At 63.4% G+C, this 183,740-nt stretch carries 136 protein-coding genes, 6 tRNA genes and 1 other RNA gene (1 of these 143 cut by a window edge); 44 read left to right on the top strand and 99 right to left on the bottom strand.

Annotation, left to right across the window (positions count from 1 at the left end):
* Both H7688_RS12710 and H7688_RS12705 read right to left on the bottom strand, forming a co-directional pair.
* Nucleotides 1–5,398: beta strand repeat-containing protein (locus H7688_RS12710; protein WP_183361487.1), on the bottom strand; the 5,398-nt coding region annotated here is incomplete at its 3' end.
* 780 nt (nucleotides 5,399–6,178) lie between these two features.
* Nucleotides 6,179–8,218 (bottom strand): sodium-translocating pyrophosphatase, encoded by a 2,040-nt coding sequence (locus H7688_RS12705; RefSeq protein WP_183361486.1) that lies wholly within the window; start codon nucleotides 8,216–8,218, stop codon nucleotides 6,179–6,181.
* Between the two features lie 1,314 nt (nucleotides 8,219–9,532).
* Here H7688_RS12705 and H7688_RS12700 point away from each other — a divergent pair.
* The 5 genes from H7688_RS12700 to H7688_RS12680 all read left to right on the top strand — a co-directional run bounded on the left by H7688_RS12700 (nucleotide 9,533) and on the right by H7688_RS12680 (nucleotide 19,569).
* Nucleotides 9,533–10,795 (top strand): lactate racemase domain-containing protein, encoded by a 1,263-nt coding sequence (locus H7688_RS12700; protein ID WP_183361485.1) that lies wholly within the window; start codon nucleotides 9,533–9,535, stop codon nucleotides 10,793–10,795.
* A 411-nt stretch (nucleotides 10,796–11,206) separates the two neighbouring features.
* Complete coding sequence (locus H7688_RS12695) at nucleotides 11,207–12,589, top strand: FAD-binding oxidoreductase (RefSeq protein WP_183361484.1); 1,383 nt, start codon at nucleotides 11,207–11,209, stop codon at nucleotides 12,587–12,589.
* A 242-nt stretch (nucleotides 12,590–12,831) separates the two neighbouring features.
* The gene (locus tag H7688_RS12690) at nucleotides 12,832–14,112 is read left to right on the top strand and encodes a (Fe-S)-binding protein (RefSeq protein ID WP_183361483.1); all 1,281 of its coding nucleotides are present in this window, start codon (nucleotides 12,832–12,834) and stop codon (nucleotides 14,110–14,112) included.
* A gap of 640 nt (nucleotides 14,113–14,752) precedes the next feature.
* Nucleotides 14,753–16,477: an acyl-CoA carboxylase subunit beta gene (locus H7688_RS12685; RefSeq protein ID WP_183361482.1), complete on the top strand. Its 1,725-nt coding sequence runs from the start codon at nucleotides 14,753–14,755 to the stop codon at nucleotides 16,475–16,477.
* Between the two features lie 110 nt (nucleotides 16,478–16,587).
* Nucleotides 16,588–19,569, top strand: a complete 2,982-nt coding sequence (locus H7688_RS12680; protein WP_183361481.1) for an ATP-binding protein — start codon at nucleotides 16,588–16,590, stop codon at nucleotides 19,567–19,569.
* A 160-nt stretch (nucleotides 19,570–19,729) separates the two neighbouring features.
* On the opposite strand, the gene H7688_RS12675 is transcribed toward H7688_RS12680, so the two are convergent.
* A complete protein-coding gene (locus tag H7688_RS12675) occupies nucleotides 19,730–19,945 on the bottom strand; it encodes a hypothetical protein (RefSeq protein WP_183354606.1) in 216 nt (71 codons plus the stop codon).
* A gap of 410 nt (nucleotides 19,946–20,355) precedes the next feature.
* Here H7688_RS12675 and H7688_RS12670 point away from each other — a divergent pair, with 410 nt between their 5' ends.
* The 13 genes from H7688_RS12670 (at nucleotide 20,356) to H7688_RS12610 (ending at nucleotide 32,132) form a co-directional block, all read left to right on the top strand.
* On the top strand, nucleotides 20,356–22,008 hold the full coding sequence (locus H7688_RS12670; RefSeq protein WP_183361480.1) for an acyl-CoA mutase large subunit family protein: 1,653 nt from the start codon (nucleotides 20,356–20,358) through the stop codon (nucleotides 22,006–22,008).
* Between the two features lie 293 nt (nucleotides 22,009–22,301).
* The gene (gene mce / locus H7688_RS12665; protein ID WP_183361479.1) at nucleotides 22,302–22,697 is read left to right on the top strand and encodes a methylmalonyl-CoA epimerase; all 396 of its coding nucleotides are present in this window, start codon (nucleotides 22,302–22,304) and stop codon (nucleotides 22,695–22,697) included.
* Nucleotides 22,698–23,029: 332 nt separating this feature from the next.
* Nucleotides 23,030–24,469, top strand: coding sequence for a histidine kinase (locus H7688_RS12660; RefSeq protein WP_183361478.1), 1,440 nt, complete (start codon nucleotides 23,030–23,032; stop codon nucleotides 24,467–24,469).
* Between the two features lie 307 nt (nucleotides 24,470–24,776).
* On the top strand, nucleotides 24,777–25,055 hold the full coding sequence (locus tag H7688_RS12655; protein ID WP_183361477.1) for a hypothetical protein: 279 nt from the start codon (nucleotides 24,777–24,779) through the stop codon (nucleotides 25,053–25,055).
* 32 nt (nucleotides 25,056–25,087) lie between these two features.
* Nucleotides 25,088–25,360: a hypothetical protein gene (locus H7688_RS12650; protein ID WP_183361475.1), complete on the top strand. Its 273-nt coding sequence runs from the start codon at nucleotides 25,088–25,090 to the stop codon at nucleotides 25,358–25,360.
* A 262-nt stretch (nucleotides 25,361–25,622) separates the two neighbouring features.
* The gene (locus tag H7688_RS12645; protein ID WP_183361473.1) at nucleotides 25,623–27,086 is read left to right on the top strand and encodes a hypothetical protein; all 1,464 of its coding nucleotides are present in this window, start codon (nucleotides 25,623–25,625) and stop codon (nucleotides 27,084–27,086) included.
* 209 nt (nucleotides 27,087–27,295) lie between these two features.
* Nucleotides 27,296–28,618, top strand: coding sequence for an ATP phosphoribosyltransferase regulatory subunit (locus H7688_RS12640; protein WP_183361472.1), 1,323 nt, complete (start codon nucleotides 27,296–27,298; stop codon nucleotides 28,616–28,618).
* Nucleotides 28,611–29,906 (top strand): adenylosuccinate synthase, encoded by a 1,296-nt coding sequence (locus H7688_RS12635; protein ID WP_183361471.1) that lies wholly within the window; start codon nucleotides 28,611–28,613, stop codon nucleotides 29,904–29,906. Before H7688_RS12640 ends, H7688_RS12635 begins: the two co-directional genes overlap by 8 nt.
* Before the next feature lie 76 nt (nucleotides 29,907–29,982).
* Nucleotides 29,983–30,058: transfer RNA gene (locus tag H7688_RS12630), tRNA-Lys, on the top strand.
* Nucleotides 30,059–30,063: 5 nt separating this feature from the next.
* Nucleotides 30,064–30,141 (top strand) — tRNA-Glu (locus H7688_RS12625).
* A gap of 69 nt (nucleotides 30,142–30,210) precedes the next feature.
* Nucleotides 30,211–30,286: transfer RNA gene (locus H7688_RS12620), tRNA-Lys, on the top strand.
* Between the two features lie 50 nt (nucleotides 30,287–30,336).
* A tRNA-Glu gene (locus H7688_RS12615) sits at nucleotides 30,337–30,411 on the top strand.
* Nucleotides 30,412–30,905: 494 nt separating this feature from the next.
* Nucleotides 30,906–32,132: an MFS transporter gene (locus H7688_RS12610; protein WP_183361470.1), complete on the top strand. Its 1,227-nt coding sequence runs from the start codon at nucleotides 30,906–30,908 to the stop codon at nucleotides 32,130–32,132.
* 10 nt (nucleotides 32,133–32,142) lie between these two features.
* On the opposite strand, the gene H7688_RS12605 is transcribed toward H7688_RS12610, so the two are convergent.
* On the bottom strand, nucleotides 32,143–32,343 hold the full coding sequence (locus H7688_RS12605) for a 4Fe-4S binding protein (protein WP_183361469.1): 201 nt from the start codon (nucleotides 32,341–32,343) through the stop codon (nucleotides 32,143–32,145).
* Between the two features lie 257 nt (nucleotides 32,344–32,600).
* On the opposite strand from H7688_RS12605, the gene elbB reads away from it, so the two are divergent.
* Together elbB and H7688_RS12595 are read left to right on the top strand one after the other, a co-directional pair.
* Nucleotides 32,601–33,257, top strand: coding sequence for an isoprenoid biosynthesis glyoxalase ElbB (gene elbB, locus H7688_RS12600; protein ID WP_183361468.1), 657 nt, complete (start codon nucleotides 32,601–32,603; stop codon nucleotides 33,255–33,257).
* Nucleotides 33,258–33,387: 130 nt separating this feature from the next.
* The gene (locus tag H7688_RS12595; RefSeq protein ID WP_183361467.1) at nucleotides 33,388–33,981 is read left to right on the top strand and encodes an outer membrane beta-barrel protein; all 594 of its coding nucleotides are present in this window, start codon (nucleotides 33,388–33,390) and stop codon (nucleotides 33,979–33,981) included.
* A gap of 249 nt (nucleotides 33,982–34,230) precedes the next feature.
* On the opposite strand, the gene H7688_RS12590 is transcribed toward H7688_RS12595, so the two are convergent.
* From H7688_RS12590 to H7688_RS12560, 7 genes are all read right to left on the bottom strand, one after another.
* Nucleotides 34,231–35,934, bottom strand: a complete 1,704-nt coding sequence (locus tag H7688_RS12590) for a radical SAM protein (protein WP_183361466.1) — start codon at nucleotides 35,932–35,934, stop codon at nucleotides 34,231–34,233.
* A gap of 49 nt (nucleotides 35,935–35,983) precedes the next feature.
* On the bottom strand, nucleotides 35,984–36,541 hold the full coding sequence (locus H7688_RS12585; protein ID WP_183361465.1) for a cupin domain-containing protein: 558 nt from the start codon (nucleotides 36,539–36,541) through the stop codon (nucleotides 35,984–35,986).
* A 35-nt stretch (nucleotides 36,542–36,576) separates the two neighbouring features.
* The gene (locus H7688_RS12580) at nucleotides 36,577–37,503 is read right to left on the bottom strand and encodes a thiamine pyrophosphate-dependent enzyme (protein ID WP_183361464.1); all 927 of its coding nucleotides are present in this window, start codon (nucleotides 37,501–37,503) and stop codon (nucleotides 36,577–36,579) included.
* Nucleotides 37,500–38,660, bottom strand: a complete 1,161-nt coding sequence (locus tag H7688_RS12575; RefSeq protein ID WP_183361463.1) for a pyruvate ferredoxin oxidoreductase — start codon at nucleotides 38,658–38,660, stop codon at nucleotides 37,500–37,502. Before H7688_RS12575 ends, H7688_RS12580 begins: the two co-directional genes overlap by 4 nt.
* Complete coding sequence (locus tag H7688_RS12570) at nucleotides 38,657–40,939, bottom strand: 2-oxoacid:acceptor oxidoreductase family protein (RefSeq protein WP_183361462.1); 2,283 nt, start codon at nucleotides 40,937–40,939, stop codon at nucleotides 38,657–38,659. Before H7688_RS12570 ends, H7688_RS12575 begins: the two co-directional genes overlap by 4 nt.
* 524 nt (nucleotides 40,940–41,463) lie before the next feature.
* Entirely contained in the window at nucleotides 41,464–43,044 is a 1,581-nt protein-coding gene (locus tag H7688_RS12565) for a sigma 54-interacting transcriptional regulator (RefSeq protein WP_183361461.1), read from the bottom strand.
* 26 nt (nucleotides 43,045–43,070) lie between these two features.
* Nucleotides 43,071–45,140 carry a hybrid sensor histidine kinase/response regulator gene (locus H7688_RS12560; protein ID WP_183361460.1) on the bottom strand — a complete coding sequence of 690 codons (2,070 nt, stop codon included), beginning with the start codon at nucleotides 45,138–45,140 and terminating at the stop codon, nucleotides 43,071–43,073.
* Between the two features lie 148 nt (nucleotides 45,141–45,288).
* Here H7688_RS12560 and H7688_RS12555 point away from each other — a divergent pair, with 148 nt between their 5' ends.
* The 5 genes from H7688_RS12555 to H7688_RS12535 all read left to right on the top strand — a co-directional run bounded on the left by H7688_RS12555 (nucleotide 45,289) and on the right by H7688_RS12535 (nucleotide 54,418).
* Nucleotides 45,289–46,443, top strand: coding sequence for a glycerate kinase (locus H7688_RS12555; protein ID WP_183361459.1), 1,155 nt, complete (start codon nucleotides 45,289–45,291; stop codon nucleotides 46,441–46,443).
* Between the two features lie 344 nt (nucleotides 46,444–46,787).
* Complete coding sequence (locus tag H7688_RS22650; RefSeq protein ID WP_183361458.1) at nucleotides 46,788–48,749, top strand: response regulator; 1,962 nt, start codon at nucleotides 46,788–46,790, stop codon at nucleotides 48,747–48,749.
* 263 nt (nucleotides 48,750–49,012) lie between these two features.
* Nucleotides 49,013–49,516, top strand: coding sequence for a thiol peroxidase (gene tpx, locus H7688_RS12545; protein WP_183361457.1), 504 nt, complete (start codon nucleotides 49,013–49,015; stop codon nucleotides 49,514–49,516).
* Between the two features lie 287 nt (nucleotides 49,517–49,803).
* Complete coding sequence (locus tag H7688_RS12540; RefSeq protein WP_183361456.1) at nucleotides 49,804–51,054, top strand: DNA polymerase Y family protein; 1,251 nt, start codon at nucleotides 49,804–49,806, stop codon at nucleotides 51,052–51,054.
* Between the two features lie 379 nt (nucleotides 51,055–51,433).
* A complete protein-coding gene (locus H7688_RS12535) occupies nucleotides 51,434–54,418 on the top strand; it encodes a DNA polymerase III subunit alpha (RefSeq protein WP_183361455.1) in 2,985 nt (994 codons plus the stop codon).
* Between the two features lie 88 nt (nucleotides 54,419–54,506).
* On the opposite strand, the gene H7688_RS12530 is transcribed toward H7688_RS12535, so the two are convergent.
* The 26 genes from H7688_RS12530 to H7688_RS12405 all read right to left on the bottom strand — a co-directional run bounded on the left by H7688_RS12530 (nucleotide 54,507) and on the right by H7688_RS12405 (nucleotide 81,016).
* Nucleotides 54,507–55,385 carry a tetratricopeptide repeat protein gene (locus H7688_RS12530; protein ID WP_183361454.1) on the bottom strand — a complete coding sequence of 293 codons (879 nt, stop codon included), beginning with the start codon at nucleotides 55,383–55,385 and terminating at the stop codon, nucleotides 54,507–54,509.
* A 279-nt stretch (nucleotides 55,386–55,664) separates the two neighbouring features.
* Nucleotides 55,665–56,984, bottom strand: a complete 1,320-nt coding sequence (locus H7688_RS12525; RefSeq protein WP_183361453.1) for an MFS transporter — start codon at nucleotides 56,982–56,984, stop codon at nucleotides 55,665–55,667.
* Nucleotides 56,981–57,448 carry a MarR family winged helix-turn-helix transcriptional regulator gene (locus tag H7688_RS12520; RefSeq protein ID WP_183361452.1) on the bottom strand — a complete coding sequence of 156 codons (468 nt, stop codon included), beginning with the start codon at nucleotides 57,446–57,448 and terminating at the stop codon, nucleotides 56,981–56,983. Before H7688_RS12520 ends, H7688_RS12525 begins: the two co-directional genes overlap by 4 nt.
* A 200-nt stretch (nucleotides 57,449–57,648) precedes the next feature.
* The gene (gene ftsZ, locus H7688_RS12515; protein ID WP_183361451.1) at nucleotides 57,649–58,803 is read right to left on the bottom strand and encodes a cell division protein FtsZ; all 1,155 of its coding nucleotides are present in this window, start codon (nucleotides 58,801–58,803) and stop codon (nucleotides 57,649–57,651) included.
* 111 nt (nucleotides 58,804–58,914) lie between these two features.
* Nucleotides 58,915–60,150: a cell division protein FtsA gene (gene ftsA / locus H7688_RS12510; RefSeq protein WP_183361450.1), complete on the bottom strand. Its 1,236-nt coding sequence runs from the start codon at nucleotides 60,148–60,150 to the stop codon at nucleotides 58,915–58,917.
* 16 nt (nucleotides 60,151–60,166) lie between these two features.
* On the bottom strand, nucleotides 60,167–60,994 hold the full coding sequence (locus H7688_RS12505; RefSeq protein WP_183361449.1) for a cell division protein FtsQ/DivIB: 828 nt from the start codon (nucleotides 60,992–60,994) through the stop codon (nucleotides 60,167–60,169).
* Between the two features lie 100 nt (nucleotides 60,995–61,094).
* The gene (locus H7688_RS12500) at nucleotides 61,095–62,012 is read right to left on the bottom strand and encodes a D-alanine--D-alanine ligase (RefSeq protein ID WP_183361448.1); all 918 of its coding nucleotides are present in this window, start codon (nucleotides 62,010–62,012) and stop codon (nucleotides 61,095–61,097) included.
* A 19-nt stretch (nucleotides 62,013–62,031) separates the two neighbouring features.
* Nucleotides 62,032–62,931, bottom strand: coding sequence for a UDP-N-acetylmuramate dehydrogenase (gene murB / locus H7688_RS12495; protein WP_183361447.1), 900 nt, complete (start codon nucleotides 62,929–62,931; stop codon nucleotides 62,032–62,034).
* A 2-nt stretch (nucleotides 62,932–62,933) separates the two neighbouring features.
* Complete coding sequence (murC, locus tag H7688_RS12490) at nucleotides 62,934–64,316, bottom strand: UDP-N-acetylmuramate--L-alanine ligase (protein ID WP_183361446.1); 1,383 nt, start codon at nucleotides 64,314–64,316, stop codon at nucleotides 62,934–62,936.
* Between the two features lie 86 nt (nucleotides 64,317–64,402).
* A complete protein-coding gene (murG, locus tag H7688_RS12485) occupies nucleotides 64,403–65,476 on the bottom strand; it encodes an undecaprenyldiphospho-muramoylpentapeptide beta-N-acetylglucosaminyltransferase (protein WP_183361445.1) in 1,074 nt (357 codons plus the stop codon).
* Nucleotides 65,473–66,576 carry a putative lipid II flippase FtsW gene (gene ftsW, locus H7688_RS12480; RefSeq protein ID WP_281379465.1) on the bottom strand — a complete coding sequence of 368 codons (1,104 nt, stop codon included), beginning with the start codon at nucleotides 66,574–66,576 and terminating at the stop codon, nucleotides 65,473–65,475. The genes murG and ftsW overlap by 4 nt, the downstream gene beginning before the upstream one ends.
* Entirely contained in the window at nucleotides 66,573–67,934 is a 1,362-nt protein-coding gene (murD, locus tag H7688_RS12475) for a UDP-N-acetylmuramoyl-L-alanine--D-glutamate ligase (protein WP_183361502.1), read from the bottom strand. The genes ftsW and murD overlap by 4 nt, the downstream gene beginning before the upstream one ends.
* 131 nt (nucleotides 67,935–68,065) lie before the next feature.
* Entirely contained in the window at nucleotides 68,066–69,142 is a 1,077-nt protein-coding gene (gene mraY / locus H7688_RS12470; protein ID WP_183361444.1) for a phospho-N-acetylmuramoyl-pentapeptide-transferase, read from the bottom strand.
* Nucleotides 69,142–70,551, bottom strand: coding sequence for a UDP-N-acetylmuramoyl-tripeptide--D-alanyl-D-alanine ligase (locus tag H7688_RS12465; RefSeq protein ID WP_183361443.1), 1,410 nt, complete (start codon nucleotides 70,549–70,551; stop codon nucleotides 69,142–69,144). Before H7688_RS12465 ends, mraY begins: the two co-directional genes overlap by 1 nt.
* Nucleotides 70,552–70,620: 69 nt before the next feature.
* Entirely contained in the window at nucleotides 70,621–72,135 is a 1,515-nt protein-coding gene (locus H7688_RS12460; protein ID WP_183361442.1) for a UDP-N-acetylmuramoyl-L-alanyl-D-glutamate--2,6-diaminopimelate ligase, read from the bottom strand.
* A gap of 17 nt (nucleotides 72,136–72,152) precedes the next feature.
* Nucleotides 72,153–74,132, bottom strand: coding sequence for a PASTA domain-containing penicillin-binding protein (locus tag H7688_RS12455; protein WP_183361441.1), 1,980 nt, complete (start codon nucleotides 74,130–74,132; stop codon nucleotides 72,153–72,155).
* On the bottom strand, nucleotides 74,129–74,467 hold the full coding sequence (gene ftsL, locus H7688_RS12450) for a cell division protein FtsL (RefSeq protein WP_183361440.1): 339 nt from the start codon (nucleotides 74,465–74,467) through the stop codon (nucleotides 74,129–74,131). Before ftsL ends, H7688_RS12455 begins: the two co-directional genes overlap by 4 nt.
* A gap of 15 nt (nucleotides 74,468–74,482) precedes the next feature.
* Entirely contained in the window at nucleotides 74,483–75,424 is a 942-nt protein-coding gene (gene rsmH, locus H7688_RS12445) for a 16S rRNA (cytosine(1402)-N(4))-methyltransferase RsmH (RefSeq protein ID WP_183361439.1), read from the bottom strand.
* The gene (gene mraZ / locus H7688_RS12440; RefSeq protein ID WP_183361438.1) at nucleotides 75,425–75,907 is read right to left on the bottom strand and encodes a division/cell wall cluster transcriptional repressor MraZ; all 483 of its coding nucleotides are present in this window, start codon (nucleotides 75,905–75,907) and stop codon (nucleotides 75,425–75,427) included.
* A gap of 275 nt (nucleotides 75,908–76,182) precedes the next feature.
* Complete coding sequence (locus H7688_RS12435; protein ID WP_183361437.1) at nucleotides 76,183–76,503, bottom strand: hypothetical protein; 321 nt, start codon at nucleotides 76,501–76,503, stop codon at nucleotides 76,183–76,185.
* Nucleotides 76,504–76,541: 38 nt separating this feature from the next.
* Nucleotides 76,542–77,051 carry a hypothetical protein gene (locus tag H7688_RS12430; RefSeq protein ID WP_183361436.1) on the bottom strand — a complete coding sequence of 170 codons (510 nt, stop codon included), beginning with the start codon at nucleotides 77,049–77,051 and terminating at the stop codon, nucleotides 76,542–76,544.
* Between the two features lie 149 nt (nucleotides 77,052–77,200).
* An RNA gene (gene rnpB, locus H7688_RS12425) (RNase P RNA component class A) lies at nucleotides 77,201–77,592 on the bottom strand.
* A 147-nt stretch (nucleotides 77,593–77,739) separates the two neighbouring features.
* A complete protein-coding gene (locus tag H7688_RS12420) occupies nucleotides 77,740–78,444 on the bottom strand; it encodes a zinc ribbon domain-containing protein (RefSeq protein WP_308470308.1) in 705 nt (234 codons plus the stop codon).
* Nucleotides 78,445–78,504: 60 nt separating this feature from the next.
* Entirely contained in the window at nucleotides 78,505–79,623 is a 1,119-nt protein-coding gene (locus H7688_RS12415) for a Nif3-like dinuclear metal center hexameric protein (protein ID WP_183361434.1), read from the bottom strand.
* Between the two features lie 121 nt (nucleotides 79,624–79,744).
* Nucleotides 79,745–79,821, bottom strand: a tRNA-Ile gene (locus H7688_RS12410).
* 64 nt (nucleotides 79,822–79,885) lie between these two features.
* The gene (locus tag H7688_RS12405; RefSeq protein ID WP_183361433.1) at nucleotides 79,886–81,016 is read right to left on the bottom strand and encodes a THUMP domain-containing class I SAM-dependent RNA methyltransferase; all 1,131 of its coding nucleotides are present in this window, start codon (nucleotides 81,014–81,016) and stop codon (nucleotides 79,886–79,888) included.
* A 249-nt stretch (nucleotides 81,017–81,265) separates the two neighbouring features.
* Here H7688_RS12405 and sucC point away from each other — a divergent pair, with 249 nt between their 5' ends.
* On the top strand, nucleotides 81,266–82,426 hold the full coding sequence (sucC, locus tag H7688_RS12400; protein ID WP_183361432.1) for an ADP-forming succinate--CoA ligase subunit beta: 1,161 nt from the start codon (nucleotides 81,266–81,268) through the stop codon (nucleotides 82,424–82,426).
* Between the two features lie 93 nt (nucleotides 82,427–82,519).
* Nucleotides 82,520–83,413, top strand: coding sequence for a succinate--CoA ligase subunit alpha (gene sucD / locus H7688_RS12395; RefSeq protein WP_183361431.1), 894 nt, complete (start codon nucleotides 82,520–82,522; stop codon nucleotides 83,411–83,413).
* Nucleotides 83,414–83,552: 139 nt separating this feature from the next.
* On the opposite strand, the gene H7688_RS12390 is transcribed toward sucD, so the two are convergent.
* From H7688_RS12390 to H7688_RS12365, 6 genes are all read right to left on the bottom strand, one after another.
* On the bottom strand, nucleotides 83,553–84,089 hold the full coding sequence (locus H7688_RS12390; protein ID WP_183361430.1) for a DUF4337 domain-containing protein: 537 nt from the start codon (nucleotides 84,087–84,089) through the stop codon (nucleotides 83,553–83,555).
* 22 nt (nucleotides 84,090–84,111) lie between these two features.
* Nucleotides 84,112–84,879: an outer membrane protein assembly factor BamD gene (locus H7688_RS12385; RefSeq protein ID WP_183361429.1), complete on the bottom strand. Its 768-nt coding sequence runs from the start codon at nucleotides 84,877–84,879 to the stop codon at nucleotides 84,112–84,114.
* Nucleotides 84,880–84,961: 82 nt separating this feature from the next.
* Nucleotides 84,962–86,767: a translational GTPase TypA gene (gene typA / locus H7688_RS12380; protein WP_183361428.1), complete on the bottom strand. Its 1,806-nt coding sequence runs from the start codon at nucleotides 86,765–86,767 to the stop codon at nucleotides 84,962–84,964.
* 104 nt (nucleotides 86,768–86,871) lie between these two features.
* Nucleotides 86,872–87,600 (bottom strand): tetratricopeptide repeat protein, encoded by a 729-nt coding sequence (locus tag H7688_RS12375; protein ID WP_183361427.1) that lies wholly within the window; start codon nucleotides 87,598–87,600, stop codon nucleotides 86,872–86,874.
* Nucleotides 87,601–87,659: 59 nt separating this feature from the next.
* Nucleotides 87,660–89,117: a lytic transglycosylase domain-containing protein gene (locus H7688_RS12370; protein WP_183361426.1), complete on the bottom strand. Its 1,458-nt coding sequence runs from the start codon at nucleotides 89,115–89,117 to the stop codon at nucleotides 87,660–87,662.
* A gap of 591 nt (nucleotides 89,118–89,708) precedes the next feature.
* Nucleotides 89,709–90,842: a DUF362 domain-containing protein gene (locus H7688_RS12365; RefSeq protein WP_183361425.1), complete on the bottom strand. Its 1,134-nt coding sequence runs from the start codon at nucleotides 90,840–90,842 to the stop codon at nucleotides 89,709–89,711.
* Between the two features lie 61 nt (nucleotides 90,843–90,903).
* Here H7688_RS12365 and xerC point away from each other — a divergent pair, with 61 nt between their 5' ends.
* On the top strand, nucleotides 90,904–91,782 hold the full coding sequence (xerC, locus tag H7688_RS12360; protein WP_183361424.1) for a tyrosine recombinase XerC: 879 nt from the start codon (nucleotides 90,904–90,906) through the stop codon (nucleotides 91,780–91,782).
* Between the two features lie 263 nt (nucleotides 91,783–92,045).
* On the top strand, nucleotides 92,046–94,691 hold the full coding sequence (locus H7688_RS12355) for an ATP-binding protein (RefSeq protein ID WP_183361423.1): 2,646 nt from the start codon (nucleotides 92,046–92,048) through the stop codon (nucleotides 94,689–94,691).
* A gap of 69 nt (nucleotides 94,692–94,760) precedes the next feature.
* On the opposite strand, the gene scpC is transcribed toward H7688_RS12355, so the two are convergent.
* A complete protein-coding gene (scpC, locus tag H7688_RS12350; protein WP_183361422.1) occupies nucleotides 94,761–96,356 on the bottom strand; it encodes a succinyl-CoA:acetate CoA-transferase ScpC in 1,596 nt (531 codons plus the stop codon).
* A gap of 613 nt (nucleotides 96,357–96,969) precedes the next feature.
* Complete coding sequence (locus H7688_RS12345) at nucleotides 96,970–99,051, bottom strand: methyl-accepting chemotaxis protein (protein WP_183361421.1); 2,082 nt, start codon at nucleotides 99,049–99,051, stop codon at nucleotides 96,970–96,972.
* A gap of 202 nt (nucleotides 99,052–99,253) precedes the next feature.
* On the opposite strand from H7688_RS12345, the gene H7688_RS12340 reads away from it, so the two are divergent.
* On the top strand, nucleotides 99,254–99,688 hold the full coding sequence (locus H7688_RS12340) for a PAS domain-containing protein (protein ID WP_183361420.1): 435 nt from the start codon (nucleotides 99,254–99,256) through the stop codon (nucleotides 99,686–99,688).
* Nucleotides 99,689–99,766: 78 nt separating this feature from the next.
* Here H7688_RS12340 and bfr read toward each other — a convergent pair whose 3' ends face one another.
* The 10 genes from bfr to H7688_RS12290 form a co-directional block, all read right to left on the bottom strand.
* A complete protein-coding gene (bfr, locus tag H7688_RS12335; RefSeq protein WP_183361419.1) occupies nucleotides 99,767–100,237 on the bottom strand; it encodes a bacterioferritin in 471 nt (156 codons plus the stop codon).
* A 295-nt stretch (nucleotides 100,238–100,532) separates the two neighbouring features.
* Nucleotides 100,533–101,798 (bottom strand): uracil-xanthine permease family protein, encoded by a 1,266-nt coding sequence (locus tag H7688_RS12330; RefSeq protein ID WP_183361417.1) that lies wholly within the window; start codon nucleotides 101,796–101,798, stop codon nucleotides 100,533–100,535.
* A gap of 66 nt (nucleotides 101,799–101,864) precedes the next feature.
* Entirely contained in the window at nucleotides 101,865–102,494 is a 630-nt protein-coding gene (gene upp, locus H7688_RS12325) for a uracil phosphoribosyltransferase (protein WP_183361415.1), read from the bottom strand.
* Nucleotides 102,495–102,656: 162 nt separating this feature from the next.
* Nucleotides 102,657–103,487 carry a rhomboid family intramembrane serine protease gene (locus H7688_RS12320; RefSeq protein ID WP_183361414.1) on the bottom strand — a complete coding sequence of 277 codons (831 nt, stop codon included), beginning with the start codon at nucleotides 103,485–103,487 and terminating at the stop codon, nucleotides 102,657–102,659.
* An 86-nt stretch (nucleotides 103,488–103,573) separates the two neighbouring features.
* The gene (locus H7688_RS12315; protein WP_183361413.1) at nucleotides 103,574–104,824 is read right to left on the bottom strand and encodes a dihydrolipoamide acetyltransferase family protein; all 1,251 of its coding nucleotides are present in this window, start codon (nucleotides 104,822–104,824) and stop codon (nucleotides 103,574–103,576) included.
* Between the two features lie 58 nt (nucleotides 104,825–104,882).
* Nucleotides 104,883–105,845: an alpha-ketoacid dehydrogenase subunit beta gene (locus H7688_RS12310; RefSeq protein ID WP_183361412.1), complete on the bottom strand. Its 963-nt coding sequence runs from the start codon at nucleotides 105,843–105,845 to the stop codon at nucleotides 104,883–104,885.
* A gap of 1 nt (nucleotide 105,846) precedes the next feature.
* A complete protein-coding gene (gene pdhA, locus H7688_RS12305; protein ID WP_183361411.1) occupies nucleotides 105,847–106,902 on the bottom strand; it encodes a pyruvate dehydrogenase (acetyl-transferring) E1 component subunit alpha in 1,056 nt (351 codons plus the stop codon).
* 88 nt (nucleotides 106,903–106,990) lie between these two features.
* A complete protein-coding gene (locus H7688_RS12300) occupies nucleotides 106,991–107,692 on the bottom strand; it encodes a TVP38/TMEM64 family protein (RefSeq protein WP_183361410.1) in 702 nt (233 codons plus the stop codon).
* A gap of 87 nt (nucleotides 107,693–107,779) precedes the next feature.
* Nucleotides 107,780–109,297: a mercuric reductase gene (locus H7688_RS12295; RefSeq protein WP_183361409.1), complete on the bottom strand. Its 1,518-nt coding sequence runs from the start codon at nucleotides 109,295–109,297 to the stop codon at nucleotides 107,780–107,782.
* Nucleotides 109,298–109,516: 219 nt separating this feature from the next.
* A complete protein-coding gene (locus H7688_RS12290; RefSeq protein ID WP_246329794.1) occupies nucleotides 109,517–112,522 on the bottom strand; it encodes an ATP-binding protein in 3,006 nt (1,001 codons plus the stop codon).
* Nucleotides 112,523–112,939: 417 nt separating this feature from the next.
* Here H7688_RS12290 and H7688_RS12285 point away from each other — a divergent pair, with 417 nt between their 5' ends.
* Nucleotides 112,940–115,585 (top strand): sensor domain-containing protein, encoded by a 2,646-nt coding sequence (locus tag H7688_RS12285; protein WP_183361408.1) that lies wholly within the window; start codon nucleotides 112,940–112,942, stop codon nucleotides 115,583–115,585.
* 185 nt (nucleotides 115,586–115,770) lie between these two features.
* Here H7688_RS12285 and H7688_RS12280 read toward each other — a convergent pair whose 3' ends face one another.
* Both H7688_RS12280 and H7688_RS12275 read right to left on the bottom strand, forming a co-directional pair.
* The gene (locus H7688_RS12280; protein WP_183361407.1) at nucleotides 115,771–115,920 is read right to left on the bottom strand and encodes a lmo0937 family membrane protein; all 150 of its coding nucleotides are present in this window, start codon (nucleotides 115,918–115,920) and stop codon (nucleotides 115,771–115,773) included.
* Nucleotides 115,921–116,300: 380 nt separating this feature from the next.
* Nucleotides 116,301–119,384, bottom strand: coding sequence for a hybrid sensor histidine kinase/response regulator (locus H7688_RS12275; protein ID WP_183361406.1), 3,084 nt, complete (start codon nucleotides 119,382–119,384; stop codon nucleotides 116,301–116,303).
* Between the two features lie 262 nt (nucleotides 119,385–119,646).
* Between H7688_RS12275 and H7688_RS12270 the strand changes: the two genes are divergently transcribed.
* A complete protein-coding gene (locus H7688_RS12270; RefSeq protein ID WP_183361405.1) occupies nucleotides 119,647–119,856 on the top strand; it encodes a hypothetical protein in 210 nt (69 codons plus the stop codon).
* A 20-nt stretch (nucleotides 119,857–119,876) separates the two neighbouring features.
* Here the strand turns inward: H7688_RS12270 and H7688_RS12265 are convergent, their stop codons facing one another.
* Nucleotides 119,877–120,803, bottom strand: coding sequence for a hypothetical protein (locus H7688_RS12265; protein ID WP_183361404.1), 927 nt, complete (start codon nucleotides 120,801–120,803; stop codon nucleotides 119,877–119,879).
* A gap of 698 nt (nucleotides 120,804–121,501) precedes the next feature.
* Between H7688_RS12265 and H7688_RS12260 the strand changes: the two genes are divergently transcribed.
* On the top strand, nucleotides 121,502–121,861 hold the full coding sequence (locus H7688_RS12260; RefSeq protein ID WP_183361403.1) for a hypothetical protein: 360 nt from the start codon (nucleotides 121,502–121,504) through the stop codon (nucleotides 121,859–121,861).
* A 74-nt stretch (nucleotides 121,862–121,935) separates the two neighbouring features.
* Here the strand turns inward: H7688_RS12260 and H7688_RS12255 are convergent, their stop codons facing one another.
* Entirely contained in the window at nucleotides 121,936–124,038 is a 2,103-nt protein-coding gene (locus tag H7688_RS12255; protein WP_183361402.1) for a methyl-accepting chemotaxis protein, read from the bottom strand.
* A 193-nt stretch (nucleotides 124,039–124,231) separates the two neighbouring features.
* Nucleotides 124,232–124,576, bottom strand: a complete 345-nt coding sequence (locus tag H7688_RS12250) for a hypothetical protein (RefSeq protein ID WP_183361401.1) — start codon at nucleotides 124,574–124,576, stop codon at nucleotides 124,232–124,234.
* A 192-nt stretch (nucleotides 124,577–124,768) separates the two neighbouring features.
* On the opposite strand from H7688_RS12250, the gene H7688_RS12245 reads away from it, so the two are divergent.
* Nucleotides 124,769–126,283, top strand: a complete 1,515-nt coding sequence (locus H7688_RS12245; RefSeq protein ID WP_183361400.1) for a phosphotransferase — start codon at nucleotides 124,769–124,771, stop codon at nucleotides 126,281–126,283.
* Nucleotides 126,284–126,381: 98 nt separating this feature from the next.
* Here the strand turns inward: H7688_RS12245 and H7688_RS12240 are convergent, their stop codons facing one another.
* The 8 genes from H7688_RS12240 to H7688_RS12205 all read right to left on the bottom strand — a co-directional run bounded on the left by H7688_RS12240 (nucleotide 126,382) and on the right by H7688_RS12205 (nucleotide 134,194).
* On the bottom strand, nucleotides 126,382–126,975 hold the full coding sequence (locus tag H7688_RS12240) for a hypothetical protein (RefSeq protein WP_183361399.1): 594 nt from the start codon (nucleotides 126,973–126,975) through the stop codon (nucleotides 126,382–126,384).
* The gene (locus H7688_RS12235; protein WP_183361398.1) at nucleotides 126,963–127,400 is read right to left on the bottom strand and encodes a cytochrome C; all 438 of its coding nucleotides are present in this window, start codon (nucleotides 127,398–127,400) and stop codon (nucleotides 126,963–126,965) included. The genes H7688_RS12240 and H7688_RS12235 overlap by 13 nt, the downstream gene beginning before the upstream one ends.
* Entirely contained in the window at nucleotides 127,397–128,734 is a 1,338-nt protein-coding gene (locus H7688_RS12230) for a hypothetical protein (RefSeq protein ID WP_183361397.1), read from the bottom strand. The genes H7688_RS12235 and H7688_RS12230 overlap by 4 nt, the downstream gene beginning before the upstream one ends.
* 12 nt (nucleotides 128,735–128,746) lie before the next feature.
* Nucleotides 128,747–129,610, bottom strand: a complete 864-nt coding sequence (locus tag H7688_RS12225) for a peptidyl-prolyl cis-trans isomerase (protein WP_183361396.1) — start codon at nucleotides 129,608–129,610, stop codon at nucleotides 128,747–128,749.
* Nucleotides 129,611–129,682: 72 nt separating this feature from the next.
* A complete protein-coding gene (locus H7688_RS12220) occupies nucleotides 129,683–132,385 on the bottom strand; it encodes a carboxypeptidase regulatory-like domain-containing protein (protein WP_183361395.1) in 2,703 nt (900 codons plus the stop codon).
* A gap of 291 nt (nucleotides 132,386–132,676) precedes the next feature.
* Nucleotides 132,677–133,075, bottom strand: a complete 399-nt coding sequence (locus H7688_RS12215; protein ID WP_183361394.1) for a hypothetical protein — start codon at nucleotides 133,073–133,075, stop codon at nucleotides 132,677–132,679.
* A gap of 365 nt (nucleotides 133,076–133,440) precedes the next feature.
* Nucleotides 133,441–133,516 (bottom strand) — tRNA-Phe (locus tag H7688_RS12210).
* A gap of 114 nt (nucleotides 133,517–133,630) precedes the next feature.
* Nucleotides 133,631–134,194: an elongation factor P gene (locus H7688_RS12205; RefSeq protein WP_183361393.1), complete on the bottom strand. Its 564-nt coding sequence runs from the start codon at nucleotides 134,192–134,194 to the stop codon at nucleotides 133,631–133,633.
* 97 nt (nucleotides 134,195–134,291) lie between these two features.
* Here H7688_RS12205 and yaaA point away from each other — a divergent pair, with 97 nt between their 5' ends.
* Complete coding sequence (gene yaaA, locus H7688_RS12200; protein ID WP_183361392.1) at nucleotides 134,292–134,489, top strand: S4 domain-containing protein YaaA; 198 nt, start codon at nucleotides 134,292–134,294, stop codon at nucleotides 134,487–134,489.
* Nucleotides 134,490–134,548: 59 nt separating this feature from the next.
* Here yaaA and H7688_RS12195 read toward each other — a convergent pair whose 3' ends face one another.
* Together H7688_RS12195 and H7688_RS12190 are read right to left on the bottom strand one after the other, a co-directional pair.
* Nucleotides 134,549–134,914, bottom strand: a complete 366-nt coding sequence (locus tag H7688_RS12195; protein ID WP_183361391.1) for a translation initiation factor Sui1 — start codon at nucleotides 134,912–134,914, stop codon at nucleotides 134,549–134,551.
* A 145-nt stretch (nucleotides 134,915–135,059) separates the two neighbouring features.
* Nucleotides 135,060–136,151: a ribonuclease Z gene (locus tag H7688_RS12190; RefSeq protein ID WP_183361390.1), complete on the bottom strand. Its 1,092-nt coding sequence runs from the start codon at nucleotides 136,149–136,151 to the stop codon at nucleotides 135,060–135,062.
* Between the two features lie 101 nt (nucleotides 136,152–136,252).
* Between H7688_RS12190 and H7688_RS12185 the strand changes: the two genes are divergently transcribed.
* The gene (locus H7688_RS12185) at nucleotides 136,253–136,585 is read left to right on the top strand and encodes a cupin domain-containing protein (RefSeq protein WP_183361389.1); all 333 of its coding nucleotides are present in this window, start codon (nucleotides 136,253–136,255) and stop codon (nucleotides 136,583–136,585) included.
* A 170-nt stretch (nucleotides 136,586–136,755) separates the two neighbouring features.
* On the opposite strand, the gene hemB is transcribed toward H7688_RS12185, so the two are convergent.
* The 6 genes from hemB to H7688_RS12155 form a co-directional block, all read right to left on the bottom strand.
* A complete protein-coding gene (gene hemB, locus H7688_RS12180; RefSeq protein WP_183361388.1) occupies nucleotides 136,756–137,775 on the bottom strand; it encodes a porphobilinogen synthase in 1,020 nt (339 codons plus the stop codon).
* A 163-nt stretch (nucleotides 137,776–137,938) separates the two neighbouring features.
* Entirely contained in the window at nucleotides 137,939–139,465 is a 1,527-nt protein-coding gene (cobA, locus tag H7688_RS12175) for a uroporphyrinogen-III C-methyltransferase (RefSeq protein WP_371873176.1), read from the bottom strand.
* A gap of 187 nt (nucleotides 139,466–139,652) precedes the next feature.
* A complete protein-coding gene (gene hemC / locus H7688_RS12170) occupies nucleotides 139,653–140,609 on the bottom strand; it encodes a hydroxymethylbilane synthase (RefSeq protein WP_183361386.1) in 957 nt (318 codons plus the stop codon).
* A 119-nt stretch (nucleotides 140,610–140,728) separates the two neighbouring features.
* A complete protein-coding gene (gene hemA, locus H7688_RS12165) occupies nucleotides 140,729–142,033 on the bottom strand; it encodes a glutamyl-tRNA reductase (protein WP_183361385.1) in 1,305 nt (434 codons plus the stop codon).
* Nucleotides 142,034–142,096: 63 nt separating this feature from the next.
* Entirely contained in the window at nucleotides 142,097–142,912 is an 816-nt protein-coding gene (ccsB, locus tag H7688_RS12160) for a c-type cytochrome biogenesis protein CcsB (RefSeq protein WP_183361384.1), read from the bottom strand.
* Entirely contained in the window at nucleotides 142,909–143,583 is a 675-nt protein-coding gene (locus tag H7688_RS12155; protein WP_183361383.1) for a precorrin-2 dehydrogenase/sirohydrochlorin ferrochelatase family protein, read from the bottom strand. The genes ccsB and H7688_RS12155 overlap by 4 nt, the downstream gene beginning before the upstream one ends.
* Nucleotides 143,584–143,753: 170 nt before the next feature.
* Between H7688_RS12155 and trxA the strand changes: the two genes are divergently transcribed.
* Together trxA and H7688_RS12145 are read left to right on the top strand one after the other, a co-directional pair.
* Complete coding sequence (gene trxA / locus H7688_RS12150; protein WP_183354485.1) at nucleotides 143,754–144,083, top strand: thioredoxin; 330 nt, start codon at nucleotides 143,754–143,756, stop codon at nucleotides 144,081–144,083.
* Between the two features lies 1 nt (nucleotide 144,084).
* On the top strand, nucleotides 144,085–144,609 hold the full coding sequence (locus tag H7688_RS12145) for a TlpA family protein disulfide reductase (protein ID WP_183361382.1): 525 nt from the start codon (nucleotides 144,085–144,087) through the stop codon (nucleotides 144,607–144,609).
* Between the two features lie 98 nt (nucleotides 144,610–144,707).
* Here the strand turns inward: H7688_RS12145 and H7688_RS12140 are convergent, their stop codons facing one another.
* The 7 genes from H7688_RS12140 to gcvT form a co-directional block, all read right to left on the bottom strand.
* Nucleotides 144,708–145,304, bottom strand: a complete 597-nt coding sequence (locus tag H7688_RS12140) for a M23 family metallopeptidase (protein WP_281379460.1) — start codon at nucleotides 145,302–145,304, stop codon at nucleotides 144,708–144,710.
* The gene (gene lipA / locus H7688_RS12135) at nucleotides 145,301–146,224 is read right to left on the bottom strand and encodes a lipoyl synthase (protein WP_281379472.1); all 924 of its coding nucleotides are present in this window, start codon (nucleotides 146,222–146,224) and stop codon (nucleotides 145,301–145,303) included. Before lipA ends, H7688_RS12140 begins: the two co-directional genes overlap by 4 nt.
* A gap of 36 nt (nucleotides 146,225–146,260) precedes the next feature.
* Nucleotides 146,261–147,070 carry a lipoate--protein ligase family protein gene (locus tag H7688_RS12130; protein WP_183361379.1) on the bottom strand — a complete coding sequence of 270 codons (810 nt, stop codon included), beginning with the start codon at nucleotides 147,068–147,070 and terminating at the stop codon, nucleotides 146,261–146,263.
* A 261-nt stretch (nucleotides 147,071–147,331) separates the two neighbouring features.
* Nucleotides 147,332–148,771: an aminomethyl-transferring glycine dehydrogenase subunit GcvPB gene (gene gcvPB, locus H7688_RS12125; RefSeq protein ID WP_183361378.1), complete on the bottom strand. Its 1,440-nt coding sequence runs from the start codon at nucleotides 148,769–148,771 to the stop codon at nucleotides 147,332–147,334.
* Nucleotides 148,762–150,099 (bottom strand): aminomethyl-transferring glycine dehydrogenase subunit GcvPA, encoded by a 1,338-nt coding sequence (gcvPA, locus tag H7688_RS12120; protein WP_183361377.1) that lies wholly within the window; start codon nucleotides 150,097–150,099, stop codon nucleotides 148,762–148,764. The genes gcvPB and gcvPA overlap by 10 nt, the downstream gene beginning before the upstream one ends.
* Nucleotides 150,099–150,473, bottom strand: a complete 375-nt coding sequence (gene gcvH / locus H7688_RS12115; protein ID WP_183361376.1) for a glycine cleavage system protein GcvH — start codon at nucleotides 150,471–150,473, stop codon at nucleotides 150,099–150,101. Before gcvH ends, gcvPA begins: the two co-directional genes overlap by 1 nt.
* A gap of 57 nt (nucleotides 150,474–150,530) precedes the next feature.
* A complete protein-coding gene (gene gcvT, locus H7688_RS12110; protein WP_183361375.1) occupies nucleotides 150,531–151,622 on the bottom strand; it encodes a glycine cleavage system aminomethyltransferase GcvT in 1,092 nt (363 codons plus the stop codon).
* A 167-nt stretch (nucleotides 151,623–151,789) separates the two neighbouring features.
* Between gcvT and H7688_RS12105 the strand changes: the two genes are divergently transcribed.
* From H7688_RS12105 to H7688_RS12085, 5 genes are all read left to right on the top strand, one after another.
* Nucleotides 151,790–152,128 (top strand): hypothetical protein, encoded by a 339-nt coding sequence (locus H7688_RS12105; protein WP_183361374.1) that lies wholly within the window; start codon nucleotides 151,790–151,792, stop codon nucleotides 152,126–152,128.
* Nucleotides 152,129–152,133: 5 nt separating this feature from the next.
* Complete coding sequence (locus tag H7688_RS12100) at nucleotides 152,134–153,120, top strand: 2-hydroxyacyl-CoA dehydratase family protein (protein ID WP_183361373.1); 987 nt, start codon at nucleotides 152,134–152,136, stop codon at nucleotides 153,118–153,120.
* Between the two features lie 301 nt (nucleotides 153,121–153,421).
* Nucleotides 153,422–154,195, top strand: coding sequence for an acyl-CoA dehydratase activase (locus H7688_RS12095; RefSeq protein WP_183361372.1), 774 nt, complete (start codon nucleotides 153,422–153,424; stop codon nucleotides 154,193–154,195).
* Nucleotides 154,196–154,267: 72 nt separating this feature from the next.
* Nucleotides 154,268–154,567: a cytochrome C gene (locus H7688_RS12090; RefSeq protein WP_183361371.1), complete on the top strand. Its 300-nt coding sequence runs from the start codon at nucleotides 154,268–154,270 to the stop codon at nucleotides 154,565–154,567.
* A gap of 60 nt (nucleotides 154,568–154,627) precedes the next feature.
* Nucleotides 154,628–155,209: a putative metallopeptidase gene (locus H7688_RS12085; RefSeq protein ID WP_183361370.1), complete on the top strand. Its 582-nt coding sequence runs from the start codon at nucleotides 154,628–154,630 to the stop codon at nucleotides 155,207–155,209.
* A 138-nt stretch (nucleotides 155,210–155,347) separates the two neighbouring features.
* Here H7688_RS12085 and H7688_RS12080 read toward each other — a convergent pair whose 3' ends face one another.
* Both H7688_RS12080 and mobB read right to left on the bottom strand, forming a co-directional pair.
* Nucleotides 155,348–156,733 (bottom strand): OmpA family protein, encoded by a 1,386-nt coding sequence (locus H7688_RS12080; RefSeq protein ID WP_183361369.1) that lies wholly within the window; start codon nucleotides 156,731–156,733, stop codon nucleotides 155,348–155,350.
* 265 nt (nucleotides 156,734–156,998) lie between these two features.
* Nucleotides 156,999–157,514 carry a molybdopterin-guanine dinucleotide biosynthesis protein B gene (gene mobB / locus H7688_RS12075; protein ID WP_183361368.1) on the bottom strand — a complete coding sequence of 172 codons (516 nt, stop codon included), beginning with the start codon at nucleotides 157,512–157,514 and terminating at the stop codon, nucleotides 156,999–157,001.
* A gap of 435 nt (nucleotides 157,515–157,949) precedes the next feature.
* On the opposite strand from mobB, the gene H7688_RS12070 reads away from it, so the two are divergent.
* The gene (locus H7688_RS12070; protein WP_183361367.1) at nucleotides 157,950–158,291 is read left to right on the top strand and encodes a transposase family protein; all 342 of its coding nucleotides are present in this window, start codon (nucleotides 157,950–157,952) and stop codon (nucleotides 158,289–158,291) included.
* A 58-nt stretch (nucleotides 158,292–158,349) separates the two neighbouring features.
* On the opposite strand, the gene H7688_RS12065 is transcribed toward H7688_RS12070, so the two are convergent.
* From H7688_RS12065 to pal, 14 genes are all read right to left on the bottom strand, one after another.
* On the bottom strand, nucleotides 158,350–160,056 hold the full coding sequence (locus tag H7688_RS12065; protein WP_183361366.1) for an ABC transporter substrate-binding protein: 1,707 nt from the start codon (nucleotides 160,054–160,056) through the stop codon (nucleotides 158,350–158,352).
* Nucleotides 160,056–161,009: an SCO family protein gene (locus H7688_RS12060; RefSeq protein ID WP_183361365.1), complete on the bottom strand. Its 954-nt coding sequence runs from the start codon at nucleotides 161,007–161,009 to the stop codon at nucleotides 160,056–160,058. Before H7688_RS12060 ends, H7688_RS12065 begins: the two co-directional genes overlap by 1 nt.
* Before the next feature lie 185 nt (nucleotides 161,010–161,194).
* A complete protein-coding gene (locus tag H7688_RS12055; protein ID WP_183361364.1) occupies nucleotides 161,195–161,359 on the bottom strand; it encodes a twin-arginine translocase TatA/TatE family subunit in 165 nt (54 codons plus the stop codon).
* 135 nt (nucleotides 161,360–161,494) lie between these two features.
* Nucleotides 161,495–163,693 (bottom strand): carboxypeptidase regulatory-like domain-containing protein, encoded by a 2,199-nt coding sequence (locus H7688_RS12050; protein ID WP_183361363.1) that lies wholly within the window; start codon nucleotides 163,691–163,693, stop codon nucleotides 161,495–161,497.
* A 67-nt stretch (nucleotides 163,694–163,760) separates the two neighbouring features.
* The gene (locus H7688_RS12045; protein ID WP_183361362.1) at nucleotides 163,761–165,194 is read right to left on the bottom strand and encodes a multicopper oxidase domain-containing protein; all 1,434 of its coding nucleotides are present in this window, start codon (nucleotides 165,192–165,194) and stop codon (nucleotides 163,761–163,763) included.
* 135 nt (nucleotides 165,195–165,329) lie between these two features.
* A complete protein-coding gene (locus tag H7688_RS12040; RefSeq protein ID WP_183361361.1) occupies nucleotides 165,330–167,126 on the bottom strand; it encodes an Ig-like domain-containing protein in 1,797 nt (598 codons plus the stop codon).
* Between the two features lie 682 nt (nucleotides 167,127–167,808).
* Entirely contained in the window at nucleotides 167,809–170,433 is a 2,625-nt protein-coding gene (locus H7688_RS22810; RefSeq protein WP_183361360.1) for a cytochrome c peroxidase, read from the bottom strand.
* A gap of 424 nt (nucleotides 170,434–170,857) precedes the next feature.
* On the bottom strand, nucleotides 170,858–175,072 hold the full coding sequence (locus H7688_RS12030; protein ID WP_183361359.1) for an RCC1 domain-containing protein: 4,215 nt from the start codon (nucleotides 175,070–175,072) through the stop codon (nucleotides 170,858–170,860).
* Nucleotides 175,073–175,163: 91 nt separating this feature from the next.
* Nucleotides 175,164–178,004: an Ig-like domain-containing protein gene (locus tag H7688_RS12025; RefSeq protein ID WP_183361358.1), complete on the bottom strand. Its 2,841-nt coding sequence runs from the start codon at nucleotides 178,002–178,004 to the stop codon at nucleotides 175,164–175,166.
* 417 nt (nucleotides 178,005–178,421) lie between these two features.
* Nucleotides 178,422–179,855 carry a sigma-54-dependent transcriptional regulator gene (locus H7688_RS12020; protein ID WP_183361357.1) on the bottom strand — a complete coding sequence of 478 codons (1,434 nt, stop codon included), beginning with the start codon at nucleotides 179,853–179,855 and terminating at the stop codon, nucleotides 178,422–178,424.
* 3 nt (nucleotides 179,856–179,858) lie between these two features.
* Complete coding sequence (locus tag H7688_RS12015) at nucleotides 179,859–182,057, bottom strand: PAS domain-containing sensor histidine kinase (protein ID WP_183361356.1); 2,199 nt, start codon at nucleotides 182,055–182,057, stop codon at nucleotides 179,859–179,861.
* Between the two features lie 343 nt (nucleotides 182,058–182,400).
* A complete protein-coding gene (locus tag H7688_RS12010; RefSeq protein WP_183361355.1) occupies nucleotides 182,401–182,592 on the bottom strand; it encodes a hypothetical protein in 192 nt (63 codons plus the stop codon).
* A 98-nt stretch (nucleotides 182,593–182,690) separates the two neighbouring features.
* The gene (ybgF, locus tag H7688_RS12005; protein ID WP_183361354.1) at nucleotides 182,691–183,554 is read right to left on the bottom strand and encodes a tol-pal system protein YbgF; all 864 of its coding nucleotides are present in this window, start codon (nucleotides 183,552–183,554) and stop codon (nucleotides 182,691–182,693) included.
* 78 nt (nucleotides 183,555–183,632) lie between these two features.
* A protein-coding gene (pal, locus tag H7688_RS12000) for a peptidoglycan-associated lipoprotein Pal (RefSeq protein ID WP_183361353.1) crosses the window boundary here: on the bottom strand, nucleotides 183,633–183,740 show its final stretch. The gene runs 495 nt beyond the window's last position; the window shows 108 of its 603 coding nt (coding positions 496–603); its start codon lies beyond the right edge, outside the window; the stop codon is at nucleotides 183,633–183,635.

Raw genomic sequence — 183,740 nt, 5'->3', positions numbered from 1 at the left:
GGGTGAGGCCGGTAATGGTAACGGCCTTGCCGGTACCCACATTGGCATCTCCGAAATTGGCGCTGCCGCCGGCCAGGGTCACCACGTCGGGGCTTAGGATTCCGCTCAGGGTCCCGCGGGTAGTGATGGTGGCCAACGTGCTGCCGTCATAGCCCTTGTTGCCGACAACAGTGGTTCCGGCGTTGACGGTAAGCGGTGCCGGGGTGATGTTGGCGGTGGTGCTCGCGGTGGTGGTGATGCTGTAGTTGCCGGCTGCAGCGCCGGAGAGGCTCAGGCCGCTGAAGCTGACCGTTTTGCCGGTGCCGGCGTTCTTCGTGTCGAAAGTGCCGGAAGCGCTACCGGAAAGCGACACAACGTCGGAGCCCACCACGCCACCCAAGGTGACCGTGCCGGTGTTGAGCGTGGCGCTCCGGGTGCCGTCGTACACCTTGCTGTTCGCGGTGATGCCGTTTATGGCAAGCGGTTTCGCCGTGACCGTCAGGTTGGCCGGGACGAAGGTGATGCTGTAGTTCGAACCTGCGCTCAGGGTGCCGATGTTGATGGCGTACGGGCTACCAGCCACGCTCTCGCCGCCGGCGCGTCCCAGCGCACCGGTCAGGGCGTCGCTGCCGTACAGTGTGCCAGTCGGCGTGTAGGTGAAACTCGGGTCAGCCGAACCGTAGACCTTGCTTTGGGCATTCGCTGTCACCGTCAGGGCTGCCGGGGTGATGTTGGCACTTGCCGAGGCGGTGCTGCTGCCGAGGGTATAGTTCCCGGCACCGGTGCCCGCCAACGCGAGCCCGATCACGGCGACCGGTTTGGCGTTGCCGACGTTGGCATCGGCGAACGTTGCGGTCCCGCCGGTCAGGGTCACGTTGTCTTGGGCGAGTATCCCGCTCAGGGTGCCTGGGCTCGTGATGGTCGCCGCAGTGCTGCCGTTGTAGGCCCTGTTGGCTACTACCGTACTCCCCGGAGTGACACTAAGCGACGCCTTCTGGATGTTCAGGGTGCCGGTGGCGCTCCCCTGGTAGTTCGGGTCTTCGACCGAGCCGCTGAAATCGTAGCTCCCGGCGTTGAGCGGAAGCACGGCAATCCCGCCTTGGCTGAAAGAGAAGCTGGCGGTGAGCCCCGGCGGGGTGGTGGTGTAGGGGACACTCTGCAGCGCTGCAGTGTAAGTCCGGGTGATCGAGCCGGCGCTGAGGGTCGCTGTTGCCTTGGCGACGTTGAAAGTCGTCGAACCGAGGCTCGCTGAGAACTGCGCGTTCCCGGAGAAATTTGCGATTATCGTGTGTGTGCCGGCAGAAATGACCCCGGTGTAGTTCTGGGTCGCAATGCCGCTCCCATCGAGGGACACCGGGCTCCCGACGGTATTCCCGTCCACCAGGAAGGTGACGGTACCGGTCGGGGTGGAGGCGGAGGTCACGATCGCGGTCAGGGTGAGGGTCGAGCTCCCCGGGATGTAGGTTACCGGTGCGTTAGCCTGCTGCACCGTGGTGATCGTCGGCTGGCCGTAACTGTAGCTGACGGTATTGACCGAGGTCTCCACGTTCCCCGCGGTATCCACGCTCAGGAATTTGAAGGTAGTGGAGTTGGTGATCGGGATCTGCAGGGGCGAGGCTCCTTGCTTGCAGGCCCCGGTGCAGGCGGCCGGGTTGGGATCGACTCCGTTGGTGGTGTAGTACACGGTGGCCGCTTCGCTTGCGGTAAAGGTGACGGTTACCGCAGTTCCCGGGGTGTAGAAGCCGGTGCCGGGGACCGGCGGATTAGACGAGGCACTGGTCACCGGGGGGAGGCTGTCCACCGTCACGGTAACCGACGGAGAGGCGAGTCCGGTGTTGCCGGCGACGTCGGTGGCAGTTGCGGTGAGGGTATGGGTGGTCCCTTCGGCGAAGAACCAGTTCACGCCCCAGACACCCGAGCCGTTGGCGGAGACCGAGGTCATAAGGGTCCCCCCGTCGTACACGGTGACGGTGGCATTGGCCTCCGCCGTCCCAGCGATGTAGACCTGCTGGGAGTTGCTGCGGTTGTTGGCATAGGGGGTGATTACCGGTCGTGCCGGCGGGGTCATGTCCACGGTGAAGCTGAGGAGCCGGTACTGCGAGATGTTCCCCGCCTCATCCTTCACCCAGACGTACCTGGTATAGGAACCTTCGCCAGGTACCGTCACGTTAACCATGGAGTTGGTGCTCCACCCCGTTGCGTTAACGGCGGGGGTCGCGGTAGAGTCCGTGACCAGGTACCAGAGCATCACGTTGGGGCTGGAGTTGTCGGTAGCTGTGATGAAGAACGAGGTGTTGGTCGCGTTGAAGGTATTCGTGCCGGAGAAGCTGTTGGGGGAGACCGTGCTGATGACCGGAGCCGTGTTGTCGAAGATCATCGTCACGATGCGTTCCTGCGACTGGTTGTTAGCCAGGTCGATGCCGTAGAATTTCACGACGGTGCCGTCTGCAACCGCGGGAGCGCTCACGCTGCCACCGGCCGTCGGGACCACCACGGAGAGGCGGGATGCAGACGTGAAGGGATCCGAACCGTCGGTGGTAAACCAGATGGTCGCCGGTTCATCCGATATGAAGGTGACGGGAATCGGCAGGGTGTTGCTGTAGCCGTATCCTGAGCCAAAGGCGGTTCCCGGCGGCATGACGATCACCTGCGGCGGGATCGTGTCCTGCATGACGTAGAAGCTGGTCTGCACCTCGTCACCGAACACCCCGGCGTTGTTCTTCAGGATGCAGCGCACCTGTTGGCTCCCCTCGGCGGTGAGGGTAAACGAGGCCGAGGTGGCGCTGGTCACCGGGATGCCGGTGCCGTTGGATCTCGGGTTGGTTCCGTCGGTGGTGTAGTACAGCGTGCCGGTAAGGGCGGGATCCCAGGATACCGTCACGGTCTGCTGCAGCCCCACCTGTCCGCCATTCGGGGTCAGTGTAAGCTGGTTGGGCATCAGGTCGCCGTTGACCTTTCCGCCGCTGACGCTGCCGTTGTACACCTGGTAGAAGGTATCCTGGAAGGCGTATCCGGCCAGGGTGACCTGGGCATAGACGATGTCGCCCTGCTCGATCCCCGTCACGAAGAAACGTCCGTCCGAGGAGGTTGCGGTCTTGGTAGTGTCGGGAGTGTTACTGCCGTTGCCGTAGATGACCTTGTAGCTGGGGCTGCCGCCGGGGTGGTTCTTGCTCATCACCTGGACGGTGGCACCGCTCAGGTTTACATCGGCAGGGGTGGCGACCCGCCCCCGGATCATGCCGGTAGTGCTGTTGGCCACTGCGGTGAAGGAGGGATCGACGGCTGCCCATCCCGTCAGGTCGCTGGTCCTGATCATGGAATAGCTGCCGTCGTAGTTGTTGGTTGCCGTGATCAGCTTGCTGTAGGAGTCCAGGTAGGTACCACTGGCATCATGCATCTTGTACTGCAGCGGCACACCGGCCGGCACGTTCATGCTGTACTTGCCGGCTACCCCGCCGCTGGTCGCCGAAGTTACGGTAATGGGAACTCCCCCGCCGATGGCCCGCACGGTTACGCCGTTCACACCGGCGTTAGAGGTGTTGGTTAAGGTGCCGGCCACGGTAACGGTCTTTTCAAAGGGAGCGCTGGATGCGCCGGTGACCTGGTTGTTGTCGGTTACCGTTATCGGCCCGCGGGAAGCACCTCCCGGGACATGGGCGATGATCTGGCTGCCGCTCACCACGGTAAAGTTCTTGTCGGCAACTCCGTTGAAGGTTACCCTCGTGGCAGAAGTGAAGCCGCTCCCGTTGATGGTGACCGTGGCGCCGCCAGGGCCCGAGGTAGGCGAGAAGCTCGAGATGACCGGCCCCGATCCGACCGGGGTGTAATCGCCGGAGAACTCGATCGCGTCACCCATCACATCCTGCAACTCGGTCGTGAGCCAGTATTGTGAGTTCAAGTTAAGCGATGAACCCGAGAGCGTTACCCAGTTGCTGGCAGAAGTCAGGTTCTCGAGGTACTGGTTGCCAGAGTAGACAGAGGAGGTAAAAGGGATCATGCCGGTCGGGATCCCGTAATGCCAGCCGTAGACCGGGTTGGTCAGATCAGGCATCCTCACATTCCCCACGGGGAAGCTTTGGGCCAGCGTTTCCTGACTCCCCCCTTTAATCACCGCCAGGGGCAGGATTTCCGAGCTGCCATCGCTGTACTCCAGGCTCGCCTGGTAGCTGTCATCCGAAGTCGGGCGGTTGTTTCCGGTAAAAACCCTCAGACTGTCCATACCTGCCAAGGAAACCCCTTCAGCCGGAAGTGCCGCGCCCGTTACGTTGCTCAAGGTTATGTTGACCGGTCGCTTCTGGCTCCAGAAGGTATTGAACGACAGCGAGAAGGTGGGGTCGGTGTTGTTGGGGCCATACTGCGAAACGGCACTTACCGAAATGATAGTGTTGCGCAAGGGGAAGGTCTGGGTGGGGGCGATGACGTTGTCACCACCTTCGACCGTCAACCGCGCCTGCTCGGTCCGCTCGTTGATCTGCCCCTGCCAGACACCCGTTGCATTGTCTATCAGGTACAGACTGGTCCGGTAGGCCGAAGCGCTGGCCTGCACCCCGGGTATGGACCACGCCTGCTGGATGGTAGGATTTCCTATGGTGGTTACGTACGGCATCCCGTTCCAGGTGGACAACGCCACCAGCAGGGTTTTGCCACTGAGCGAGGAGAAGCCGGTGAAGTTCACCTTCCCGGAGACGGTAACACCGGAGCCGCAGGTACCGAACGAGTTGCAGGTGTCGCCAATGGTGTCGCTGCCGTCGGCGGACTTGTAGGTTGAACGAGCAGATCCCCTGATGACCGGGGTGGTATTACAACTGAGGGTGGACCCGTTGCTTAGCCCCGTAATGACGAGCACCGCCGAGTCACCGGTCAAGCTCACCGTCGGCACGTTGTTTCTGACGATGGTTCCGCCATTGCAGCTGACGTTGTATGAGTCGGCGATTACCGCACCGTTCGCGTCAGTCGCATTTTCTATGACCACACCAGCAGAGCCGCTTGCCGGCAGAATCCCAGGACTGGCCAGGGCGGCCGAGGGAAGGACCAAGCTCTTGGCGGAGATGGTGAGGTTACCGGTACTGTAGTTCGAGCCTGAAACCGTAACCGACCTTTGTACCACCGGATCGTTTGCGTGCATGATGCCGGTGTTGGTCCGGTCCACAAAAGCGAAGAGGTTGTAGGTGCCGTTTTCCACCCCCTTTATGACAAATGAGGTGGCTGTTGTGCCGGGATTTGGCAGACTGACCGAGTAGACGAAATTTCCTCCCCAGGTTTGTTTCAGCCCGACATAGACTCGGCCCGTGTCGCCGGAATTGTTGGCGACCTTCCCGCTGACCGTCATCGCGTAGGCAGGGACACTCACGAACAGTAGCCCTAGCAGCATGACCAAAAGCGGCACTTGTAAGCACCAGACACCTCTTCTCTTTTTCATTTCTCCCTCCAGACATTCATCAAAGATCCAACAGGCATTCAAACGACGCAGATACAAACGCGAAAACACTAAACTATGATTTAATTTAAAATAGTTAAATTAACAGACAGTACGGTTCCTGATATGCGACATCGAACAACCGCAGGAACCATGAATTTAGGAGGGAAAGGGGGAGGTCCTGGCAGTCACAACAACAGTTTTGCAGATACTTGGGGCTTGTGTATACCATTTGCAATCTTATGATTCAAGAAAAATTAATGGCAATCACTCTAATCGAAACAAAATGTATACACTTATTGTCTAATTATTTTCTTTACACTTATCTCGCTTATTAGCTATCACTCAAAATGCTTAACGCAGCAAGGCGAAAGCATGCGAGGGTGTGTACCAGTAGGTGAGCAATCGCGGGTATCTCGAGGCAGCTTATGACATGTGCCAGGGAACGGTTAGGGGGAAAAGAAAGTGTTTGCGGTCGGGGTGGCTGCGTTGTGTTGTCTCGGGGTACACCCCAAAAGGTTAGTACTGGGAAACACGGTCCTTGGTCCACCTCAGTGCCTTTACGCCCCCCCCCAACGAAAATATTCACCAGGTAATTACGGGAAAGCGTCCAACAGGCGTCCAACGGACCCATCTCCCCCTGCGAGAGAGAGGCAGGATGAGGAGGAACGGAAAGCCATCTCCGCGCGGATCAAACCACGCCCCTTGAATTCTGCAAAGAAACAAAAAAAGGCGCCCCGGAAAACCGGGACGCCTTTTTTGATGCGGTAACTTGTGTAGCTCTTACATCTTGTTCAGCAGCGGAACGATGAGCAGGGACACGATGTTGATGATCTTGATCATCGGGTTAACCGCCGGGCCGGCGGTGTCCTTGTACGGGTCGCCTACGGTGTCGCCGGTAACGGCTGCCTTGTGGGCCTCGCTACCTTTGCCACCGTGGAAGCCGTCCTCGATGTACTTCTTGGCGTTGTCCCAGGCGCCACCACCGGTGGTCATGGAGATAGCCACGAAGATACCGGTCACGATGGAGCCGACGATCACGCCGCCCAGGGCTTTGGGGCCCAGGGTGAAGCCGACGACGATCGGTGCCAGGATGGGGATGAGGCCCGGGATGACCATCTCTTTCAGAGCGGTCTTGGTCACGATGTCAACGCAGGCCGCGTAGTCCGGCTTGCCGGTACCTTCCATGATCCCCTTGATGGTGCGGAACTGGCGACGGACTTCGTCGACGACCGCGCCGCCTGCTTTACCGACGGCTTCCATGCACATTGCAGCGAAGTAGTAGGGGAGCATGCCGCCCAGGAACAGACCGACGATGATGTACGGATCGGAGAGCGAGAAGGTCTTGTCGGCGATGGTCAGCTCCTGAACGTAGGAGGTGAACAGGATGATCGCGGCCAGACCTGCGGAACCGATGGCGTAGCCTTTGGTAACAGCCTTGGTGGTGTTGCCGACTGCGTCGAGCGGGTCGGTGACGGCGCGGACGGAGTCGTCAAGCTCGGCCATCTCGGCGATGCCGCCGGCGTTGTCGGTGATCGGACCGTAAGCGTCCATGGCAACAACGATGCCGGTCAAGGAGAGCATGGAAACGGCGGCGATGGCGATGCCGTACACACCGGCGCAGGAGGAGGAGACCACGATGCCAGCTGCGATCACGATGACCGGAAGCGCGGTGGACTTCATGGAGATGCCCAGGCCGGCGATGATGTTGGTGGCGTGGCCGGTTTTGGAGGCTTCGGCGATGTGCTTCACCGGGCCGTACTCGGTCGCGGTGTAGTACTCGGTGATCCAGAAGATGGCACCGGTGACCACGAGGCCGACGATGGCGGAGATGAAGATGTTGTTGGCCGAGATGGTGGTCGCGCCAGCGCTGAGCCCCTGCGGGAACATCTGGACGGTCACGAAGTAGAAGGCGATGCAAGCGATGACGCCGGAAGCGATGAGCCCCTTGTAGAGGGCGCCCATGATCTTACCGGAGCCGCCCAGCTTCACGAAGAAGGTGCCGATGATGGAAGCGATGATGGAGATGCCGCCCAGGATCAGCGGGTAGCTGACGGCTGCCGAGTTGGTGAAGGTGATGGCGCCCAGGAGCATGGCGGCGATCAGGGTCACGGCGTAGGTCTCGAAGAGGTCGGCGGCCATACCGGCGCAGTCGCCCACGTTGTCGCCCACGTTGTCGGCGATAACGGCCGGGTTACGCGGGTCGTCTTCGGGAATACCGGCCTCGACCTTACCCACCAGGTCAGCGCCGACGTCGGCACCCTTGGTGAAGATACCGCCGCCCAGACGGGCGAAGATGGAGATCAGCGAACCGCCGAAGCCCAGACCGACCAGCTGGCCGACCACGTCTTTGGTGGGCGCGCCCGGCATGAGCTGCTGAAGCAGCATGTAGTACCCAGCCACGCCCAGAAGGCCCAGACCAACAACCAGCATACCGGTGATGGCGCCGCCCTTGAAGGCAACGTTGAGGGCCTTGTGGATGCCGCCCTTGGCTGCCTCGGTGGTCCTCACGTTGGCGCGTACCGACACGAACATGCCGATGAAGCCGGTGAGACCGGAGAAGACCGCGCCGACGGCAAAGCCGACCGCAGTTTTCCAGCCGAGCGTCACAAAGAGAGCGATGAACATCACCACGCCGACCACAGCGATGATGGTGTACTGGCGCTTCATGTAGGCGCCCGCGCCTTCCTGAATCGCTGCCGCGATCTGACGCATCCGGTCGTTACCCTGGGGAAGCCCCAGGATCCACTGGGCCGAGATCAGACCGTAGGCCACAGCTGCCGCGGCGCAAACCAGGGCGAAAATTACTGCGTACTGTTCCATTAACAAATCCTCCCATTTAATATGCCTCTTGCGAAGGCCTTATTTATTCTAAGGGTCTCAGAAACGGGAGATTGTTATCGGAAAGCACTCATTTTGTCAATCTTTTTCCCCGTTGCGGGTCGATCTACCGCTGCAAAAACGCTTCGAGGATGAACTGCGGAGGTTCGACCTCCCCGGCATCCACGTTATCGTTTCAATCCACCGGCTTCGTCAGAACGGCCCCGCGGTGGGGCAACTTCTGCCAACTAGCCGAAATGGCCAGCACTTTCCGCCCCTGGATACGGCGATCCCTCATGGGGGTTCGCGGTCCACCGGCGTAGCACCGGATCCGCGTTCTAATGCAGAGCACGTTTTCTAATATTGACCCTTCATTTACTAATGTAGGGGGCGCTTTAAGCAAACTGACTTCTGCTTTAGCTTAATTTCGGTAATAAAAGGTGAGCGCGCCTGAGCACGAGGCAACGCGCCCCTTATTTTTGTTGAAGCGAGCCTCGCATTAGCTTGAACGCTGCGCGCTTTTCACTAAAAAAGTGACGACAGACCTTTTTGCAGGCAACTTTTTGCCCGTGCGCCCTTGCTTTTAGAATATCGGACGGACGATTTCCCATCTCGCAGCAGCCGCGTTTCAAATGAGAACGGAAAATAAGCTAAACGCGAGGGCATTTAGCTTAACACAGGCATGCATAAGCTAAAGCGAGGGGCATTTTGCTTAACACAGGTCTGCGTTAGCTTAACTAGGGTCTGCCATAGCTTAACGACGGTCTGCGTTAGCTTAACTAGGGTCTGCCATAGCTTAACGACGGTCTGCAGTAGCTTTAGGCGCGGGAATTTTAGCTTAGCGCGAGGCATGCTCCGCATAACTTTGGCCGCGCCGGTCTTACTTTTGTGGAATATTAGCTGGGCAACGGGACGTTTAGCTTACCTGGGGGTTTGCAAAGGCAGTGGGTACCGTCGACCTGCGACCGGCGCGGTTACCGTCAGCTATTTCTGAAGGGAACACCTTTGCCAAGGCTCGTCGGGGAATTCAGGGAAGCTGGTAAGAGTTGCTCTGCAGCACTGCAGGTGGCCTTACGCCCTCCGCTTTGCGAAGGGGAAACAGGGGGATTTGATGTTAGCCTACGTGGCGCGCTTCTCGGAAAGCAGCAACTAGGATGAAATTCCCCCTGCCCCCCTTCGCAAAGGGGGGGATCGTGACGCCAACTACCTGCGCCTGCGATGATCATTCGCCCCTGTGCATGCACCGAACTGTTAACGGTGCGCGTCTTTCACCGCCCTATCTTGCGCGCCGGTTAAATCATATGTAGTATTGGGCGCATGGCCGATCTCAAGTGTGGCGACATAAGCTATCCCGTGACGATACCCGAGCAGCACCTGCACGCCGTGATCCGCCCTCCGGTCGAGGCGGCCGCCGGGACGCCGGAGGGACTCGTGCTGCAGGCGCTGGAGGGGTGCATCGAAAAGATCGCACGCTTCAAAGCCAGCGAGAAGGTGGTTATCGTTACCTCTGACATCACCCGCCCCACCGGCAGCGAAATATACCTGCCGCTCCTGGTGCGACGCCTTGTCGAGGCGGGGGTGCAGGAGCGCGACATCGAGATCGTGATCGCCCTGGGGATCCACCGCAAGCAGACCGAGGCGGAGCACCGCAAGATTGTGGGCGAAATTTACGGGCGGATCAAGGTAAGCGATCACGAGTGCGACGACCCGGGGAGCCTGGTGTACCTGGGCGAGACCAGCCGCGGCATTCCGGTGGAGATCAACCGCACCGTCGCCGAGGCGGATCGGCTCATCCTGACCGGGGCAGTGACTTTTCACTACTTCGCGGGCTTCGGCGGCGGTCGCAAGAGTATCCTCCCCGGCGTCTCCAGCCGCAAGAGCTGCATGGCGAGCCACTTTTCGCTGTTGAACCCCGAGGAAGGGAGCGGCCGGCATCCCAAGGCGGTGACCGGCAACCTGGCGGGGAACCCGGTACACGAGGCGATGCTGGAAGCCTGCGCCATGCGCCCCCCCGAGTTCATCCTGAACACGGTGCTGGGGCCGGACAAGAAGATCCTCGCCGCCTTTGCCGGTGACTGGCGCGAGGCGCACCTGGAAGGCTGCCGTTTTTACGCCCGATCCTTCAGCTACCCCATAGCCGAGCGTGCCGACCTGGTGGTGGTCTCCTGCGGCGGCTATCCCAAAGACATCAACCTGATCCAGTCGCACAAGTCGATGGAGTACGCCAGCCGTGCGCTGAAGCCGGGCGGGGTCATGGTACTGTTGGCCGAGTGCCGCGACGGCTACGGCAACGCCACCTTCTTCGACTGGTTCCGCTTCGCGCACAGCGCCGAACTCGAGTCGGCTCTCAGAAAGCACTACGAGATCAACGGGCAGACCGCCTGGTCCCTTAAAGAGAAGGCTGAGCGCTTCCGGATCATCCTGGTCTCCCAGCTCCCCGACGCGGAGGTGCGCACCATGGGGATGATTCCCGCGGCCGCGCCGCACGCCGCCCTCGAGCTGGCCTTTTCCATGCTCCCCGCCGACTACTCCGCCTATCTCATCCCCGAAGGGGGCGTGGTACTTCCCGTTCTTGGTTAGCCCCTCCCATTTTCCTGTTTATAGAGAAATGCACCGACACTCCCCTCGCCCATCGGGAGATGGGAGAGTCTGCGGGAGTGGCGCGGAGTCGGGAAACGCCTGAAGCACAACCGATTCCGGCGCCATCATCCCCCTCGCCCTCCGGGAGAGGGGGAGGGGTGAGGGGGGTGGCAGCTGCAGCAAATCTCCATAGCTTCGACCAACCATCACCCGACACAGTAAAGTGACCGGCAGGGGCCTAATGAACCCTTGCCTTTTTTATTTCAAGAGTGCAAAGTATCCGAATATCTGGTTAGCTGGCGCAGCATTAACAACAGTTTCGGAGCACGAAACGCTGCCAGTTGCCAATGAAGGAGCAGCCGGCACCACGTTCCCCGACTGTGCCGATTTTTATCTGTGAGAGGACACTAGATGCTCGAAGCACGCATACTCGACAAACTGACTGAAATCGTCGGCAAGGAAAACATCGCCACCGAAGTACAGGACATGATCTGCTACGGCTACGACGCCACGCAGATGGAGTTTTTGCCCGACGCCGTGGTGCACCCGGCCAACAGCGCCGAGGTATCCCAGGTACTCGCCCTTGCCAACCGTGAGAAGTTCCCGGTCTTCCCGCGCGGCGCCGGCAGCGGTTTCACCGGCGGCGCCCTTCCCAAGGGGGGCGGCATCGTCCTGGTGACCACCCGCATGAACCGCATCCTCAGGATCGATACCGATAACCTGGTCGCCGAAGTGGAGCCGGGCGTCGTCACCGAGGCCTTCCAGATGGAAGTGGAAAAGCTCGGGCTCTTCTACCCGCCCGACCCGGCCTCGCTCAAGTTTTCCACCCTGGGCGGCAACGTCGCCGAGTGCGCGGGCGGCCCGCGCGCCGTAAAGTACGGAGTAACCAAGGACTTCGTGATGGGGCTCGAGGTAGTGCTGCCGACCGGCGAGGTGATCCGCACCGGCGGCGAGACCGTGAAAGGGGTGGTCGGCTACGACCTCACCAAGCTGATCTGCGGCTCCGAAGGGACGCTGGGGGTGATCACCAAGATCATCTTCAAGCTGCTCCCCTACCCGGATTCCAAGAAGACCATGCTGACGGTGTTCGACTCGATCGACGGCGCGGCGCGGGCGGTCTCGACCATCATCAAGGGGAAGATCATCCCGACCACGCTGGAATTCATGGACCACGCGACCCTTACCTGCGTCGAGCGCCGCTTCAACCTGGGGCTCCCGGCCGAGGGGCGCGCCGTGTTGCTCATCGAGGTGGACGGCGACCGCGACCTGATCGAGAAGCAGGCCGAACAGATCCACGCGCTCATCAAACCGCTGGGGCTGGTCCAGTTCCGGGTAGCGAAAGACGCGGCGGAGAGCGAGGAACTCTGGCGGGTGCGCCGCCTGGTGTCGCCGTCTTTGCGCGACGTGAACCCGGACAAGTTCAACGAGGACATCGTGGTCCCCAGAAGCCGGGTGCCGGACGTGATCCGGCGCATCGAGCAGATCCAGCAGCGCTACGAGATCCCCATCGTCAACTTCGGCCACGCCGGCGACGGCAACATCCACGTCAACATCATGATCGACAAGACCGTGCCGGGGCAGTTGGAGAAGGCGCACGAGGCAATCAAGGAAGTGTTCCAGGCAGCCCTCGACCTGGGTGGCACCATGTCCGGCGAGCACGGCGTGGGGCTTGCCAAGCAAGCCTTTATCCCGATGGAATTGACTGCGGACCAGATCGGCGCCATGCGCGCCATCAAGCGGGCGCTCGATCCGAACAACATCCTGAACCCCGGGAAGATGCTGCCGGTGGAGTAGAGGTTTCTCAAGTCCCCCTTCGCAAGGGGGTGAACTCGGCGCCACCAGCGAGCTGGACAGCAACCGTCTCTGCGCTTCCCGAATTCCCGAAGGAACCCTTCACAAGGGCTGGAGGCGGCACCAGGGCAAAACAATTCAACGCCTATACTTAATCCCAGCACGTTGAGAATACCGACGAGCCACCCTTTTCTCCGGCTCGCCCACTCACCCACTCAACGTCTTTGAACGAACGAGACCTATTCATGACCAAGAAGACTGTGGACCCACTCGAACGGGTCGAGAAGGAACTGAAAAAGTGCGTCAAGTGCGGCGCCTGCCGCGCCAACTGCCCGGCCTTTACCGCCTTCCAGCGTGAACCGGCGGTGGCCCGCGGCAAGGTAGCTCTCGCCCAGCACATCATGAAGGGGGACATCACGCTGGACGACGGCACCTACGCCGCCATGTCCAAGTGCCTTCTGTGCGGCAGCTGCGTGGAGAAGTGCCCGAACCAGGTCCCCACCGACGAGATCGTCATCGCCGCCCGCGAGGCGCTCGCCAAAAGGCGCGGCCTCACCACCTTCCATAAGGCGGTGGGACAGGTGATCAAGACCCGCAAGCTCATGAACCTGGGGGCCTTCGCCGCCTCGATCCTCGGGCCGGTGTTCTTCCGCAAGATCCCGGCCACCTCGGGCCTGCGCCTGCGCTTCCCGGTGCCGTTTATCGGCAACAGCCGCCACATCCCGCAGATCGCCAAGAAGAGCTTCATCGCGAGCCACCCCGAGGTGATCCAGGGCGAGCCGGGTAAACCGCGCATCGTCTTCTTCGTGGGCTGCATGACCAACTTCGTCTATACCGGCATCGGCGAGGCGACCATCAAACTGTTCCAGCACCTGGGCTGCACCATCATCATCCCCAAGGACCAGCAGTGCTGCGGCCTCCCCGGCATGTCCGGCGGCGACCTCGACACGGTGCGCGAACTGGCCGAGCAGAACCTGGCCGCCCTCGAGGCGCACCAGGCCGATTACGTGATGACCGCCTGCGCTACCTGCGGCGGCGCGCTGCACAAGCTCTACCCGCTGGTGATCGGCAAGCGCAACCCGGAATTGAAAGAACGCCTGAAGGCACTGGCGGACAAGACGGTGGATGCCTCGGTGCTGCTCAAAAAACTGGGGCTCAACCCGGAAGAGACCGGCAGCAGCGCCGAACTGAACATCACCTACCACGATCCCTGCCACCTGCGCACCGCCGGAATCACCAAGGAGCCGCGGGCGCTCCTGAAGGGGACCCCGGGGCTCAACCTGGTGGAGATGGAAGGCGCCGACCGCTGCTGCGGCCTGGGCGGTACCTTCAACGTCTACCACTACGACAGCTCCCTTAAGATCAATGCGGGCAAAACCGCCGCCATCCAGGCCACCGGTGCCGACGCCGTGGTGACCGGCTGCCCGGGCTGCATCATGCAGCTTTCGGACGGTTTAAAACAGGCCGGAGATAAAACGAGGGTAGTGCATACCGTCGAACTTCTGGCTGGCCAGATCAAACGTTGACCCACACGCTGGCAGGGGCTCCCTGCCAGCGCTACTTCCCCCTCTTTTCCCCCACCTGCATAACTTCCTGTTTTATCAATCAAGATACCGTAAACACTCTTTTTCTTATTGACATTTTTACAGCAAAACCTTATGAAGGGTACCGGCATCCGTCTATAAAACGCTAGTTCGTTTACGGTATCACCGGTTCGGAATCGTCAGCACCAACAGGCGGAGAGCCTGCTCCAAATCTCACTGACAAAAACGACGTCACGAAGCATGAGAATTGCGGCATCACTTCCGGCTCTGCAGCAACACGCTCTCTCCACCAGCGACACAACCCATTTCTGACTGACGCAAACTCGAAACACGGCAGCAGGTTTGCCCGAGAAAGGCTTTGGCAGGGAGCTCCGAAGTCATAGGGATATCCCTAACAGTAATACTTTCTCATATTAAGCACTTGACACGCACGTAAACGGCAGCATACTTCCGTGGATACAGTGTACAAGTGAAGTACACTCTCACAGAGCGTACGCAGAGAGATAAATAGTTGAATTTTTGTCAGTATGACTTTTCAATACAGCTACGGGGAGGATGGTAATGACGCGTAACGCTCAGCAGTCTGTGCAGAAAAATCCCAACTACCGGAAGGATGGCCGCAATGTCTAATTCAATGATCAAGCCCTCGCTGAAGAACCCCTTTGACCAGGCCGAAAAGGTCGAATTCAACATCCCGGGTGAGATCGCTCGCGCCACGGGCGGGTACGAGGAGGCGATGAAGGCAGGTTACGACCTGATCCAGCGCCCCATCAAGTCGGTCTCCATCGACCAGATCGAGAAACAGCATTTCAAAAAGCGCATGACGGTCTGGGAGAGGATCCGCGTCCTTACCGAAGAAGACCCCAACATCCTGTACCAGAACTGGGGCAAGAACCTGGACGGCGCCTCGCTGGTCACCGGCATCCTCAACATCCACGGGCGCGACGTGGCACTCTACGGCCACGACTTCACGGTACGCGCCGGTTCCATGGACGCCACCAACGGCAACAAGCTGGCCCGCCTGTTCCAGATGGCCGGCGAGAACGGCATCCCGGTCATCGGCATGAACGACTCGGCTGGCGCCTTCGTGCCGGCCGGCGTGGGGGGGCTGGACGGCTACGCCGAGGCCTTCACCGCGCTCAGGAAGATCTCCGGCGTGGTCCCCTCGATCATGTGCATGTTCGGCTTCAACGCGGGCGGCGGCTCCTACCTCCCCCGCCAGGGAAGCTTCGTCATCCAGCCCAAGGACACCTTCTTCGGCCTGACCGGCCCGGGCGTCGTGAAGAGCGTACTCGGTGAGGACGTCACCCCCGAGGAGCTCGGCGGCCCGCAGGTGCACGGCATGTCCGGCGTGGCGGACCTGACCTGCGAGGACGAGGTCGGCGCGCTCCGCATGGCGGTACAGCTTTTGAACTACATCCCGGACAACAACGGCGTCATGCCGCACTACCAGGAAACCACCGACCCCCTGGACCGCAAGACCTGGGAGATCAACACCCTTCTGAAGAAGGCCTTCAACTCGCCGACCGGCTTCAACACCCCGTTCGACGTGTCGATCATCATCCAGCAGATCTGCGACCACGGTGACTACTTCGAGATGCAGCGCGACCGCGCCCGCAACGTAATCACCGCCTTCGGACGCCTGGGCGGCAACGTGGTCGGCTTCGTGGCCAACAACTCGGCCGTCGACTCCGGCCAGATCGACTGCGACGCGGCCTTCAAGATCGCCCGCTTCAACCGCTTCTGCAACATCTACAACATCCCCATGATCTTCATGGAGGACACCACCGGCTTCCTGCCGGGCCGCGAGCAGGAAGCCCGCGGCATCGTGCACGCCGGCCGCGCCATGCTCGACTCCATCGTCGACATCCGCACCCCGCGCATCCTCTTGATCCTCAGGAACGCCTACGGCGGCGCCTACGCCTCGTACAACAACTACCCGACCGGCGCCGACCTGGTGCTGGCGCTCCCGACCACCCGCCTCGCCGTTATGGGCCCGGCGGGCAAGGAGTTCGTCTACAAGGACGAGCTGAGGAAGGTGCGCAGCGCCGTCATGGAGCGCGTCAAGCGCGGCACCCAGGAGCGCATCGATGCCGGCGTGAAGCCCGAGGTCGCCAAGCTCGACGCCGAGAAGGAGGCCGCCGAGTGGCTGCGCGCCGAGGAGGCGCTCCTGAACACCCGCTACGAAAAAGAACTGATGAACCCGAAAGAGGCGTTGAGCCTTGGTTCCATCTCCTCGCTGGTCATGCCGACCGATCTCAGGAAGGTATTGGGCGAGAACCTGAACTTCTTCCTGCGCCACTACAAGCCCGGCCCGATGGGCGGCATACAGCGCGAGTTCCACTAGGAAGGCAGAGGCAGGTCGGGGGGGATTTCTCACCTGCCGGAAAGCTCCCTCTCCACGAGGGCTTTCCTCAACCTAAACCTTATTGATTTCAATTTCGGAGATAGAGACCAATGGCACACACTTTAGGCAGCTACACCAAGAATCCCCTGATCCACCGGGACCGCCGGTTGGGCACTTCGACCTCGAAATGGGTCGCTTCGTTCGCCTGCGAGGACCTCAAACCGCTCATCGTCTGCCGCGGACCGATCCGCAAGGAGGCGATGGACGTCTACGCCGAGATGGGGATCACCCACTTCGGCATCCTGTTGTCCGAGAAGGACTCCATCGTCTACCCGAACGCGCTGGCGCCGGAGTTGAGGACCCTCACCGACTCCCGCCGCGTGCACCGGGTGCCCGACTACACCGGGGCCTCCAAGGAGGAGCGCGTCGAGCGCATCCACCAGATCATCTCCATCGCAATCGATAACGGTTACGACTCCATCTTCGCCGGCTACGGCTTCATGGCCGAGGACGACGAGTTCGTCGCGGCCATCGAGAAGGCCGGCCTCAAGTTCATCGGCCCCTGCTCGGCCACCCAGTCCGGCGCCGGCAAGAAGGACGAGGCCAAGCGTACCGCCCTCTCGGTGAACGTCTCGGTCACCCCGGGTATCGACAACGTCACCGCCCGCACCCTCGTGAAGAAGCACCCGACCCGCGAGAAGCTCCTCGCGCTCGCCACCTCCGACGGCCTCAAGTGCGATCCCGCGGTGCTCGGCGACACGAAACTCTCGCTCGAGGAACTCGCCGACCACATCCTCTACGCCTCCTACGAGCGCGGCGTCGACCTCTTCTCCATCGAGGAACTCTGCGCACAGGTACAGGCCGAGTGCGAGGCGATGTTCAAGAAGTACCCGAACTCCCGCGTGCGCCTGAAGGCGATCGGCGGCGGTGGCGGCAAGGGTCAGCGCCTTCTGGGTGCCGGGCTCTTGCACGCGAAAAACGCCGACGATGCGCTCATCAAGAAGGAAGCCTCCGAGGCCCCGGGCCTGGTGCGCGAAATCCTGAACGAGGTTAAAGCCAACGGCATCGGCGACAACAAAAACGTCCTCGTCGAGTTGAACATCGAGCAGACCCGCCACAACGAGATCCAGCTTCTGGGTAACGGCGAGTGGTGCATCGCCCTGGGCGGCCGCGACTGCTCGCTGCAGATGCACGAGCAGAAACTCCTCGAGGTGTCGGTCACCCAGGAAGGGCTGATGACCGAGATCGAGCGCGCCCGCGCCGCCGGCAAGGACGCCGAGGTGAAGGCCCTGGAGAGCGACCTCAAGGTCCTGAAGAGGATGGAAGAGGAGAGCGAGCGCTTCGGCAAGGCGGTGGGGCTCGACTCCGCCTCCACCTTCGAGTGCATCGTGGACCGCGACCGCCACTACTTCATGGAGGTGAACACCAGGATCCAGGTGGAGCACCGGGTGACCGAGCTCTGCTACTCGCTCAAGTTCGTGAACCCGGACGACGCCAACGACTTCTTCGTGGTGGAGAGCCTGGTCGAGGCCATGGCCCTTTTGGCCCGTCACAAAGAGCGTCTGCCGCGTCCGGAGCGCATCGTGCGTTTCAACGCCTCCGTCGAGGCGCGTCTCAATGCGACCGACGCCTCCCTGTCCCCGCACGCCGGCGGGATGATCCGTTACTGGTCCAAGCCGATCGAAGGCGAGATCCGCGACGACCAGGGGATCTCCATGGTGAACCCGGACACCGGCCTGTTCGTCAAGTACCGGGTAGCCGGCGCCTACGACTCGAACATCGCCCTCTTGCTCACCAAGGGTGAGGACCGCCGCGACACCTACGAGCGGATGAGCGACGTGATCCAGTCCGCGGTGATCCGCGGTACCGACTTGGCCACCAACCTCGAGTTCCACTACGGCCTGGTGAACTGGTTCCTGGGCCGCAACGTGATGGCGAAGCCGACCACCCGCTTCGTGGTCCCCTACCTCACGCTGGTCGGGCTCTTGAAGGAGACCGCCAACAAGATCGACCCGGTCTACGCCTTCCTGCAGATGAAGAAGCACTACACCAAGCTGATCGGCGATGCCTATGCCGACCAGCCCGAGGTGGCGGCCAAGGAAGTGAAGAACCTGTCGAGCCTGTTGGACCGCAAGGGGACCCTGATCACCCGCCCCATCGAGCGGCTCCTGAACGACCCGCACCTGCTCTCCGGCTGGCTGTCCATGAACATCAAGAACTTCCGCCTGGAGGAGAACGGCAAGGTGGTCTGGCTCAGGAACCCGGTCGGGGTGCTGGCGGAGACCTACGACTACCTGCACATGAACTACCGCCCGCACAAGCCGGCAGCCGAGATGATCTGGAGCCACGACAACGACCTCTTGCAGCAGGCGATGCGCTTCTCCAGGACCATCCGCGAGCACTTCGGCCTGGCCCGCGACGAGTACCACACCCTGACCGGCATCCTGGCCAACGAGGAACCGCAGGGGGGCTTCGACGCCGATATGTGGCAGCAGATCCGCTCCGCGCACTTCGGCTACGAAGCAGGCCTCGAGCTTTTGGGCATCCTGTTCCAGGTCGGCTTCCACACCAAGTTCTGGGACCTCAAGGTGGAGGAGGACCTGGAGATCACCATCCCCGAGTACCTCACCGACCCGGACCTGCAGGCCCGCATGAAGAAGGTGCTGGTCCCGCCGCCGGCAACCAAGGCCGACGAGATCGTCGCGGTGTGCGGTGGCATGTACTACGGGCAGGAGGCGCCGGGGATGCCCCCGTTCGTCTCCGAGGGGATGCACTTCGAGAAGGGGCAGCCGCTCTACATCATCGAGGTCATGAAGATGTTCAACAAGGTGTACGCGCCGTTCTCGGGCACCATCGACAAGATCATCATGACCTCCGGCGACGGCACCATCGTCTCCAAAGGGCAGCCGCTCTTCAAGGTCTCCCCGGACGAGGTGTTCGTCGAGGTGGACACCGCGGCGCTCGAGAAGGAGAAACGGACCACCACCTCCCAGTACCTGCAGGCGGTACTCTCCGAACCGGTACGCGCCGCAGCACCGGCAGCCAAGAAGGCGAAAAGCGCCGGCGAATCGCTCGGCGCAGCAGCGGTGTAGGGAGCTGACCACCGGCTTCGGGTGAGGTTGCGAGACCTCTCCCGGGGCGCACCGCGGGCTCCGAACCCGCGGCCCTGAACGCAAAAAGGGCTCCAGATTTCCATCTGGAGCCCTCGTCGTTAGCTGGAATCACCCTTTCGGGTGTGTCGCGGTACGCGATTTACGCAGCGGCGAAGCAGAAGTTGTCGCCCTCGACAGACTCGGAGAGCGCCTCGAGGAAGGAATCCGCATTGGGGTCCTTCACGATGGCCATCATGCCGTGGTGCACAGACCAGGTGGTACCGCAAACACGGCACTCCACCAGGCCCTCGCTGAAGCCGTTGAAGCGCAGATCGGTACTTTCGTTATCGTGGTTTTTGCAGACGGGGCATTGCATGGCTGTCTCCTTATGAAGCCTCATGAGGCTTTGCAGTCGCTTTTTGTTCTAAAACATACAGATTGCGTTTGCGATACGCAAGTAAAAATTTCGTCACAAATGCCGTCAAAACAACACGTTAGGCCTGTTTTTTGTTTTAACAACCAAATCAGCATTTCAGCGGTTTTTCAAAAATAAAACGAGACGCGGCAAAATCAGCCAGGCACAACTTTACAACGTGCTGTAATCATTGTATTCTACATTTTAAATCACTATTTTAAAAATAGAACGTCCAAAGTCGTTGTTTTATCGATGCAGCAGGTCCAAGATCAGAAAAAAAATTTCCGTCAGCGGCAAGCCTACGTTCATACCACCGCTGTCACCTTTATCTGTCAGCGCAGGAGCGCCACTTCACAGGCCAGGAGAACACGATGAGCACATCCGAACAGCAGCAGGTATGGCAAAAAGCCGTCGAGAAGAGCATCGCCAAGGCGCCGGAGCGCAAACACTCGTTCCGCAACAGCTCGGACATCGAGCTGGAGCGCTGCTACACCCCCTCCTTCGAGTACCCCGGGTACCAGGACAAGCTCGGGTTCCCCGGCCAGTTCCCCTTTACCCGCGGCGTGCAGCCGACCATGTACCGCGGCCGCTTCTGGACCATGCGCCAGTACGCGGGGTTCGGTAACGCAAAAGAGTCCAACGAGCGCTACAAGTACCTCTTGTCCGCCGGCCAGACCGGTCTTTCCATCGCCTTCGACCTCCCCACCCAGATGGGCTACGACTCCGACGCCTCGATGAGCCGCGGCGAAGTCGGCAAGGTGGGGGTGGCCATCGACTCTCTGGCCGACATGGAAGTGCTCTTCGACGGGATCCCGCTGGACAAGGTCTCCACCTCGATGACCATCAACTCCACCGCCTCGATCCTCCTGGCCATGTACATTGCGGTCGCCGAGAAGCAGGGGGTCACACCGGACCTGATCTCGGGCACCATCCAAAACGACATCCTGAAGGAGTACATGGCGCGCGGCACCTACATCTACCCCCCCAAGGAGTCGATGCGCATCATCACCGACATCTTCGCCTACTGCAAGGACAACGTCCCCAAGTGGAATACCATCTCCATCTCCGGCTACCACATCCGCGAGGCAGGCTCCTCCGCAGTGCAGGAAGTGGCCTTCACCCTGGCCGACGGCATCGCCTACGTGGAAGCCGCCATCAAGGCGGGGCTCGACGTGGACGAGTTCGCACCGCGTCTCGCCTTCTTCTTCAACGCCCACAACGACCTCCTGGAGGAAGTCGCCAAGTTCCGCGCCGCCCGCCGCATGTGGGGCAAGATCATGCGCGACCGTTTCAAGGCGAAGGACCCGCGCTCCCAGATGCTGCGTTTCCACACCCAGACCGCCGGCTGCACCCTCACCGCGCAGCAGCCTGACAACAACATCATGCGCGTCACCCTGCAGGCGCTCGCCGCGGTCCTGGGCGGCACCCAGTCGCTGCACACCAACTCGCGCGACGAGGCGCTGGCACTTCCCACCGAGGATTCGGTGCGCATTGCGCTGAGAACCCAGCAGGTGATCGCCTACGAATCGGGGGTCGCCGATTCAATCGACCCCTTGGCCGGATCTTTCCTGGTCGAATCGCTCACCGACAAGATCGAGGAGCAGGCGATGGCCTACATCAACAAGATCGATTCCCTGGGGGGCGCCGTCGAGGCGATTTCCCGCGGCTTCCAGCAGAAGGAGATCCAGGACTCGGCCTACGCCTACCAGCGCTCCATCGAGAAAAACGAGACCATCATCGTGGGGGTCAACAAGTTCACCATCGAGGAGAAGGCGCCCGAGGGGCTCTTGAAGGTGAAGGAAGAGGTTGAGCTGAACCAGAAGGCCACGCTGGCGCAGATGAAAGCAGGCCGGGATGCGGCGAAGGTTGCCGCAACCCTTAAAGCGTTGGAAGGAGCGGCCCGCGGTACCGAGAACCTGATGCCCTACATTCTGGACGCGGTGAAGAGCTACGCTACGCTCGGCGAGATCGCCAACGTGATGCGCGAAGTCTTTGGTGTGCACCGTGAGACCGTAGTACTGTAGTAGTTAGTAAACAAGAGCTGCCCCGTGACGCCAAGATGACAAAAGTTTCTGTCGGTAGATCGTATTTTCCCTATCTACTGCAGGCACTTACTCTTCACTGACACGCGGAGCAGCTCTTTTTTTATTTCTTTTATTTTCTAACATCTTAGACCTTAATCCCACAGACTCAGATGTGCAATTGTATCCTGCAAGAAACCCTTGGATCAGAAAAAAACCGCATAAGGACTTGCATTTAACGGGTTTTGGTTTATCCTCTTGCAGGGAAAGCCTATGAGTCAAAAAAGGACTCGATCATGCTCACCAAAATAAATCACATTGGCATAGCTGTTAACTCGATTGAAGAGGCCGTTCCCTTTTACCGGGACTCCCTTGGTATGGTTCTCAAAGGTACCGAAGTAGTACCCAGCCAGAAAGTGAAAGTGGCCTTTCTGGTAATCGGAGAATCAAAGATCGAACTTCTGGAACCAACAGCGCCGGACAGTCCGGTGGCCAAGTTCCTCGAGAAGAACGGCCCCGGCGTGCACCACATCGCCTACAGCGTCCCCGATGTTGCCAAGGCGATCGAGCAACTCAAGGCCGGCGGCACCCGGATGATCGACGAGGTGCCGCGCGAGGGTGCCCACGGTGCAAAAATCGCCTTCATCCACCCCAAAAGCAGCGGCGGAGTGCTCACCGAGATCTGCGGATGAAACACGCCGAGGGATGTTACAAGTAGGTGTAGCTTGATTTTTTTGTTGACTTTTGTCCCAAAGTTTATATATTGGCGCCAATTCTATAACAATGGTTTGAAATTCCATTTACATTCTTTGACGTGCGCAGCTCCCTTGTTGCCCGCGAGGTTGCCAGACGTTGATGAATAAACCCTAACCAAATACCAGGCTCTCGTGCTACCACTCAGTTGAAATGGTGGGAGCGAGGGCCTTTTTCCAAGTAGCAGACACTGTCCATACAGTCCGTATGGAAACCAAAAACGGGCTATTGCAATTAAATCGTAGCTGACCATCAACCCAGGAGGTAAACCATGAGCTTCAAGAAGACTCTGCTCGCGCTGACCGCAATCGGTGCACTCGCAGGAACCGCAGTCCCGGCAATGGCGCTGGAAAACGAATTCCACGGCATGTACAAGATGAAGTACTTCGTGTCGGACATCGACAATGCAAGTGCTGGCAACCTGTTCAAAACGAAGACCACCACCTCTGCGAACAACTACTTCGAGCAGCGCGCCCGTCTGTTCTACAATGCCAAGGCTAACGACGACCTCAAACTGGTTGTAGCATTCGAGATCGACTCCGTCTTCGGTGACAAGTCCCAGAACGATACCTTCCGCAACTCCGGCGCCGCACTCGACACCGACGCTGTCAACCTGGAGACCAAGTGGGTACACCTCGACTTCAACATCCCGGGCATCCCGACCAACGTTAAGGTCGGTACCCAGGCGATCAAGGACTCCCTCAAAGGGGTGCTGTTCGATGTCGACGCGGCCGGTATCTACACCGCTACCAAGTTCGGCCCGAACGCCAAGATGAACCTCGGCTACTTCCGTGGCTACGAGAGCGATTCCGCCGCTGCAACCGCTGCTGGCAAGATGGGCGTCAACAACCTCGACCTCGTCATCCTGGAAGGCAAGTACAGCGTAACCAAAGACATCGCCGTGGGCGCCAACTACTACGGCGTGTTCGACTACCGCGACAACTTTGCAACCATGCTGGATCACACCCTGGGTGTCAACGCTGACGCAACCTTCGGCGCCCTCAACGTGAGCGGCTTCCTCGCCGGCCAGCTGGGTACCATCGCCAACCGCGTAGGCGGCACCACCGGCATCAATGGCAACGGCCACGCTGTTGACCTGTCCGCTATCGCTGCCAACGTAACCGCCCGCATGAAGGTGGGCCCGGGCACCGCCAAGGTTGCCGGTCTGTACACCTCCGGTGACGACGGTAAAAACGCCAACAAGAACAAGGCATGGCAGAGCCTGCAGCAGACCCGCGACGGCGTGACCAGCATCGCTTCCGCCGGCACCGCCTCGCTCAACACCTACAACGACTCCGGCATGATGCTGTTGAACAGGAACGCCGCTGCCCAGGGTACCACCACCGACCGCCAGCTGGCTTCCACCACCAACAACAACAACCAGGGTATGATCATGCTGACCGCTGGTTACGACGCCAACATCACCCCGAAGACCTATGCCAGCGTGAACGCCGGTGTGCTCTGGGCTGCTGAGACCAGGAACGCTCACCTCAACGACACGGTCACCAGCGTCGCCAACGGCGCCGTGAAGCCGACCACCGGCCGTAGCGTCCTGATGGGTGCCGAGCTCAACGTCGAAGCTGGTTACAAACTCTATGACAACCTGACCGCCAGCGTACAGGGCGCCTACGTTGTCCTGGGCAACTACTACAACGGGACCAACCAGAAAGACCCGTACACCTTCCGCACCGTGCTGAGCTACGCATTCTAATCCCGCATGCTGCCCACCGGGCAGCAGTTGCAGGAAGCATCACCAAAAAGGCGAACCCTACCGGGGTTCGCCTTTTTCTTTGTTGGGGTACCAGCCTGTCAAAGCCGTCCCCCCCTGCAGCCACAGGCTCAGCGGCCACTCCTCAAAGCTGAACCTCTGACTTCCCCCACCCACCTTCTTATTCTCAAAAGTCTTTTCACGCCAGACATTACCGAGTTTTTTGCCTTTGGCTCTCCTCCTATTGACAGCAATCAAAAGACTGCTTTAATATACCCTTATTAACATTACCGTCACAAAGGAGAGAACAATGAAACGCATGGCACTCACCGTAGCTGCAGCAATCTTCATGCTGTCGAGCGTCCCGGCCTTTGCCGAGATGACGCAGGGCCAGAAAGACGAATGCCTGCTGGCGTCCAAAAACTGCACCGCCCAAGTCGACGATATCTACAAGCGGATGCACAAACTCGACAAGGAGATCAAGAAGGGAAACCGAGTCTACACCCCCGCCGAGTTGCAAAAGCTCCGTGACAAGCTCCAGGAAACCCAGGATATGCTGAAGGACATGGAACTTGGAGGCGGTAACTAGGCAGATTTAAACCGGACAAAGGAGCCACCGCTATGACCAGAATCGCCGTCATCCTCAGCACCTCCCTTTTCCTGCTTGCCGGCACGGCCGCCCACGCCCAGACCCAAAGCGAAAAGGACGAGTGCCTGCTCGCATCGCGCAACTGCATCGACCAGGTCGACGACATCTACCGCAGGATGCACCGTCTCGACAAGGAGATCAGGAAAGGGACACGGGTCTACTCCCCACAAGAGTTGAAAAAGCTGCAGATAAAGCTCACCGAGACTCAGGAGGAGTTGAAGACACTGGAGCGCCCCGGCAAGTGAGACGCGCTCCCGACAACCGACAGCAAAGGGCGAACCGCCACACAGGGTTCGCCCTTTGTGTTGCTGCAGCGTCCACTTCTCTGACAAGGAATTCCTCGATCAGTACTTGCACTGATTTGCACACTCACTCATTCACCAGATAGAACACGCATGACAATGTAAGCTACAGTTACAGCTTCAAAAATCCACAAATTCTTTTGACTTAACCAGGTTGCTCTGCGATAATCGGACGTTCGAAAATCTCACCGTAAGCGGAGCAACAATGAAACGATCTTTGTTTGCCGTCCTCCTCCTTGTTTGCGTCTCTCTTATTCCCTCACTGGCCTCCGCTGCACCGATCAAGGCCTACGTTTCCGAGTTTGCGGTTACCCCCACCGATAACGCCGGGCTGAAGAAAACCCTGCAGACGCTGCTCGCCTCCCGCATCGCCTCGGAGTCCATCGTCCCGGTGGCAAGCGCCCAGGAAGCCGACGTCGTGGTGCAGGGCAACTACACCCAGCTCGGCAAAGTCTTCAGCCTCGACGTGGTCGCCAAGCAGAGCGAGCGCACCCTCGTCACGGTGTTCGAACAGGGTGAGAGCCAGGACGAGTTGATTCCGGCCCTGAGCCGCATCGCATCCAAAGTAAAGGCCGGCGTAGCGCAGAACTTCCAGGCGGCCCCTGCCAAGGCCCCGGTTGCAGCACCGGTCCCGGCGCCCCCGGTGGTCCAGACGCCTTACGGTGCGGCAGCGCAGCAGTCGGCCGAGCCCGGCGTCATCGGCGTCACCACCTGGGTAAGCCAGCGCCTGGCCAACGCCCAGGAGGGTCTCGCCATTGCCAACGAAGGTCCCCAGGGACGCGAATACTTCGTGGCCGAGGCACACGCCCTGCGCCTGTACCGCCAGGAAAAGACGCTGAAACTGCTTGCTGAAGTGGAACTGACCAAGCGCGGCAAAGTGATCGCCATCGACACCCTCGGCCCGGACCAGGGCGGCAATCCCCGCGTTTTCGTCACCATCATCGACGGCGAGGCCCCCTCTTCGCAGATCTACAGCTACCAGGACGGCAAACTGAAGCTGGTTGCCGAAAAGCTCCCGTACATGTTCCGCGCCATTGCCCTGGACGGCGGCCCCGTCAAGATGTACGCCCAGGAGATGAGCCTCACCGACGATTACTACGGCGACCTTTACGAGATCGTCGAGAAGGACGGCAAGATCGAGAAGGTAAAGGCAATCAAGCTGCCGCGCTGGGCCAACCTGTACAACTACAACAGCGTGCCCGGCCCTGAAGGAAAGAGCTACCCGGTCATTACCAGCCCGGACGGCTACCTGATCGTCTACTCCGACACTGGCGAGGAGCTCTGGAGAAGCAGCGAGCGTTTCGGCGGTTCGGAGACCTACTTCCAGCGCGAGGACGACAAGAGCATCAGGAGCACCTTCGACAAAATGCGCTGGCGCTTCCTGGACCAGCGGGTCTACACGACCAAAGAAGGAGAGGTTGTTGTGCCGCAAAACGCCGGCTTCTTCGTGATCGGCAACAGCCGCTCCTACTCCAAGTACTCGGTCTTCGGCTTCGCCTGGACCGGCTCCTCCCTGGAGGAGCGCTGGAGGACCAAGCAGAGCCAGAATTACCTTGCCGACTTCGTCTTCAAACCGGCTACCCGCGAGCTGCTGCTGCTCGAAGTGGTCCAGAAGGAAGGGGTCTTCAGCAAGGGCGGCTCGGCAGTCCGCGTGATGAAGCTCGACTAGCAATTTTGCGGGGGATTTAATCGTTGACTTCCCCCGGGTATGCTGTTAGGTTTTCTCGCTTCGACCTCAACAATCAGTTCTATGTTCTACGTTCCAGGTGCTACGTTGAACGGCGCGGTGCAACGCTTTTCCGAAAGGTTGCACCGCGTCCTTGCGACTCGAGGCCTGGTTCTCGACATAGAACGTAGAACCTGTTTTAGGAACCTCCCGTGACCAACCCTTCCTGCATAGAGGCGCCGCTTCCCAAGGGAGTCAGCGACTTCCTCCCGGAGACGGCCGACAAGATCAACCACATCGCGGCACGCATCCACCAGGTCTTCGACCTGTGGGGCTTCCGCCGCATGATCACCCCGCTTCTGGAGTTCGAAGAAGTCCTGGCCCTCGGCATGGGCGAGGAACTGCGCGGCAAGACCTTCCGCTTCGACGACCGGCAGACCGGCCGGCTGCTGGCGATCCCCCCCGATATCACCCCGCAGGTGGCCCGCATCGTGGCGACCAGGATGCACGCCCAGCCCCTCCCCCACCGCCTCTACTACAACGGGCGCGTGCTGCGCCAGGCGGAGATGCAATCCGGCCGCAGCCGCGAGATCTTCCAGTCCGGCGTAGAGCTGATCGGCCTGGACGCACCCGAGGCTGATGCCGAGATGGTGGCGATGGCGGTGGAGGTGCTGAAGAACCTCGGCTTCTCCGGTTTCAAGATCGACCTGGGACAGGTGGGCTTCTACCGGGGCATCATGGAGGCCTCGGGGCTCGCCCCGGCCGCCCAGTTCCAGTTGCAGGAGGCGATCTCCAAGAAGGACGTCTCGGCAGTGCGCAGCATCCTCGAGGCGCAGCCGGTCCCCGAGCGGGTGAAAGAGGCGATCCTGCTGCTCCCCCGCCTCTACGGCGGCCGCGAGGTGGTCGACGAGGCTCGGCGCGCGGTGACCAACGAGCGCTCGCTGAAAGCGCTTGATAACCTGAGCCAGGTCTTGGAGATCCTCGACATCTACGGCGTCTCCGATTACCTCACCGTCGATCTCGGCGAGATCCGCGGCCTCGACTACCACACCGGGATCACCTTCGAAGGGTTCGTGCCGGGACTGGGCGAGGCGGTCTGTTCAGGCGGCCGCTACGACGACCTTACCGCGAAATACGGTTTCCCGGCTCCGGCCACCGGCTTTGCCTTCAACATCATGGCGCTGCTGGCGAGCCTCTCCAAGCGCCCGGACGTGGAGGCAAGCCGCAGCCGCGACTTTTTGATCTTCAACCAGAAGGACGAACGCCGGGAAGCGCTGGAAATCGCCCAGCAGCTCAGGGCCCTGGGGTATTCCTGCGCACGGGACATCATCAAACGTGACTTCGAGAGCTCGTTTAGCTACGCCAAGAAAATGGACATTCGCTGGCTTTTGGTGATCGGCGCCGAGGAGTGCCCTGCCGACCAGGTGTACGTGGTCAGGGTCGCCGACCGGCGCGCCATAACGCTGCCGCGCGAAGCGCTGTTCGAAAAGAGTCTGGATCTGAAATTCGATTCACAAGGGGAAAATCATGGCTAACGTCGTCGTAATCGGGGCCCAATGGGGCGATGAAGGAAAAGGGAAGGTCGTCGACATCTACACGGAATTCGCCGACAACGTAGTGCGCTACCAGGGGGGCAACAACGCCGGCCACACGCTGGTGGTGGGTGACGAGAAGGTCATCCTGCACCTGATTCCCTCCGGCATCCTGCACGAAGGGAAGCGTTGCATCATCGGCAACGGCGTGGTGCTCGATCCCGAAGTCTTCATCATGGAGATCACCAAGCTCAAAGCCAACGGCTACCTGAAAGACGACAGCATGCTGCGCCTTTCCGAGTCACTGCACATCATCATGCCGTACCACAAGCGCATCGACATCGCCCGCGAGGCGAAAAGCGGCGCCAAGAAGATCGGCACCACCGGTCGCGGCATCGGTCCCGCCTACGAGGACAAGATCGGCCGCCGCGGCATCAGGCTCATGGACCTCCTGGACGAGAAGGCCTTCTCCCGCAAGGTGAAGGAGATCCTCGACGAGAAGAACCTGATCCTCACCCAGCTCTTGAACGACAAGCCCTTCACCTTCGAGGAGATCTACGAGGAGTACATGGGGTACGCAGAGACCCTGCGCAAGTACGCCGCCGACACCTCGCTCTTGCTGCACAAGGAGATCCAGGCCGGCAAGAGCCTGCTCTTTGAAGGGGCCCAGGGGACGCTGCTGGACGTCGACCACGGCACCTACCCGTACGTGACCTCCTCCTCGACCTGCTCCGGCGGCGCCTGCACCGGCAGCGGCGTGAGCCCGCGCGAGATCCACGAGGTGATCGGCATCGCCAAGGCCTACGCGACCCGCGTGGGGAGCGGCCCGTTCCCGACCGAACTGGAAGACGAGACCGGTGAGGCGCTGCGCCAGGCCGGCCGCGAGTTCGGCTCCACCACCGGCCGCCCGCGCCGCTGCGGCTGGTACGACGCCCTGGTGGCACGCTACGCGGTCCGCGTCAACGGTCTCTCCGGCATCGCCATCACCAAGCTGGACGTCCTGTCCGGCCTCGAGACCGTTAAGGTCTGCACCGGGTACACCCACAACGGCCAGGTGCTCGACGAAGTCCCGGCGAGCCTCGAGATCATGGAACAGTGCCGCCCGATCTACCAGGAGTTCCCGGGCTGGACTGAGGACATCACCGGCGCGAAGTCGCTGGCCGAGTTGCCGGAAAACGCCCAGAGCTACATCAAGCGCATCGAGGAGCTCTCCGGCGCACCGGTGGTCCTCGTTTCCGTGGGGCCGCGGCGCAGCGAGACCATCATCCTGCGCAACCCGTTCGCAGGGTAATTTTTCTGCAAAAAAGGTATTGACCCTCAGAATCTAATTTGCTATAAGGTTGTTCTTGCTTCTGCAGGGAACATTAGAGCCGCTAGCTCAGTCGGTAGAGCACCTGACTTTTAATCAGGTGGTCGTTGGTTCGATCCCAACGCGGCTCACCAGTTCCGTCCCCATCGTCTAGCCCGGCCCAGGACACCGCCCTTTCACGGCGGCGACGCCGGTTCAAATCCGGCTGGGGACGCCATTCGAAAAGAACGCCCCGAGCTTCTTCGGGGCTTTTTTTGCGATGCTGCACAGTAGGAAGAGAAGATAGGAGCCGCTAGCTCAGTCGGTAGAGCACCTGACTTTTAATCAGGTGGTCGTTGGTTCGATCCCAACGCGGCTCACCAGCTCCTCACTAAGACAGGTTAAGGTTTCACCTTAGCCTGTTTTGCTTCTCGGTCCCATCGTCTAGTGGTTAGGACACCGGCCTTTCACGTCGGTAACAGGGGTTCAAGTCCCCTTGGGATCACCATCAACAAAAAGGCCGCCTTTTCCGTTTGGGAAGGCGGCCTTTTTGTTTCTTAGCTTGTACCCTCAAAAGAGGGTACTGGAGCCACCAAGAGCAAAGCCCCCCCTGTCCCCCTCCGCAAAGGGGGAAACGTGAGGAGGAGGTCGCCTCTGCCTCCAAGGTGCGTTGCGTCCTCTCTACACGACCCGCACAAACTTAAGCAGTAATCCTTTTGTCCTTACTCTCTGGCCAGACGTTCATGCAATAGGGACAGGGCTTGGCATCGTGTGGAACGGTATCGCGCAACTGCTCGTTCTGATACACTGCACTGCAGTTTTTCTCCACCGGATAGTGATGGACCTTGTTCTGCTGGACAAATAAGAGCATAGCGTCCTCCTTTCTTGCACTTTTTTGTGAGTTAATCTCCAACCCAGCTTCTTCTCAGCTCAACACTTTACTTGTAAAGTATGAAAGAGCGGCTTTTTCTTGTCAATTGCTGCAGCAAGAATCGAGGTTTCATGTCTGCCGACCCACACCAGCAGCAATCCGTTTTAGGTCACCCCGCCTTTCGCTTCTTCTGGCTGGCCAGGGTAAGCTCCACCATCTCGTTCCAAATGCAGGGGGTCGCCGTCGGATGGCAGATCTACCACCTGACCGGCAGCGCCTGGTACCTGGGGCTCGTGGGCCTCGCCCAGTTTCTCCCCATGCTGCTCCTCACCCTCGCCGTGGGGCACGTCGCCGACCGCTACGACCGGCGCCGCATCTGTGCCATCTGCCAGGTCATCGAAGGAGCCGCCCTCGCCTTTCTTGCCCTCGGCAGTTACAGCGGGTGGATCACCAAGGAAGCGATCCTGGTGACCGTCTTTGTGACAGGAGCTGCCCGCGCCTTCGAGAGCCCGACCATGCAGGCGCTGGTACCGACCCTGGTACCGCAGGAACTGATTCCCCGGGCCGCCGCCTGGTCCGCGTCTGCGAACCAGACTGCCAGCATCGTCGGCCCGGCATTGGGCGGCATCCTCTACGTACTCGGACCTACCACGGTGTACGCCCTGGCGAGCCTGCTCTTTCTGACGGCCTGCGTGATGGTCTCGCTGATCCGCGTCGAGCGCGCCGCGTCAAAGCGCGAACCGGTGAGCCTCTCCTCCCTGTTCGCCGGCATCGCCTTCATCCGCAGCCGCCCTGAGATCCTCGGTGCCATCTCGCTGGACCTCTTCGCGGTGCTTTTAGGAGGTGCCACGGCGCTCCTGCCGGTCTACGCGCGCGACATCCTGCACACCGGGCCACAGGGGCTCGGGCTCTTACGTGCGGCACCCGCTCTGGGGGCCTTGGGAATGTCGGTATTCCTGGCCCGCACGCCGCTAAGGCACCGGGTGGGTCGCACCATGTTCATCAGCGTCTTCATCTTCGGCGTCGCCACCATCGTCTTCGCGCTTTCCACCTCGTTCGCCCTCTCGGTCGCCACCCTGGTGGTACTCGGGGCATCCGACGTGATCAGCGTGGTTATCCGCAGCTCCCTGGTACAGATCGAGACGCCCGACGAGATGCGCGGCCGGGTAAGCGCGGTCAACTCGATGTTCATCGGCACCTCGAACCAGTTGGGGGAATTCGAATCGGGGACGACCGCGGCACTCTTCGGAACGGTGCCGGCGGTACTCATCGGGGGGATCGGCACCATCGTGGTGGTGCTGTTGTGGATGAAGCTCTTCCCGAAGCTGGCACAGGTGGACAGCCTGCAGAAGAGCTAGCGAGGGAGACTCAGGAAAGGGCGTTGAAGGGGCATTCCACCAGGCACTTGCCGCACTGGGTGCAGCGTTCGGGTGCGGGCAGTGCCGCGTGTTTGCGGTAGCCTGTCACTTCCAAGGTAAAGAGGCGCTCCGGGCATGCGGCGACGCAGCGTCCGCAACCGGTGCAACGTTCGATCTTCACTTCAGGGAAAGGTTGTGAGGCAAGAGACATGGTCGTATCCGATATGGCGAGTCGCAGCACTGAGACGGCTGCAGACTAGGGTATCTTCGACACTCAGTCAAGAAGGATCGACTACTGACTCTCCGCTTTTAGGTTCTCAGTTCCAGGTTGGGAATTGAGTCACCAACACGACGCGCGACAAACATTGGAAGATTTCCATTACAAAGGCCTTGCACGTAAACGGCATACCGAATAGAATATCTCCACATCCCGTAGACGGGACATCTATGAGACCGGAGGGGACGTATATGAAAAGAATCGGCGTGATACTCTCGGGCTGCGGAGTCCGCGATGGTAGTGAGATTCACGAGGCGGTGCTCACCCTGCTCGCCATCGACCGAAGCGGTGCCAAGGCTGTCTGCCTTGCTCCGGATATGGAACTCAACGAAGTAAATCACCTGACCATGCAGGAGACCGGCGAGAAGCGCAACGCGCTCATCGAGGCTGCCCGAATCGCACGTGGCGAGATCGCCGACGTTAAAGACGCCAAGGTGGCAGAACTCGATGCGTTGATCCTGCCCGGCGGCTTCGGCGCCGCCAAGAACCTGTGCAGCTTCGCCTTCGACGGGCCGCAGGGCGCGGTGCAACCGGATGTGCTCCGCCTGGTGAAAGAGATGGCCCTGGCCAAGAAGCCGATCTGCGCCATCTGCATCGCCCCGTCGGTGCTCGCCCTCGCCTTGGGAAGGGACCTGGCTCCCCAGCTTACCATCGGAACTGACGAGGAAACCGCGGAGGCCATCAACGCCACCGGCAGCAAGCACGTCCCTTGCCCCGTCAGCGAATTCGTGGTGGACCGGGAGCACAAGATCGTTTCGACTCCCGCCTACATGCTGGCAGGAAGCATCGCGGAGGCCGCCGTCGGCATCGAGAAGGCGGTCAAGGAAACCATCAATCTTATCGGTTAGTTCGCGTCGGCCCTGGCGGCAAAAAAAGCCTGTTTCCTTAGAGGGAACAGGCTTTTCGCTTGATGGGGAGCCGCTTTTGTCTTAGACTGCGCAAGCTGTTATTCATTACACAAAAACATGGAGGATACTGATGCGTAAACTGTTTTCTCTTGCCGCCTGCGCCCTGCTGGCCACCCTGGTGGCTGGTACCGCGAACGCCAGTGACCTGCGTGGTCGCGTTGCCGTGACCGGTCGTGTCGGCGTCATCAATCCCGCGAACAGCGAGCTCGATGTTCCGGGTGTCGGAACCCTGGTGGTAAAAACCGATGCCGGCTTTATCGGCGGTGGCGGGATCCTTTTCGGTGTCGACGACAACATCGCCGCCGAACTCGATATCACCCGTTCTTCGTTTCACGCCGGCACCTACGGCGACGCCGAGGTCACCAACCTCTCCATCGGCGCGCAGTACCGTCTGCCGGAGCGGCAGCGCCTGGTCCCCTACTTCGGCGGCGGCCTGAACGTACTGATCAACGACCTGCCGCACAACACCTCCGAGACCGTCCTTGGCCTGCACATCTCCGCCGGTGTCGATTACTTCCTGCAGCGCCAGGTCGCTCTGACCGCAGAGCTCAACGGTGTCGAGGCCTTCTCGGCCGACGTGAAGAACTACAACGGCGCCAAGGTCGGCAGCTTCGACCCGTCCAACCTCTCCTTCACCGTAGGCGCGAGGTTCTTCTTCAACTAAGACAAAAGGCGCAGCATGCTGCGTCTGCAGTTTCAGCACGTAGACCACAACAAAAGGCCCGGTTCCGAGCGTTCAGCTCGTCCGGGCCTTCTGTTTTTCCGGTAAACGTACGACTTCGGTGATCCCGTTGGGGCGAATAATCATTCGCCCCGGCTCTTCTGCAGGGGAGAACCGACACGAAGCCCAGGCAGATGCCGAGCGCCTGTTTTTACGCGCCTAACGGCGCGCTGGGCGGATGATTATTCCCCCCTACAGGTTATCCTCCCCGACCTCCCCCTCGCCAAGCGGCAGTCCGAACGCCCGCCGATACTCCCGCACCAGCCGCGCATCGTCGCCGCCGTCGATGAATGACCAGGGTAGCATCTCGTCGAGCGGAATGTCCCGGTAGACGAAGCTGTCACTGTCGAAGTCGAGTTCCCGCAGGGCGCTCTTCCAGTTACCCTGCCGGTCCGCCGCGATGAGCAGCGCTGCCAGCCTGCGGTCGCCGCGCGAGAAGAGCGCCTGCTGGTAGGCCTCGCGGGGGCTCTCCATCTGGATGCGCAGGTTGGCGTGTTTGCCGAAGGCCTTCTGCAAAAACTTCCATTTTTTCTCGATGCTCTTGATCTCCTCCATGCCGCACCACTGAAACGGGGTGAACGGCTTGGGGATGAACGGGTTCACCGAAAGCTGGATCTCGCCGAGTCGCTTGTTCGCCTTCGCCGCAGTAACCACGCGCTCCCGGATCTTCAATACCAGCGCGACCAGTTCCTCGAGATCCTGGTCGGTCTCGGTGGGGAGCCCGATGATGAAGTAGAGCTTCAGGTTCAGGATGTCGTGGCCAATCAAGAGGTCACAGGCCGAGAGGATCTGCTCCTCGTCGATCCCCTTGCGGATCAGGTCGCGCAGCCTTTGCGAGCCGCCTTCCGGGGCGAGCGCCACCGTCTTCTGTCCGCTGGCCTTGAGCGCCTCGATCATGGCGGAGTCGAGGTGATCGATCCGAAACGAGGAGACCGAGAAGGTCCCGCCCGCAGCGATGATCTCCTGGCAGAGCGAACCGATGCCGCGGTAGTCCGATACTGCCGCAGCGACGAGCCCCACCTTGCGCCCTTCCGCAACGCCCTTCAGCACCTCCTCGCGCACGACATCCACCGACCTGGTACGGTACGGCAGGTAGATGAACCCGGCGGCGCAGAAGCGGCAGGCACGCGGGCAACCACGCGACAGCTCCACCAGGTGCATCCCGGAGAACTCGGTGGCCTCGGTGTGGATCTCGGTCACCGTGGGGCGCGCCTCGATATCGGGATCCCAGATGCGAGGCACCCTGTCGGGGGCCCCGGAGCGTGCCTTGAAGGCCAGCTGGCGGCAGCCATCATAGACCGGCTCGTAGAGGGCGGGGACGTAGACTCCCGGGAGCTGCGCGGCCCGCTCGAGCAGGTCGTCCCGATGCTCCGCCCCCTCGAGAAGGAGGTCGACGACTGCCGGGAGCAGCGGTTCCGCCTCGCCGATGCAGACCAGATCCAAAAGCGGGGCTACCGGCTCCGGATTGAGAAAGAGGGCGGCGCCGCCGGCAAGCACCAGGGGCTGCAAAGGAGAGCGTTCTGCGGCAAGCGGCGGAATGCCCGAGAGCCGGAAGATCGCCGGGATGTTCAGGTAATCGCTTTCAAAGGAGACCGAGAAGGCTATGAGATCGAAAGAGGAGAGCGGTCGCTGGGTTTCCAGCGAGAGGAGCGTCCCGCGGGTGCGATCCAGCTCAGCCAACTCCTCGCGGTCGGGGAGAAAGGCGCGGTCGCAGACCACCTCGGGGTGTTCGTTCAACAGTGCGTACACCGTCTGGAACCCGAGGTTGCTCATTGCGGAATGGTAGCGGTTGGGGTAGACCACGCAGCAGGAGAGGCGGCCGCCGCGCTTTTGCTGCAGCACTCCGCTCTCTCCTGCCAAGGTTTTGCGTCGGTTTTCGATGACTTTCCAGGACATGCCGACAAAGTATCACCTTTGGCGGTAGCCGTGGAAGGAAAAAGAGGCGTTAGCCGGAGCTGACCACCGCCATCATCTGGGCCAGCCGGTCGCCCAGGCCGTGAAAGGTGTGGGGGCGGGAGGCGTCCAGGTAGGCGCTGTCGCCGCGCGCCAGGCGATAGCTCTGCCCGTCGTAGAAGAGCTCTATTTCGCCGTCCAGTACGAAGACGAACTCCTGGCCGTCGTGGCTGATCGGCACTCCCGGCTCGGAATGGGGATCGAAGGAGAGCAGGAACGGCTCCATGAGGTGCCCGGCGGTCCCGGGACGGGTGAGCGACTTGTAGGCGTACCCCTGGTTGGTATCGCCCTGTTCGGGGACGAGCGACTCGCCCGAGCGGCAGATGGTGAGCGATTCGGAGACCATCCCTCCGCCGTGCAGCAGCCCCTCCATCCGGGAGCCGAGCACCCGCGAGAGTTTGATCACCACGCCGATGGCCGGCACCGATTCGCCTTCCTCGATGGCGCGCAATTGGTCGGCGGGGATGCCGGTCAATTTGCAGACCTGCTCCAGCGCCAGCCCCTGTGCCTCACGCAGCTTTTTCACCCTTTCACCTACGTATTTGCGCATCGGTTACTCCTTTCGTTAGTGGTGCGTCAGTCCCCTTATACCCTCTTCGCCGGGACGATCCTGCCGCTTAGGACGCGCAGGTTCTGCCAGTGGCGATCGATGGCGGGGCGCAGGTCGGCAGCCTTCAGCCCCGAGCGCTGGAACCTGCGCTGCAGGGAGAGGTACATCTCCAGCGCCTCGTCGGAGAAATCGGGCTCGATGTTGATCTGGTGGCGCTGACCGTCGAAGACCTCGAAGACGGGGAAGATGCCGGAGCGCACCGCAAGCCGCACCAGCTCGATCCCCAGGGCTGGCTCGGACTTCCAGCCGGTCGGACAGGGGGAGAGCACGTGCAGGAAGCGGAATCCCTTCAAGTCGAGCGCGTGTCTCAGCTTCCTCATGGTGTCGTCGGCGTGCGCCAGGGAAAGCGAAGCGGCATAGGGGATCCGATGCGCGGCCATGATGGCCATCAGATCCTTCTTCTCTTCTTTCTTGCCGCCGGGGGTGTTGCTGGTGACCGCACCGGCCGGAGTCGCCGAGGAGCGCTGGCCTCCCGTGTTCCCATAGATCTCGTTGTCGTAGCAGATGTAGAGGATGTCCTCGTTACGCTCGGCAGCGGCCGACATGGTGGCGAAACCGATGTCGTAGGTGCCGCCGTCGCCGGCCAGGCAGATGACCCGGGTTTCCTCACCGTTCAACTGGGCCACGTTCGCTGCACCGCTGGCCGCTGCCGCTGCGGAGGCGAAGGTGGTGAGCAGGGTGGGGGCTCCATAGCCGCTCTGCGGGAAGGAGCCGGCTGCGATGGCTCCACAGCAGGCGGGAATGATGAGTTGCACCGGTCGGTCGGCCACCGCGCGCCTCAGCATCTGCATCAGGTTCGACATGCCGCAGCCGCCGCAGTTGGTGTTGCCCGGGCGCAAGAGCGGCTCGCCGCGATCAAGCACGGTCTGCGCCATGCCCCCGAGAAGCGGTTCGTTCATCATAGATCCTCCAAAAAGACCGGGTCGCCGGCCTCGCTGCGACTGCAGAGATCCTCCAGGATCCGCTCCAGGTGCTCGGGGCAGACGTCGCCGCCCCCCAAGCCGGTGAGGTAGTTCTGCACCAGCGCGCCAGGGTCGGCAATGCCGCGCAACTCGCACCAGAGAATGCCCCCCAGGCCGACACTCAGGTCCCGGTCCAGCACCGCGAGCCGCCTCTTCCCTGCCAACTGGCGGCGCAGCTCCTGTACCGGCAAGGGGCGGAACAGCCGGACCCGCAGCGCACCCACCTTCTGACCGCGCTCGCGCAGCCGGTTCACTACCCGCTCGGCGGTAAGCCCCATGGTACCCAGGGAGACGATGACGGTCTCGGCATCCTCCATACTGTAGGGAACCACAGCACCCGGGAGTTCGCGCTGGAAGGTGCGCTCGAACTCGGCGCAGACCTCGTCAAGCACCGCCTGCGCCCCGCGCATCGCCTCGTGGTGCTGCTTGCGGTGTGCCTCGGTCTGGCGCGGCAGTTCTATCTGTCCCAAGGAATGCGGGGTGGTCCCCAGCTGCTGCGGCACCCGCGTGGGCGGCAGAAAAGCGTCCACCTCTTCCTGGCTGGGGACGTCGGTCTGCGCCACGGTGTGGGAGAGGATGAACCCTTCCATGCAGACCATGACCGGCATCAGCACCCGCGGGTCCTCGGCCAGGCGGAAGGCCGCCAGGACGGTGTCGAAGACTTCCTGGTTGTCGGCGCAGTAAAACTGGATCAGCCCCAGGTCGCGCAGCATGAGCGCGTCGCCGTGATCGGCCCAGATGTTCCACGGGGGGCCCAGGGTCCGGTTGGCAACGGTCAAAACGATGGGGAGACGCAGACTCGCCGCCGCGACGCAGTTCTCCGCCATATAGGCAAGGCCGTTAGAGGCGGTTGCCGTGAAGGAGCGCGCACCGGCCGCAGCCGCTCCGATACAGACCCCCATGGCGCTGTGCTCGCTCTCGACGCGCACCACCTTCCCCTTCTCGATCGTCTGATTGCAGAGAAACTCCATGCACTCGGTGGAGGGGGTTATGGGATAGACGCCGCTGCAGAAGCCGCGACCGAAGCGGTTGGCGCGCGCGGCGAGGGTGGCCGCCAGTGCCGCGGCGTGATTGGCACTCAGAAGTTCGCCCTTCATGGTTTGCCTCCCTGTGCGTTTTTCTCGTGCATCTCCATGGCGCAGCGCGGGCACTCGGCGACGCACATGCCGCACCCCTTGCAGCGCTCCAGGTCGACCCGGTAGCCCTCGGCGCTGCGGTAGATGATGCCGTCCGGGCAGTAGATGAGGCAGGTATCGCACTGGGTGCACTGCCCGCAGGAGAAGCAGCGCTGCGCCTCCTGGGGACCGTCCAGCCCGAGGTTGAACTCGGCGAAGCTCTGGCGTGCCTGGGCAATGGGGATGTGGCGATCCTGACCGGGAGGATCCACCTCGAAGGCGGAGAAGCGGATCTGGGCCGGAGCCACCACCTGATCCGCCGCGGCCGGCAGCGTTTCCAGCGGTCCGGCGTCGAGTTCCGCGAGTATCCTGATAACGGTCCTGCGGGCGTTGCCGATGGCGTGGGTCACGGTCCCCTCGCCGGTGCAGCAGTCGCCGGCCAGCCAGACCGGCAGCGCGCTCCCTTCCTGCCAGATGCGTCCCTCTTTCACTTCCCAGTCGCGGGGGAGCAGCTCCCGCTCGTTCACCTGCCCCAATGCGAGCAGCACCAGGTCGCAGGGAAGCTCGGTGGTGCGCTCGGTGACCACCGGACGGCAGCGGCCGCTCGCATCGGGAGCACCCGCTTCGACCTCGGCAATGGTAATCCCGGTGACCCGCCCGGTGCCGCTTACCACGACCGGCTGGCGCCGGGTCATCAGGCGGATCCCCTCCTGCTCGGCCTCGGCGATCTCCTCCACGATGGCGGGCATGTCCTCGCGGCTGCGCCGGTAGACGATGCGTACCGAATCGGCGCCGCTGCGCAGGGCGCTTCGCGCGCAGTCGATGGCCGAGTTCCCCCCGCCCACTACGACGACCTGTCCGGACACTTTTTCACCGGTGGTTTTGACGCGCTCCAGGAAGGGGAGCCCCTGCTCGATCCCCGCCAGCTCTTCCCCGGGAACGCCGAGGGTGTGCGGTGCGCCGAAGCCGATGCAGACGAGTACGGCGTCGTATTCGCTCGCCAAACGTGCCAGCTCTGCGCCGGTGACCGGCCGTTCGCACACCGCCTGGACGCCCAAGGCCTGGATGCGGGCAAGGTCGCGGTCCAGGACCGCTGCGGGGAGCCGGAACTCGGGGATGCCGTAGCGCAGCACGCCACCAAGTTTCGGCGCGGCTTCGTAGATGGTTGCCTGGTGGCCGCGCAGGGCGAGCTGGTAGGCAGCGCTCAGTCCCGCCGGCCCGCCCCCCACGATGGCGAAGCGGCGCGGGATCGCCGCCGTTTCTTTTTCGAGGGAGAGCTCGGCGTGGTCGGCAATCCAGCGCTCCAGGCTGCGGATGTTGACCGAGCCGTCGAACGCCTTGCGGTTGCAGTCGCTCATGCAGGGCGCCGGGCAGACCCGTCCGCAGACCGCGGGGAGCGCCTGGGTGCGCAGCAGGACGGCCGCTGCCGCCTCCGGCCCCTCTTTTTTCAGGGTCTGGATGAAGGCGACGATGTCGTTTCCTGCAGGGCAGGCGGCGTTGCAGGGCGGGGTGTAGTTGCGATAGCCGGGAGAGAGGTTGCTCCAAAGGCCAGTCTTCAGGTCGACGGGGAAATCCTGTGCGGCGCCGGCGAGCGGTGCAACCTCGGCTACCCCGGCGCTCAAGGTTGCCGGTTGCGCCTCGACATCTCCGGCTTCGGCGGCCTCGCGGATCTGCACCCGCTGGTAGGCGAGCTCGGCCGCGGGAAGGTCGCCCAAGAGCCCCAGCTTGGCGAAGACCTCGCGCAAAAGCTCGTGCGGCAGGCCGAGCAGGCGCAGGTAGGCGCCGATGATGGTGGTATTGATGATGACCACGGAGCTGGAGCCGATCCCCTGCTCGCGGGCGATTTCGGTGGCATCGACGACGGCGTAGCGGAAGTGGCGGAACTGTTCGGCGAAGGCCTCGGGCGGGGCAGTCGCGTTCACCAGGATGAGCGCCCCCGGTACCACACCGGAGAGGACCGGCGTCTCCAGGAGCCCGGGGTCGAGAACCAGCAGGTGATCCGGGCGGTAGATCTTGTTGCGGTTGGTGATGCGGGTGCGGTCTACCCGGGTGAAGGCCTGGACCGGTGCGCCGGAACGCTCGCTGCCGTAATCGCCGAAGGTCTGGACGGCAAGGCCCATCCTGGCGTAGAGGGCTGCAATGAGCTTGGCGCAGGTGACACCCCCCTGTCCGCCGCGGCCGTGCACCCGGACCTCCAGCGGCAGGGAAACTCCGTCGGGGAGTGCTACGGGGGAAAGCTTGTTATCGTGCCAGGGCTCCATCGCTACCTCCAGGTACCGTACTGCGTGGTGCAGGGGATCGTTCGCGGGCTGTATACGGCAAGGTGCGTGCCAGAGAGGCCAAACACTGTTAACAGGCTGATTTTAATAGAGATAACAAGATTGGCAAGAAAGGTTTTGCAAAGGTGAGACGAACAAGTGGAAACTTTTACTACCACAGACCAGGTTAACCAGAGCTAAGATCGCGAAAAATGAGGGTTGTTTGGTGGAAACAAAAGTTGCCACTGGTTCCTTAAGTTTCCAAAAGGAGGCTTTGGTTCAGCCGGCAAGAGGGGGCAGGGACAGAAGTCGGGGGAGTGGGAGCATTTTATGTGGCATTATCCACGCCGGAGCATCGGAAGAAGGAACCACTTTAGCCGGCAAGAGAGCTTTACGTCCCCCCCCTTTTCCAAAGGGGGGGGCGTTGGGCTGCCAGATGTGGTTGATAGCACCATATTCACGCTTCCCAGATTCGCGAATGATCCTTTTTCAGAGGGGGAACATGAGGCCACGTGAGTATATGGCTCCTACGTATCCGCCGGCGCGTACTTCTTCAGCTTTTTCAGAAGGGCGGTGTGCGAGATCCCCAAGCGCTGCGCGGCCTGCCGCACGCTCCTCGAGGCCGACATGGTCTCCTCCAGGATCTGCCGCTCGTAGCTTGCCAGCCGGGCCTGCAGGGTCGGCGTCGCGTCGGCGCCCTGGGCCTGGTTCTTCATCTCCGCGATGGTCTTGTCCAGGTCGAAGCCGATCATGATACTGTCGTTGTCGATCTGGTCACCGGAACAGAGGATGGCGGCACGCTCGATGACGTTCCTGAGCTCCCGGACGTTGCCCGGCCAGCCGTGCCGGGTAAGCCGGGCCAGCGCCTGCGGCTGGAACCCCCGGATGTTCTTGTCCAGCAGGGAGTTGAGCTGCATCAGGAAGTGCTCCGCCAAAAGCGGGATGTCCTCGGGACGCTCGCGCAGTGGCGGGATGTGGATCGGCAGCACGTTGATCCGGTAGTAGAGGTCCTCGCGGAAGGAGCGCTCCCGGATCATCTGCTCGAGCCGCTTGTTGGTGGCGGTGATGAGCCGCGCGTTCACCGCGATCTCGTGGGTGCCGCCGATGCGGCGCACGCTCTTTTCCTGGATCACCCGCAACAGCTTGGACTGCAACGGCAAGGGGAGTTCGGTGATCTCGTCGAGGAAGATGGTTCCTTCCCGGGCCAGCTCGAAGAGGCCGGGCTTCCCCTCCTTGCGCGCGCCGGTGAAGCTCCCCCCAACGAAGCCGAAGAGCTCGCTCTCCAGAAGCTGCTCGGGAAGCGCCGCGCAGTTCACCGGGACAAACGGGCCGCTTCTGCCGCTGGCGAAGTGGATCGCGGTGGCGAAGAGCTCCTTGCCGGTGCCGCTCTCCCCCTGGATCGAGATATAGGAGTCGGTGCGCGCCACCTTCTGGGCGAAGGCGATGGCGTCCTTCACTGCCCGGCTCTCGCCGATGATGTCACTGAAGGTGATCTGGCGCGGCTGCAGGACGGCGTTCGCCAGGCTGCGGATCTCCTTCATGTCCTTCATGATCTCGACCGCGCCGATGATGCGCCCTTCCCTGTTGGTGATCGGCTTGCAGGTGACGAAGAACTGCAGGCGGCCGTTCTTGGTGATGATGTCTTTCTTGAGGTTCAGGAAACTGCGCCCGGAAAGGCACTCGAGGATGGTGTAATCGGGAAGCGGAAGGGTGGTGATGCGGCTTCCCAAGGCCTGGGCCGGATCGATCCCCAGCGCCTGCTGGGCCACCCGGTTGATGAGCGCGAGGCTCCCCTCCTCGTCGATGAAGAAGATGCCGTCGCTTACGCTGTCCAGGAGGATCTGCATGCGCTTTTCGCGCTGCTCGTGCGGCATGGTCTGGACCGAGGAGATCTCCAAAAGGTCCGGCAGCGCGCTCAGGCGCTCCACCACGCGCTGGCTCCCCTCTGCGCTCCCCTCGGCCTCGAGGTAGAGGGTGGCCTTGCCGTCGCCGCGCTCCACGTCGAGAGCCGCGATGTTGAACTGCTCCCCCGCCATCAGCGTGGCGAGGCTCGCCAGCACCCCGGCACGGTCGTAGGAGAGCAGCTTGAGTTTCAGGTTGGTTTCCATGAGCTCCTTTTCGGGGAAACGTGCCCCTACCCTTTCAGCACCTCGTCAAGCACGCGCCCCAGCTCCTGGCGGTTGTACGGCTTGGGGAGTACGGCCTTGAAGCCGTAGGCGCGGCAGTTGGCCAAAACCGGGTCGTCGCAGTAGCCGCTCGAGACCACCGCCTTTACCTGGGGGTCCAGGGCCAGGAGCGCCTTGACCGCCTCCCTGCCTCCCATGCCACCACGCACCGTGAGATCCATGATGACCACCGCATAGCGGGAGCCGGTGCGTTGCCGGTTGAAATAGGCGGTGACCGCCTGGGTCCCGTCGGCCACGCTCTCGGCGCGATACCCCAGCTCCGCCAGCATCTCGACGGCGAGCTCGCGAATCAGGCGGTCGTCGTCCATGACCAGCACGTCCCCCTCCCCCTTTATTTCGGAAGCCGGGCCACCGGAAACCTCGGGTGCGCTCTGGCGCAGCTGCGCCGGAAGGGTAACGGTGAAGGTGGTCCCCTGTCCCGGTACCGACTCCAATTCGATGCTGCCGCCGTGCTTTTTGACGATCGAGTAGCAACTGGTCAACCCGAGCCCGCTCCCCTGCTTGGTGCTGAAGTAAGGATCGAAGACCTTGGCCCGGAGCGACTCGGGTATGCCAGTGCCGGTATCGCTCACCGAAAACCTCGCCTGGGACTCGCCATCCCGGGAGCGGGAGCGTCCGGAGCTGATGGTGATCACCCCACCACCGGGCATCGCCTGGGTCGCGTTGATCACCAGGTTGTGCACCACCTGGCTCAGCTGCCCCTCGTCGGCAGAGACGACCAGCCTCTCGTTGCTCAGCTCGAAATCGCAGCGCACGTTGGAACCGAGCGACCCGAACTGTGCCGCTTCGCGCAAGAGTGCGTTGAGATCCACCGCACGCTTCACCGGGTCGCCGCCGCGCGCGAAGGTGAGCAGCTGCTGGGTCAGGTCCCGCGCCCTCAGTACCCCCTTCTCGCCGTCCTTGAGCCGGCTCAGCACCTGTTCGGGGTCCTGCGCCGCCGAGCGGGCGAGCGATATGTACCCCAGGATGATGGAGAGGATGTTGTTGAAGTCGTGGGCGATGCCGCCGGCGAGCACCCCGAGGGACTCCAGCTTCTGGGTCTTCAGGATTTCCTCGCGGACGTGGAGCTGTTCGGTGATGTCCTCGACCACCCCGACGTACCCCGCGATGCCGCCGTCCTTGGCCCGGAAGGGCTGCGCCAGCGCCCGCACCCAGATGGTGGTCCCGCCACGCTGGAAGCGGCACTCGTGCTGGAAGGTCCCTCCCTGTCCCGAGATTTCGAGCCATTTCTGGGTGGTGCTTTCGCGGTCCTCGGGGTGCAGGGCGGCACTCCAGCCGCTCCCCATCAGCTGCCCCGCGCTCAGCCCGGTCAGTTCCTGCAGCCGCGGGTTGGCGTAGACGCAGCGCCCCTGGTCGTCGCTCATGTAGATGCCGATCGGCGCGGCCGCGCACAGGGTGCGGAAACGCTGCTCGCTCAGGCGCAGCTCCGCCTCGGCCAGGGCCCGCTCGGCCACCTCGTGACGCAGCGCCTGGTTCGCCAGGGTGAGCTCCCGGGTGCGCTCCAGTACCCGCGACTCCAGCTCCTGGTTGGCCCGCTGCAGCTTTTCCTCGGACTCCCGGCGGCTGGTGATGTCGATGTGCTGGATGACGGCGTTGGTGATGGTCCCCTGGGTATCGCGGATGGCGAAGATGGTGACGTCGAGGATGACACGGGAGGTTTGGGCGAGTTTGAGGGTCTTCAGGGTGGAACTGTCGTAGACGATCTCGAAACGGGCGGTCTCCCCGTCCCGGAAAACCCGCTCCACCAGCGGCAGGAATCCCTGGGCACGGACGATGTTGTCCTCGAGGATGTTGTAGGTGCCGACGACCTCGGCCTCGGTGATGTTCAAGAGCCGGGTACAGGCCCGGTTGATCCTGATCAGCGTCCCATTGCGGTCGGAGATCCACATCGGGTTGGGGCTTTGATCGATGATGCTGTCGAGCAGAGAGCAGCTCCCCGCGGGAGGCTTCTCCTTGCACGACCAGGTGGCGTTGTCACTGCCGGCAAGGCCCGCCTGCTCTTGATCCCTATCTTCCATGACACGGCTCTCTCGTCGTTGCTATCCGTAAGCAACCGGTGACTGCAGGCACAAGCGGTGTCATTACAGCACAGAGGTGCTGATTTTACTAGCGCTATTTCATGGGGCGGTGTATGAGAGAGCCCAGATGTCTTCCCGGAGGTAGTGCATGAACATCGTCATCGCACCGGACTCGTTCAAGGAGAGCCTTTCGGCTCCCGACGCCGCCCAGGTTCTCGCCGAAGGGTTCCGCGAAGTGTTCCCCGAGGCCCGTTTCCACCTGGTGCCGCTTGCCGACGGCGGCGAGGGAACTGCCGAGGCCCTTGCTGCGGCCACGGGAGGGAGGCTCGTGCCGGCCCGGGTCCGCGGTCCGCTGGGGGACCCGGTCGAGGCCCGTTTCGCGCTTCTGGGCGACGGCAGCAGCGCGGTGGTGGAAATGGCGGCCGCCAGCGGACTCACCCTGGTCCCGCCGGCCCGGCGCAACCCTCTGGAAACGACGAGCTACGGCACCGGGGAGCTGATCCGGGCGGCGCTCGATGCCGGCGCGCGCCGCCTTCTGGTCGGGATCGGCGGCAGCGCCACCAACGACGGCGGCGCCGGGATGCTGCAGGCCTTGGGGGTCGCCCTCCTGGATGCCGCGGGGCACCCGATCCCCCCCGGGGGGGCCGGCCTGGAGCTTCTGGCCCGCATCGACACGCGGGGACTCGATCCCCGCCTGGCCCAGTGCAGCATCGAAGCCGCCTGCGATGTGGACAACCCGCTGGTGGGCCCCCGGGGAGCCAGCGCGGTGTTCGGGCCGCAAAAGGGGGCGACGCCGGAGATGGTGGCGCGCCTGGATGCCGCTCTGGGACACTTCGCCGCAATCATCGAGCGCGACCTGGGACAGGCGGTCGCCGGGGTACCCGGTGCAGGCGCCGCCGGCGGCATGGGGGCGGCCCTGCTCGCCTTTCTGGGGGCCACACTGCGGCCGGGGATCGAGATCGTGCTTGATGCGGTCGGTTTGGAGGCACTTCTGGAGGATGCCGACCTGGTGGTCACCGGCGAGGGGCGCTGCGACGGCCAGACTGCGTCCGGCAAGGCTCCCCTCGGAGTGGCACGGCTCGCCAAGAAGTTCGGCACCCCGGTCCTGTTGATTGCTGGATCCCTGGAGCCGGAAGCGGCACAGCTGCGCCACCAGGGGATCGATGCACTTTTTGCGGCTGTGTCGCACCCCTGTCACCTCGCTGAGGCCCTCGAGCAGGCCGCTGCGAATCTGCGCCTGGCGGCCAGCAATGCCGCGGCAGCGCTGCGCGTCGGGATGAAGCTGGGATCCCGGCCTCGCTAGCGGTGCAGAATATTCCCACAGCGACAGCATTCTCCGCCCGAGCGAAATTGAAGTAAAAAATAATTAGTACACCCGAAACATTCTGCTGGAATTATTACATAATCCCCATTCTCTCAATTAAACCTGTTGCATTCTATTAGGCAATACGCTATAAGCGCAGCTAATCCAATTGAGCAAGAAAAACAACTTGCTTCTGGACCAACTACAGTAAACTGTTATACTGAATGAGTCACACCCTCAGCGACTCTCCCACTCAACGAAGGGGTGTGTACATACATTTGCAGGAATGGCCGGCGACACCTTGACGTTATGACCTATCTGATCAGCCTTGTATCGGGTTTGACATGAAATCCCTGCAACAGACGGTACAAACTATTGCGCTGCTCATCGTGGAAGACGACGCATCGGCTGTCGACTCCCTCAGGCAGACCATTTCCCTCAAGTACCCCGCCTTCCAGGTCTGGGTGGCCCACAACGGCCGCATCGGGCTCGAGCTTTTCCGGCAGCACCGCCCTGACATCGTGATCACCGACGTGAACATGCCCGAGATGAACGGCATCCAGATGGCGGCGCAGATCAAGGAGATCGATCCCACCACCAAGATCATCGCGGCCACGGCGATCAGCGAGACCCTCTTTCTCATCGACGCGGTGCGCATCGGCATCAGCCGCTACATGCTCAAACCGATCGAGTTCTCGGCACTTTTCGACTCCATCGACGACTGCGTGGCGCGCATCACTATGGAGCGCCAGCTCAAAACGCAAAACGACTTCATCGGCAAACTCTCCAGCGTCATCGAACAGAGCAGCGACCTCGTACTGATCACCAGCGCGCAGGGGACCATTGCGTACAGTAATCCCCGTTTCAGCGAAGTCACCGGCTATGACAAAGACGAGGTAGCCGGACAGGCCTTCCGCATCCTGATGGACAGCGCCGCCGAGTTCGCACCGGACACCCAGCTCTGGGAGACCATCGCCCAAGGCTCGCACTGGCACGGCGAGGTGCTCTGCACCAAAAAGGGGGGTGGCCGCTTCAGCGCCGAGCTCGCCATCTCGCCGCTCACCGGGGCGCACGGAAACCTCGAGCTGGTCGCGGTGATGCACGACATCTCCGAGCGCAAGGAGGCCGAGGCCGAACGCCGGCGCCTGGAAGAACAGATGCTGCACGCCCAGAAGCTGGAGAGCCTGGGGGTGCTTGCGGGGGGGATCGCCCACGACTTCAACAACATCCTCATGTCCATCATCGGCAACGCGGACCTCGCCCTGATGCGCATCAACAAGGAGTCTCCCGCGGTGGAGAACCTGCGCCAGATCGAGAAGGCTTCGGCGCGCGCCGCGGATCTCGCCAAGCAGATGCTCGCCTACTCGGGCAAAGGGAAGTTCGTGGTCGAGCATCTCGACCTCAACATCCTTTTGGAAGAGATGGTACACATGCTCGAGGTTTCGGTCACCAAGAAGGCCAGGTTGCGCCTGAACCTCACCCGCCCGCTCCCCGCGGCCGAGGTGGATGCCACCCAGATCCGCCAGATCGTGATGAACCTGGTGATCAACGCCTCGGAAGCGCTCGGCGACGACAACGGGGTGATCGCCATCAGCACCGGCTGCCAGGATTGCGACGCCAACTACCTGCAAAACGTCTGGCTGAGCGAGAACACGAAACCGGGGCGCTACGTTTACCTCGAGGTCGCGGACACCGGATGCGGCATGAACCGCGAGACCCTGAGCAAGCTCTTCGATCCCTTCTTCACGACCAAGTTCTCCGGGCGCGGACTGGGGATGGCCGCGGTGCTCGGCATCGTGAAGGGGCACAAGGGGGCGATCCGCGTCTACAGCGAGCCGGGCAAGGGGTCGACCCTGAAGATCCTGCTGCCGCTCAGCGACCGCCTGATCGAGCCGGCACCCCGGGAAGAAGAGGAACCCGAGGTACCCGGCGGGGGTACGGTGTTGTTGGTGGACGACGAACAAACAGTGCGCAACATCGGTTCGGAGATGCTCAAGGAACTCGGATTCATGACGGTGACGGCGGAAGACGGGCGCGAGGCGCTCAAGATCTTCCAGGAGGTCTCCCACATCGACTTCGTGATCCTGGATCTGACCATGCCCCACCTGGACGGCGAGCAGTGTTACCGCGAGCTGCGCAAGCTCGACCCCCAGGTGAAGGTGATCATGACCAGCGGCTACAACGAGCACGAAGTCACCCAGAAATTCGTTGGCAAGGGGCTTGCGGGATTCCTGCAGAAGCCCTACAAGGTGTCCGAACTCAAGAAGATGATCGCTTCGCTGAACCTGCCCAACGTCCCACTGTAACAGAGGTCCGCACGCTTTCTCTCAGCTCTCCTCGTCCCGCGGCACAAGCTGCACGGTATGGCGACTGCCGGCTCACCAGTTCCTGGAGCAGCTGTTACCTGTCAGGTTTTTGTCCCATCGTTACCAGTCACCATTGCAGCAGATCACCTTTTCCCTTGCGGTGGGGACCTGCGCAGCCTCAGTTGATCCATAAAAGCCGCGTCTGCTGCTTGCAATCGGAGAGAAATGCCGTAGGCTTTGTGCAAAAATTGCAGGAGGAACCAATGCCGAAAGTCACGTTCAAAGGTAATCCGATAACGCTGGTAGGGCCGGAGCTCCAGGCCGGTGCTGCCGCTCCCGATTTTTCCGTGGTCGACAACGGTCTGGCGCCGGTGACGCTCGCCAGCTACCCGGGGAAAGTGAAGATCATCAGCGCCGTCCCTTCGCTGGACACGCCGGTCTGCGACACCGAGACGCGCCGGTTCAACCAGGAAGCCGCCGCCCTGCCGGGTGACGTGGTGGTTTTGACCATCAGTCTGGACCTCCCCTTCGCCCAGAAAAGGTGGTGCGGTGCCGCCGGCATCGACAAGGTGGTCACCCTTTCCGACTACCGCGACCGCTCCTTTGGAACCGCCTACGGCGTGCTCATCGACGAGCTGAAGCTGCTTTCCCGTTCGATCTTCGTCATCGACAAGGAAAACGTGGTCCGCTACATCCAGCACGTCCCCGAAGTAACCCAGGAGCCCGACTACGCCGCCGTCATCGCCGCCGCGAAACAGCTCCTGTAACGCCGAACCGCCCCACATGCCCGTGAGCCGTCTGCCGATCCTGGCAGGCGGCTTTTTTTGTCCACCCGACAATTCCGGGAACCACATCCCCGCTCCCGCGAGAGGAGAGGGGACTCTCTGAGCGGTATTCCCGAAACTTCCGAAAGAACCTTGCATCCCGCCGATTCCGCCCCCCCGCCCTCCGTGCGTCTTTCCGAAAAACAGTTGACACGCAATGGTTATCAAATGATACCTCTTAAGCAGAAGGCAAAAACCCTGTAGATCAGCACATTGTCGAGGAAGCTCACGTGGACCGGCACATTCTGCACCTTTCCGTACCGGCTTTCCCCATCGCCCTGGCCCGCGTGGTACAGGCGCAGTTGCGCGGCAGGCCGGTTGCCGTGGCACCGCTTAACTCGGAGCGCGCCCTGCTGCAGTGCGTCTCGAGCGAGGCTGCGGCGGAAGGGCTCCACGCCGGCACCTCCATCTTCCAGGCGCGCAAGAGCTGCCCGTCGCTCATCGTCATCCCGCCCGACCCGCACCTCCTGAGCAAGGGGAGCCGTGCGCTCACCGAACTCTCGGCCGAGTTCACACCGGTCGTCGAGCCGGGGCTGGGTCGGGTCTACCTCGATCTCACCGGCTCGCGCCGGCTCTTCGGCCCGGCCCGCGACGTGGCAAGCCGCCTGGAACGCCGTATCGCGATGGACATGGGGCTTTGCGCGATGGCGGGTACCGGCGGCAACAAGCTGGTGTCGCGGGTTGCCGCCGACGCCATGGAGCAGCCGGGTGTCTTCGACGTCTTTCACGGCGCCGAGCGCAGCTTCCTGGCGCCATTTCCCGTCCAGGTACTCCCCGGTGTGGGGGGCGCACGCCAGGCGCTGCTGTTGCGCGACCTGAACCTGCAACGGGTCGAGCAGGTGGCCGAGCTGTCGGTGCCGCAACTGCGCCTGGCAGTCGGACCCTTCGCGCCGCTGTTGCACGACCGCGCCTGTGGCATCGACCGCACGCCAGTCCAACCCCCGCGCCTGAGCACCGAGATCGTGGAGGAGGGTCTCCTCGACCAGGACGAAAACGACGATGCGGTGCTGTTGAGCGAACTGTTGCGCCTGGTGGAGGGGTGCGGGCTTAGGCTGCGCCGGCTGGGGAAAGGAGCCGGCAAGGTCTCCTTGACCATAACTTATGTCGATGGAGTTACCGAGGAGGGGAGCCGCTCCCTACCGGTGCCGCTCTCACTCGACCTCGAGCTCTTGGGCATCGCGGAGGAGCTTTTCTTCGCCACCTGCAGGCGCCGGCAAAGGGTACGCGCTCTGAGGCTTTCCTGTGACAAGGTGGGGGAGGCGGCCGGGCAGTTGGAGCTCTTCGCACCGATTCTCGCTACTCGTTCCCAGCGCCAGGTCGATCTGCAGGAAACCCTGGACAACCTGCGAGCCAAGCACGGCGACGCCGCCGTCCGCTGGGGGAAGGCGATCCCGCTGCGCCGCGAATCGCTCACCCTGAGCGGACCAGCACCGGTCTGGGACCCGGAACGCTGCAAGTACATGACGGTTACCAAGAACTGACGGGAGGAGAGGTGTCCTGCCCAATTCGGCAGAGCAGCCCTCCTTAGGTACTTCCGGGATACTGGGAAGTGTCGAAATGGCGCTGTCTACTGACTGGCGGCATCGGGTTCCCCCCCTTGTGAGGGGGGACAGGGGGTGATTTAGCGCTATGGACAAACCTGGACGCACTAGCACCCGCAGTCAAATCCCCCTCGGTCTCCCCTTCGGGAGGACGTGTGGTCACCTGTTCTGTTATGTGGAACAGTCGTTGGTGCCAGACTTCTTGAGAAATAAGCTTTGAGAAGCAAGTACCTTTGCTTGGGCAAGATAATTCCCAACCATGATCCGCCCGGCGCCACCTACAAGCACAGGCGTATTATTACCTGGAAGGCCTCATCAAATGTTCGTCCATCTGCACGTCCACTCATCATTGTCCCCCAACTGGGGTCTGCATGCACCGGAGCGGCTCTGCGCCGCGGCCCGGGCCCTTGGATACCGAAGCCTTGCCCTTACCGACCGCAACGGCCTCTACGGCATCCCCCGCTTCCTGCAGGCGGCACGGGAGTCCGGCATCACCCCGCTCATCGGCACCGAAGCGGTGACCGCAGAGCATCGCGCCGTCCTTTTGGCCCGCAACGAAGAAGGCTACGCCAACATCTCCCGGCTGGTCTCGGAGCTGCACTGCCGCAGGGAGTTCAACCTGGTCCAGGCGCTCACCGAGTACCGGCACAACGTGGTCGTACTGAGCGACGATGCCAAGCTGGTAGCGACCTTGAAGCGCCAATCGCCCGCCGCACTCTTCGTGGAACTCTCCCCCGGGCATGCGCTGCACCGCTCGCTCGCCCTGGCGCGCGACCTCGACCTCCCGCCGGTCGCCACCGCGCGGGCAGTTATGCTGGAACACCCAGACCTCCACCTGCATCGCGTGCTCCGGGCGATCCACCTGAACACCAAACTATCCCGCCTGAAGCCGGAGGATACCTGCGACGCCGACCTTTTCCACCCGCCGCAGCGGATGGCCGAGTTCTTCCCACACTGCCCCGAGGCACTGGGAAATACCCTCCGGGTGGCGGAACTCTGCAGCAATGACTGGGACTTCTCGCGTACCATCTTTCCCGCCTTCCGCGGTCTCGGGGGCGACAGTGCCTTTTCCGAGCTTACCCGCCGCGCGCGTGAGGGGGCATTTTGGCGCTACGGGGCAATCGACGGGAAGGTCGAGTCCCGGCTCACCAAGGAACTCGACATCATCCGCGACAAGGGGTTCGCACACTACTTTTTGGTGGTCGAGGAGATCTCCAAGCAGTCCGAGCGCACCTGCGGCCGGGGGAGCGCGGCGGCCTCGCTGGTCGCCTACTGCCTGGGGATCACCCACGTCGACCCGATCCGACACAACCTCTTCTTCGAGCGTTTTTTGAACGAAGGGCGCACCGATCCGCCGGACATCGACATCGATTTCCCCTGGGACGAGCGCGACGCCATCCTCGATTTCGCCTTCGCCCGCTACGGCGCCCAGCGTGCCGCCATGGTTGCCAACCATGTTGGCTTCAAAGGGCGCTCGGCACTGCGCGAGGTGGCCAAGGTGTACGGCCTGCCGGACTACGAAATAAAAGAGATGACCGAGCGGATCTCGGGTTTCTGGAAATCGGAGCAGACCGCGGCCGCCATCTCCTCGCACCCGCTGTTTAAGGGGGAGCGAATCTCTTCGGACTGGCAGGAGATCATCGGTACCGCGCAGCGCTTAGGGGGCCAGTTGCGTCACCTTTCGCTGCACTGCGGCGGCTTGGTCATCGTGCCGGACGAGATCCGCAAGTACGTCCCGGTGGAACTCTCGCGCAAGGGACTGCCGCTCATCCAGTGGGAGAAGGACCAGGCGGAGGATTCCGGACTGGTAAAGATCGACATCCTCGGCAACCGTTCTCTGGCCGTGATCCGCGACGCCATGGCGAGCGTCAAGAAGCAGGGAGGGGGCGAGATCGACTACGCCTCCTGGCGCCCCTTGGACGACGCGAAGACCCAGGACCTCTTGCGCCGCGGAGGTACCATCGGCTGCTTCTACCTGGAATCCCCCTCGATCCGGCTTTTGCTGCGCAAGATCTGGAGCACGACGGCCACCAGCGCGACCTTCGGGCTCGACCTCTTTGAGGTGCTGGTGCAGGCCTCGTCCATCATCCGTCCCGCCGCTAACAGCTTCATCCAGGAGTACGTCGCCCGGGTGCAGGGAAAGCCCTGGAGCCACCTGCACCCGCTGTTACAGAGCGTCCTCGACGAGACCTTCGGGATCGCCATCTACCAGGAGCAGATCACCCAGATCGCCATGGAGCTCGCCGGGTTCTCCGCCTACGAGGGGGACCAGCTGCGCAAGATCATCACCAAGAAGCACCGCGAGAAGCGCCTGGCCGACTATCGAACCAAGTTTTTCGCAGGGGGCGCCGCACGGGGGGTGAGCGAAGCGGTGCTCGCCCAAATCTGGGAGCAGATCCTCTCCTTCTCCGGCTACTCGTTCTGCAAACCGCACTCGGCAAGTTATGCGCTGTTAAGCGGGAAGGCAGCCTTCATGAAGGCGCACCATCCGGCAGCCTTCATGGCAGCGGTTATCTCCAACCAGGGGGGCTACTACTCGGCCTTCGCCTATATCTCCGAGGCGAGGCGGCTGGGGCTCACCATCCTGCCGCCGGACGTCAACGACAGCGACTACCCGTACCGCGGCACGGGTGAGAGCCTCAGGGTGGGGCTCATGCAGATCGAGGGGCTGACCCGGGAGGGGGCGGAAAAGCTCGTGAAGGAGCGCGAGCGCGGCAGGTTCCGCTCCTTCAAGGAGTTCCTGGAGCGGGTGACGGTATGCCGCTCCGACGGCGAGCGGCTCATCAAGGCGGGTTGTTTCGACAGCATCGAAGGGCTTACCCGGCGCCCGGCGCTCTTGTGGGAGCTCTTGCACTCCCAGCAAAAGACTTCGGGGCTCCTCTTCGAGCAGCAGACCGAGCTCCCTGCCCCGCCCCCCTACGACGCGCGGCTGGTACTGCGCCAGGAGTCGGAGAGCCTCGGGTTCCTGGTCTCGCGCCACCCGCTTACCCTGTACAAGGAGGCCTGGCTCAGGCACCGGCCCATCAAAGGTGCCGAGATGCTCGACTACGCGGGGAAGTGGGTCACCATGGTCGGCTGGTGGATCACCACCAAGATGGTGGAGGACAAGCGCGGCAGGCCGATGGAGTTCGTCTCCTTCGAGGATGTGAGCGCCATTTTCGACGCCACCTTCTTCCCCGATGTCTACGCGAGGTTCTGCCGGAAGCTCTCGCAGCGCCGCCCCTACCTCATCAAGGGGATCGTCGAAGTGGAGTTCGGCGTGGCGACCCTGAGGGTCAAGTGGGTGGGCTTTCTGGACGAGTGAAGGCTCCGCCGGTAAAAAAATACCCCCTCGGCGGACCGAGGGGGCGAGCGGGACAAAGGTGACCGTAGCTGGTCATCGAAATGAGTCGTTAACCTCGCCAACCGTGCTGCATCAGAACGCGCTGGGCCGGGGTGTGGTGCATGTCCGCGGCGGCCTTGATGAGGGCCTGGGCCAGAAATTCGGTCTCGGGCTGCGCCACGAAGTGCTCCCCCTGCCAGAGCAGAAAGCGGGGGTCCTGTTCCTCGAGCGACTCCTGGGCCACGTCCAGGAAGGCCTGGGCGGTTTCGGGGCACTGCGGCACCCCAAGTCCCATGGCGTAGAGAGCTGCCAGCCTGATCTGCGACTTGAAGTGACCGTATTCGGCGGCGCGGCGGTACCAATAGGCCGCCTCGAAGGAGTTCTGGTACTCGGGCTCCTTGTCGTAGATGAGCGCCAGGTAGTACATGGCGGCCGGCTCGCTCTTGGACGCGGCGGCGTAGAGGAGTTCCAGCGCCTCCTCGATATCCTTCGGGCCGTTTTTCCCAAACAGGTACATCTCGGCCAGGTAGACGGTACTGGGGAGGTATTCGTCGCGGGAGGCGCCCTCCAGGAGCAGACGGGCGTAATCTGGATCGTAGGGAACCGCCACCCCCTCGAGGTGCAGCTTGGCCAGCTCGTGCTTGGCCTGGGGAATCCCCCCCTTGGCTGCGACGGCGAGGAACTCGGCGGCCCGAGCGGTGTCGCGCACCACCCCTTCGCCGGTCAGGTACATGATTCCGAAGGCGAGAGAGCGGGTAGCCTGGAAGGAGGAGACCGACGAGGAGAGCAGCCCCTTCTGGCGCAGCTCGCTGGTGCGTTGTTTGAAATCGATAACCTTGTCACTGGTGTTCGAGAGAATGCTGTCATTTTCACAAGCGCAGTTGCAGGACTCCTGTTCATCAAGAGCCGTGCACTCGCATGTAGTGCCGTGCAGAGTGTCCTTTGTCATAGCAGTGCCTCATCAAGTGCAACAGGAACGAGTATCAAAGTGAAGCCAGTAGATCTTGTGCCATCGTTTTACAACTTACATGCCACTTCAGGAGGGGATCTGTATCAAAGGCACAACCTGCTGATTCTGCGCAGCTAAGTTTTCACCTCACTGCGCACCAAATGCCCTGACACCCCTGCCAATTTTCGCTATATCGCGTAAGGTATTGGCAAAAAAGCAGATGACCGGCGTTTCCACCGGCCCTTGCCCCCCGGCAAGCGGCAGCTATCCCGGGCTCACCTAGTTGGTTGCGTCTGCCGGTATTCCAGGCAGTGCTGCCTTGTTGATACGCAGGACCAACCCGGCCGCGAGCAGGCAGATGACGCCGGACAAGAGGAACGCGACCAGGTAATCGCCCAGGTAGGTCCGTACCGTGCCGGCGAACGTGGCGGCGAGCGCCGCGCCAACCTGGTGGCTGGCGAAGATCCAGCCGAACATCACCCCGACGTTCTCCCTGCCAAAGGAATCGGCGGTAAGCCGCACGGTCGGGGGAACCGTGGCGATCCAGTCCAGGCCGTAGAAGATGGCGAAGGCGGTGAGACTCCACTGCGGTCCCCCCAGGGCGAAGGGGAGCCCCATCAGGGAGAGCCCGCGCAGCCCGTAGTAGCAAAAGAGCAGGTTGCGGCTGTCGTAGCGGTCCGAAAGCCACCCGGAAAGCGTGGTGCCGAAAAGGTCGAGTACCCCCATCATGGCAAGCAGCCCGGCAGCTTGTACCTCGGGGATGCCGTGATCGACGCAGGCCGGGATCAGGTGGGTGCCGATGAGCCCGTTGGTGCTCGCCCCACACACGAAGAAACTTGCCGCCAGAAGCCAGAAGTCCCGGGAGTGCATGCCTCGCTCCAGCCCCCCCAGCGCGATGCGGAACGGGTTGCCGGTGGGGCGCAGCAGGGTCTGGTCCGGCTCGTCCGGGGGTGCACCGTAGGGCTTCAGGCCGACGCTCTCCGGGTAGTTGCGCATGATGACGAGCACCAGGGGGAGGATGACCAGGGCAGCGGAAGCGATGAGCAGTGCCGCGCTGCGCCACCCCTTGGTCTCGGTGAGCGAGGCGAGGTACGGGAGGAACAGGAGTTGCCCCGTGGCGACGCTCGCGGTCAGGACCCCCATCACCGTCCCCTGCCCTTTGCGGAACCAGCGCGCGGTGACCGTGGCGCTCAGGCTGTTGGTGAGCATACCCGCCCCGCAGCCGACCAGCACCCCCCAGATGAGCACCATGTGCCAGGGCCGGGTCATGAGCGTCGTGGCGCTAACGCCGACCGCGAGCAGGGTGAGCGCGATGGCCATGGTGCGCCGTACCCCGATCTTGTCGTAGAACGCAGCGGCAAAGGGGCCCATGAGGCCGTAGAGCAAAAGGTTCACCGAGATGGCGATGGAGATGGTGGCCCGCGTCCAGCCGAACTCGTGCTCGAGGGGAACGATGAGTACGCCCGGTGTGGAACGGATCCCCGCCACGGTGAGCAGGGTCAGGAAGGTGATGGCGGCGACGAACCAGGCATAGTGCAGGCGGCGCCCTTTTTCCGGTGGCGGGTTCTCATAAGGTGGTGCGTCGTCGTGGTGTGTCACGGGGATTCCTCCAGGTGGTTCAAAACAAGGTGATCAGAGAGGGTTTCCAGGGAGGTGACGAGGGTCGTCAGCTGGTTCAGCGCAGCGCTTCCCAGGTGATCCTCAATCTGCCGCTGCGCCAGTCCCCAAAGAGGCCGCGCCTTATCGACCATGAGGTGCCCTGCCTCGGTGATGCGGATGGCACGCTCACGCGGATCGCCGGCCTCCGGGTGGTCCTCGATGAAGCCGGCCGCCTGGAGACTCTTCAGGTTGCGCACCAGCGTGGTGCGGTCCAGCCTGAGGATCCTGGCGAGGTTGCTGCTACTCAAGGGACCCGAGCGGGCCACGTTGGCCAGCACCGAGTACTGGGTGATCTTCAGGTCCACCGGCTCCAGGGCCTTGTCGTAGATCCGGGTGATGGCCCGGGAGGCCCGGCGCAGATTGACGCAACTGCAGACACTGGGATTCGGATTGGGAGTTTTCATTGCGTGCTCCTGCCGCATTTACTGATGCGTGTATATGCACGTATATCACCCGGAGGATTCCAGCGTCAATCGGAAATCTTCTACCATGGCGGATGGAAAAATGACGGGGACACAGGAGCAGGTATTCTGCAAGGAGGCACAAAAAAACCCGGCCTCCCTTTCGGGGGACCGGGCACTTTCAACTGGTTTTGCAGATCGATCTAGTCGACGGACTTCCTGAGGAAGGTCGGGATGTCGTACTGGTCCTCGTCTTCCATCATGAAGCTGTTGCGATGGCTGGTGCGGGTGTCGCGCTGCTGCTTCTCGCGGATGAAGGTCGGGATCTCGCGGTTGATCTCGGTCTGCTTGACGAGCGGTGCCACGTTCTTCATTTCGTGACGCCCCTTCTCGAGATCGAAACGGTCGCCAAAGCCGGTAGCGATGGCGGTGATCTTGATGGTCTCTTCGAGGCTCTCGTCGATCACCAGACCGATGATGATGTTGGCGTCTTCGTGCACCTTCTCGTGGATGATCTTGCTGGCCGCGTCGAACTCGTCCATGGTCATGGAAGCGGAGCCGGAGATGTTGACCAGGACCCCCTTGGCGCCGGAGATGTCGATGTCCTCGAGCAGCGGGCTCGAGATGGCGCGGACCGCGGCGTCGATGGCGCGGTTTTCGCCGTTGCCAATGCCGATACCCATCATGGCCATGCCGCGCTCGCTCATGATGGCCTTGACGTCGGCGAAGTCGACGTTGATCAGACCGGACTGGGTGATCAGGTCAGAGATACCCTGCACCGCCTGACGCAGCACGTCGTCGGAGGGCTTGAAGGCATCAAGGATGGACATGGACTTGCCGGCCAGGCCGAGCAGACGGTCGTTGGGGATCACGATCAGGGAGTCGACGTGTTTCTTGAGCTCCTTGATGCCGTCCTCACCCTTGGCCAGACGCTGACGCCCCTCGCGGGTGAACGGCTTGGTCACGACGCCCACGGTGAGCGCACCCTGCTCGCGAGCCACTTCGGCGATGATGGGAGCCGCGCCGGTACCGGTGCCGCCCCCCATACCGGCCGCGATGAAGATCATGTCCGCGCCCTTGAGCGCCTCGGCCAACTTCTCCTTGTCCTCGAGCGCGGCGTCGCGTCCCACGTTGGGGTTCGCGCCGGCGCCGAGGCCCTTGGTCAGCTGGGCTCCGAGCTGGATCTTCATGGGCGACTTCGACATGCGAAGCGCCTGTGCATCGGTATTTGCAACGATGAAATCGACCCCGGTAACCCCGCACGTGATCATGGTGTTAACGGCGTTGCCACCGGAACCACCGACACCTATGACCTTTATCTTCGCACTCTGGTCGATGCTTTCATCGAACTGAAACATATTCGCTCTCCCCTTTTGTCGCGCCCCCCGGCGGTTAATCAATATTAGGCGTTTTTATACAGGTTTTTGCTGACGATTGGAAGCTCAAAATGCCGTCAAAAGACGTTTTTTTTAGAAGAACTCTCCAAACCATTCCTTCATTCTTCTGGTCACCCTGCGGAAGACAGTATCATCGGTTTGCGCAGTGGGGAATTCATGCACTCCGATGTTTTTGCTGCCATAGACGACGAGGCCTACTCCAGTTGCGTAAACCGGTGAATTCACGACGTCGGTCAGTCCACCAATGCGTTGCGGCAGTCCACGGCGCACCGGCAGGTTGAAGATCTGCTCGGCGAGTTCCGGCATCCCTTCCAAAATGGTGCTGCCGCCGGTGATCACCACGCCCGAGGCGATCAGGTCCTCGAGACCGCTCTTCACGATCTCACGGTTCACCAGGGTGAAGATCTCCTCGACGCGCGGCTCGAGGATTTCGCACAAGAGCTGGCGCGACAGGATGCGCGGCTTGCGCCCGCCCACGCTCGGGACCTCGATGGTCTCGTCCTTGCCGACCAGCGAGGAGAGGCAGCAGCCGTACTTCTGCTTGATGCGCTCGGCTTCGGCCATCGGAGTCCTGAGCCCCACGGCGATGTCGTTGGTGAGGTGGTTGCCGCCCAGGGAGAGCACCGAGGTGTGCTTGATGGCGCCGTCCACGAAGATGGCGATGTCGGTGGTGCCGCCGCCGATGTCCACCAGCGCCACGCCCAGTTCCTTCTCGTCGGCCGAGAGTACCGCCTCGGAGGAAGCGAGCTGCTCGAGGACGATGTCGGCGACCTCGAGGCCGGCGCGGTTACAGGATTTCACGATATTCTGCGCGCTCGCCACGGCACCGGTGACGATGTGCACCTTGGCTTCCAGGCGCACGCCGCTCATCCCCAGCGGTTCGCGGATGCCGTCCTGATCGTCGATGATGAATTCCTGGGGGAGGATGTGGATTACCTCGCGGTCCATCGGGATGGCGATCGCCTTGGCGGCCTCGATGACCCGCTTCACGTCCTCGGGCGAAACCTCGCGGTTCTTGATGGCGATGACACCCTGGGAATTGAACCCCTTGATGTGTCCGCCGGCGATCCCCGCGTAGACCGACTTGATCTCGCAACCGGCCATCAGCTCCGCCTCCTCGATCGCCTTCTTGATCGACGCGACGGTGCTTTCTATGTTGATCACCACGCCTTTCCTGAGCCCCTTCGACGGACTGGTACCGATCCCGACGATGTCGAGGCCGTCCTCGGTCAGGTTCCCCACGATGGCGCAGATCTTGGTCGTGCCGATGTCGAGACCTACGATCAGATTATCCCTTTTGCCGGACATGCTCCCCCCCTTGTTGCTACGCTTTTTTCACTATGATCTTGTCACTGTAATCCAGGTCAATGTAGTCCAACGCCTGCATCTGGGGCTTGAGGTCCCGATAGATGTTCCCCAGGCGCGCCAGCTTGTCGGCGAAGCCGCCGTTACCGAGCTTCACCGGAACTCCCCCCTGCATGGTAAAGAGGGTGAAGCCGTATCCCTTGTCGTAGTGGATCTCGGAGACGTCCTCGAGGCTGAACACTTGGCCGGCCTTGAGGCTGTCGATGAGCGCCAGCGCCCCCTTGAGCGCCTCCTTGCTCCCGTTGGGGTCGCCCTGCACGTCCTGCTCGGTGAGCCCGGTGACCAGCGGGTAGTCGAGCTGGTCTCCTTCCATGAGCGGCTTGAAGAGCTCCCCCTTGGCGTCCACGTAGTAGAGGCACCCCACGTTGGCGACCGCGCGCGGCGTGCGCTCGGCGAGCCGGATGGAGAGGGTGTGCGGGAAGAAACGCTGCACCTGGACCTTCTCGATCCAGGGGTTCTTGGAGAGTTCTTCCGCGATCGACTTAAGCTTGATGCCGAGCATGGGGTCGCCCGGTTTCACCCCGGCCAGCGCGATGATCTCGCTGCGCGAGAGCCGGGAAAGCTGCGACACCTCGATGGCCTCCAGACGCAGGAAGGTGGTGTGCGCCACGAACCGGTAGAGATGCACGCCGCCGAACACCAGCGCGGTCGCGAGGGCCGCCCCGCCGATCCCCCTGGAGAGCCAGGTAAGGATCGGGCGCCAGTTGATCGGCTTCCGCTTTTTGGGTGCTTTCTTCACCCGGTTCTGCGGAGCCTGGCGCTTATTTTTTACGTGCATGTCGCGCATGAAGTACCGTAAATCTCCCCGACCGTCCGTCGGTTAATAACTGACTGTTTTCACACTTTCGATTGCCGATTGTCAATCGTTTTTAACGTCGCCAGGCAATTTAAATTTTAAGTCCCGAGCCGAGCAGTATCCGCTCGATGAGTTCCGGGAAATCGATACCCGCTCCGCGGGCGATTTCCGGCAAGAGACTCAGGTCCGTCATCCCCGGGAGGGTGTTCACCTCGAGGATGTAGGCCTCGCCCGCCTCGGTCACCAGGAAGTCGACCCGGCTGTAACCGTCGCAGCTCAAGGCGGCATGGGCCACTTCACCGGCCTTCAAAACCTCGGCGTAGATCGGAGACGGCAGCCTGGCCGGCAGGATGTGGTCCGCCATGCCCGGGGTGTACTTCGCCTCGAAGTCGTAGAACTCGTTCTTGGGGACGATCTCGATGGCACCTAACGCCGTGCCGTCCAGGATCCCGACCTGCACCTCGCGGCCGTCGATGAAACGCTCCACCAGCACCTGATGGTCGTAGCGGAAGGCCTCGTCGAGCGCAGCGTCCATGTTGGCCGGGTCCTTGACGATGCTGACCCCCACCGAGGACCCTTCGCGAGCCGGCTTCACCACCGCGGGGAGCGCGAAGGAGAGCGGACGTTTCTCGCCGCGGCGCAGCACCTGGTAGGGAGCCACGGTAAGCCCGGCAGAGCGGAAAACGATCTTCGAGAAGACCTTGTCAATGGCGAGCGCGCTGGCGAGTACGCCGGAGCCGGTGTAGGGGATCCCCATGAGCTCCAGGACGCCCTGGACCGAACCGTCCTCGCCGAAGCGACCGTGCAGGGCGACGAAGGCGATTTCGATGCCGTCGGCCGCGAGTTGCCCCGGCAGGTCGCGACTCACGTCGATCCCCACCGCCCGGTACCCCTTGGCCTTCAGGGTAGCCAGCACTGCGGCGCCACTTTTCAGCGACACCTCGCGCTCGGCGGAAAGCCCGCCCATCAGGACACCGATCTTTTTAGTTTTAAGCTCCTCAAGCGTCATGGCGTGTTCCTTACTATCGTTAGTCTTCCCCGACGATCCGGACTTCTTCCTGCAGCTCGGCGCCGCTTACCGCCAGCACCTTCTCCTTGATGAGTGCCGCCAGTTTCAGGAAATCGCCGGCGCTGGCGCCCCCGCGGTTCACCAGGAAGTTGGTGTGCACCTCGGAGACCTGCGCACCACCGACCTGGTAGCCGCGCAGGCCGGCCTGGTCGATGAGCTGCCAGGCCTGCTGCCGGGGGGGGTTCTTGAAGAAGGATCCCGCGTTGGGAAAGCCGACCTTCTGCGCCCCCCCGCGGTGCGCCAGGAAATCCTTCATGGTTGTTTCTACGCTGCTGCGCTCCCCCTCTGCCAACTGGAGCGTCGCGGCGACCACGACCTCACCGGGTTCCAGGGTGAGGTGGCGGTAGCCGAAGTCGAGTTCGTCGCTGGTTCTGCTGAGCACCTTGCCGCTGCGCACGGTTACCAGGCTCTCCACCCGCTTCAGGGTTTCCCCGCCGTGGGCGCCGGCGTTCATGGTGAGCGCGCCGCCGAAGCTGCCGGGAATGCCGACCAGGAACTCGATACCGCTCAGGGCAGACTCGGCGGCGGTTTTACAGAGTCTCGCGTTACTGACCCCTGCGCCAACCTCCAGCCGCTGCCCGGGAAGCAGCAGCAGCTGATCCAGGCGTTTGAGGGATATGGCACAGCCGCGGAAACCGCCGTCCCGCACCAGGAGGTTGTAGCCGCCGCCTACCACGAAGTAGGGGATCTGCTCCTTGCGGAGCACGGCCAGGGCGTTTTGCAGATCGGCTAAGTCCGCCGGCTCCAGGTAGAGCGCCACGGGTCCGCCCACCTTGAGGGAGGTGTGGCGTGCCATCGGTTCGTTCCTTCTCGCCTCGCCGCGCAACCCCGCCAGTACGGTCTCGAGCCCGTTCAGCAAGGTTACTGCTCCCCCTTGGCTGCCAGCCGCTCCAGCATCACCTCGCCCACCTGCCAGATGTTACCGGCACCCAGGGTGAGCAGGATGTCGCCCGGCTGCAGCACCTGCTCCAGGTGCTGGTAGAGGGCCTCGCGGTCCGAGATCCAGGTGACGTCCTTCTGGCCGTGCCTGCGGATGCGGGTGCTGAGCGCCTCGGCGGTGACCCCTTCGATGGGAGCCTCGCCCGCCGGGTAGATGTCGGTGAGGAGCAGCACGTCCGCATCGTGGAACGCGGTGACGAACTCCTCGAAGAGTTCCTTGGTCCGCGAGTAGCGGTGCGGCTGGAACGCGACGACCAGGCGGCGATCCCACCCCGACTTGGCGGCGGCCAGGGTGGCACGGATCTCGGTCGGGTGGTGGCCGTAGTCGTCAACCACCATGACACCGTTGGCGCCACCTTTCATCTGGAAGCGGCGACCGACACCGCCGAAGGCTGCAAAGCCGGCCTGGATGGTCTCGAACGGCACGTCGAGTTCCATGGCGACCGCGATGGCGGCGAGGGCGTTCAAGACGTTGTGGGCGCCGGGCATGGCGAAGGAGATCTCGCCCAGGCGGGTTCCCTTGTGGTGCGCCACGAAGCTGGTCGAGAAGCCGGAGAGCTTCACCTCGGTGGCCCGGAAGTCGGCCTGGGCCGACAGGCCGTAGCTGGTGAAGCGCTTCTTCACCTTGGGGAGGATCTCTGCCACGTTCGGGTTGTCGAGGCAGAGGACCGCCAGTCCGTAGAAGGGAACCTTGTTGATGAATTCGACGAAGGTGTCCTTGATCTCCTCGATGCCGCTGTAGAAATCCAGGTGGTCGGCGTCGATATTGGTCACCACGGCGATGGTCGGGGACAGGAGCAGGAAGGAGCCGTCCGACTCGTCCGCCTCGGCCACCAGGAACTGCCCCTGCCCGAGGCGCGCGTTGGTGCCGATGGAGTTGAGGCGCCCGCCGATCACGATGGTCGGATCGATCCCCCCCTTGGAGAGGAGCGTCGCTACCATCGAGGTGGTGGTGGTTTTCCCGTGGGTGCCGGCCACCGCGATGCCGTACTTCATGCGCATCAGCTCGGCGAGCATCTCGGCGCGCGGGATCACCGGGATCAGGTTCAGGTGCGCCTCGACCACCTCGGGGTTATCCTCGTGCACCGCGGAGGAAATAACCACCACGTCGACGTTGTTCAGGTTCTCCTTGGCGTGGCCAAAGTAGATCTCGCCACCCAGTCCGGCGAGGCGCTCGGTTATCTCCGAGGCGCGCAGGTCGGATCCGGAAACCTTGTAGCCCAGGTTCAGGAGCACCTCGGCGATGCCGCTCATGCCGATGCCGCCGATACCGACGAAATGGATCTTCTCTATTTTTCCGTACACGAAAACTCCTAAAGGTTGTTCTAGGTTCTACCTTGGAAAACGTTCCCTTGCTGGTTCCTGCCCTAACGAAGAACGTAGAACGGTTTCTATTTTTCCATCATCGCCGACACGATGACCTGGGCGGCGTCGAGTTGCGCGAGGCCTCGGGCGTTGCGCTCCACGGCGGCCAGGCGTTTCGGGTCTTCCATGAGTTCCCTCACCTGCGTGGCCAGGACCTCCCCGCTTAAATCCTCCTCCACGATGAGGAAACCGGCCCCTTCGTTCACCAGCGACTCAGCGTTTTTGCGCTGGTGGTCGTCGGTGGCGTAGGGAAACGGTATGAATACGCAGGCCTTGCCGCAGGCGGTGATCTCGGCGATGGTGGTCGCTCCGGCACGGCAGACCACCAGGTCGGCGGCTCCGTAGGCGGCGGACATGTTGTCGATGAAACTGGTCACCTGGGCCTGAAACCCGGCGGTGCGGTAGGCATCGCGCACCAGCACCTGGTCCTTTTCACCGGTCTGATGGGTGATGCGCAGCTTCTCCTTCACACCCTCCAGAAAAGGAAGCGCCTCGATGACCGCCGTGTTGATGCGGTGCGCGCCGGCGCTGCCACCGAAGATCAACAGGCTGAAGACCTCGCTGACGCGCTGGGCGCGCTCCTGGAAGCCCCAGAGGATCTCCTTGCGGATCGGGTTGCCGGTCATGAGCGTGCTGTTCTTCGGGAAGAAGGTCTCGGCCTCCTTCATGGAGATGAAGACGCGCGCCACGAACCGCCCCAAAAGTTTGTTGGCCAGGCCGGGGAAGGCGTTTTGCTCGTGGATGAAACTCTTGATCCCCATGCCGCGTGCCGCCATGACCAGGGGAGCCGAAGCGTAGCCGCCGACACCGAGCACCAGGTCGGGCTGGAACTCCTTCAGGATCTTCCGGGACTGGGCGTAGCCGTAGAGCATGCGCCCCGCGCTCAGGAACTTTTTGGCCGTGCCGAGCCCCTTCACGCCGCTTGCCGAGATGAGGGCCAGCGGGTAGCCGAGCTTGGGGAGCAGGCGCGCCTCGATGCCGTGGCTCGTGCCGACGAAGAGCACCTCGTTGGCCGGGTTGAGCGCCAGGAACTCCTCGGCAATCGCTATGCCGGGAAAGAGGTGCCCCCCCGTACCGCCTCCTGCAATGACCAGCCTCATGCCGCAACCCTCATCTTGGTGGACACGTTGAGCAGGATGCCCACCGCGCAGAGTGTGATAATCAGCGAGCTGCCACCGTAGCTCACGAAGGGAAGCGCGATCCCCTTGGTGGGGAGCATCCCGGTGACCACCGCCATGTTGATGAAACCTTCCAGCCCGATGAGAATCGCGATCCCGAACGCAAGGAAGCGACCGAAGTTATCCTCGGCCGCAATCGCCACCCGTATGGAGCGCTGCACCAGCAACAGGAACATGGAGGCTATCACGATGACGCCGATGAAACCCAGCTCCTCGCCGCAGACCGACAGGATGAAGTCGGTGTGCGCCTCGGGGAGGTAGAAAAGCTTCTGTTTCCCCTCGCCCAGCCCCTGCCCAAAGATCCCGCCGGTCCCCAGGGCCAGCCAGGACTGGATGATCTGGAATCCGGCGTCGGTGGGATCCTGCCAGGGATCCAGGAAGGCCGTGATGCGCCGCATCCGGTAGGCCTTGGTGAAGATCAGGAAGCAGACGCCGGGGAGCGCGACCAGGAGCATGCCGACGATGTACTGCACCCGGGTCCCGGCGGCAAAGAGCATCACGATGGCGACCGCCCCCATGGTCATGGCGGCACCCATGTCGTGCTGGCACAGGAGCACCACGATGAAGACGCCCAGGATCAACAGGTACGGGAAGAAGCCCGACATGAACTGCTTCAGCTTGTCCTGGCGCTTGTCCAGCGAGTAGGCCATGTAGATGATGAGCGCCACCTTGGCCAGTTCGGAGGGCTGGAAGTTGAACCCGGGAAGCCGGATCCAGCGCGAGGCACCCTTGGCGGTCCCGCCGATGCCGGGGAGAAACACCAGAAGGAGCAGGAAGAAACAGGTGAAAAAGAGCGGCACCGCCCACTTCTTCCAGACGTGGTAGTCGATCTGCATCAAAACGCCCATGCCAATGAACCCGATCAGGGCGAAGAGGGATTGGCGCTTCAAGAAGTAGAACCCGTCGTGGAACTTCTTGGCTGCCATCACCGAGGAGGCGGAGTAGACCATGACCACGCCGAAGCAGGTGAGGATCACCGCCATGACGAGGACTATGATGTCGAACCCCTCAACCCGTTTCACCGCGTGGCCTCCTCTTCGAGTGCGCGTACCGCGGCCTTGAAGCGCTCGGCGCGCTCCGCGTAATCCTTGAACATGTCGAAGCTGGAGCAGGCCGGCGAGAAGAGTACCACGCCGCCCGACTGGGTCAGCTTGCCGGCGAGTTCCACCGCCTCCTCGAGACTCGAGGTGAGGTGGGTATCGGTCAGGTGACCGAGCTCCTCGTTGATGCGCACCCGCGCCTCGCCGATGAGGACCAGGTGGCTCACCCGGCTGGCGACCAGGTCGGCCAGAGGCTGGTAGGAGCCACCCTTGTCCTTGCCGCCGGCGATCAGGGTGATGTTGGCGGGAAAGCTCTCCAGCGACTTCACTACGCTCCCCACGTTGGTACCCTTGGAGTCCTCGTACCAGGAGACTCCGTTAAACTCGGTGACGAACTCCATGCGGTGCGGGAGCCCCTTGAAGGTGCTCACCGCCTGGTAGGCGCAGTCGCCGTCGCAGCGCAGGAGGAGCGTCGCGGCAAGGCTCGCCATGATGTTGTCCAGGTTGTGCACCCCTTTGAGGCGGAAACCGTCGGTCCCGAAGCGGAGCACCCTGCCGCTGTGGGCAAAGGTGATGAACCCGTCGCGGTAGCTGATCCCCTCTTCCAGTTCCTGAAGCCGACTCATCGGGAAGACGCGTGCCGTGAGCTTGTCGGCGCAGGCGGCGACCAGCGGGTCGTCGATGTTCAGGACCGCGAAATCCTCGGGGGTCTGGTTCTCGAAGATGCGCAACTTGGCGTCGATGTACTCCTGGAAGCTCGCGTAGCGGTCCAGGTGGTCCTCGGTCAGGTTCAGAAGCACCGCCACGTTGGGGCGCAGGCTCTCGATCCCCTCCAGTTGGAAGGAAGAGAGTTCCACAACGACGCGGTCCACCCGCTCGCCGGAGCTGGCCAGCTCGATGAGCGGACGGCCGATGTTGCCGCCGACAAAGGTGTCAAAGCCGCAGGCCTTGAAGATCTCGCCGGTAAGGGTGGTCGTGGTGGTCTTGCCGTTGGTGCCGGTGATGGCGACCATGGGAGCGTTGATGAACCAGGAGGCGAGTTCCACCTCGCTCACCACGCGACGGTGCTGGGAGCGCGCCATCTGAAGCGGCTTGATGTCCATGGGGACGCCCGGGCTTACCACGATGAGGTCCGCCATCAAAAAGCTGTGCGGCACGTGGCGCCCCAGCTCCAGGTTGAGCTCCAGGTCGGACAACTCCGCCAGGCTCTCGGCGAGTTTCTCCTCGTCGCGCATGTCCGTCACGGTCACCTGGGCGCCCTGCTGCGCCAGAAAGCGCACCACCGCCACCCCCGTGCGGGCCAGTCCCACCACCAAAACATTTTTGTCGTTCAGTTCCATCATTTTTCGCCTTGCCATGCCGAAGTCCGGGGCGGGCCCCGCCGGGGGCGGAACGTCCCCGAAAAACTCAGCATACTACCTCAAAACCACCCTGATTTGCGGAAAAAATGGTGAGTATCCGCTTAGGCCCGCTACCTCATCTTCAGGGTCGAGATCGCCACCAGCGCGAGGATGATGGTGATGATCCAGAACCGCACGATGATCTTGGGCTCCGCCACACCTTTCAGTTCGAAGTGGTGGTGGATCGGCGCCATCCTGAAGATGCGTTTGCCGCGGTACTTGTAGGAGCCGACCTGGAAGATGACCGAGAGCGCCTCGACCACGAAGACGCCCCCCACGATCACCAGGAGGATCTCCTGCTTGGTGAGGACCGCCAGGGTTCCCAGACCGCCGCCCAGGGCGAGCGAGCCGACGTCGCCCATGAAGACCTCGGCGGGGTACGAGTTGTACCAGAGAAACCCAAGTCCCGCGCCGATGACCGCGCCGCAGAGGACCGCCAGTTCGCCGGCACCCGGCACGTACGGGATCGCCAGGTAACCCGAGAGCTTGGCGTTGCCGGCGATGTAGCAAAAGAGCATGTAGGTCGCGGCGTTGATGGCGACCGGCCCGATGGCCAGACCGTCCAGGCCGTCGGTCAGGTTGACCGCGTTACTCGCCCCCACGATGACGATGGTGACAAACGGGATGAAGAGCAGTCCCAGCTCGGGGTGCACCTTCTTGAAGAAGGGGAGATAGAGTTCGGTGGAGAAACCGGGGAGGTTGTAGAGCGTGATGGCGACGGCGCCGGCCAGAAGGATCTGCCAGAACATCTTCTGGCGCGGCGAGAGCCCTTTCGGGTTCTTTTCCACCACCTTCTTGTAGTCGTCGAAGAAGCCCAAGAGGCCGTAGCCGCCGATGATGAAGAGGGTAAGCCAGATGAAGGCGTTTCGCAGGTCGGCCCAGAGCAGGGTCGGGACGATGATGCAGACCAGGATGAGGACGCCGCCCATGGTGGGGGTCCCCTGTTTTTTCAGGTGCGACTCGGGGCCGTCGGTGCGGATCACCTGGCGGGCCTGCAGCCCCTCCAGCTTGCGGATCACCCAGGGGCCCACGATGAAGGAAAGCACCAGCGCCGTGATCATGGCGTAGATGGTGCGGAAGGTCAGGTACTTGAAGACGTTGAACAGCTTGTAGCTCGAGGCGAGCGGGAAGAGCAGGTGGTACAGCATCAGTTATTTCCTCCTTGCACCGGAGTCTCCAGGGCATCCCGCACCGCCTGCGCCACCCGCTCCATGCGCATGCCGCGGGAACCCTTGACCAATACACAATCGCCCGGCTGCAACCAGGCCAGCAGGTCCGTGGCGATCTCTTCGTGGCTCTGCGCCACCAGGACCTGATCGGATTTCATTCCGGCACCCAGGGCACCTTCGGCAATCAGCTTACCCAGGTCGCCCAGGAGGTAGAGCCGCTCCACGTTGGCCGCGGCCTGCCTGCCGAGCTCACGGTGGGCCTCTTCGGTCCCCAGCCCGAGCTCGAGCATGTCGCCCAAAACCGCCACGGCACGACCGGCATCGCAGATCTCCTTCAGGGTCGTGAGTGCCGCGTTCATCGAGGCGGGATTGGCGTTGTAGCTGTCGTCGACCAGCACCACTCCGGCATGCTCCTCCAGCTGGAAGCGCTTGTCGTACGGGGTGAACTCCTCGAGCCCCTGCTTGATCACCTCGCCGGGAATCCCCAGCGCGTAGGCCGCGGCGGCCGCCGCCAACGCGTTATAGATGTTGTGGCGGCCATAGGCGGCGAGCTCTACCGGGAACTCTTCGCCGGGGAGCCGCAGGGTGAAGCTTTCACCCTTCTTGCCCAGGCTCTTGATGGAGGCGCTACTTACCTCGGCGCCGCGCAGGCCGAAGGTGAGCCGGTTCACGTCGGCGTGGGTCGGGCACTTGGAGATGAGCGGATCGTCTACGTTGTAGATGGCAAAGGCGCCGTCTTTCAGACGCAGGAAGAGCTCCCCCTTGGCCTTGGCTACCCCTTCCACGCTCCCCAGGGTCTCCAGGTGCGCCGGGAAGGCGTTAGTGATGATCCCCAGGTCCGGTGCCGCGATCTCCGCCAGGCGGTCGATCTCCCCGAAGGCGCTCATCCCCATTTCCAAAACGGCCCAGCGCTCCTTGCCGGTGAGGCGCAACAGGGTGAGCGGCAGGCCGATCAGGTTATTGAGGTTCCCCTCGGTCTTAAGGCCCGGGCCGGTCTGGGTCAGGATGCGCGCCAGCATCTCCTTGGTCGTGGTCTTGCCGTTACTGCCGGTAATTCCCACTACCTTGATCTTGAAGCGGCGCCGGTGCCAGGCTGCCAGGTCGCCCAGGGCCTTCAGGGTGTCGGCAACCACTACCGCAGAGCAGCCGGCCGGGAGCTCATGGGCCGCCTGCCAGGCGGCGTCCACCAGGAACAGGGTGACGCCGCGCTGCGCCGCGGCGGGGATAAAGTCATGGCCGTCGAAGCGCTCGCCCCGCAAGGCCACGAAGAGCTGTCCGCCCGAAACGCTGCGCGAGTCGGTGGAGACGCCGGTTGCGCTCGCGCCCACCTCGCCCAGCACGGTGCCGCCGGTTGCCTGGGCCAGCTCTTCAAGGGTAAATGGTGCCATTACTGCTCCTGCTCGATATTTTTAAGCGGACCGATCCGATCATGCGGATGTGTCCGATATTCGATACAGCTACTGCTGCTTCAGCGCCTCGGCGGCCTCTTCGCGGTCGTCGAAGTGGTGCTTCACGGTGCCGATGATCTGGTAGTCCTCGTGCCCCTTGCCGGCCAGGACCACGATGTCGCCCGGGCGCGCAGCCTGCATCGCCACCCGGATCGCGTCGCGGCGGTTCTCGATGGTGACAAACCCCTTCTGCTCGAACCCTGCCGACAGCTCCTCGACGCGGTACTCCTTGAGCCCGAGCGGCGCCACGCCGGCCCGCACGTCGGCCAGGATCGCCTGGGGATCTTCGGTGCGCGGGTTGTCCGAGGTGATGATGGCCAGATCGCTCAGGCGCGCAGCGATCTCCCCCATCACGGGACGCTTCCCCTTGTCGCGGTCGCCGCCGCAGCCAAAGAGGGTGATGATCCGGTTGGTTTTCAGCTCGGTTACCGTGGCGAGCACGTTCTCCAGGGCATCCCCGGTGTGGGCGTAATCGACCAGGACGGTGATCCCCTTGTCGTTCTTGACCCGCTCGACCCGGCCCGGCACCTTTTTGTGCCCCTCGATGCCGGCGCGGATCGCCTCGTCGGGAAGCTCCAGGGCGATACCGGCGGTGACGGCGGCCATGATGTTGTACAGGTTGAAGCGTCCCAGGAGGTCGGAGTTGAGGCTCAGCTCGCCGCGGGGGGTGTTCAGCCGGCAGCTGATGCCGTTGACCGAGAAGTTGATCTCGGCGACGGTCACGTCCGCGTCGCCCGCCATGGCGTAGCTCAAGACGGGGCAGCTGGCGGCGGCCTTGATGCGCGGCCCGTAGGGGTCGTCAAGGTTCACCACGGCGCGGCGCCGCGGCTTGCGGTCGTCGGGGGTGCTGAGGTCGGTGAAGAGCCGCAACTTGCTGGCGAAGTAGGACTCCATGTCGAGGTGGTAGTCGAGGTGATCGCGGGTCAGGTTGGTGAAGACCGCGACGTCGAAGACGCAGCCGTCGGCACGACGCTGCTCGAGGCTGTGCGAGGAGACCTCCATGACCACGCCGCGCGCCCCCAGGTCCACCAGCTCGCGCAGGGTGCGCTGCAGGTCGACCGACTCCGGGGTGGTGTTGGGAGCCGGGATGTCCGTGTCGCCGAAGCGGTAGCTGATGGTGCCCAGTACCGCGGCAGGGACGCCCGCCTTTTCCAGCACCCCTTCGATGAGGTAGCTGGTGGTGGTCTTGCCGTTGGTGCCGGTGATCCCCACGGTCGGGATCGCCGCCGTCGGCTCGCCGTAGAAACGCGCCGCCAAGAGGCTCATCGCCCGGCGCGCATCGGGCACCTGGACAAAGGTGGCCCCGGCAACGGCGCAGGGGCGGTCCGCAACGACTGCGACCGCCCCCCCGTGTACCGCGGCTTCCAGAAACTGGCAGCCATCACTTTTCACACCGCGCAGCCCGAAGAAGAGCCCGCCTGGGCCGACGCTGCGCGAGTCGTAGTGCAGGGCCTCGATTTCAATATCGCTGTTCCCGATTACCTGGGCACCTTCGAGACAGCTCAACAGATCCCGGAGTTTCATGCTACCTCCATTTCATATCATGCGGACGGGACGAACCGGACCCAGACAGGATCCTGCGTGGTGATCCGGCTCCCCGGCGGCGGGCTTTGTTCCACGGCCCGGCCGCTCCCCTGCAGTTTAACATTGAGACCGCGCTTTTCCATAATGCGCAGTACCTGGCGCATGCTCATGCCCCTGAAATTCGGCATACTTCCGGCGTCGTTCCCCGCCACCACGCTCCCCTCGACGGTCCCCCCCTCGGCGGCCTCCGGCGCGGGCTGCGCTTCTTTCTTCTCCTGGACCGGTTCGGCCTTCTTCTTCGCCGAGTGGTCCAGGGGCACCTTCAGGTAGCACAGGGTCTGCTGGGCGATGGCGCTGAAGGCCGGTGCCGCCACCACGCCGCCGTAGGGGCTGGTGGTCGGCTCGTCCACCACCACGAGGATGGTGAGCTTGGGGTTCTCCAGGGGCACGAACCCGACGAACGAGGCGGTGCGCTTCTTGGCCGAGTAGCTGCGACCATCGGCCTTTTGAGCGGTGCCGGTCTTGCCGGCGACCCGGTAGCCGTCGACGGCGGCCCCGGTACCGGTCCCCCCCTCGTTGACCACCCCCTCGAGCATCTGGGCCACCTTCTTGGCCGTGTCCGGCGAGATCACCCGACGCTTGACCTGGGGGCCGAACTGCTTGATCACGTTACCGGAATCGTCGGCGATGTGATCCACCAGGTAGGGCTTCATCAGGTTGCCACCGTTGGCGACCGCGGAAACCGCGGTGGCGATCTGCAGTGCGGTGGCGGTCACCCCCTGCCCGAAGGAGATGGTGGCCAGGTCGATGCCGTACCACTTGGACTGCTTGCGCAACAGCCCCCCCGCTTCCCCGGGGAGGTCGATGTCGCTCTTCTCGCCGAAGCCGAAGCCGGTGAGCGCCGCGTAGAGCCGCTCGGGACCGAGCCGGCTGCCGATCTTGGCCGCCCCGATGTTACTCGAGTACTTAAGGATCTGCGGCACGGTGAGCGTCGCGTACTTGTGCGTGTCGTGGATGGTGCGTCCCGCGAAGTTGTAGACGCCGTTCTCACAGTTGAAACTGTCCCCCGGCCGGATCGCGTGATTTTCCAGCGCCGCCGCCACCAGGAAGATCTTGAAGGTGGAGCCCGGTTCGAAGCTGTCCGAGATGGCGTGGTTTCTCAGCGTGGTCGGACCGTACTTGAACGGGCTGTTCGGGTTGAAGGTCGGGTAGTTGGCCATGGCGAGCACCCGCCCGGTCTCCGGCTCCATCACCACCGCGATCCCCCCCTTGGCGCCGTTTTTCACGACCGCCTGGGCGAGTTCCTTCTCCGCTATGTACTGCACGTTCTTGTCCAGGGTAAGGACGACGTTGTTACCCTTGGTGCCGCTTTTCCCCTCGCCGGCCTGCTTCAGGTCGATGTCGCGTCCCAGGGCGTCGCGCTGGGTGACCAGGAAGCCGGTGTTCCCCAGGATGGTGGAGTCGTACTTTCTCTCCACCCCCTCGAGCCCCCCGGGATCGGTACCGGTGAAGCCGATGACGTGGGCCGCCACCTCGGAGTTCGGGTAGAAGCGCTTGGTCTCCTTGACGAATCCGATCCCCTCGAGGTCGAGGTCCCGGATCTTCTGGGCGGCCTCGGGTGCCAGGCGGCGCCCCAACCAGACGAAGTTGCGGCTCGCCTTTAGTTTTGCCTCCAGTTCCGCCACGCTGTAACCCAGCAGCGGTGCCAGCCTGGTTGCCGCCTCCGGGACGTTCTCCAGGTGCTTCACCTCGGCGTAGCAGGAGTCCATCTCGATGGATACGGCCAAAGGTGCGTTGTGCTGATCGAAGATCCCACCGCGTCCCGGGGTGAGCGCCACCACCCGTTGGTGCTGTTTCTCGGCGAGCTTCACCAGGCGTTCTTTCTGCAGCACCTGCAGATAGAAGGCACGCCCGGCGGTCACTACAAAAACCAGGGCGAAGATGGCGGCCACGGTCCGCATCCGGAGCCTGGCCCATTTCTCCCGTTTCTCGATCACTTGACCAGGACCACCTGCTGCTCAGTCGGAAGGGTCATGCCCAGTTCACCTTTGGCAAGCACCTCGATGCGCGCCGGAGCCTTCAGGGACGCCACCTCGACCTTGAGGCGCTTGTTCTCCTGCTGCTCTTCCTTGAGCAGGCGGGCCGACTCGGAGATCTTCAGGTTCAGGTCGATAACCTCGACCCGGGACCAGACGTGGAAAATGGACACCAGGGTAAGGAGCACCATCACCCCGGTCAGGTACGGCAGCGTGATCAGACTTTCCCTGCTGGGGACCGCTCCGGTGCGCGCCGGTGCGGCGACCTTGCCGTAAGCAACTTTACTCTGTCCCATGACACAACCCTCTTCTTAGATGATCTTCTCGATGACCCGCAGTTTCGCGCTGCGCGAACGCGGGTTCTCCGCCAATTCCTGATCGCCGGCGCGTTGCGGTTTGCCGCTTTGCACCTTGAACTGCGGCACGCGACCGCAGACGCAGACCGGGAGTTCCTTGGGGCAGCTGCAGCCGCTGGCTGCGGCCCTGAAGCTGTTCTTCACGATGCGGTCTTCCAGCGAGTGGAAGGAGATCACCGCGCCACGCCCCCCCTTTTTCAGGAAGCCGAGCAGGTCGTTAAGACCGCGCTCCAGGCTCCCCAGTTCGTCGTTTACCGCGATGCGCAGCCCCTGGAAGGTCCGGGTTGCCGGGTGCAGACGCTCCTCCCACTTCGCCTTGGGGATCGCCCCCTTGATGACGTCCACCAACTGGAAGGTGGTGAGGATCGGTTCCTTGTCGCGGGCTGCCACGATGAAGGCGGCCACCCGCTTGGCCCAGCGCTCCTCGCCGTACTCCGAGATGATCCGGAAGAGCTCCGCCTCGGAAAGGGTGTTCACCAGGTCAGCGGCACTCGGGCCGTCGGAGCGGTCCATGCGCATGTCCAGGGGGGCATCGACCTGAAAGCTGAAGCCGCGCTCGCCGGTGTCGAGCTGGTAGGAGGAGACCCCGAGGTCCAGGACGAAACCGTCGATCCTGTCGATGCCGAGTTCGGCAAGCGTCGCGGCGGCCTCGGCGAAATTTCTCTGAACCAGCCGGGCCCGGTCGCCGAAGGGGGCCAGCCGCTTCCGGGCCACCGCGAGGGCGTCGGCGTCGCGGTCGAAGCCGATCAGGATGCCGTCCGGCCCGCAGGCGGAGAGGATCAGGCCCGCGTGGCCCGCGCCCCCCAGGGTGCCGTCCAGGTAGATCCCGCCGGCGTGCGGGGCAAGGCCCGCGAGCACCTCGTCCGGCAGGACGGATATGTGGTGGAAGTCTTCCATCTAGAGCCCCAGCGCCGCAAGAGCCGGGGAATCGATGGGGTAGTTCTGCTCGTCCTGCTCGCAGACCTTGGCCCAGACGGCCTGGCTGTAGACATCAACCTTGGTCTGCATGCCGACGAAGATGATCTCGCGCTCCAAAAGCGCGTTCTTGCGAAGATCGTTGGGGACCAATACGCGCCCGAGCTTGTCGGCGGTGCACTCGACGGCCGGCACCAGCACGGTGCGCTTCACCGCGGCAAGCTCGGCGAGGCTCAAGCCCAAGCCGCTGCCGTCCTTCAACTGTTCTTCGAGCTCGAGGAATTTTTGGTAGGGGTAGATGACCAGGCCGTAGCCGAACGCGCCGTCACCCAGGCGAACGGGGCTCGACTTGGTGAGGAAAAAGCGCTCGTCACCAAAGGTATCCACCAGAACCTCGCGAAATTTCGCGGGTATGCTGGTGCGCCCCTTGGCATCGATCGACGTTTCGAATTTCCCCCTGAACATATCAGCTCCACCACTTCATGGCACTTGTTACCACTTTATACCACTTTGCCGACGAACTATACGGGAGGGCCACTAGGTTGTCAAGGCAAATGTGCCCGACGAAAAGGAATTTTTCGGAGATTTTCCGCGGAGTTAACCAAGGGGAGACGAGGGTGGAGCGAGAGGTGGAAACAAGTGGGAAAATAGGGCAATTATTCCGGAGGGTTAAAAAGAACACATCGGGTGGTAACCAGGCGGAGGCGGGCGCCTCCGCCGAGGGGATCTGCGGGAAATACTTAGGACTTTTTGCGGTCGAAGAGGGAAACCACGTTGTCTTTCTTGCCGCCCCCCTTGTGTACCGGGGTGAGCGGTTTCTGGGGCGGTTCGGGCGGCACCACCTTCTCCAGCATGATCGGGGTCTCCCCCATGGTGAAGGGGGCGCCGTTCACCTGGCTCTCGTCCAGGATCCAGGTGTAGACCTGCAGGGGAACGGTGAGCACCAGGAGCCTCACCTTCCACCACCCCGGCTTCACGTCGGGGGTGATCTCCTCGATCCGGGCGTAGAAGGCCGGTTTGTTGTCGATGTGCGCGAGCACGAGGTCGTGAATCGTTGCCATGGTTTACTGCCTCCGGTTGTCTAAGCCCAGCAATGGCGTCATGCCGGGCAGTCGGCGAGGACCGCGCCGTGCATGGAGCGCCCGGGGAATAGGGAGCGGATCTCGGCGTAACAGCGCGTAAGCTCCCGCTCGCCCTGGTAGAAGGCGGTGCGGTCAGCTTCGGCGAGCCGGTCCTCGATCAGTTCACAGTTGAAGGTGATGCAGTTGAAGGGGCGGTAGGCGGCCGGCATCAGGCAGCCGTCGGGGGCGAGGTAGGGACAGAGCCCGTTGCCGAAGAGCGGTTCGAAGAGTGACAACCGGTCCAAGAGGTACACCAGCAGATCGACCCGGCTCACGTGGAACTTGCCGGCCACGCAGCAGGCTCCGCCGCAGGCCGCGCAGTGGCTCCCCGCCTCGACGGCGGAGACCAGCTCCTGCAGTTTGGATTTGAGCGCCTTGAGCTGATCGGCGAGCTCGCGCAGGCGCGGCAGCCGCTCCTCGGGGAATCCCTCGAGCACCCTTTCTACCTCGCGCACCCCGTCCTGCCAGTGCGCGCCGAGTTCCTTCATACCTGTCCCACTTCCGATCGGAAAGAAAAAGGCCATACAGGCGGCTGATACCTCGCCTCTATGGCGCGTGGTTACTGCGGCGTCCGGGCCCGCAGCGCTGTCACCAGCGAACCGAGCCGCGGCTGCACCGCTTCTGCAGCTGAAAAATTGGCCGAAGCAGCCCGTAAGCCGGGTTCTGTTCCCGCAACCGGTTACCCGGAGGCGGGCGATGGTCATTCATCTAGGAGTACCGTTGCCGGCACCCTCAAGCAACCAACCCGGAAGCACGGACGGGCCGTCCTTGACGCTTCCCTATTTGGTCTTGCTCCTGGTGGGGTTTACCTGGCATCCGACGTCACCGCCGAACCCGGTGAGCTCTTACCTCACCCTTTCACCCTTACCCGCCCTCGCCGAAGCTTTGGCGGGCGGACTTCTCTCTGTGGCACTATCCCTGGGGTTGCCCCCGCTGGACGTTATCCAGCACCATGCCCTGTGGAGCCCGGACTTTCCTCCCCCCACCTGTGCCTAAACCCAGGCAGGCAGCGGCCATCTGGTCTGCTTCGGCCAAACTGAAAAAGCTGACTTCGGTTCCAGGTGCTACGTTCCAAGTTCTCGGTTATAGACCTGAACCACTCCCCGTGCCTTTGGCAGCGAGCGTCTCTCCGGGTTTAACCTGGAACGTAGGACATAGAACGCAGAACGGTCGTTATTACTGCTCGTTTGCCGGTCGCATGACCAGGATGCGCTGGCAGTGCGGGCAGGTGATCACGTCGTCGGCCCTGAACAGCATGTTGTAGAGCTGCGGCGGCAGGTGCATGTTGCACCCCAGGCAGTTCCCCTCGCGAGCCTCGACCACGGCCACACCGCGACGCTGGTCGCGCAGCCGGGTGTAGCGCTTCATGATGGAAGCCGGCAGCCCCTTCACCGTCGCATCGCGCTTGGTGGCGTCGGCGGCGATTCCCGAGTCGAGCGCCTCGACGCGCTGCTGCACCTCGCCCTGCTGGGTCGCCACGTTACCTTCCAGCTCGCCCAGGTCGGACTCTTTCTTGACGATGTCGGCGTTTACTTCCTCGATCGCGTTCACCTTCTGCAGGATCTGCTCCTCCAGTTCGGTGATCTGTTTTTTTGCCGTGGCGATCTCTTTGGAGACGGCCTGGTACTCTTTCTGAGTCTTGATTTCCTTCTGATGCGACTCGGAGCGGACGATGTTTTCCTGCTCGCCGGCAAGGCTCGCCTCGAGGGCCTCTTTGTCGGCCTCCAGGGTTGCCAACTCTTCACGACGCGCCGCGATCCTCTCGCGCGCCTCGGTCAGCTTCGCCTCCAGGGCAGCAGCCTCAGCCAGCAGCTGGGCCTTCTCGCCATCCAGTCCGTCAATACGCAGGTCAATTTCCTGCAATTCATACAGCGCTATCAAGTTGTTCCGCAAAATCCGCCTCCCCAACACCTTGTTGTTATGTCTTAAGGAACGGGAACCCTAAAAGAAACTGAAGGGCTCCCGCTCTCCCTGATACGCCACTACTTCTGTCTGATACTTCCGTGCCTCGAGCGCCGTAACCAGTGCTGCAGCGAGTCCCTGAACCATGGGCAACTCGGTGGCGAAATGCCCGGCGTCGACCAGGGCGATCCCCAGGGCCTCGGCCTCGCGCGCCTCGTGATACTTCACATCCCCCGTCACCAGGACATCCGCCCCCTTGCGCGCCGCCTCGTGCAGCAGCGAGGCCCCGGAACCGCCGCACAGGGCGATTTTCCTGACGGTCCGCTCGGGGTCCCCCACCAGGCGCACGCCGTTAGCCGCAAGGGACATCTTCACCTGCTGCGCAAAGGCGCCGGCGGTTACCGGCTCGGCAAGCCCCCCGATCCGCCCCAGCCCACGCAGCTCCCCCTGGTTCAGCACCGGGTAGAGATCGAAGGCGGGCTCCTCGTAGGGGTGAGCACCCTTGAGCGCCTGCACCGCAGCGGAGAGCCTCTGCTTCAAGATGAGCACCTCGAGCCGACTCTCCTCCTGACGTTCCGGACGCCCGACCGCACCGACGAACGGGTTCGCCCCCTCGAGCGGGGTGAAGCGGCCTACCCCCTCGGCCTGGAAGGAGCAATCCCGGTAGTTCCCCAGGTTCACCATGAAGGGAGAGAGCGCCTTGAGGAGCGCATCCTCATGCCCCGTGGGAACGAACGCCACGAGCTTCAGGTACTCCACCGCACCGGTGATCTTGAGCGGCTGGGGATCAGTGAGCCCCAGACGGCTGGCGAGCAGGTCGTTCACTCCGCCGGAGGCGATATCGTAGTTGGTGTGCAGCGAGATGATGGCCAGATCGCTCTTCGCGGCGCGCAGCGTGAGCCGGCCGGTCTCGTCGGCACTGGTGATCTTTTTCAGCGGGGTGAAGAAGAAGGGATGGTGGGTCACCAGAAGATCGCAGCGGTCAGCGATGGCGGCCTCGATGGCAGGGGCACCCGGGTCGAGTGCCACCATGATCCGGGAGATCGCCTGGGCAGGGTCGCCGAGCTGCAGCCCGACGTTATCCCAGGATTCTGCAAACTGCGCCGGAGCTATTTTGTTAGTGATTCCAACTATATCGGAAAGTTTTGGAGTAATCATCGCGCACAAAAGAAAAAGAGTGCAACCTCATCGGTGTGCACTCTTTCTCTCCACTTTCGTGTATTTTTTCGTCTGACCAGGTGCTTTAAGGGCATCCCCACATCATCCTAATTGTTAAGGGTGGTGGGCCCACCAGGACTCGAACCTGGGACCGACCGGTTATGAGCCGGTAGCTCTAACCAACTGAGCTATAGGCCCGAAAAGCGAAATTTAACTATAGGTAAAAAGATACCTAGTGTCAAGGTTTAATGACACCGGAGGGCTAGTACATCTCATACTTTAACAGGCGGCACTCGATGGGCCCGTTGAAGAGCACGATGCGCCGCGACGCCTTGAGCCCCACCGACTTGGCGAGCTCGAGGTTCCCGGTGAAGAGGTAGGCGTTATACCCCTTGCAACGCTGCTTGAGGGTGTCGCCGATCTGCTTGTAGAGCGGTTTCAGGGCCTCCTCCTCACCAAGGCGCTTGCCGTAGGGGGGATTGAAGACGAGAACACCCGGTCCCGGAGGTGGCGCGAGTTCGGCAAGTTCCCCGCGTCCCAGGGTGATGAGCTCACCGACACCGGCGCGCCGGGCATTTTCATGAGCCATGGCGACCGCGGAGTGTGAGATATCCGAGCCCAGAACCGGCGCCGGCAGCGTGCTCAGCACCCCCTGGCGCGCTTCGTCCACCAGGCGCTGCCAGAGTTTTTTGTCGAATCCCGGCCAGCGCTGGAAACCGAAGCCTCTGCGCAGCAGGCCGGGGGGAATGCGCAGCGCCTTGAGCGCCGCTTCGATGACTATGGTGCCGGTGCCGCACATGGGATCGACGAACGCCGTGCTGCAGTCCCAGCCGGAGAGCTCGATGAGCGCCGCCGCCAGATTCTCCTTCAAGGGGGCCTCGTGGCGCTCCAGGCGGTAGCCGCGCCGGTCCAGCGGCATCCCCGAGAGGTCCAGGCTCACGGTGCAGCGATTTTTGAAAAGGCGCACGTTGATGCGCAGGTCCGGGTCCTTGGTGTCGACGCTGGGGCGGCTCCCCAGCCGGTCGCGCAGTTCGTCCACCACGGCATCCTTGGTCTTCAACGCGACGAAACCCGAGTGGGTGAGCGCAGAATCGCGCAGGTTGCAGTCCACCGCGAGGGTGTGAGCCGGGGTGAGAAACTCGGTCCAGCCGATGGCGCGCACCCCCTGGTAGAGTTCGTCCGGGCTCTCGCAGGGAAACTCGGCGAGCGGCATCAGGACACGGCTCGCGGTGCGGGACCAGAGATTGGCGCGATAGGCCGCCTCGAGGCCGCCGGCGAAACGGACGCCGCCATTTTCCTGGACGACGCCGGGAATTCCGGCAGCACTCAGTTCGGCGGCCAGGACCTCTTCCACCCCTTTGGCCGTGGTGGCGAAAAACTGCTGTTGGGACATGAAAACTCCTGCTGATGTACTGACGCCCGGGCAAGCCAAGCGTTTCATGAGGACTATACACTCGCCGGACCCGACGAAGCAACGCAAAACTCTCCGCGACGGCGGGGGGACCTTCCCCCTCATACGTTCTGGAAATCGAGGCGCAGCGCCTGGCTGCTTGCCTTTTGGGGCTTCCGTGATAAACATTGCGTGTTGCCGCTTTCTAATAAACCGACAGTGACCAGGGCATTCAGATCCAGGAGCGAACCCATGAATATACACGAGTACCAGGCCAAGGAGATTCTCGCAGGGTACGGCATCCCGGTGCCGCGCGGCCGGGTGGCCCTTACCTCCGACCAGGTGGAGCGTGCCGCCAAGGAACTCGGGGGGCACTGCGTGGTCAAAGCCCAGATCTACGCAGGCGGCCGCGGCAAGGCCGGCGGAGTCAAGGTGGTGCACCATCCGGAACAGGCCCAGGATCTCGGCAAGGAGCTCTTCGGCAAGCGGCTGGTGACGCCGCAGACCGGCCCGGAGGGGCTCAAGGTGCGGCGCATCCTGGTCGAGGAGGCGGTCGAGGTGGCGCGCGAATTCTACCTCTCCATCACCCTGGATCGTAACTCTTCACGCTACTGCCTGATCGCCAGCGCCGAGGGGGGCGTAGACATCGAGGAGGTGGCCAAGCGCAGCCCCGAGAAGATCCTCATGTTCACCATCGACCCGGCGATGGGGCTGCGCCCCTACCAGGCGCGAAAACTTGCCATCAGCCTGGGGCTCACCGGGAGCATCTGCGAGGACTGCGTGACCCTCATGTTGAACCTCTACCGGGTCTGCCAGGAGAAGGACTGCGTACTGGTCGAGATCAACCCGCTGGTGGTGACCCGGGCCGGCTGGCTTTTGGCCATGGACGCCAAGATCAGCTTCGACGACAACGCCATCTTCCGGCACCACGAGTACCCGGACATGATGGACTACTCGCAGTTGGACACCCTGGAGATCAACGCGGGCAAGTACGACCTCTCCTACATCAAGCTTTCCGGCAACATCGGCTGCATGGTGAACGGCGCCGGGCTCGCCATGGCAACCCTCGATGTCCTCGCCGAGTACGGCGGCCAGCCTGCGAACTTCCTGGACGTGGGGGGCGGGGCTACCCGCGAGAAGGTGGCTGAGGCCTTCAAGATCATCCTGGAGGACGCCGACGCCCGCGGGGTGTTCGTCAACATTTTCGGCGGCATCATGCGCTGCGACGTGATCGCCCTGGGGATCATCGAGGCGGCGGGCGAGGTGAACTGCACCCTTCCCATCGTGGTGCGCATGGACGGGAGCCAGGTAGAGGAAGGAAAGCGGCTTCTGGCCGAGTCCGGCCTCAACGTGCAGAGCGCGGACAACCTGGGCGACGGCGCGGCGAAGATCGTTGCCATGCTGAGGGAGTAGCGACGCTACGGCAAGACGGAGGCGAGGCCACCGTCACCAGCTCGCACCTATACTTAGAACAGAGAACTTAGATCGGACGTTTGGGGGATCGTCATGTCCATACTGATCAACAACCAGTCGCGGGTCGTGGTACAGGGGATCACCGGCAGGAGTGGGCTCTTCCATACCCGCCAGTGCCGGGAGTACGGCACCCAGGTCGTCGCCGGAGTAACCCCCGGCAAAGGCGGAATCCACATCGAGGGGATCCCGGTCTTCAACACGGTGGAGGAGGCGGTGCGTTATACCTGCGCCACCGTCTCGATGATCTTCGTCCCGCCGCCGGGTGCGGCCGACGCCATCCTGGAAGCTGCCGACGCCGGACTCCAGCTCGCGGTCTGTATCACCGAGGGGATCCCGGTGCGCGACATGGTGCCGGTGAAGGCGCTCCTCGCTCAGTCCAGGATGCGCCTGGTCGGCCCCAACTGTCCCGGGGTGATCACCCCCGGCCAGTGCAAGGTGGGTATCATGCCCGGCTACATTCACAAACCAGGTCGGATCGGCGTGGTCTCGCGCTCCGGCACACTCACCTACGAGGCGGTAAAGCAGCTCACCGACGCGGGCCTCGGGCAATCGAGCGGCGTAGGGATCGGCGGCGACCCGATCATCGGCACCAACTTCATCGATGTCCTGAAGCTCTTCAACGAGGATCCCGACACCGACGGGGTCTTCATGATCGGCGAGATCGGCGGCAGCGCTGAGGAAGAAGCCGCTTACTGGATCAAGGCCAATATGACAAAGCCGGTGGCCGCCTTCATCGCGGGGGTGACCGCACCTCCCGGCAAGCGCATGGGGCACGCCGGCGCTATCATCACCGGCGGCAAGGGGCGCGCCGCGGACAAGATTCGGGTACTCAGCGAGTGTGGCGTGGCGGTCTCGCCGAGCCCGACCAAGATGGGCGCAACCATGCTGGAATTGATGGGCCAAGCCACCGGAAGCATGTCGAGCTGAAAACCTGCAACCATCGCGGACAAAAAAAGAGCGGGCTCCCCTAAAAAGGAGAGCCCGCTCTTTTGATGAGTGGCCACGCAGTCGGGACCAGGGGGACAGGCACCTGCGGAGCCAGTCCCAACTGGCGGAGCCGCAGACGCTACATGAACAGGAAGAACCCGTTCGCGAACTGCAGGATGCCGTAGGCGCCCACGATCACCCCGAGGACCCAGATGTACTTCTTTTTTAAAAGGGCCGCAATCGAGGAGAACAGGATCGCGATCTGCAGGAAGATCACGGCAACCCCGAAGGCTTTGCCGTGGCGCTGCGCATCGTCGCGCACCTCCTCGAGTTTCTTGGCGTCCGTCTGGATCTTGGTCTTCTCGGACTCGTATTTGGCGATCTTCGAGCCGTAGCCGTCGATCTTCTTCTGGTACTCGGCCGCGAGCTCCGGAGAGAGCTTGCCGTTCAGGGTCTTAAGCTGCATCTCCATCTGGTCCTTCTGCATCTCGTACAGGTAACCCTTGATGCTCTTGGACTGGAAGAAGGCCCACTGGTCGGAGGCCTGGGTCTGGCTCAAGACAGAACGGGTCGAGTAGCCCCCCCCTTTGAAGGTCGCCATGGTGGCGCAGACCGCCAGGACGATGGTGCTGAGTGCCAGGTAGTTGAGCCAGGGCTCTTTCTTTTCTTCTGCCATATCTCTTTTTCCCTCCGGTTGATCAACCGCGCGGCGAGGAGGAGCCGGCAAAGCCGAGCTTCAGCTTGGCGGCCTCGCGGTTCAAGGGGCTTTGCGGGAACTCAGTCTCCAGGCGCTTCAGAGTCTTGCGAGCCTGCTCCTTGTCGCCGGACTCCTGGTACGCCTTGGCCAGGTAGAACAGGGTCTGGTCCAGCTTCGGGAGATTGGCGAAGCGCAGCAGCGCCTCGTTGAGACGCTTGATGGCGGAGCCGTACTTCCCGGTCCTCAGGTAGAAGTTCCCCACGTAGTTCTCGTAATCCAGCTGCTTCGCCTTGCAATCGGCAAGCTTCTGACGGGCTTCCGGTGCATACGGCGAATCCGGGTAGCGGTTCAGGAAGTTCTCGAAGGCCGCCACCGCGTTTTTCACCGGGGTCTGGTCGGTGTCGATCCCGGTGATCTGGTTGTAGTGGCTCAGGGCAAGCCGGTACATGGCGTAGGGGAGCTTGTCGTTGCTGGGATGCAGCTTGCGGAAATCGTCGTAGGCCGCGGCTGCCTCGATGTACGCCTTGTTGTCAAAGTGTGCATCGGCAATCTTCAGCTCGGCTTGAGTGGAAAGTTCGGGCGAGCTGTAGCTCTCGCGGACCTTCTTGAACTCGGCAATGGCGACTTCGTAGCGGTGCGCGGCCAGGGCAGTCTCGCCGTCGTTGAAGGAAGCCTGGGCGGTCTTTGGGGGCGGCGTGGTCGCGGCGCAGGCGGTAAGCAGAACGAGGCTGGAGCAAACGACAAGGTACGCATAGGCTCGCAGGGTCATGAGCGACTCCTTTTCGTGGATGGACCTGCTCGTGGTGGTGAGGACACCCGGGCGTGGCGGACCACGCCCGGGTGGTTCCGGTCTAGCTCTTGTTGGCGCGCTTGCGCATGGTCGGGTCCAGCACCTTTTTCCGCAGGCGGATGGACACCGGGGTCACCTCGACCAGTTCGTCCTCGTCGATGAACTCGAGGGCCTGCTCCAGGGTGAGCAGCCGCGGCGGGGTGAGCTTGATGGCGTCGTCGCTCCCGGAGGCGCGCACGTTGGTGAGCTTCTTACCCTTGCACGGGTTCACTTCCAGGTCGTTGTCCTTGGCGTGCTGTCCGATGATCATGCCACCGTACACCTCGACGCCGGGGCCGAGGAAGAGCACGCCGCGCGGCTGCAGTGAGTCGAGCGAGTAGGCGGTGGTCTCACCCTGTTCCATCGCAATGAGGACCCCGTTTTTCCTGCCCGGGATCTCCCCCTTGTAGGGAGCGTACTCGTGGAAGGTGTGGGTGATCACCGCAGTGCCGCGGGTCTCGGTAAGGAACTCGCCACGCAGCCCGATCAGGCCGCGCGCCGGAACGATGAACTCGAGGCGCACGGTCTCGCCCATCGGGTTCATGGCGGCCATCTCACCCTTGCGCGGCCCCATGCGCTCGATGATGACACCCTGGTACTCGGCGGGGACGTCAACCACCAGGTACTCCATCGGCTCGTGACGCACACCTTCGACCATGCGCATGATGACCTCGGGCTTGGAAACCGCCATCTCGAACCCTTCACGGCGCATGTTCTCGATGAGGATGGAGAGGTGCAATTCGCCGCGGCCGGAGACCTGGAAGGTGTCCGCGTTGGAGGTGTCGGCAACCCTCAGGGAGACGTTGGTCCGCAGCTCGCGGTCCAGGCGCTCGCGGATGTTGCGCGAGGTGACCAGCTTCCCTTCGCGGCCGGCGAAGGGCGAGGAGTTGACGATGAAGTTCATGGACAGGGTCGGCTCGTCGATAGCCACGTAGGGAAGCGGCAGGGGATCGGCTGCCGAAGCCAGGGTCTCGCCGATCCCGACCTCGGTGAAGCCGGCGATGGTGACGATGTCGCCGGTGAAGGCCTCGGCGATCTCCACCTGCTTGAGCCCTTCGTACCCCAGGAGCTTGGTGACGCGGGCCTTGGAGATGGCGCCGTCGCGCTTGATGAGCGCCACGGTCTCGCCGGCGGTCACCTTGCCGTTGAAGATCTTGCCGGTCGCGATGCGGCCGATGTAGTCGTTGTAGTCGATGTTGGTGACCAGGAGCTGGAACGGCGCGTCCGGGTTCCCCTCGGGCGGGTGCACGTTGTCCTTGATGAGCTCGAAGAGCGGCTCCATGTTCTCGGAGGGCTGATCCATCTCGCGCATCGCGTACCCCATCTTCGCCGAGGTGTAGCAGATGGCGAAGTCGAGCTGGGCGTCGGAGGCCTGCAGTTCGCAGAAGAGGTCGAACACCATGTCGACGACCTCCGAGGGGCGGGCACCCGGGCGGTCCACCTTGTTGATCACCACGATGGGACGCAGCCCCAGGTCGAGGGACTTCTTCAACACGAAGCGGGTCTGGGGCATCGGCCCGTCCAGGGCGTCCACCAAGAGGAGCACCGAGTCGACCATCTTCAAGACGCGCTCTACCTCGCCGCCGAAGTCGGCGTGGCCCGGGGTGTCCACGATGTTGATCTTGTAGTCGCCATGGTGGATGGAGAGGTTCTTGGCGAGGATGGTGATGCCGCGCTCCTTCTCGAGGTCGTTGGAGTCCATCACCCTTTCGGTGATCGCCTCGTTCTCGCGGAATACGCCGGACTGCTTCAGCATGGCGTCGACCAGGGTAGTCTTGCCGTGGTCAACGTGTGCTATGATCGCTATATTTCTAATCTTTTCCTGCATTTCAGATTGCTCCTTTAAAAATGGCTGCCGCTAAAATAAAAGACGGGCAAGATGCCCGTCCGGAAAAACAGCTCAATTTGCCACATTTAGCGGCAGTTGACAAGCTATTTTCGTATAAAGCGGCGCCGACCTCCGCCCATGGCGGCCATCTGCTGTTTCTGGAGAGTGGCGAGGCTCTCCAGGTGGAACTGCAGCCACATCTCGCCGTACCCTTTCATCTTCATCTTCTTCCCTTCGCGCAGCAGCTCCAGGTTCTGTTTCAGGTTCTCGTCGCCCGGAAGCTTCGCGACCCCCTTGGCGAGCACCTCGCAGGCCTTCACCGTCTCACCGATCTCGTTCAGGCAGTAACCGTAGAGCGCCCACAAAAGCGACTCCTTGGGGGAGGCCATCACCGCCTTCTCGAAGGTCTGCTTCATCTGGTCGTGCTTGTTGCGCTTCATGTAGGTGACGGCGAGCATCCCCATGGTGACCCAGTTCTTGAAGAAACCCTTCTCGAGGTAGGGGAAGGCGGTCTGGAACTCGCGGCGCACGAAGTAGACCATGCCGATCGCCGAGTTGATCTGGCTCTCGACGTAGATCTGCCACTTGCCGTACTTAAGGGCGCTCTTCAGGTCGCGGATCCCCTTCTCGAAGCGCTGGGCCTGGATGTCCTTCATGGCCGGTTCCATGATCGCCTCGAGTTTCTTGGTGATGATGCGGGCGATGAGGAGGAAGCAGGCGAGGAACACCACGGTGGCGATCAGCACCCCGGCCCACCACGGGAGATGGATTGCCAGGGTGACCACGAGGAGGACGACGATAGCTGCGACGGCAGAAATGAGGAGATTGTACATCGGCGGTTATCCTTTCCTGAGGTACTCAGGTACGTACAGTGTTGTAATAAAGTGTGCGGTTAGCCCGCGTTTTTCTCCTGGTACTTCGCGACGATGATACGCTTGCCCGGCTTGAGCGCGACCCGCATCTTCAGGTTGTTCCAGGCGGAGAGGAGCTTGGCGGTCACGTTGAAGCGCTTGGCGAGCGAGTGCAGGGTATCCCCTTTTTTCACCGTGTAGTACTTGTTGACCACCTCGGCCTTGGCCTCGCTACGAGGCTGGCTGGCGGCCGGTGCCTCGGCCGCGGGGGCCACCGCTACCTGGACCGGGACGGTGAGCACCTTCCCTTTCAGGCTGCGGGTCCTCTTCCCGAGGTTGTTCAGCTCGGCAATGGCTTGCGGGGTGGTCTTGAAGCGCCGGGCGATCGAATGCAGGGTGTCGCGGTGCTTGGCCCGGTAGGCCACGTGACGCACCCTTTCCTGGAAGCGCTCCGACTCCGGGATCTTGGCGTACTCGACGGCAAAGAGCGCCGCCTTGTTGCGCGGGATCTTCAGCTGGTAGTCCGGGTAGTTGGGCGGGGTCGTGGAGCGGCGCAGCTCGGGGTTCAATTCGCGCAGCACCTGGACCGGCACGTCGATCGTTTTCGCCACCACCTCGAGATCGGTGCGGCTGGGGATCTTCACCGTGTCGAACTCGATGGGGGGGAGGTAGGCGACGTCAGCGAACCCGTACTTGGCCGGCTCCTTGGCGATGATCGCCGCAGCAAGGAGTTTCGGGACGTAGTCCTTGGTCTCGCGCTTCAGGTACTCCCCCTTGGAGATCTCCCAGAAGTCGCGGGTGTTGTACATGTTGATGGCGCGCAGGATCTTGTTCTCGCCCGCGTTGTAACCGGCTGCGGCGAGGTACCAGTCATTGTTGAAGAGTGCGTAGAGTTCCTTCAGGTAGAGTGCCGCCGCCACCGAGGATTTGAGCGGGTCCCGGCGTTCGTCGATCCAGTTGTCGATGCGCAGGGCGTAGCGCTTGCCGGTCCCCGACATGAACTGCCAGGGGCCCACGGCGCTTGCCACTGAGTAGGCGTGCGGCGAGAAGCCACTCTCGATCATTGCCAGGTAGACCAGGTCTTCGGGGAGCCCTTCCTTCTTGAGCACCTCGCGCATCATCGGGATGTAGCGCTCGCTGCGGGAGAGCCAGCGGGCAAAGGAGTCACGGCCCGAGTTCTGGAAGTACCTGACAAAGAAGGAAACCTTGGAGTTGAAGGTAAGCGGGATATCCGAATCCGGCAGTTCCTCTTCCGGCAGTTTCAGGTCGAGGTCGGCGCTGGCCAGGTCGTCAGCGTCGGGCAGCTCGCTGATATCGGCATCGCTCGAGCGACCCCGGTCCGCCTCGGTGAGCGCGGAAGCGAGCTGCAGATGTCCCCGGCTCTCCTGCCGGGAAGCCTCCGGGTAGCCTGCCAGGTTCCCCAGACTCAGGGTTGACTGGCCGGCAGAGGCGGTCCCGGCGCAGACCAGCGCCAGGAGGAGTACGAGTACTTTGGTCATGAATGCCCTTCCGGTGATTTTCCGCACGGAGTGCGGGAGCTGCAGAATAGCGGAAAGCCGTGTCCTTGTCAATTCAAAGGGATACAGGGCACAGCCGCTGCGGAGCGCGGTTTGAGGGCGGACTGCACTTCTGGCGCGGCTTCAAGGGCGGTGGGAACTGCCGCAGCCCCCGTGGCCCGAAACACCTCCGCACCGGTCGTGGACGGGGCAGAAACGGAAAAAGCCCCCTGTTCGTGTGACCAGGGGGCCTCTGGGGTGCGCCCGCCGCTTGAGCCGGCGGGCTAACTAGGGCAACCCTCTTTGCAGCGGGTTACCGGGCGAACCATATAATGTTGTGTCCACATGTTCGATTTGCCTCCTTCTCGCTGTTGGATTTGTTTCCCTCGCTAAGGCTTCCTGGAGGATGCCCATAATGATAATCACCCCCCCTCCCCTTGTCAAATTGGCTCACGCCATTTCAGCATTCCTGACCCTGACCAGCTCGGCCGCTAGAGCGTCTGACGGTTTACCGCGCGGGCCAAGCCTTTGGGCCAACGGCACCAGAGCTTTGGCGCCGTGGCATTCGGAGCTTGCCACTGGGGATGAGGGCCTTCACCCTCTCCGGAGCTTCTTGGTCAGGGAGAGCAGGGTGCCGTCCTTCAGGGTGAGGGCTGCGTGCGGGCAGAGCTCGCGGCAGCAGAAGCAGCGGATGCAGCGCTGGTAGTTGAAGCGCAGCCTTCCCCCCTCGATACGTATCGCGTCGGGGGGGCAACTCTTCAGGCAGACACCGCAAAGCTCGCACTTGGTCGTATCCACCTCGGGACGCGCAGTGAATTGATGACGCAGCCGGTTCTTCAAAAAGCCCGGGAGACCGAACTGGACATCGGAGAGGTGCGGCAGCTTGAGCAGCCGCAGCTGCAGCTCGTCACGGGAACACCCCACCGTTTCGATCTCTTCCCGACGCGCCCCGGGCAAACCCCGCTCGCGGGCCGCGTTCTCCACGTAGAGGAGCTTCCTCGGGATGCCGGCGAGCTCGGCCGCGACCAGGTCCACGGCAACCGCGTTCTCTCCCGCGAAGAGTAGCCCGACGTCGCAGGGGTCCCCGCTCCCCGGGCCGTTCCCCTCCATGGCCAGCACCGCGTCGACGATGTTGAGATCCGGCTCGCGCAACAGGTAGACCTCGACAAGCATGCGGGCGAAGAGCTCCTTGTCGGCACCCGCCCTCAGGTGCCAGGCTGCCTTCTGGGTCCCCACCACCGCGCCGAAGAGGTTTTTCACGCAGCAGGTAAGGGTCATCATCTCGTGGGTCTTCAGCTTGGGGAGGTTGATGAGCCGGTCCGCCTCCAGGTAGGGTCGCGCCAGCTCGAACTCGCGGAAGGTGCCGCTCCCCTTTACCGCTCGCACCTCGGTAAACGGCACGAACTCCGCTCCGGTCTCCTCGATGACCGCGAGTATCCCGGAGCGTTCGGCAACCTTGCGCGCGCTGCCGATGCCCGGGGAATCCCCCACCAGCGCCACCCCTCCGACGCGCTGCACCTCCAGGATCACGGCGCGCAGGACTTCGGGATGGGTGGTTACCGCCGCCTCCGGCGGCTTGGCCGACAGCAGGTTCGGCTTGATGAGCACCCGCTCGCCGGGACGTACGAAGCGCTCCATCCCCCCGAGAGGTTCCAGCAGCCTCGCCACCCCCTGCCGGACTTCCTCGGGCCGATAGCTCGCCACCCGTTGCAGCGAAACCTTGTGCATGACTCCCTCGCCTGATGATTTTAATGTACAGCGCCTGGCGCTTGTGGTTAACTGACATACCATGAAAGCGGCCATCGAGCAATTTCTCCGCTACCTGGAAAACGAGCGCAACAGCTCGGCCCACACCGTGGCGGCCTACCGCAGCGACCTGGAACAGTTCACCCAGTTCCTCGAGGCGCAGGGATTAAGCTCTCCGGACCAGGTGGACCACCTGACCATCCGGCGCTACCTGGCCCAGCGCCACAAGGGGCTCGCGAAGAGCTCGCTCGGGCGCAAGCTTTCGGCGCTGCGGGCCCTGTTCCGTTTCCTGATGCGCGAAGGGCGCCTTGAGAAGAACCCAGCCGAACTCGTTGCCACCCCCAAAAAAGAGAAACGCCTCCCCTTTCACCTGAATATCGACCAGGTGACCACCCTGGTACAGGCACCAGGTGACGCCGGCCTTTTGCCGCTGCGCGACCGGGCCGTCCTGGAAACCCTCTATTCCTGCGGCATCAGGGTAAGCGAGCTGACCGGGATGGACGTCGTGAACCTCGACCTCGAGGGGGGACTGGCCCGGGTGCTCGGCAAGGGTGGCAATGAGCGCATCGTTCCGGTGGGGAGCTACGCGCGCCAGGCACTGAAAGACTACCTCGAGGAGCGCGGTAATCCGCCCGCCGAACTGCCGCTCTTCGTGAACGCGCGCGGGGGGCGGCTCACCCGGCGCTCGGTGGCGCGCATCGTGGACGCCCACATGCTCCTCATCGCGGCCATGCGCAAGGTTTCCCCCCACACCCTGAGGCACACCTTCGCCACCCACCTGCTCGAGGGGGGGGCCGACCTGCGCGCCATCCAGGAACTTCTGGGGCACGCCTCTCTCTCCACCACGCAAAAGTACACCCACGTGAGCATCGACCGGCTCATGGAGGTCTATGACAAGGCCCATCCCAAGGCCCGCAGCTAAGCTTCGCCCCTTTTGCCCCCGCGGTAGCGCTCCGAAACGCCGAAAAAACCTCCCTGACCACCTCCCCATATACTTTTTGATTAATTTTCGATCACATTGGCGATTTTGCTCAGCTTTTTTCTTGCCCTTGTCGATTAATAGAGTAAACTGGCGCAATCCGCACCGCATTGTAGGAAACCTCTTATGCCTGCGCGGGTCGTTTTGGCAGCCGTTGCGTAAGACCTATAGTCCACGCCCGTCACTCTCCCCGGAGTCCCCCGACGATGAGCGAACGCCCCCTCTACAACAGCCGCATCACCAACGCCTACGTCAAGTTGGTGGAGCGACGCTATCCCGGGGTGGACCTGAAACGTCTCTTCCGGGAGGCAGGAATCGAGCCGTACGAGGTGAGTGACCTCGGGCACTGGTTCACCCAAAGCCAGGTCAACCGGTTCGTAAGCGGCCTCATGCATGCCACCGGCAACCAGAGCATCGCGCGCGAGGCAGGGCAGTTTGCCGCGTCGGTGCAGGGGCTCGGGGTCCTCAAGAAGTACCTGCTCGGGCTGATCGGACCCGGCAACGCCTTTTCCGCACTGGAAAAGGCCTGCGCCAGCCTGACCCGTTCCGCCACCTACCAGAGCAGGCGCATCAGTTCGAACAAGATCGAGATCATCGTCACCCCCGCACCCGGCGTCAGCGAAAGCCCCTTCCAGTGCGAAAACCGCCTCGGTTTCTTCGAGGCGATCCTGGGGACCTTCGACTGCAGTCCCGCCGAGATCCGACATCCCGAATGCATCTTCGAAGGCGGCGCGAGCTGCCGCTACCTGGTCTCCTGGAAGGAACCGCTCTACCTGCGAGTGCGCCGGATCAGGAACTACCTGGTTCCCGCCCTCGGCGGCGCGGCACTCGCCATGGCCCCTTTTTCCCCCCGCCTTTCCTTTGCCCTGGTCCTCAGCTCCCTGTTCAGCTTCATGGGTTGCTCCTGCGCCGCCAACCGGTTGGAAAAAGACACCCTGGTTTCCGCCCTGGCAAGCCTGAAGGAGTCGACGGACGAGCTCCTGGACCAAAGCGGCACCAACTACAAAAACGCGGTCATGGTGAACGAAGTCGGTCAGGCGATCAGCTGCCAGGCCGGTATCGATGAGGTGCTGGAAAACGTGGTGCGCGCCCTGGAAAACCGGCTGAGCTACGACCGGGCCCTGATCCTGCTTGCCGACCTGGACAGCAAACGACTGAGTTTCCGCATCGGTTTCGGTTATTCGGAGGAGGAGCTTGCCGTGCTGCGCAAGGCCTCCTTCAACCTGAACAACCCCGAGTCCCGCGGCGTGTTCGTGACCTGCTTCAGGGAGCGCAAGCCGCTGCTCATCAACGACTTCTCCGAGGTGGCCGAGGTACATTCGCCCCGCAGCCAGAGCTTCGCCGACGATATCGGCGCCCAGTCCTTTTTGTGCTGCCCCATCGTCTGCGAGGGGGAGTCGCTCGGTGTCTTGGCGGTGGACAACATCAGAACCAAGAAGGCCCTGGTGCAAAGCGACCTGAGCCTCATGATGGGGATCGCCCCGGTGATCGGGATGAGCATCCGCAACGCGCGCTACATCGACCTCGAGAAGCAGCGCTCGGAACAGATGCGCCAGTCCCAGAAGATGGAGGCGGTAGGGCAACTGGCGGGCGGGGTGGCCCACGATTTCAACAACCTCCTGACCGCGATCATCGGCTTCGCCACGCTGGCGCGCATGCACCTTGACAGCGACAACCCGGCAGGCAAGTTCCTCGACGAGGTGCTGCTCGCCTCGGACCGCGCCACCCACCTCACCAAGGGACTGCTCTCCTTCAGCCGCAAGCAGCCCATAAACCTGCAGCCCCTGGAGCTCAACAGCATCGTAGAGCGCATGGAGAGGCTTTTGCGCCGGCTGATCTCCGAGGAAATCGAACTGGTGCTGCGCTACGCCGACCAACCGCTCCCCATCGTGGCCGATGCCGGCCAGATCGACCAGATCCTCATGAACCTGGCGACCAACGCGCGGGACGCCATGGAACACTGCGGGGTACTCACCATCACTACCGGCCGCACCGAACTCGGCCCCTCTCCCGGCCCCGGCTTTGGCGACGCACCGGCGGGAAGTTACGCCACGCTGACCATCAGCGACACCGGCAAGGGGATGGACGCCACCACCAGGGCGCGCATCTTCGAACCGTTCTACACCACCAAGGAGGTGGGCAAAGGGACGGGGCTGGGGCTCGCCATCGTGTACGGGATCGTGCAGCAGCATAGCGGTTTCATCGACATCGCCAGCGAACCCGGCCAAGGGACCACCTTCTCGATCCACCTCCCGATCCCCGCGGAGACCCTGCAAAGCGCAGCCCCGGTTCTCACCGCGACCTCCGCCACGCGCGGCAGCGGCACCGTCCTCGTGGTGGAAGATGCCCCCGAGGTCCGGCTGTTGACCTGCCAGGTGCTCGAGGGGCAGGGGTACCAGGTGATCGAAGCGGTGGACGGCGAGGATGCCCTGGAGAAGTTCCGCGCCCACCGTGACCGCATCCAGCTGGTGATCATGGATGTGGTGATGCCCAAGCTGAACGGCAAGGAGGCCTACACCGAGATCGCCCAGCTCAAGGCGGGAATCAAGGTGCTTTTCACCAGCGGCTACACCCCGGACGACGTGAACCGCAAGGGGGTGCGCTTCGGCCACGACAACTTCATCGCCAAACCCTGTTCACCTGAAGCGCTGTTGAAGATGGTGGCCGACCTCATGCAACCGGCGAGTCCGGAAGCTGCCGAGAGCGACGGGGCGGCTGACGCGGCGGAACCGTCCGCCGTCTCCGGTGCCGAGGCTGCAGCGCTCCCCACGGCGCCCCCCCCCACTCCCCCACCTGCACCAGCCGGCGGGTCCCCGCCGGGCCCGGTGCGCCGGGCCGGCAACGGTTTCTGAACAGGGCACAAAAAAAGATGCCCCGCCAGTTCTGGCGGGGCATCTTTTCGTCGTATGCTGCGAGCGGGACTATTCGCAGAGGTCGATCTTCACGTCCCAGTTCTTGAGCTTCATGGTGCCGTTGCGCTCCAGGTTCAGGTGCATCTTGAAGGCGCGGTCCCACAGCTGCGGCTCGTGCCCCACCTTGCGGCGGAGGCAGTCGGCCTCAGCGATGTTCAGGTACTCGGTCAGCTGGTCCTTGTAGTCCGGGTGGGCGCACTTCTCGATGATGCGGCGGGCGCGATCCTTCGGAGCCAGGCCACGCAGGTCGGCCAGCCCCTGCTCGGTGATGACGCAGTCGAGGTCGTGCTCGGTGTGGTCGATGTGCGAGCAGTGCGGCACGACGCAGGAGATACCGTTCGGGTCGGTCTTGGAGGGACGGCTCGACGGGGTGTGCATCATCTTCAGGAAGCCGTTTCTAAGGAAGTCGCCCGAGCCGCCCAGGCCGTTGATCATGCGGGTACCGCCGACCAGGGTGGAGTTGGCGTGTGCGTAGATGTCGATCTCGACCGGGGTGTTCATGGCGATGCAACCCAAGCGGCGGATCGGCTCCGGGGCGTTGGAGATGGAGAGCGGACGCAGCACGATCTTGTCGAAGTACTTGTCCATGTTCTCGAAGAAGCGCGGGAAGCCCGGGCTCGCCGACAGGGAGAGCGAGCAGGAGGACGCCATGTCCAGCTTGCCCGAGTCGAAGAGGTCCAGCATGGTGTCCTGGAGCACCTCGGTGTACACGGTCAGGTTGGAGAAGGGGCCCTTGGCCAGGCCGCCGATGACGGCGTTGGCGATGGAGCCTACGCCCGACTGGATCGGCAGCAGGTTCTTGGGCAGACGGCCCGCCTTAACCTCCTGGGTGAAGAACTCGATGATGTGGCCCGCGATCGCCTCGGAGGTGTCGTCCTGCTCGGCGAAGGCACGCCCCTGGTCGCGCAGCTTGGACTCGACCACCGCGACGATCTTGGAGGGATCGCAGGGGATCGAGGTGCCACCGATGCGGGAACCGGCGTGGGTGATGTCGAACACCTGGCGGTTGGGCGGGGTGAGCGGGGTGATCAGGTCGTGGATCCCTTCGAAGGAAGGCTGGCCGGTGTTCACCTCGACGATGATCTTGTCGCAGATCATGAGGATCTCGGGGATGACGCCACAGGAGGAGGTGGGGACCAGGGAGCCGTCTTCTTTGATGGCGGACACCTCGATGATTGCGAGGTCAAGCTTGCCGGTCTCCGAGTCCTTGGTGTAGAAGCCGTAGCCCAGGTCCTGGGCGAACAGGGAGAGGTGCTTGTCACCCATGCGGATGCGCCCCTCGTTGATGCCGGCGGCGATGTTCTTACCGGTCTGGTAGGGCCAGCGGCGGTCGATCATGTCCAGGGTAGCCCAACGGTCTTCGGTCTCGGCACCGACGGAGGCACCGATGAAGAGGTTGAACTTCAGCTTGCCCTGCAGGTTGTTCTGCTCGACGTGGTTGGCGAGCGCGATGGGCACGACTTTCGGGTAACCGGCCGGGGTGAAGCCGGACCAGCCGAGGTTCATCCCCGCCTTGAAGAACGGGATGGTCTGCTCGGGGGTCATGACCTTGCTCAAAAGGGATTTGCACTGTACGCGGTCTTGCAGGGTGCCGTACTCAGACATCTTCTTCCTCCTGTTTTGTTTTATTGTTTACAGAAAATGCCAGTCAACCTTCGGAAACTACTTAAAGTTCAACGATACCACGGCAGACTTCCGCGGCGGGAATCTTCACAATCTTAGGGTCTCCGGGTCAAAGTAGAACCGGATTCTACTCAACAGCGTTTACATAGTCAAGGTTAAATGTCCCTGAGGCAAACCGAGGTACCTGCTGTCCACCTGCCGGCGGGCCCGAGCCGGAAGGTCTCTCCCGCACCCGGCTTCGGGTAGAGCACACTGTATACAGTATGCAATCTAATCCTGAACGCACGCCCCGTCAAGAGCAAAAAACTCTGTCAGACAGGAAAGCCCACAGGACCAGCCGGCACAGTCGCCCTCAGGAGGCAAGCATCTGCTGACAGTGAAAGGCCTTTGGGCGGCCTCGCAATTGTAAGACAGAAACACTTTCTGTCAAAGGCGTGTGATTTCTTGCGCTTTTGCTGGATCCAGATGTGGAGAAATGAGAAAGGCCGCCCGTTTGAACGGTACGGCCTTGGTTGAATCTGGGTAAGTCTCAGGTTGTGGAATTACGGGTGACCGATACGGTCTTTCCCTGTAAGTAGCTCCTGATGTCTTAAGTTTATTCCGCCTGGTAACCTATGCGTACTGCGCCCCAGTGCCTGTTGTTGAAGTAGATCGGCGTGGAGAGGTCGTTGATGACCTCGCCGGTGTCACGCAGGTAGGTCTGCAGCAGGAATGGCTCGGTGTTCTGCGCGGCCCTGAGCCCGGTCTTGTCGTTGAAGATGCGCTTGGTCCGGTTGTTGATCTTGTCGGCCTCCGGGTCGCCCGTCAGGGGCTTGCTGTAGCGCAGGTTGTGGCTGGCCACGTAGCCGTGGTCGTCGACCACGATGGCGAACAGCACCGTTTTCTGACGCGCCAGCACCTCCTCCTGGATCGGCGAGATGATCTGGTCGAAAAGCTTGTCGAAGGCGGTGTTGTATTTCTGGGGAGCCGTTCCGGGGATGGGGCGGTAGTTGCGGTCGGCAAGGTCGGCAGCCGAGATCCGGTTCTCGGCAAGGGCACGCCCCAGCGCGGCAACCGCCCGGTCGCGCAGTTCGCGGGCCAGGTCCTTCATGGCATCGTGCCGGTTGCCGACGCTGAACTTGCCGACGGTGGAGAAGATCTGCTCGGCGACGCCGCTTAACATGATGCAGGCCTTTTCGCTCGACTGCATGTCCTGGTGCACCAGCACGGCGGCCTGGGAGACGCCGTGGATCTTCTCGGAAATCTCGTTGGTGGTCGCGCTCTGCTCTTCGGTCGCCGAGGCAATCTGGTTGATGAGCCCTGCGGTCTCCCCTGCCAGGGACAGGATGCGCTCCAGGCACTGCCGTGCCGCGCCGGTTTTCTCCACCCCCTCGGCGACCCGCACCTGTTCCTCGCCGATGGAGCGGGCTGCCGCACGGCTCTCCACCTCGATGGTGCCGATGATCTCGGCGATCTCCTTGGTGGAGGTGGCGGTCCGCTCCGAGAGGGTCTTAACCTCGTCGGCCACCACCGCAAAGCCCCGGCCGTGATCCCCGGCCCGTGCCGCCTCGATGGCAGCGTTCAGTGCCAAAAGCTTCGTCTGGTCCGCGATGTCCTCGATGAGGCTGATGATGTCGCCGATGCGCGCCGAGGAGCTTTCCAGCTTGCCCACCGTTTCCAGGGTCTGGGTCACGTTCTCGCGCACCGATTCGATGCTGCCAAAGGCCGCGTCCACGACCGTCATCCCCTCGTTTGCCGCCTGGTCCACCTGGGCCGAGAACCCGGCTGCCTGGTGGGTGTTGCCGGCCACGACGTTGAGGGTGGCGGCCATCTCCTCCGAGGCCACCGCCACCGACTGGGAGCGGTCCTTCTGCTCGGCCACCGAAACCAGGGTGCGTTGGGTACGGTCCGAGACCTGGCACAACGACACCGAGATGTTCTCGGCCAATTGGTACAGGACGGAAATGGTCTCGCGCAGCTTGCGCACCAGGTGGTTGATGTGCCCGGCCAGATCGCCGATCTCGTCCTCCGAGTTGATGGCGATCTCCTTGGTGAGATCCCCCTCCCCTTCGGCGATGTCCTTGAGCTTCGCGGAGAAGTTGAGAAGGTCGCGCACGATGGTTTTCTTGAAGAAGAGGTACATGCTGGCCATCATCACGGCAAAGAAGCAGCACCCTGCCAGCACCAGCATGAGGGTCATGCGGACCGCGCTCTGGTAGCCGTGCTCCAGCGACGAGCTCAGCACCACCGCGCCCAGGTAGTTCCCCTGGCCGTCGTGGCACTGCTTGCAGCGCTGCTCGTTGGCGAGCGGGACCACGGAGCGCAGCAGGTGCTCACCGTCTTGCACCAGGCGGGTTTCCAGGACCTTGCCGCTGGAGAGGGCCTTCAAAACCTCCTGGTTGACGGTCCCGGTTGCCGGATCCTTCGCCTCGGCGCCGTAGATCTTCAGGTCGAAACCGAAGTGCTGATCCTTGGCGACCTTGGCGAGGTTGAGCACCGCCTTGGAGTCGTCCTTCACCATGAACTCGGCGATCTCGTTCACGATCACCTTGATCATGGTGTGGCTGTTTTTCACCTGTAGATCCATGCTGGCCTGGTACTGCAGCCAGATCGCCAGAAAGCCTACGATACTTATGCCTATGCCAAGGGTGACCCCTATGATGGCCAGTATTTTGTGCATCAGTTTCTTTTTCAGCATCGGACCTCCTTGCACTTCCAGGGCTGCAAACAGTATCGGCAAAACCGTTGTGTGCTTTAGAGATACTCGCATTAGAGAATATCAACCAGAGATTGTCTCGGCCCGCGCCTGGGGCGGCGGGTGAGACAGAAACCGCGGCCCGAAGCAGGACGCACTGCCATTACTGTGTTATCCTTGGGGAAAAATTGTGAGGGAGGCGAGCATGGAGTCGTTATCTTTAGAGGAGCTTTACCGCCAACTGGTAGAGAACAGCAACGATGCCATCATCTATTCGGACCGTGCGGGGCTGATCCGGCTTTGGAATCGGGGAGCCGAGGAGATGCTCGGTTTCAGTGCACAGGAGGCGCTGGGACAGTCGCTGGACATCTTCATCCCGGAAAACCAGCGGGCACGGCACTGGGAAGGGTACGCAAGGGTGATGCAGACCGGGGTGACCCGCTACGCGAAGGACCTCTTGGCAGCACCCGCCTTGAAGAAAGACGGCAACCGCATCTCCACCGAGTTCTCGATGACCATCATCAGGGATGCCTCCGGCGAGATCACCGGGACGGCCGCTATCATGAGGGATGTCACGGCCAAGTGGCAGAAAGAAAAGGCGCTGCGCCAGCGGCTTGCCGAGCTGGAGGCGAAGCCCTGAACTGCGGGCCCAGCGGACACAAAAAAAGAGCGCGAGGGAGATGCCCTGGCGCTCTTTTTCGTTTTCTGGGGGGAAGAATCAGGAGCGGACCTGATCCACCAGGTAGTTCTGGACCCCCATCTGGGCCATCTGGTCCAGGTGCGCCTCGATCTCGTCGATGTGCTCCTCCTCCTGGGTGAGGATCGACTTGAGCAGCTCGCGGGTGCCGTTGTCACCCAGTTCCACCGCGATGCGGATGCTCTCGTTGTAGCCGCGGATGGTGCTCTCCTCGAGGGCGTGATCGAACTGGTGCATCTTGGGGACTTCGGAGCCGATGTTGATCGGGTTCAGCTTGCTGACGATGGGCCTCCCCTCCAGGAAGAGGATGCGCTCGATGAGCTTCTCGGCGTGCTTCATCTCGGTGATGGCCCGCTCGCGCATAATCGAATGGAGCCGCTGGTAGCCCCAGTTCTCACACATCTCCGCGTGCACCATGTACTGGTTCGTCGCGGTCAGCTCCTCGGCCAGGCGCACGTTGAGCTGCTCGATCATCCTCTCGTTCCCCTTCATGAGTGCCTCCTTCTCGCGGTAAAAGTTGTCGTCGGCTCCTTCCGGGCCCTTGTGGCCTGTCGGGGCCGTGCCGTTGGTTAAGCAGGAAAGATTTAAGAACGCTAATTATTATACAGAGAGTCCCTACCTTGGCAACGAAGGGAGTACCGGGGGGAGAAGCATGGAGGATGCGGGAGGGAGGGTTCCCGTTGAAGACCGATCTACCGGAATTCGTCGAGGGCGCGCAAAAAAGGAGCGGGCCGCTACGAGGCGACACGCTCCTTTTCAGATCAGACAACAGGGATTTGAAGCAAGCTTAGGCGATGGTATCCGGTTCTTCGTCCTCTTCGACGGCGTCCTGGTCCTTCGGGAGGATCAGGTTCAGCAGGATGGCGGCGATGCCGCAGAGGCTCACGCCGTGCAGGTGCTGGCCGGCAACCGTGACGCTCAGCCCGCCGATGCCGAAGACGAGCACCAGGGAAACGATGACCAGGTTGCGCGCCTTGTTGAGGTCGACCCGGGCGTGGATCAGCGTATTGAGGCCGACCGCGGCGATGGAGCCAAAGAGGAGCATCATGATGCCCCCCATGACCGGCACGGGGATGGACTGCAGGATCGCGTTGAACTTCCCGAAGAACGCCATCACGATGGCAAAGCCTGCGGCCCAGGTCATGATGACCGGGTTGTAGCAGCGGGTAATCATGACGGCGCCGGTGACCTCGGCGTAGGTGGTGACCGGCGGGCCGCCGATGAGGGCCGCCGAGCAGACCGCCAAGCCGTCGCCCAGCATGGTGCGGTGCAGACCGGGCTTCTCGGTGTAGTCCTTCCCGGTCACCGCGCCGATGGCAACGATGTCACCGACATGCTCGATCGCCGGGGCCAGGGCGACCGGGAACATGAAGAGGATCGCGGACATGTTCCACTGGGGCGCCACGAAGTTGGGAGCGGCGATCCAGGGCGCCGCAGCGATCTTGGAGAAGTCGACGAGTCCCAGGCACATGGAGAGCAGGTAGCCGACGGCGACGCCGGAGAGGACCGGCAGGAGCCGGAAGATGCCGCGGGCCCTGGTCGCCACGGCGGCGGTGGTGGCAAGCGACGCGGCGGCCACCAGGAGGGCGGTGTTGTACTCGACCAGGACGGCCTTGCCGTCGCCGGTCTTGCCCATCGCCATGTTGACGGCGACGTTCGCAAGTCCCAGGCCGATCACCATGATGATCGGGCCGACCACCACCGGCGGCATGATGCGGTGGATGAACTCCACGCCGCGCAGCTTGATCACGGCCGCCAGGATCAGGTAGAGCCAGCCGGCCACGAAGAGGCCACCCATGGTGGCGGGGAGCCCCCAGGTCTGGGTACTGTAGATGATCGGTGCGATGAACGCGAAGGAGGAACCCAGGAAGATCGGCACCTGGCGACCGGTGGTCGCCTGGAAGATCAGGGTGCCCATGCCGGCGCCCAGAAGCGCCATGCTCGGGTTCATCCCGGTCAGGATCGGTACCAATACCAATGCACCAAATGCGACAAAAAGAATCTGGGCGCCGGAGAGCGCTTGGCGCCACACCGGCTCTGTTACTTCCGACATACACGAACCTCGTTTAGTGGGATTTTTGCTGCAGACCGCAACCGGCGCTGAACCGCGTGACGGGGATTACTTGGTACCGAAGATCTTGTCGCCCGCATCCCCCAGGCCAGGGATGATGTAGCCGTTTTCGTTCAAGCGCTCGTCGATGGCAGCGACATAGATATCCAGTTCAGGGTAGGCCGTGGTGATCTTGGCGAGCCCCTCGGGAGCCGCCACCAGGCAGAGGACGCGGATCTGCTTGCAGCCCGCCTTTTTCAGCATCTCGATGGTGGCCGCCATGGAGCCGCCGGTGGCCAGCATCGGGTCGACGATGAGGGCCAGGCGCTCGTCGAGCTTGCCGACGAAGCGCTCGAAGTAGGTGTGTGCCTCCAGGGTGTGCTCGTTGCGGGCCAGGCCCACCACGCTCACCTTGGCGTTGGGGATCATGTCCATCACGCCGTCCAGCATGCCGATGCCGGCGCGCAGGATGGGGACCACGGTGACCTTTTTCCCCTTGATCTGCTGGATCTTGACCGGGCTGCCGTCCCATCCTTCGATGGTGCGCTCCTCGAGCGGGAAGTCCCGGCTCGCCTCGTAGGCAAGAAGGCAGGCCACCTCGGCGGTGAGCTCACGGAACTTCTTGGTGCTGATCCCTGCCTCGCGCATCAGGCCGATCTTGTGCTTCACCAGCGGGTGATTAATTTCATGAACGCTCATCTACTCCCCCAATACGGTTGTTTTGGCATACCATACATTAAAACAGGAGAGAATTCAGCAGTTTTGCGATTAGACCTTATCAATGATGGAAGGGGGTTGGGGAGCGTTGCGGCGGGGTGCGGCGCAGGCCGGGGCAGCCGGTCGGACCTGCGCGGCGCGCGGCTAGAGGAAGAGGACGGTGTAGGCGAGGAGGCACCCCCAAGAAAGGGCGAACACGGTCAGCACGGCGCAGGCCAGGGCGATGATGCGGTGGCCGGAGGTGTCGCGTTTCTGGGCCCGGAATCCGAGCAACCGGGCGAGCACGACGCCCCCCACGACACCGCCGCCATGCCCCCAGTTGTTGATCCCGGGCATGACCAGGCCAAAGAGCACCAGGCTGATCAGCCAGCCGCTCACCTCGCGCGAAACCGCCGCGCCGTAGCTGCCGCCACGGGCCTTGCCGAAGTAGAAGAGCGCGCCGATCAGCCCGCAGACGGCGGCAGAGGCGCCGATGGTGACCGAGACACCCGCCAGGCAGGAGGCGATGTAGCCGACGACGCCGCTTAAGGTGTAGATGGCGAACATCCGGTTCGGGCCGAACTCCGCGCTCACCCAGGGACCTATCTGGCGCAGGGCCATCATGTTGAAGAAGATGTGCAACAGGCCGCCGTGCAGGTAGCTCGCCGAGATGAGGGTCCAGAACCTGCCGTAGGCGAATACCGGTACCGAGCCGGTAGCCCCCAAAAGCATGAGACTGCGCTGGTCGGGTGACAGGAAGTTGAGCGGGTTGCCGTCCAGGGAGCCGTGCCCGCTGATCAGCAGGGAGAGCAGGAAGTAGACGACGTTGGCGGCGATGATGGCGTTAATCTGCCAGTCGCCGTTGTCGCCGCGCGTACCGCGGCCGGTGAGGCGGGCCCAGATGCCCGGGCGCCGGGTGCCGCACCAGGGGCAGGAATTCTCGCGGGCGTCAATGAGGGCGCCGCAGTGCGGGCACGGTAGGGAGCGTTGGGCCATCGGTGGTTCCTTGGGATGAGTTGGGGCACACTCTACATGTTAAGCGGATAAAATGACACTGTTTTCTCGCCTGATCCGGCCGTGGGTCAGCTCCCCTCGATGAAGAGGAGACCCGGGTCCTCCAGGGAGCGCAGCAGCTTGCCGAGAAACTGTGCGGCTTCCGCGCCGTCGGTGACCCGGTGGTCGAAGGTAAGCGATACCGGGACGATCCTGCGGATGACGATCTGGCCACGGTGCACCCAGGGGCGCTCCGAGATGCGGCCGAAACCGAGGATGGCCACGTCGGGCCAGTTGATGATGGGGGTAGCGAAGGTTCCGCCGAAATGCCCGTAGTTGGTGATGGTGAAGCTCGAGCCGCGCAGGTCCTCGCGGGAGAGGGTGCGTTCCTGCGCCTTGCGCCCCAGCTCCTGGATCGCCTGGGCCAGTTCGATGATGCTCTTTTTCTCCACGTCGCGGATCACCGGTACCATGAGCCCCTCGGGGGTGGCGACCGCGATACCGAAGTGGTAGTGCTTCTTGACGACGATGGTCTGGGTGGCGTCGTCGATCGAGGCGTTCAGCATGGGGTGTTCGCGCAGCGCGTGCTGGGCCGCCTTGATGAAGAAGGGGAGGAAGGTCAGGTGGCTGCCGCGGGCCTCCACCTCCCCCTGCTCGCGGGCCCTCAGCTCCCAGATCTCCGTGACGTCGACCTCTTCCATGCTGGTGACGAAGGCGCTGCGGCACTGGGCGGCCAGCACGTTGCGGGCGATCGCGCGTCTAAGACCGCGCAGTTCGACGCGCTCCACGGGGCCGAAGCCCTCCCCGTCCCCCCCGCGGCGCTCCAGTTCCGGCGGCGAGGCGGCGGTGATCGGCCGGGGTGCCGGGCCCCGTCCCGCTTGGGCTGCCTCGAAGCGTTCCAGGTCTTCCGGGGTGATGCAGCCGCGCGGGCCGTTCCCGGTGACGAAACGCAGGTCGATGCCGCGCTCGCGGGCCAGCTTGCGGACCATCGGCGTGGCGAGGCCGGAGAATTCGGGTGCGGGAGCCGGGGGAGCCAGGTCGTCGGCGTCGGGAAGCTCCCCGACGATCCCCACCGAGCGCGGGCGGGGTGCCGCAGCTGCGCCGGTCTCGGCGATGGTCACCAGCGTCTCGCCGACCTTGACCACCTCGCCGGGGCGGCGGTGGATGCGGGCGATCACTCCGGAGCGCGGTGCCGGCACCTGCACCACCGCCTTGTCGGTCTCCACCTCGAGGACCGGCTGGTGCTCGGCGACCTGGTCACCCTCGGCCACCAGCCAGTGGCGCACCTCCACTTCGGCGATCCCCTCTCCCAGGTCGGGCAGTTTGAAGTCGAATGGCATTGCCGCTCCTTCTGTCATTTTTTTCGATTGATCCGATTCGGCAAACTGCCACGCTGTTCTAATAGCGCAGCACCTCGTCGAGCGCCGCCCTCACCTGCTCGATGCTCGGCAGGTAGTGGTCCATGAGCCGCGCCAGGGGGACCGGCACGTCGGGTGCAGCCACCCGCAGAACCGGCGCCCGCAGGTGCAAGATGGCCTCCTCGGCGATGGTGGCGGCAAGCTCCGCACCGAAACCCGCGGTCTTCGCCGCCTCGTGCACGATCACCACCCGCCCGGTCTTCATGACCGAACCGAGCACCGTCTCCGCGTCGAACGGATTTAAGGTGAGCAGGTCGATCACCTCGGCATCGTAGTTCGCCACCGCTTTCAAGGCCCGCTCCAGCATGCTCCCCCAGGCCAGCACCGTGACCTGGGTCCCTGCCCGCGCCAGCCGCGCCCGCCCCAGCTCCACCGTGTACTCCCCCTCGGGGACCTCCTCGCGCAGCATCCGGTAGAGCCGGGTCGGCTCGAGAAAGAGCACCGGGTCCGGGTCGCGCAGGGCCGCCACGAGGAGCCCCTTTGCCGTGTAGGGCCCGGACGGCACCACCACCTTGAGCCCCGGGCTCTGGCAGAAGAGCGCCTCGCTACTCTCCTCGTGCAGTTCGGGGGCCTTGATCCCGCCTCCGTACGGGGTGCGCAGCACCAGGGGGCAGCTGAAGCGCCCGCGCGAGCGGGCCCTCAGGCGCGCCGCGTGCGCCACCAGCTGCTCGAACCCCGAATAGGTGAACCCCATGAACTGGATCTCGGCCACCGGCCGCAGCCCGCAGGCAGCCATGCCGATGGCGGCACCCACGATGGCCGATTCGGAGAGCGGCGTGTCGATCACCCGCTCCGCCCCGAACCGCTCGAAGAGCCCCTCGGTCACCCGGAAGACCCCACCGTCCCGGCCAATGTCCTCGCCCAAGAGCACCACCCGCTCGTCGCGGGCCATCTCCTCGGCAAGCGCCTGGTTGATCGCCTGTACCATGTTCAACTGGGCCATGTCAGCGTCCCTTCCTTTGCCCGTCCTGACGGGGGCCAAGCGCGGCGAGCATCGTGTCGAACATCTCCTCGCGCCCCGGCGCCGGTAACGCCTCCATCGCGCCGACCGCGGCATCCACCGCCTGCCCCGCCGCCTCCCGGGCCTGTGCGGCGTCCGCCTCCCCAAAGAGACTGCGCGCCGCGAGGAAACGCTCGAGCCGCAGGATCGGGTCCCGGGCGCGCCAGAGGGCCACCTCTTCCGGGGAGCGGTAGCGTGCCGCATCGTCGGCGGTGGTGTGGTCGGCCATCCGGTAGGTGAGACACTCGATGAAGGTGGGGCCAACGCCCGCCCGCGCCTTTTCCAGCGCCTGTTGGGTAGCCCGGTACACCGCGAAGACGTCGTTGCCGTCCACCTGGATCCCCTCGAAACCATAGCCGATCGCCTTCTGCGCCAGGGTCTGGGCGGCGGTCTGCCCCTTCAAGGGGACCGAAATCGCCCACTGGTTGTTCTGGCAGATGAAAACCACCGGGAGCCGGAACACGCCGGCCATGTTGAACCCTTCGTGGAAATCCCCCTTCGAGGTGGCGCCGTCGCCGAAGTAGACCACGACCGCGCCGGGGTCGCGCCGGTTCTTGAGCGCGAAGGCCGCCCCCACCGCCTGGGGGATCTGGCTTGCCACGGCGACGCAGAAGGGGAAGATGTTGAGGTGGTCGGGGGTCTTTTGGCCGCGCTCGTCGCCGGTCCAGTACTGGAGCAGCTGCACGGCGGGGTAGCCCAGGGTGAGGTGCACCCCCATCTCGCGGAAGGAGGGGAAGACCCAGTCGGCCGGGGTGAGGGCCAGGGCGCTCCCTACCTGGGCCGCCTCCTGGCCCATGATCGGGGGGTAGGTCCCCAGCCGCCCCTCGCGCTGCAGGGCAACCGCCCGCTCGTCGAAGGTCCGCGCCAGCACCATGGCCAGGTACAGGCGCAACAGCTCGTCGTCGGAGAGCCCGGGGAGGAGTTCCGGGTCGGCGTGACCGTTTTCATCGAGGATGCTCAGACGTCGGACCTGAAAGCTGGCGAGGATCTCTTCTGGCATGGACGGGCGGCCCTTTCATTAGCAGATTACATCCCAGATAGAGTTTAGACGACCCGTCTGGGATGTCAAAAGCCGGGGCAGGCAGGTCTTAATGGGAAAGGGGGCCGGGCGGGTTACCGCGCCGGTTCTTCAGCTTGCCGTAGAGAACGGGGATCAGTGCGAAGAGCCCGAGCAGGGCGAAGGAGCCTATGACCCGGGGGGAGGCGACGTCGCGCAGCGAGGAGATGCCGGCCAGGCTGGCACCGGCGTTGACGAAGACGAAGCCCCCCGGGATGATGCCGACGAAGGTCCCCAGGACGAAGCTCCTCAGCGGCAGGCGGGTGAGTCCGGCGGCCAGGTTGATCAGGAAAAAGGGGAACAAGGGGACCAGGCGGAGAAAGAGGAGGTAGTTGACCCCGCGCGTCTCCAGTTCGCGGTTGAGCCCCTCCAGGCGCGCGCCGAAACGGGCGGCGACCAGGTCGCGCAAGAGGTAGCGGGTCACCAGGAAGGCCAGGGTCGCGCCGATGGTCGCAGCCAGGACCGCGCAGAGGGTCCCCACCAGCGAGCCGAAGATGGCGCCCGCGGCGAGGGAGAGCACCGCCGCACCCGGGAGGGAGAGCGCGGTCTGCAGGATGTAGATCGCCGTGAAGGCGGCCGCCGTAACGACGGCATGGGAGGCGTAGTAGTCGAGGAGCCACTGCCGGTTCGCCTTGAGCGAGCTCAGGGTGAGGAAACGGCCCAGATCGAGGTAGAAGAAGAGGACGACGGCCAGGAGGGCGGCCGCGACGAGGAGCAGTTTTTTCAGGTTCATGAGGACTCCACAGCTGGGGATCGGGCTACTTTCGCCGTTGCCGTGGCGCTTTGCAAGCATTTTCTGCCGGGAAACCCCGTCCGCGTGCTAGCGCTGCCAGGCAAGCCAGGCCGACAGGAGCCGCTTCACCAGCGGGGTGAGCCGGGTGCGCTGGTAAGCGTCGGCGAGCTTGCGGACCGCCTCGGCCTGGGTGGGATAAGGATGGATGGTCTTGCCGATGGCGGCGAGCCCCAGGCCCGCAGTGATGGCAAGAGCGAGTTCCCCGATCATCTCTCCGGCATGACGGGCCACCACGGTCGCTCCGAGGATGGTGTCGGTCCCCTTTTTCAGGTGCACCCGGGCAAAGCCGGCCTCCTCGCCGTCCAGTACGGCGCGGTCCACCTCGGAGAGCGGCACGGTGAGCGTCGCCACCTCGAGCCCCTTTTCGCGCGCCTCCTTCTCGTAGAGCCCCACGTGGGCTATCTCGGGATCGGTGTAGGTGCACCAGGGGATGGTGAGCCGCGAGCTGCGCTGCCGGCCGCCGAAGAGTGCGTTGGCGATGACGATGCGGGCCTGGGCGTCGGCGGTGTGGGTGAACTTGTACTCCGAGCAGATGTCGCCGGCAGCGTAGACCCGCGGGTTCGAGGTCTGCAAGGTGTCGCTTACCAGGACGCCCTGCTTGTCGTAGCGGATCCCCGCCGCCTCCAGGGCAAGCCCTTCCAGGTTGGGCGCCCGTCCCACTCCCACCAGGATCGCGTCGCAGGCCAATTCCCCGATCCCCGAGGGGCCCTGGAGCCGCAGGAGCTTCTCGCTCCCCTGCTGTTTCGCCTCGATGATGCGTACCCCCAGCTCGAGCGCGATGCCGTCGCGCCTGAGGGAGTCGGCCACCAGGGCCGCGGCGTCGGGGTCCTCGCGGGGGAGTAGCTGCGGCGCGTGTTGCAGCAGGGTGACCCGGCTCCCCAACCGGGCGAAGGCCTGGGCCAGTTCGCACCCCAAGGGGCCGGCACCGATCACGGCAAGCCGCCGCGGCAATTCGCCAAGCGAGAAGACCGTCTCGTTGGTGAGGTAGCCCACCGCCTCGATCCCCGGGATGTCGGGGGCCGCCGCGCGGGCACCGGTGCAGAGGGCGGCGCGGCTGAACTCGAGGGTCGTGCCGGCCACCTGAACCGTGTTGGAACCGGTGAAAAAGGCCTGCCCCAGGTAGACGTCGACGCCGAGTTCGTCCCGGAAGCGGCGCGCGGAGTCGTGCGCGCTCAGCTGGGCGCGCAGCCCGCGCAGACGCTGCATCGCCGCCGCGAAATCGGCGCGCTCCCCCTCCCCGCCCGGCGCCGCAAACCCGTCCGAGCTGCGGGCGTCGAAGGCGGCGCGGGCCGAGCGGATCAGCGCCTTCGAGGGGACGCACCCCACGTTGAGGCAGTCGCCCCCCATGAGCTGCCGCTCGACGAGCGCCACCCGCGCCCCGAGCCCCGCCGCCCCCGCCGCGCAGACCAGCCCCGCGGTACCCGCGCCGATCACCACCAGGTTGTAGCGCCCGCGCGGCTCTGGGTTGACCCAGTCGCTTGGGTGCACGTTCTCTAACAGGACGCGGTTCTCCGCGTTATCTGGCTCGACGAGATGCGTGTCCATACTCTCCTCCCCGCCCCGGTTCTCTCTCAGGGGCGCAGCCGTCTTGAAGGCATGGCTAATGATAACACCTGGCGCGCAGTTTGCTCCTGGTGAAGGTTACCGCTGTAAAGGGGGGGCTGGCCTCAGTTACTGCACGGACGGGCTCTATGGCAGGGGATGATGCCGCATGTGACAGAAAGATGGGTCAAGCAGGGGGGGCGATGTGGACCAACGGCTCCCTCAGTCTCCCAGGATGCCGCGGATCCGGGCCAGGAACTGCTCCAGGGTGAAGGGCTTGGTGAGGAAGCTCGTTTCCATCTCCATGGTCGACTTGTGCAGCACCACGTTGCCGGTGTAGCCGGAGATGTAGAGGACCGGCAGGCGCGGGTGGTACTCAAGAACCCGCTCGTAGAGTTCGGGACCGTTCATCTCGGGGAGCACCACGTCGCTCACCAGCAGGTCGATGTGCTCTTCCGGGCGCGTGGCCAGTTCCAGGGCCGCCAGCGGGGTGCCGGCCACCAGCGTGCGGTACCCGTACCCCTCCAGCAGATCGCGGGCCATGTCGCGGATCAGGGCGTTGTCCTCGACCAGGAGGATCGACTTCCCCGAGCCGAGGGTGCGCCGGGCCGCCGTCCCGCGCTCCTCAAGCGGCGTGTGGCCTGCCGCGGGACCGGCAAGGGGGAGAAAGACCTTGAAGGTGGTCCCCTGCCCCGGCCGGCTCCAGACCTCGATGTAGCCGTCGTGCTGCTTCACGACCCCGTAGACCGTGGCAAGCCCCAGCCCGGTGCCGCGCCCGGACTCCTTGGTGGTGAAGAACGGCTCGTAGATGTGGCGCAGGGTTTCCTCGGCCATGCCGCAACCGTTGTCCGAGAAGGCCAAGAGCACGTAGCGGCCGGGTTTCACGCCGGCGTGCAGCCGGGCATACTCATCGTCCAGCACCAGGTGCCCGGTCTCCACCGTGATGGCGCCGTTGCCGGTGATGGCGTCCTGGGCATTCACCGCAAAATTGAGCAGCACCTGCTCGAGCTGCCCCCGGTCCGCCAGCACCCAGGCGCTCTCATCGGTGAGCCTGAGCTCAAACGAGATGCTCTCTTTGACGGTGGTGCGCATGATGTCGCCGAAGGAGGTGATCACCTCGTTCAGGTCGAGGGGCTCCATGTGCATCACCTGCCGGCGCCCAAAGGAGAGGAGCTTCCGGGTCAGGTCCGCCGCCTTGTGCGCCGCCTTGAGCATGGCCTCGATCTGGCGCACCTGGGGGGCCGCTTCGCCCAGGCTGCTGCGGATCATGTCGGCGTAGACGAAGATCGGGGTGAGCAGGTTGTTGAAGTCGTGCGCCACGCCGGCGGCCAACTGCCCCACCGCCTCGATCTTGTGCGCCTGGCGCAGCTGTTCCTCGAGCGAGCGGCGGCGTTCCTCGCCGCGCACCCGGCCGATGGCGATGCTGGCCAGGTGCGCCGCCGAAACGATGAGCGAGATCTCCTCGTCGCTTGGGGAGCGCACCTCGCGGTGGTAGATAGCCAGGGCCCCCAAAAGCTCTCCGTCTGCGGAGAGCACCGGCTCGGACCAGCAGGACTTAAGCCCCGCGGCGTGGGCGGGCTGGAACTCCTTCCAGTAGGGGTGGGCCGCGATGTCGTCGATGACGACACGCTCCTTCAGGTAAGCGGTGTTGCCGCAGGACCCGGTCCCTTCGGCGCTGAGAGTGGCGTCTCCGGCCAGCTGGGGTACTGGAGGCAGGCTCGGCTCCCCCCCGCGGCACAGGCGCTCGCCGCGCTCGTCGGCCAAGAGCACTGAAAAGAGCGCGCCGGGGAGTTCCTGTTCGGCAAAGCGCACGATCCCTTCCAAAACCTCGTCGAGGGCGACACCGCTCGCGATCTGCTCCAGGAGGTCGCGCCGGGTCTGCTCCCTCAGTTGATCGCGTTTGCGCTGGGTGATGTCGCGGGCGATGCTGAGCACCACCTCGCGCCCCTGGCTCTCCATGACCCGGCAGGTGACCTCGATCGGCACCACCTTCCCCCCCTTGGTCAGGTAAGCCGATTCGAAGCTCGCCTTGCCGGAAGCCTGCAACTGCGCCAGGTTCTCATTGACCCGTTGGGCATACTCGCGAGGCTCTATCTCGTGCAGGCGCCGCCCCAACAGCTCATCGGGCGAGTACCCCGTCATGCTGCAGAGGGCGTGGTTGAACTGGGTGAGCCGCCCCTCGAGGTCCAAAAGCAGGATCGCCTCGCTCGCGGCGTCGATCTGGGCCGCCTTGATCCCCAGTTGGCGCTGCTGGTCGCTCACGGTAACCAGCGCCAGTTCCAGGCGGTCCAGGTGCCGGAAAAAGAGCCAGGTAAGGACCAGCAAGACGAGGCACAGCCCAAGCATGAGGCTCATCTGGGTCGCCGCCTTCTGCGCCCAGGGGGCCAGCACATCCCCTTCGTGCAGGGTCACCAGGGCCACCACCGGAAAGCGTTCCAGGCGCTGGTAGGCGGCGATGTAGGGCTGGTTGAAGGTAAGGGGGTTCCGCACGTGGTAGACGCCGGCCGGCGAGTTGGGAAGCTTCTCCCGGAACAGGGTCGACTTGGTGAAGTCGATCGCGAAGCCGTCCTCCCGGTAGGGGGCGTAGACCAGCGGCGTGCCGTCTGCGCGGATCAACACCACGCGCCCCCGGGGCCCCAGGGTCCCCTGTGAGAAGAAGCTGCTGAAGAACTGGGTCTCGAACCCCAGGGCGACCAGACCGGCAAACGGGGTGCCCGGCTCGTTGAGCGGACGCATCAGGTTGAAACGCCAGCGGTGCACCAGGCGGCTTAAGATCGGCTTGCTTATGCTGAGCCCGAGCTGCGGGTGCTCCAGGTAGGTCTTGAAGTACTCGCGATCGGAGATGTTGATTTTCTGGAAAGCGGCGCTTCCCGAGTTAAGGCGCAGGTTGCCCGCACGGTCCACCAGGAAGAGCGAGCCGATCTGGGGCACCTGGCTCACCTGGACGCGCATCTCCCGGAGCAGTTCGGCGTGGTCCACGCGCTCGAGGCCGCCGGAGCGCTCAATCTCTTTTTGCAGCACCCTCAGCATCGAGTCCGCCTCCGAGAAGGCGCTCTGGCTGTGTTCGGCAAGCGCCCGGACGTATCCCGAGGCGAGTTTTTCGGCAGCCGTGAGCGCGTTGGCGCGCTCGGAGACGATACTCCAGATCGAGATGCCGAGAACGGCCGCGAGGATCAGGCCGACGCCGTACCTGACGCGTTTTTTTATCTGTGAGATGCTCGGGGTCAAGGTGATCCTGTCGGGCCGGGAACCGGTTGGTAGTGCAGCTGATCCTTTTATCGTCGTTTTTTGTGGCAACTTGAGAAAAAGGGAAATTTTTTGTACGTTTCGATCCTACACGGCAGTTCACGCCGATCGACGACCGGTCGCGAGTTCCGTCCACCTGCTACCTCGCCACCCTGCGCCTGCCGAAGCCCATACACACCGCGAAGCCGAGCCGGGCGACCAGGACCGAGCGGCACCACACCCAGTCCGTTCCAACGGCCAGCCCTTGTCACCCAAAGACTTACAGCGCTCGCGCGATGCCCGGCTCCCGTGTCGGACAGAAAAAGCATGGCTGTTTTCTGTTGAAATGGGATATCATTTCCGTATTCTGGAGCCGGTCAAAAGACCAGCCCGGAGGCTACCGGCGGGAACGAGGGGGTTATGGCAAAGGGATCAGCTGAAGCACCGGATTGCGGATCGCGCAGAGAAGAAAAGGGGTTCTTTACCGAGCGGGACCGGCCGTCCGGGGCGCAACAAACCTCGGCGGGTCGCGAGGACCTTCCCGACGCGCGCCGATCGCTGGAGGCACGCCAGGCTGAGCTGGAAAGGCTGGCCGCCGCGCTGCGCGACTCCGAGGCGCCGCACCGCGAACAGGCCCTGGAGCGCTGCCAGGAGAGGTTCGACCAGGCACCGGTCCCCCTTTTCACCCTGACCCGCAGCGGCCTCATCGGTTCCGCTAACCTGGCCGGCGCCCGGCTCCTTGGGGTGGCGCGTTCGGGTCTGATTGGCCTCCCCTTCTCGGTCTTTCTCACCCAAGACACGGCCCCCGTCCTCGCCGCCCAACTCAGGCAGGACTTCGAGGAGCGGCACTCGTTCAGCTGCGAGGTTGCCATCAGGGGAAACGGCAGGCCCACTTTCCCGGCACGTATCGACGCAGCCTCGGCAACTTCGGCGGAGTGCAGCATCGCCGTCCAGGACCTCTCGGCCTACCAGGCACACCGGGCCCAGGCCTTCTCCGAGTCCCGCTACCGGCAGCTCTTTGAATCCGCCAAGGATGGCCTGCTGATCCTCGAGGCCGAGCGGGGGATCATCAGCGACGTGAACCAGGCGGCCGTCCTCCTGTTGGGCCATAGCCGCGAGGAACTCCTGGGGCGGCGGCTCTACGAGATCGGCTTTTTCTCCGGTCCCGGTTCCGAACAGGAGGTGCTCGCGGAACTGGACCGCAGGGGCGAGCTGCGCTACCAGGCCCTGCCGCTCTGCACCCGGGACGGCAGGCACCTCTTCGTCGATTTCGTCGGCTGCAGCTACCAGGTGGAAGGGATCCGGGTGATCCAGTGCGACCTGCGCGACGTCACCTCGCGCAAGCGGGCAGAGGAGGCCCTGGCCAAGAGCGAGGAGCAGTGGCGCACCATCGTACACAACATCAACGAGTACGTCTACAGCGTGCGCTTCGAAAACGGCGTGGCCAGCTCGATCTACCACAGCCCCAAGTGCCTGGAGATTACCGGCTACACCCCCGAGGAGTACTACCGGGACCCGCTTTTGTGGTTCGCCATGATCCACGACGAGGACCGCGCGCTGGTCAACGAGTTTCTCGGCCACATCCTGGCCGGCAAGAGCCATCCCCCGATCCGGCACCGGATCCGGCACAAGGACGGCTCGGAGCGCTGGCTTTTGAACAACTGCGCGGTGCAGCGCCTCGAGGGGGAGGAGGCCGGCATCGCGCGGCTGGACGGCTTTATCATGGACATCACCGAGCTGAAACTCGCCGAGGACAACATCTTCTTTCTGGCCCACCACGATCCCCTCACCCGGCTTCCCAACCGCAGCACCCTCTACGCCCGCATCGACCAGGTGATCTCGGTGGCCCAGAAAGCGAACCGGAGCATGGCGCTGCTCTTTCTGGACATCGACGGTTTCAAGCAGATCAACGACACCCTCGGGCACGACGTGGGGGACCGGCTGTTGCAGTCGGTGGCGCAGCGGCTGACCGAATGCACCCGTCCCTGCGACATCGTCTCCCGGCTGGGTGGCGACGAGTTCGTCATCGTCCTGTGGGACTGCGGCGTGGAGGAGACCACCTCGGTGGCGGAGCAGATCATCGCCGGGTTCTCGCTGGAGGGGAGCAGTGCGGTCATCAACGCGAGCATCGGGGTCAGCCTCTATCCCCAGGACGGCAGGGATTACCTGACCCTTTTGAAAAACGCGGATCTCGCCATGTACCAGGCCAAGAAGGCGGGGGGGAAGGGGTTTCACTTCTACACCAAGAGGCTCAACGAGCTGGCCCACGAACGCTTCACCATCGAGACCGACCTGCGCCGGGCCCTGGAGCGGGGCGAGTTCGTGCTCTACTACCAGCCCAAGGTGAACATCGTAACCGGAGAGTTCAGCGGCATGGAGGCGCTGATCCGCTGGCAGCACCCGGTGCGCGGCCTGGTGGCGCCGGAGAGCTTCATCGGTATCGCCGAGGAGAGCGGCCTGCTCACCCCGATCAGCAAGTGGATCATCGACTCGGTCTGCCGGCAGCTCAAGTCCTGGCGGGACCAGGGGATCCAGGCCTCCAGCGCGATCAACCTCTCGGCAAGCTTCTTCCAGCACGCCGATTTCGAGGCGACCATCGAGAAGGCCCTTTTGCAGACGGGGATCCCGCCGGAGAGCCTCGAGCTGGAGCTTACCGAGGCAACCATCATGAGCGACCCGCAGCAGGTGCTGGGGAGCATGGCGGCCATGAAGGCGCTCGGGTTGCAGCTCTCCATCGACGACTTCGGCATCGGCTACTCGAGCCTCAGCTACCTCAAGAAACTTCCGGTGGACAAGCTCAAGATCGACCAGTCCTTCATCCGCAACATCGCCAAGGACACCGACAACATGGCGGTGGTGCGGGCGGTGCTGAACATCGGGCGCAGCATGCAGCTCAAGGTGATCGCCGAAGGGGTGGAGAACGCCTCGCAGCTCGCCTGGTTGCAGGCCGAGGGGGGCGAAGAGGCCCAGGGGTTCTACTTCAGCAGGCCGCTGCCGGCCCAGGGGATGACCGCCCTGCTCAAGCGCGGCAAGCGGGCCTTCGCCGCCTCGGTGAGCACGCACTGACACTAGGTCGCCCCGGATACTAAAAAAGGCTGGTGCGGGTTTTTCCCGGCATCAGCCTTTTTCATTTCCCTCGTCAAACATCCGTGCGGGGGGAGCTCGACCTGCTCCATCACCTCGCCCGGACACGCAGCATGCTCTTCATTATCACGGGCGCTCCTCCTTATCGGATCGGGGCAGCGTGCAAACTACAGCGAGCGTCGTCCCTGGATCAGGTTGATGACCACGATGATCACCGCTATCACCAATAGGATATGGATGAGCCCCCCCATGGTGTAGCTGGTTACCAGTCCCAAAAGCCAGAGGATGAACAGGATTACGACGATGGTCCACAACATGGCGTCCTCCTTTTCGGGCTGCTCCGCCTTGAGGGGAACCGCCCACGGTTGATTAAGTGGCGAGAGAGATTGCCGAGGTGCCTCAGGTGCCGGCCGGTCATGCGGTCGCGGTGCCGCTCGTTTACTTAGAAAATTGGTATTTATTAATTTTCCAGCTTTAGTTTATAAGGGGGGAGCCCCAACTGTCAAGCCGAGCCGGCACAGCCGACCGAGCATCCGGAGCCGGGGCTGCACGGCGTCGTACGGCTCCTGGTGCGGTTTGAGAGGTGACGTGAAGAGAGGATCGATCAGAAGATGGAGGAGAGAATGGGCGGGCCGATATCCCACAATCCGGATTCTCGGCCAGAAAATACCCTAGTTATTCATGAGCCGGGAAAAGGTCAGGTGCTCCCTCCGGGGGGGAGCGACGCGACACTTTCGGAGAACTCGGCGAAGTGCTGTTCCAGGCGTAGCAACAGCCGATCCGCGCCGGCGCACTCCCCGCCGCGCGCCAGCTGCTCCAATTCGTGGGCGGTCTGTTGCAGGCGCCGGGCCGAGATATTGGCGGCAGCCCCCTTGATGGTGTGGGCCTGGATCCGTATCTGCTCGGGGTCCCCCTTGGCAACCGCCTCGCGCAGCGCCCCGAGGTATTCAACGGCGACCCCGGTAAACATCGCCACGAAACGCGGCACCAGCTCGGCATCCCCCCCCAGACGCTCCACCAGGTCGATCACATCGAAGACCGCCAGCTCTGCATCAGACGGGGAGTCGGAGGCCGCGGCCGCGCCGCTTCCACTTTGCTGCGTTTCGGTCGCCCCCGCGGTCCCGGCGCAGGCAGCCTCGGCCTGTTGCGGGTCCCCGGTTGCCGGCCGCGCCGGACCGGTGGCCAGCTGCTGCGCCCCTGCGGGAAGCAACTGGTCCAGCAGCGCCAGGATCTCCGCCGGACGCGCCGGTTTCGACTGGTAGGCATCCGCCCCTGCAGCAAGACACTTGTCCCGGTCACCTTGCAGGGCGTACGCGGTCATGGCGACGATCGGCACCCGTCGGGGAGTTCCGGCCTCGTGTTCCCTGATCAGGCGGGTGGCCTGGTAGCCGTCCAGGTCCGGCATCTGCATGTCCATGAAGATCATGTCGAAGCCCTGCTCGCGCTCCAGGTCCACTGCCTCGCGGCCGTTGCAGGCCATGGTCACCCGGTGCCCCTGTTTTTCCAGGATGATGCGCACCATGTCCCGGTTTATCTCCACGTCGTCGGCAACCAGCACCGAAAAGCGCGCACGCTCCTCCCGCAGGGTGTGCCGGGTCACCGGTTCCGGGCCCGCGGCCGGGCCGTTCAAGACGGTGACCAGGGCATCGTGCAGCTCGTCATGCACCACCGGCTTGGTCAGATAGCCGGCCACGCGCAGCTCGGCACAGCGCTGGGCATCGCCGCGCACCCCGGCGCTGGGCATGACGATCACCTGGACCTGGTCGAAGAGCTCCTGCTTCCTGACCAGGCGGACCAGCTCCCAGCCGTCCTGTCCCGGCATCTGCACGTCGGTAAGGATCAGTCGTGGGAGTTCATTGCTGGCTGCCAGTTCCTCGAGCCGGGCAAGCGCCTGGGGAGTACTCTCCGCCGTCTCCACCTGCATCCCCCAGCGTGCCAGAAAACGCTGCAGCATGCTGCGATTCATCTCGCGGTCGTCTACCACCAGCACCTGGATCCCGGCCAGCGCGACGTCGGTGCTGCGCTCGCGGGGGGCCCCCTGCTGGCGTTTGAGGCGCGCCGTGAACCCGAAGGTGCTCCCCACCCCCAGTTCGCTGCGCACCGTGATGCTCCCCCCCATGAGCTGGGCCAGCCGCTTCGAGATGGCAAGCCCCAGCCCGGTGCCGCCGAAGAGCTTGGTAGTCGAGGCATCCCCCTGCACGAAGGCGTCGAAGATGTGGGCCTGCGCCTCCGCCGAGATCCCGATCCCCTGGTCGGTGACCTGGAAGTGCACCAGCACCCCCTCCTCGTCCTCGTCCACCAGGCTCACCAGTACCTCGATCACCCCGCGCTCGGTGAACTTCACCGCGTTCCCCACCAGGTTGATCAGCACCTGGCGCAGCCGCCCCGGGTCGCCCAAAAGCGCGTCGGGTAACTGCGCGTCCGCGTTGAAGACCACCTCGAGTCCCTTTTGCACGGCACGCACCGAGACCGCCCGCAGGGCGAGTCCCACCATGCTGCGCAGCAGGAAAGGGGTCTCCTCGATCTCCACGTGTCCAGCCTCGATCTTCGAGAAGTCCAGCACGTCGTTGATGATGTCCAAAAGGTTGTCCGCCGAGATCTTGATGGAGCGGATGTACTCGCGCTGCTCGGCGTTGAGCTCGGTGTCGTGGATCAGCTCAGTCATCCCGATGATCCCGTTCATCGGGGTGCGGATCTCGTGGCTCATGTTGGCGAGGAACTCGCTCTTGGCCCGGTTGGCGTCCTCGGCCCGCTGCTTCAGATCGATGGTCTGCAGCAGGTACTGCTCGCGCTGGCGCAGCACCCCGACGATCACCGCGACACCCGAGAGCAGCGCCACGATGCAGAGCACCGAGACGTAGGCAATGCCGCGCACCGAGTGCCGCCAGTTGGCCAGGAAGAAGTCGTCGGTGATGGTGATGTTCACGATGAGCGGATAGCCGTGCACCACCCGGCTCGCTCCGAGGCGGGCCACCTTGCGTCCCTTCTCCGAGAAACGGGGAGCGTCCAGGTAGAGGACGTCGTGCTCCTTTTTCAGCTTTTCCACGATCGTGTAGGTTGCCCCGGTCAGGTTTTGCTTGCCGATCAAGGCATCACGGCGCGGCCAGCAGGTGAGTACGGCGTAGTCGCTGCGGTAGAGGGTCACCGAGGCGCCCTTGCCCAGGTTCACCCCGAGCCGCTCGTAGAAGTCGGTGAAGGCATCCACCGAGATCCCGATCAGCACCAGCCCGATCATCGAGCCGCGCCGGTCGTTGATGCGGCGGCTGATGTAGAAGACCCACTTGCCGTTCCCCTTGTTGCGGACGGCGACACCGATGAAGTTGGCGGCGGAGTTACTCCTGGACTGCGCCTTGAAATAGTCGCGGTCCGCAAGGTTGATGGGGGGGTGGGGGTAGGAACGGGTGAAATTGACCATGTCCCCCTTTTCGTCGACGATGCTCGCCACGTCGACCTGGGGGAGGAAGCTGGTCTTGTCGCGCAGCATGCGGAAGATATCCGGCGTGCCCAGAAGCCGGCGGAACTCCTCGGGAGAGTCGGCTCCCTGCGCCCGCACCTGTTCGACGATGCCGTCCAGGGCGATGTTGGCCGAGAGCATGGTCTGGTAGGTGTGCTCGGCCAGGACCAGCGAGTTATTGCTCATCTGCTTGCGCCAGACCTCGATCTCCTGGCGGTGCAGCACGCCTGCGGCGACTACCGACAAGACGACGATGGCTAGGACCGACAGTACACCGAACGCGATGGTGAGCTGGCTGGCCTGAATCTTGTTCCAGGGTTTGGGCATGTGGGTGGCCTTTCGTTACGGTTCCTCCGTAAAGTATCGGCCTAAACGCCGGGTTCCTTGAGCTGTTTCGGCAGTGCCGCAGCAAAAGGATTACCGGGACTTGCGCTGGCAACGGTCGTGGTAAAATCCTTATCATTTGTTGTCGCTAACAATAAGCGATGCGACATTTGCCTCGTGGATGAAAAGGGGAGAACCGGGCACTACGGCAGGTACGTGGGGAAGGGGGAAACAGCTGACGTCGGAGGACGTCGAGGAGGACACCATGGCAGACTGGGAGATCGCCTGCATCAAGACCGAGCCGGTTAAGGAACCCACCCCATGCCTCTACAGCAAGGCTCCACGGTTTCGTTGTACCATCGAGTTGCAGGACGGCAGCATCATCACCCGGTGCGGCGGGACTGCCCAGCACGCCCTGGCCAACGCCATTGCCTGCTACAAGACCTCAACCGGCAGCAGATCCCGTCAGCCTTAGCCCCCGCCCATCCCGCGCCGTTACGGTGGCGGGACCAGCTTGCGTTCGTTCCCCTGAAATACCACTTCGAGACGGAGGGTCAGCGCGAAGGTGGTGGTAAATCGACCATCTTCCTTGCGCGGCCAGGTGACCTGGGGCTCCAGCTCGTAAAAGAGCCAGCGCCGCAGGAAATTGCGCCGGTAGGTGGCGGCGATACGGTAGTTGGTCACCCAGTCGTCGATACTGGTGTTGCCGTAGACACCACCGACCAGCGTCACCGCGCTGCGTGCCGAGAGTTCGCGCAACAGCGACAGCTCGGTCCCCCACTCCAGGGCCTTGATCTCTTGGGAGACGGTGCCGCTCAAGGCGATGCGGGCCAGGGTCTTGGGGTCGAGCGAGCGCTCTGCGGCGATCTCAGTCGTTTCGCCGAAACCGTCCGGGTTCTTGACGAAAATGGTCTCGGCGAAGTGGAGCAGGTAATCCTGTCCGATCCGGTCCAACCGCTGGTAGCGCCCCCTGGCGAAGAATTCGGGCGGGATGGCGAGGTCGAAACCGGTACCAAGGAAAAGATCCGAATGCGGCAACCGCATGAGCTGGTAGCGCAGTTCGGTGTTGACGATCCGCGTGTTGCGCAGGGTGCGGTCGAAGCCGGGGTTACCGGGGTCTTCGGGGAGGCTGGGAGTTACCTGGTCGGGCTTGCCGGCGCCGGAGATGGCGAGCTGCAGGCGGTCGTTGATGCGCGAGAGCTCCAGGTTTGCGCGCAGGGTCGACCCCACGTCGAACCCGGACCCTTCCTGCCACCTAAGCGAGTTGCGCCAGCGCAACAGGTAGGCTGTGTGCAGGTCCTTGGGGTTGTTCGCCTTGCCGAAGAAGTCGTCCAGGCGCAGCACCTGCTGCATGATGCCGCGCTCCAGGCGGTCGTGGGTTTCCTCGGCACGCCTCCCCAGCGCGTTTACCTGCTCGACCACCCGTGTCCCGAGGCTGGGCGTCGGGGGAGGCTCCCGGGTAAAGTCGGGCGGGACGAACGCAGGGGTCGGCAGTGCTGCGAGGCAGAACGGCAGGGGGGGTGGGGGCTCGGGCAGGGCCAGCGAGTCAGGGGCTACAGCCCGCGCGGGACGCACCCGTTTTGGGGGATCGGCCCAAACCGGGGCAGCTGTCAGCATGAGCGCAGCGACTGCCAATACGAACCTGCCCCAAAGCTGCGAGGGAAAGAGCGAAGTATCTCTTGGGGCTTCTCTCAATGAAGCGGCTCCATGTGCATCTAAAAGACACGGTTTCCTGACATAAACATCCGACACTGATTGCATTGTCCCAGCTTCCCTACAGCTTCTGACAGACGGTACAGACTCAGGGTTTAGTAGATAGTACCCGGATATCGTGCCACTGTCATCCTGCGATTTTTTGAACCAGTATCTGCGGCACCGTACCGTTCCTGTTCTGCGGGGCGCCCCGGGGCGGCAACGGGCTCAGGCCAGCTTTCGCACAGGCACCCGAAATGAGGCGGAATTTATCTCATTTGCGGCAGCCCATAAAGCAACCACCCAAGTTTCCCGGTGGGGAGTCCGGTAAATCCACCAGGTTAAAATAAAATAATCTTTCGGCATGATGTCTGCTATACCAGGAGGAAAGAAGGCCCATAACCACCAGCACACGAGGAGGATTCGTCATGAAGAGAGTACTGGCCTGCATCGTTTCCAGCCTGGTAGCCCTTTCCTTTGCGGGGATCGTGGCAGCCGCCGATCAATCCACTACCGGTTCCGGCATGGGTACCGGGGGCTCCGACCAGAGCACCGCGACCGGCGGCACCGGCACCGGTTCGGGTTCCGATACCGGGATGAAGCACACCAGGAAGAAGAAATCCAAGAAGTCCAAAAAGTCGAAGAAGCACACCGGCGGCAAAGGTACCGGTCACGGCACCACGCCGACCGGTACCGGCCCCAACTACGGGACGGCTCCCCAGGGTGGCCCCAGTGGCGACGGCATGGGGAACACGAACCAGCAGGGGGGGCGCACCCAGGGCAAATAGCCCCGGGTGCGCCACGTAAAAAGGCCGCATCGCCAAGCGATGCGGCCTTTTTTGTGTTCGGTGCAGCGTGCGCCTCAGCGGCAGCGCTGCGCCACCTGGTCCAAAAGCTCGATGAGGATCTCGGACTGGGCCACCATCTCCGTAAAATGCTGCTCTGCCTTGGCGTGATCCCCGGCAAGGTGCGCCTGCAAGGCAAGCTTGCCCAGTTCGTGCACCCGGGCGTGCGGCACGTCCACCTCGCGGAACTCGCCGATGCTGCCGCAGCGCTCCTGCCCCTCGCTCCGGTACCACTTGCCGAAGGCGCAGACCAGGTGGGTCGGCAGTTTCTCGGGGTCGAGGGTAAGCGCCCCGGTGAGGTGCGCCTTGATCTTGCCGATGAAGATCCGGTGCGCGGCCTTCGCCTTATCGATGGTGAGCGTCACGCTCTCGCTGACGTGGAACGAAGACATGGAACCCAAAAGTGCCTCGGCAAGGCCGTTTAACTGGCTTGCCTGCACCGAGGAGGCCTGGGCGTTGGAGGCCACGAGGTTGCCGATGTCGGTGATGCGCAGCATGTTGCCGCTGATCTCGCTGGTGGTCGCGGTCTGTTCCTCGGCGGCGGTCGCTATCTGGCTGATCTGCATGGAGAGGTTGTTGACCTCCTCGAGGATCCGCTGCATCGCCTGCCCCGAGTGGGCGGTCTGCTCGGTACCCCGCTCCACCTCCTGGACCCCCTCCTCCATGGTCTCTACCGCCCCCCGGGTCTCGGCCTGGATCGAGCGGATCATCTCGCTTATCTCCCGGGTCGCCTTGGTGGTGCGCTCCGCAAGGGCACGCACCTCGTCGGCCACCACCGCAAAGCCCCTCCCCTGCTCGCCCGCACGGGCGGCCTCGATGGCAGCGTTCAGCGCGAGCAGGTTGGTCTGGTCGGCGATGTCCTCGATGGTGCCGACGATCTGGCCGATCTGGTCGCTGCGGGTCCCCAGGGTCGCCACGGTCCGCGCCGAGGCCTGCACCTGCTCGGCGATACGGGCCATCACCTCGATGGTCTGCTGTACCGTGGACACCCCGACGCTGGCCTGCTCGCTCGCCACCTGGGCGCCGTGCGCCGCCATCTGGCAGTTCTGGGCGATGTCACCCGAGGTAGCTGCCATCTCCTCGCCCGCAGTCGCGACCGTGGCGGACTGTGCCGCGACCTCGGCGGCCCCCTTGGTCATCTGGTCGGCGCTGGCGTACATCGAACCGACCGAAGAGCCGACCTGGCAGCAGCAGTCCAGGACCTTGTTCAGGGTTCCCTGCATGTTGCCCAGGGCGCCGTTGATCGAGTGCGCTAACTCACCGATCTCGTCGTTGCGCTCCACGGGGAGGGTCTTGCTCAGGTCGCCGTCGGCCACCTGCTTCATGAAGACGACCATCTTGCGCAGCGGCTTGATCACAATCCCGCGGATCACGTAGACCAGGAATACCAGGGTCACGATGGAGATCACCAGGCTCAGGGCAAAGGAGATCGCCACCTTGTGCCTGATCCCCTGTTCGATACTGGAGAGGTCTTCCAGGATCTCGAAGGCCCCGTGCTGTTCACCGACCTTCCACCCCTCGGCCTTGAAACCGAGCAGGTCGACGCCGTCCTTGTTGACCGTGTCCTGCGGCACGCCGTGGCAGACCAGGCACTCGGCGCTCAGCTTGATGGGGCGCAGGTAGCGGGTCACGCCGTGTTCCCGATCGATCAGGAAGGTCTCGGGAAGTTTTTCCTTTTCCAGCTTCTCCAAAAGGGCAAGTTCCACGGTGTCCGGTTCGTTCGCCTTGTTGCGCGCCTGCACCTTGGGCACCCGCAACTTGAACCCGGCCTCCTGGGCGTGCTCCCCGGCGATCTTCATCGCGGCGATGATCGGGATCGTCTTGAAGAAGGGGGTGTCGAGGGCGGCACTGTGCTTGTCGCTGGCTCCGGCGAGCTTGCGCTCCAGGTCCGCCTTCATCTGGTCGTCCTGGAAGACCCCCGCGCCGCGCAGACCGGCGAGGTAGTCCCGGGTACTCTCGGCTTGCAGCACGATGGCCCGCGACTTGACCTTGACGGATGCGAAGGCATCCTTGCGGATTTCCTTGCTGAGGTAGCCGATGTTGACGGCGAACGAGACGATCAGCCCCAGCGCCACGTAGACGGTGATCTTACCTTTGAGACCCAGCCCCTTAGCTGTCATGAACTCTCCTTGAGACCTTTAAAGTGGAACAGCCCCAAGACCGGCAGACCGGGGGACTCTTTCCCCTACGTATCGGCAACTCCCATGTAAGAATTAATACTACAATTTACCTTACACCCGGCGGATATTTGCTTAATGAACACACTTATTTTCAAGTCTCAGGCGCTGGAGCCGCCGGCTCGCGGTACGCGTCTCAACCGAGCCTGGCCAGCCACCACAGGACGAAGACCAGTTCGACCAGGGCGTCCACCAGGTACACCGGAGCGATGACCCGACGGGCAACGTACCAGGTCTCCAGGGCGCCGAGCCCCGCAGCACTCGCCACTCCCAGGGTCACCGTGGCGGGGTTGAGGTCACCCTGCCAGCCGGCGAGCGCGAGCGAGGCCCCGACCGCGGCGAGTGCGATTCCCACCGTCTTGACCAGCCAGAGATCGGTCTTGGGCCCGGTCACCATCAGGAAACTGTCGATCTCGAGGATCGGCCAGATCCCGGTGACCAGGAAGTAGAGCCCCTGTACCAAGGCAACAGGTTCTTGCACGGCGCACCTCCCGGGACCCGTCTATCCAGCCTCGCATCACGGCAGGCCACGGGTTCCTTCTCTCCCCATACTCTGCCCGATTTGAGCGCTAGACAACACAATTGCCGCGGAACTAAGCTAGTTGTAGGCACTACGGGCGAACCGGGTCGTCACAAGGTCGAGAGTTCTCCTGCGGTACAACGGAGGGACCTCATGCTTTTAGAGATGCACTGCCACACCCTGGAGCACTCCTCGTGCAGCACCGTGCCGGCGCTCGAACTGGTCCGGCAGGTGCGTGCCAAAGGTTTGCAGGGACTTGTCATCACCGATCACCATTTCCTCTGGAGCGATGCAGGCTTGGCCGAACTGCGCAGACAGGCCGCGCTTCCCGAGGACTTCGTCCTGCTGAGCGGACAGGAGACCAACGTCCCGCGCTTTGGCGATCTGCTGATCTACGGGGCAGCCGAGGTCGTACCACGCAGCACGCCGCTCGAGGAGATCCGGCGCCAGTACCCGGACTGCGCCATCATCTGGGCCCATCCCTACCGCGACGGCCGGGTCCCCAGCGCAGAGATGCTGCGCTCGCCGCTGTTAAACGGCATCGAGATCTTCAACTCGAACCACACCGTGCACGGCAACAGCCGCAGCTTCCAGGACTGGCGCAGCTACGGCTACACCGCGACCGCCGGCACCGACACCCATGCCGCAAGCTACGCCGGGATCTACCCCACCCGCTTCGACGTCCCGGTCGCAAGCCTCGCCGACCTGGTGCACGCCCTGCGCAGCGGGGCCTGCCGCCCCTACCTCCAGGTGGTAACGCACCGCGAGGCCCGCAAGGTGACCCAGGTGAAGATCGGCAGCGAGCAAAGCGCCGAGTCGCGCGACAGCATCATCATCCGCACCCCCACCGACCAGGCGAGCTGGACCAAGGCGCAGCGGGCCTACCACATCATGTCCAGCATCGGGGAACACGGTTTCAGGGCGGGAAGCTTGCGGGTGCCGCAGGCAATCGAAAAGGACGCCGTGCAAAAGACGCTCATCGAACAGGGGGTGGCGGGGAAGTCGCTGTTCGACATGCTGCTGAACTGCAGCCCCGCAGATGGGTACCGCTACCTTGAGCTGGCCGCACGCTGGCTGGCGCGCCTGCACCGCCTGCACCTGCGGATCACCACCCCGGAAGAATTCCTGCGCGAGGAGGAGCGGCGCCTGGGCGGAGAGGTGCGGCGTTTCGCCGAGATCGAGCACCCGTACCGGGGGAAGGTCGCCGAGATAGCGACCGCGGTGCAGTCAGCCGAGCAGGAGTTGGTGCAGCAACATCCGGACGACCTGGTACAGGGGCACGGCGACTTCCAGCCGCAGAACATCATCATCGGCCACGACGACCCCGGCGACCCTGGAACCTGCTACCTCGCCGCGATCGACTTCGAGCGCTCCCAGTTCATGCCGCCCGCCTTCGACGTGGGGTGGTTCCTGGCCCAGTTCCGCAGCCAGTTCGGCCAGCATCCGGAACTGCGCGGGCGCTACCCTGAAGAGTCCTTCCTGGAAACCTACCGTGGCGAGATGGGCGAGCTTTTGGACGAGGACTTCCCGGTGCAGGTGGAGCTGTTCCGGGCCCGTACGAACCTGAGCATCGGCGCGTACCTGGTCAAGCTCAAGCTTGGTGAAAGTGGCGAACTCTGGCGCATCCTGGTGGAGGCCGAACACAGCCTGTTGGTTCTCAACGGTTGAAGGTACCGCAGCGTACCGGGTGCACAGAGAAAAAGGGAGCAGCCCTTACCGGCTGGTCCCTTTTTCTCGTGGTACTCCAGGTTTTGCTAACGCCGCGGCTACAGGTTGGTGTGGCAAACGTTGCAGCCGGGGCCGCTTAAGAATACACCCTTGAGGTCGCTGCCGTGGCAAACCGCGGTGGCGCAGGCACTGGTGGGGTAGCTACTGCCGTAACCGGCGTGGAAGGAGAGGATATCGGCGTTCCAGGTCTGGGGATGCGCCGAAAGGGGCCCGCCCAGGTGGCAGCTCGAGCAGGAGGGGCCGGAGCCGCTCACCCCGTTTAAGTCGCTGCCGTGACAGGAGGCGACCGCACAGCTCGCCGTCCCGTTTTGCCTGACGAACTGGCTGTGCAGCGCGTAGGCGAACTGCCCCCACCCAGCCGGGTGCACCTGCCGCGCGTTCTCCAGGTGACAGCTGGTACAGGCGACCCGCGAGATGCCGCCTTGCAGGTCGGCACCGTGACACTCGGTGCAGTTGTAGCCGTGATCCTGGACCGCCGCGGTGTGACCTGCCGGCAGCCAGGCGGGATCGGAGTGCTTCCCGGTCGTCGGGTTCAGGTCGGCCTGCGGGTTACGATCACCGCAGCCGCACAGCGGGAGGACCAACAGCGACACCAGCACCACCATGACGTATCTGGTCGTTATCTGTGGCATCTTTTGCACCCCTCGTTGTTTTGCCTGCCATGGCACTTAAGACACGAGGCGGGATCGATCCTGCCGTCGATCTTGTGCTGGTTCAGGTAGTCGCCGCGGTGCGGCAGTGCGCGCTCCGGGGCGTCCTTGTACTTGTCGCTCGGTTTGAGGTCGTCCTTGTGCGCGTGGCAGTCGGCACAGAAGGACTCCTGGTGGCAGGAGGCACAGGCGGCCCGGGTCCCTCCCCAGACGCCGTGCTTGGCCAGGAAATCGGGAGCCCGGTGGTTCAGGTTCGCCCAGCGGTCGGTGTGGCACTGGGCGCAATCCACCAGCCCCTGCACCGGTTCGGGGTGGACCCTCGCGATGCTGGTGGTGCCGGCGCAGGCGTAGAGCAGCTGCACCACAAGACCGAGGACCACCATCGGTATCAGGTTGTTTCGTTTCACTTGGCCCCTCCTTCCGCGGCACGCTTGGCCTCGAACGCGTAGCTCAACTTCAAGAGCCCCCGCACCTCGTTGTCGAAATCGGGATTGTGGGAGTAATCGAGGTCCCCGCCGAAACTGAGCTGATCGCTCCACCGGTAGGTGACGGCAGCCGAGGCGGTAAAGGCGTCTTTCACCTGGTTGGTGGCGAGGGTCGAATCGTAGCGCACGTCGATGAGATCGAGCGCCAGGTCGGCCTTGCCGATGCTCTTCGCCGCATAGGCCCGGTATTCCAGGTATCTCAAGCGGTCCGCCGCGCCGTCCATCCGGTGCACGGCGACGCCGCAGCTTAGGTACTTCGGATTGGCAAAGCCGAGCTTGCCGCCATAGTAGTCGGCCGCGCCGGCGATGTCGTAATCGTAGTGCCGGTAGTCGGCGCTCACGGTGAGGGAGTCGGTCGGGGCGAACGAGGCACCGCCTCCCAGGGCAAGCATCTTCTCGTTCGGGTCGATGAGCCGGTTGGTGAAACTGAGCGCGCTGGTGGTGACGCGGAAGAAGTAGTCGCGGTAGTTGATGCTGTCCAGGTTGGCAAAGAGCCGCAGCTGGGTAAGCGGGGTGTAACTTGCCCGGTAGCTGTGCTCCATCCACCCCTCGGTTATCGAGTTGTACGAGGAGCGCCCGGTCACATCCACCCCGCGCACCGGGTGTAGCCAGAGATCGATCCCCTCCTCCTCGCGGTAACGGGTGCTGTCCTGGTAGGACTTGAGGGCGCTGACTCCGAGGGTGTAGTAGTTGGCCTGCGTGTGGGTGAAGCGGCCGCCGAAGACCAGGTTGTCCGCCTTGAAGTTCGGCTCGGTGACCACGGGGGAACCGAGGAAGAGCGCCGCGCCGAAGCCGGCGGGGAGGTCGCTGCGCAGGTAGAGACCGTCCATCCGCTCGGTCGCCACCCCTTCGGTCACCAGCTGGCGCCCCGCGTTCAGCACCTGGTTGTTGCGGCCCCGCTGGTAGCTCAGGTAGCCGTACTGCAGATCGGCGTCGGTAAAGCGGTCGTTCGCCGACTTGTCCGCCAGGTCGCCGCGCAGCCAGCCACCCGCCAGGAGGGAGAGGCTGTCACCGTCTTTGAAGCTGCGGGAGACCGACAGGCGCAGGTATTCGTAGGCCGTGTCGATATTCTTGCTGTCCTGGAAATCGCCGTGTCCGATCCGGAACAAGGTGGTGGACGTGGCTGATACGAGCGTGGTCTCGGCCAGCGCGGGTGCCGCTACAAGCAAGGCGCAGGCAGCGGTCACGCCGCCCACCAGCCGGAACAGCGTAGGGAAGCCCGCGGGAGGCGGACTCCACGAGTCATGGCTTTTCAAGATCCCCTCCTTTTAAAACCGTTCGATTTTTGCGGAGCGTTTCAGTTGTTCTTCCAGGGTGCGGTATCCATCGTTGACCCGCTGTTCCCGGAGGCGGTTCGAGACGATACCTTCCATGCTGGCGTAATCGGCCTTGGGGTTGGGGCGCGTATCCAGAAGCTTGAACAGGTAGAACCCGGTCTCCTTCATGGATACCACCGGGCTCACCTCGCCCGGCTTAAGCCGGTACACCGCATCCAGGAAGTCCGCGGGGATCTGGTCCCATCCGGTAAATCCCAGGTCCCAGTTGCGCGGCCCGGCAGGAGCGTGCCCCGGTGCTCCGGCACCGGCCACTTCCTCGAAGCTCGTACCGTTTTTGATCTTCTGCAGGGCCTCCTCTGCCGCCTCCTTGGTGCCGAAGCTCAGCATCCCCAGACGCAGTTCGCTCGAGATGCGGGTCTTGTTGTTGTCGTAGTAGCGCTTTACCTCGTCGGTGGTGATGTTTATCTTGGCGGCGATCTCCTGGTTGAAAACGCGCCGGGTCATTTCGATCCTCTTGAGATTCGCCACCTGGCGTTCCAGCTTCTCGATCTGGGCCCGATAGCCGGGATCCTTGTCGAGCCCGAGCTTGAGCCCCTGCTGGTAGAGCAGTTCTTCCTTTATCACGTCATCCAGGGTGCGCTCGGGTTGCTGGGAGGCAGGGGTACCGTGGCTCTTGCTCATCTTGAAGGCGACGTCGAGCTCGGTAATCGGCACGCCGTTTACCTTGGCGAGGACCTTGGGCTGCTTGTCCTGGCTCGCTTGGGCCGTCTTGGTTCCCTGCTGTTTCTGGCACCCCACGAGACCGGCCAAAAGAAAGGTCAACGTAAGAAGGGCGGCACGGCGGTAGATAGGCATGGTTACTTCCTTCCTCTGCTTGAGATGTCGATGGGCCCGGCGGGACCGTAGTCCCGCCGGGTTGCAGCATGGTTAGGGGTTCCAGGTGCCGACGTGGGCATAGGTGTTATCCAGCACCTCGAAGGTGAACGCCGGGTTGTGCACCCCGCGGCTGGCGTCGTCCTGCACCAGCACCGTGTTCCAGAGCGCCTTGGCGATGATGTTGTTCACGCCGCTGGCGGTAACGGTGGCGTTCGCGTTGAAGGTCGCCGTGGCGTTTGCCAGGTAGCCGGTGCAGTTCGCGGTTCCGTCGCCGTTGTCGGTGCACCCTTGAACCAGGGCACCGCCGTTGTTGGGATCGGCCAGGAAGGCATCCTGCCCGGTCTTGGTGTTGATGAACCACCGGCGGGTGACGCCGCCCGAGGTTACGTCGACCATGCCGGAGCGGTTGGCGACCAGGGTGGCGCTGGTGCTGGCCGGGATCACGTTGTCGTACTTGATCTGCAGGATGGCGTTACCTACCTTCTGTTTGATGGCCAGCAGTTTCGCATCGAAGGTAGTCTGCACCGACTCGGCCGAGTACGCGGTGTGGCACTTGTTGCACACGTCGGTGGTCGCCTTGAAGTCGTGGCGGGTCTGGCCGGGTTCTGCGAGGGTGAGATCCAGGGTGGTCAGCTCCATGTGGCAGGTGACGCAGGTATCCGCGATGTAGGAGTGCTTTGAGCGGGTCTGCGGGCTGTTGTAGCGGCTGGTTCCCATCCAGTAGGCGTTGCGCCCCATGAGTACGTCGCCCTGACAGGCCTCGTGCGGGGCACCGTAGCTGGTAAGCGTGCCGAACTTCGTGTCGCCATCCTCGTGCAGGTACGGCGCACCGCTGCTGATCCCCTGGCGGCTGTTGTGGCAGGCGATGCAGAGCGCGCCCTTGCCGACGCCGTTTGCCGCGAAACCGCTCGGGAGCATGTAGGTGCTGCCGGCGATGGAGCCGACCGGGGTGAGGTTCGCTGCGTTGACGTCCTGGTAGGTATTACCGACTTCGGCGGCCACCGATTTGCCTTCGCTGTGCGAGAGGTGGCAGGTCGAGCAGGTAATCGGTTCGGCGTTGTTGACCGTGAGGCTGGCCGGCAGCACGGTGAGGGCGCGGTTGCCGTTGGCGGTCGGCAGGATCTTGGTGTAGGCCTTGAACCCTTGGGCGGTGTGGCAGCAGGCGCAGGAGGCGCTCAGGGTCCCGTCGGCGTTGGAGTTGAAGGTCACCGTGGCGTAGGAGGCGTGGCCGCTGTTTTTCCACTGCGAGAAGCGTCCGTGCTTGGGAGCGCGGGCATGGCAGGTGGCGCAGACGTTTGCCGAGTAGCTCACCCTCGTGTTGACCGCGATGGGGGTGCCGTCGCTGGGGCTTACCTGGTGCTGGCCCGAGTTGGCCTGCGGGCCGTGGCAGTTTTCGCACTGGATGCCGGCGAGTTTCGCCGAGTTGGGGTTGCTCTGCCAGAAATCCGCCTCGGCGTTGCGGTCCCCCTGCAGCCGTGTGAAGTTGGTGAGCCCTTCGGCTGCTGCCGCGTCGGCAAAGCCGTTGGACCCGGTGGCACCGTTACCGACCGTGTGGCACGGGGTGCAGGTCATGGCGTAGTGGCCGTCGGGAAGCGGCTCGCGGATGCCCGCGTAGAGGACGTCCTTGTGTCCGGTCTGCAGCCAGCTGGTCACCTTGTCGTTGTGGCAGTTGTTGCACCCCGCATCCGGCGTCGCGGCGGCTGCCATCATCCCGCCATAGGTACCGGCATAGACGCGCAACACCTCGCTCCCCCCCTCGGAGACCACATAGGTACCCGCGGTCGCCGGGGTGAAATCAGGATAGGCGGTACTGGCGTCGTTCACGGTCACCGCACCGTTGGGACCGACGACCGACCAGTTCCAGGTAGCCCTGGGTGTGAAGACCAGGTTGCCGTCGGCATCCTTGAAGGGAACCTGCCCTTCCAGCACCACCGGCTGTTTGACCGGCACGTTCTGCAGGCCGGTCGAGGGGACTGCCGGGATCCGGGCTGCCACCGAAACCGTCGAGGTGTAGGACCTCCCGCCGATGGTTGCCGTCACCTGGAGCTTGGTGGTGTTCCCCTGGGACATCGCCTGCTCGTAGGAGAAGGGGACCACCTGGTAGCGGTTGATGGGAACCGGCGGTTCGTCAGGGTTTACCTTGTAGAGCGGAGCCGCCATCTCGACCAGGTACCTCTTGAAGGCCGCTGCCGAGGCGAGCGTTACCGTGGGGTTCGCGGAGTTCGGGTCGCTGAAGGTGACGGCCGGTCCGGAGATGACGTTCCAGGTATAGGTCGGGGTCTGGTTGGCCAGCGCCGGGTCGAACTTGTAGAGCTTGGCTGCCAGCGCTATCTGGCTCCCCGGGAGGATCGGACTCACCGTGTCGGTGCGCGCGGCGGTGACGGCAGCCGGTCCGGTGGGGTTCAGGGTCACGTTGAGCGTCGTGGTCTTGCCGGGAACCGCCTCCAGGCTCTGGCTGTAGCTGGTATAGCCGGCAGCGGAGACCGTAAAGGTGCGGGAGCCCGGGGCCAGGGTAAGCGCGTAAGCGCCGCTGGCATCGGTCGTCGCGGTATAGGCGTCGCTGTTGATCGAGGTGGCAACGGTGGCACCTGCCACGTTGTTACCGTAGGTGTCTATGACCTTACCGCTTACCGTGCCGAGGGCAGTGGCGTCCTTGCCGTTGTCGCCGGAGCAGCCGAACATGAGCGCTGTCAGCAGCACGATAGAACAAAGAGCTAGATACTTAATCAGACCTGCAGTTTGATTACTTCTCATCTCTTTCTCCTTTAGGTGGCGTTGCGTTCTCTACCTGTGTTGGGCCTTCGGAAGTGCTTTTGCGGTCCTCCCCTCCTTTCTGTCAGGTGCCAGATACAGCTCAAGTAGGCTATCCAGCCGTTATCACGTGTGCATTCAGCGTAAATACGGAAACGACCACCAGGCCTGCCCGGCCAAAGGCCGTGTCGGCTCCGGTGTTCGGCGCGCGCGAGGTCGCGAGCGCTGGACGCGGGTACGCCAGCGGATAGTTGCTACAGACGGGTTAGCAGATCTTGCTTGGTACGGGTGTGGTTAGACGAGATAGGCAGGCGAAGCCCGGTTCGGGCACGAGAGGGCGGCAAAGCGAGGCAGCGCAACCGGGAAGGGTTGCCCCCCGCGGACGATGGCGACATCGATGCGCTCCGGAATCGGCATCAGTGGCGTAAGCACTGCCGGTGGTGGCGTATCTACCGAAACGATAGACGAGGCGCTGTCACATTTCTTGATCTTGAGCAGTTCGCAGCTGGAGAAGGTGTGGCGGGGGTCTTTCTCATCGTAGATGGCGTTGCCTTTGTGCTGATGGTTGAAGGAATAACCATACAGCACAAGCAGCACCAGAAAAGGCAGGGGCAGTAGGAATCTGAACGTGCGCATTTTAATTTGCAACCAATGAAACACACGAACCTCGCCGAATCGTACCTGGAAGATCACGGTTCGAAAAATTGTGTCATACCTTCAAAGGCTCTGCACTATTCAAGTGTTTACAATATAATAGACAGTGTCAGCTTTTGTCAAATTAGTATACACAAATCTACCTACTCTCAATAACCCTTTGGCGTCAGTATTTGCCTAGTCGGACTGTAAGAAAAAATCTTTAGAGAAATTTTCACAGAAGTATCAGGTTATTCCCTGTGAGACAAAAGTCGTTGTTTTTGAAAAACTTTATCTTTGGCAGTAAGGAGAGTGAAAAAGCTCGAAACAGTGTGTGCGGGGGAGCGTGCGGGGAGTAGAGACAAAAATCATCAGGATAAAAAAAATGGATCAGTCATTGCTGACTGATCCATTTTGTTTTCTAGTGGTGCCCAGAGACGGAATCGAACCGCCGACACGAGGATTTTCAATCCTCTGCTCTACCGACTGAGCTATCTGGGCAAGAGACCAACTTTATACTTTGAATCGGCTCGGGTGTCAACCCTTTTCTGCCAGCTCGATCTTTTTTTGTGCGGGCCTCGACACGGCTAGTTCTGTACGCCCCGCTCGAGGAACTTAGGCGCGGGAGATGAAACGACCGTCCCTGGTATCGACCTTGATCTTCTCGCCAGTTTCGAGATAAGGCGGCACCTGCAGCTTGAGGCCGGTCTCCGCCACCGCCTCCTTGGTCTGAGCCTGTGCGGTCGCGTTTTTCAGCACAGGTGCGGTCTCGGTCACGATCAGTTCAACGCTGAGCGGCAGGTCAACGTTCACCATGCGCTCCTGGAAGATGCCCAACTGCACCTCGGTGCCGTCCAACAGGAAGGGCTGGATGGCGCCGAAGGCATCGGCTTCCATCTCGAACTGTTCGTAGGTTTCCAGGTCCATAAAGACGCCACGATCGCCGTCGGCATAGAGGAACTGCCCCTTGTGGCGCTCGAAGTCCGCCTCGTCGACCTTGTCGCCGGAGCGGAAGGTCCTCTCCAGCACCTGGCCGGTGATCAGGTTGCGGTACTTGGTCTTCACCATGGTGTTGGCACCACGGGCGCTGGGGGACTGGAAGGCAACATCTACGATGAGGCAGGGGGCATTGTCGAGCTGGATGACGAGCCCTCTTTTGAAATCGTTGGTAGTGTACATTGCGTGGCATCTCCTTTGCGAAATTGTCTTTATTTAGCAGAAATCTGTGATAAGTTCAACCGCCCGCTTCCGGGCCGAACAACGATGTGGAGGAAGCATGAAGATAGATACGGAGTTCATCAAGCTGGACAGTTTTTTAAAGGCCGTCGACGCGGTCTCCTCGGGTGGCGAGGCCAAGATCATCATCTCGGAGGGGATGGTACAGGTAAACGGCGAGGTGGAGCTGCGCCGCGGCAGGAAGCTGCGCCCGGGCGACCGAGTGGCCGTTGGCGGGAAGAGCTTTCCCGTAGAGTAAGCAAAGCAGGGGCTAGGGATTGAGGACCAGGGGCTGGAAAAACCCTGATATCTTCAGCCTCAGCCACCGGCACGCTTTGCCTTGTAGCCGCGCTTGGCGAGTTCCTCCATGATCTTGTCGGCATGGTCGCCCTGGATCTCGATGGTGCCGTCTTTGGCCGTGCCGCCGCAACCGCAGCTGCGCTTCAGTTCCCCGGCAAGTGCGGTTAGAGCGGTGGCATCGAGCGGCAGGCCGGTTATCACCAGCACGGTCTTGCCGCCGCGCCCTTTGCTTTCGCGCCGGACCCGCACCACGCCGTCACCCGCCGGTGCCGAAGCGTTCTTGCGGCAGCTGCAATTCTTGGTGGGTTTTCCGCAGCCGGGGCACATCCGGCCGAATTCGGAGGAGTACACGAGGGGAGCATCGCTGGAAGATGACTTTTTCATGCTCTCTTCATAGCAGAAAAGAAGAGCCTCTTTCAAGACAAACCGGCTCGCCACTAAGACACGCAGGGCACGGAGACAACAAGGGGTCGTGACACCGGTCCGATTTTCTCCATGCGCTCCGTAGCGCCGTGGCAAATCACCCCTTTTACCCGGTCACCTTCTTAAGCGGATTGGGTACCTCGCTCTCCATGATGGGACGCGGGGTGAGGCGGTCCGGGATACGCAGCAAGGTGGTCCCTTCCGGCAGTTCGAGCTCGTGGTACAGTGCCCCGCCCCCTGCGGCCTGGTAACTTTTGGAGAGGTGCATGGGGAGCACGAAGCGCGGCCGCAGCCGGTCGAGCACCAGGTTCAGCTCGGTGGTGCAGAGATGCCGCGAGATCCGGGCCTTCTCCCGATCCGCCGCCAAAAAGGCGCACTCGCACACCAGCAGGTCCACCCCGCCGAGCAGCCCCGCCAGGCTTTCCAGGTTTTCCGCCGAATACCCCACGTCGGTTACGTACCCGATGCTCGCCGGCGCTTCATCCCTCTTGATGCGCCGGTACAATCCCGCGGCATCCGGTGCGCGACACTCCTCAACACGCTCGCCAACCTGCTTCGAGTAGCTGACGGCGGCCCCTTCCATGGTCCCATCATGGAACAGGCGCTCCAGCTCACGTAGCCAATCCCCTTTGAGTACGCCCTCCTGGGCCATCAGCCGCTCATCCAGCACGAATGCCTCCCCTTCCGTCACATTGTACGCCAGTACCGGGATCCGGTGCTCGCAGCGCACTGCTGTCACCTTGAGAAAGCGGTTGGCAAAGAGTTCGGCACCTCTGCGCACTCCGTCCGGTTGCGCCACGAAGGCTTGCGGCCCCAGGTAGAGGGTGCTCTCCTGCTCCTTCTCGCCCACCTCGGTCACCCTGAAGTTCCCCCAGTAAGAGTCGGCCAGGTTCCAGTCATAGCAGGCAAACTTGTGGGCCATGCGCGTGGAAATTCCGGGAGGACCGAAGACCTGGACGGTACGCGGCGAGGCGTGGCTGTGCCGGATCACGCTGTCCATCCCCATGAAGTGGTCCATGTGCGCGTGGCTTATGAAGACGGCATCGATGGCGGTGAAGACGCGTTTGGCGAGGTGGTGCACCTTGCCGCAGTCAAAGAGGAGGGCACGGCCGGTGGGCCTGATGCGGACCAGCAGCAAGGGGTCGTCGAAGAGCCCGGCAAAAAAGGTCGGCTCCAGGTAGCGAAAGGGTTTCGGCATGCGCTGATTTTACCATTTGCTTGATCTGTATCAATTGCGTCACTGTCAATGCGCGCTACAGTACCATCATAGACAACGAACTCAGCTCAAGGAGAATGACAATGGCAGAGAAAAAAGGTGTGGCAACTGGAGAGAAGATGAATCTGGTGAATCTGGCCGGCTACCAGGACGGTGCCGTTGTCAGCAGGACGGTGGTCGACAAGCCGGTAGGTACCATCACTGCCTTTGCCTTTGACGCAGGGGAAGGGTTGAGCGAGCACACCGCTCCGTACGATGCCTTCGTCCAGGTACTCGATGGTGAAGCCGACATCAACATAGAAGGTACCGTGCACAAGGTGAGTGCCGGCGAGATCATCGTCATGCCGGCCAACAAGCCGCACTCGCTGCGCGCGGTGAACCGCTTCAAGATGCTGCTGGTGATGATCAGGGCCTAGCGCACGGATGGTGAATCCTGCTTGGCAACCTGGCGGGAGCGGTGCTGCAAACTCCTGAGCCGGGCGTCACCGATCCCAGGGGCGAAAAAACAAAGACGCGGAGACCTGAGCAACCAGGAAAGGGTTGGCTCGGCGGTCCCCGCGTCTTTTGTCGTTAAGCCTCTAGCAGCCTACCTGCAGCCGCAGCCGCAACGCTCCTTGACGGCAGCCTCGTACCCCTTCTTGAGCAGGGCAGCCACTTCTTTGGCGTGGTAGGTGAGGATCAGGTCGGCGCCGGCGCGCTTGAAGGAGAGCATGGTCTCCATCACGACGCGGTCTTCGTCGATCCACCCCATCTTGGAGGCGGCCTTGATCATGCTGTACTCCCCGGAGACGTTGTACACGGCTACCGGCAGGTTAAAGGCGTTGCGTACTTCGCGCACGATGTCAAGGTACGGCAGGCCCGGCTTCACCATCAGGATGTCGGCGCCTTCCTCGACGTCCATGTTGGCTTCGCGGATCGCTTCGAGCCGGTTGGCCGGATCCATCTGGTAGGAGCGGCGGTCACCGAACTGCGGGGTGGACTCGGCGGCCTCACGGAACGGACCGTAGTAGCCGGAAGCGTACTTCACGGCGTAGCTCATGAGCGGCACGTCCTTGTAGCCGTTGTTGTCGAGCGCCTCGCGGATGGCTGCGACGCGGCCGTCCATCATGTCCGAGGGAGCGACCATGTCGGCGCCGGCGCGGGCGTGCGAAAGGGCTTCCTTGGCCAGGAGCTCGAGGGTTTCGTCGTTGTCGACGTCGCCGTTTTTGATCACGCCGCAGTGGCCGTGGTCGGTGTACTCGCACATGCAGACGTCGGTGATGACCGCGAGGCCCGGCACGTTCTTCTTCAGCTCGCGGATGGTCTCCTGGATGATGCCGGTATCGGAGTAGGCATCGCTCCCCATGGCGTCCTTCTGCTCGGGGATGCCGAACAGGATCACCGCCGGAACGCCCAGCTCGTACGCCTGCTGCGCCTCTTCAACGATGTACTCGATCGACTGCTGATAGATGCCCGGCATGGAAGAGATCTCTTTCTTGATCCCTTTCCCGAAGGCGGAAAACATAGGGTAGATCAGGTCGTGCGTGGAGAGCGAGGTCTCCCGAACCATGTTCCTGAAGATCTCTTTACCACGAAGCCGTCTCGCTCTGTACACAGGGTAGAACATTGCTTTCTCCTTTCAGTGGGGTATCTGTAAGACCCGCCTGGACCGACTACTGCTGGTTCAATAAAGCTCGTATGGAAATGACTGATTGTACTCCATTAGGCGGTGACTGTGCCAGTACACAATGACAGTGAGGGGGGACTGGCTCCGTCAGGTGCCTTTCCCTTTACCAGGAAAACTTCACCAACTCCGCCGCCAAAGCGTCCAGGGTGTACTCCGCCGGCTCCATGTGTACCTCAAGCCCCAGCTCTCTGCAGGTCTTCGAGGTGACCGGACCGATGGAGGCGACCTTCACCCCCTGCATGAGGTGCAGGAAACGGTTCTCGCCCAGGATGCTCGCGAGGTTCTGCACCGTGGACGACGAGGTGAAGGTGACGCACGCGACCTGCCCTTCCTCGAGTGCGGCGAGCGACTCTTCCGGGATCCGGTCCGGTGTGCGGTTCAGGTAGGCGACCGGCGCCATTACCTGCGCCCCCATCCGGGTCAATTCCTCAGGTATCACCTCGCGTGCCCGATCTCCCTTGGGGAAGAGCACCCACTGGCCGGCGATGTCCAGCTTGGCAAACTCGGCCACCACCCCTTCCGCCTTGTAGTCGGCGGGTACCAGGTCGGGCTTGATCCCGTAGGGCTCGAGCGCGGCAGCGGTCTTGGGACCAACGGCGCAGACCCTGCTGCGACCCAGGGCGCGGGTGTCGAGCCCCAGCTGGTGCAGCCTGCCGAAGAAGTACTTCACCGCGTTGTACGAGGTGAAGACGATCCACTCGAAGCTGTTCAGCCCGGCGAGCGCCTCGTCGAGTTCGGCATAGCTCAACGGCTCGTCGATCTCGATGGTGGGGCAGGTATAAACCCGGGCGCCCAGGCGCTCGAGCTTTCCGGAGAACTCACCGGCCTGGTCGGCGCCGCGGGTGACCATGACCGAACGGCCGAAGAGCGGGCGGTTGTCGAACCAGCGCAGCTGCTCCCTGAGGTTTACCACCTCGCCTACCACGGTGATGGCCGGTGCCTTGAACCCTTTGGCCTGCGCCTTCTGGGCGATGTCGGCAAGCGTGCCGGTGAGGACTTCCTGCTCGGGCCTGGTTCCCCAGCGGATCAGGGCCACCGGGGTTTCGGGAGCCCGGCCGTTGGCCATCAGGTTCTGGCAGATGCTGGGAAGGTTGCGGATCCCCATGTAGAAGACCACCGTTCCACTCCCCAGCGAGAGCCCTTCCCAGTCCACCTCGGAGCTCGCCTTGCCGGGAGATTCGTGACCGGTCACGAAGGCGACCGACGTGGTCACCGCGCGGTGGGTGAGCGGGATGCCGGCGTAGCAGGTAGCTCCCACCCCCGCCGTGATCCCCGGCACGACCTCATAGCCGATACCGGCGGCCACCAGCGCCTCGCACTCCTCGCCGCCCCGGCCGAAGATGAAGGAGTCCCCCCCCTTCAGGCGCGCCACGACCTTCCCCTGCAGCGCCTTCTCGACCAACAGATCATTGATCTGGCTCTGGGCCCGGTTGTGCTCGCCACCGACCTTGCCGGCGTAGATGAGCTCGGCGTCCTTGGGCGCCAGGCGCAGCAGCTCGCCGTTGGCCAGGTAATCGTAGAGGACGACTTCCGCCTTGCCGAGACACTCGCGCCCCTTCACCGTGATGAGGCCGGGATCGCCCGGGCCGGCACCGATCAGGTAGACGTATCCTTTTTTAGAACCTGCCATTGCCATCCTGTTTCAGAGCAAAACAGCAAAAGGCTAAGGGGTTAGCCGTTAGCCTCTTGCTGTTACAAGTCAAAAGCTTTAACCACAGAGGGGCACGGAGGAACACAGGGGAACACCAAAACCGGTAAACGCGTTTCGTTATTTCCCTTGTTTTTTCCTCTGTGCGACTCTGTGGTGAGGCTTGTCGTTAAACCGGGATTTCCTTCTCGCGGGAAACCTCGCGCTGGTATACCTCGGCGAGGATGGCGTGGCCGCCTTCCGCAAGGAGCTGCTCGGCGAGTTTCACGCCCAGTTTCTCGCAATCAACGGCCGGGCCGCTGACGGTCCCTTTCACGGAGACCTTGCCGTCCACCGAGGCGATGAAGCCGGTCAGTTTCAGCTCGTCGCCGGCAACCTCGCCGAAAGCGGCGATGGGTACCTGGCAGCCACCCTCGCAGCGCCAGAGCAGCGCGCGCTCGGCGCGTACGGCGTGTGCGGTGTCCGGATGGTTGAAGAAGGCGATCGCCTCTTTCACCGCTTCGTTGGAGAGGTTGCACTCGATCCCCAGTGCGCCCTGGCCGATGGCCGGCAGCGACAGGTCGGTGTCGAGGTACTCGGTCACCTGGTCGGCAAAGCCCAGGCGCTTGAGGCCGGCAGCGGCCAGGATGACGGCATCCAGCCCTTCCGTCTCGAGCTTTTTCATCCTGGTTTCCACGTTGCCGCGGATGATCACCATCTCGAGGTCCGGGCGCACTTTCAGGAGCTGGGCCTGGCGGCGCAGTGCCGAGGTGCCGATCTTGGCGCCCTGGGGCAGGTCGGCGAACTTCACGCCGTTGGAGATCACGGCATCGCGCGGATCTTCGCGCTCGGTGATGCAGTAAAGGCCAAGCCCTTCCGGAAATTCGGTCGGGACGTCCTTCATGCTGTGCACCGCGATGTCGATTTCGCCGCGCAGCATCGCCTCTTCGATCTCCTTCACGAAGAGCCCTTTGCCACCCACCTGGGCCAGCGGCACGTCGAGGATCTTGTCGCCGATGGTCTTGATCTTGGTGAGGGTTACGGTCATATCCGGGTAACGCTTCTCAAGCTCGGACTTCACCCAGTTTGCCTGCCAAAGCGCGAGCTGGCTCGCGCGGGTTCCAATTCTCAGCTCTTTAAGCGCCATCGGTGATTCTCCTTTATCTTTGGTGATGCGGTTGTTTTTTTGCTCGGTAAAGGACCTGAGGGGCACAGGGAACCTCGAGGACCTAAGGGAAAACTCCGGACTACCTGAACTCGACGGACCTAGTCCTCGAGGTCGACCATGACCTCCTGGGGGGTGGCGGCGTCGCCCAGGTCGAAGAGGTTGCGCAGGGCGTCGACGTACAGGTCGTTGCGGTTGCCGGGATCGGTCCTTTTCAGGACGCTGGTCGGCTGGTGCAGCAGCTTGTTCATGTAGGCGTTCATCAGCGCGTCGAGCTTCTTCTCGGCACCCGGCGGCAGATCCTTCCAGTTGGAGAGGGTCTTGGCCAGCTCGGCCTTCCTGAGCTCGTCGAAACGGTTCCTGAGCGCCACGATGGTCGGGGTAACCTCCAGCGAAGAGAGCCACTTGAAGAACTGCCCGATCTCCTGCTCGACGATCGCCTCGGCCTTGGCCGCCTCGACTTTGCGCTGCTCGAGGTTGGTAGCCACTACGCCGTTCAGGTCGTCGACGGTGTACAGGTAGGCGTTCTCGACGTTGTTCACCTTGGGATCGATGTCGCGCGGCACCGCGATGTCGATGAAGAACATCGGCTTCATCTTGCGGCGGCGGAGCACCTCCTCGACATCCTTCTCGTGGATGATGAAGTGCGGAGCACCGGTCGAGGAGAGGATGATGTCGGCCTTGGGGAGGTGGTCGAAGAGATCGTCAAAGCGCACGGCCTTCGCCGAGAACTCCTCGGCCAGCTTCTCGGCGCGCTCGAAGGTACGGTTGGTCACCATCACGCCGCGCACGCCGGTGTTGATGAAGTGCTTGGCGGCAAGTTCGCACATCTCGCCGGCACCGATCAAGAGGACCGTCTTGTCGGAGAGCTCGCCGAAGATCTTCTTGGCAAGTTCCACCGCGGCAAAGGCGACCGAAACCGCCGAGGAGGCGATCTTCGTCTCGGTGCGCACACGCTTGGCAACCGAGAAGGCCTTGTGCAGGAACCGGTTCAGGATGATCCCGGAGCTCTTGTACTCGGCGGCGTAGCCGTAAGAGGTCTTGATCTGCCCCAGGATCTGCGGCTCGCCCACCACCATCGAGTCGAGGCTCGAGGCGACGCGGAAGACGTGACGGGTGGCGTCCTCGCCGTGATAGCTGTAGAGGTGGCTCTCCAGCATCTCGAGCGGCACGTTGTGATAATCGGCCAGAAAGCGCTTGAGCCTCGCCATGCCGCCCGCGACGTCACGCGTGGTGGCGTAAATCTCCACCCGGTTGCAGGTGGAGACGATCACCGCCTCGGTGATGTCCGGAAGCGCCACCACCGCCTGGAGCGGCTTCTCCATCTGGGTAGGCGAGAAAGCAACCTTTTCCCGGACTTCTACGGCGGCGGTTTTATGCGAGAGCCCTACCACGATAATGTTCATAAACGTCCTGCCCCTTCTAGAGAATTGCAACCGAGCGCGGCTGCCGCGTCATCTGTCGCAACTCTATTTGTAACTGTGCAGCCCCCCAAGGAAGAGGTTGACGCCGAGGAAGGTGAAAATGACGATGAGGAAACCGACGATGGAGAGCATGGCCGCTTTCCGGCCGCGCCAGCCGGTAGTCAGCCTGCCGTGCAGGAGTGCCGCGTAGATGAACCAGGTGATGAGCGACCAGGTCTCTTTGGGGTCCCAGCTCCAGTAGGTGCCCCAGGCGGTTTCCGCCCAGATGGCGCCGGAGATGATGGCAAAGGTCAGCAGCGGGAAACCGAAGGTGAGGCAACGGTAGCTGATGGCATCCAGGAGATCCAGGGGGGGGAGCTTCTGGAACAGGGGGCCCAGGCGGCGTTTCTTCAGGAAGTGGCTCTGGATCAGGTACATGATGCTGACGCCGAAGGAGATGGCGAAAGCGGCGTAGCCCAGGAAGGCGACCACGGTGTGCACCGTGAGCCACTTGCTCTTGAGCGCCGGGTTCAACGGGGCAACGATACCGGAGAAGGTCGCCGCGATGGCCAGGATCAAAAGCGCGAGCGGCGTCACGAAAGAACCCAGGATGTAGGCCTTGTAGCGGTACTCGCAGAAAAGGTAGATGCCGACCGTCGCCAGGCTGAAGAACGAGAGGGATTCGTGCAGGTTGGTGATCGGGGTGTGTCCCGCCTCGAAGTAGCGGTCCACCGTGTAGGCAATGTGCACCAGGAAGCCGGCGCCGAGGACCAGCTGTGCCGTGCGTCCTACTTTCGGCTCCGTTCTCACCAGGCAGCTCAGGTAGAGGATCGTCGCTATTGCATAGATGACCAGGGTACTGTTGAAAAGCAAGGCATTCATGACGGATCCTTTTTAATCGCCCCCTCCGGCCCCGGTTCGGCCCCGGATTCGGAGAGTTTCAGGAGTATCTGGTCCAGGACTTCCAGCTGGCCATTTTTGACGAGCTGATGAAGATCGAGGGCTTCCAGCACGGCAAAAACCCGCTCATTGTATGCGGTCCCCCCCTTTTCAGTCAACAGCTTTTCACGGGCCCGACCTAAAAGCATCACTGACTTAGCGTATTCATCATCAAAGAGTGGTTCAAGTTCCTCGATGATACGCCGTGACAGTCCAGGGCTTGCTCCTGAGGTTGAGGCAGTGATCAGGAGTTCACCGCGACTGAGTACGGCAGGGGTGGTGAAGTCTCCGGACCGGGGATCCGCCACCAGGTCCACCAGTACCCCCCGGGCGCGCGCCTCCTCGGCGACCGCCCGGTTCACCTCGGGAGCGTCGGTGGCGGCAAAGGCAAGGAGCGCTCCGGCCAGGTCACCCGGCTGGTAGCTGCGCGGCAGGTGCACGAGACTCCCCTGCGCGGCAAGTTCCGCCAGGCGCGGAGCAAGACCCGGCGCAACCACGGTCACCTTGGCGCCGGCAGCAAGAAGACGCACCGCCTTGCGGGCCGCCACGGCGCCGCCGCCGATGATCACCACCACCCTATCTTTGACGTCCAGGTTTATGGGATAATAGCGCAAGGAGAACTCCGTTAATGAATTAAAGAGGTGCGCCGAACAGGCGCCACTATCGCGCAGTGAGCGCCTCAAGTCAACAGGGAAGCGGCTCCGCGCGGTAGCCAATTACCCCTTGCTTTTTTTACTCGCTCATTTATAGTTGTACTCACTTTTTTTATTAAGGAGAGGGTTCAATGGCCAGTGAAAACGTATGCACATTCACAGACGACAACTTTGAAAAAGAAGTGCTCCAGTCGGACATTCCGGTCCTGGTCGATTTCTGGGCTACCTGGTGCGCTCCCTGCAAAGCCATCGCTCCACTCATCGATAGCATTGCCTCTGAGTACGAAGGCCGTGTGAAAGTAGGCAAGGTCAACGTCGACGACAACCCCGCCACCCCCGGCAAGTACGGCGTGCGCGGCATTCCGACCGTGATTCTGCTGAAAGACGGCAAGGTGCTGGACCAGGTGGTCGGCGCAATTCCGAAGACTCAGCTGGAGGCTTTGATCAAGAAGGCGCTTTAACATGAAGAGGTTGATCCCGTTGCACAGGTTTGTGCTGAGAGTACTCCCGCTTGCGGTTGCCGGCCTGCTTCTTTCGACGCAGCCGGCAGCCGCCATCCTGCAAAAGGGTGACAAAGCCCCCGCCATCAAGTTGACCACGACATCCGGCCAGCCGGTAACGCTCAACAATTACAGAGGCTACGTCTTAGTGATGGACTTCTTCGCCACGTGGTGCATCCCGTGCAAAGAATCGATCCCGCACTTGAACGCGCTGAACAAGAAGTTCGGCAAGCAGGGCCTGCAGATCCTGGGAGTCAGCGTGGATGAAGGTGCCGAGCGCGACGTCAAGACCTTCATCGCCGACCGCAAGATCAGCTACCCGGTAGCTATCGCAGGCGAAGACCTGCAGACCGAGTACGGCCTGCGCTCCATCCCGACGGTGTACCTGATCAACAAGAAAGGGATGGTGGCGGAAAAATTCCAGGGGTACTCGGACCAAACGGGCCACGCCATGGAAGAAGCGATCAAGAGGCTCTTGGCCGAATAAAGGTTTGGAGCTGAACAGACACTAACTACGAAAAAAGGAGCGACTCAGGTCGCTCCTTTTTTTGTGCACGGTTAAGACAAAGCAGAGAGTTGCCCCGCCTACTCCCCCTCGGGCTCCGGGAGGTAGGGCTCGCCGCCGCCTTGAGCCTGCTGTTTTTTGATGGCGCTTTCCACCGCGTCTCCCACCACCTTTTCCAGATTCTCTTCCCAGGAAGGACGCTGCGGTTTCGGATAACCCGCGAGGTGCCTCAACTCGTAGTGCAGGTGCGGACCGGTGGAGCGGCCGGTACTTCCCGACAAGGCCAGTACGGTGTTGCTGTCGACCTTGTCCCCCACCTTCACCAAGACCTTCGAGTTGTGGCCGTAGATGGTGACGTAGCCGTTGCCATGGTCCACCGCCACCATCTCGCCGTAACCGCGGTAGGTGCCGGCGTAGTACACGGTGCCGGCCTCGACGGCATAGACCTTGGTACCCAGCGGGACGGCGATGTCGTACCCGTTGTGGTAAACCATGCGCCCGCTGCCAAAGGGGTCGGGACGCCAGCCGACGCCGGAGGTGACCACCCCGCCGTCCACCGGAGACGTGCGGCTGGCCAGCGCTACCTGCGGCTGGGTCAAAAGCAGAGCCAGGCCACACAGCGCAAACCGCGCCGCAAGCCGGCTCCCCTTCCCTGCCACCCCACTCCCGGAGATCACTCTCCCCCCTCCACGCCGTCTCCACAACATCCAGCCGACACCGAAGCAACTCCCGCACTCTCGCCGTACTGTTCGGCGTGGTAGGAACTGCGCACGTAGGGCCCGCTTTCCACGTGGGCGAACCCCATGGCAAGCGCCCGCAGCCGGTAGGCCTCGAAGAGTTCGGGCTCCACGAAACGCTCGACCTTCTGGTGCAGCTTGCTGGGTGCGAGGTACTGGCCGAGGCTTAAGTACGAGCAGCCGGTGGCCAGCAGGTCTTCGAGCACCTCGAAGATCTCGTTCTCCTCCTCGCCCAGTCCCAGCATGAGCCCCGACTTGGTCTTAAGCTCCGGGTTGAGCCGGTGCGCCCGGGCAAGAAGTTCCAGCGAGCGCTGGTAATCGGCGCCGGAGCGGATGGCGTAGAGCCTGGGAACTGTCTCCAGGTTGTGCCCCAGGATGTCGGGCGCGCTGGCAATCACGGTCGCCAGGGGCGCCTCCGCGCCGCGAAAATCGGGGATGAGCAGCTCGGCCTTGGTCCCCGGCGAGGCCTTCCGGATGCAGGCAACCGTCTCGGCGAAGGCCGCCGCGCCGCCGTCCGGCAAGTCGTCGCGGGTTGGGCTGGTGATCACCACGTGGGTGAGGCCAAGCCGTCGCACCGCTTCCGCCACGCTGGCCGGTTCACCGGGGTCGAGTGGCAGCGGGGTCTCTTTGGTCACCGAGCAGAACGCGCACAGGCGGGTGCAGATGCGCCCGAGAATGAGAAAGGTCGCCTGGTGCTTGCTGAAGCACTCGGTGATGTTCGGGCAGCGCGCCTGCTGGCACACGGTGTTCAGGCTCAGTTCCTTGAGCAGCCCCTCCATGGCGCCGTGCGCCGAAGGGGTGATCTTTTTCTGCAGCCATTCTGGTTTGCGGGTCATTTGCATGAAGTTACCTTGCGTTATCTGGCGAGAAGCTGCGGCGCGGGAAAGTAGCCGGCGCTACGGTTTGCCCAGGTTCCAATCCGGGTTGCGGTACTTTGTCTGTTCGAGCTCCGCCATGAGGGCGCGTTCTGCGTCGGTCAACGTCGAGGGGTGCAGGACCACCCCCAGGCGCTCCTGAAATGCCTCGACGAGCAGCGCCTTCAGGGCTCCGGTCTCGGGGACAAGCCCCAGTTCCGCGAGGCTTACCGCGTCGGTCTGACCGGAAGCCGGGTCGGCCAGGTAGCGCTGCCCGTCCCGCACCCGGTTTTTAAGCGGGATCGAACCGTGCTGCAGGATAGCCCCGCGCAGCCGGCGCTGAGCGTTGCCGCCGATCTTACGCCCGCGCACCAGGACGTCGAAATCCTCCTTCCCGGCGAAGCAGAAGGCGGTGCGCTGCCCCAGGACGGCTCCCGCCGGGCTCACATCGGTGGCGAAGGCGGCATCCAGACCGAGCTTCTGGTAGGTCCCCAGCAAAAAGGCGCACAACCTGCGGAAGCCTTCCTTCACCCCCGCGGCGTCTCCCACCTGCTCGGGCGAACAGACGAGGCTGTAGGTAAGCTCGTCGGCGTGAAAGATGATCCCGCCGCCGGTCATGCGACGCACCACCGGGACCCCGTCCGCCGCACAGAGCGCGAGATCGAGTGCCGCCGTGGCATCCTGGTAGCGCCCCACCGACAAGGCCGGGGGTTCCCAGCCGTAGAGTCTGAGTACCGGCAGCGAGGTCTGCGGATCGAAGCACCCCAGGAGTGCCTCGTCGAGGGCCATGTTGGCTGGCCCATCGAGGGGGCCTTCATCTATCAAGCGCCACAGCGGCGCAGGGTGCGACATGTGCGGTAATCCTCCAGGGGAAGCTTCAAGTTCTCATTGATACCATAGGCCCACCGTTCACTTAAAGGCTTTTCGGCATTTTGGGACTGGTACTACAAGGGAATCCAGGGCACCCCGGCACCGAGGGGCGGAACGATTCTAGCGCCGGAATCTGGCAACGAGGAGGATTGCGCAGCGTACGGTGGCACAAGCGCCGCCCCAACGCAAAAGCTCCGGAAGGAGTGTACCCTCCGGAGCTCTGGTTTGCTGGAATCCTGCCGGCTACCCTTCGCAGCAGACCTGCTGGGCGCGTGCCGCGCGGGTCTCGTCGAGGCGGCCGACCGGCATGGTCTCGGGCGCCTGGTGCAGGGCGTCCGGGTTCTCCCGGGTCAGGCGCGCCGCCTCGAGCATCACCTCGATGAAGGCGTCCATGGTGGCCTTGCTCTCGGTCTCGGTCGGCTCGATCATGATCGCCTCCTTGACGTTGAGCGGGAAGTACACGGTGGGGGGATGGAAGCCGCGGTCGATGAGGTACTTGGCGATGTCGAGGGCGTGCACCCCGTCCTTTAACTGGCGAGCCGCCGAGAAGACGCACTCGTGCATGCAGGTCATGTCGAAGGGGAGCTCGTACTCGTCCTTCAGCCGCGCCATCATGTAGTTCGCGTTCAAGACCGCCTGCTCGCTCACCTCGATGAGCCCCTCGCCCCCCAAAAGGGTGATGTAGCCGTAGGCACGCACCATGATGCCGAAGTTACCGAAGAAGTCGGAGACCCGCCCGATCCCTTCCGGGTGCGCCTCGACTCCGAAGCTGCCATCGGCGTTCTTCACCACCCGCGGCGTCGGGAGGTAGGGGATCAGCCCCTTCTTGACGCCGACCGGGCCGCTCCCCGGGCCGCCGCCACCGTGCGGGGTGCCGAAGGTCTTGTGCAGGTTCACGTGGATCACGTCGAAGCCGACGTCGCCCGGCCGCACCTTCCCCAGGATGGCGTTCAGGTTGGCGCCGTCGTAGTAGGTGAGCGCGCCGGCCTGGTGGGCGATCTCGCAGATCTCCGCGATGTGCGGGTTGAAGATCCCCAGGGTGTTGGGGCAGGTCATCATCACCGCCGCCACCTCGTTGTTCATCGCGGCCCGGTAGGCGTCGAGGTCCATGTCGCCGTAGGGGGCGGTCGGGATGGTGATGATCTCGTACCCCGCCATGGCGGCACTCGCCGGGTTGGTACCGTGCGAGGAGTCGGGAACGATGACGTACTTGCGCTTCTCGCCGCGCGCCTTGTGGTAGGCGGCGATCACCATGATGCCGGTCATCTCGCCGTGGGCGCCGGCCAGGGGCTGGGTGGTCACCTCATCCATGCCGGTGATCTCGGCCAACTGCTGCTCGAGGGCGTGGACCAGCGACAGCGGCCCCTGCACGTATTTCTCGCCACCGGGCAAAAGCGCCAGCATCGGGTGGCAGTCGACGAAGAGCGCACCGGCCTGTTCCATCACCTTGGCGTTGTACTTCATGGTGCAGGAACCCAGAGGATAGAAGTTGGTGTCCACCGAGAAGTTGCGCCGGGAGAGGTTGGTGTAGTGACGCACCAGGTCGAGCTCGCTCACCTCGGGAAAACCGGCGGCCTCCGTGCGGCGCAGCGCCTCGGGAAGCGGCGCGGCCTTGGGGACGTCGGAAAGCGGGATCCGGACCCCGCTGCGGCCGGCCACCGACTTTTCGTAGATCAGTTCCATAACGCCTCCTCGAGTCGTGCCGCCAGTGCGTCGATTTCCGCCTTGGTCCGTTTCTCGGTGACCGTCACCACCAGCTCGTCCTCGCGCCCCGGGTAGTAGCCGGCAACCGGAACGCCCGCGGCAACCCCTCTATCGAGCAGGCGGGCAACCACCTCGGCGGCCGGCTTGGGGAGCTTCAGGGTGAACTCGTTGAAGGTGGGGGCTGCGTTTGCGAGGCTCACCCCCTTGAGCGCGCCCAGCACCGATTTGGCGTACTCCGCCTTGTCGTAGTTGAGCAGGGCCAGATCCGCAAACCCCTTCTTGCCGAGGGAGGCCACGAAGATCAGGCCGCGCAGGGCGCACAGGCTCTGGTTGGAGCAGATGTTGGAGGTCGCCTTGTGGCGCTTTATGTGCTGCTCGCGCGCCTGCAGGGTGAGCACGTAGCCGCGCCGCCCCTGGGCGTCCACCGTCTCGCCCACGATGCGGCCCGGGAGGTTGCGGATGAAGCGCTTGCGGGTGGCGATGAAGCCGAAGTAGGGACCGCCGAAGGAGAGCGGGTTCCCCAGGCTCTGCCCCTCGCCTACCGCGATGTCCGCCCCCATCTCGCCGGGGCTCTTCAAGAGCCCCATCGCTATCGGGTAGCAGGAGACGATGAGCAGTGCGCCCTGTTCGTGGGCCTTTTTCGCGAGTTCGGTGAGATCGGCGACGCTGCCGAAGAAGTTCGGGTGCTGCACGATGACCGCGGCGGTCTCTTCGGTGATGGAGTTCATGAGCCCGGCGAGATCCACCTCGCACCCCGCGGGGGGGAGCTGGCAGACGCCGGCCTCGAGGCTCGCCAGGTACCCGCAGACCACCTCGCGGTGCAGCGGGTTGACCGAGCCGTCCAGCACCACGGCGTGGCGCCCCGTGATACGCAGCGCCATGAGCGCCGCCTCGGCAAGCGCGGTGCCGCCGTCGTAGAGCGAGGCGTTGGAAGCCTCCATCCCGGTGAGCCGGCAGATCGCGCTCTGGTACTCGTAGAGCGCCTGCAGGGTCCCCTGGGCACACTCGGGCTGGTACGGGGTGTAGGCGGTGTAGAACTCGGCGCGCCCGGAGAGGTGATCCACCGCCGCCGGAATGATGTGGTCGTAGATGCCGCCGCCGATGAAGGGAACGATCTCCGTCCCGCCCTGGCGCGCCTTCTCGCGCATGAGCGCCATGAGCTCGAACTCGGATACCCCCGCGGGGAGGTTGAAGGACTTGGCCCTCAGCTCCTCAGGGATCGGCGCGAAGAGGTCAGCGACCCCGGAGGCGCCGATGACGGCGAGCATGTCCCGGATCTCCTCCGGGGTATTCGGGCAGTATCCCATTACTCGAGTCCTTTAAGGTATTCGGCGTAGGCGGCGGCGTCCATGAGGGCACTCACGTCTGCAGCATTGGCGACCTCGAGCCGGCAGATCCACCCCTCCTCCTCGGCGCTCTCGTTGACCAGTTCCGGAGCGTCCTCCAGCTTGTCGTTCACCGCCACGACCTTGCCCGACACCGGTGCGTAGATGTCGCTGGCGGCCTTCACCGACTCGATCCCCGCCAGGGTGTCGAACTGTTTCAAGGTCTTGCCGACCTGCGGCAGCTCGACAAAGGTAATGTCGCCGAGTTCGTGGGCTGCGTGCGCGCTGATGCCGACGGTTGCCTGGCTGCCGTCGATCTTGACCCACTCGTGCTCTTTGCTGAAATACATGGACATGGTGAACCTCCGGTTGAGTATGGTTAAGTGCCGATCACGATTTCAAAATGAGAAGAGCTAGGCGCGCAGCGAGCCGCCGGTGTAGAAGGGAAGCTCGACCACCTCGGCTTCCATCTCGACGCGCTCATGCCGGATGGAGAGCTTGGTGCCGAGAGCGGAGGCGTCCGGCGTCACGAAGCCCAGGCCGATGCCGCAGCCGAGCATGGGGGAGAAGGCGCCGCTGGTGACGGTGCCGACCGCTGCCCCCTCGCGCCAGATCTCGTAGTGGTGCCGGGGCGAGCGGCGCGAGGTGACCTTGAAGGCCACCTTGACCCGCTCGGGGCCCCGCTGCTGTTCCTCGACCAGGGCGTTTTTCCCCACGAACTCCTTGTCGAGGTTCACGAAGTTGCGCAGTCCGGCGGCTACCGGTGTGGTGTTTTCGTCGAGGTCGTTGCCGTACAGCGAGTAGCCTACCTCCAGGCGCAGCAGGTCGCGGGCCCCCAGGCCGGCAGGCGCTACCCGCGGGTCCTTGAGCAGCTGTTCCCAGAGCTCCACCGCCTTGTGTGCCGGGATGAAGATCTCGTAGCCGAGTTCGCCGGTGTAGCCGGTCCGGCTCACCAGGGCCTCGACGCCCAGGATAGTGGTCTTGATGAATTTGAAGAAGGGGATGCTGCCGATTTCCGGCCCGAAGAGCTCGACCAGCACCTCGCGGGAAAGCGGGCCCTGCAGGTCGAGTTTCCCGGTACGCTGGGAGATGTCGGTCAGGTTGGCCCCCTCTTTGAGGCGGGAGCGGATCACGGCGAAGTCGTTGTCGATGGTGGCGGCGTTCACCACGATCATCACCTGGTCCTGGGCAAGGCGGAACACGATGAGGTCGTCGATCACCCCGCCGCGCTCGTTGAGCAGGAAGCCGTAGCGAGAGCGCCCGACCGGGATGTTCTGCACCGAGAAGGTGAAGACGTCGTCCAGGCCGTCGGCGACGATATCACCCTGAAACAGGAACTCACCCATGTGGCAGATGTCGAAGAGTGCCGCCTTTTCCCGGCACCACTTGTGCTCGGCGATGATGCCGGCATACTGGATAGGCATCAGCCAGCCACCGAAGGGTGCCATGAGTGCCTTGAGTCCCTCGTGATGCTCGCGCAGCGGAGTTGCTTTGAGATCTTCCATGGGTGGATTCTCCTCTTTGCAGGTTGGCCGCAAATTTAAGAAAAATATCCCTCTTTGTAAACAATATTCTTCCGACCATCCAACGTAGTCGGATCCCCTACGGCCCGCCTTTAACCTTGCCAAATTCCGCCATATGTCTATAATCTGGAATTCGACCGGAGGAAGACATGGATACCAACAGCCTCGCCGAAAAAGCGACCGAGAAACTCTCGCCGTTTGAGACGGGACACGTCGTACAGTTTGTTAAAGGACTCACCGTCAAGAGCGCCCTAGGCAATCCCTGGATCGTTGGCGCGTTCCTGATCATACTCTTTTATGCCGTGGTGGTACGTTCCAAGTTCGTGCTCTGCGCGCTGTTCACCGCCATCTCATTGTTGTTATTGGTGCACTACACCATGCCGACCGAAAGTGACTCGCTCGCCCTTTCCAGCACCCTCCCCTTCGCCTTCGGCGGGATCGCCATCGGCGGATTCATCATCTACCTGTACTTCATCAAGACGGAGTAACTCTTTTGCGCAAAGTAGGTTTCACCTCCACCATCCCGCTGGAAGTAGTCGTCGCAGCGGGAGCGGTCCCCGTTGATCTCAACAACGTCTTCATCACCAATCCCGAGAGCTATTCCCTCATCGAAGATGCCGAACTCGCCGGTTTTCCGCGTAACGTCTGCGGCTGGATCAAGGGGATCTACGGAGCCGTTGTGTCCAGTGGACTCACCGAGATGATCGCGGTCACCGAGGGGGACTGCAGTTACACCAAGGCGCTCATGGAGGTCTTGTCGCTGCAGGGGGTGAAGGTCTATCCCTTTGCCTACCCGACCAGCCGCAGCGCGGATCTGCTCAAGGTCGAGATCGAGACCCTGATGGGGCATCTCGGCGTCGACTGGGAGGCGGTGCAGGCGGCCAAGGAGCGTCTGGACCGGATCAGGGTCAAGGTGCGCGAGATCGATCGGCTCACCTGGCAGGAAGACAAGGTCACCGGCGAGGAGAACCACTACTTCCAGGTCTGCACCTCGGACATGAACGGGGATCCCGACACATTCGAGGCCGAGGTCGATGCCCTCTTGGCCGAAGCCGTGCACCGCCCGGCGCGCCGGGACCGGATCCGACTGGCCTACCTGGGAGTCCCGCCCATATTGAGCGGGCTCTACGATTTCCTGGAGAGCCAGGGGGCGCGGGTCGTCTTCAACGAGACCCAGCGGCAGTTCGCCATGCCCTACGGTTTGCCGGACCTGGTCGAGCAGTACCGGGCCTACACCTATCCCTACGACATCTTCCACCGGCTCGAGGACATCGTGCGCGAGCTGAAGGCGCGCCGGGTGGACGGCGTTATCCACTACGTGCAGTCCTTCTGCTTCCGGCAGATCGAGGACATGGTGTTGAGAAAGAGCATCGACCTCCCCATCCTGACCCTGGAAGGGGATAAACCGAGCAGCGTCGACGCACGCACCAAGATCCGCGTGGAAGGCTTCCTGGAACTGCTGGACGACCGGCAGGGATAAAGGGGATAAAACCTTAAACCGAAAACCAACAGGGATGAATGGGATACATGGGATAAAGGCTTTTGGATAACAGGGATGAATTTGATACATGAGATAAAGGCTTTTAGGTAACAGGGATGAATGGGATGAAAGGGATAAAGGCCTTAAGGTAAAAGCCTCAAGCTTTGAGTTTTAAAACTAGAGCCTTAAAGCTTAAAGCCTGTCATTTTTCAAGCTTTTGAAGTTAATCCCCTTCATCCCATTAATCCCTGTTGGTTATGGGTTTTATCCCTTGCATCCCATTCATCAAAGAGGACCATCTGTGTCAGAAATTTATCGTATAGGTATCGACCTCGGCAGCAGGAAGGCGAAGTTCGCCCTGTTGCGCGACGGCGCGATCGTGAGACTCGCCGACCTGGACACCATCGCCTTCTACAAGAAGTACGGCAGCATCGTGAACGAAGAGCTCTGCCTGGACCTTGCCGCCAGCGGCATCTTCACCCCCGACGAACTCGCCAACGCCAGCATCACGGTCACCGGCTACGGCCGCAACACCATCAACCTGCACGGCGCCAAGGTCATCTCGGAGATCAAGGCTCACGTCGCCGGCGCCCGCGCCCAGACCGGCCTCGCCGACTTCACGCTCCTCGACATGGGTGGGCAGGACACCAAGGTGGCCCAGGTGGTCTCCGGCCGGCTCAACGACTTCGTCATGAACGACAAGTGCGCCGCCTCGAGCGGACGCTACCTGGAAAACATGGCCGCGGTCCTCGAGGTCTCCCTGGAGGAACTCTCCTCGCACGCCGAAGGCCCCATCGCACTGGACGCCACCTGCGGCATCTTCGGCGAGAGCGAACTGATCGGCCAGATCCTGCGCGGCCACCCGGTCTCCCAACTCTGCGCCGGGGTCAACCTCACCCTGGTGAAACGGGTGCTCCCCATGCTGAAACGCTTCCCCTCTAAAACGCTGGTGATCACCGGCGGCGTCGCCCTCAACGGCGCGATGATCTCCCTGCTCCGGGAAAAATGCCCCATGGAGCTCGTTATCCCGACGTACCCGCAGCACAACGGCGCTATCGGCTGCGCCTCGCTCTGACCACATTTTCCTTGAATTTTCGCCGCCGGCCGTTTACCTTCACCGGCAGTCTTAAGTATCCGGAGGGATTTGATGAAAATTAGCAAGAATGATTGGTATTTCATCGCCGTCATCGTCGCCGTGCTGGGCATCTTCTACGCCATCTCCGGCGAAGAGAAAACCAAGCGGGTGCCGCTGGACGACAAGCACCAGGCCGCTTACGAGCTGTTCAAGAAGACCCAGAGCAAGATGGAGGTCGACAAGACCTGCCCCGCCTGCCATTTCGAACCGGGCGGCGTGCCGTTCCCGGCCAAGCACCCGGTGAAGCCCAAGGACGGCCCGATGCGCTGCCTGTTCTGCCACAAGCTGAAGGCAAGTGCGGTCGGCAAGTAGACTCTCCGTCCCGTTGTTCCCGTTTCCCCGTAGCTGGCACTACCCGAGGTTCGTCCGGACGTGAACACGCTTAACTTAACCGGCGAATTGGAGCGGCTGATCAGGGACATCGTCCTTGGCTGCCCCGAGCTGAACCACATCCTCCCCGACCGGCTCCTGATCTGCGTTTCGAGCGGCCGCCCCAGCGCGGGCGGCAGCCTCGCCAAGATCCACCCGCTGCGCTTCGCGGGGGGAGAGAAGTCGATGACCACCCGGCGCGGCAGGCGCCGGGTGGTCTGCACCATGCCGACCATCATGCACCTGGGCGAGGAGATGCTCTATGTCATCTACTTCCTGGTCCCCCGCTTCCTCGAGCTTCCCCTCCGGGAAAAGCTGATCACCATCTTCCACGAGCTCTACCACATCTCGCCCGACTTCGACGGCGACATCCGCCGCTTCCCGGGGCGCAACTACGCCCACGGCTCGTCCACCAAGAGCTACAACCTCTACATGGGGAAGCTGGTCGACGCCTACCTGGCCCGGGGTGTCGACGAGGTGGCCTTGAAGTTTCTCGAGGGAAACCTGGCGAGCCTGCGCGAGCTGCACCGCGCCATCGTGGCACGCAGGCTCCCGGCCCCCCGCATCAGCATAAGCCCCGCCTGACCCGGTTTCCCATCCACTCCGGTTTCCACCAACGTTCTGCCCGAGGCACGAAAAAAGGAGGAAACCGTGGCTTCCTCCTTTTTTCCTGTTTTCCCCATGCTTCCCAAGCTGCCCGACGTCTGCCGGTCTACCCCTTCGCTACTTCTGGATCACGCAGTCGATCACCGCGTTGATGCGGCGGTTCTTGGCGCGCCCTTCCGGGGTGGCGTTGTAGGCGACGCGCCGGGTGGCCCCGTACCCCTTGGCGGCGAGACGGTTCTGCTCGATGCCGAACTCCTGCACCAGGTAGGCGACGACCGCTTGGGCCCGTTCCTGGGAGAGTTTCATATTCGTCTCGGGACTCCCCTCGATGTCGGTGTGCCCCTCGATGAGCGCGGTGGTGGTCGGGTAGCGCTTCATGAAGTCGGCCACCTTGGCGATCTCGGAGCGGTTCTGGGGCCTTATCTGTGCGCTGCCGCTGTCGAAGTCGAGCACGAGTCCCATGCAGATCCGCTCGGGGGGCTCGACCTTTGAGGCATCGAAGGCGCAGTCGATGACCGCTTCGACGCGACGGTTTTTCTGGCGCCCGGCGTCGGTCGCGTTGTCGGCCACGGGGCGGCTGAGCCCGTACCCCTTCGCGGTCAGCCGGGAGCGGTCGATGCCGTAGTTGTCCACTAGGTAGTTGACGACGGCCTCGGCGCGGCGCTGCGAGAGCTTCTGGTTGTAGTCGGCGTCACCCACGTTGTCCGTGTGCCCTTCGATGACTGCCGTGGTGTCCGGGTACTTCTTCATGAAGTCCCCGACGCGCGCGATCTCCTCGTGGTACTCGGGACGAATCAGGGCGCGGTCGATGTCGAACTCGCCGTGCAGCGTGACACAGTAGGTGAAGTGCCCGCGCTTCGGCTCGGTGGGGATTACCGCCGGCGGGACCTCTGCCGGAGCCGGGGCCGGCGGCTCGGACTGGGCCTGGGGCGGCGGGGTCGGCTGGGCCTGTGCCGCGGCCGCCGGCTTGACGCCGCCGAAGAGGAAGTCGAGCCCCACCGTGTACTGCAGGTCGTGGTAGCTGTGCTCGTTGTGTTTCTGGATCAGGTGCCGGACGTCGCCGCGCAGGGCCATCTTCTCGGTCAGGAAGAACTTCACCCCGCCGCCGTAGTTGAAGACGCCATGGGTCACCGACCCCTCGTAGGCGGAATAGCGGGTCTGACCGCCGTATCCGGCAGCCAGGTAGGGAACCAGCGGGCCGTCGGGCATGAAGTGGTACAGCATATCGAAGTGGTAGTCGTAGATGTTGTAGTCGATGTCGCTGTAGCGCCCCTCGGTCCGCGTGAAATCGAAGACCGCTTCGGCGCCGACATGCCTGGTGAAGTTGTAGCCGCCGCGCACCCCCCCAACCGGCCGTGTCTCCAGGTGTTCTCTACCGAGGAAGGAATAGCCGCCCACAAACGGTGAGACAGAGAAGCTCTCTGCCGTCACCCCCGCGTGCGCGACCGCCAGGGTTGCCAAAAGCAGGACGGGAACCAGGAAGGGGAGCAGGAACCGTTTCATCTTCAACCTCCTTTTAGGAAAGTCAGAGCCCTCGCCGAAACGGCGACCTCGGCAGCGGCAGCGCAGCGCGGGGACTACCGCTCCTTATGCCGACAGGATCCTAAGAAACAAAACATGTGAAGGCTATCATTATTTATCGAGCGTGCAAGAGCGCTGCAATATTTTCTAGTTGGAGGACCAGGCCCCAACTGTGGGGAGGGCTCAAATGAAACGGCTCCTCCCTTTTCAGGGTAGGAGCCGTTGGTAGGACGGGAACTGCCGGGGCTTACTGGCGGGGACGCACCTCGAAGTAGTCGACCACGAACTGGGCCACCTGGACCGGGTCGTTCAGGTCGAGCACCGGGACGTCGACCTCCAGCGGCTCGTCGCTTGCTATGGCGATGAGGGTGGCGTCGTGGTTCTCGCCGCGGCAGAGCAGGGTCTGGCTGCGCTCCTGGCGGTGCAGTTCGATCTTGGGCATGTTGCTCAGCTTGAACCCCTCGGTGAGCACGATGTCGACGTCACCGAAGTAGGTGGCGATCAGTTCCTCGATGGGGGGGGAAGCCTGGTGTTTCTTCACCACGGCAAGCTTCTCCGGCGAGGAGATCAGCATGGTGTCGGCCCCGGCCTGGGTGAGGCGGTGGCTGTCCTTTCCGGGATGATCGATGTCGAAGCGGTGCGCGTCGTGCTTGATCACCCCGACCCTCAGCCCCCGCTCCTTCAGGTTCACGATCACCTTCTCGAGCAAGGTGGTCTTGCCGGTTCCCGATTTTGCAACAAACGATACGGCCTTTATCTCCATGCAACTGCCTCCGTGTCTTTTTTGCCGGGTAGCTGACCGGCCCCGGTCCGGCTCCCGCGACCTGCCGGGATCCTGAACCGGCCCTGACTATAGCCGTCCCCGGTCCTCAAGTCAATCGGGTCACCGGCCGATAGGGTTCAGAACGCCGGGGTGCCGGGATCTTTGTGGAGGGGAAAAGCGAGCTGACGCCGCGCGTACGGCCGCTACGCGGCAGTTTGCCAGACGCGCTGCCGCCAAATTCCCCCTTCCGCAGCAAATAAATTGGCAACCCGGCCCGCTCCATCCACCGGGCAAAAATTGTTGTGGATCAAGTACTCCCGGAGCGGGCGCGGCTGGCACGATACCTGTAAAAGGTAGCCAAAGCCCGCCGTCGGATTACCTGCCTGCCGGCGCACGCCCCTACCCAGGGTAAATTCCAATCGAGGTAGCTGCACCATGGACCAGTTAACCTTCATATCCGCAACGCTGGGTCTCGCCCCCCCCTGGTTTGTCACCTCGGCAACCGTCTCCAAGGACGGCAGCCAATTCAACATCATCGTGGAATACGGCCGCCTGGCACCGATCAGTTGCCCGTGCTGCGGTGCGGAGGGGGAAGAACACCGCGTATTCGACAACGAGACCTGGTTCCACGCCGACTTCTTCAGCCACCCCACCTACCTGCACGCCCGGGTTCCGCACTTTTCCTGCTGCGACACCCAGGTCACCCGTCCCTGGTGCCGACCCGGTTCCCGGTTCACCGAGATAGCCATCAGCCGCGAAAAAAAAGAGGCGGCCTAAAATCGGCCACCTCGACTGCACTCCCTCCTGCTGATCACAACTGTATCGCTTTCTTTGGCTAGTAGATCACCCAATCGCTCTTCTTCACCAGCTTGGGCTGGGCCCCCTTCCCCACCGCCACGATGTAGCACCCCTTGGAGGCGTAGCGCTGCCCGGGACCGAAGCTGAGCACCGGGTAGCGCAGGGAGCTGTTCACCTGGTCCGGCGAGCAGTCCAAAAGGTCCAGGAAGAAGTCGCGGTAGTAGTCGGTACCCATGTCGATGAGTGCCACCGAGAGCATCCGGGTGATGAAGTAGCTCTGCGCCGAGGCGGCCAGGTCGGTGACCGGGAGCTTCTTGTTACCCAGCCAGCCGCGCACCAGTTGCCGGGTGTAATCGCCGTCGCCGGGAAGCCTTTTGGGCCAGGTCAAGAAGCTGAAGTCGCGCAGCGGCTCGGGAACCGCGGTGAGACGGTCCTCGATGAGGGTCGAGGAGAAGAACAGGGTCGAGGGGCGCTGCGGCCCCTGGGCGAGCAGTTCCACCCCGGCCAGGTCCTCGGCCGGGAGCCAGACCAAAAGCACCGCCCCCGGGTGGCGCGCCGCCAGCTCTTCCCAGAACGCCTTGCCGGTCGACCGGGTCGCCTCCAGCTTGACGTCGCGCAGCAGGTTCTTGCCGAACTTGCTCCAGGTCTCGGCAAAGCCGCGGCTCAGCGCCCGCCCCGCCTCGTTGTCCCTGAACACCTGGACCACCTCGCGCCCCGGCGGCAGCTCCACCACGCGCGATAGGTACTTGGCCGCCGCTTCCCCCTCCTGGAAGTATCCCTTGGAGAAGTAGAGGGTGTAGAGGTCCTGCTCCGCGACCTGGGGGAGCTCGGTCGCAGGAAACAGGCAGGGGATCTTCCCCTTTTCGCAGAAGCGGTGCACCGGGCTCCAGCTCCCGGAGACCGATCCCCCCACCACCGCGAAGACCGGCTGCCTGCGGTAGTACTCGGCGAGCTGGGCCTCCCAGGTTTCCGGTTTCCCCGTGAGCCGCCAGACCTCGAAAGCCACCTCGCGGTAGGTGAGCCCGCCGCCCGGTTTCCCGCCGGGCCCGAACCAGCGCGCGTTCCACTGGGAGCCGAGGATGGCGAGCCGGGCGTTCCACTCCTTGTCGAAGAAGGCCTGGAGCGGTGCCAGCTGGGCCTCCCAGGCTTTCGCATCGACGCCGTCCGAGACGATGGTGGCCAGGTGCATCCGGGTGTCGGTGATCCCGGGCGAGGTGGTGGAGGAGAGCTGTTTTATGTAGTAGAGCAGAATCTGGGCCTCGTCCGGCTCCAGAAGATAGCGCGGCATGGTGGCGCTGAAGCTGCGCCCGGTGGGGTCGACGCCGTAGACAAGCGCCCGCAGGAGGCTCGCGTCGTCATAGGCGGGGCGCGGCGGGTTCTGGAACATGGAGCGGCTCATGGTGGGCCCCGGGATGTCCTGCTGCCCGGTGAGCGGCGCGTAGAGTTTCTTGCCGCTGGTGGGAGGGGTGAAGATCCCCCCCTCGGCGGAGCCCAGGCCGCTGCGCATGTGGCAGTTGGCACAGGTGGTCATGGTCCCGGAGAGTTCCAGGTCACCCTGCACCAGGGCACGCATCGGTTTTCCCGAAGGGAGGATCCCCCGCTGGTACATCGCCTCACCCAGCCTAAGCGCCTCGGCAGCCGGTCGTCCGGCCACCGTCTCCTCGGCGCCAGCCAAGGAAGCGACCAGGAAAAGCCACAACACCATCAGGGGGAACGCGCGCACAGCCAGTCGGGGGATCGTCATCAGTTCTCCATTTTCCGGTATTCGTTCAACAGATCGCTTTTCTTGATGAGCCCCTTGATGCGCACCCACTGCGGCGCGTTGGGGGCGTGCAAAAGGTAGAGCGGCTCATGTGACATCTTGTCCACCACGAAGGCGTTGAAGGCGCGCAGGACCCGACCCACCTCATCCCGGCTCCCGGTGAGAAACTCCCAGCCCCCCGGGCCGCCGAAGCGTTCCAGGTACTTCTTGAGCTTCTCGGGGCGGTCGTTTTCCGGGTCGATGGTGATGGAGATCAGTTGCACCTTGCTGGCCTCGTCGCCCAGGGTGCGGCGCAGGTTGCTGAAACCGGCGGAGAGCACCGGGCAGATCGTGGTGCAGGTGGTGAAGATGAAATCGACGATGACCGGCTTGCCCGACTCGAGCAGCTGGCGCAGGTTCACCTTCTGGCCGTCCTGGTTGATGAGCGTGACGTTCGGGACGTTGTAATCGGCAAGGGTCCGGTCGTACCCGGTGCGCGCCGGCTCGGGGGCGGCCTGGGTCGGCGCCGCCTCGGCCACCGTGGCGCTGAAGACGGCGCGGTCCTCGCGTTCTCCCTTTTTCAGGGCGACCTTCAACTCCCACACCCCGCCCATGATGATCACCACGTTCTCCACGTGGTAGCGTCCCGCGCCCAGTTCCTTCACTACCGGCTTGTCCCAGACACCGTGCCCCATGCTGGGCATCCAGGGGGTGACGGTGAGCTGGGCCCCCTCCACGGGGCTCCCGGCCTGGTCCTGTACCGTTATATCGGCAGAATTGGGGCCGAGCTTCAGTCCCGCTTCGGCAAGTCGCACCTGCAGCTGGAACCCGCCCTGTTCGCTGCGGACCACAGGCGGAGCGCCGGCAGCCGGAGCCGACGCGGACGGTGCGTCGGCGGCGAGGCCCCAGGTGGCGGAGCAGAGCAAAGCAACAAAGAGGCTGGCTAATGTTTTCATGATAAACCTCGCTTCATGGTGCGTGATGCTGCCAGTCCGGGCCGGGTAAGTCAAGCCCGGGGTGCAGCAGATTATGAAAAAATCCCCCCGGCGCACCAGCCGGGGGGCAAAAGGAGATCCCATGCCGGCACCCGGAGCCGGCGTTTTTGCCGGGGCCGCGGGTGCTGTTGTGCGGCAGGATATCTCTAACTCTTGGGCTGTTCCAGGTGTTCCTTCTCGTCACTGGCCGCCTTGAAGTTGCGCAGGCTCTGCCCCAGCGCGCGCCCCGCCTCGGGGAGTTTGCCGGCACCAAAGACCAAAAGCACGATGAACAGGATCACGATAAGTTCCGGCATGCCGATGCCAAACATGACGTCCTCCCCGGCCTTGCGGCCTCACTTGTTGTGTCGCTCGCGGGGGGCATGGAGCAGGAAGCCAGGGGCGGAGGGTCGTTTCCAGTCCCCAGCCCCTAGCCCCCAGTCCCTGTTTTCCCCCTGCCTCACCCCTTACAGCGGACCCAGGCCTACCGCCATGCGCAGGATCTCGAGTACGTCGGCCAGATCGATCTTGCCGTCCGGTTTGGCGATCCCGTTCAGCAGCGGGGCCACGTCGTAGCGTGCCAGTTCCGAACTGGTGGGATTTTTGAGCCCCACCTCGATGCGCAGTGCGTCGAGCGCCTCCTGGATGTTGTAGCTGTTGGGGGTGAAGGTCGGAGGCTGCCCGGCCAGCGCGAAGTCGATACTGGCGACCTTCTCGGCCAAGGCGAGGGTCGCACCGACCTGCCGTACGTGCACCTCGATGGTGAAGCTCCCCGCCACGCTCACCAGGGTGTCCCAGTTCCACTTGGGGTTGGTGGTGAAGTCGCGCACCATGGCCTTGTCGGATCCGCTCGAGAGCCAGAACTGGTACTCGAAGGGGCCGCTTCCCCCCTGGACGTCGGCGCTGAAGGTGATGCCGCCCGGCAATCCCGGCGGCTGCGGGCTGATCCGGCCGGCAGTCAGGGTCACGGACCCGACGGCGACGCTCGCGCTGAAGTTCTGCGCCTTCACGTTCTGGTCGTTCACCGTGATGATCCGGCTCGCCGGGGTAAAGCTGAAACCTGCCAGGCTCGGGGTAATCTCGTAGCTGCTGTTGATGAGCCCGGGGACCTGGAAGGTACCGTCGGCACCGCTTGTCACGGTAACCGGGGCGCTGCCGCCCTGGCTCTTCGGGGTGACCGCGATGCTGGCGCCGGCCATCGGGAGCCCGAGCGGGTCGACAACGCGACCGGAAGCGGTGAAGGTCGGCGCCTGCTGCGGAGTCCCCCCGATGTTGATCGGGATGCGGCAGGTCATCAGCACCTCCTCGTTCTCCCCGGGGATCTGGGAGCGGGTGTTGATGAACTCGGCGACGACGAAATCGCTGATCGGGGCGTTCACCCGGATCAGCGCGTCGAAGCGGCGCGCGGTACTCATGTGGATGGTGGTGCCGGCCGGCACCAGGTAGGCCTCGTTGAACCCGAAGGGGGGTTGCCCCAGGGCCCGGCCGTCCCAGGCGACGATCACCACGTTCACCGGGAAGGTGATGCGCAGGCTGTTGTAGGCGGCGTCCAGGCAGCGCACCAGGATGGTCTGCCCCACCTGGGCGTTGATCGGGATCTGGGTGCCGGTCACCCCGCTGTTCAATTCGGGCGGGATCTCTGCGCTCGCCACGATGGTGCCGGTTCCCCCCTTGGACGCGGGGACCGGGATGCCGGTCACGAACCAGTAGTCGGCATTGAAGTCGTTGAAGGCGAAGAAGTCGCCCGGCTGCGCCACGCCGCCGGCATGACCGTGGAAGTTGTCGTTGAATCCCGGCTTGGTGCCGTGCTGGGGGTAGGTCTGCCGGGCGTTGGGGGCCAGGTCGCTCCAGACCGAGTCCCGGTCGTCCAGAACCCACAGGGCCTCCACGTCGTAGGGGACCGTCATGGCATGCGGGTCGGTCGCGAACGTGAGGGCCGGATCGCCGGTCCAGGGATCGGGCGCCGTCAAAAGGTTCCCGTTGAAGCCGGGGAACTGCGGGAAGTCGGTCAGGTTCGCGGCGGTGCGCCGTTTGCCGTCCCGGCAGTGCCCGATCGGCGCGACATCGGCTCCCAGCACCTGGGTGGCGAAATAGGCGTCCGGCGGCTCGATGAGCATGGCGCCGTACAGGCCGAACTCGAAGTGCTGCATGGTGTTTCTGTGGCAGTGGTAGAAGTAGAACCCGATGAAGTTGGGCTGCCACTGGTAGGTGTACTGGCCAAGCTCCATCGAGCAGTGCCCCACCCCGTCGTTCATCGGCGTCGGCTCGATGCCGTGCCAGTGGATGGTGTGCGGCGGCGGTCCCTTGGCCGAAGTCTCGGCGTGGAAGATCACCCCGCGCGGGATCCTCAGGGTCGGTCCCGGGAAGGTCCCGTTCTTGGCCGCCGGATTGTCGTTGTCGGCAAAGGTCATGAAGAAGAGCTGCTTCTTGCCGTCCCAGGTCGGCATCTTGAGACCGTGCAACAGGTCACGCTGTACGGTGTGCGGGGTGGCCGGCGGGTTCTGGTAACCGGCTGCGGCCATCACCTCGGGAACCGGGTTGGTGGGTGCCAGAAGCTCCGGAGTGACCGGGCTCTCGGTTGGGGGGTCGAACATCTTGGACCACATCCCCTCCATTCCGACCACGGACCAGCGGGGTATTGCATATTTGGGATTCTGAACGGACATGGTGTGCCTCCTCAGTACATTTCAACGTAGAACGTAGAACCTTGATCATGGAACTGGATGTACGCCCTTACGGCATGGGCCCCGGTGCCGGTCCGGTGGCGGCGATCCCCCGGATGTTGCGGAACATCATGGCGAAGTCCTCGTCCATCGGGAAGTTCATGCCACCCGGGAAGTTCCGGTCGCCGACGAAGTAGATCCCCGAGATGAGTCCGCAGTTGTAGTTGCCTCCCTGGGCAGTCTGGCTCGGTTCCGAGTGGTCGTGCATCGGGAAGCACAACGGGGACATGCGCTGTTTCAGGTCGATCGGGTTGCCGTTGGCGTCCTGGGCGATGCTCTGCCCCGGCGCCGGCAGGTACATGTCGAATTCCTGCAGCGGCGGGTAGGTCCGGTTGCCGTTCCCCAGGGAGAGCCCCGGGTCCGGGCGCCCCAGGCCGCGCTGGTTCGGGATGTCGGGAGGCCTCATGTAGGGGACCGTATAGTCGATCCACTGCATCGGTTTCACCGTGTAGACGTCGACCCACAGCGGGTTCTCGGTGACCACGCCGTCCTCGCTGGTGATGTAGATGTGGTTCGCGTGGATGTGCATCGAGTGGGTCCAAAGCCCCGCGCTCAGGATGTGGATCACCACCGGTTCCCCCACCCGCCCCATCGGGGTGGTCCCGGGGCTGAAGTGCGAGAAGAAGCCGGACTGCCCGTTGATGGTGAAGAACTTCGGGAGCCGGTTGTCGCCGGTCGCGCTGAACGGGTCGCGCAGGAAAGCCTGCTCGAACTTCTGGGGGTCGTAGAGCTGTCCCGGCGGCAGGTTCCCCACCTCGGCGAAGAGCGCCGGGCTCACCTGGTGGGTGAGCCAGACGTACTGCCTGAAGGGCGGGGTGTGGGTGGTCGGGTCCCCCTCTTCCCAGGCAAGCCCCGGGAAGACGTTCGGGTCGCCGAAGGCGTCGTAGAGGTCCTGCACGTGCGGGCTCGGGTCGTCGTAGGGGGTCATCTTGTGACCGGCCACACCCGCGGTCGGGCGGATCACCAGGGCGCCGTGCAACCCCATGACCCGGTTCACCGGGGCGTTCAGGTTGTCGTAGTACAAAAAGGCGCCGGACTGGCTGGCGGTGAAGGTGCCGGTAAAGGTAGCACCCGGCTTGATCTCGCCGCTGTCGAAGAGCGGCGGGTCGTTGGGGCCCCGCCCCGGGATGTAGAACGCGTGCGGTTCGTCCAGGTCGTTGGTGACGTTTACGGTGATCGACTCACCCTTGAGGGCCACGATGGTGGGACCCGGGCAGTCGGAGGGGACGTCGACGCCGTCCGCCTTCATCTTGTAGATCCAGAAGTAGCTCTGGGCGGTGTTGATCTCGTTGTGGGTGACCATGTCTTTCAAAGCGTCGGTGATGCTGATATCCAGCACCTGGTTGGCGGCAAAGGCGTCTTTTATGCCCAATCCGGGGATACGGCCGATGAACAGGGTGGCCACCCCCGCAGCACTCAATTTTAAAAACTCACGTCGTTTCATCACATCCTCCTTAACGTGCAGGGTTTGCCGGGGCCGGGTGGGCACCCCTGGTGGCGTGACCGGCAAACCGCGAATCTAATGGGCCGAACTTCCCCGCTGGGGGGAGCCGCCGCTCGGACGGCCCCCCCTTGCGTCCTACTGCAGGGTCACGCTCGCGATCCCGACCCCCATGCCGGGGATGCTGTTGGTGCCGGTGTCGATGATGCTCAACCCCGAACCGGAGATGCCGAAGTCGGCGATGGTCGGGAAGTTCCCCGCCGCGATGGTGAAGTTCAGGGTGGCGAATTCACCGGCGCCGATGCCGCTTACGTTCAGGAGCCCCAGGGTAACCTGACCGGGGGTGTTCACGTTGGGAATCATGGTGGAACCCAGGCCGGCACCGGAGACGGCGATCTCCGCGCTGCTCGAGCCGATGCTGAGTCCCTTGCCGCTCGCGTAGGTTACGGTGGCGCCGATGCCGCCGATCAGGGTCCCCTGCGGCAGGGTGCCGGTGCTGCGCACCTTGACGATGGCCTTGGTGGGCTGCACCACGAAGTTCACCGGGATACTCTGGTTCAAGGAGCCGATGCTGGCGCTCACGGTCACCGAGCCCGCCACGGCACTGGTCAGGTTCACGGTGGCGATACCGTTTGAGGTGGTGCTGGCGCCGGAGAGCAAGCCGGAACCGGAGCTGATGGCGAAGCTGACCACGCTGCCGTTGGGTACCGGTCCACCGGCCACCCGGCTTACGTTGGCGCTCACCTGTACCGCTTGGCCGTTCACGATACCCTGGCTCGCGCCGAGGCTCAAGGTGAGCCCGGCCGGGGCGTTGGGGTCAAAGAAACCGTAGGGGCCGCTGGAGACGCTGACGGCGCCGGAGCGGATGGTGACGCCGGCACTTCCGACCTGGCTTGCGGAGAGGGTCACGTTGGCGATGCCGCCGACGGTGGCGGCGCTCGAGGCGGAGAGGGTGCCGAAGGTACTGGAGAAACTGACCAGGGTACCGTCGGGGACCGGGCTGCCGCCGTTTTTCTTGACCGTCGCCGAAAGGTTATAGCTGCCGCCGATGGGGAGCGTGCCGGCGGCCGGAGTGATCTGGATCTCAACCGGTGCATCCGCGTTCTCCGCGCTGGTCAAAAGCCCCGGGTTCGGGTTGGCGGAACCGGCGGCATAGTTGTTTCCGGAGGAGCGGAACTTGGCATCGGTGATGCTGCTTAAGCTGCCGCTCGTCGCCTCGCTTTCCAGCTCGCTCTCAAGTTGCGACATCTTCTTGCCGGCGCCGTAATCCTTCTGGTACTGGGAAAGGCTCGCCAGGGCCAGGGCGTACTTCTTCGAATCGTCAGTCGCGCCTGCCGGGAACGGCTTGTTGGGATCGAGCGGCTTGGTCTTGGTCAGGTCGGGGAGTCCGAAGGCACCCGCCACCCGGCGGTTGGCGTCGTCGATCCCCTGGGCGCTCAGGTCGCCGCCGGCGGCCTGGTAGGCCATCTCGGTGAAGGGGGTGACGTAGCCGCTCAACTGGCCGCCGCGGGCGGCGCTGGAGATGTTGCCGAAGATGGCCCGCATCCCGCTCGGACCGAACTGGTCGTCCATGCTGCGGGAGGCGCCGGTCGCCTCGTCCTGGTAGTTACCGCCGGTCACCTGCACCAAGAGCCCTCCCTTGGCGCTCCCCGGCGGCAGGGTGATGTTGTAGCTGCCGTCCGAACCGGTAGTACCCTGGGCCAGGGCCGCAGCGTTCAGGCGGGGTACGCCGCTACGCGGGTTGGAGGTGGCGCTCGAGATGATCTCGTACACCTTCACGGTGCCACCGACTATCGGTCCCTTGGTTGCCGTACCGGTCAACACGGTGCTTCCCGGAGCCGGGCCGGAAAGTGAACTGCCGCCACCGCCGCCGCACCCTTGGGCCACCGCCAGCAAACCAACCAAAAACGCCCCCACTAAAGATTTCATTTTCATGGCTTTCTCCTCGTATGCTCGCCGGTACCAAACGGGTTATCTCAGCTGAGCAGCTCATTGCAGCACTACAAACCATCAACTTGGGCAGTAACCGAAAGTATCTCGGTTGAAATAGACTGTGTCCCTCTAAGTACATGGAATATGCCAATCTTCTCCACAGAGATTTACCCACGCATTTTCAACCAGTTAGCACAAACCCGCGTTGAGTGCCCAAGCTGTCTTGCACTGGAAAAAATACGGCAACACAAACGCGACACACACGTAAGCCATTGGATTACAGCCCCTTTTTCCGCTGTCCTTGTTTAAAGCGTGCCAAGATGTTTGCAGGGGAGATTAAAGGGGCAGAGAGGCGGCAGAGCTGTCGAGGAGCGAAAGGGGGAAAACCTTCAGATTCTGGCTTAGCTGATGCTCCAACGCAGCGCTGGAGGAGCCGCCGTGCTTCCCTTTACGAAGGTCATCGTGGAGTTCCGGGGGTGAGGGGTGCGTAGGAGCGAACCAGCATTGCCCGGCGCGCCGGCAGGCGCGTAAGGGAGGCCGCTGCCACGAGCGTGGCAAAGGAGGACAGGGGGGATGCGTCGTGCTGCAGGCGGGAGTACGCGTCCAGTCGACGAGGGGCCCAAAAAAAAGCGAGGGACGCGCAGAGCGCCCCTCGCCTTAAGAGAGACCGGCTGGACCAGGTGGGTTAGAAGCTGAGGCTCCCCACCACCTTCTTGAGGATCACCAGGGCATCGAGCAGGTCGACCACCCCATCGGGCGACGGCACCCCGTTGACCAGGGGTGCCACGTCGGCGTGCGCCTTCCCCTCCGCCCCCGGCTGGTCGATCCCCACCGCGATGCGCAGTGCGCCCAGGGCGTCCACCAGGTTGACCTGGCCGTCCAGGTTCAGGTCGCCGTCGCTCGGGGCGTACTTGACCTGGGCGCTGCGCACGGCGAGGTTGCCGGCCGCGTCGACCACCACCACGGTGACGATGTTGGTTCCCGGCACCAGGTTCGAGATGGTGCAACTCCAGCGGGTACCCCCGGTCGTCGTGGTGACCGGTCCGGCCGAGGCTGCGGTGTTGAGCGCGACCACCGGGGTGAGCCCGGCGTCCAGGCCTCCTCCGATGACCAGCTGGGCCCGCGCGGTGACGGCGGGGAGCGCGTCCAGGGTGAGGTTCGGCGTGGCTAACACGGTGATGGTCCCCTTGACGCTTGCCACGTCGCCGGCCTGGTTGGTGGCGGTCACGGTCACCGTGTTCGCACCGCGCACCAGCCCGCTGAGCTGCGCGCTCCAGTGGGTGCCGCTCACGGTCACCGCCCCGGCGACGGCCGCCGTGTCCAGGGTAAGCGTCACCGAAGAGCCGGCATCGACCGTCCCGCCGACCAGCTGGCTCCCCACGCCGGTGGGGCTCGTCACCGGGTCGAGGGTGATGAGCAGGGAGGCGGCCGCATTGCCGGCGGCGTCGCGGGCCGGGATGCTGATAAAACCGGGATCGCCGTTGGGGACGAAGATCTCGGGATGGTCGAAGGGGGCGCTCTCGTTTCTCACCCGCTCGTCGGTAAGCGACTTCAGGAAGGCGACCAACGCGGCCTGCTTGGCGGGCTGGTTCTGCAGGGTCCCCAGTTCGACGATCCCGGGGTCGAGGCTCGCCTGGTTGGCCACCGGGAAGTTGCCGCCCCGCACGTAGAAGTCGACCACGTCCTCGAGGGTGAGAACCCCGCCGTCATGGAAGTACGGCGCGGTGAGCTCCACGTTGCGCAGCCCGGGGACCTTGAAGTTACCCTGGTTGGCCACCGGGAAGGTCGCCCGGATCTGGGGGGGGAGGATCGGGGTCACCGGCGATCCCAGCGGAAAGAGGTTCGGGTTGAAGGCGAGCGTCCCCAGGGCCTGCAGCTCGGCCAAGGCCGAGTAGGAGAGCGGGAACGGCTGCCCCGTCCCGGAGTTCAGGAAAGGTGCACTCCCGCCGCGGGCGATGTCCTCGCTGGTCGGGCGCACTCCCGTGTTGTTGAAGCCGTTGTCGTAGATCACCTGCAGCCCGCTTGCCACGGTCATCGGCTCGATGAGGGCGTGACTTGCGTTGGTGAGGAACCCGGAGGCGCGCACCGAGGCCGAGGAGAGTTCGCTGTTGAGGTGGCAGGCGCTGCAGCCGGCCGCCCCGAAGAACAGGCTGAAGCCGTCCTGCTGCTGGGTGGTGAGCGCACCCTGGTCGCCACCCAGGAAGCGGTCGAAGGGGGTCTGGTCCGAAACCAGGGTCGCCTCGTAGAGCTGGATGGCGAGCCCCCAGAAGAAGGCAAAGTTCGCCTCGATCTGGCTGTACCCCTCGGGGGTGAGCTGGCTCGAGTTCCAGAAACGGTCCTGGAAGGCATCCTGGATCAGCTGCCGGTAGCCCACCTTGAGCCCCTTGTCGGGGCTGGGGATCCCGTTTTGCTGCAGGACCGAGTTGGACAGGGTCCCCAGTGCGCTGTCGCCGGGGTGCACCAGCTGCTTGCCGAGCGGGGTGAGGCTCAAAAGCTTGCGCCCGAGCTGCGGGAAACTGCGCCCGCTATAGGACATCTCGGTATCGTCCAGAGGGGGGCCGGTGGCCTGGGAGGCGAGGCTCGCGAACTCGATGACGACAGGCTGTTTCACCAGGGTGTTGTTCTGGTTGATCCAGACCCCGGCCGAGGGATCCAGGGGGCCGAAGGGGTTCTCGCCGTTGAACACGAAGTGGGCGCGACCGTCCCAGAAGTTGTTGAAGTTGAAGACGGCGTCGATGACGCTCGGGGCGTTGCGGGCGGTGACCCGGCGCATGTTCACCCCCCCCGCCTGGAAGACGGGATCGGCAATCGACACCCCGTCATCCAGCGCCGAGCCGGGGACGATGCCGACGAAGCTGTTGCGCGTCACCCCCTGCGACCCCACCACGTCGTTTGAGTCGCGCAAAACCGGCGAGGACTGGAACTCGGGGTTCTGACGCTGGTGGAAGGGGAAGTCCGACGGCTGCAGGGTGTCGTTCGGGCCACGCACCTGGAAGGTCGTGTCGCCGGCGCGGGTCCCGGGGTTCACGGTGTTTTTCAGGCGACTGTCGGCTCCGGCGCGGAAGTGGCAGCTGCCGCAGGCGACGATCCCGTCGCTGCCGGCCTGCATCTCCCAGAAAAAGGCCTTGCCCAGGCGGATCGCCGCCGGCTTGTTCTTCACGTACTGGAACAGGCTCGGGGGTTCCGGCACCGGGACCTGGTTCAAGGGGAACAGGGTCGGCGGGGGGACCACCTCAGCGAAGCTGGTGCCGGCCAGGGACAGGCAGACAAGCACGGCCCAAAGCCGGTTCAGCAGGTTTTTTCGGGGCATACGGATTCCTCTTGTGCGGGTGCTGATAGATACTTCGGCGGGAACGAGCCTTTTCATTAGCAATTAACGCGCCACCTCCCCCGGCAGCCGTCAACCGGCTAAAGAGCGGAAGTTGCGCGAGATTGAGCCTGCCCCACCCCTGCGAAAGGTTGTCGGCCTTTGAGCAGCTTCCAGGGCTAAGACCGTGTAACCACAGGAGCGGCGGGGGGTACTGGACGGCCGCCACAAATGTGCCGTTGATAAAAAACCGGCAGCCGGCCGAGCGGGGCCGGCTGCGCGGGTGGGGCCGGTGCCCCGGGGCGTTGCAGTCAAATGACGGAAAGGGGGCAGCCGAACCTGCTGGAGGTCACGGCCGGGAAAAATGGTGGCTGCCCGGCTCGGACCCCGGACAGCCACCGATGACGACGCTGCAGATACAAAAGATCTAGAACCCGGAGGTAAGCCCGACCGACTTTTTCAGGATGACCAGGGCATCGGCCAACTGAATCTGGGCATCTGGCGCCGGGATGCCGCTCGCATCCAGAGGGGCCAGGTCACCATGCCGCAGCTGGGCCGGTGTGGGCTGGTTCAGACCTACCGCTATCTGCAGGGCCATCAAAGCATCGGCGATGGTGACCTGGCCGTCGCCGTTGAGATCCCCGTCAGGGATGAACACCACCTGTATCCGGTGACCGTTGGCGGTCACGTTGGAGAGGGTGTAGGAAGCGGGGGCTCCCTGGGAGACCCCGTCCACCAGTACGTCGACCACCTGGTAGCCGGCGGCGGGGGTGAAGGTGAAGCTCAGGCTGGCAGCGAAGTTCACCGTGCTCACCCCGGCAGGGGAGATGCTCCCCTTGGCGTCGCTTGCCGCGGTCACCGTGAAGGTGTCGATGGCGAAGTTGGCGGTGACGTTGTGCACGGCAGCGATGCTGTTGAGGGTAAGCGCCGCCGTGGTGGCGATCACACTCCCCCCTTCGGTCCAGTTCACGAAGTGGTAGCCCAGGGCCGGCTGGGCGGTCACGGTCAGGGTGCTCCCCCCCAGGGCAACGGTCTGGCTGGCATTGCCGGAGATGCTGCCGTTGCCGCCGGAGACGAAGCTCACCAGGAAGGTGTCGATGGTGAAGTTGGCGGTCACGCTGCGCGCTCCGGTCACGTTGGTCAGGGTCAGCGTGGCGCTGGTCGAGATCACCTGCCCCGCCTCGCTCCAGTTCAGGAAGTGGTAACCCGGCACCCCCTGGGCGCTCACCGGGCTTGCCGCCCCGCCGTGATCCACCGTCTGGTTCGGGATCCCGATCAGGGTACCGTTGGTCCCGGCGCTGAAGTTCACCGGGTAGCTGTTGATGGCGAAGTTGGCGGTCACGCTGCGCGCTCCCGTCACGTTGGTCAGGGTCAGCGTTGCGCTGGCCGAGATCTCCTGTCCCGCCTCGGTCCAGTTCACGAAGTGGTAACCCACTGCCGGGACCGCGCTGACTGCGCTCGCCGAGGCGCCATGGTCGACACTCTGGCTCACGTTGCCGGTCAGGGTGCCGTTACCGCCGGAGGCGAAGCTCACCGGGTAGCTGTTGATGGCGAAGTTGGCGGTGATGCTGCGCGCCGCGGTGATGCTGGAAACAATGAGTGCGGCGTTGCTCCCCACCACGTTCGCCCCTTCGGTCCAGTTCACGAAGTGGTAACCGGGTGCGGGGAGCGCGGTAACCGCGGCGCTGGCGGAGCCGTAGGGGACCGACTGGTTCAGCGGTCCCGAGAGGGTGCCGTTACCCGCCGAGGTGAAGCTCACCGCGAAGGTGTCGATGGCGAAGCTCGCGCCGATGGTGACGTCGCCGGTCACCGGGGCCAGGGTCAGGGTGGAGAGCGCCCCCTTGGAGACGCCGTTCACGGTGACGTCGGCCACGTGGAAGGTGGTGGCCGCCACGATGCTGTAGCTCGGGGTGGCGTTCTCGTTCACCAGCACCGGTCCGAAGATGCTCCCGTTGGGGCCGGCGGCAAGGGTGACCTGGTGCTGGGCGACCAGTGCGCTGAGCGCCACCTGGCGCCGGGGTGCCACGGGGTCGCTGGTGGCGATCTCCACGAGGGCGCTCTTCGCGCCGGTCGGGACGCCGGGTTGCAGGCTCACCGTGAGCTGGCAACTCCCCTTGGCGGAGATCAGGAAGGCGAGCTGGCTGCCGCAGCTGCCGGGGTCGACCGCGAACTGCGCGGCATCGGCGCCGGAGAGGGTGATGCCGGTCACGAACAGGTTGCCGTTGCCGGTGTTCCCCAGGGGGAGGTTGGCGCTCAGCGCGGCACCCCCCAGGAAGGCGGTCCCCAGGTCGAGGCGTGCCGGTGCGCTGGCAAAGCCTTCCAGAAGCGGCACCGGGAGGTTGCGGTCCAGGTCGGAGCCGTCCCCCAGCTGACCCGCCAGGTTGTTGCCCCAGGCCCACAGGGTCCCGTCGGCCTTAAGTGCCACGCTGTGGCTGCCGCCGATGCCGGAGGCGCTCCACTGCGAGGCTCCCGTCGCCTCGGCGAGCGCTGCCGGATGCGGCACCGGGGCCAGGTCGAAGCTCCCGATCCCCAGCTGGCCGTCCAGGTTGCGCCCAAAGGACCAGAGCGTCCCGTCTGCCAGCCGCACTACGCTGTGCGCATCGCCCGCGGAGAGCGCCACGAAGGGGGCCAGGCCGGCGTTGAAGACCTGGACCGGCTGGGGCTGTCCCGGCGGGTTCGGCAGGGTGCCGTCGGCGTTACCGAGCTGGCCGTCGAAGTTGCTCCCCCAGCCCCAGGCCGTTCCGTCCGCCTGCAGCGCCAGCGAGTGCGCGAAACCGGCCGCGATCCCCTTCCAGTTTCCGTTGAAGCCGGGGTTGTCGACGGGCGGGTTGAAATTCACGATCTGGCTCGGGAAGTTGACACTCCCCACGATGGAGGGGTCCCCCAGCTGACCGTCGGAGTTGTCCCCCCAGGCCCACAGGGTACCGTCGGCCTGCAGCCCGAGCGAGTGCCCCCCGCCGGCCGCGATGGCGACCCAGTTGCTGTCGAAGTTGCCCGGGTTGCCGGTCAGGATCTGCTCCGGCTGTTTCCCCGTCGGGGTGTTGGTGTTGTCGCCCAACTGTCCGAGCGAGTTGTCCCCCCAGGCCCACAGGGTACCGTCCCCCTTGAGTGCCAGGGTATGGAAATCCCCCGCCGCCACCTGGGCCCAGTCGTTGGCCGCGGAGGTCGGCTTGGTGTTGGTGATCTGGATCGGGAAGAGGCTCGGGTTGCGTGAGCCGTCCCCCAGCTGTCCGAGCGAGTTGTCCCCCCAGCTCCAGAGGGTGCCGTCCGCCTTGAGTGCCACCACGTGCCCGAAACCGGCCGCGTGGCTTGCCCAGTCGTGCCGGGCGTCGAGAGCGGCAGGAGTCGCCTGGGCGGCCAGCGTCCCGTTACCGAGCTGACCACTGGTGTTGTCCCCCCAGCTCCAGAGGCTGCCGTCGGAGCGCCCTGCCAGGGTGAACTGGTTGCCGGGCTCGAGGGCCACCCAGCCAAGGCCGGCTCCTCCGGCCGGAACCGGGGCGAGGCTTCCGGTCTGGTTGCCGGTGCCGAGCTGCCCGTCCAGGTTGCCACCCCAGGCCCAGTTGCGGCCGTCGGCGCCCAGCGCCAGGGTGTGGAAGGCGCCCGCACTCACCCCGACCAGGTTGCCGATCCCGGCGACCGGGGCGGGGGCGTTCAGCTGCGCGAGGCTGCCGTTACCAAGCTGTCCCGAGCTGTTGTCCCCCCAGGCGTAGCAGAGGCCGTTTCTCTTCAGGGCCACCACGTGCAGGGCACCGGCGGCGAGCGCCGCCCAGTCGCGGTCGGTTCCCACCTGCACCGGCTCGGCCTGGGGCTGGGTGGAACCCAGTCCCAGTTGGCCCGCCGCGTTGTCCCCCCAACTCCAGAGGGTGCCGTCCGCCTTCAGCGCGAGGGAGAAGTTCCCTCCCGCGGCAACGGCGCGCCAGTCGCTGTCGGAGACGGCAGCGGTCAAAATGACCTGGCGCGGGGTAGCCGGGTCGCTGCCGGTAGCCCCCAGCTGGCCGAAGGAGTTGCTCCCCCAGGACCACAGGGTGCCGTCGGCCATGAGCGCCAAGGCGTGGTCGGCGCCGGCGGCGACGGCGAGGTAGCGCCCCCCGGCGGGGTTCAGTACCTGGACCGGCTGGTTCTGGCGCAGCGTCTGGCCGTTGCCGAGCTGCCCCAGCCCCCCCTCGCCCCAGGCCCACAGGGTCCCGTCGGCCTTGAGCGCGTAGGAGCTCGCGCTCCCTGCGGCGACGGCCACCCAGTTCCGCCCGCCGCCGATGTTGAGCGGTGCGCTCTGGCCGGCGACCGGGGTGTTGTCCGGAGCCAGGGCCCCGAGCTGCCCGGAGGCGTTACTCCCCCAAGACCAGAGCGTGCCGTCGGCCTTGACGGCGAGGGTGTGCTCGGCCCCGGCTGCCATGCCGGCCCAGTTCTGCTCGCTGCCGACCGGCACCGCGCTCGCGCGGGGGGTGCGGCTGGCGTCGCCCAACTGGCCGGAGAGGTTCGCGCCGCTGGCCCAGAGGGTGCCGTCCGCCTTGAGGATGATGCTGTGTCCCTCGCCGGCGGCGAGTTTCGGGGTGGCCCCCCAGGAGAGTGCAGTCACCCCCGGCAGGATCGAGATTAAAAGCGCGGGGAGCACCCGACGCAACATGGTCAATGATGTCTTCATGATAGATCCTCCCTGCGGAGCGGTGCGCCGCCTTCGGACGGCGCCGTCAGGGGAAGCCGGGCCGGCTTTAACGGCCGGCCCGGCTCAGGCGTCAGCGTACCGTCACCGTGATGTTCTCAAGCTTGGTGGCGGGGTTCTGGTTGGACTGGATGCTGATCCGGCGCGCCGCGTTTGGCTGCGCAGAACCGTTGGGCGAGGACCAGGTGAAGCTGCCGTTGGTAGCCACGGACAGGTTGCCGATCAGCACCGAGCCACCCACCAGGGCGGAGTTGTAGATGCTGAGCGTGGTCCCTGCCGGCGGTGCCGGGGTGAGCGTGCCGTCGATGCGCCAGGAGGCACTCGACAGGGTGAACTGGGCCCGGGTCACCTGGATGGTCTGGGTCGCCAGGGCGTTCACGGTGACGGTCACCGTGGCGGTGTTGGACCTCAGGGGCGGGACCGAGTTGTTGGCCACGTTGTAGCTGTAGCTGGTGGCCCCGGTAAAGCCGGCCGCCGGGGTGAAGGTGATGGTACCGGTCGCGTTGGCAACGGCGGTGCCGTTGGCCGACTGGCTCACGATCTGGACCGACCCGGTGTTGATCACGCCGGGGGGGGCGATGGTGTCATTGGCAAGGACTGCGGAGGTTACGGCAGTGCCGGCCGTGGTGGTTGCGGTGTCGTTGTTGGCGACCGGGGCCGGGGCCGGGGCGTTCACCGTCACGGTGACCGTGGCCGCGTTGGATCTCAGTGCCGGGACCGAGGTGTTGGCCACCGTGTAGCTGAAGCTGGTGGCCCCGGTGAAGCCGGCGGCCGGGGTGAAGCTGACGGTGCCGTTGGCGTTGGCGGTGGCGCTGCCGTTAGCCGACGGGGTGGCTATCTGCACCGAGGCGGTGTCGATCACCCCCGGGGCACCGATGGTGTCGTTGGCCAATACCGGGATGGTCACCACGCTGCCGGCCAGGGTCGAGGCGCTGTCGGGGTTGGCGACCGGTGCCGGCGGTGCCGCAGGCGGTATCACGGTGACGGTAACGGTCGCGGGCTGCGAGGTGAGCGGCTGGGCCGCGAGGCTCGCCACGGTGTAGGCAAAGCTCGTCACGCCGGAGAAGCCGGCGGCCGGGGTGAAGGTGATGGTGCCGTTTTGGTTGGCGACGGCAGTGCCGTTGGCGGACGGGGTCGAGATCAGCACCGAGGCCGGGTTGATCACGCCGCTGTCGTTAGCCAGCACGTTGATGGTCACCGGGATGTCCTGGGTGGTGCTCGCCGCGTCGGCCAGCGTGGTCGGCGCCGGCGGCGACAGGACGCTCACGGTCACCGTCGCGGTGTTGGAGCGCTGGCCGAAGCTGTCCATCACGTCGTAGCCGAAGCTGGTGGTCCCCGAGAAGTTGTTGGCCGGCGTGAAGATCACCGACCCGTTGGGGGCCACGACCGTCGTGCCGTTGGCCGCGGCGGTCACGATGGTCACCGTGGCCGGATCGAGCTGGGCCGCGGAGAGGTCGTTTATGAGCACGTCGATGATGATCGGGGTGTTGAGCGCGGCGGTGGCGCTGTCGTCCACGGCCACCGGCGGCGCCGGGGGAACCACCACGCTCACCGGGCTCGTTGCGGTCCCGCCGTTACTGGAGACCACCGTGATGTTCTGCGGCGGAATGGTGTTGAGCGGCAGGGGGAGGATCACCGTCCCGGTGGCATCGAGTGCGTTCGGGGCCGCAAAGGCCGGCACGCTCAGGGTGGGGAGCGGCGCCAGCTTGTCGCGGGAGGCGGCGCGCACGGTGATGTTCCGGGTGTTCGGGTTGTAGAAGGACTCGGTGATGTTCACCTCGTCTACCAGGGCTACCGGGCGCGGGATCAGCGGCAGGTCCAGCGAGTTGGTGATAGTCAGGTTGCCGGGAAGCGCCTGCACCGGCAGGTGCAGGAAGAACTTCCCGGTGTTGGGGACGTCCTGGTCCAGCGTGGTCGAGGCGATGCCGGTTCCTGAGATGGTCAGGATGGCGGCGCGCTCGGCGGAGGCGAAGATGTCCACCTGCTGGCTGGTGGCGTCCCGTGCGTAGGTCGCCCGGTTCAGCGTCATGGGCGAGGCGATCGGGTCGGTGAAGACGCGCCCGGCCAGGGTCCACAGGTTGGTGAACCAGCTCGCACCGGGAACCGGGTTCCCCAGGGCGTCCAGCCGGTCGATCCGGAAGATGTTGCCGTTGGGGCCGCCGGCGACCGGGACCGGGGTGACCGCGTCGCCGATGTAGGTGTGGGTCTGCCCGTTCACCAGGGCGGTCGGGAAGATGCCGTCGGCCGGTCTCAGGTAGGGCCCCATGTTGGTGTTGGGGGCCGCCTGGAAGAGCGGCGGGAAGTAGTCCGCGTTCACCCCGACCTGGTCCTCGAGCCGTACCGTGACGCCGTTTGGCCCGTTATTGATCGAGTTCCCGGTGGCGTCGGAGCGGAAGGTGAAGCTCCCGTAGGGGTGGGTGACCCGGTAGGTCGAGTTGGGGGTCAGGAGCCCCTTGCTCATCTTGGCCAGGTCGGTGCGCAGGAAGGTCTGCCCCAGGGTCGGCGCCACCCCTGACAAGAAGGCGTACTCAAGCACAAAGTCGAGCCGGGCCTTTTCGCCCCCCTCGATGTTCATCAAGGCCCCGGCGGAGTAGTAGAACCCCTCGGCCGGGAGATTGGTGTCGTTGATCGGTCCGGTCGTGGTGATCGGACTCAAGGGGACGCTGGTCAACGGGTCGAACGGCGGCGGCAGGATGCAGAAACCGTTCTGGTCGAGGCAGGGCTGCAGCGCGAGGTTGCTCAGGTCCTGGTAGAAAGCCGGAAGCGAGGTGAGCGGGTCGATGGGGCCGACGGCCTTCAGTGCCGCTCCCGCGCTGCCGCTTAAGACTCCCAAAAGCAGCGCGACGGAAAAAAGCGTGCCCAGCAGGCGCCCCAGCACTCCTTGGTGGCGTAAGGTTGATGTTGATTCCTTCATGGCGATCCTCCCTTTTGCGGCCAGGAAGGGGATCCTGAACCGTGTCCATTCCAGACCGGCGCCGGGTCCCGCGGGCACGGGGTCAGGCACCGGAAAGGCAGTCGAGGGGCCCGGTCACGCCGGGTCGACTGCCCATGATGTCCGGACTATTTACAGGTATCGTGCCAGAGTTGGGGTGCCGTTTTTTTCGTGTAACTTCGTGGGGTTAGCGCGTGGTGCAGCGGAAAGGAGTGGTGGCGCGGGCGCTGCACAGTTTTGGGCAGCCGGCGCCCGGGCAGGGATATCAGGCCGGAATCGTTAAGTTTTGTTACCGTGTCGCGTTTTAATTGCTGCCAATATCTTTGCAGTGCCGGTGACCGGCGGCAGAGGTGGAGTGGGGTGGGAAGGCTGGGGCCCCGGGCGGGGCCCGTGGCGGGGTCAGTCGTTGCCGGACTCGCGGCGCACCTTCAGGCGCATGTTCAGGGTCTGGCGCTTGAGCCCGAGCATGGTGGCGGCGATCCCCTGGTTCCCCTTGGCGGCGCAGAGCGCGCTTTGGATCAGGAGGTCCTCCGCCTCGTTGAGCGTCGGGAAGTGCCCCCAGATCGCATCCAGCTTCTTGTGCAGCGTGGCCTCGCCCTTGAGCTCGTCCTCGGGAGGCTGGGGCTTCTGGCCCAGGTCGATGGCGATCGCCTGGCGGAAAGGGTCCTGGGAGAGCATGCGCGCCTTGGAACGCGGCACCGCGTCGCTCACCATCGCCTGCAGCTCGCGCACGTTACCGGGGAAATGGTAGGTCTCCAGCAGGTCGACGAGCTCCTTGGGGTAGCCCGGAGCCGGGATCCCCAGCGCCTCGGCTTCCTGGCGGATGAAGTGGTCCAACAAGAGCGGCAGGTCGTCCTTGCGCTCGCGCAGCGGCGGTACCTGCACCTGGTGCCCGCAGAGCCGGTAGTAGAGGTCGTTTCTAAACTTACCCTCGGCGATGCGTGCCTGCAGGTCCCGGTTGGTGGCCAAAACGAAGTGGGCGTCGCTCTTGCGGGTCAGATCCGAGCCGACCGGGTAGTACTCGCGTTCCTGCAAAAGGCGCAACAGCTTCAACTGCGACAGCTCGTTCAGGTCGCCGATCTCGTCCAGAAAGAGCGTCCCCCCCGCGGCCCGGGCGATCAGCCCCTCGCGTGCCTGGTCCGCACCGGTGAAGGCCCCCCGCTTGTGGCCGAAGAGCGAGTCGGAGAACATGTGGTCGTCGAGCCCCGCGGCGTTCAGGGCGATGAACTCCCCCTTGCTCCCCGAGAGCTGGTGGATGGCCCGGGCCACCAGCTCCTTCCCCACCCCGGTCTCGCCGGTGATGATGATCGGCTGCCGGCTGCCGGCGATCACCTCGATGTACTGGAACATCGAGCGCATCTGGCGGTTGCGGGTCACGATGGCGGCGAAGGCGGCCGGGTGCTCCAGGTTGTCGGCGAGCAGGCGCTGTTTCAGCGAGGTGATCTCGTTGGAGAGGGTGCAGCGCTCCAGGGCCTGCTGCACCGAGGTGAGCAGACGCCCCGGGCTCACCGGCTTCGCCAGGTAGTCGAAGGCCCCCCGCTTCATGCACTCGACCACCGTGGCGATCTCGTCGTTGGCGGTCACCACGATGATCGGGATCTGCGGATAGTCGCGGGTCACGCTCTCCAGGAGCTCCAGCCCGGAGACGTGCGGCATGGAGAGGTCGAGCACCATGACGGCGACCTGCTCGATCTCCAGGAAGGGGCGCACCTCGCGGCTGTCGGAGATCATGCTGACCTCGCGGATGCCGCCGATCTCCAGGGCGAGCTTCGAGGTGGCGAGGATCTCTTCCTCGTCGTCGACCAGCAGCACGTGTTTGCAGGAAGGGCTCATCTCTTAGCGCTCCTTTGTGGTACCGGCGGCCGGGAGTCGTACCACGAAGGTGGTCCCTTCCCCCGGGATGCTGGTGAACTCGAGCGTGCCGCCGTGTTCTTTCACGATCGAGTCGCTGATGGTGAGCCCGAGCCCGGTCCCCCCCTCCTCGAGCTTGGTGGTGAAGAAGGGCTCCAGGATGCGCTGGCTGTCGTCGCTCGACATGCCGCGCCCCTGGTCCCGTACCGTGATCTGCACCTCCTGGTCCGCCACCGCGAAGCCGGTGGCGACCCAGATGCCGCTCTTTTTGCCGGGGAGCGCCTGGCAGGCGTTCATGATCAGGTTGATCACCACCTGCCCGAGCTGCTGGGGGTGCCCCAGGACCCGGGGGAGCCCGTCGGCGAGCTCCAGGGTGAAGTTGTCGGTGAACTTGATGATCTCGTGGTTCATGAGCGACAGCGCCGAGCGCACCACCCGGTTCACCTCGATCTCGCGGCGCGGCTGCCCCTGTTCCTGGCGCGCGAACCCTTTCAGGTTCTGCACGATGTCGTTCACCCGGCGCGACCCGGTACCGATGCCGCCGATGAGCCGCCGCGTCTGCTCCCCGACCTCGGCGAGCGGGACCCCCCCCAGGAAGATCTGGGAGCGCCCCTGGTCCGGCAGGTACTCGTCGAGCGCCTTCAGGGTGTCCCCGGTGATCCGGGACAACAGCTCGCAGTTCGCCATGATGAAGTTGTTCGGGTTGTTGATCTCGTGGGCCACCCCGGAGACCAGAAGCCCCAGTGAGGTCATCTTGTTGGTCTGGATCAGCTTGGCGTGGATCTCCCGGGTGCGCTCCTCCATGCGGATTCTTTCCGTGATGTCCCGGAAGGTGCAGTAGGTAACCGGGATCCCCTGCAGGGCCATCGCCTTGCCGCGCAGCGAGACGATGATCTCGTCCCCGCCTTTGCGCCGGCAGCTGAATTCCTGGCGCACGCTTTGCTCGGTGTTCACCCCTGCGATCGCCTCGGCGAGCCCCGGCGGCTCGGCCTGGCGGCAGAGCGCGGCGAACCCGCCCTCCTTGAGTTCCTCGTTGCCGTACCCGAAGATCTGCACCGCCTTCTCGTTGGCCTCGAGCACCTCCGTGCTTCCTGGCTTGAAGAAGACGATGGCGTCTTCGGACTGCTGGAAGATCTGCCGGAAGCGGGTCTCGCTCTCCCTCAGCGCCAGTTCCATGCGCCGGCGGCTGGTGATGTCCCGCATGATGAGCAGGTACTCAGGCTTCTCCCCCAGGTGGAGTTCGCTCAGGGAGATGTTCATGATGAGCGGCAGGCCGTCCCGGCGCAGGCAGGTGAGCTCGGTTACCGGACCGCCGCCACGCTGGGCCGATTCGAGGCCCCGTTTCATGAGCACCTGGAGCGCCGTCGCCCCCCCCTCCAGAAGCCGGGTGACCGATCCGCCCAGGAGCTCCTGGGCCGGGTAGCCGAAGATGCGCTCCGCCGCCGGGTTGAAGGAGCCGACCATCCCCCGGGAGTCCACCACCACGATGGCGTCGATGACCTGGTTGTACACCGCGGTGACCCGCGCCTTCTCGGAGCGTGCGGCGAGCTTCAGCGGACGGGCCACCAAAAGCCAGATGAGCGGCGCCCCGAACAGGGTGGAGATGAAGGCATCCACCACGTAGTTGGGGGTGAAGAAGAGGCTTCCCACCCGGTAGGGGAAGAGCAGTTCCTGCAACAGGTCGGAGAAGAAGACCGAACCGAGCAACAGGACGTAGAGCCTAAGCGGCGTGTCCATCATCGGGATGACGCGGCGGCGCAGTTCGGGCTTGAAGAGCAGACGCCAGAGCGGGACCGCGTAGAGCAGCGCGGTAAGGGCGGCGTCGGTGAGATCGCTTGCCAGGGAATCGGTGCTCGGGTAGAGGACCGGCAGCAGGAGCATCACCAGGAACTCGATCAAAAAGACGCTCAAAAGCGCCTTCAGGAGCAGCCGCCAGGCCGTCCGGCGGTTCACCCCCTCCCCCTGGTCCGGGACCAGCCGGAACAGGTAGAACCAGAGCGGCCCCGCGCAGAAAAGGGTGACGCAGAAGGCGTCCAGCAGCCCGCCGGGGATGGTTCCCAGCCGGGTGAACACCTGGGAGAAGAGTTGCATGATGGCAAGTTCGGTGGCGAACACCGCCATGAGCAAAAGCGAGAAGACCCCGGCGTAGTTCTTCCAGCCGACCACTTCGGCATTGTCGTTCATAGCAATCCCCCCTCGAGGACACCCGTGCCGGGGCTCGCGGCCCAGGCGCGGCAAATACCACAGCAATGCGGTCGGGATAGGTGCACGGTTGACCGAATCATATAAGGTCAGCTTTTTCATTACAACTGAAATAACGAGCGGGGCGCGGCAGGTGGGGAGCGGAGACAGGATAACTTCCAGTACTTACATGTGCCTTTCAATTGCTTACCGGGCGGACGCTGGCGTGGGTCGCAGGGGGACCGCAAAGGTCGGTGGCACCCCCAAGCACGCTCCCGGAAACGACAACGGCCCCAGGGGTGCACGCCAAGGGGCCGGAGCGAAACTATGCGCAGCTACACTGGGGTCATTCCCCCCCGATGAGCGTCAGCCGCACCGGGACCGGTTCGGATTCCCAGGTGACCTCGGGGTAGAGGGCCTTGTCCAGGCGCAGGTAGGTGCCGTCCACGCCGGTTTCGGCCCACCAGCACTCGGCCCCCTTGATGGGGAGCTTGTCGAACAGATAGAGGTCGTTGTTTTTATCCCTGGCGAGGTACATGGCGGACTCCTTATTTTCGGTGGTGGGTGCGCACCGCCTCGCCGCAGGCTCTGGCAGGTGCCGTCACAGGGCGGCCAAAAGCCGCAGTATTCGGGCTCCTACTTGGCGCGCAGCTTCTCCTTGGCGATCTTCGCCTCTTCGGACTTCGGGTACTCCTCGGAGAGCTTCTTGTAGATGTAGGTGGCGCTCTTCAGGTCGCCGATCTCCTTGAAGGCCATCCCCTGCTTCAGCATGGCCGCCGGGACCTTCTCCTTCTCGGGGAAGTTCTTGATCACTTCCTGGAACTCGAGGATCGCCTGCTCGAAGTTTTTCTCGCTGTAGTAGGTCTCGCCGATCCAGTAGTGCGCGTTGGCGGCCAGCTTGTGGCGCGGGTTCTGGTCCAGGAACTTGGTGAAGAACTCGCGGGCCTTCACGGTGTCCCCGGCCTTCATGGTGTCCAGCCCCTGCTGGTACAGCGCCTCGGGGGTCGGTGCCGCTTCGGGCACCTTCTTCTGCAGGTCGGCAAAGCCCTGCTGCACCCCGAGCTCCAGCTTGGTGAGCCGCTCCTCGAGGAGGGCCAGGCGCTTGCCGGTGTCCTCCTTCAAAAGGGCCAGGTCGTCGGCCGGGCGCTGGGCCTGGATCCTGAGGTCGTCGACCTTGCCGGTGAGAAGCTGCATGTCGACCCGGGCGCTGTCCAGGGTGGCCTGGAGGTCGGCGCCGCTTTTGCGGATGGCCGCCATCTCCTTCTGGTAGGCCTCGATCTCGTGCTGCATCGTCTCGACCCGCTGGCGGTCAGCGGTGAGCGCCTTCTCGACCCCTTCCTTCACGTCGCCGCGCACCTCACCCAGGGACTTCTCGATGCTGTAGATGCGGTTTTTCATCTCGTCGGAGTCGCGGCGCATCGACTCGAGGTCGCCCTGGGAGGCGCACCCCGCCGCAACGAACATGGTCAAGGAAACCAGTAGCATCCTGCCTGACTGCATGACTACTCCTCCACGTGGTTATCGTGCTGACGAAAAAAAGGAGCCCGCAGGCTCCTTTTGGTACGGCGTCGTTGTTGCCTACTTCACGATGACGAATTCGTCGCGACGGTTCTTGGCCCAGGCGGCCTCGTCGTGCCCCTGGTCCACCGGCTTCTCCTCGCCGTAGCTGATCACCGAGATCCGCTC

This window comes from Geomonas limicola, assembly GCF_014193675.1.
GTDB classification, from domain to species: Bacteria; Desulfobacterota; Desulfuromonadia; order Geobacterales; family Geobacteraceae; genus Geomonas; species Geomonas limicola.
Note: the sequence above shows the minus strand (reverse complement) of the source record. Positions and strands in the feature narration are given on the sequence as shown.

What these genes read in the sequence shown, in the direction of transcription:
- H7688_RS12285 (WP_183361408.1), top strand. Translation starts at nt 112,940, where the DNA reads ATGGCAAAGGGATCAGCTGAAGCACCGGATTGCGGATCGCGCAGAGAA.
- H7688_RS12220 (WP_183361395.1), bottom strand. Translation starts at nt 132,385, where the DNA reads ATGAGAAGTAATCAAACTGCAGGTCTGATTAAGTATCTAGCTCTTTGT.
- H7688_RS12020 (WP_183361357.1), bottom strand. Translation starts at nt 179,855, where the DNA reads ATGAGCCCTTCCTGCAAACACGTGCTGCTGGTCGACGACGAGGAAGAG.
- H7688_RS22650 (WP_183361458.1), top strand. Translation starts at nt 46,788, where the DNA reads ATGAAATCCCTGCAACAGACGGTACAAACTATTGCGCTGCTCATCGTG.
- H7688_RS12645 (WP_183361473.1), top strand. Translation starts at nt 25,623, where the DNA reads ATGAAACGATCTTTGTTTGCCGTCCTCCTCCTTGTTTGCGTCTCTCTT.
- H7688_RS12465 (WP_183361443.1), bottom strand. Translation starts at nt 70,551, where the DNA reads ATGGCACCATTTACCCTTGAAGAGCTGGCCCAGGCAACCGGCGGCACC.
- H7688_RS12145 (WP_183361382.1), top strand. Translation starts at nt 144,085, where the DNA reads ATGAAGAGGTTGATCCCGTTGCACAGGTTTGTGCTGAGAGTACTCCCG.
- H7688_RS12370 (WP_183361426.1), bottom strand. Translation starts at nt 89,117, where the DNA reads ATGACCAAAGTACTCGTACTCCTCCTGGCGCTGGTCTGCGCCGGGACC.
- H7688_RS12015 (WP_183361356.1), bottom strand. Translation starts at nt 182,057, where the DNA reads ATGAACGACAATGCCGAAGTGGTCGGCTGGAAGAACTACGCCGGGGTC.
- hemC (WP_183361386.1), bottom strand. Translation starts at nt 140,609, where the DNA reads ATGGCGCTTAAAGAGCTGAGAATTGGAACCCGCGCGAGCCAGCTCGCG.
- mce (WP_183361479.1), top strand. Translation starts at nt 22,302, where the DNA reads ATGCTCACCAAAATAAATCACATTGGCATAGCTGTTAACTCGATTGAA.
- sucD (WP_183361431.1), top strand. Translation starts at nt 82,520, where the DNA reads ATGTCCATACTGATCAACAACCAGTCGCGGGTCGTGGTACAGGGGATC.
- gcvT (WP_183361375.1), bottom strand. Translation starts at nt 151,622, where the DNA reads ATGGAAGATCTCAAAGCAACTCCGCTGCGCGAGCATCACGAGGGACTC.
- H7688_RS12590 (WP_183361466.1), bottom strand. Translation starts at nt 35,934, where the DNA reads ATGTCCTGGAAAGTCATCGAAAACCGACGCAAAACCTTGGCAGGAGAG.
- H7688_RS12520 (WP_183361452.1), bottom strand. Translation starts at nt 57,448, where the DNA reads ATGAAAACTCCCAATCCGAATCCCAGTGTCTGCAGTTGCGTCAATCTG.
- tpx (WP_183361457.1), top strand. Translation starts at nt 49,013, where the DNA reads ATGCCGAAAGTCACGTTCAAAGGTAATCCGATAACGCTGGTAGGGCCG.
- H7688_RS12575 (WP_183361463.1), bottom strand. Translation starts at nt 38,660, where the DNA reads ATGAAGGGCGAACTTCTGAGTGCCAATCACGCCGCGGCACTGGCGGCC.
- mobB (WP_183361368.1), bottom strand. Translation starts at nt 157,514, where the DNA reads ATGGAGATAAAGGCCGTATCGTTTGTTGCAAAATCGGGAACCGGCAAG.
- H7688_RS12530 (WP_183361454.1), bottom strand. Translation starts at nt 55,385, where the DNA reads ATGACAAAGGACACTCTGCACGGCACTACATGCGAGTGCACGGCTCTT.
- H7688_RS12295 (WP_183361409.1), bottom strand. Translation starts at nt 109,297, where the DNA reads ATGGACACGCATCTCGTCGAGCCAGATAACGCGGAGAACCGCGTCCTG.
- H7688_RS12385 (WP_183361429.1), bottom strand. Translation starts at nt 84,879, where the DNA reads ATGACCCTGCGAGCCTATGCGTACCTTGTCGTTTGCTCCAGCCTCGTT.
- mraY (WP_183361444.1), bottom strand. Translation starts at nt 69,142, where the DNA reads ATGCTGTACCACCTGCTCTTCCCGCTCGCCTCGAGCTACAAGCTGTTC.
- H7688_RS12505 (WP_183361449.1), bottom strand. Translation starts at nt 60,994, where the DNA reads ATGCGCGACATGCACGTAAAAAATAAGCGCCAGGCTCCGCAGAACCGG.
- upp (WP_183361415.1), bottom strand. Translation starts at nt 102,494, where the DNA reads ATGAGCGTTCATGAAATTAATCACCCGCTGGTGAAGCACAAGATCGGC.
- H7688_RS12255 (WP_183361402.1), bottom strand. Translation starts at nt 124,038, where the DNA reads ATGACAGCTAAGGGGCTGGGTCTCAAAGGTAAGATCACCGTCTACGTG.
- H7688_RS12280 (WP_183361407.1), bottom strand. Translation starts at nt 115,920, where the DNA reads ATGTTGTGGACCATCGTCGTAATCCTGTTCATCCTCTGGCTTTTGGGA.
- H7688_RS12070 (WP_183361367.1), top strand. Translation starts at nt 157,950, where the DNA reads ATGGACCAGTTAACCTTCATATCCGCAACGCTGGGTCTCGCCCCCCCC.
- H7688_RS12010 (WP_183361355.1), bottom strand. Translation starts at nt 182,592, where the DNA reads ATGTACCTCGCCAGGGATAAAAACAACGACCTCTATCTGTTCGACAAG.
- H7688_RS12315 (WP_183361413.1), bottom strand. Translation starts at nt 104,824, where the DNA reads ATGCCATTCGACTTCAAACTGCCCGACCTGGGAGAGGGGATCGCCGAA.
- ybgF (WP_183361354.1), bottom strand. Translation starts at nt 183,554, where the DNA reads ATGCAGTCAGGCAGGATGCTACTGGTTTCCTTGACCATGTTCGTTGCG.
- H7688_RS12040 (WP_183361361.1), bottom strand. Translation starts at nt 167,126, where the DNA reads ATGAAAATGAAATCTTTAGTGGGGGCGTTTTTGGTTGGTTTGCTGGCG.
- H7688_RS12535 (WP_183361455.1), top strand. Translation starts at nt 51,434, where the DNA reads ATGTTCGTCCATCTGCACGTCCACTCATCATTGTCCCCCAACTGGGGT.
- H7688_RS12585 (WP_183361465.1), bottom strand. Translation starts at nt 36,541, where the DNA reads ATGCGCAAATACGTAGGTGAAAGGGTGAAAAAGCTGCGTGAGGCACAG.
- murD (WP_183361502.1), bottom strand. Translation starts at nt 67,934, where the DNA reads ATGGAACTGAACGACAAAAATGTTTTGGTGGTGGGACTGGCCCGCACG.
- ccsB (WP_183361384.1), bottom strand. Translation starts at nt 142,912, where the DNA reads ATGAATGCCTTGCTTTTCAACAGTACCCTGGTCATCTATGCAATAGCG.
- H7688_RS12365 (WP_183361425.1), bottom strand. Translation starts at nt 90,842, where the DNA reads ATGCACAAGGTTTCGCTGCAACGGGTGGCGAGCTATCGGCCCGAGGAA.
- H7688_RS12435 (WP_183361437.1), bottom strand. Translation starts at nt 76,503, where the DNA reads ATGGCAACGATTCACGACCTCGTGCTCGCGCACATCGACAACAAACCG.
- H7688_RS12405 (WP_183361433.1), bottom strand. Translation starts at nt 81,016, where the DNA reads ATGTCCCAACAGCAGTTTTTCGCCACCACGGCCAAAGGGGTGGAAGAG.
- bfr (WP_183361419.1), bottom strand. Translation starts at nt 100,237, where the DNA reads ATGAAGGGGAACGAGAGGATGATCGAGCAGCTCAACGTGCGCCTGGCC.
- H7688_RS12245 (WP_183361400.1), top strand. Translation starts at nt 124,769, where the DNA reads ATGCTTTTAGAGATGCACTGCCACACCCTGGAGCACTCCTCGTGCAGC.
- H7688_RS12105 (WP_183361374.1), top strand. Translation starts at nt 151,790, where the DNA reads ATGGATACCAACAGCCTCGCCGAAAAAGCGACCGAGAAACTCTCGCCG.
- H7688_RS12225 (WP_183361396.1), bottom strand. Translation starts at nt 129,610, where the DNA reads ATGCCTATCTACCGCCGTGCCGCCCTTCTTACGTTGACCTTTCTTTTG.
- gcvH (WP_183361376.1), bottom strand. Translation starts at nt 150,473, where the DNA reads ATGTCCATGTATTTCAGCAAAGAGCACGAGTGGGTCAAGATCGACGGC.
- H7688_RS12025 (WP_183361358.1), bottom strand. Translation starts at nt 178,004, where the DNA reads ATGAAGGAATCAACATCAACCTTACGCCACCAAGGAGTGCTGGGGCGC.
- murG (WP_183361445.1), bottom strand. Translation starts at nt 65,476, where the DNA reads ATGAGGCTGGTCATTGCAGGAGGCGGTACGGGGGGGCACCTCTTTCCC.
- H7688_RS12055 (WP_183361364.1), bottom strand. Translation starts at nt 161,359, where the DNA reads ATGTTTGGCATCGGCATGCCGGAACTTATCGTGATCCTGTTCATCGTG.
- H7688_RS12080 (WP_183361369.1), bottom strand. Translation starts at nt 156,733, where the DNA reads ATGAAACGGTTCCTGCTCCCCTTCCTGGTTCCCGTCCTGCTTTTGGCA.
- H7688_RS12680 (WP_183361481.1), top strand. Translation starts at nt 16,588, where the DNA reads ATGGCACACACTTTAGGCAGCTACACCAAGAATCCCCTGATCCACCGG.
- H7688_RS12045 (WP_183361362.1), bottom strand. Translation starts at nt 165,194, where the DNA reads ATGAAACGACGTGAGTTTTTAAAATTGAGTGCTGCGGGGGTGGCCACC.
- H7688_RS12190 (WP_183361390.1), bottom strand. Translation starts at nt 136,151, where the DNA reads ATGCCGAAACCCTTTCGCTACCTGGAGCCGACCTTTTTTGCCGGGCTC.
- H7688_RS12660 (WP_183361478.1), top strand. Translation starts at nt 23,030, where the DNA reads ATGAGCTTCAAGAAGACTCTGCTCGCGCTGACCGCAATCGGTGCACTC.
- H7688_RS12655 (WP_183361477.1), top strand. Translation starts at nt 24,777, where the DNA reads ATGAAACGCATGGCACTCACCGTAGCTGCAGCAATCTTCATGCTGTCG.
- H7688_RS12500 (WP_183361448.1), bottom strand. Translation starts at nt 62,012, where the DNA reads ATGACGCTTGAGGAGCTTAAAACTAAAAAGATCGGTGTCCTGATGGGC.
- H7688_RS12065 (WP_183361366.1), bottom strand. Translation starts at nt 160,056, where the DNA reads ATGACGATCCCCCGACTGGCTGTGCGCGCGTTCCCCCTGATGGTGTTG.
- H7688_RS12355 (WP_183361423.1), top strand. Translation starts at nt 92,046, where the DNA reads ATGAGCGAACGCCCCCTCTACAACAGCCGCATCACCAACGCCTACGTC.
- xerC (WP_183361424.1), top strand. Translation starts at nt 90,904, where the DNA reads ATGAAAGCGGCCATCGAGCAATTTCTCCGCTACCTGGAAAACGAGCGC.
- H7688_RS12555 (WP_183361459.1), top strand. Translation starts at nt 45,289, where the DNA reads ATGAACATCGTCATCGCACCGGACTCGTTCAAGGAGAGCCTTTCGGCT.
- H7688_RS12240 (WP_183361399.1), bottom strand. Translation starts at nt 126,975, where the DNA reads ATGCCACAGATAACGACCAGATACGTCATGGTGGTGCTGGTGTCGCTG.
- gcvPA (WP_183361377.1), bottom strand. Translation starts at nt 150,099, where the DNA reads ATGGGATACTGCCCGAATACCCCGGAGGAGATCCGGGACATGCTCGCC.
- gcvPB (WP_183361378.1), bottom strand. Translation starts at nt 148,771, where the DNA reads ATGGAACTGATCTACGAAAAGTCGGTGGCCGGCCGCAGCGGGGTCCGG.
- H7688_RS12390 (WP_183361430.1), bottom strand. Translation starts at nt 84,089, where the DNA reads ATGGCAGAAGAAAAGAAAGAGCCCTGGCTCAACTACCTGGCACTCAGC.
- H7688_RS12260 (WP_183361403.1), top strand. Translation starts at nt 121,502, where the DNA reads ATGAAGAGAGTACTGGCCTGCATCGTTTCCAGCCTGGTAGCCCTTTCC.
- H7688_RS12320 (WP_183361414.1), bottom strand. Translation starts at nt 103,487, where the DNA reads ATGGCCCAACGCTCCCTACCGTGCCCGCACTGCGGCGCCCTCATTGAC.
- H7688_RS12670 (WP_183361480.1), top strand. Translation starts at nt 20,356, where the DNA reads ATGAGCACATCCGAACAGCAGCAGGTATGGCAAAAAGCCGTCGAGAAG.
- ftsL (WP_183361440.1), bottom strand. Translation starts at nt 74,467, where the DNA reads ATGGGACAGAGTAAAGTTGCTTACGGCAAGGTCGCCGCACCGGCGCGC.
- H7688_RS12650 (WP_183361475.1), top strand. Translation starts at nt 25,088, where the DNA reads ATGACCAGAATCGCCGTCATCCTCAGCACCTCCCTTTTCCTGCTTGCC.
- ftsA (WP_183361450.1), bottom strand. Translation starts at nt 60,150, where the DNA reads ATGTCCGGCAAAAGGGATAATCTGATCGTAGGTCTCGACATCGGCACG.
- H7688_RS12185 (WP_183361389.1), top strand. Translation starts at nt 136,253, where the DNA reads ATGGCAGAGAAAAAAGGTGTGGCAACTGGAGAGAAGATGAATCTGGTG.
- H7688_RS12130 (WP_183361379.1), bottom strand. Translation starts at nt 147,070, where the DNA reads ATGTCGCACCCTGCGCCGCTGTGGCGCTTGATAGATGAAGGCCCCCTC.
- H7688_RS12330 (WP_183361417.1), bottom strand. Translation starts at nt 101,798, where the DNA reads ATGTCGGAAGTAACAGAGCCGGTGTGGCGCCAAGCGCTCTCCGGCGCC.
- H7688_RS12340 (WP_183361420.1), top strand. Translation starts at nt 99,254, where the DNA reads ATGGAGTCGTTATCTTTAGAGGAGCTTTACCGCCAACTGGTAGAGAAC.
- H7688_RS12580 (WP_183361464.1), bottom strand. Translation starts at nt 37,503, where the DNA reads ATGATGAACGAACCGCTTCTCGGGGGCATGGCGCAGACCGTGCTTGAT.
- hemA (WP_183361385.1), bottom strand. Translation starts at nt 142,033, where the DNA reads ATGAACATTATCGTGGTAGGGCTCTCGCATAAAACCGCCGCCGTAGAA.
- H7688_RS22810 (WP_183361360.1), bottom strand. Translation starts at nt 170,433, where the DNA reads ATGCCCCGAAAAAACCTGCTGAACCGGCTTTGGGCCGTGCTTGTCTGC.
- mraZ (WP_183361438.1), bottom strand. Translation starts at nt 75,907, where the DNA reads ATGTTCAGGGGGAAATTCGAAACGTCGATCGATGCCAAGGGGCGCACC.
- H7688_RS12675 (WP_183354606.1), bottom strand. Translation starts at nt 19,945, where the DNA reads ATGCAATGCCCCGTCTGCAAAAACCACGATAACGAAAGTACCGATCTG.
- H7688_RS12060 (WP_183361365.1), bottom strand. Translation starts at nt 161,009, where the DNA reads ATGAAAACATTAGCCAGCCTCTTTGTTGCTTTGCTCTGCTCCGCCACC.
- H7688_RS12375 (WP_183361427.1), bottom strand. Translation starts at nt 87,600, where the DNA reads ATGTACAATCTCCTCATTTCTGCCGTCGCAGCTATCGTCGTCCTCCTC.
- scpC (WP_183361422.1), bottom strand. Translation starts at nt 96,356, where the DNA reads ATGTCTGAGTACGGCACCCTGCAAGACCGCGTACAGTGCAAATCCCTT.
- rsmH (WP_183361439.1), bottom strand. Translation starts at nt 75,424, where the DNA reads ATGGAAGACTTCCACCACATATCCGTCCTGCCGGACGAGGTGCTCGCG.
- H7688_RS12690 (WP_183361483.1), top strand. Translation starts at nt 12,832, where the DNA reads ATGACCAAGAAGACTGTGGACCCACTCGAACGGGTCGAGAAGGAACTG.
- H7688_RS12195 (WP_183361391.1), bottom strand. Translation starts at nt 134,914, where the DNA reads ATGAAAAAGTCATCTTCCAGCGATGCTCCCCTCGTGTACTCCTCCGAA.
- H7688_RS12695 (WP_183361484.1), top strand. Translation starts at nt 11,207, where the DNA reads ATGCTCGAAGCACGCATACTCGACAAACTGACTGAAATCGTCGGCAAG.
- ftsZ (WP_183361451.1), bottom strand. Translation starts at nt 58,803, where the DNA reads ATGTTTCAGTTCGATGAAAGCATCGACCAGAGTGCGAAGATAAAGGTC.
- H7688_RS12430 (WP_183361436.1), bottom strand. Translation starts at nt 77,051, where the DNA reads ATGAAGGAACTCGGCGCGCACTGGCAGGACGGGGTGCGCGAGGTAGAA.
- H7688_RS12610 (WP_183361470.1), top strand. Translation starts at nt 30,906, where the DNA reads ATGTCTGCCGACCCACACCAGCAGCAATCCGTTTTAGGTCACCCCGCC.
- H7688_RS12565 (WP_183361461.1), bottom strand. Translation starts at nt 43,044, where the DNA reads ATGGAAACCAACCTGAAACTCAAGCTGCTCTCCTACGACCGTGCCGGG.
- elbB (WP_183361468.1), top strand. Translation starts at nt 32,601, where the DNA reads ATGAAAAGAATCGGCGTGATACTCTCGGGCTGCGGAGTCCGCGATGGT.
- H7688_RS12705 (WP_183361486.1), bottom strand. Translation starts at nt 8,218, where the DNA reads ATGGAACAGTACGCAGTAATTTTCGCCCTGGTTTGCGCCGCGGCAGCT.
- H7688_RS12275 (WP_183361406.1), bottom strand. Translation starts at nt 119,384, where the DNA reads ATGCCCAAACCCTGGAACAAGATTCAGGCCAGCCAGCTCACCATCGCG.
- trxA (WP_183354485.1), top strand. Translation starts at nt 143,754, where the DNA reads ATGGCCAGTGAAAACGTATGCACATTCACAGACGACAACTTTGAAAAA.
- H7688_RS12310 (WP_183361412.1), bottom strand. Translation starts at nt 105,845, where the DNA reads ATGGCCCAGTTGAACATGGTACAGGCGATCAACCAGGCGCTTGCCGAG.
- H7688_RS12595 (WP_183361467.1), top strand. Translation starts at nt 33,388, where the DNA reads ATGCGTAAACTGTTTTCTCTTGCCGCCTGCGCCCTGCTGGCCACCCTG.
- H7688_RS12700 (WP_183361485.1), top strand. Translation starts at nt 9,533, where the DNA reads ATGGCCGATCTCAAGTGTGGCGACATAAGCTATCCCGTGACGATACCC.
- H7688_RS12050 (WP_183361363.1), bottom strand. Translation starts at nt 163,693, where the DNA reads ATGTCCGTTCAGAATCCCAAATATGCAATACCCCGCTGGTCCGTGGTC.
- H7688_RS12300 (WP_183361410.1), bottom strand. Translation starts at nt 107,692, where the DNA reads ATGAACCTGAAAAAACTGCTCCTCGTCGCGGCCGCCCTCCTGGCCGTC.
- typA (WP_183361428.1), bottom strand. Translation starts at nt 86,767, where the DNA reads ATGCAGGAAAAGATTAGAAATATAGCGATCATAGCACACGTTGACCAC.
- cobA (WP_371873176.1), bottom strand. Translation starts at nt 139,465, where the DNA reads ATGGCAGGTTCTAAAAAAGGATACGTCTACCTGATCGGTGCCGGCCCG.
- H7688_RS12605 (WP_183361469.1), bottom strand. Translation starts at nt 32,343, where the DNA reads ATGTCTCTTGCCTCACAACCTTTCCCTGAAGTGAAGATCGAACGTTGC.
- H7688_RS12205 (WP_183361393.1), bottom strand. Translation starts at nt 134,194, where the DNA reads ATGTACACTACCAACGATTTCAAAAGAGGGCTCGTCATCCAGCTCGAC.
- H7688_RS12345 (WP_183361421.1), bottom strand. Translation starts at nt 99,051, where the DNA reads ATGCTGAAAAAGAAACTGATGCACAAAATACTGGCCATCATAGGGGTC.
- H7688_RS12090 (WP_183361371.1), top strand. Translation starts at nt 154,268, where the DNA reads ATGAAAATTAGCAAGAATGATTGGTATTTCATCGCCGTCATCGTCGCC.
- H7688_RS12685 (WP_183361482.1), top strand. Translation starts at nt 14,753, where the DNA reads ATGTCTAATTCAATGATCAAGCCCTCGCTGAAGAACCCCTTTGACCAG.
- yaaA (WP_183361392.1), top strand. Translation starts at nt 134,292, where the DNA reads ATGAAGATAGATACGGAGTTCATCAAGCTGGACAGTTTTTTAAAGGCC.
- H7688_RS12415 (WP_183361434.1), bottom strand. Translation starts at nt 79,623, where the DNA reads ATGATTACTCCAAAACTTTCCGATATAGTTGGAATCACTAACAAAATA.
- H7688_RS12570 (WP_183361462.1), bottom strand. Translation starts at nt 40,939, where the DNA reads ATGGAGCCCTGGCACGATAACAAGCTTTCCCCCGTAGCACTCCCCGAC.
- pdhA (WP_183361411.1), bottom strand. Translation starts at nt 106,902, where the DNA reads ATGCCAGAAGAGATCCTCGCCAGCTTTCAGGTCCGACGTCTGAGCATC.
- sucC (WP_183361432.1), top strand. Translation starts at nt 81,266, where the DNA reads ATGAATATACACGAGTACCAGGCCAAGGAGATTCTCGCAGGGTACGGC.
- H7688_RS12270 (WP_183361405.1), top strand. Translation starts at nt 119,647, where the DNA reads ATGGCAGACTGGGAGATCGCCTGCATCAAGACCGAGCCGGTTAAGGAA.
- H7688_RS12460 (WP_183361442.1), bottom strand. Translation starts at nt 72,135, where the DNA reads ATGAAACTCCGGGATCTGTTGAGCTGTCTCGAAGGTGCCCAGGTAATC.
- H7688_RS12030 (WP_183361359.1), bottom strand. Translation starts at nt 175,072, where the DNA reads ATGAAGACATCATTGACCATGTTGCGTCGGGTGCTCCCCGCGCTTTTA.
- H7688_RS12560 (WP_183361460.1), bottom strand. Translation starts at nt 45,140, where the DNA reads ATGGAAGATAGGGATCAAGAGCAGGCGGGCCTTGCCGGCAGTGACAAC.
- H7688_RS12635 (WP_183361471.1), top strand. Translation starts at nt 28,611, where the DNA reads ATGGCTAACGTCGTCGTAATCGGGGCCCAATGGGGCGATGAAGGAAAA.
- hemB (WP_183361388.1), bottom strand. Translation starts at nt 137,775, where the DNA reads ATGTTCTACCCTGTGTACAGAGCGAGACGGCTTCGTGGTAAAGAGATC.